The 223,406-nt window shown below is 64.2% G+C and carries 223 protein-coding genes, 4 tRNA genes and 2 pseudogenes (2 of these 229 only partly in view); 92 read left to right on the forward strand and 137 right to left on the reverse strand.

What is annotated here, in order from left to right; genetic code table 11:
• The 6 genes from AB3X98_RS21145 to AB3X98_RS21170 form a co-directional block, all read left to right on the forward strand.
• Nucleotides 1-428, forward strand: partial view of a MerR family transcriptional regulator gene (locus AB3X98_RS21145; protein ID WP_368606708.1) — the 3' portion only. Its footprint begins 118 nt before the window's first position; the window shows 428 of its 546 coding nt (coding positions 119-546); its start codon lies off the left edge, out of view; its stop codon occupies nt 426-428.
• Nucleotides 425-1,981, forward strand: coding sequence for an MFS transporter (locus AB3X98_RS21150; protein WP_368606709.1), 1,557 nt, complete (start codon nt 425-427; stop codon nt 1,979-1,981). Before AB3X98_RS21145 ends, AB3X98_RS21150 begins: the two co-directional genes overlap by 4 nt.
• A 35-nt stretch (nt 1,982-2,016) precedes the next feature.
• Nucleotides 2,017-2,853 carry a M90 family metallopeptidase gene (locus AB3X98_RS21155; protein ID WP_069267506.1) on the forward strand — a complete coding sequence of 279 codons (837 nt, stop codon included), beginning with the start codon at nt 2,017-2,019 and terminating at the stop codon, nt 2,851-2,853.
• A 157-nt stretch (nt 2,854-3,010) separates the two neighbouring features.
• Complete coding sequence (locus AB3X98_RS21160) at nt 3,011-3,274, forward strand: type B 50S ribosomal protein L31 (protein ID WP_069267507.1); 264 nt, start codon at nt 3,011-3,013, stop codon at nt 3,272-3,274.
• Between the two features lie 320 nt (nt 3,275-3,594).
• Entirely contained in the window at nt 3,595-5,349 is a 1,755-nt protein-coding gene (locus AB3X98_RS21165) for an ArnT family glycosyltransferase (protein WP_368606710.1), read from the forward strand.
• 4 nt (nt 5,350-5,353) lie between these two features.
• Nucleotides 5,354-6,724, forward strand: a complete 1,371-nt coding sequence (locus tag AB3X98_RS21170) for an MATE family efflux transporter (RefSeq protein WP_368606711.1) — start codon at nt 5,354-5,356, stop codon at nt 6,722-6,724.
• A gap of 48 nt (nt 6,725-6,772) precedes the next feature.
• On the opposite strand, the gene lipA is transcribed toward AB3X98_RS21170, so the two are convergent.
• The 6 genes from lipA to AB3X98_RS21200 all read right to left on the reverse strand — a co-directional run bounded on the left by lipA (nt 6,773) and on the right by AB3X98_RS21200 (nt 12,890).
• Complete coding sequence (lipA, locus tag AB3X98_RS21175; protein ID WP_368606712.1) at nt 6,773-7,771, reverse strand: lipoyl synthase; 999 nt, start codon at nt 7,769-7,771, stop codon at nt 6,773-6,775.
• 2 nt (nt 7,772-7,773) lie between these two features.
• Nucleotides 7,774-8,895: an acetoin dehydrogenase dihydrolipoyllysine-residue acetyltransferase subunit gene (locus AB3X98_RS21180; protein WP_368606713.1), complete on the reverse strand. Its 1,122-nt coding sequence runs from the start codon at nt 8,893-8,895 to the stop codon at nt 7,774-7,776.
• 4 nt (nt 8,896-8,899) lie between these two features.
• Entirely contained in the window at nt 8,900-9,904 is a 1,005-nt protein-coding gene (locus tag AB3X98_RS21185; RefSeq protein WP_368606714.1) for an alpha-ketoacid dehydrogenase subunit beta, read from the reverse strand.
• A 46-nt stretch (nt 9,905-9,950) separates the two neighbouring features.
• Entirely contained in the window at nt 9,951-10,928 is a 978-nt protein-coding gene (locus AB3X98_RS21190) for a thiamine pyrophosphate-dependent dehydrogenase E1 component subunit alpha (protein ID WP_368606715.1), read from the reverse strand.
• 69 nt (nt 10,929-10,997) lie between these two features.
• The gene (locus AB3X98_RS21195; protein ID WP_133184298.1) at nt 10,998-11,774 is read right to left on the reverse strand and encodes an SDR family NAD(P)-dependent oxidoreductase; all 777 of its coding nucleotides are present in this window, start codon (nt 11,772-11,774) and stop codon (nt 10,998-11,000) included.
• 48 nt (nt 11,775-11,822) lie between these two features.
• A complete protein-coding gene (locus AB3X98_RS21200) occupies nt 11,823-12,890 on the reverse strand; it encodes an ATP-NAD kinase family protein (protein WP_069267607.1) in 1,068 nt (355 codons plus the stop codon).
• A 477-nt stretch (nt 12,891-13,367) separates the two neighbouring features.
• Here AB3X98_RS21200 and AB3X98_RS21205 point away from each other — a divergent pair, with 477 nt between their 5' ends.
• The 3 genes from AB3X98_RS21205 (at nt 13,368) to AB3X98_RS21215 (ending at nt 16,743) form a co-directional block, all read left to right on the forward strand.
• Nucleotides 13,368-15,368 (forward strand): sigma-54-dependent Fis family transcriptional regulator, encoded by a 2,001-nt coding sequence (locus tag AB3X98_RS21205; protein WP_368606716.1) that lies wholly within the window; start codon nt 13,368-13,370, stop codon nt 15,366-15,368.
• 219 nt (nt 15,369-15,587) lie between these two features.
• Nucleotides 15,588-16,178 carry a ComEA family DNA-binding protein gene (locus AB3X98_RS21210; RefSeq protein ID WP_368606717.1) on the forward strand — a complete coding sequence of 197 codons (591 nt, stop codon included), beginning with the start codon at nt 15,588-15,590 and terminating at the stop codon, nt 16,176-16,178.
• Between the two features lie 124 nt (nt 16,179-16,302).
• Nucleotides 16,303-16,743: a YidB family protein gene (locus tag AB3X98_RS21215; RefSeq protein ID WP_069267517.1), complete on the forward strand. Its 441-nt coding sequence runs from the start codon at nt 16,303-16,305 to the stop codon at nt 16,741-16,743.
• 121 nt (nt 16,744-16,864) lie between these two features.
• Here AB3X98_RS21215 and clpB read toward each other — a convergent pair whose 3' ends face one another.
• Together clpB and AB3X98_RS21225 are read right to left on the reverse strand one after the other, a co-directional pair.
• Nucleotides 16,865-19,462 carry an ATP-dependent chaperone ClpB gene (gene clpB / locus AB3X98_RS21220; RefSeq protein ID WP_069267518.1) on the reverse strand — a complete coding sequence of 866 codons (2,598 nt, stop codon included), beginning with the start codon at nt 19,460-19,462 and terminating at the stop codon, nt 16,865-16,867.
• Nucleotides 19,463-19,714: 252 nt separating this feature from the next.
• Nucleotides 19,715-20,215 (reverse strand): Rrf2 family transcriptional regulator, encoded by a 501-nt coding sequence (locus AB3X98_RS21225; protein ID WP_069267519.1) that lies wholly within the window; start codon nt 20,213-20,215, stop codon nt 19,715-19,717.
• Between the two features lie 207 nt (nt 20,216-20,422).
• Between AB3X98_RS21225 and AB3X98_RS21230 the strand changes: the two genes are divergently transcribed.
• A complete protein-coding gene (locus tag AB3X98_RS21230; protein ID WP_069267520.1) occupies nt 20,423-20,983 on the forward strand; it encodes a group III truncated hemoglobin in 561 nt (186 codons plus the stop codon).
• Between the two features lie 100 nt (nt 20,984-21,083).
• Here the strand turns inward: AB3X98_RS21230 and AB3X98_RS21235 are convergent, their stop codons facing one another.
• From AB3X98_RS21235 to AB3X98_RS21260, 6 genes are all read right to left on the reverse strand, one after another.
• On the reverse strand, nt 21,084-21,566 hold the full coding sequence (locus AB3X98_RS21235; protein ID WP_368606718.1) for a molybdenum cofactor biosynthesis protein MoaE: 483 nt from the start codon (nt 21,564-21,566) through the stop codon (nt 21,084-21,086).
• A 19-nt stretch (nt 21,567-21,585) separates the two neighbouring features.
• Complete coding sequence (gene moaD / locus AB3X98_RS21240) at nt 21,586-21,843, reverse strand: molybdopterin converting factor subunit 1 (protein ID WP_069267522.1); 258 nt, start codon at nt 21,841-21,843, stop codon at nt 21,586-21,588.
• Between the two features lie 12 nt (nt 21,844-21,855).
• Nucleotides 21,856-23,139, reverse strand: coding sequence for a gephyrin-like molybdotransferase Glp (glp, locus tag AB3X98_RS21245; protein ID WP_342945679.1), 1,284 nt, complete (start codon nt 23,137-23,139; stop codon nt 21,856-21,858).
• A 241-nt stretch (nt 23,140-23,380) separates the two neighbouring features.
• Nucleotides 23,381-24,832: a threonine synthase gene (gene thrC / locus AB3X98_RS21250; protein ID WP_069267524.1), complete on the reverse strand. Its 1,452-nt coding sequence runs from the start codon at nt 24,830-24,832 to the stop codon at nt 23,381-23,383.
• A 10-nt stretch (nt 24,833-24,842) separates the two neighbouring features.
• Nucleotides 24,843-26,174, reverse strand: coding sequence for a homoserine dehydrogenase (locus AB3X98_RS21255; RefSeq protein ID WP_069267525.1), 1,332 nt, complete (start codon nt 26,172-26,174; stop codon nt 24,843-24,845).
• A gap of 49 nt (nt 26,175-26,223) precedes the next feature.
• On the reverse strand, nt 26,224-27,462 hold the full coding sequence (locus AB3X98_RS21260) for a pyridoxal phosphate-dependent aminotransferase (RefSeq protein ID WP_069267526.1): 1,239 nt from the start codon (nt 27,460-27,462) through the stop codon (nt 26,224-26,226).
• 538 nt (nt 27,463-28,000) lie between these two features.
• On the opposite strand from AB3X98_RS21260, the gene AB3X98_RS21265 reads away from it, so the two are divergent.
• From AB3X98_RS21265 to AB3X98_RS21320, 12 genes are all read left to right on the forward strand, one after another.
• Nucleotides 28,001-28,375, forward strand: coding sequence for an Mth938-like domain-containing protein (locus AB3X98_RS21265; protein ID WP_069267527.1), 375 nt, complete (start codon nt 28,001-28,003; stop codon nt 28,373-28,375).
• Between the two features lie 158 nt (nt 28,376-28,533).
• On the forward strand, nt 28,534-30,225 hold the full coding sequence (locus AB3X98_RS21270; RefSeq protein WP_368604212.1) for a glycosyltransferase family 39 protein: 1,692 nt from the start codon (nt 28,534-28,536) through the stop codon (nt 30,223-30,225).
• 148 nt (nt 30,226-30,373) lie between these two features.
• Nucleotides 30,374-30,745 (forward strand): SMR family transporter, encoded by a 372-nt coding sequence (locus AB3X98_RS21275; RefSeq protein ID WP_028204911.1) that lies wholly within the window; start codon nt 30,374-30,376, stop codon nt 30,743-30,745.
• Nucleotides 30,746-30,884: 139 nt separating this feature from the next.
• Nucleotides 30,885-32,048, forward strand: coding sequence for a DegT/DnrJ/EryC1/StrS family aminotransferase (locus AB3X98_RS21280; RefSeq protein ID WP_368604211.1), 1,164 nt, complete (start codon nt 30,885-30,887; stop codon nt 32,046-32,048).
• Between the two features lie 189 nt (nt 32,049-32,237).
• On the forward strand, nt 32,238-33,344 hold the full coding sequence (locus AB3X98_RS21285) for a glycosyltransferase (RefSeq protein ID WP_256094951.1): 1,107 nt from the start codon (nt 32,238-32,240) through the stop codon (nt 33,342-33,344).
• A complete protein-coding gene (locus AB3X98_RS21290; RefSeq protein ID WP_368604210.1) occupies nt 33,341-34,297 on the forward strand; it encodes a formyltransferase in 957 nt (318 codons plus the stop codon). Before AB3X98_RS21285 ends, AB3X98_RS21290 begins: the two co-directional genes overlap by 4 nt.
• A complete protein-coding gene (locus AB3X98_RS21295; RefSeq protein WP_069267530.1) occupies nt 34,294-35,343 on the forward strand; it encodes a bifunctional UDP-4-keto-pentose/UDP-xylose synthase in 1,050 nt (349 codons plus the stop codon). Before AB3X98_RS21290 ends, AB3X98_RS21295 begins: the two co-directional genes overlap by 4 nt.
• A gap of 24 nt (nt 35,344-35,367) precedes the next feature.
• Nucleotides 35,368-36,264 (forward strand): polysaccharide deacetylase family protein, encoded by an 897-nt coding sequence (locus AB3X98_RS21300; protein ID WP_342945672.1) that lies wholly within the window; start codon nt 35,368-35,370, stop codon nt 36,262-36,264.
• A 146-nt stretch (nt 36,265-36,410) separates the two neighbouring features.
• Complete coding sequence (locus AB3X98_RS21305) at nt 36,411-36,872, forward strand: peroxiredoxin (protein ID WP_368604209.1); 462 nt, start codon at nt 36,411-36,413, stop codon at nt 36,870-36,872.
• Nucleotides 36,873-37,271: 399 nt separating this feature from the next.
• Nucleotides 37,272-39,113, forward strand: coding sequence for a PhoH family protein (locus tag AB3X98_RS21310; RefSeq protein WP_069267532.1), 1,842 nt, complete (start codon nt 37,272-37,274; stop codon nt 39,111-39,113).
• A 235-nt stretch (nt 39,114-39,348) separates the two neighbouring features.
• Nucleotides 39,349-40,482, forward strand: a complete 1,134-nt coding sequence (locus tag AB3X98_RS21315) for a C40 family peptidase (protein ID WP_368610309.1) — start codon at nt 39,349-39,351, stop codon at nt 40,480-40,482.
• A 136-nt stretch (nt 40,483-40,618) separates the two neighbouring features.
• Nucleotides 40,619-41,425, forward strand: coding sequence for an SDR family oxidoreductase (locus tag AB3X98_RS21320; RefSeq protein WP_069267534.1), 807 nt, complete (start codon nt 40,619-40,621; stop codon nt 41,423-41,425).
• Nucleotides 41,426-41,488: 63 nt separating this feature from the next.
• Here AB3X98_RS21320 and AB3X98_RS21325 read toward each other — a convergent pair whose 3' ends face one another.
• From AB3X98_RS21325 to AB3X98_RS21370, 10 genes are all read right to left on the reverse strand, one after another.
• Entirely contained in the window at nt 41,489-42,499 is a 1,011-nt protein-coding gene (locus AB3X98_RS21325) for an anion permease (RefSeq protein ID WP_368604207.1), read from the reverse strand.
• A gap of 10 nt (nt 42,500-42,509) precedes the next feature.
• Entirely contained in the window at nt 42,510-43,136 is a 627-nt protein-coding gene (locus AB3X98_RS21330) for a DUF47 domain-containing protein (RefSeq protein WP_069267536.1), read from the reverse strand.
• Between the two features lie 205 nt (nt 43,137-43,341).
• Nucleotides 43,342-44,724: a replicative DNA helicase gene (locus tag AB3X98_RS21335; RefSeq protein WP_069267537.1), complete on the reverse strand. Its 1,383-nt coding sequence runs from the start codon at nt 44,722-44,724 to the stop codon at nt 43,342-43,344.
• 164 nt (nt 44,725-44,888) lie between these two features.
• Nucleotides 44,889-45,341 (reverse strand): 50S ribosomal protein L9, encoded by a 453-nt coding sequence (gene rplI / locus AB3X98_RS21340; protein ID WP_069267538.1) that lies wholly within the window; start codon nt 45,339-45,341, stop codon nt 44,889-44,891.
• Between the two features lie 27 nt (nt 45,342-45,368).
• Nucleotides 45,369-45,644 (reverse strand): 30S ribosomal protein S18, encoded by a 276-nt coding sequence (gene rpsR / locus AB3X98_RS21345; RefSeq protein ID WP_027797225.1) that lies wholly within the window; start codon nt 45,642-45,644, stop codon nt 45,369-45,371.
• 2 nt (nt 45,645-45,646) lie between these two features.
• Nucleotides 45,647-45,946 carry a primosomal replication protein N gene (priB, locus tag AB3X98_RS21350; protein ID WP_028204898.1) on the reverse strand — a complete coding sequence of 100 codons (300 nt, stop codon included), beginning with the start codon at nt 45,944-45,946 and terminating at the stop codon, nt 45,647-45,649.
• Nucleotides 45,947-45,991: 45 nt separating this feature from the next.
• A complete protein-coding gene (gene rpsF, locus AB3X98_RS21355) occupies nt 45,992-46,363 on the reverse strand; it encodes a 30S ribosomal protein S6 (protein WP_027818337.1) in 372 nt (123 codons plus the stop codon).
• A 197-nt stretch (nt 46,364-46,560) separates the two neighbouring features.
• Nucleotides 46,561-47,487: an anti-sigma factor gene (locus tag AB3X98_RS21360; RefSeq protein WP_368604206.1), complete on the reverse strand. Its 927-nt coding sequence runs from the start codon at nt 47,485-47,487 to the stop codon at nt 46,561-46,563.
• Nucleotides 47,477-48,271, reverse strand: a complete 795-nt coding sequence (locus AB3X98_RS21365) for an RNA polymerase sigma factor (RefSeq protein WP_368604205.1) — start codon at nt 48,269-48,271, stop codon at nt 47,477-47,479. Before AB3X98_RS21365 ends, AB3X98_RS21360 begins: the two co-directional genes overlap by 11 nt.
• Before the next feature lie 124 nt (nt 48,272-48,395).
• The gene (locus tag AB3X98_RS21370) at nt 48,396-49,304 is read right to left on the reverse strand and encodes a LysR substrate-binding domain-containing protein (protein WP_254314100.1); all 909 of its coding nucleotides are present in this window, start codon (nt 49,302-49,304) and stop codon (nt 48,396-48,398) included.
• A gap of 172 nt (nt 49,305-49,476) precedes the next feature.
• On the opposite strand from AB3X98_RS21370, the gene gcl reads away from it, so the two are divergent.
• The 4 genes from gcl to lysM all read left to right on the forward strand — a co-directional run bounded on the left by gcl (nt 49,477) and on the right by lysM (nt 54,111).
• Nucleotides 49,477-51,261: a glyoxylate carboligase gene (gcl, locus tag AB3X98_RS21375; protein WP_342945666.1), complete on the forward strand. Its 1,785-nt coding sequence runs from the start codon at nt 49,477-49,479 to the stop codon at nt 51,259-51,261.
• A 125-nt stretch (nt 51,262-51,386) separates the two neighbouring features.
• Complete coding sequence (hyi, locus tag AB3X98_RS21380; RefSeq protein ID WP_368604204.1) at nt 51,387-52,184, forward strand: hydroxypyruvate isomerase; 798 nt, start codon at nt 51,387-51,389, stop codon at nt 52,182-52,184.
• A gap of 57 nt (nt 52,185-52,241) precedes the next feature.
• Entirely contained in the window at nt 52,242-53,147 is a 906-nt protein-coding gene (locus AB3X98_RS21385) for a 2-hydroxy-3-oxopropionate reductase (protein ID WP_069267543.1), read from the forward strand.
• A gap of 454 nt (nt 53,148-53,601) precedes the next feature.
• A complete protein-coding gene (gene lysM / locus AB3X98_RS21390) occupies nt 53,602-54,111 on the forward strand; it encodes a peptidoglycan-binding protein LysM (RefSeq protein ID WP_069267544.1) in 510 nt (169 codons plus the stop codon).
• An 87-nt stretch (nt 54,112-54,198) separates the two neighbouring features.
• Here lysM and AB3X98_RS21395 read toward each other — a convergent pair whose 3' ends face one another.
• From AB3X98_RS21395 to AB3X98_RS21420, 6 genes are all read right to left on the reverse strand, one after another.
• The gene (locus tag AB3X98_RS21395) at nt 54,199-55,227 is read right to left on the reverse strand and encodes an asparaginase (protein ID WP_069267545.1); all 1,029 of its coding nucleotides are present in this window, start codon (nt 55,225-55,227) and stop codon (nt 54,199-54,201) included.
• A 50-nt stretch (nt 55,228-55,277) separates the two neighbouring features.
• Nucleotides 55,278-56,204 (reverse strand): CysB family HTH-type transcriptional regulator, encoded by a 927-nt coding sequence (locus AB3X98_RS21400; protein WP_069267546.1) that lies wholly within the window; start codon nt 56,202-56,204, stop codon nt 55,278-55,280.
• 85 nt (nt 56,205-56,289) lie between these two features.
• Nucleotides 56,290-57,348 carry a sulfate/molybdate ABC transporter ATP-binding protein gene (locus AB3X98_RS21405; RefSeq protein ID WP_368604203.1) on the reverse strand — a complete coding sequence of 353 codons (1,059 nt, stop codon included), beginning with the start codon at nt 57,346-57,348 and terminating at the stop codon, nt 56,290-56,292.
• 2 nt (nt 57,349-57,350) lie between these two features.
• Entirely contained in the window at nt 57,351-58,319 is a 969-nt protein-coding gene (gene cysW, locus AB3X98_RS21410) for a sulfate ABC transporter permease subunit CysW (RefSeq protein WP_368604202.1), read from the reverse strand.
• A complete protein-coding gene (cysT, locus tag AB3X98_RS21415) occupies nt 58,319-59,215 on the reverse strand; it encodes a sulfate ABC transporter permease subunit CysT (protein WP_368604201.1) in 897 nt (298 codons plus the stop codon). The genes cysW and cysT overlap by 1 nt, the downstream gene beginning before the upstream one ends.
• A 149-nt stretch (nt 59,216-59,364) precedes the next feature.
• On the reverse strand, nt 59,365-60,423 hold the full coding sequence (locus AB3X98_RS21420) for a sulfate ABC transporter substrate-binding protein (protein ID WP_368604200.1): 1,059 nt from the start codon (nt 60,421-60,423) through the stop codon (nt 59,365-59,367).
• Between the two features lie 293 nt (nt 60,424-60,716).
• On the opposite strand from AB3X98_RS21420, the gene lexA reads away from it, so the two are divergent.
• The 3 genes from lexA (at nt 60,717) to AB3X98_RS21435 (ending at nt 62,589) form a co-directional block, all read left to right on the forward strand.
• Nucleotides 60,717-61,367, forward strand: coding sequence for a transcriptional repressor LexA (lexA, locus tag AB3X98_RS21425; protein ID WP_042268621.1), 651 nt, complete (start codon nt 60,717-60,719; stop codon nt 61,365-61,367).
• Between the two features lie 64 nt (nt 61,368-61,431).
• Nucleotides 61,432-61,809, forward strand: a complete 378-nt coding sequence (locus AB3X98_RS21430) for a hypothetical protein (RefSeq protein WP_368604199.1) — start codon at nt 61,432-61,434, stop codon at nt 61,807-61,809.
• Nucleotides 61,810-61,905: 96 nt separating this feature from the next.
• The gene (locus tag AB3X98_RS21435; protein ID WP_342945661.1) at nt 61,906-62,589 is read left to right on the forward strand and encodes a DUF2939 domain-containing protein; all 684 of its coding nucleotides are present in this window, start codon (nt 61,906-61,908) and stop codon (nt 62,587-62,589) included.
• 61 nt (nt 62,590-62,650) lie between these two features.
• Here the strand turns inward: AB3X98_RS21435 and AB3X98_RS21440 are convergent, their stop codons facing one another.
• On the reverse strand, nt 62,651-63,121 hold the full coding sequence (locus tag AB3X98_RS21440) for a universal stress protein (protein WP_069267551.1): 471 nt from the start codon (nt 63,119-63,121) through the stop codon (nt 62,651-62,653).
• Nucleotides 63,122-63,442: 321 nt separating this feature from the next.
• Between AB3X98_RS21440 and nodI the strand changes: the two genes are divergently transcribed.
• Nucleotides 63,443-64,357 carry a nodulation factor ABC transporter ATP-binding protein NodI gene (gene nodI, locus AB3X98_RS21445; protein WP_069267611.1) on the forward strand — a complete coding sequence of 305 codons (915 nt, stop codon included), beginning with the start codon at nt 63,443-63,445 and terminating at the stop codon, nt 64,355-64,357.
• 43 nt (nt 64,358-64,400) lie between these two features.
• Nucleotides 64,401-65,237: an ABC transporter permease gene (locus AB3X98_RS21450; protein ID WP_133184261.1), complete on the forward strand. Its 837-nt coding sequence runs from the start codon at nt 64,401-64,403 to the stop codon at nt 65,235-65,237.
• 18 nt (nt 65,238-65,255) lie between these two features.
• On the opposite strand, the gene AB3X98_RS21455 is transcribed toward AB3X98_RS21450, so the two are convergent.
• The 3 genes from AB3X98_RS21455 to AB3X98_RS21465 form a co-directional block, all read right to left on the reverse strand.
• Nucleotides 65,256-65,678, reverse strand: coding sequence for a hypothetical protein (locus tag AB3X98_RS21455; RefSeq protein WP_042268617.1), 423 nt, complete (start codon nt 65,676-65,678; stop codon nt 65,256-65,258).
• Nucleotides 65,679-65,782: 104 nt separating this feature from the next.
• The gene (locus AB3X98_RS21460; protein WP_368604197.1) at nt 65,783-66,844 is read right to left on the reverse strand and encodes a permease; all 1,062 of its coding nucleotides are present in this window, start codon (nt 66,842-66,844) and stop codon (nt 65,783-65,785) included.
• 190 nt (nt 66,845-67,034) lie between these two features.
• Entirely contained in the window at nt 67,035-68,087 is a 1,053-nt protein-coding gene (locus tag AB3X98_RS21465) for an NADP(H)-dependent aldo-keto reductase (protein ID WP_368604196.1), read from the reverse strand.
• Between the two features lie 183 nt (nt 68,088-68,270).
• Here AB3X98_RS21465 and AB3X98_RS21470 point away from each other — a divergent pair, with 183 nt between their 5' ends.
• Nucleotides 68,271-68,513 carry a hypothetical protein gene (locus AB3X98_RS21470; protein WP_069267554.1) on the forward strand — a complete coding sequence of 81 codons (243 nt, stop codon included), beginning with the start codon at nt 68,271-68,273 and terminating at the stop codon, nt 68,511-68,513.
• Nucleotides 68,514-68,639: 126 nt separating this feature from the next.
• On the opposite strand, the gene AB3X98_RS21475 is transcribed toward AB3X98_RS21470, so the two are convergent.
• Nucleotides 68,640-68,912: a hypothetical protein gene (locus AB3X98_RS21475; protein WP_028204875.1), complete on the reverse strand. Its 273-nt coding sequence runs from the start codon at nt 68,910-68,912 to the stop codon at nt 68,640-68,642.
• Between the two features lie 502 nt (nt 68,913-69,414).
• Here AB3X98_RS21475 and AB3X98_RS21480 point away from each other — a divergent pair.
• A complete protein-coding gene (locus AB3X98_RS21480) occupies nt 69,415-69,672 on the forward strand; it encodes a hypothetical protein (RefSeq protein WP_368604195.1) in 258 nt (85 codons plus the stop codon).
• A 700-nt stretch (nt 69,673-70,372) separates the two neighbouring features.
• The gene (locus tag AB3X98_RS21485; RefSeq protein ID WP_368604194.1) at nt 70,373-73,162 is read left to right on the forward strand and encodes an ATP-binding protein; all 2,790 of its coding nucleotides are present in this window, start codon (nt 70,373-70,375) and stop codon (nt 73,160-73,162) included.
• A 709-nt stretch (nt 73,163-73,871) separates the two neighbouring features.
• On the opposite strand, the gene AB3X98_RS21490 is transcribed toward AB3X98_RS21485, so the two are convergent.
• From AB3X98_RS21490 to AB3X98_RS21500, 3 genes are all read right to left on the reverse strand, one after another.
• Entirely contained in the window at nt 73,872-74,009 is a 138-nt protein-coding gene (locus tag AB3X98_RS21490) for a hypothetical protein (RefSeq protein ID WP_368604193.1), read from the reverse strand.
• Nucleotides 74,010-74,152: 143 nt separating this feature from the next.
• The gene (locus tag AB3X98_RS21495) at nt 74,153-74,539 is read right to left on the reverse strand and encodes an acyl-CoA dehydrogenase family protein (RefSeq protein ID WP_368604192.1); all 387 of its coding nucleotides are present in this window, start codon (nt 74,537-74,539) and stop codon (nt 74,153-74,155) included.
• 126 nt (nt 74,540-74,665) lie between these two features.
• A complete protein-coding gene (locus AB3X98_RS21500; protein WP_368604191.1) occupies nt 74,666-75,547 on the reverse strand; it encodes a serine hydrolase in 882 nt (293 codons plus the stop codon).
• A gap of 153 nt (nt 75,548-75,700) precedes the next feature.
• On the opposite strand from AB3X98_RS21500, the gene AB3X98_RS21505 reads away from it, so the two are divergent.
• Entirely contained in the window at nt 75,701-77,113 is a 1,413-nt protein-coding gene (locus AB3X98_RS21505; RefSeq protein WP_368604190.1) for an aspartate aminotransferase family protein, read from the forward strand.
• Nucleotides 77,114-77,424: 311 nt separating this feature from the next.
• On the opposite strand, the gene AB3X98_RS21510 is transcribed toward AB3X98_RS21505, so the two are convergent.
• The 26 genes from AB3X98_RS21510 to AB3X98_RS21635 form a co-directional block, all read right to left on the reverse strand.
• Nucleotides 77,425-77,877, reverse strand: a complete 453-nt coding sequence (locus AB3X98_RS21510; RefSeq protein ID WP_368604189.1) for a D-Ala-D-Ala carboxypeptidase family metallohydrolase — start codon at nt 77,875-77,877, stop codon at nt 77,425-77,427.
• Nucleotides 77,874-78,401 carry a hypothetical protein gene (locus tag AB3X98_RS21515; protein WP_368604188.1) on the reverse strand — a complete coding sequence of 176 codons (528 nt, stop codon included), beginning with the start codon at nt 78,399-78,401 and terminating at the stop codon, nt 77,874-77,876. The genes AB3X98_RS21510 and AB3X98_RS21515 overlap by 4 nt, the downstream gene beginning before the upstream one ends.
• Nucleotides 78,398-78,763, reverse strand: coding sequence for a hypothetical protein (locus tag AB3X98_RS21520; RefSeq protein WP_368604187.1), 366 nt, complete (start codon nt 78,761-78,763; stop codon nt 78,398-78,400). The genes AB3X98_RS21515 and AB3X98_RS21520 overlap by 4 nt, the downstream gene beginning before the upstream one ends.
• A 2-nt stretch (nt 78,764-78,765) precedes the next feature.
• Nucleotides 78,766-79,218 (reverse strand): phage tail assembly chaperone, encoded by a 453-nt coding sequence (locus AB3X98_RS21525; RefSeq protein WP_368604186.1) that lies wholly within the window; start codon nt 79,216-79,218, stop codon nt 78,766-78,768.
• An 8-nt stretch (nt 79,219-79,226) separates the two neighbouring features.
• The gene (locus AB3X98_RS21530; protein ID WP_368604185.1) at nt 79,227-80,198 is read right to left on the reverse strand and encodes a hypothetical protein; all 972 of its coding nucleotides are present in this window, start codon (nt 80,196-80,198) and stop codon (nt 79,227-79,229) included.
• Between the two features lie 4 nt (nt 80,199-80,202).
• Entirely contained in the window at nt 80,203-83,523 is a 3,321-nt protein-coding gene (locus AB3X98_RS21535; RefSeq protein WP_368604184.1) for a host specificity protein J, read from the reverse strand.
• Nucleotides 83,523-84,086, reverse strand: a complete 564-nt coding sequence (locus AB3X98_RS21540) for a tail assembly protein (RefSeq protein ID WP_368604183.1) — start codon at nt 84,084-84,086, stop codon at nt 83,523-83,525. Before AB3X98_RS21540 ends, AB3X98_RS21535 begins: the two co-directional genes overlap by 1 nt.
• Nucleotides 84,083-84,841 carry a C40 family peptidase gene (locus AB3X98_RS21545; RefSeq protein ID WP_368604182.1) on the reverse strand — a complete coding sequence of 253 codons (759 nt, stop codon included), beginning with the start codon at nt 84,839-84,841 and terminating at the stop codon, nt 84,083-84,085. Before AB3X98_RS21545 ends, AB3X98_RS21540 begins: the two co-directional genes overlap by 4 nt.
• A 15-nt stretch (nt 84,842-84,856) precedes the next feature.
• Nucleotides 84,857-85,549: a phage minor tail protein L gene (locus AB3X98_RS21550; protein WP_368604181.1), complete on the reverse strand. Its 693-nt coding sequence runs from the start codon at nt 85,547-85,549 to the stop codon at nt 84,857-84,859.
• Entirely contained in the window at nt 85,546-85,962 is a 417-nt protein-coding gene (locus AB3X98_RS21555) for a phage tail protein (RefSeq protein ID WP_368604180.1), read from the reverse strand. The genes AB3X98_RS21550 and AB3X98_RS21555 overlap by 4 nt, the downstream gene beginning before the upstream one ends.
• Complete coding sequence (locus AB3X98_RS21560) at nt 85,959-88,109, reverse strand: hypothetical protein (protein WP_368604179.1); 2,151 nt, start codon at nt 88,107-88,109, stop codon at nt 85,959-85,961. Before AB3X98_RS21560 ends, AB3X98_RS21555 begins: the two co-directional genes overlap by 4 nt.
• A gap of 191 nt (nt 88,110-88,300) precedes the next feature.
• Nucleotides 88,301-88,648, reverse strand: a complete 348-nt coding sequence (locus AB3X98_RS21565) for a hypothetical protein (protein WP_368604178.1) — start codon at nt 88,646-88,648, stop codon at nt 88,301-88,303.
• Nucleotides 88,649-89,824, reverse strand: coding sequence for a phage tail tube protein (locus AB3X98_RS21570; protein ID WP_368610310.1), 1,176 nt, complete (start codon nt 89,822-89,824; stop codon nt 88,649-88,651).
• Between the two features lie 29 nt (nt 89,825-89,853).
• Entirely contained in the window at nt 89,854-90,213 is a 360-nt protein-coding gene (locus AB3X98_RS21575) for a hypothetical protein (protein ID WP_368604176.1), read from the reverse strand.
• A gap of 3 nt (nt 90,214-90,216) precedes the next feature.
• The gene (locus tag AB3X98_RS21580) at nt 90,217-90,735 is read right to left on the reverse strand and encodes an HK97-gp10 family putative phage morphogenesis protein (RefSeq protein ID WP_368604175.1); all 519 of its coding nucleotides are present in this window, start codon (nt 90,733-90,735) and stop codon (nt 90,217-90,219) included.
• Nucleotides 90,735-91,121 carry a phage head closure protein gene (locus AB3X98_RS21585; protein ID WP_368604174.1) on the reverse strand — a complete coding sequence of 129 codons (387 nt, stop codon included), beginning with the start codon at nt 91,119-91,121 and terminating at the stop codon, nt 90,735-90,737. The genes AB3X98_RS21580 and AB3X98_RS21585 overlap by 1 nt, the downstream gene beginning before the upstream one ends.
• A 5-nt stretch (nt 91,122-91,126) precedes the next feature.
• Nucleotides 91,127-91,645, reverse strand: a complete 519-nt coding sequence (locus AB3X98_RS21590; protein ID WP_368604173.1) for a head-tail connector protein — start codon at nt 91,643-91,645, stop codon at nt 91,127-91,129.
• Complete coding sequence (locus tag AB3X98_RS21595) at nt 91,638-92,675, reverse strand: hypothetical protein (protein ID WP_368604172.1); 1,038 nt, start codon at nt 92,673-92,675, stop codon at nt 91,638-91,640. Before AB3X98_RS21595 ends, AB3X98_RS21590 begins: the two co-directional genes overlap by 8 nt.
• Entirely contained in the window at nt 92,672-94,174 is a 1,503-nt protein-coding gene (locus AB3X98_RS21600; RefSeq protein WP_368604171.1) for a phage portal protein, read from the reverse strand. The genes AB3X98_RS21595 and AB3X98_RS21600 overlap by 4 nt, the downstream gene beginning before the upstream one ends.
• A 2-nt stretch (nt 94,175-94,176) precedes the next feature.
• Nucleotides 94,177-94,326 carry a hypothetical protein gene (locus AB3X98_RS21605; protein ID WP_368604170.1) on the reverse strand — a complete coding sequence of 50 codons (150 nt, stop codon included), beginning with the start codon at nt 94,324-94,326 and terminating at the stop codon, nt 94,177-94,179.
• Between the two features lie 74 nt (nt 94,327-94,400).
• Nucleotides 94,401-95,873 (reverse strand): phage major capsid protein, encoded by a 1,473-nt coding sequence (locus tag AB3X98_RS21610; protein WP_368604169.1) that lies wholly within the window; start codon nt 95,871-95,873, stop codon nt 94,401-94,403.
• Entirely contained in the window at nt 95,870-96,457 is a 588-nt protein-coding gene (locus AB3X98_RS21615) for an HK97 family phage prohead protease (protein WP_368604168.1), read from the reverse strand. The genes AB3X98_RS21610 and AB3X98_RS21615 overlap by 4 nt, the downstream gene beginning before the upstream one ends.
• A gap of 72 nt (nt 96,458-96,529) precedes the next feature.
• Nucleotides 96,530-98,284 (reverse strand): terminase large subunit, encoded by a 1,755-nt coding sequence (locus AB3X98_RS21620; protein ID WP_368604167.1) that lies wholly within the window; start codon nt 98,282-98,284, stop codon nt 96,530-96,532.
• A gap of 58 nt (nt 98,285-98,342) precedes the next feature.
• Complete coding sequence (locus AB3X98_RS21625) at nt 98,343-98,813, reverse strand: phage terminase small subunit P27 family (protein ID WP_368604166.1); 471 nt, start codon at nt 98,811-98,813, stop codon at nt 98,343-98,345.
• Nucleotides 98,773-100,080, reverse strand: a complete 1,308-nt coding sequence (locus AB3X98_RS21630) for a site-specific DNA-methyltransferase (protein WP_368604165.1) — start codon at nt 100,078-100,080, stop codon at nt 98,773-98,775. Before AB3X98_RS21630 ends, AB3X98_RS21625 begins: the two co-directional genes overlap by 41 nt.
• Before the next feature lie 323 nt (nt 100,081-100,403).
• Nucleotides 100,404-100,694 (reverse strand): HNH endonuclease, encoded by a 291-nt coding sequence (locus AB3X98_RS21635; protein WP_368604164.1) that lies wholly within the window; start codon nt 100,692-100,694, stop codon nt 100,404-100,406.
• A gap of 443 nt (nt 100,695-101,137) precedes the next feature.
• On the opposite strand from AB3X98_RS21635, the gene AB3X98_RS21640 reads away from it, so the two are divergent.
• Nucleotides 101,138-101,620: a RidA family protein gene (locus tag AB3X98_RS21640; protein WP_368604163.1), complete on the forward strand. Its 483-nt coding sequence runs from the start codon at nt 101,138-101,140 to the stop codon at nt 101,618-101,620.
• 317 nt (nt 101,621-101,937) lie between these two features.
• Nucleotides 101,938-102,663, forward strand: coding sequence for a glutathione S-transferase family protein (locus tag AB3X98_RS21645; protein ID WP_368604162.1), 726 nt, complete (start codon nt 101,938-101,940; stop codon nt 102,661-102,663).
• 361 nt (nt 102,664-103,024) lie between these two features.
• Here AB3X98_RS21645 and AB3X98_RS21650 read toward each other — a convergent pair whose 3' ends face one another.
• Both AB3X98_RS21650 and AB3X98_RS21655 read right to left on the reverse strand, forming a co-directional pair.
• Nucleotides 103,025-104,275 (reverse strand): heme-binding protein, encoded by a 1,251-nt coding sequence (locus AB3X98_RS21650; RefSeq protein WP_368604161.1) that lies wholly within the window; start codon nt 104,273-104,275, stop codon nt 103,025-103,027.
• 462 nt (nt 104,276-104,737) lie between these two features.
• Nucleotides 104,738-104,998: a hypothetical protein gene (locus AB3X98_RS21655; RefSeq protein WP_368604160.1), complete on the reverse strand. Its 261-nt coding sequence runs from the start codon at nt 104,996-104,998 to the stop codon at nt 104,738-104,740.
• Nucleotides 104,999-105,908: 910 nt separating this feature from the next.
• On the opposite strand from AB3X98_RS21655, the gene AB3X98_RS21660 reads away from it, so the two are divergent.
• Complete coding sequence (locus AB3X98_RS21660; protein WP_368604159.1) at nt 105,909-107,513, forward strand: neprosin family prolyl endopeptidase; 1,605 nt, start codon at nt 105,909-105,911, stop codon at nt 107,511-107,513.
• On the opposite strand, the gene AB3X98_RS21665 is transcribed toward AB3X98_RS21660, so the two are convergent.
• Nucleotides 107,499-107,648, reverse strand: coding sequence for a hypothetical protein (locus AB3X98_RS21665; RefSeq protein ID WP_368604158.1), 150 nt, complete (start codon nt 107,646-107,648; stop codon nt 107,499-107,501). The two genes, AB3X98_RS21660 and AB3X98_RS21665, sit on opposite strands and share 15 nt — an antisense overlap.
• 30 nt (nt 107,649-107,678) lie before the next feature.
• Nucleotides 107,679-108,836, reverse strand: coding sequence for a PHB depolymerase family esterase (locus AB3X98_RS21670; RefSeq protein ID WP_368604157.1), 1,158 nt, complete (start codon nt 108,834-108,836; stop codon nt 107,679-107,681).
• Nucleotides 108,837-110,473: 1,637 nt separating this feature from the next.
• On the opposite strand from AB3X98_RS21670, the gene AB3X98_RS21675 reads away from it, so the two are divergent.
• From AB3X98_RS21675 to AB3X98_RS21695, 5 genes are all read left to right on the forward strand, one after another.
• On the forward strand, nt 110,474-110,866 hold the full coding sequence (locus AB3X98_RS21675; protein WP_368604156.1) for a DUF2946 domain-containing protein: 393 nt from the start codon (nt 110,474-110,476) through the stop codon (nt 110,864-110,866).
• Between the two features lie 129 nt (nt 110,867-110,995).
• Nucleotides 110,996-111,895, forward strand: a complete 900-nt coding sequence (locus AB3X98_RS21680) for a hypothetical protein (protein WP_368604155.1) — start codon at nt 110,996-110,998, stop codon at nt 111,893-111,895.
• An 18-nt stretch (nt 111,896-111,913) separates the two neighbouring features.
• Entirely contained in the window at nt 111,914-112,279 is a 366-nt protein-coding gene (locus AB3X98_RS21685) for a copper resistance protein CopC (RefSeq protein ID WP_368604154.1), read from the forward strand.
• Between the two features lie 2 nt (nt 112,280-112,281).
• A complete protein-coding gene (locus AB3X98_RS21690; protein WP_368604153.1) occupies nt 112,282-113,187 on the forward strand; it encodes a CopD family protein in 906 nt (301 codons plus the stop codon).
• A gap of 64 nt (nt 113,188-113,251) precedes the next feature.
• Nucleotides 113,252-113,644 carry a hypothetical protein gene (locus AB3X98_RS21695; protein ID WP_368604152.1) on the forward strand — a complete coding sequence of 131 codons (393 nt, stop codon included), beginning with the start codon at nt 113,252-113,254 and terminating at the stop codon, nt 113,642-113,644.
• Nucleotides 113,645-114,015: 371 nt separating this feature from the next.
• On the opposite strand, the gene AB3X98_RS21700 is transcribed toward AB3X98_RS21695, so the two are convergent.
• Genes AB3X98_RS21700 through AB3X98_RS21740 form a run of 9 tightly spaced genes read right to left on the reverse strand, consistent with a single transcriptional unit; the run spans nt 114,016 to nt 117,981 of the window.
• Nucleotides 114,016-114,396, reverse strand: a complete 381-nt coding sequence (locus tag AB3X98_RS21700) for a hypothetical protein (protein ID WP_368610311.1) — start codon at nt 114,394-114,396, stop codon at nt 114,016-114,018.
• Between the two features lie 21 nt (nt 114,397-114,417).
• Nucleotides 114,418-114,561: a hypothetical protein gene (locus AB3X98_RS21705; RefSeq protein ID WP_368604150.1), complete on the reverse strand. Its 144-nt coding sequence runs from the start codon at nt 114,559-114,561 to the stop codon at nt 114,418-114,420.
• The gene (locus AB3X98_RS21710; RefSeq protein ID WP_368604149.1) at nt 114,558-114,773 is read right to left on the reverse strand and encodes a hypothetical protein; all 216 of its coding nucleotides are present in this window, start codon (nt 114,771-114,773) and stop codon (nt 114,558-114,560) included. The genes AB3X98_RS21705 and AB3X98_RS21710 overlap by 4 nt, the downstream gene beginning before the upstream one ends.
• The gene (locus AB3X98_RS21715; RefSeq protein WP_368604148.1) at nt 114,770-115,267 is read right to left on the reverse strand and encodes a hypothetical protein; all 498 of its coding nucleotides are present in this window, start codon (nt 115,265-115,267) and stop codon (nt 114,770-114,772) included. Before AB3X98_RS21715 ends, AB3X98_RS21710 begins: the two co-directional genes overlap by 4 nt.
• Nucleotides 115,257-115,418, reverse strand: coding sequence for a hypothetical protein (locus AB3X98_RS21720; protein ID WP_368610312.1), 162 nt, complete (start codon nt 115,416-115,418; stop codon nt 115,257-115,259). Before AB3X98_RS21720 ends, AB3X98_RS21715 begins: the two co-directional genes overlap by 11 nt.
• 15 nt (nt 115,419-115,433) lie before the next feature.
• Nucleotides 115,434-115,988, reverse strand: a complete 555-nt coding sequence (locus AB3X98_RS21725; RefSeq protein ID WP_368604146.1) for a hypothetical protein — start codon at nt 115,986-115,988, stop codon at nt 115,434-115,436.
• On the reverse strand, nt 115,957-116,976 hold the full coding sequence (locus tag AB3X98_RS21730; protein ID WP_368604145.1) for a hypothetical protein: 1,020 nt from the start codon (nt 116,974-116,976) through the stop codon (nt 115,957-115,959). Before AB3X98_RS21730 ends, AB3X98_RS21725 begins: the two co-directional genes overlap by 32 nt.
• Before the next feature lie 20 nt (nt 116,977-116,996).
• Nucleotides 116,997-117,200: a hypothetical protein gene (locus AB3X98_RS21735; RefSeq protein ID WP_368604144.1), complete on the reverse strand. Its 204-nt coding sequence runs from the start codon at nt 117,198-117,200 to the stop codon at nt 116,997-116,999.
• 7 nt (nt 117,201-117,207) lie between these two features.
• Nucleotides 117,208-117,981, reverse strand: coding sequence for a hypothetical protein (locus AB3X98_RS21740; protein ID WP_368604143.1), 774 nt, complete (start codon nt 117,979-117,981; stop codon nt 117,208-117,210).
• Nucleotides 117,982-118,895: 914 nt separating this feature from the next.
• Between AB3X98_RS21740 and AB3X98_RS21745 the strand changes: the two genes are divergently transcribed.
• The 13 genes from AB3X98_RS21745 (at nt 118,896) to AB3X98_RS21805 (ending at nt 124,444) form a co-directional block, all read left to right on the forward strand.
• Nucleotides 118,896-119,147 (forward strand): DNA-directed RNA polymerase subunit alpha C-terminal domain-containing protein, encoded by a 252-nt coding sequence (locus AB3X98_RS21745; protein WP_368610319.1) that lies wholly within the window; start codon nt 118,896-118,898, stop codon nt 119,145-119,147.
• Nucleotides 119,099-119,308, forward strand: a complete 210-nt coding sequence (locus tag AB3X98_RS21750; RefSeq protein WP_368604141.1) for a hypothetical protein — start codon at nt 119,099-119,101, stop codon at nt 119,306-119,308. Before AB3X98_RS21745 ends, AB3X98_RS21750 begins: the two co-directional genes overlap by 49 nt.
• 348 nt (nt 119,309-119,656) lie before the next feature.
• Complete coding sequence (locus AB3X98_RS21755; protein WP_368604140.1) at nt 119,657-119,863, forward strand: hypothetical protein; 207 nt, start codon at nt 119,657-119,659, stop codon at nt 119,861-119,863.
• A 190-nt stretch (nt 119,864-120,053) separates the two neighbouring features.
• The gene (locus AB3X98_RS21760) at nt 120,054-120,965 is read left to right on the forward strand and encodes a YqaJ viral recombinase family protein (RefSeq protein WP_368604139.1); all 912 of its coding nucleotides are present in this window, start codon (nt 120,054-120,056) and stop codon (nt 120,963-120,965) included.
• Nucleotides 120,962-122,059, forward strand: coding sequence for a hypothetical protein (locus AB3X98_RS21765; protein ID WP_368604138.1), 1,098 nt, complete (start codon nt 120,962-120,964; stop codon nt 122,057-122,059). Before AB3X98_RS21760 ends, AB3X98_RS21765 begins: the two co-directional genes overlap by 4 nt.
• Nucleotides 122,060-122,070: 11 nt before the next feature.
• The gene (locus AB3X98_RS21770) at nt 122,071-122,307 is read left to right on the forward strand and encodes a hypothetical protein (RefSeq protein WP_368604137.1); all 237 of its coding nucleotides are present in this window, start codon (nt 122,071-122,073) and stop codon (nt 122,305-122,307) included.
• On the forward strand, nt 122,304-122,834 hold the full coding sequence (locus AB3X98_RS21775) for a hypothetical protein (protein WP_368604136.1): 531 nt from the start codon (nt 122,304-122,306) through the stop codon (nt 122,832-122,834). Before AB3X98_RS21770 ends, AB3X98_RS21775 begins: the two co-directional genes overlap by 4 nt.
• Nucleotides 122,831-122,983 (forward strand): hypothetical protein, encoded by a 153-nt coding sequence (locus AB3X98_RS21780; protein WP_368604135.1) that lies wholly within the window; start codon nt 122,831-122,833, stop codon nt 122,981-122,983. The genes AB3X98_RS21775 and AB3X98_RS21780 overlap by 4 nt, the downstream gene beginning before the upstream one ends.
• A 19-nt stretch (nt 122,984-123,002) precedes the next feature.
• Entirely contained in the window at nt 123,003-123,581 is a 579-nt protein-coding gene (locus AB3X98_RS21785; protein ID WP_368604134.1) for a hypothetical protein, read from the forward strand.
• Nucleotides 123,565-123,795, forward strand: coding sequence for a hypothetical protein (locus tag AB3X98_RS21790; RefSeq protein ID WP_368610313.1), 231 nt, complete (start codon nt 123,565-123,567; stop codon nt 123,793-123,795). The genes AB3X98_RS21785 and AB3X98_RS21790 overlap by 17 nt, the downstream gene beginning before the upstream one ends.
• Nucleotides 123,796-123,803: 8 nt before the next feature.
• Complete coding sequence (locus AB3X98_RS21795) at nt 123,804-124,010, forward strand: hypothetical protein (protein WP_368604132.1); 207 nt, start codon at nt 123,804-123,806, stop codon at nt 124,008-124,010.
• Nucleotides 123,979-124,200 (forward strand): hypothetical protein, encoded by a 222-nt coding sequence (locus tag AB3X98_RS21800; protein ID WP_368604131.1) that lies wholly within the window; start codon nt 123,979-123,981, stop codon nt 124,198-124,200. The genes AB3X98_RS21795 and AB3X98_RS21800 overlap by 32 nt, the downstream gene beginning before the upstream one ends.
• A gap of 1 nt (nt 124,201) precedes the next feature.
• Nucleotides 124,202-124,444: a helix-turn-helix transcriptional regulator gene (locus AB3X98_RS21805; RefSeq protein WP_368604130.1), complete on the forward strand. Its 243-nt coding sequence runs from the start codon at nt 124,202-124,204 to the stop codon at nt 124,442-124,444.
• Between the two features lie 19 nt (nt 124,445-124,463).
• Here AB3X98_RS21805 and mcrC read toward each other — a convergent pair whose 3' ends face one another.
• The 4 genes from mcrC to AB3X98_RS21825 all read right to left on the reverse strand — a co-directional run bounded on the left by mcrC (nt 124,464) and on the right by AB3X98_RS21825 (nt 130,479).
• Nucleotides 124,464-125,498 (reverse strand): 5-methylcytosine-specific restriction endonuclease system specificity protein McrC, encoded by a 1,035-nt coding sequence (gene mcrC, locus AB3X98_RS21810; protein ID WP_368604129.1) that lies wholly within the window; start codon nt 125,496-125,498, stop codon nt 124,464-124,466.
• 2 nt (nt 125,499-125,500) lie between these two features.
• Nucleotides 125,501-127,903, reverse strand: a complete 2,403-nt coding sequence (locus AB3X98_RS21815; protein ID WP_368604128.1) for an AAA family ATPase — start codon at nt 127,901-127,903, stop codon at nt 125,501-125,503.
• A 121-nt stretch (nt 127,904-128,024) separates the two neighbouring features.
• Nucleotides 128,025-129,155 carry a DUF3800 domain-containing protein gene (locus AB3X98_RS21820; RefSeq protein ID WP_368604127.1) on the reverse strand — a complete coding sequence of 377 codons (1,131 nt, stop codon included), beginning with the start codon at nt 129,153-129,155 and terminating at the stop codon, nt 128,025-128,027.
• A 205-nt stretch (nt 129,156-129,360) separates the two neighbouring features.
• Nucleotides 129,361-130,479, reverse strand: coding sequence for a site-specific integrase (locus AB3X98_RS21825; RefSeq protein ID WP_368604126.1), 1,119 nt, complete (start codon nt 130,477-130,479; stop codon nt 129,361-129,363).
• A gap of 177 nt (nt 130,480-130,656) precedes the next feature.
• On the opposite strand from AB3X98_RS21825, the gene dusA reads away from it, so the two are divergent.
• Nucleotides 130,657-131,643, forward strand: a complete 987-nt coding sequence (dusA, locus tag AB3X98_RS21830) for a tRNA dihydrouridine(20/20a) synthase DusA (protein ID WP_368604125.1) — start codon at nt 130,657-130,659, stop codon at nt 131,641-131,643.
• 88 nt (nt 131,644-131,731) lie between these two features.
• Nucleotides 131,732-131,807 (forward strand) — tRNA-His (locus AB3X98_RS21835).
• 661 nt (nt 131,808-132,468) lie between these two features.
• Here AB3X98_RS21835 and AB3X98_RS21840 read toward each other — a convergent pair.
• Nucleotides 132,469-132,690, reverse strand: a complete 222-nt coding sequence (locus tag AB3X98_RS21840) for a hypothetical protein (protein ID WP_069267557.1) — start codon at nt 132,688-132,690, stop codon at nt 132,469-132,471.
• A gap of 279 nt (nt 132,691-132,969) precedes the next feature.
• A complete protein-coding gene (locus AB3X98_RS21845; protein ID WP_069267558.1) occupies nt 132,970-133,197 on the reverse strand; it encodes a hypothetical protein in 228 nt (75 codons plus the stop codon).
• Nucleotides 133,198-133,326: 129 nt separating this feature from the next.
• On the opposite strand from AB3X98_RS21845, the gene AB3X98_RS21850 reads away from it, so the two are divergent.
• Nucleotides 133,327-133,677 (forward strand): hypothetical protein, encoded by a 351-nt coding sequence (locus tag AB3X98_RS21850; RefSeq protein WP_368604124.1) that lies wholly within the window; start codon nt 133,327-133,329, stop codon nt 133,675-133,677.
• Nucleotides 133,674-134,600, forward strand: a complete 927-nt coding sequence (locus AB3X98_RS21855) for a DnaJ C-terminal domain-containing protein (RefSeq protein WP_368604123.1) — start codon at nt 133,674-133,676, stop codon at nt 134,598-134,600. Before AB3X98_RS21850 ends, AB3X98_RS21855 begins: the two co-directional genes overlap by 4 nt.
• Here the strand turns inward: AB3X98_RS21855 and AB3X98_RS21860 are convergent.
• The 5 genes from AB3X98_RS21860 to ssuD form a co-directional block, all read right to left on the reverse strand.
• A complete protein-coding gene (locus AB3X98_RS21860; protein WP_069267560.1) occupies nt 134,597-134,845 on the reverse strand; it encodes a DUF6566 family protein in 249 nt (82 codons plus the stop codon). The genes AB3X98_RS21855 and AB3X98_RS21860 overlap by 4 nt on opposite strands.
• Before the next feature lie 87 nt (nt 134,846-134,932).
• Nucleotides 134,933-135,148 carry a molybdopterin-binding protein gene (locus AB3X98_RS21865; RefSeq protein ID WP_028204871.1) on the reverse strand — a complete coding sequence of 72 codons (216 nt, stop codon included), beginning with the start codon at nt 135,146-135,148 and terminating at the stop codon, nt 134,933-134,935.
• Between the two features lie 52 nt (nt 135,149-135,200).
• Nucleotides 135,201-136,082, reverse strand: a complete 882-nt coding sequence (locus AB3X98_RS21870) for an ATP-binding cassette domain-containing protein (protein WP_342945654.1) — start codon at nt 136,080-136,082, stop codon at nt 135,201-135,203.
• Nucleotides 136,079-136,936, reverse strand: a complete 858-nt coding sequence (gene ssuC, locus AB3X98_RS21875; RefSeq protein ID WP_069267561.1) for an aliphatic sulfonate ABC transporter permease SsuC — start codon at nt 136,934-136,936, stop codon at nt 136,079-136,081. The genes AB3X98_RS21870 and ssuC overlap by 4 nt, the downstream gene beginning before the upstream one ends.
• Nucleotides 136,937-136,974: 38 nt before the next feature.
• On the reverse strand, nt 136,975-138,132 hold the full coding sequence (ssuD, locus tag AB3X98_RS21880) for an FMNH2-dependent alkanesulfonate monooxygenase (RefSeq protein ID WP_342945652.1): 1,158 nt from the start codon (nt 138,130-138,132) through the stop codon (nt 136,975-136,977).
• A gap of 410 nt (nt 138,133-138,542) precedes the next feature.
• Between ssuD and AB3X98_RS21885 the strand changes: the two genes are divergently transcribed.
• On the forward strand, nt 138,543-138,968 hold the full coding sequence (locus AB3X98_RS21885) for a hypothetical protein (protein ID WP_069267614.1): 426 nt from the start codon (nt 138,543-138,545) through the stop codon (nt 138,966-138,968).
• Between the two features lie 94 nt (nt 138,969-139,062).
• Here the strand turns inward: AB3X98_RS21885 and AB3X98_RS21890 are convergent, their stop codons facing one another.
• From AB3X98_RS21890 to AB3X98_RS21910, 5 genes are all read right to left on the reverse strand, one after another.
• Nucleotides 139,063-140,220: an enoyl-CoA hydratase/isomerase family protein gene (locus AB3X98_RS21890; RefSeq protein WP_368610314.1), complete on the reverse strand. Its 1,158-nt coding sequence runs from the start codon at nt 140,218-140,220 to the stop codon at nt 139,063-139,065.
• A gap of 72 nt (nt 140,221-140,292) precedes the next feature.
• A complete protein-coding gene (locus tag AB3X98_RS21895; protein WP_368604121.1) occupies nt 140,293-141,006 on the reverse strand; it encodes a TetR/AcrR family transcriptional regulator in 714 nt (237 codons plus the stop codon).
• A gap of 76 nt (nt 141,007-141,082) precedes the next feature.
• Nucleotides 141,083-141,367 (reverse strand): DUF1488 domain-containing protein, encoded by a 285-nt coding sequence (locus tag AB3X98_RS21900; protein WP_069267565.1) that lies wholly within the window; start codon nt 141,365-141,367, stop codon nt 141,083-141,085.
• Nucleotides 141,368-141,511: 144 nt separating this feature from the next.
• Nucleotides 141,512-141,859: a multidrug efflux SMR transporter gene (locus tag AB3X98_RS21905; RefSeq protein ID WP_042268604.1), complete on the reverse strand. Its 348-nt coding sequence runs from the start codon at nt 141,857-141,859 to the stop codon at nt 141,512-141,514.
• 4 nt (nt 141,860-141,863) lie between these two features.
• Entirely contained in the window at nt 141,864-142,361 is a 498-nt protein-coding gene (locus AB3X98_RS21910; protein WP_342945649.1) for a heme-degrading domain-containing protein, read from the reverse strand.
• Nucleotides 142,362-142,593: 232 nt separating this feature from the next.
• Between AB3X98_RS21910 and AB3X98_RS21915 the strand changes: the two genes are divergently transcribed.
• From AB3X98_RS21915 to AB3X98_RS21945, 7 genes are all read left to right on the forward strand, one after another.
• Nucleotides 142,594-142,670: transfer RNA gene (locus AB3X98_RS21915), tRNA-Met, on the forward strand.
• Nucleotides 142,671-142,816: 146 nt separating this feature from the next.
• Nucleotides 142,817-143,362 (forward strand): NUDIX hydrolase, encoded by a 546-nt coding sequence (locus AB3X98_RS21920; protein ID WP_069267568.1) that lies wholly within the window; start codon nt 142,817-142,819, stop codon nt 143,360-143,362.
• Between the two features lie 26 nt (nt 143,363-143,388).
• The gene (gene aat / locus AB3X98_RS21925) at nt 143,389-144,153 is read left to right on the forward strand and encodes a leucyl/phenylalanyl-tRNA--protein transferase (RefSeq protein WP_069267569.1); all 765 of its coding nucleotides are present in this window, start codon (nt 143,389-143,391) and stop codon (nt 144,151-144,153) included.
• A gap of 254 nt (nt 144,154-144,407) precedes the next feature.
• Nucleotides 144,408-145,190 carry an arginyltransferase gene (locus tag AB3X98_RS21930; protein ID WP_368604120.1) on the forward strand — a complete coding sequence of 261 codons (783 nt, stop codon included), beginning with the start codon at nt 144,408-144,410 and terminating at the stop codon, nt 145,188-145,190.
• Nucleotides 145,191-145,269: 79 nt separating this feature from the next.
• Nucleotides 145,270-146,304 (forward strand): quinone-dependent dihydroorotate dehydrogenase, encoded by a 1,035-nt coding sequence (locus AB3X98_RS21935; protein ID WP_368604119.1) that lies wholly within the window; start codon nt 145,270-145,272, stop codon nt 146,302-146,304.
• 83 nt (nt 146,305-146,387) lie between these two features.
• The gene (locus AB3X98_RS21940; protein ID WP_069267572.1) at nt 146,388-147,185 is read left to right on the forward strand and encodes a transporter substrate-binding domain-containing protein; all 798 of its coding nucleotides are present in this window, start codon (nt 146,388-146,390) and stop codon (nt 147,183-147,185) included.
• A 122-nt stretch (nt 147,186-147,307) separates the two neighbouring features.
• Complete coding sequence (locus AB3X98_RS21945) at nt 147,308-147,967, forward strand: amino acid ABC transporter permease (RefSeq protein ID WP_028204859.1); 660 nt, start codon at nt 147,308-147,310, stop codon at nt 147,965-147,967.
• A 69-nt stretch (nt 147,968-148,036) separates the two neighbouring features.
• Here the strand turns inward: AB3X98_RS21945 and AB3X98_RS21950 are convergent, their stop codons facing one another.
• The 3 genes from AB3X98_RS21950 to AB3X98_RS21960 form a co-directional block, all read right to left on the reverse strand.
• The gene (locus AB3X98_RS21950) at nt 148,037-149,014 is read right to left on the reverse strand and encodes a Gfo/Idh/MocA family protein (protein WP_368604118.1); all 978 of its coding nucleotides are present in this window, start codon (nt 149,012-149,014) and stop codon (nt 148,037-148,039) included.
• Nucleotides 149,015-149,192: 178 nt separating this feature from the next.
• A complete protein-coding gene (locus AB3X98_RS21955) occupies nt 149,193-149,909 on the reverse strand; it encodes a FadR/GntR family transcriptional regulator (RefSeq protein WP_069267574.1) in 717 nt (238 codons plus the stop codon).
• A gap of 372 nt (nt 149,910-150,281) precedes the next feature.
• Nucleotides 150,282-151,841, reverse strand: a complete 1,560-nt coding sequence (locus tag AB3X98_RS21960) for a mannose-1-phosphate guanylyltransferase/mannose-6-phosphate isomerase (protein ID WP_368604117.1) — start codon at nt 151,839-151,841, stop codon at nt 150,282-150,284.
• A 763-nt stretch (nt 151,842-152,604) separates the two neighbouring features.
• Here AB3X98_RS21960 and AB3X98_RS21965 point away from each other — a divergent pair.
• A complete protein-coding gene (locus AB3X98_RS21965; protein ID WP_368604116.1) occupies nt 152,605-153,339 on the forward strand; it encodes a Crp/Fnr family transcriptional regulator in 735 nt (244 codons plus the stop codon).
• Between the two features lie 157 nt (nt 153,340-153,496).
• Here AB3X98_RS21965 and AB3X98_RS21970 read toward each other — a convergent pair whose 3' ends face one another.
• The 5 genes from AB3X98_RS21970 to rnr form a co-directional block, all read right to left on the reverse strand.
• Nucleotides 153,497-154,108 (reverse strand): hypothetical protein, encoded by a 612-nt coding sequence (locus AB3X98_RS21970; RefSeq protein WP_368604115.1) that lies wholly within the window; start codon nt 154,106-154,108, stop codon nt 153,497-153,499.
• A 72-nt stretch (nt 154,109-154,180) separates the two neighbouring features.
• The gene (locus AB3X98_RS21975) at nt 154,181-154,774 is read right to left on the reverse strand and encodes a hypothetical protein (RefSeq protein ID WP_069267578.1); all 594 of its coding nucleotides are present in this window, start codon (nt 154,772-154,774) and stop codon (nt 154,181-154,183) included.
• A gap of 809 nt (nt 154,775-155,583) precedes the next feature.
• The gene (rpiA, locus tag AB3X98_RS21980) at nt 155,584-156,279 is read right to left on the reverse strand and encodes a ribose-5-phosphate isomerase RpiA (protein ID WP_069267579.1); all 696 of its coding nucleotides are present in this window, start codon (nt 156,277-156,279) and stop codon (nt 155,584-155,586) included.
• Nucleotides 156,280-156,391: 112 nt separating this feature from the next.
• Nucleotides 156,392-157,135 (reverse strand): 23S rRNA (guanosine(2251)-2'-O)-methyltransferase RlmB, encoded by a 744-nt coding sequence (gene rlmB / locus AB3X98_RS21985; protein ID WP_069267580.1) that lies wholly within the window; start codon nt 157,133-157,135, stop codon nt 156,392-156,394.
• A gap of 220 nt (nt 157,136-157,355) precedes the next feature.
• Nucleotides 157,356-159,818 carry a ribonuclease R gene (gene rnr / locus AB3X98_RS21990; RefSeq protein ID WP_069267581.1) on the reverse strand — a complete coding sequence of 821 codons (2,463 nt, stop codon included), beginning with the start codon at nt 159,816-159,818 and terminating at the stop codon, nt 157,356-157,358.
• A 394-nt stretch (nt 159,819-160,212) separates the two neighbouring features.
• Here rnr and AB3X98_RS21995 point away from each other — a divergent pair.
• The 3 genes from AB3X98_RS21995 to AB3X98_RS22005 all read left to right on the forward strand — a co-directional run bounded on the left by AB3X98_RS21995 (nt 160,213) and on the right by AB3X98_RS22005 (nt 161,049).
• Nucleotides 160,213-160,299: transfer RNA gene (locus tag AB3X98_RS21995), tRNA-Leu, on the forward strand.
• A 176-nt stretch (nt 160,300-160,475) separates the two neighbouring features.
• A tRNA-Leu gene (locus tag AB3X98_RS22000) sits at nt 160,476-160,562 on the forward strand.
• A gap of 181 nt (nt 160,563-160,743) precedes the next feature.
• Nucleotides 160,744-161,049, forward strand: a complete 306-nt coding sequence (locus tag AB3X98_RS22005; protein WP_069267846.1) for a hypothetical protein — start codon at nt 160,744-160,746, stop codon at nt 161,047-161,049.
• Nucleotides 161,050-161,075: 26 nt separating this feature from the next.
• Here the strand turns inward: AB3X98_RS22005 and oxlT are convergent, their stop codons facing one another.
• The 8 genes from oxlT to AB3X98_RS22045 all read right to left on the reverse strand — a co-directional run bounded on the left by oxlT (nt 161,076) and on the right by AB3X98_RS22045 (nt 170,711).
• Nucleotides 161,076-162,401, reverse strand: coding sequence for an oxalate/formate MFS antiporter (gene oxlT, locus AB3X98_RS22010; protein WP_368604114.1), 1,326 nt, complete (start codon nt 162,399-162,401; stop codon nt 161,076-161,078).
• 129 nt (nt 162,402-162,530) lie between these two features.
• A complete protein-coding gene (locus AB3X98_RS22015; RefSeq protein WP_368604113.1) occupies nt 162,531-163,925 on the reverse strand; it encodes an NAD(P)(+) transhydrogenase (Re/Si-specific) subunit beta in 1,395 nt (464 codons plus the stop codon).
• Nucleotides 163,926-163,934: 9 nt separating this feature from the next.
• Nucleotides 163,935-165,503, reverse strand: a complete 1,569-nt coding sequence (locus AB3X98_RS22020) for a Re/Si-specific NAD(P)(+) transhydrogenase subunit alpha (protein WP_368604112.1) — start codon at nt 165,501-165,503, stop codon at nt 163,935-163,937.
• A gap of 222 nt (nt 165,504-165,725) precedes the next feature.
• Entirely contained in the window at nt 165,726-165,983 is a 258-nt protein-coding gene (locus AB3X98_RS22025; protein ID WP_069267849.1) for a hypothetical protein, read from the reverse strand.
• A gap of 18 nt (nt 165,984-166,001) precedes the next feature.
• Complete coding sequence (locus AB3X98_RS22030; RefSeq protein WP_368604111.1) at nt 166,002-166,436, reverse strand: PAS domain-containing protein; 435 nt, start codon at nt 166,434-166,436, stop codon at nt 166,002-166,004.
• 160 nt (nt 166,437-166,596) lie between these two features.
• Complete coding sequence (gene frc / locus AB3X98_RS22035; protein ID WP_368604110.1) at nt 166,597-167,847, reverse strand: formyl-CoA transferase; 1,251 nt, start codon at nt 167,845-167,847, stop codon at nt 166,597-166,599.
• A gap of 53 nt (nt 167,848-167,900) precedes the next feature.
• Nucleotides 167,901-169,649 (reverse strand): oxalyl-CoA decarboxylase, encoded by a 1,749-nt coding sequence (gene oxc, locus AB3X98_RS22040; RefSeq protein ID WP_342945620.1) that lies wholly within the window; start codon nt 169,647-169,649, stop codon nt 167,901-167,903.
• Between the two features lie 342 nt (nt 169,650-169,991).
• On the reverse strand, nt 169,992-170,711 hold the full coding sequence (locus tag AB3X98_RS22045; protein ID WP_069267852.1) for a GntR family transcriptional regulator: 720 nt from the start codon (nt 170,709-170,711) through the stop codon (nt 169,992-169,994).
• 216 nt (nt 170,712-170,927) lie between these two features.
• On the opposite strand from AB3X98_RS22045, the gene AB3X98_RS22050 reads away from it, so the two are divergent.
• The gene (locus tag AB3X98_RS22050) at nt 170,928-171,323 is read left to right on the forward strand and encodes a hypothetical protein (RefSeq protein WP_342945619.1); all 396 of its coding nucleotides are present in this window, start codon (nt 170,928-170,930) and stop codon (nt 171,321-171,323) included.
• A gap of 114 nt (nt 171,324-171,437) precedes the next feature.
• Here the strand turns inward: AB3X98_RS22050 and AB3X98_RS22055 are convergent, their stop codons facing one another.
• Both AB3X98_RS22055 and AB3X98_RS22060 read right to left on the reverse strand, forming a co-directional pair.
• Entirely contained in the window at nt 171,438-173,153 is a 1,716-nt protein-coding gene (locus AB3X98_RS22055; protein WP_368604109.1) for a long-chain fatty acid--CoA ligase, read from the reverse strand.
• An 81-nt stretch (nt 173,154-173,234) separates the two neighbouring features.
• Nucleotides 173,235-174,008, reverse strand: coding sequence for an SDR family oxidoreductase (locus AB3X98_RS22060; RefSeq protein ID WP_368604108.1), 774 nt, complete (start codon nt 174,006-174,008; stop codon nt 173,235-173,237).
• Nucleotides 174,009-174,378: 370 nt separating this feature from the next.
• On the opposite strand from AB3X98_RS22060, the gene AB3X98_RS22065 reads away from it, so the two are divergent.
• From AB3X98_RS22065 to AB3X98_RS22075, 3 genes are all read left to right on the forward strand, one after another.
• The gene (locus tag AB3X98_RS22065; RefSeq protein ID WP_368604107.1) at nt 174,379-175,485 is read left to right on the forward strand and encodes a porin; all 1,107 of its coding nucleotides are present in this window, start codon (nt 174,379-174,381) and stop codon (nt 175,483-175,485) included.
• 449 nt (nt 175,486-175,934) lie between these two features.
• Nucleotides 175,935-177,152 carry an MFS transporter gene (locus tag AB3X98_RS22070; protein WP_069267857.1) on the forward strand — a complete coding sequence of 406 codons (1,218 nt, stop codon included), beginning with the start codon at nt 175,935-175,937 and terminating at the stop codon, nt 177,150-177,152.
• Between the two features lie 198 nt (nt 177,153-177,350).
• The gene (locus tag AB3X98_RS22075; RefSeq protein ID WP_368604106.1) at nt 177,351-179,156 is read left to right on the forward strand and encodes an AMP-binding protein; all 1,806 of its coding nucleotides are present in this window, start codon (nt 177,351-177,353) and stop codon (nt 179,154-179,156) included.
• A gap of 28 nt (nt 179,157-179,184) precedes the next feature.
• Here the strand turns inward: AB3X98_RS22075 and AB3X98_RS22080 are convergent, their stop codons facing one another.
• The 5 genes from AB3X98_RS22080 to AB3X98_RS22100 form a co-directional block, all read right to left on the reverse strand.
• Complete coding sequence (locus tag AB3X98_RS22080; protein WP_069267858.1) at nt 179,185-179,571, reverse strand: hypothetical protein; 387 nt, start codon at nt 179,569-179,571, stop codon at nt 179,185-179,187.
• 66 nt (nt 179,572-179,637) lie between these two features.
• Nucleotides 179,638-181,239, reverse strand: coding sequence for an FAD-binding protein (locus AB3X98_RS22085; RefSeq protein WP_368604105.1), 1,602 nt, complete (start codon nt 181,237-181,239; stop codon nt 179,638-179,640).
• Nucleotides 181,240-181,264: 25 nt separating this feature from the next.
• A complete protein-coding gene (locus tag AB3X98_RS22090; protein ID WP_368604215.1) occupies nt 181,265-182,089 on the reverse strand; it encodes an anti-sigma factor in 825 nt (274 codons plus the stop codon).
• A 71-nt stretch (nt 182,090-182,160) separates the two neighbouring features.
• The gene (locus AB3X98_RS22095) at nt 182,161-182,667 is read right to left on the reverse strand and encodes a sigma-70 family RNA polymerase sigma factor (protein ID WP_069267926.1); all 507 of its coding nucleotides are present in this window, start codon (nt 182,665-182,667) and stop codon (nt 182,161-182,163) included.
• Nucleotides 182,668-182,736: 69 nt separating this feature from the next.
• Complete coding sequence (locus AB3X98_RS22100) at nt 182,737-182,883, reverse strand: hypothetical protein (protein WP_176732975.1); 147 nt, start codon at nt 182,881-182,883, stop codon at nt 182,737-182,739.
• Here AB3X98_RS22100 and AB3X98_RS22105 point away from each other — a divergent pair.
• The 3 genes from AB3X98_RS22105 (at nt 182,882) to AB3X98_RS22115 (ending at nt 184,349) form a co-directional block, all read left to right on the forward strand.
• Nucleotides 182,882-183,118 carry a hypothetical protein gene (locus AB3X98_RS22105; protein WP_368604104.1) on the forward strand — a complete coding sequence of 79 codons (237 nt, stop codon included), beginning with the start codon at nt 182,882-182,884 and terminating at the stop codon, nt 183,116-183,118. The two genes, AB3X98_RS22100 and AB3X98_RS22105, sit on opposite strands and share 2 nt — an antisense overlap.
• A 306-nt stretch (nt 183,119-183,424) precedes the next feature.
• On the forward strand, nt 183,425-183,925 hold the full coding sequence (gene hfq / locus AB3X98_RS22110) for an RNA chaperone Hfq (RefSeq protein WP_342945611.1): 501 nt from the start codon (nt 183,425-183,427) through the stop codon (nt 183,923-183,925).
• 235 nt (nt 183,926-184,160) lie between these two features.
• Nucleotides 184,161-184,349: a hypothetical protein gene (locus tag AB3X98_RS22115; RefSeq protein WP_342945610.1), complete on the forward strand. Its 189-nt coding sequence runs from the start codon at nt 184,161-184,163 to the stop codon at nt 184,347-184,349.
• A gap of 143 nt (nt 184,350-184,492) precedes the next feature.
• On the opposite strand, the gene AB3X98_RS22120 is transcribed toward AB3X98_RS22115, so the two are convergent.
• Together AB3X98_RS22120 and AB3X98_RS22125 are read right to left on the reverse strand one after the other, a co-directional pair.
• On the reverse strand, nt 184,493-185,242 hold the full coding sequence (locus AB3X98_RS22120) for a DUF2968 domain-containing protein (protein ID WP_368604103.1): 750 nt from the start codon (nt 185,240-185,242) through the stop codon (nt 184,493-184,495).
• A 48-nt stretch (nt 185,243-185,290) separates the two neighbouring features.
• Nucleotides 185,291-185,428 (reverse strand): annotated as a pseudogene (locus AB3X98_RS22125) (Fis family transcriptional regulator); the annotation flags it as partial.
• Between the two features lie 140 nt (nt 185,429-185,568).
• Here AB3X98_RS22125 and AB3X98_RS22130 point away from each other — a divergent pair.
• The gene (locus AB3X98_RS22130; protein ID WP_069267864.1) at nt 185,569-186,033 is read left to right on the forward strand and encodes a DUF2147 domain-containing protein; all 465 of its coding nucleotides are present in this window, start codon (nt 185,569-185,571) and stop codon (nt 186,031-186,033) included.
• Nucleotides 186,034-186,153: 120 nt separating this feature from the next.
• On the opposite strand, the gene AB3X98_RS22135 is transcribed toward AB3X98_RS22130, so the two are convergent.
• From AB3X98_RS22135 to typA, 6 genes are all read right to left on the reverse strand, one after another.
• Nucleotides 186,154-186,609: a transposase gene (locus tag AB3X98_RS22135; protein ID WP_368604102.1), complete on the reverse strand. Its 456-nt coding sequence runs from the start codon at nt 186,607-186,609 to the stop codon at nt 186,154-186,156.
• 160 nt (nt 186,610-186,769) lie between these two features.
• On the reverse strand, nt 186,770-187,867 hold the full coding sequence (gene zapE / locus AB3X98_RS22140) for a cell division protein ZapE (RefSeq protein ID WP_069267865.1): 1,098 nt from the start codon (nt 187,865-187,867) through the stop codon (nt 186,770-186,772).
• A 116-nt stretch (nt 187,868-187,983) separates the two neighbouring features.
• On the reverse strand, nt 187,984-189,414 hold the full coding sequence (lpdA, locus tag AB3X98_RS22145) for a dihydrolipoyl dehydrogenase (RefSeq protein ID WP_342945608.1): 1,431 nt from the start codon (nt 189,412-189,414) through the stop codon (nt 187,984-187,986).
• A 101-nt stretch (nt 189,415-189,515) separates the two neighbouring features.
• The gene (odhB, locus tag AB3X98_RS22150) at nt 189,516-190,784 is read right to left on the reverse strand and encodes a 2-oxoglutarate dehydrogenase complex dihydrolipoyllysine-residue succinyltransferase (protein WP_368604101.1); all 1,269 of its coding nucleotides are present in this window, start codon (nt 190,782-190,784) and stop codon (nt 189,516-189,518) included.
• 105 nt (nt 190,785-190,889) lie between these two features.
• On the reverse strand, nt 190,890-193,754 hold the full coding sequence (locus tag AB3X98_RS22155; protein WP_069267868.1) for a 2-oxoglutarate dehydrogenase E1 component: 2,865 nt from the start codon (nt 193,752-193,754) through the stop codon (nt 190,890-190,892).
• A 339-nt stretch (nt 193,755-194,093) separates the two neighbouring features.
• Entirely contained in the window at nt 194,094-195,920 is a 1,827-nt protein-coding gene (typA, locus tag AB3X98_RS22160) for a translational GTPase TypA (protein WP_069267869.1), read from the reverse strand.
• 411 nt (nt 195,921-196,331) lie between these two features.
• Between typA and AB3X98_RS22165 the strand changes: the two genes are divergently transcribed.
• The 4 genes from AB3X98_RS22165 (at nt 196,332) to AB3X98_RS22180 (ending at nt 201,542) form a co-directional block, all read left to right on the forward strand.
• On the forward strand, nt 196,332-196,835 hold the full coding sequence (locus tag AB3X98_RS22165; protein WP_133184202.1) for a MarR family winged helix-turn-helix transcriptional regulator: 504 nt from the start codon (nt 196,332-196,334) through the stop codon (nt 196,833-196,835).
• A gap of 89 nt (nt 196,836-196,924) precedes the next feature.
• Entirely contained in the window at nt 196,925-198,526 is a 1,602-nt protein-coding gene (locus tag AB3X98_RS22170; protein WP_342945606.1) for an efflux transporter outer membrane subunit, read from the forward strand.
• Between the two features lie 65 nt (nt 198,527-198,591).
• The gene (locus tag AB3X98_RS22175; RefSeq protein WP_368604100.1) at nt 198,592-199,872 is read left to right on the forward strand and encodes an EmrA/EmrK family multidrug efflux transporter periplasmic adaptor subunit; all 1,281 of its coding nucleotides are present in this window, start codon (nt 198,592-198,594) and stop codon (nt 199,870-199,872) included.
• A 104-nt stretch (nt 199,873-199,976) separates the two neighbouring features.
• Nucleotides 199,977-201,542, forward strand: coding sequence for a DHA2 family efflux MFS transporter permease subunit (locus AB3X98_RS22180; protein ID WP_342945604.1), 1,566 nt, complete (start codon nt 199,977-199,979; stop codon nt 201,540-201,542).
• 105 nt (nt 201,543-201,647) lie between these two features.
• Here the strand turns inward: AB3X98_RS22180 and truB are convergent, their stop codons facing one another.
• The 9 genes from truB to AB3X98_RS22225 all read right to left on the reverse strand — a co-directional run bounded on the left by truB (nt 201,648) and on the right by AB3X98_RS22225 (nt 214,068).
• Nucleotides 201,648-202,631, reverse strand: a complete 984-nt coding sequence (gene truB / locus AB3X98_RS22185; RefSeq protein WP_069267873.1) for a tRNA pseudouridine(55) synthase TruB — start codon at nt 202,629-202,631, stop codon at nt 201,648-201,650.
• Nucleotides 202,632-202,639: 8 nt separating this feature from the next.
• Complete coding sequence (gene rbfA, locus AB3X98_RS22190; protein WP_042272510.1) at nt 202,640-203,005, reverse strand: 30S ribosome-binding factor RbfA; 366 nt, start codon at nt 203,003-203,005, stop codon at nt 202,640-202,642.
• A 184-nt stretch (nt 203,006-203,189) separates the two neighbouring features.
• Nucleotides 203,190-206,147, reverse strand: coding sequence for a translation initiation factor IF-2 (gene infB, locus AB3X98_RS22195; RefSeq protein ID WP_069267874.1), 2,958 nt, complete (start codon nt 206,145-206,147; stop codon nt 203,190-203,192).
• A gap of 155 nt (nt 206,148-206,302) precedes the next feature.
• Nucleotides 206,303-207,778: a transcription termination factor NusA gene (nusA, locus tag AB3X98_RS22200; RefSeq protein ID WP_069267875.1), complete on the reverse strand. Its 1,476-nt coding sequence runs from the start codon at nt 207,776-207,778 to the stop codon at nt 206,303-206,305.
• Nucleotides 207,775-208,233, reverse strand: coding sequence for a ribosome maturation factor RimP (gene rimP, locus AB3X98_RS22205; RefSeq protein ID WP_028204813.1), 459 nt, complete (start codon nt 208,231-208,233; stop codon nt 207,775-207,777). The genes nusA and rimP overlap by 4 nt, the downstream gene beginning before the upstream one ends.
• Nucleotides 208,234-208,733: 500 nt before the next feature.
• Nucleotides 208,734-210,491, reverse strand: a complete 1,758-nt coding sequence (gene rluB / locus AB3X98_RS22210) for a 23S rRNA pseudouridine(2605) synthase RluB (RefSeq protein WP_069267876.1) — start codon at nt 210,489-210,491, stop codon at nt 208,734-208,736.
• Nucleotides 210,492-210,553: 62 nt separating this feature from the next.
• On the reverse strand, nt 210,554-211,519 hold the full coding sequence (gene scpB, locus AB3X98_RS22215) for an SMC-Scp complex subunit ScpB (RefSeq protein ID WP_368604098.1): 966 nt from the start codon (nt 211,517-211,519) through the stop codon (nt 210,554-210,556).
• 350 nt (nt 211,520-211,869) lie between these two features.
• Nucleotides 211,870-213,069: a pyridoxal phosphate-dependent aminotransferase gene (locus tag AB3X98_RS22220; protein ID WP_368604097.1), complete on the reverse strand. Its 1,200-nt coding sequence runs from the start codon at nt 213,067-213,069 to the stop codon at nt 211,870-211,872.
• 96 nt (nt 213,070-213,165) lie between these two features.
• The gene (locus tag AB3X98_RS22225) at nt 213,166-214,068 is read right to left on the reverse strand and encodes a LysR substrate-binding domain-containing protein (protein WP_368604096.1); all 903 of its coding nucleotides are present in this window, start codon (nt 214,066-214,068) and stop codon (nt 213,166-213,168) included.
• A gap of 425 nt (nt 214,069-214,493) precedes the next feature.
• On the opposite strand from AB3X98_RS22225, the pseudogene AB3X98_RS22230 reads away from it, so the two are divergent.
• Nucleotides 214,494-214,880: pseudogene (locus AB3X98_RS22230) on the forward strand (transposase); the annotation flags it as partial.
• A gap of 295 nt (nt 214,881-215,175) precedes the next feature.
• Nucleotides 215,176-215,463 carry a hypothetical protein gene (locus AB3X98_RS22235; protein ID WP_368604095.1) on the forward strand — a complete coding sequence of 96 codons (288 nt, stop codon included), beginning with the start codon at nt 215,176-215,178 and terminating at the stop codon, nt 215,461-215,463.
• 252 nt (nt 215,464-215,715) lie between these two features.
• Here AB3X98_RS22235 and AB3X98_RS22240 read toward each other — a convergent pair whose 3' ends face one another.
• Nucleotides 215,716-216,030: a hypothetical protein gene (locus AB3X98_RS22240; RefSeq protein ID WP_069267881.1), complete on the reverse strand. Its 315-nt coding sequence runs from the start codon at nt 216,028-216,030 to the stop codon at nt 215,716-215,718.
• Nucleotides 216,031-216,316: 286 nt separating this feature from the next.
• On the opposite strand from AB3X98_RS22240, the gene AB3X98_RS22245 reads away from it, so the two are divergent.
• The 3 genes from AB3X98_RS22245 (at nt 216,317) to AB3X98_RS22255 (ending at nt 217,985) form a co-directional block, all read left to right on the forward strand.
• Complete coding sequence (locus tag AB3X98_RS22245) at nt 216,317-217,039, forward strand: YdcF family protein (RefSeq protein ID WP_368604094.1); 723 nt, start codon at nt 216,317-216,319, stop codon at nt 217,037-217,039.
• A 159-nt stretch (nt 217,040-217,198) separates the two neighbouring features.
• Nucleotides 217,199-217,426, forward strand: a complete 228-nt coding sequence (locus AB3X98_RS22250) for a hypothetical protein (RefSeq protein ID WP_028204804.1) — start codon at nt 217,199-217,201, stop codon at nt 217,424-217,426.
• A gap of 298 nt (nt 217,427-217,724) precedes the next feature.
• Nucleotides 217,725-217,985 carry a DNA-binding protein gene (locus tag AB3X98_RS22255; RefSeq protein WP_133184189.1) on the forward strand — a complete coding sequence of 87 codons (261 nt, stop codon included), beginning with the start codon at nt 217,725-217,727 and terminating at the stop codon, nt 217,983-217,985.
• 278 nt (nt 217,986-218,263) lie between these two features.
• Here the strand turns inward: AB3X98_RS22255 and arfB are convergent, their stop codons facing one another.
• A complete protein-coding gene (arfB, locus tag AB3X98_RS22260; RefSeq protein WP_069267882.1) occupies nt 218,264-218,668 on the reverse strand; it encodes an alternative ribosome rescue aminoacyl-tRNA hydrolase ArfB in 405 nt (134 codons plus the stop codon).
• Between the two features lie 217 nt (nt 218,669-218,885).
• Here arfB and AB3X98_RS22265 point away from each other — a divergent pair, with 217 nt between their 5' ends.
• Both AB3X98_RS22265 and AB3X98_RS22270 read left to right on the forward strand, forming a co-directional pair.
• Entirely contained in the window at nt 218,886-219,557 is a 672-nt protein-coding gene (locus AB3X98_RS22265) for a VC0807 family protein (RefSeq protein ID WP_069267883.1), read from the forward strand.
• A 123-nt stretch (nt 219,558-219,680) separates the two neighbouring features.
• Entirely contained in the window at nt 219,681-222,209 is a 2,529-nt protein-coding gene (locus AB3X98_RS22270; RefSeq protein ID WP_368604093.1) for an FUSC family membrane protein, read from the forward strand.
• A 20-nt stretch (nt 222,210-222,229) separates the two neighbouring features.
• On the opposite strand, the gene AB3X98_RS22275 is transcribed toward AB3X98_RS22270, so the two are convergent.
• Complete coding sequence (locus tag AB3X98_RS22275) at nt 222,230-222,424, reverse strand: hypothetical protein (RefSeq protein WP_069267885.1); 195 nt, start codon at nt 222,422-222,424, stop codon at nt 222,230-222,232.
• A 103-nt stretch (nt 222,425-222,527) separates the two neighbouring features.
• Nucleotides 222,528-222,989 (reverse strand): Lrp/AsnC family transcriptional regulator, encoded by a 462-nt coding sequence (locus tag AB3X98_RS22280; RefSeq protein WP_368604092.1) that lies wholly within the window; start codon nt 222,987-222,989, stop codon nt 222,528-222,530.
• A 125-nt stretch (nt 222,990-223,114) separates the two neighbouring features.
• On the opposite strand from AB3X98_RS22280, the gene AB3X98_RS22285 reads away from it, so the two are divergent.
• Nucleotides 223,115-223,406: the beginning of a cysteine dioxygenase gene (locus tag AB3X98_RS22285; protein ID WP_368604091.1), read on the forward strand. 317 nt of this gene lie beyond the right edge of the window; only the first 292 of its 609 coding nucleotides appear in the window; the start codon lies at nt 223,115-223,117; its stop codon lies off the right edge, out of view.

Genomic DNA, 223,406 nt, shown 5'->3' on the forward strand with positions numbered 1-223,406 from the left:
AAGGCCGCTACCGGCTCTACGACGAGCACGACCTCGAGCAATTTGCGCGCATCCTGCGGCTGCGCGCGCTCGGCTTTTCGCTGCACGGCATCACCGAAATGCTCAAGCGGCCGCTCGAACAGGTTGGCGAAGGCCGCCGGCGCTATTCGCACGAGTCGCTCCAGCAGATCGCCGACGCGCTCGCGCAGCAGATCGAGACGCTGGACACGCGCATCGCGGCCGTGCGCCGCGAGTTGAAGGAGGCGCAGACGGTGCGCATGGAGCTGGCCGGCGACCTCGACTACCTGCAGCGGCGCCTCGCGGGAGAGCCGTCCGATCAGCTGATCGAGCAGCGCCTCGCCGCCACGCGGCGACGCAAGGCGGCCGCGACGGGCGGCAGACCGGCAGAGCCTTCGGGCAACGCACGCGAGAACGACGAATCGGCATGAGCACGGCCCAGCCTCGCGAGCCGATCTTCAGCGCGGCGCGCCTGCGCGGCGACTTTTTCCCGTGGGTGCTCGCCCTCGCGACCGGTCTCGACTACTACGACAACGCGATCTTCTCGTTCTTCACGAGCCATATCGCGGGCGGCATCAACGCGTCGCCCGACGAGCTCGTCTGGTCGTCGAGCGCCTACGCCGTGTGCGCCGTTCTGGGCATCCTGCAGCAGCAATGGTGGGTGGAGCGCATGGGCTACCGCCGCTACGTGGGGAGCTGCCTGCTGCTCTATGCCGTCGGCGCGATCGCGGCGGCACTTTGCGAATCGTCGATCGAGCTTGCCTTCGCGCGCGGCTTCCAGGGCTACTTCATCGGCCCGATGATGGGCACCTGCCGCATCCTCATCCAGATCAGCTTCACGCCGCAGCAGCGTCCAGTGGCAACGCGCGCGTTCCTCATTCTCATCGTGCTCTCCAGCGCGCTAGCACCGCTCGTGGGCGGGCAGCTCGTCGCGCATTTCGACTGGCGCGCCTTGTTCGCGTTTTCCGCGCCCGCAGGCGTGCTCTATGCCGTGCTGGCCCTGCTCGCGCTGCCCGATACGGGCCACTTGCTGCCTGAGGAGCGCGGCGAAGCGCACTTCTGGCCGTACCTCATCTTCGCGTTTGCACAGGGCGCGCTGCAGATCGCCATGCAGCAGGTGCGCTTCGAACTCTTCAGCGCGTCGCCGGAAATCATTCTGCTCACGCTCGTCGGGATCACGGCGCTCGCCTGGTTCGGCTGGCACCAGTGGCATCATCCGAAGCCGCTCATGCGCCTGCACGCACTGCGCGAGAAGCCGTTCCGGGTGGGCCTGCTGCTCTACATGGTCTACTACTACCTGAGCACGGCGCTCAGCTACCTGGTCTCGCGGCTGCTCGAAGGCGGTTTCAACTACCCCGTCGAAAACGCCGGACGCCTCACCGGCATCACGTCGCTCATCTCGGCCGGCGCCCTCTTTTTCTATTTCCGCTACGCGAAGCTCATTACACACAAAAAGTGGATCATCGTGCCCGGCTTCGTGCTCTCAGCGTTCATTTCGTTCTGGATGACGCGGCTCACGCCGCAGGCTAGCGAAGCCTGGCTCATCCCGCCGCTGCTGCTGCGTGGCCTGCTGCTGCTCTTCATCGTGCTGCCCGTCGCCAATCTCACGTTCCGCATCTTCGCGATCGAAGAATTCACGCACGGTTACCGCTTGAAAAACATCGTCCGGCAGTTGACGATATCGTTCGCCACAGCCACCGTTATCATCGTCGAGCAGCACCGGCTCGCGCTGCACCAGACGCGGCTCGCCGAGTTCGTGAATCCGTTCAACCCGGCGTTCCAGAGCACCTACGCCGCGCTGACGCATTCCTTCGAACTGATGGGCCGCTCCGCGAGCGAAGCGCGCGGACTCGCGCTCGCGCAGGTGAGCCGCATCGTCGCGCAGCAGGCGAGCTTCCTGAGTTCGCTCGACGGGTTTTACTTCCTGATCGGCGTGGCGGTGTGCGGCGGGATCTTCGCCGCGTGGCAAAAGCAGATCGATTGAACGACATCCAGACGCACGGGAAAACACACCCAGCGATGCTTTCGAAACTCTCTCACTGGTTCGACGCGCGCCGCCGCGAAAAGGCGCTGCGCACCTACGCGATCGACGACGCGCTTTGGCAGGCGACGCTCGCGGGCTTGCCCTTTCTCAAGCACCTCGACGCCGCCGACCTCGTGCGCCTGCGCGAGATGACGAGCCTTTTCCTCGCGCAAAAGGAGTTCTCCACGGCGCACGATCTCGAGCTGACCGACCCGATGAGCGTAGCGATCGCCGCGCAGGCGTCGCTGCCCGTGCTCAATCTTTCACTCGATCTCTACAAGGGCTGGGTGGGCGTGGTCGTCTATCCGGGCGAATTCGTGATCCGCAAGACCGTGGAGGACGAGGACGGCGTGGTCCACGAGGTGGAACACGACGCGAGCGGCGAGGCGTGGGAAGGCGGCCCCGTGATCCTCTCGTGGGAAGACGCGCAGATGACCGATGGCAGCGACGCGTACAACGTCGTGATCCACGAGTTCGCGCACAAGATCGACATGCTTAACGGCGAGGCCGACGGCCATCCGCCCCTCTTTCGGCGCTGGCACGCCCCGCTCGACGCGCAGGCATGGGCCGACGTGTTCGACAACGCCTACGACCAGTTCTGCGACAAGGTGGACGCCGTGCCGGAGCGCCGCTGGGCGCGCTTCGAGCGCGATTCGCTGATCGATCCCTATGCCGCCGACCACCCGTCGGAGTTCTTCGCGGTGTGCAGCGAGGCGCTTTTCGTCAAACCGAAGGCATTCGAGGCGGAATATCCCGAGCTTTACCGGCTGCTCGCGCGCTATTACCGCCAGGACCCGGCGCGCGTGGGCGCACTGGCCGGCCAGCCGGCCTGAAACCTGACGCGCGGGAGCCTCAAAAATTCGCCAACCGGCTGATTATCTGGCATAATCGCCGTTTTTCGACCCTTGGGTAAGTGGCTCGCGCGGGCAAAGTCGGCAACATGGTGTTGCAGGCACGCGGGTTGGCTACCGCCAGATTTAAGGAATAACCATGAAAGAAGGCATTCACCCGGATTACCGCGAAGTCCTGTTCATCGACGTTTCGAACGACTTCAAGTTCGTGACCCGCTCGACCATCCAGACGCGCGAAACCGCCGAATTCAACGGCAAGACCTACCCGCTCGCCAAGATCGAAGTGTCGTCGGAATCGCATCCGTTCTACACGGGCACGCAAAAGATCATGGACACGGCAGGCCGTGTCGAGAAGTTCAACAAGAAGTTCGGCGCACGCGCCTCGGGCAAGGCCGGCAAGTAAGCACCTCGCCGCACCGGCTGCTGGCCGGTCCCGCATTGAACGTGCACAAAAAGGGCAGCATACGCTGCCCTTTTTTGTTGCCCGCGCCACCGTTGCGCCGTCCAGCAGCTATAAGGGTGCGACTTACCGCCCCTTTTTAGATGTTTCTGTGGATTATCCCGCGGCTAACGCCGTGACGCGCGATCGCCGGCCCGGCTAGAATGCCGGATTGCTCCACGGCACACGGCCGGGTGTACCGTCTGCCGCGCATGCCTGCTTGACCCCCGCGTGCGAGCCGCCCGCTCGAACACGCCCGGTTTATCCGTCTCCCTTCGTACTGCATGAAGCCAGCCATTCGACTGACCGCCTCCGCCACCAGCGCCCTGCCGCGCTGGCTGCTGCTGACCATCTGTATCGTCTTCGCCGCGTTCGGCCTCTTTGGCCGCGACCCGTGGAAGAACGAGGATGCGGCGGGCTTCGGCGTGATGTGGACGATGGCGGGGGGCACCTCGCACGACTGGCTGCTACCCAATCTCGTCGGCAAGTACGTGACCGAGAACGGTCCGCTCGGCTACTGGCTCGGCGCCGCGTGCATCCGTCTCTTCGCACCGTGGGTCGACGCCAGCAACGCATCGCGCATCGCCACGGGCGTGCTGTTCTGCCTCGCGTGCGCGTTCGTCTGGTACAGCGCGTATCTGCTGGGCCGCCGCCCCGAAGTGCAGCCGTTCAAGTACGCGTTCGGCGGCGAGCCCGAGCCGCGCGACTACGGCCGCACGCTCGGCGACGGCGCCCTGCTCGTTCTGCTGGGCTGCTTCGGCCTCGCCGAGCGCGGTCACGAAACCACGCCGCAGCTCATGCAGTTCGTGGGCATCGCCATGCTGCTGTACGGCGTCGTGCGCGCCATCGACAAGCCGGTCCAGGGCGCCCTCTGGTGGGGCCTCGCGCTCGGCATCGTGATGCTCTCGAGCGGCCCGGTGCTCGTGGGCGCGCTCCTCATCGGCACGCTCGCCATGCTCGCCATTGCCCCCGAAACGCGCTCGCGCTGGCTGCTCGTGGCGGGCCTGCCCGTGGCGCTCGTGGTCTCGGCCTCGTGGCCCCTGTTGGCGCTGCATCTGTATCCCGACGACGCCGTCTGGTTCCTCAACCAGTGGGCGCACACCAACGTCAACGCCTTCGCAGGCCCCCCTGGCTACGTGCTGCGCTACGCCGCCAAGAACCTGCCGCTCTTCACGTGGCCCGCGTGGCCCCTCGCGATCTGGGCCTTCGTGAGCTGGGCCGGGCTGCGCCGCAAACCGCACATCGCGATTCCGCTGTCGGTGATCGTGCCGCTGCTCATCCTCGTGGTCGTGCAGAGCCACGAATCGAACCGGCTCTTCATGCTCGTGCTGCCCGCGCTGGCGGTGCTCGCGACCTTCGCGCTGCCCACGCTCAAGCGCGGCGCGATCAACGCGATCGACTGGTTCGCGGTGCTGAGCTTCACGATTCTCAGCACCTTCGTGTGGCTCGTGTGGCTCGCGGGCATGACCGGTTTCCCGGCACCGCTCGCGCGCAACCTCGCGCGCCTCGCACCCGGCTTCGTGCCGGAGTTCAAGATTCTCTCGTTCGTGTGCGCGGTGGCCGTTACCGTGTGCTGGATGGTGCTCGTGCGCTGGCGCGTGGCGCGCCATCCGAAGGTGCTGTGGCGCAGCGTCGTGCTCTCGAGCGGCGGCACCACGCTCATGTGGGTGCTGCTCATGACGCTGTGGCTGCCGGTCGTCAACTACAGCCGGACCTACAAGGACGTGGCCGAGCAGATCGCCGCGCACCTGCCCGCCGACTATCAGTGCATCTCGCCCGTCCGCCTCGGCGATGCGCAGATCGCCACCTTCGCGTACTTCGGCAGGATGCATTTCGCGTTCAACGAGGATTGCGACGTGATCCTGCGCCAGGACACGCAGGAATACGGCGAGCCGAGCTCGATGCCGGACTACGTGTGGAAGCTCGTCTGGGAAGGCCGCCGCGTCGCCGATCGCGACGAGCGCTTCCGCCTGTACGTGCGCATCGACCGTCCGACGCCGCCGCTCAAGAAACATGTCTGGCGCAAGCGTCCGGACTGAGGCCGTGCTGACGACGACTTTCGCCGGCGACGTCCGGCGCATCGCCGCGCTCGCGTGGCCGGTGCTGGTCGGGCAACTCGCGATCATCGCGTTCGGCGTGATCGACACCGCGATGGTCGGTCGCTACTCGGCGCTCGATCTCGCCGCGCTCGGCCTGGGTTCGTCGATCTACATCTCGGTCTATATCGCTCTCACGGGCATTCTCAGCGCGCTGCAGCCCGTAGCGGCGCAGCTCTATGGCGCGCGCAAGGACACGGAAATCGGTCTCGAAGTGCGCCAGGCGTTCTGGCTCGCGCTCGTGCTGATGGCGATCGGATTTACGATCCTCTACTTTCCCGGCCCGCTGCTCGACCTCGCGCACGCGCCCGAAGCACTGCGCGAGCGCACCGTCGGCTATCTGCGGCTGCTTTCGTTCGGGCTGCCCGCGGCGCTGGCCTTTCGCATCTACAGCTCGCTCGCCAATGCCGTGGGGCGCCCGCGCCTCGTGATGTTCCTGCAAGTCGGCGCGCTCGTACTCAAGGTGCCGCTCAACACGTGGCTCATCTTCGGCGGCCTCGGCGTGCCGGCGCTCGGGGGGCCAGGCTGCGCGCTCGCAAGCACCTCGATCAACTGGGCGCTCGCCTTGTGCGCGGCCTTCGCGCTCACGCGGGTGGACGTGTTCGCACCGTTCGAAATCTTCAGGCACTTCTGCTGGCCCGAGTGGAAACGCCAGGCCGAACTGCTCAAGCTCGGCATTCCGATGGGGCTTTCGTACCTCATCGAAGTGACGTCGTACACGTTCATGGCGATCTTCATCGCACGTATGGGCACGACCACGCTCGCCGGCCATCAGATCGCCGGCAACATCGGCGCCGTGCTCTACATGACGCCGCTTTCGATCGGCGTGGCGACCTCGACGCTCGTCGCCCAGGCGCTGGGCGGCGACCGCCCGGCCGAAGCGCGCACGCTCGCGCGGCACGGCGTGGCGACGGCCGTAGCGATTGCCTGCTGCTATGGCGCGATCGTGTTCGTACTGCGGCCGCTCATCATCGGCGGCTACACGCCGGACCCTGCCGTGGCAGTCGCAGCCATGCCGCTCGTCGCCATCGTCACCTGCTACCACGTGTTCGACGCCCTGCAGATCACCACCGCCTTCGCGTTGCGCGCCTACCGGGTCGCGGTCGTGCCGACCATCATCTATGCGCTTGCGCTCTGGGGCGTGGGCCTCGGCGGCGGCTACGCGCTGGGCTTCGACGTGACCGGCACGGTGCCCGCCTGGGCGACGGGCGCGCGCGGGTTCTGGCTCGCCAACATGGCGAGCCTCCTGATTGCCGGTGCCGGACTCCTGCTTTATCTCTCGCGGGTGAGTACGCGGTTTGTGAGAGAACGCGCCTAGCTCGTCGGCGTCGGAGGCGTTAGGCGGTTAGTTGCAAATGCATGCAGATCACCCCGCCTCGGCCTGCCGCGCCGCCTCCACGGTCTGTGCTGCGTGATACGACGAGCGAACCAGCGGCCCGGCCACCACCTCGCTAAATCCCATTGCCAGCCCCGCCGCACGCAACGCGGCGAATCCGTCGGGATGCATGTAGCGCTTCACCGGCAAATGAAACCGCGACGGCGCAAGGTACTGCCCGATCGTCAGCACTTCTACGCGATGCTCGAGCAGGTCGCGCATCGTCGCGAGCAACTCCGCATCGGTTTCGCCCAGCCCCACCATCAGCCCCGACTTCGTGACGAGCGCACCGTTCGCCGCTTTCGCGCGCGCAAGCAAATCGAGCGAGCCGTGATAGTCCGCGCCCGGCCGCGCCGCGCGATACAGCGAGGGCACGGTCTCGATGTTGTGGTTGAACACGTCGGGCCACGCGTACGAAAGCGCCTCGAGCGCGCGCGGGACACGGCCGCGGAAATCGGGTGTGAGCACCTCGACGCCGATTCCCGCTACGCGCTCGCGCACCCGCGCAATGCAACGCGCGAAGTGCGACGCGCCACCGTCGCGCAAGTCGTCGCGATCGACCGATGTAATGACGACGTGACGCAAGCCCAGCGCCGCGACCGCTGCCGCAAGGTGCGCGGGCTCGTCCTCGTCGAGCGGCGCGGGACGTCCGTGAGCGACATCGCAGAACGGACAGCGCCGCGTGCACAGCCCGCCCATGATCATGAAAGTCGCGGTGCGCTGTGCAAAGCATTCGCCGATGTTCGGGCACATCGCTTCTTCGCATACCGAATGAAGCCGATGCTCGCGCAATACGGCCGCCACGCCCGCTACGGTTTCGCTCATGAGCGGACGCGCGCGCAGCCAGGGCGGCTTCGGCAAGACCGCGTCGGCGCTGGCAGGCGGCACGATCTTCACCGGAATGCGCGCGAGCTTCTCGCGGCTGCGCAGGCCCTCCTGACCCAGCGCCGTACTCGACGAGCGGGACACTCCAGACGTGGCGGCCTCCATGCTCAGGCCCCTTCGTCGAAGAAGGCTTTGAGCAGGCGATTGACCTCCTGCGCCGCCTCCATCTGCACCATGTGCCCCTTGCCCGCAATCACCTCCACGCGCACCTGCGACGGCAAGCCCTGCGCGTGGCGCGCCGGAATGACCTTGTCGACCTCGCCCCAGATCACGAGCGCGCGAGGCGCGAGCGACGCAAGCCGCTCGCGGAACACGCGCCGCTGCGCGCCGCCTTCGAACGCCTGCGCGGCAATCTTGCCGAGCGCGGCCTGCACGCCTTCGAGCCGCTTGTACTTCACGAGGTCCTCGACGAGCTGACGCGTGACCAGCGCGGGATCGGCGAACAGCTTCGTCACGTGCGGCTTGAGCGCATTGCGATTGCCCGCCGCGACGAAGCCCTCGATATACGCACCATCGATCTCGCTGCCAAGGCCTGCACTCGAAATCAGCGCAAGAGAAGTCACGCGCCCGGGCGCCTGCTCGGCCACCGCCATGGCCACTGCACCGCCCAGCGAGTGCCCGACGAGATGCGCGCGGTCGATCTTCTGCGCGTCGAGGAACGCGATCACGCTTTGCCCGAGCTCGTCGAGGCTCCCGCTCTCGAGCGCCTTGCCCGACTCGCCGTGACCCGGCAGATCGAGCGCCCAGACGGTGCGCTCCGCCGCGAGATCGGTGTGATTGAAGAGCCAGTTGTTGAGATCGCCGCCGAAGCCATGGATCAGCACGACAGGCACGCCCTCGCCTTCGCCCTGCTTCAGGTAGCGCACGGTCCTGCCGCCGATTTGCGACTTTTCCGGCTGCGGTCCCGCGTCGGCGTCGCCCGCCTGCGCCGGCACGAAGTCGCGCTGGAACTCGGCCACCGCGGCGTCGATATCCGCGTCGGCCGCTTCGGCATCGGCGACCACACCAAGCAGCGCGCCGACGGGCAGCGTGTCGCCCTCCTGCGCGATCTGCCGCCGCAACACGCCTTCGAACGCGCACTCGACGCCCGACGCGATCTTGTCGGACTCCACGTCGAGCAATTCATCGCCCTTGCTGACCTTGTCGCCGGGCGACTTGAGCCAGCCGTTCACCTGGCCCTGCTCCATCGACAGGCCCCATTTGGGCATCGTGATCATGTGAATCGGCATGACTTCAGCTCCTTGCTGCGCGCGCGGCGTCGGCGATCTTCTCCGCCGAGGGGATGTAGAGGTCTTCGAGCGATGCCGCGAACGGCACAGGCGTATGCGGGGCAGTGACCATGCCGACCGGTACCTTCAGTTCCTTGAACGCCTTCTGGCCAACGAGTGCCGCAATGTCGGTCGCGATCGAGCAGCGCGGATTGGCTTCGTCCACGACCACGACCCGGCCCGTGCGGCGCGCGCTTTCGAGGATCGTTTCCTCGTCGAGTGGCGAGGTCGTACGCAGGTCGATCACGTCCGCCTCGATGCCGTCTTTCGCGAGCTTCTGCGCAGCATCGAGCGCGTAGTGCACCATGCGTCCATACGTGACGATCGTGACGTCGTCACCGTCGCGCACGATGTTGGCCTCGCCGAACGGAATCGAATAGGATTCCTCCGGAACGTCGCCTTCCATCGTGTAGAGCAGCTTGTGCTCGCAGAAGATCACGGGGTCGTTGTCGCGTATCGCCTCGATCATGAGGCCCTTGGCGTCATAGGGCGTGGCCGGGCACACGACCTTCAGCCCGGGAATATGCGTGAAGAGCGAGGTGAGCATCTGCGAGTGCTGCGCCGCCGCGCGCAAGCCCGCGCCATACATGGTGCGAATCACGACCGGCGTGACGGCCTTGCCGCCGAACATGTAGCGGAACTTCGCCGCCTGATTGAAGATCTGGTCGAAGCACACGCCCATGAAATCGATGAACATCAGCTCCGCGACCGGCCGCATGCCGCACGCCGCCGCACCCACTGCCGTGCCGATAAAACCGCCTTCCGAGAGCGGCGTATCGAGCACGCGCCCGGGGAACTTGCCGTAAAGGCCCTTTGTCACGCCGAGCACGCCGCCCCACGCGTCCTGCTCGCCTGGCGCGCCCGCGCCGCCCGCGTTGTCCTCGCCCATCACGATCACGCTTTCGTCGCGCCCCATCTCCTGGGCAAGCGCTTCGTTGATGGCCTGCGAATAGGTGATTTTCCGTGCCATTTCTGTCTCCTTGATCTGGAATCCTGATGACCTGAGTGCGCAGCGCTTAAGGGTACGACACGTACACGTCAGTGAGCAGCGCTTCGGCTGGCGGCAGCGGCGCGGCCTTGGCCTGCGTCACGGCATCGTCGATCAGCTGCTTCACTTCGGCGTTCACCTCGCGCAGATCGTCGCTGCTCGCGAGTTCGGCGCGCACCACGCGCTCTTCGAAGCGCTTCAGGCAGTCTTTTTCCTCGCGCAGCTTCTGCACTTCGCCAGGGGCTCGGTAGGTTTGCGCGTCGCCTTCGAAGTGGCCGAAATAGCGCGAGAGTTTCATCTCCACGAGCGTTGGGCCGCCGCCGCTGCGGGCGCGTGCAATGGCTTCGCCCAGCGCCTCGTGTACGGCGAAGAAGTCGAAGCCGTCGACGATCACGCCCGGCATGCCGAAGCCGTTCGCACGGTCGGCGATATTGTCGGCCGCGACCGACCACGTGGAAGACGTCGCCTCGGCGTAGCCGTTGTTTTCCGCGACGAAGATCACCGGCAAGCGCCACACGGAGGCGAGATTCATCGACTCGAAGATCACGCCCTGGTTCGACGCGCCGTCACCGAAGAAGCACACGCCCACGCCGCCCGTCTTCTTCTGCTTGGCGGCGAGCGCGGCGCCGCACGTGAGCGGACCGCCTGCGCCGACGATGCCGTTTGCGCCCAGCATGCCCTTCGACAGATCGGCGATATGCATCGAGCCGCCCTTGCCCCGGCACGACCCCGTGGCCCGGCCATAGATCTCGGCCATCATCTCGCGCACGTCCACCCCCTTGGCGATGCAGTGGCCGTGGCCGCGGTGCGTGGTGGCGACATAGTCGTTATCGTTCAGATGACTCATCGTGCCGACCGCGGAGGCCTCCTCGCCCGCGTACAGGTGCACGAAGCCTGGAATTTCGCCGGTCGCGAACTCGACGTGCAAGCGTTCCTCGAACTCGCGAATCGTGCGCATCGAGCGATACGCGGTGAGCAACTGCTCCTTGTTCAACTGAACTGACATGGTTGTCTCCTGGGTGTACGACGCTTGTACCGCTCTGGATTGGCTTGCTGCGGGGAAATGCGACTGCTCCTAGTGAAAAGTGAAACCGCCGTCGACGTTCACCGACTGGCCTGTGACGTTGTCCATCGTCGCGAAGAACAGGGCGAGCCGGCCCATGTCCTCCGGCGTTTGCGCGCGGCCCTGCGGAATCAGCGTGAGCTGATGGCGCTGCCAGGACTCTTCGACGCTCTCGCCTTCTGTCTTCCATTCGTCGGAGAGCCGGTCCCACATGTACGTACGCACGATGCCGGGGCAAATCGCGTTCACGGTGATGCCCTCGCGCGCGACTTCCTTGGCGAGCGCGTTGGTGAAGCCAACCACCGCAAATTTCGACGCGCTGTAGTGCGCAAGATTCGGGAACCCTTCCTTGCCCGCGATCGAAGCGACGTTGATGATCCGCCCGCGCTTTTGCGTACGGAAATGCGGCAGTGCAGCCTTGCAGCCGAGGAACACGCCTTTCGCGTTGACGCCCATGACGAAGTCCCAGTCCCGCTCTGTTAATTCGGATACCGGACTGATTGAAATCACGCCGGCGCAGTTCACGAGAATATCGAAGCCACCGAACTCCGAAAGCGCCTGCGAGACCATCCCTTCGAGCTGGACAGCCTGGGTGACGTCGACCTTGGCGAAGGCGGCGCGTCTGCCCAGCGCCCGTATGTCGTCGGCAGTCGCGGCAAGCGGTTCTTCGAGCAGATCCGCGAGCAGCACGTCCGCGCCGGCTTGCGCGAGCGTGAGCGCAATGCCGCGGCCGATGCCGCGCGCGCCGCCGGTCACGATCGCGACCTGGCCTTTCAAGGGTGTGTCCATGCGATGTCTCCTTCTTTCGGTGATGCGTGGAGGAAGCAAGCCCAATCGCTATGCGCGCGCGGCGGCCTCGCGCAACAGCTGATGCGACGCCGCGTAACGCAGCGTGCGCGCGACATCGACGGTCAGCGGACCGTGCCAGTCGAGCGTCACTTCATAGCGGTCGCCGCGCGCCGGTTCGATTTCACGCTCGCCGTCGAACGCGAGCGTGCCGTGGCCCGCTTCGAGCGGCAGCGCCACGCCGACTTCGAGGCGCTGGCAGGTAAGCATCGTCAGGCGCTCGACGCGGCCCGGCGCAATCGGCGCGAGCAACGGCACGCCTGCGCCGCTGCCCTCGGGCGCGCCAGGCTGGGCGAACGTCATATGCAGGCCGTGCGCCGCATCGCGCCCGACCGGCGCCCAAGCCCCGCCGATCGACGAGAGACCGATGCCGTCAGGCGGCGCGAAGGTCAGAAAAAGTGATTCGATATCCGAACTTTCAGAAATCGCACGCGCACCGATGAACGGCTGACGCGCCACGCAAATGTCGACGAGCGCGATTTCTTCGCGCCCGCGCGACGGCCCTTCCACGCAGCGCGCGACGAGCCGCTTGTTGCGCGAAAGCGCCGACTCGGCGGGCACCGCGCCGGTCGCGACGAGCGCGCCCGCGAGGCCCGCGACGGTGGCCTCGCGCAGTTCGGGAAAGGCGTTGTTGGTGCCGGTGGAGAGCGCGAGCAGCGGCGTCGCGCCGCAATGGGCCGCGACCGCGCGATGGGTGCCGTCGCCGCCCAACACCGCGATCAGCGCAACCTCCTCTCGCACCATGTGATCGACACCGGCGTGCGTATCGGCAACGCTTTCGTCCACGAGCAGATCGACGAACACGACCTCGGGCCAGGGTTCGTGCGCGGCAATGGCCGTGTGCGTCTCGATTGCGCGCAGGAGCAGCGCGGCCACGCCGGTGTTGTCGCGCAACGTGAGCACGCGCGTCACGCCGAGCGCGCCCAGGCCTGCGAGCAGGCGCACGACCATGTTCGCCTTCTCGGCCGTGGGAAAGACGGAAGCATGCGAAGTGAGACGGCGAATGTCGCGGCCCGATGCGGGGTTGGCGATCACGCCTACAGTCACGGGCGTCGTCACGGATTTTGTCTCCTGATGGCGTCGCACCGTGCATTGCCGTGCGCCGCCTTTGCCGCCAGACTCTGCAAGCGTCATGCCAATGACGTCGAGAAAGCGCGGCGATAGCGCAGAAGGCCGCGTGACGGGGTTCTGCGGCACATGCACGGCGTGGCGCCGGCACGATCAGCGTCGCGCGCGGCGTCTCAGTCACCGTCTCGCGCGAGCGACGCGCCGCTCGCACGACCAACCGCCCGCGTGAAGGACTACGCGCATAGCCCCGCGTGGCGTGCCAGAGCGGCGACTGAGCGCCCAGGTCCGCCGCGCCGAAAGGCGCGACACGAGACGCTGAGACGATCGTCTCAGCCGTCTCGCATGCTGCGCTGCGGTGTGATCGCGCGCAAAGGATGTGCTACAAAAGACTCCCGCCGAACGCTTTCCGGTCCGACGTAACCCGACGTTACTCCGACGCTCACCGCGAGCCGTCGCCTGGAACCGCTCATGCCCTACGCCCTTGCGTCTACCCGGCACGCCGAGCGCGTGCGCGGCGCTGTAGAAGGCCGGCTGCCCGCGCCGTCCGACTCGCCGCGCCTCGTCTCGTCGTGGCAGCGCTCGTTCGAGCGCTATCAGCTGGACCCCGGCTCCGTGATCGGCCCGCGCGTGCTGAGCGCCGCCGAACTGCGCGAGATCCGCGATCGCGAGGAGTCCTTTCTGCGCGCCTCCGGCCAGTGCCTCACGCGATTGCACGACATGGTGCGCGAGGCCGATTACTGCGTGATGCTGACCGACGCGCACGGCGTGACGATCGACTATCGCCTGGACCGGGAGCGCCGCAACGACTTCAAGCACGCGGGTCTCTATATCGGCTCGTGCTGGTCCGAGAGCGAGGAAGGCACCTGCGGCATCGCGAACGTGCTCACCGATCTCGCGCCCATCACGGTGCACAAGACGGACCATTTCCGCGCCGCGTTCACCACGCTCACGTGTAGCGCCGCGCCGATCTTCGCGCCGGGCGGCGAGCTGATCGGCGTACTCGATGCGTCGGCCGTGCAATCGCCCGACAATCGCGAGAGCCAGCGCATCGTCAACCAGCTCGTGCGCCAGAGTGCCACGCTCATCGAAGACGGCTATTTCCTGCATCGCCTCGCGTCGTGCTGGATACTCTTCGGTCACCAGAATCGCAATTACGTGGAAGCGCAGCCCGAGCTGCTGATCGCCTTCGACGAAAACGGCAACGTGGTCGCCGCAAACCGGCGCGCGCGCGAATGCATGCCGTGCCTGGACGGCCCGCGTCATATCGACGAGATCTTCGATTCGTCGCACGTGCAGTTGCGCGACATCGGCCGCATCGAAACCATCGCGGCGCTGCGCCTGCGCGCGAACGGCTCGATGCTGTATGCGCGCATCCGCGCGCCGCTTGGGACGAGCGGTTACGGCGGACACAGCGCACGCAGCGGCACCGGCGCGGCGCATGGCGCAATGCCACTGCGGCGCGACGCCGCCGACGCGCACGAATACGACCGCAGCGCGCTCGGCCCCTTCCTGCGCAGCGCCGACCCGCGCGTGGCCGAAAACGCGCGCATCGCGCAGCGCGTGGCGGGCAAGCGCCTGCCGATCCTGCTGCTCGGCGAAACCGGCGCCGGCAAGGAGGTGTTCGCGCGCGCCATCCACGACGCCAGCGCGCGACGCAATCGGCCGTTCATCGCGGTCAATTGCGGGGCGCTGCCCGAGTCGCTGATCGAGAGCGAGCTGTTCGGCTATGCGCCGGGCGCGTTCACGGGTGCGCGCCGGCACGGCGCACGCGGCAAGATCGCGATGGCCGATGGCGGCACGCTCTTTCTCGACGAAATCGGCGACATGCCGCTCGCGCTGCAGACCCGCCTTTTGCGCGTGCTGGCCGAGGGCGAAGTCCTGCCGCTCGGGAGCGAAACGCCGGTGCGCGTCGATATCGACGTAGTCTGCGCAACGCACAGGAACCTCGCGCAGATGGCTGGCGCGGGCGCATTCCGCGACGATCTCTACTATCGCCTGAGCGGCGCGGTGCTCACGCTGCCGCCGCTGCGCGAGCGGCGCGACATCGCGATCCTCATCGACACGGTCTTCGCGGAAGAAGCGCAGGCCGCCGGCCGGCCGCTCGCACTCGACGCCACGCTCGCGGCGCGGCTCGCGAAGTTCGCGTGGCCCGGCAACCTGCGGCAACTGCGCAATGCGATGCGTTACGCATGCGCCGTCTGCGACACCGTGCTGGTCGAAGCGCGGCACCTGAGCGGCGACCTCGCGGCGCGCCTGCCGCCACTCGCAGCGCCGGCCGCATCCGGCTGCCCAGCCGGCATTCCGCCAGCGTCGCCGCTCTCCGACGAGGACGAGCGCGCACGCATCGTCGCGGCGCTCACGGCGCACCGCTGGCGTCCGAACGCCGCCGCACTGGCACTGGGCATTTCGCGCGCGACGCTCTACCGGCGCATGGCGAAGCTCGCCATCGTCGGGCCCCATCGCGTTTGAGCCGGATTGCGCTGACTTCCGCGCGTTTCGCGTCGCCAGAGTGCACAGAAGTATTAAATATTGTGCGGCGCGATTTACTTGCCACACTTCGGCCGGTATAAATCGAGCGCTCGCGATCCACAGATACGCCATCTGGCCTATTCTTGTACCGCAGCCCCCTCCGCTGGATGCGTCGTCCGTTCCCGGCTCACTGAAAATGCCCTCAATGGAGTGATTGCCATGCTCAAGAAGCTGCTGATGCTCTTCCTCGCAATCGGCCTGTCGCTGTCCGCCGTGCTCGCCGCAGCCGTGGAAGTGAACACCGCCGACGAAACCGCGCTCGAATCGGTCAAGGGCATCGGCCCCGTCCATGCCAAGGCGATCATCGACGAACGCACGAAGAACGGCCCGTTCAAGGACGCCGACGACCTGGTGAACCGCGTCAAGGGCATTGGCCCGAAGTCGGTGCAGAACCTCGAGGCGGCGGGGCTCACGATCAACGGTTCCTCGGCGCCGCCCGCGGGCAAGGCGGCTAGCGCGAAGAGCGGCAAGAGCGCCGCTGCCACGAGCGCCGCGCCCGCTGCGACCACGGCCAATCCGATGACGGCGCAGACGCCGGCGGCCGCGACCACGGCGCAAGCCGCCTCGGACACGGCCGCGGGCAAGTCGAAGCACAAGAGCAAGAAAGACAAGACAGCCGCCGCCGCCAGCGCGCCCGAAGCGGGCTCCGCTGCGGCAGCTCCGGCCACGGCATCCGATACGAAGGCGAAAAAGCCCAGGAAGTCGAAGAAAGACAAGGCCGCGTCCGCTGCGGCCGCTTCCGGCGCCTGATTGCCGCCATCGTCCGGCGCGCGCAAGCCGTGCACTGGATCTCGAAAACGCGGCGCCACCCTCGCGTGCGCCGTCCGACTTACCGGCCGCGTCCCCGTCGCGGCCATCACCCAGAGAGATCGTCATGAGTCTGCTAGATACCCTCGGTTCCCTGCTCGGTTCGCAGTCGCAACAGCAAGGCGGCGGCCAGGCCCAGCTCCTCGCCGCGGCGATGGAGTTCGTCAACAACCAGCCCGGCGGGCTGAACGGCCTCATCGAGAAGTTCCAGCAAGGCGGCCTCGGCGACATCGTGCAGTCGTGGGTCGGCAACGGCGAGAATCAGCCTGTTTCGGCGGATCAGCTGCACAACGTGCTCGGCTCGGACGTCGTCTCGGGTCTCGCGCAGAAGGTCGGCATGCAGCCCGACCAGGTGAGCGGGCTGCTCGCCCAGGTGCTGCCGCACGTGGTCAACGCGGGCACGCCGACCGGCGAAGTGCCGCAAGGCGGCCAGATCAACACCGAAAGCGTGCTCGGCACGCTCGGTGGGCTGGCGTCGCTGCTCGGCGGCGGCAACAAGCAGGCATGAGCGCCCATTAGCGCTTCCTTGCAGGCATGAAAAAAGGGCAGCGGATCACTCCGCTGCCCTTTTCGTTTCGGCTCAGTGCGCGCCTGCCGGCGCGCGCCTCAGCCGAGGTTTGCTACTCGCGTTAGTGCACCACGCGCTCGAACACGAACTTGCCGTCGTGCACGCCGACAGGGATCACATCCTTCGGCCCGAACTTGCCCGCGAGGATCAGCTTGGCGACCGGGTTCTCGATCTCCTGCTGGATCGCGCGCTTGAGCGGCCGTGCGCCGAACAGCGGGTCGTAGCCGACCTTGGCGATCTGGCTCAGCGCCTCGTCCGACACCACGAGCTCCATGTCGAGCTTCTCCAGACGCTCGCGCAGACGCTGCAGCTGGATCTTCGCAATCGACTCGATATTCGAGCGATCGAGCGCATGGAACACCACGACCTCGTCGATCCGGTTCAGGAACTCGGGGCGGAACTGCTGCTTCACTTCGTTCCACACGGCGTCCTTCACCGCTTCCTGCGGCTCGCCCGCCATCGCCTGAATGAGGTGCGAACCGAGGTTCGACGTCATCACGATTACGGTGTTCTTGAAGTCGACGGTGCGGCCCTGGCCATCGGTCATGCGACCGTCGTCGAGCACTTGCAGCAGCACGTTGAACACGTCCGGGTGCGCCTTTTCGACTTCGTCGAGCAGGATCACGCTATACGGCTTGCGACGCACGGCCTCGGTCAGATAGCCGCCCTCTTCGTAGCCCACGTATCCCGGCGGCGCGCCGATCAAACGCGCCACACTGTGCTTCTCCATGAACTCGCTCATGTCGATGCGGATGAGGTGATCTTCCGAATCGAACAGGAAGCCCGCCAGCGCCTTGCACAGCTCGGTCTTGCCCACACCCGTCGGCCCGAGGAACAGGAACGAGCCGTACGGCCGGTTCGGGTCCGAGAGACCGGCGCGCGAGCGGCGAATCGCGTCGGCGACGGCGGTAATAGCCTCGTCCTGACCCACCACGCGCTCGTGCAGCTTCTCTTCGATCTGCAGCAGCTTTTCGCGCTCGCCCTGCATCATGCGCGAAACGGGAATGCCGGTCGAACGCGACACGACCTCCGCGATTTCCTCGGCGCCCACGAGCGTGCGCAGCAGGCGCAAGCGCGTGGGGTTGTTCTGCTCGTTCGCCTCCGCGAGCGTCACCTGCTTGAGCTGCGCTTCGAGCTCCGGCAGCTTGCCGTACTGCAGTTCCGCGACCTTCTCGAGCTTGCCTTCGCGCTGGAACCGATTGATCTCCGCGCGCACGCGGTCGATCTCTTCCTTGATCTGCGCGCCGCCCTGCACCGCGGCCTTCTCGGTGGTCCAGATCTCTTCGAGATCCTTATATTCGAGGCTCAGCCGGTCGATCTCTTCCTCGATCAGCTGCAGACGCTTTTGCGACGCTTCGTCCTTTTCCTTCTTGACGGCCTCGCGCTCGATCTTCAACTGGATCAGGCGGCGATCGAGCTTGTCCATTGCTTCGGGCTTCGAATCGATTTCCATCTTGATCTTCGAAGCTGCTTCGTCGATCAGGTCGATGGCCTTGTCCGGCAGGAAACGGTCGGTGATGTAGCGATGCGAGAGTTCCGCCGCCGCGACGATAGCCGGGTCGGTGATCTCCACGCCGTGGTGCAGCTCGTACTTCTCCTTCAGGCCGCGCAGGATCGCGATGGTCGCCTCGACCGACGGTTCATCGACGAGCACCTTCTGGAAGCGGCGTTCGAGCGCGGCGTCCTTTTCGATGTACTTGCGATACTCGTCGAGCGTAGTCGCGCCGATGCAGTGCAGTTCGCCGCGCGACAGCGCCGGCTTGAGCATGTTGCCCGCGTCCATCGCGCCTTCGGCCTTGCCGGCGCCAACCATCGTGTGAATTTCGTCGATGAAGACGATGGTCTGCCCTTCGTCCTTGGCAATGTCGTTGAGCACGGCCTTCAGGCGCTCTTCGAACTCGCCGCGATATTTCGCGCCCGCGAGCAGTGCGGCCATGTCGAGCGAGAGCACGCGCTTGCCCTTGAGCGTTTCGGGCACTTCGCCGTTGACGATACGCTGCGCGAGGCCTTCGACGATGGCCGTCTTGCCCACCCCCGGTTCGCCGATCAGCACCGGATTGTTCTTGGTGCGGCGTTGCAGGATCTGGATCGAGCGGCGGATTTCGTCGTCGCGGCCGATCACGGGGTCGAGCTTGCCCGAACGCGCGCGCTCGGTCAGATCGACGGTGTACTTCTTGAGCGCTTCACGCTGGCTCTCGGCGTCCTGGCTGTGCACCTGCGCGCCGCCGCGCACCGCGACGATCGCGGCTTCGAGCGCCTTGCGCGTCAAGCCGTGCTGGCGCGCAAGACGACCCGCCTCGCCCTTGTCCTCGGACACGGCGAGCAGGAACATCTCGCTCGCGATATACGTGTCGTTGAGCTTCTGCGCTTCCTTGTCGGCCTGATTGAGCAGCCCCGTGAGTTCGCGGCCGATCTGCACGTTGCCGTCGGTGCCCTGCACCTGCGGCAAGCGGTTGATGGCGTCGTTCAGCGCGTTCTGCAGCGCCTGGACCTGCACGCCCGCACGCGACATGAGCGAGCGCGCGGAGCCGTCCTGCTGCGCGACGAGCGCAGCCAGCAGGTGAACGGGTTCGATGTACTGGTTATCGTGGCCCACCGCGAGGCTTTGCGCGTCGGCGATGGCTTCCTGGAACTTGGTGGTGAGTTTGTCGATTCTCATTTGATGCGAGACCTCCAGATTTCTAGACTGTCACCAAATTTGAGGGGGGACGCGCCGGTTTCAAGCGCTCTGGCGTCATTTTTTCCGATTTTTGCGATTCAGGCGCGGGCAGCGTCGGTCTCCCGTTGCTGCCGACGCGTGAGAAAACGGGGAAGAATGCGAGGCGGCCGCTGCCGCGCGAGGCAGCGCGTCACGGCGGAACGCCGCAACTCGTAGGGGAAGAAAAACGAAGAGGTGGCGCTGACGCGCGCTTCAATGCTCGCGCGAAGACGCGGAGCGAGCCGCCTGGGCGCGCGGCATGAACTGGATCGGCGCGAGGCCGAGCAACCCGGTCAGTTCGCCCGCAGGCTGGGCCAGTTCGCCGATGGTATGGCAGTCGAGTTCCGCGAGAAACGCATCGCGCGCCGCGGCCAGCGCGTGCTTGAGTCGGCATTGCGGCTCGATGACGCAGCTGCGCCGGTCGCCATGTTCGTCCGGAAAGCAGCCGACGAGCGAGAAGTCGCTCTCTGTCTCACGGACAACGGCGCCAACGCTCAGATCGAGCGACGCCGGTGCGAGCCGCAAGCCGCCATTGCGTCCGCGAACGGTGTCGACCCAGCCGAGTTCGCCCAGGCGCTGCACCACTTTCATCAGATGATTCTTCGAAACGCCGTAGGCGTCCGAGATCTCCTGGATCGTGGCCAGGCTGTCGCGACGCAGCGCGAGATACAGCATCACGCGCAAGGAATAGTCGGTGTAGTCGGTCAGTCTCATGGCGATCGCAATGACAGAGAGGGTGCAGGTGACAGAACCCATACAATAACATGCAGTTAGCATGCAGGTTTTGCCTGGACTGAGTATCATTGTCACTCCGATGGACGCTTCGCAGGGCCTGGCAGCTTGCATGCGGCCCGTTGTCGCATCGTGCTGGCGCCCCGCCGCCGACTACACTCCAGGCACCCCAGGTATCACCCGCCCCAAATGACTCGCCCCGACACCCCTCCCGCTGCCGCGCTGCACGCCCGGCCAACTGAAGAAAACATCCGCGAACTCGTCTACGCGTTCTACGACCGCGTGCGCGACGACGCCATGCTCGGCCCGGTGTTCGACGGCGTGCTCGCTGGACGTTGGGACGAACATCTGCCCAAGATGTGCCGCTTCTGGTCGAGCCTCGTGCTCGGCACCAAAAGCTACCGCGGCAACGTGCAGCAGGCGCACGATCCGGTGCCTGGCGTCGAGCCGCAGCATTTCAGCCGCTGGCTCTATCTTTTCCTCGATACGGTTCAGGCTCGCTACGAGCCCGCGGCAGCGGTGCAGTTCATGGAACCCGCGCTGCGTATCGCGCAAAGCCTGCAACTGAGTCGCTTTGGCTGGGACTACACGATTCCACCCGAGCAACAGGCGATTCTCGATCGCGTGGCGCCTCGCAGGCGCCACGCCGGGCACGGTCATGACTTGCCAACGCGCCCGACCGGCGAGCCGTTTCCGGCCCGTTTCGTTGGCCGCCAGATGGATGTCGGCGAGAACACGCCCGCGGAGTGAGCGCATCTGCTTCAAGCGGTATATCCGAATCGGCGGTTAGTTGCGTTAAATAGGGGCGCGGGTGAGCTGAATCCGTCCCTTCGCCCCTGCGGACGAGCGCCTAGCTGGATTCCCGCGACGCATTCCCCGAGGCCACCCCCCAGCGCGCCAGCGCCTTATCGTCACTCTCGCGGGCATCGACCCAGCGCGCGCCCCGCTCCGTCTCTTCCTTCTTCCAGAACGGCGCCTCGGTCTTGAGGTAGTCCATGACGAACTCGCAGGACGCGAACGCGTCGCCGCGATGCTTCGAGGTCGTCGCGACCAGCACGATCTGGTCGAGCGGCGCGAGCTTGCCCACCCTGTGCACGATCAGCACCTCGATGCCGGCCCAGCGTCGTTGTGCATCGTCGACGATCGCCTCCAGCGCCTTCTCGGTCATGCCCGGATAGTGCTCGAGTTCGAGCGAGGCGATCGTGCTGCCGTCGTTCAGATCGCGCACCGTGCCGACGAAGCACGCCACCGCACCGATCGCCGGATTGCGCGCGCGCAGTTGCGCAACTTCGGTGGTGAGATCGAAATCTTCCGTTTGTACGCGCACGGGCATCGTGAGTCTCCTGTGGCGCTCAGCCGCCCGTCACCGGCGGGAAAAACGCGACTTCGCAGCCCTCGGTGATACGCGTGCGCGGATCCGTCATCACGTGATTGCAAGCCATGCGCAGCGCGCGGCCTTCCGCCAGCGTCTCGGCCCACACACCGCCGCGCGCACGCAGCCAGCCGCGCACATCGCCGACCGTCACGATGGCATCTGGCAGCGTGACCGTTTCGTCCGCGACGCCTAGCGCCTCGCGCACACTCGCAAAAAATTTCAACTGGATCTTCATCGCTCGAGGCTTTCAGTACAGCAATTCGGTGAACGGAATAAAGCGCACGGTCTCGCCGGCGCTGATCGCATGATTGGGCGGATTGTCGATGAGACCGTCGCCCCAGACCGTGGAGGTGAGGACCGCGGAACTCTGGTTCGGGAACAGGTCCAGACCGCCAGCCGGGTTCACGCGCGCTCGCAGGAATTCGTTGCGGCGGTCGCTCTTCGCCTGGGTGAAGTCGGCGCGCAGCGAGAGCGCGCGCGGGCTCACCTGCGTCGCGCCCGCAAGGCGCAGCAGGAACGGACGAACGAACAACAGAAAGGTGACGAAACTCGACACCGGGTTGCCCGGCAAGCCGATGAAAAACGCCTCGCCGGTTTCCGCGTCCGCCGCCCCCTGCGTCCGACGCACCGCGCCGAACGCGAGCGGCTTGCCCGGCTTCATCGCGATCTGCCAAAGGTTGATGCGCCCTTCGGCCTCGACGGCGGGCCGCACGTGATCCTCCTCCCCGACCGAGACACCGCCCGAAGTGAGGATGAGGTCGTGGCCAGCGGCCGCCTCGCGCAGCGTCGCGCGCGTGAGCTCGAGCTGGTCCGGCACGATGCCGTAGTCGGTGACTTCGCAGCCGAGATTGCGCAAGAGGCTCGTGAGCGTGAAGCGGTTCGAGTTGTAGATCGCGCCGGGTTTGAGCGGCTCGCCGGGCATCGTCAGTTCGTCGCCGGTGAAGAACACCGCGACCTTCACGCGGCGCACGACGGTGAGCGTGGCGCACCCCACCGACGCCGCGAGCCCGAGCGCCGCCGGCGTGAGGCGCGTGCCCGCCGGCAGGATCACCGTGTTCTTGCGGATATCGGCGCCCTGCGCCGTGATCCATTCGCCCGCCTTGGGCGCGTGCAGAAAGGTGACGGCGCCTTGCGCGGCCTCGGTCTGCTCCTGCATCACCACGGCGTCTGCGCCCGGCGGCACCGTCGCGCCCGTGAAGATGCGCGCGGCCGTGCCTGCCGCGAGCGGTTGTGGCGCGTGGCCCGCGGCAATGCGCTGCGAAACCGGCAGACGGCGGCTGCCTTGCGCGAGATCGGCCACGCGCACCGCGTAGCCGTCCATTGCGCTCGTATGCATCGGCGGCACGTCGAGCGGCGAGACGACGTCTGCGGCGAGCACGCGGTTCAGCGCGTCGAACGTCGAAATCGTTTCGGCACCGGCGAGCGGCTTCGCCGCGGCAAGCAGCGTGGCGAGGGCGTCGGCAGTGGAGAGCATCGGCGCGCGCGGTGCGGGCGCCGGCGCAGCGGAAGACGGGGACGTAGGCGTGGACATCGAGGTCGTCTCGGACGTGGGCGGCGGGGCCGCCAGCAGCGGTTGGTCTGTCGTTATTGTAGCGGCGCGACCGGCGCGCCGTGCCTTATGCCGTGGATATCCCTGGCGCGCAATGCCTGCGAGTGCGCAGGCCCGGCTGAAGTGATGCAGCGCGCGGGTACGATCGACCCGCCGACGCGTAAAAGCTGATGCGATGTCCACGCGCCGGGACCGCGAACCGATCCGGCCCCGGCTGCGTCCATCAGTGCGCCGTGTGCGCGGCGATATAGTCCTTCACGCGCTGCGCGTCGGCAGGCACGACTTCGAAGCGCTGCGGCAGCGCCTCGAGGCCTTCGAACGCCGCCGGACGCTCCGGCTCGCGGTCCAGCGCTTCGCGGATCGTCTCGCCGAATTTCACCGGCTGCGCGGTTTCGAGCACGATCATCGGCACACCGGGCTGCAGGTGTTCGCGGGCGACCTTCACGCCGTCGGCCGTATGGGTGTCGATCATCGTCTTGTAGCGCGAGTAGATGTCGCGAATCGTGGCGATGCGGTCGTCGTGGCTGCTGCGGCCCGAAACGAAGCCGAACTGCTTGACGCGCACGAAGTCGCCGCTCGCCACGAGATCGAAACCGCCCTTTTCCTCGACGTCGCGGAACAACTGCGTCACGCGCGCCGGGTCGCGGCCCAGCAAGTCGTAGACGAAGCGCTCGAAGTTCGACGCCTTCGAGATGTCCATGCTCGGGCTCGTCGTGTGATACGTCTCGGCCGAGCCGCGCACGCGGTAAATGCCGGTGCGGAAGAACTCGTCGAGCACGTCGTTCTCGTTGGTCGCGACCACGAGCTTTTCGATCGGCAGACCCATCATGCGCGCGATATGGCCCGCGCACACGTTGCCGAAGTTGCCCGAGGGCACCGTGAACGAGACGCGCTCGTCGTTCGACTTCGTCGCCGCGAAGTAGCCGGCGAAGTAGTACACGACCTGGGCCACGACGCGCGCCCAATTGATCGAGTTGACCGTGCCGATCTTCTGCTGCGACTTGAACGCGTGGTCGTTCGAAACGGCCTTGACGATGTCCTGGCAGTCGTCGAACACGCCTTCCACGGCCAGATTGAAGATGTTCGGGTCCTGCAGGCTGAACATCTGCGCCGTCTGGAACGCGCTCATCTTCTTGTGCGGCGACAGCATGAACACGCGCACGCCCTTCTTGCCACGCATCGCGTATTCCGCCGCGCTGCCGGTGTCGCCCGACGTCGCGCCGAGAATGTTCAGCTCCTGGCCGGCCTTCGCGAGCGCGTACTCGAACAGGTTGCCGAGCAGCTGCATCGCCATGTCCTTGAACGCGAGCGTCGGACCGTTCGAGAGTTCGAGCAGCGAGAGCGGCGCGCCGTTTTCCTCGCCGAGCGTGGTGAGCGGCGTGATCTTGCTTGCGTCTTCGCCATGGCGCACGTTGCGGTACGTCTCGCCCGTGTAGGTGCGGCGCGTGATGTCGCGCAGATCGTCGGCCGGAATGTCACCCGCGAACTTCGAGAGGATCTCGAACGCGAGGTCCGCGTACGAAAGGCCGCGCCAGCGCGCCAGTTCTTCCTTGCTGATCTGCGGATACCCGGCCGGCAGATACAGGCCGCCGTCGCGCGCGAGGCCGCCCAGCAGGATGTCGGAAAACGAATGATGCTCGCCGGCGCCCGCGCCGCGCGTAGATACGTAATTCATAGCCCTTGCCTTAGTTCAGTCCTTCCATACGCAGCTTCGTGACCTGCGACTTCACCGTCGCGAGCTTTTCGATCTGCGCGATCGCCGCGTTGACGTTCTTCTCGATCGTCTCGTGCGTGATCAGGATGATGTCGGTTTCCGCCTTGCCCTGCGCGTCGACCTGCTCCGCTTCCTTTTGCAGCAGCGCGTCGATCGAGATGCCGCTGTCCGCGAGGATGCGCGTGATGGCCGCCATCACGCCGGTCTGGTCCGCCACGCGCAGGCGCAGGTAGTAGCCGCTCGTGACTTCGTCGATCGGCAGGATCGGCGTGTTCGAGAGGCTGTCCGGCTGGAACGCCAGATGCGGCACACGGTGCTCGGGGTCGGCCGTGTGCAGACGCGTCACATCGACGAGATCGGCCACCACGGCGGATGCCGTCGGCTCCGCGCCCGCGCCCTTGCCGTAGTAGAGCGTCGTGCCGACCGCGTCGCCGTGCACGACCACGGCGTTCATTGCGCCTTCCACGTTCGCGAGCAGGCGCTTGGCCGGAATCAGCGTGGGATGCGTGCGCAGCTCGATGCCGCGATCGGTGCGGCGCGCGATGCCGAGCAGCTTGATGCGATAGCCCAGTTCTTCCGCGTACTTGATGTCGATGGCGTCGAGCTTGCTGATGCCTTCCACATAGGCTTTGTCGAACTGCACGGGCACGCCGAACGCGATCGCGCTCATGATCGTCGCCTTGTGCGCGGCGTCCACGCCTTCGATGTCGAAGGTCGGATCGGCTTCGGCGTAGCCCAGTTCCTGCGCGGCTTTCAATGCGGTCGCGAAGTCGAGCCCGCGCTCGCGCATTTCCGAGAGGATGTAGTTCGTCGTGCCGTTGATGATGCCGGCGATGTACTGGATGCGGTTGGCCGTGAGGCCTTCGCGCAGCGCCTTGATGATGGGGATGCCGCCCGCCACCGCCGCCTCGAACGCGACCATCACGCCCTTGGCGCGCGCCGCTTCGAAGATCTCGGTGCCGTGCACCGCCAGCAGCGCCTTGTTCGCGGTGACGACATGCTTGCCGCTGGCAATGGCGCGCAGCACGAGATCCCTCGCGAGCGTCGTGCCGCCGATCATTTCGGCGACGATCGAAATCGCGGGATCGTCGACCACGGCGTTGAAGTCGGTCGTCAGCTCGACGCTGCCGGCTTCACTGCCGAGCGCCGTCGTGGCCTTGGCCGGGTTGCGCACGGCGATGCGCGCCACCTCGATGCCGCGGCCCGCGCGGCGTTTGATTTCTTCCTGGTTGCGGCGCAGTACCGTGAAGGTGCCGCTGCCCACCGTGCCGAAGCCCAAGAGACCTACTTTGATCGGATCCATGCAGCGTGTGTTCGTCCAAGTGTTTGAAAAGGGGATGCGTGTGACTGGCTCAGGTGCCGTGCCGCTGACGATAACCGTCGAGGAAGCGCGCGATGCGGTTGATCGAATCGGTCAGGTCGTCGACGTTCGGCAGGAACACCACGCGGAAGTGGTCCGGCTGCTTCCAGTTGAAGCCCGTGCCCTGCACGAGCAGCACGCGCTCCTGCAAGAGCAGATCGAGGATGAACTGCTGATCGTTCTCGATCGGATAGAGCTTCGGGTCGAGGCGCGGGAACATGTAGAGCGCCGCTTCCGGCTTCACGCAGGTCACGCCCGGGATGGCCGTGAGCATGTTGTACGCCAGTTCGCGCTGGCGATAGAGGCGCCCGCCCGGCTGGATCAGCTCGTTGATGCTCTGGTAGCCGCCCAGCGCCGTCTGGATCGCGTACTGGCCCGGCACGTTCGCGCACAGGCGCATCGAGGCGAGAATGCCGAGACCTTCCGTGTAGTCCTTCGAGCGGCGGCGGTTTTCCCCCGTCATGCCCGAGAGGAACATCCAGCCCGCGCGGTAGCCGCACGCGCGATAGCTCTTCGACAGGCTGTTGAGCGTGACGGTGATCACGTCTTCCGAGAGCGAGCCGAGCGCCGTGTGCGTCTTGCCGTCGTAGATGATCTTGTCGTAGACCTCGTCGGCGAACAGGATCAGGCCGTGCTCGCGCGCGATCGCAACGAGCCCGCGCAGCAGGTCGTCCGAATAGAGCGCGCCGGTCGGGTTGTTCGGGTTGATGACGACGATCGCGCGCGTATTCGGCGTGATCTTCGAGCGGATGTCGTCGAGGTCGGGCATCCACGCGTTCGACTCGTCGCAGATGTAGTGCACGGGCGTGCCGCCCGAAAGGCTCACCGCCGCCGTCCACAGCGGATAGTCGGGCGCGGGCAGCAGCACTTCGTCGCCGTCGTTCAGGAGCGCCTGCATGGCCATCACGATCAGTTCGGACGCGCCGTTACCGATGTAGATGTCGTCGAGCTCGACGCCCTTGATGCCCTTTTGCTGCGCGTAATGCATGATCGCCTTGCGCGCGGCGAACACGCCCTTCGAATCCGAATACCCCGAGGAGCCCGGCAGGTTCAGGATCATGTCCTGAATGACTTCGTCGGGCGCGTCGAAACCGAACGGCGCGAGATTGCCGATGTTCAGCTTGATGATGCGGTGGCCTTCTTCTTCGAGGCGCTTCGCGTGCTCGAGCACCGGCCCGCGGATGTCGTAGCAAACGTTCTGCAGCTTGTTGGATTTGAGAATCGGTTTCACGGCGGGCTATCGGTTATCGGTCAGTAAAGCGGTCAGAGAATCAGTCAGGGCGTCAGAGGCGAGTAAGACGCGGTAAAAGGGCTGGAACAGGCTGAAATGCCGTCGACCGGCCGGCGGATGGCGCCTTGGTGGACAGGACATGCAAGGGAGCCGGAGGGGCGCCCCCGGCGGGACAAAAAGCCGTGCACGATTGCGTGGGGAGCACCGGGCGCACGCGCGACGCTTCGCAAAGCGTGCGCTGGCCGACCCGACTACCCCAAAACCGCCCCAGCAGCTTGTGGCTGCCCTCGCCCGATGCGCGGATGGCGCGGGTAGCGGCCTGCCGGCGCGGTCTACCCGCGGGCGCCGCCGCAGCGGCGGCTAAAAAGCTATAATTTAGCGGATTTTGACCAACTTCCGCAATGCGCAATCGGCCACGAGGCGGGTCGCGAAGCGGGTGACACGGCGGGCTGCAAGGCGGTTCGCCGAGGCCGGCGGCGGCACAGGATATGCGCCCCTCGCTTGCGCACCCGACCTGCCCTTACCCCGGAACCCCGTTTTGAAATTACACCAGGACTCCAGCGCCGCGCTGAACACCGTGACCGGTTACGGCGCCGACTACGTCGAAGTGAACCTCGAACGCCATACGGGCAGCATCATCGTGATGCCCGAATCGCCGGTCACCCCCTGGCCGGTGCAGTCGTTCGACGCCCTCACGCCCGAACTCTTCGAGCTGCTTGTGCCGCTGAACCCCGAAGTGGTCGTCTTCGGCAGCGGGGAGCGGTTGCGCTTTCCGCATCCGCGCCTGACCGCGGCGCTCGCCAGGAAGCGCATCGGTGTGGAGGCGATGGACTTCAAGGCCGCCTGCCGCACCTACAACATCCTCATGGCCGAAGGCCGCCGTGTGGCGGCCGCGCTTCTGATCGAAAGCTGACGCGCCTTAAGCTTGCCATCAGGTCGCCGCGCGGCGGCGTAGTACACTTGCGCGCCGTGTGCGTAGCGCGCGCCCCGGACCCGGCCGCACACCGCGCGCGGCCAGCGCGCGCTTCGCACCCCGACCGCAACGACTGCAACAAGAACAGGCTGAAACCCATGAACGATACGCCATCGAGGCTACCGCTCAACCGCAGCGCGATCCTGCTCCTGATCCTCGCCCTCGCCGTGATCTGGTTCCTGCCGCTCGGCTGGCGCCACCTGCTGCCGAGCGACGAAGGCCGCTACGCCGAAATGGCGCGCGAAATGCTCGCGAGCGGCGACTGGATCACGCCGCGCTACAACGACTACAAGTACTTCGAAAAGCCGCCGCTGCAAACCTGGATGAACGCGCTCACCTTCGCGTGGTTCGGCATCGGCGAGTGGCAGGCGCGCCTCTACACGGCGCTCACCGGCTTCGCGGGCGTGCTGCTGATCGGCTTCACCGGCGCGCGCGTGTTCAACGCCGCCACGGGTTTCTTCGCCGCGGTCGTGCTCGCCTGCGCGCCGTACTGGAACCTGATGGGCCACTTCAACACGCTCGACATGGGCCTGGCGTTCTGGATGCAACTCACGCTGTGTGCGCTGCTGCTCGCCCAGCGCCCGACCCTGCCCAAGGCGAACGCGCGCCTGTGGATGTGGGTGTGCTGGGCCGCCATGGCGATGGCGGTGCTGTCCAAGGGCCTCGTCGGCCTGATCCTGCCAGGCGCCGTGCTGGTGCTCTATACGGCGATTTCGCGCGACTGGGCGCTCTGGAAGCGCCTCTATCTCGTGAGCGGTCTGATCGTCTTCTTCGCGATCGTGTCGCCGTGGTTCATCCTCGTGCAGCAGCGCAATCCCGAGTTCTTCAACTTCTTCTTCTTCGTCCAGCAGTTCCAGCGCTACCTCACGCCCGCGCAGAACCGCCCCGGCCCGTTCTACTACTTCGTGCCGGTCATGCTGGTGGGCTTCCTGCCGTGGCTTTCGGTGAGCGTGCAGAGCGTGCGCCATGCGCTGCGCGCGCCGCGCCAGCCCAACGGGTTCTCGCCCGTCATGCTGATGCTCGTGTGGACGGTGTTCATTTTCCTGTTCTTCAGCGCCTCGCACTCGAAGCTCGTCTCCTACGTCCTGCCGATCGCGCCGCCCGTGGCGCTCATCATCGGCATGTATCTGCCGGTCATGACGCGCGCCCAGTGGAACAAGCACCTCGCGGGCTACGCGGTGTTCGCCGTCGCGCTGATGGCGGGCTCGTTCGTGCTCACGCGGCTCGGCGACGCGCGCAATCCCAACGCGCTCTACCGGGAGTTCCAGGTCTGGGTGTTCGGCGCGGCCGCAGTGGCCTTCGTCGTCACCATGGTCGGCCTGCGCCTGAACCGGGCGAAGCGCACGCCCGAAACCGGTGCGCGCGCGCCAGCGGTTGCGCTCGGCACCGCGTGGCTGCTGCTCGCGACCATTGCGGGCACGGGCCACGACGTGTTCGGCACGCTGAGTTCCGGCGCGCCGCTCGCGCCCGCTGTGCGCGCCGCCATTGCGAAGCTGCCGCCCGACACGCCGTTCTACTCGGTGGGCGTACTCGACCATACGATGCCTTTCTACGTGCGCCATACGATGACGATGGTCGAGGTCACCGACGAGCTGGCCTTCGGCATCTCCGAGGAGCCGCAAAAATGGGTGCCGACCATTGCCGACTGGGAGGCGCGCTGGAAGTCCGACCGCTATGCGCTCGCGCTGCTTCCCGTGAAGCGCTATGAAGAGCTGGCCGCGCAGGGCCTGCCGATGCAGGTGATCGCGCGCGACGCGCGCCGCGTGATCGTGGAAAAGCCGCAATCCTGAGCGCTTCCTGGCCCCGATTGACGCATGGGCGATAATCGGGCCGGGCCGCGCAGGTGCGCGGCGGCCCGGGCTGGCCTGAACGGCACGGCCGGCCTGCGCAGCCCGGGCTCCCGCCCCAACCCGACAACCCGTTGAACCACCCTTTCCGATGAATCCGATTTCCCTCATCTGCATCCTCGCCGGCGTCGGCCTCAACGCCTGCGCGCAACTGTTGCTGAAAGCGGGTGTCAATGCCGTTGGACACTTCGAATTCAGCCGTGCGAACATCTTGCCCATTGGCCTGAAGCTCGCGACGCAAGTGCCGATTCTCGGCGGCCTCACCTGCTACGTGTTCAGCGTGGTCGTGTGGATCGTCGGGCTCTCGCGCGTGGACGTCTCGATCGCCTACCCGATGCTCTCGCTCGGCTACGTGGTCAACGCGTTCGCGGCGTGGTATCTGTTCGGCGAGGTGCTGAGCGTGCAGCGGCTCGTGGGCATCGGCATCATCCTGATCGGCGTGTTCGTGCTGGCGCGCAGCTGACGCGCCGCGGCGCGCTGTGGCGCGCGTGGCGAGGCCGCTTGCAGCGCGGCATATTGCGCCCATATAGGTATTTCGTAAGATGCGCCGCGGCGGCCTTGCCGCCCGGCCCCACTTTCTGACGAGCAAAGAGCAAGCACTCATGACCCAGTCATCCCCGCAGTCGACCCTTCCGTTCCTGCCGTTCGTGCGTCCCGAAATCGACGAGGAAACCATCCAGGGCGTCGCCGACGTGCTGCGCTCGGGCTGGATCACGACCGGCCCGCAGAACCAGGCGTTCGAAGCGGCGCTCTCGGAGTATTGCGGCGGCCGTCCGGTGCGCACTTTCAACTCGGGCACGGCGACGCTCGAAATCGGTTTGCGCCTTGCCGGCGTGGGTCCCGGCGACGAAGTCATCACGACGCCCGCGTCGTGGGTTTCCACGAGCAACGTGATCTACGAGGTGGGCGCGACGCCGGTGTTCGCCGACATCGATCCCGTCACGCGCAACATCGACCTCGACAAGCTCGAAGCCGCCATCACGCCGAAGACCAAAGCCATCATCCCGGTCTTTCTCTCGGGCCTGCCCGTCGACATGGACCGGCTCTACGCGATCGCCCGCCAGCACGAGCTGCGCGTAATCGAGGACGCCGCGCAGGCGTTCGGCTCGAGCTGGAACGGCAAGCGTATCGGCGCGATCGGCGACATCGTCTCGTTCAGCTTCCACGCCAACAAGAACCTCACGTCGATCGAAGGCGGCGCGCTCGTCCTCAACGACGAAGCCGAGGCCGTGCTCGCGCAGAAATACCGTCTCCAGGGCATTACGCGCACGGGCTTCGACGGCATGGACTGCGACGTGCTCGGCGGCAAGTACAATCTCACGGATGTGGCGGCGCGCGTCGGGCTCGGCCAGCTCAAGCACATCGAGCGTTTCATCCGGCAGCGCCGCGAGCTTGCGCGGGCTTACTTCGCGGGCTTCGAAGGCGGCGCGGCGGTTAAGCTCGGCGTCGGCCTGCCGCTCGCCGATTTCGCCAACAGCAACTGGCACATGTTCCAGATCACGCTGCCGCTCGACACGCTCGCGATCGACCGCGCCGGTTTCATGGGCGAACTCAAGGAGCGCGGCATCGGCTCGGGCGTGCATTACCCGGCCATCCACCTCTTCACGCTCTACCGCGAGCGTGGTTTCAAGGCGGGCATGTTCCCGCACGCCGAGCGCTTCGGTGCGAGCACGGTCACGCTGCCGCTCTTCACGCAGATGACCGAATCCGACGTGGCGCGCGTGTGCAGCGCGGTGGACGAGATTTGCGCGAAGTTTGCGAAGTAGTTGGCAAAACAGGCAGTAACGGAAGTCGGGGACGGGATAACGCCGCTCCGACGGGCATGGGACCCGTGGCAGCGCTAAAGCGCCAACTCGGGTCGACACAGGGGAAACGCAGGCGGACGGCGCGGCGCATGCGCCGCCGATTTGCGCATGCAGCAAACCGCAGCATCCAATAACGGAATCGACGCACACATGAGTCAAACGGAACAAGGCACCTTGACCCCGGACACGCCGGAAGTCTCGGTCATCATTCCGGTCTACAACGAGGAAGCTGGCCTTCCCGAGCTGTTCGCGCGCCTGTATCCGGCGCTCGACAAGCTCGGCACCTCGTACGAAGTGATCTTCATCAACGACGGCAGCCGCGACCGCTCGGCCGCGATGCTCGCGGAGCAGTTCCGCGCGCGGCCCGATACCACGCGCGCGATCCTGCTCAACGGCAACTACGGCCAGCACATGGCGATTCTCGCGGGCTTCGAGCAGGCCCGCGGCGAGATCGTCATCACGCTCGACGCCGATCTGCAGAATCCGCCCGAGGAAATCGGCAAGCTCGTCGAGAAGATGCGCGAGGGCTACGACTACGTCGGCACCATCCGCAAGCAGCGCCAGGACAGCCTCTGGCGGCGCAAGGCCTCGCAGGCGATGAACCGTCTGCGCGAGCGCATCACGCGCATCAAGATGACCGATCAGGGCTGCATGCTGCGCGCGTACAACCGCCGCATCATCGACACGATCAACCGCTGCGGCGAAATCAACACCTTCATCCCGGCGCTCGCGTACACGTTCTCGCAGAACCCGGTCGAGGTGGAGGTCGCGCACGAGGAGCGCTTCGCGGGCGAATCGAAGTACTCGCTCTACAGCCTCATTCGCCTGAATTTCGACCTCGTGACGGGCTTCTCCGTCGTGCCGCTGCAGTGGCTCTCGTTCATCGGCGTGATCCTCTCGCTCGGCTCGGCGGGCCTCTTCCTGCTGCTGCTGATTCGCCGCTTCGTCCTCGGCGCGGAAGTGCAAGGCGTCTTCACGCTCTTCGCCATCACGTTCTTCCTGCTCGGCGTGATCATCTTCGCGCTCGGGCTGCTCGGCGAGTACATCGGCCGCATCTACCAGCAGGTGCGCGCGCGTCCGCGTTACCTGATCCAGACGATCCTCGAGGAGCGCAATGGCCGCGCCGTCGTCGATACGCCGCGCCAGGATTTCATGCAGGCCGCCGCCTTCGCGCAGCCGGCTGAACCCGCGCGAGCGGCAGGTGCGGCTGCGAGGCCGGCCACCACGAACGCGGCCAATGAAGGAGCCGGCCAATGAAACCGCGCGCCGTTGTGTTCGCGTATCACAACGTGGGCGTGCGCTGTCTGCAGGTGTTGCTCGCGGGCGGCGTCGACGTTGCGCTCGTCGTCACGCATGAAGACAGCCCGACCGAAAACATCTGGTTCGGCAGCGTGAAGTCGGTGGCCGAGGAGCATGGCATCGAAGTCGTCACGCCCGCCGACCCGAAGAGCGCCGAGTTGCGCGCGGCCGTTTCGGCAGCGCGCCCGGACTTCATCTTCTCGTTCTACTACCGGCACATGCTGCCCGTGGACCTGCTCGCCCTCGCCGGGCGCGGCGCGTACAACGTGCACGGCTCGCTCCTGCCGAAATACCGCGGCCGCGTGCCCACGAACTGGGCCGTGCTCAACGGCGAAACCGAAACGGGCGCCACGCTGCACGAAATGGGCGCGAAGCCCGACGCGGGCGCGATCGTCGCGCAGACCCCGGTGCCGATCCTGCCCGACGACACCGCCGCGCAGGTCTTCGACAAGGTGACGGTCGCCGCCGAGCAGACGCTCTGGCGCGTGCTGCCCGCGCTGATCGCGGGCGAAGCGCCGCATCTGCCGAACGATCTCACGAAGGGCAGCTATTACGGCGGGCGCAAGCCGGAAGACGGCCGCATCGACTTCGGCGAGAGCGCGCAGCACGTGTACAACCTGATCCGCGCCGTGGCGCCGCCCTATCCGGGCGCGTTCACCGACATCGGCAACGAGCGTTTCGTGATTGCCCGCGCGCGTCTCGTGCGCCCCGGCTCGCAAGACGCCGAAAGGGTCCGCCCCCTCGCCGGATTGCCCGTGGGCATCCACGTAAGCGATAATGCGCTTTTCGCCGTTTGCGGCGACGCACGCGCCATCGCGATCCACGAACTGCGGCATCAGCATAACGGTCAGGAGACCGTCATCAGCCCCGCCGCGTTCTCCGAACTCATTTCATCTGTCCCCCGTCCATGACCAAAAAAGTTCTGATCCTGGGTGTGAACGGCTTTATCGGCCACCACCTCTCCAAGCGCATCCTCGAAAGCACGAACTGGGAAGTGTTCGGCATGGACATGCAGACGGATCGCCTCGGCGACCTCGTCAAGCATGAGCGGATGCACTTCTTCGAAGGCGACATCACGATCAACAAGGAGTGGGTCGAGTACCACGTCAAGAAGTGCGACGTGATCCTGCCGCTGGTCGCCATCGCGACGCCCGCCACCTACGTGCAGCAGCCGCTGCGCGTGTTCGAGCTCGACTTCGAAGCGAACCTGCCGATCGTGCGTTCGGCCGTGAAGTACCGCAAGCACCTCGTCTTCCCGTCGACATCGGAAGTCTATGGCATGTGCTCGGACGAGCAGTTCGACCCGGATGCGTCCGCCCTGACCTACGGCCCGATCAACAAGCCGCGCTGGATCTACGCGTGCTCGAAGCAGCTGATGGACCGCGTGATCTGGGGCTACGGTATGGAAGGCCTGAATTTCACGCTGTTCCGTCCGTTCAACTGGATCGGCCCGGGCCTCGACTCGATCTACACGCCGAAGGAAGGTTCGTCGCGCGTCGTGACGCAGTTCCTCGGCCACATCGTGCGCGGCGAGAACATCAGCCTCGTGGATGGCGGCGCGCAAAAGCGCGCGTTCACCGACATCGACGACGGCATCGCGGCGCTGATGAAGATCATCGAGAACAAGGACGGCGTCGCCACGGGCAAGATCTACAACATCGGCAACCCGACCAACAACTTCTCGGTGCGCGAACTCGCGCACAAGATGCTCGCGCTCGCCGCCGAATTCCCGGAATACGCGGAAACGGCCAAGAAGGTGCAGTTGGTCGAAACGTCGTCGGGCGCGTACTACGGCGCGGGCTACCAGGACGTGCAGAACCGCGTGCCGAAGATCGACAACACGAAGCAGGAACTCGGCTGGGCGCCGAAGTCGACCTTCGACGAAGCGCTGCGCAAGATCTTCGAAGCATACCGCGGCCATGTCGCCGAAGCGCGTGCGCTCGTCGAGCAACATTAAGCGTTAGAGAAAGGTCATCGCCTCTTGGCCCGCATCGTCCTGAAAATCGACGTCGACACGCTGCGCGGTACCCGCGAAGGCGTGCCGAATCTCGCGCGCATCTTCGACCGCTACAAGGCGCGCGCCACGTTCCTGTTCAGCCTCGGCCCCGATCACACGGGCTGGGCGCTGCGTCGCGTGTTGCGACCTGGCTTTCTCAAGAAGGTCTCGCGCACGTCGGTGGTCGAGCACTACGGCGTGAAGCAGCTGATGTACGGCGTGCTGCTGCCGGGGCCCGACATCGGCGTGGAAGCCGCGGCGGAAATGCGCGCGATTCACGAAGCCGGCTTCGAGTGCGGCATCCATACGTGGGATCACGTGTACTGGCAGGACAACGTGCGCAAGCGCGACGCGCGGTGGACCGCGCGCCAGATGCAGAAGAGCCACGACCGCTTCACGCGGATCTTCGGCACGCCGCCCGTCACGCACGGCGCGGCGGGCTGGCAGATGAACGAAGCCGCCTTCGAGCAGATCGACACGTGGGGCATGCGCTACGCCTCCGACGGGCGCGGTCATTCGCCCTACCGTCCGGTGGTGGCGGGCCGCACGCTGAATCACGTGCAGATGCCCACCACGCTGCCCACGCTCGACGAGGTGCTCGGTGTCGATGGCGTCGATACCGATACGGTCGCGGCGTGGATGCTCAAGCGCACCGAAAACAACCCGCACGATCAGGTCTTCACGCTGCACGCCGAACTCGAAGGCCAGAAGCTCGCACCGGTGTTCGAACAGCTGCTCGCCGGCTGGCGCGCACAAGGCCATACGTTTGCCACGATGGGCGACTACCATGCGACGCTGGACCCGGATTCGCTGCCATCGTACCCTGTCACCTGGGGCGAGATCGCCGGCCGCTCCGGCCAGCTGATCGTGCAGCCCGACTGAATCCGCCGCCTGCGCGCCGCGGGGTGTCTGCCAGGACCCGCGCCCGCGCAACACCGCCCGCCGCGGGCGGCACGCCGTCCCGGCGAAACGGCGCCGTGCGCTGCGGCAACGCCAGCCAATAACAAAGGGAGAGCCACGTGCCTGACGTGACCATCGCAGTCGACCACCCCGTCCCGGACTTCACCGCCCCTGCTACCGGCGGCGACTTCACGCTGTCGAGCCTGAAGGGCAGCAAGGTGGTGCTGTACTTCTATCCGAAAGACAACACGCCCGGCTGCACGACCGAAGGCCTGCAGTTCCGCGACCTCTATCCGAAGTTCAAAAAGGCTGGCGCGCAGATCGTGGGCGTGTCGCGCGACAGCGTGCGTTCGCACGATAACTTCAAGGCCAAGCTCGAACTGCCGTTTACCTTGGTATCGGATGCCGACGAAGCGCTGTGCACGCTCTTCGACGTCATCAAATTGAAGAAAATGTATGGCAAACAGGTACGAGGGATCGAACGCTCGACCTTTCTCATCGACGCGACTGGCGTGGTGCGCCAGGAGTGGCGCGGCATCAAGGTCCCGGGCCATGTCGATGAAGTTCTGGAGGCTGTACAAGCGCTTTGAGGAGCGTTATATTGGGCTGCAATGAGTGCCTGTCCAACCCTTTTTACGTCGCGTTGCGGCGGTTTCGCAGCCGGTCATGGAATGACCGGAAGGGCGTATCCGAGGCAACGGGACAACACCGAAGTGAAGCCGCTTGCCTCGTCATCCGGGGCGGCGGCTTTTTTGTTTGTTCGATGCTGTTCTCTCCCGCTTTTCTCCCCGTTCGTGCCGGCTTTGCGACCCGGCGCACGCAAACATCAAGGAGCTGATCGAAAACCAGGCGAACCGGCATTTTCTGACATGAGCGCGCACCTTGCGCAGTAACGGCGGAGGCCTACCCGGCACCCGCACGCACCGCCCGAAAGCGCGCCTTACTGGGTAACCCCGCGACCACTCGACCCGATTTTTTCGAGGGACACCATGCCTTTGCCTACTCCCCCCAGCAAGCTCGGCAACCTGCTGCCGCCCGAAGAATACAAGGCGCGTGCCCGCACGACGCGCAGCACACGCAAGGCCGCGAGCGAGAACGACGCGGCCGACGTTGCAGAATACGGCCCCGGCAGTGTTGCCGAGCCGATGACGCAGGCCGCCAACGCCGCGACCACCTTGCGCACGGTGCCACTTTCCAGCGCCAGCGCCGAACTGGCCGCGCTCGAACCGGTCGCACCGGCGCCCGCGCGCAACAAGCGCAACCACAACAAGCAAGTCACGGCAGCGCTGCTGCAGCCTCTCGAGGCCCGCACCGATGCCGACGAGACACCCGTTGCGCGCGGCGGCAAACCCGCCTCGGCAAAAGCGTCCGGCGGCGCCGCTGCGCCCGCCACGCGCGCCGGCACGAAAAAACGCGTGCATCCCGAAGAGAGCACCGAAGTCCAGAAGCTCTTCGTGCTCGACACCAACGTGCTGATGCACGACCCGACCTGCCTGTTCCGTTTCGAGGAACACGACGTCTATCTGCCGATGATGACGTTGGAAGAACTCGACAACCACAAGAAGGGCATGTCGGAAGTCGCGCGCAACGCGCGCCAGGTGAGCCGCACGCTCGACCAGCTGGTCGCCAATGCGGGCCCGATCTCGGAAGGCATTTCGCTTGGCCGCCTCGGCAGCCGCGAGGCGCTTGGGCGTCTGTACTTCCAGACCACGCTCACGCATATCGATCCGGTCGACGGCCTGCCCCAGGGCAAAGCCGATAACCAGATCCTCGGCGTGGTGCGCGCGCTGCAGCGCGACCGGCCGGACCGCCTCGTCGTGCTGGTGTCGAAAGACATCAACATGCGCATCAAGGCTCATGCGCTCGGCCTGCCTGCGGAAGACTACTTCAACGACCAGGTTCTCGAAGACAAGGACCTGCTCTACTCGGGCGTGCGTGCGCTCCAGCAGGACTTCTGGTCGAAGCACGCCAAGGGCATGGAGTCCTGGCAGGACACCAAGACCGGCACCACGTATTACCGCGTGACGGGTCCCGAGTGCCTCTCGATGCTCGTGAACGAGTTCGTCTATCTCGAGCCGCAGAACGGCGAACCGGCGTTCCACGCGATCGTGCGCGAGCTCAACGGCAAGACGGCGCTCCTGCAAACGCTGCGCGACTACGGCCACCACAAGAACAATGTGTGGGGCATCACGGCGCGCAACCGCGAGCAGAACTTTGCGCTGAACCTGCTGATGAATCCGGAGATCGACTTCGTCACGCTGCTCGGCCAGGCCGGCACGGGCAAGACACTCGTCGCGCTCGCGGCGGGCCTGGCGCAAGTGCTCGACGAGAAGCGCTACAACGAGATCATCGTCACGCGCGCGACCGTGCCGGTTGGCGAGGACATCGGTTTCCTGCCGGGCACCGAAGAAGAAAAGATGCAGCCCTGGATGGGCGCCTTCGACGACAACCTCGAAGTGCTTCAGAAGACCGATGACGCCGCCGGCGAATGGGGGCGCGCCGCGACCCAGGAACTGATCCGCTCGCGCCTGAAGGTCAAGAGCATGAACTTCATGCGCGGCCGCACGTTCGTGGACAAGTATCTGATCATCGACGAGGCGCAGAACCTCACGCCGAAGCAGATGAAGACGCTCGTCACGCGCGCGGGTCCGGGCACGAAGATCGTGTGTCTCGGCAACATCGCGCAGATCGACACGCCGTATCTGACCGAAGGCAGCTCCGGCCTCACCTACGTGGTGGACCGCTTCAAGGGCTGGGCGCACAGCGGCCACGTGACGCTCGCACGCGGCGAACGCTCGCGGCTTGCCGATTACGCGTCCGATATCCTGTAATCCATTCGCTTGGGCGCCGCCTTTCTGGGGCGCCCGTGCAGATGGCGAGGACCGTATCCGGGGAACCGGATACGGTCCTTTTTTATTGCCCAGGCGTCCCCGAGGCACAACAGTTGGCGCACGAACTTCAAGTAAGTTGTGAAGAATTCTTGCGAAAGCGCTGACGGGCGGGCTACCATCCGCCCATGATCCGTTTTCCCGATGGCGCGAGCGTCGCGCGCGCCACCTCCGCTTCATGCGTCGACTCTGGCTTCCGCTTCTGATCGCAGTCCTGCTTGCCGCGTGCTCCAGTGCGCCGCAAAGGGTATCGCGCAGCGGTTCGTCCGCCGGCGAAAACGCGTGGCGCACCAAGCCTGCGGGCTTCCCCAATTTCGTCGATCACAGCGTGGGCCGCGAGGAAATCTCGATCCAGGCGATGGGGCTCGTCGGCATTCCGTATCGCTGGGGCGGCAATACGCCCGACAGCGGCTTCGATTGCAGCGGTCTCGTCAAATACGTGCTCGCGCGCTCGGCCTCGGTGGACTTGCCCCGCACCACGGCCGACATGAGCATGCGCGGCGAAACGATCGAGCCCGACGAGATTGCGGCCGGCGACCTCGTCTTCTTCAATACGACGGGGCGGCCGCATTCGCACGTCGGGATATATGTCGGCAACCTGCGCTTCGTCAACGCGCCTTCGACCGGCGGCACAGTGCGACTCGACTATCTGACCAACCCGTACTGGGCGAAGCGCTTCGACGGGATCCGCCGCATGGCGCCGCCCAAACGCACGCCTTTCGAGACGCCGACCTGGGACGCGTCTGCGCCGGCTGAACGCGTGCCTGGCGCGAACACCGCGCCACCGGCTGCCGCAATGGCGAGCGTCGCGCCGGCTGCGGCGGCGCAGCCCGTGCCGCGAGTCGCGGCCGCGAGCCATTACCGCGTCGTCGGCGCACCGCAGGCGGCCTATGCGGCAACACCACCGACAACGCCAGCCACCACGCCGACGGCTTCCACCGCCGCTCCGGCCGACGCGTTCGAGCCCCCGCCCGCCTCGCTCGGCGCGGCGCAGACGCAGGCACGCGACGCGGGCGCGCTCGCACCGGCGGCCGCGCCCGCCAACAACGCGCCTGCATACGCTACCAACCCCGCCGCCAGCGCCCCGCGCGACGCCATCGACGCCGCCGCCGACGCCTTCGAGCCCCCTCCGCCCACGGCAAGCGCAGCGGCGCGCCAGGCCGGCCAGGTGGGCTCGACGCCGATCCAGGCGACGTCGCCAGCCGCGGGAGGCGCGCAGATCATGCGCGCCTCGACGGCCGGCCCGGCCTCGCCCGCCCCGACCCAGTCCAGCGACGACCCGATCGCGCGCTTTGCCAACGGCGGCGACTGAAGCGACCCGGCCACGGCGCTGCGCGGCACGTTGCCCCTGGCCGCACGGCCGAGCATGCTTGCAGCGGTTTGCGGCGCCCCGCGCCTCTGCTATCGTTTTGGGACCGTTTTTCATACTTTCGCGCAGCGAGGCGACGATGGATCTTGGACTCAGCAAGAAGGTGGTACTCGTGACGGGCGGCAGCAAGGGCATTGGCCTTGCCTGCGCGCGCGCCTTTGCGCAGGAAGGCGCCCGCGTGGCGATCGTCTCGCGCGACCCCGCCAATCTCGCGCGTGCTCGTGAGCAACTAGCGAGCGAAGGCCTGCACGTGCACCTCACGCGCGCGGACCTGCACGAAGCGCATAGCGCCGCCGACGTGGTCGAAGAAGTCTCCACCGCGGTCGGCCCCATCGATATCCTCATCAACAGCGCGGGCGCGGCACGCCGCTACGACCCGGAAACCCTCGATGCGGACGCGTTCAGGGCCACGATGGAGGCGAAATATTTCCCCTACATCTACCCGCAGCAGGAGGTGCTGCGCCGCATGGTGCAGCGGATCAAGTCGGGCGAGAGCATGGAACCCGGGGCGATCGTCAACATCATCGGCATGGGCGGCAAGTTCGCGAGCGACATCCACATCGCGGGCGGCGCGGCCAACGCGGCGCTGATGCTCGCGACCGTGGGCCTCGCGCATTACCACGCGCGCTATGGCATCCGCATCAACGCGATCAACCCCGGCGCCACGCTCACGGAGCGGCTGCAGGAGGCCGTTCAGCTGGAGGCGCAACGCACGGGCGTCGGTGCGCAAGAGGCCTTGGCGAACGGCGAATCGAAGGTGCCGCTCGGGCGCTACGCGAAGCCGGAGGAAATTGCCGATGTCGCGCTCTTCCTCGCGAGCCGCCGCGCGAGCTACGTCACCGGCGCGCTCATTCCGATGGATGGGGCGAGCACGCCGCTGATCTGAAGCGCCCGCCAGCGCGTGGGCGAGGCCTCAAAAGCACTGCGGCGCCCGAAGGCGCCGCAGCTTTTACATGAAGCGGTGACCGAGCCACCATGCGGCCGCGGCCAGCGTGGCCGACGCCGGTATGGTCAGCACCCAGGCCCAGACGATGTTGCCCGCCACGCCCCAGCGCACCGCGCTGAGTTTTTGCGTCGCGCCAACGCCGACAATCGCGCCGGTGATCGTGTGCGTGGTCGAAACGGGAATGCCCAGCGACGAAGCCGTGAAAAGCGTGAGCGCCCCGCCCGCCTCCGCGCAGAAACCGCCCACCGGCTTGAGCCTGGTGATCTTCTGCCCCATCGTGCGCACGATGCGCCAGCCGCCGAACAGCGTGCCGAGACCCATCGACAGATAGCAGCCGCCGATCACCCAGATGGGCGGCGCGTCCGAACCGATCGCCGAGTAGCCCGTTGCGATCAGCAGCATCCAGATGATGCCGATGGTCTTCTGCGCGTCGTTGCCGCCGTGGCCGAGGCTATAGAGGCTCGCGGAGAGCAGCTGCAGGCGCCTGAAGCGCCGGTCGACCTTGCTTGGCGGCGTGCGGAAGTACAGCCACGACACCGTGAGCATGAAGAATGAACCGAGGATGAAACCGAGCAGCGGCGAGATGAAGATGAACGCCACGGTCTTCATGAGTCCGTCGAAGTTGAGCGAGGCCCAGCCCGACTTCGCGAGCGCCGCCCCCACGAGGCCGCCGATCAGCGCGTGCGACGAACTCGATGGAATGCCGTAGTACCAGGTGAGCACGTTCCAGCCGATCGCGCCCATCAGCGCGCCGAACACCACGTAGTGGTCGACGATATCGGGGTCGATGGTGCCCTTGCCTACCGTTTGCGCCACCTTCAGGTGGAAGACGAAATAGGCGATCACGTTGAACATGGCAGCAAAAGCCACCGCCTGCTGCGGCTTCAGAACGCCCGTAGACACGACCGTGGCGATGGAATTCGCCGCGTCGTGAAAGCCGTTCATGAAGTCGAAGACGAGAGCGATGGCGACCAGCGTCGCGACCGCCCAGAGAGCGAGTTGTATCGATTGCATCGCAGGGTGCTCAGGCGTTCTCTAGCACGATGCCTTCGATGATGTTCGCGACATCCTCGCACTTGTCCGTGATCGCTTCGAGCAGTTCGTAGATCGCCTTCAGCTTGATCAGGTTCTTGACGTCGTCTTCCTCGCGGAAGAGCTTCGAAATGGCCCCGCGCAGCAAGCGGTCGGCGTCGGACTCCAGACGGTCGATGTCTTCGCAGGCCTGCAGGATCTCGCGCGCCTGCTTCATGTCGGAGAGCAGGCCCACCGCCAGCTGCACGCGCTCGGCCGTGGCCGTCACCACGTGCGCCAGCTGGCTCGCCTCGGCGGTCACGGCTTGCACGTCGTAGAGCGAGATGGCCGTGGCGACGTCTTCCATCAGGTCGAGGCAGTCGTCCATCGTCGTGATCAGCTTGTGGATCTCGTCGCGGTCGAGCGGTGTGATGAAGGTCTTGTGCAGAAGGTCGATCGCCTCGTGCGTGAGCTTGTCGGCGGCCTTTTCGGAGGCCTGCACATTCTGCTTGTGAACCTCGGCGTCAGCGAGGTTATCGATCAGGAGTTCGAGTTCGCGGCTCGCGGAAACGATGCATTTCGCATGCGCATTGAAAATCTCGAAGAACTTGCCCTCGGTGGGCATGAATCGACCGAACATTGGTATCCCGGAAATTGGTCTCGGATTGCCGTCACGAAGCGGTGACTTCGCGGTCACTTCGCGGCAATCGGGCAGCAAAATAAGTGACAGAGATGGCTGTCATAAAACGGCAATATTGTATCGCCAGGCGGGAGCTGCCGCATGGATCGGCAGCCGCCAACGCGGAATTTGCGCCACTTTGGCGCAAGCCGCGCAACGCTTTGCGTTATTCGCCGTAGAAGGTCTGCGCCCCGGCAAAATTATCGAACTTCGTGTATTGACCGTGGAACGTGAGGCGAACGGGTCCGATCGGACCGTTACGCTGCTTGCCGATGATGATTTCGGCCGTGCCCTTGTCGGGGCTGTCGGGGTTGTAGACTTCGTCGCGATAGATGAACAGGATGACGTCCGCGTCCTGTTCGATTGCGCCCGATTCGCGCAGGTCCGACATCACCGGCCGCTTGTTCGGACGCTGCTCCAGACCGCGGTTCAACTGCGAGAGCGCGATCACAGGGACATCCAGTTCCTTCGCCAGGCTCTTGAGCGAGCGCGAAATTTCCGAAATTTCGGTCGCACGGTTCTCGCCCGTGCCCGAGCCGCTCATCAGCTGCAGGTAGTCGATGATGATGAGCCCGAGCTTGCCGCACTGGCGCGACAGACGCCGCGCACGCGAGCGCAATTCCATCGGATTCAGGCCGCCGGTTTCGTCGATGAAGATCTGCGCCTCGCTCATTTTCTGCACGGCGTGCGTGAGCTTCGGCCAATCCTCATCGGTCAGACGGCCCGTACGCATGCGGTGCTGATCCAGACGGCCCACCGACCCGAGCATACGCATGATGAGCTGCGTGCCCGGCATTTCCATGGAGAACACGGCCACCGGCAGGCCATACTCGACGGCCACGTACTCGCCGATGTTCATCGAGAACGCGGTCTTACCCATCGAGGGGCGCCCTGCCACGATGATCAGCTCGCCGCCGTGCATGCCCGACGTCATGCGGTCGAGGTCCATGAAGCCCGTAGGCGTGCCCGTCACGTCGCTCGGGTTGGCCGTGTGATAGAGCGTGTCGATGCGCTCCACGACCTGCGTGAGCAGCGGCCCGATCTCGAGGAAGCCCTGGGTGCCGCGCGCGCCGTCTTCGGCGATCGAGAACACCTTCGACTCGGCCTCGTCGAGCAGCTGGCGCACTTCCTTGCCCTGCGGGTTGAAGGCGTCGGCGGAAATTTCGTCGGCGACGGACACGAGCCGGCGCAGCACCGCACGGTCACGCACGATTTCCGCGTAGCGGCGAATATTCGCGGCGCTCGGCGTGTTCTGCGCGAGCGCGTTCAGGTATGCGAGCCCGCCCACGTCATCCGCTTTGCCCGAGGTGCCGAGCGCCTCGTACACCGTCACCACGTCGGCCGGGCGCGTGGCGGCGATCAGCCGGCCAATATGCTCGAAAATGATGCGGTGATCGTAGCGATAGAAGTCGCTTTGCGAGAGGAAGTCGGCAATCCGGTCCCATGCGCCGTTATCCAGCAGCAGGCCGCCGAGCACCGATTGCTCGGCTTCGATCGAATGCGGCGGGACTTTCAGCGAGTCGAGTTGGGGATCTTTCGGAGCGTTCATGGAGGGCAATTATCGGACAAGGGGGTGCCTCGAACAAGCTTGAAAACTTGCAACGCGCGTAGCGTCCAGGCCGCGCACAACAAAAAAGGCAGAAGCCCTGCGGCTCCTGCCCTTCCTGAGTCTTGCGTCAAACCGTGCGGCCCGTGAGGGCCGCACGTGGGTACTTAGGCGTGCTCGCCGAGCACCGACACCGTGACGTCGACGAGGACGTCGGTGTGCAGTGCAACCTGCACCGGGTGGTCGCCCACCATCTTCAGCGGGCCTTCCGGCAGGCGCACTTGCGCCTTTTCCACTGCGAAGCCTTGCTTCGTGAGCGCAACGGCGATGTCCGCGTTCGTGACCGAACCGAACAGGCGGCCGTCCACGCCGGCCTTCTGGCCGATCTGGACGGTCAGGCCGTTCAGCTTTTCGCCTTCGGCTTGCGCTGCTGCCAGCTTTTCAGCGGCGACCTTTTCGAGTTCTGCGCGGCGGACTTCGAATTCAGCGATTGCGTCCTTCGTAGCACGGCGTGCCTTCTTGTTCGGGATCAGGAAGTTACGTGCGTAACCGTCCTTCACCTTGACGATGTCGCCGAGGTTACCCAGGTTGACGACTTTTTCCAGAAGAATGATCTGCATTCTATTGCTCCTTATCGCGTCGTCTTATTAGGCCTTGTGCTGGTCGGTGTACGGCATCAGCGCGAGGAAACGCGCGCGCTTGATAGCCGTGTCCAGCTGACGCTGATAGTGGGCCTTCGTACCCGTCAGACGAGCCGGCGTGATCTTGCCGTTTTCGCCGATGAAGTCCTTCAGCGTGTCGAGGTCCTTGTAGTCGATTTGTTCGACGTTTGCAGCCGTGAAGCGGCAGAACTTCTTGCGCTTGAAGAGCGGGTTTTGTTGCTGACGACGCTTGTCGAATTTCTTACCAGTCGGGCGGGGCATGATTAGTCCTTTCCTGTGCCTTGCATTTCGGTGATGTGAAACACCAGGGTTCGCGCATTGCGGTGCTTTTTCGCCAGAAAACCGGTGAAGAGCGCTTCCACGCCCATCTCACAGCTTTCTACGAGACCGCAGGCCTTGCCGGCCGCGACCGCGGGCATCGTGAGTTCGACGAAGCGGGGAATGCCGGCTTCGACGACCTCCGTGCGATGCTGCAACGTGACGCTTGCGATCGGAACGCCGGCGGGGGTATACCGCACCGGTTCGCGTTCGACGACGCTAGCGGTAAGTTGAAGCCTGTTCACGCGGGGTTGGCTATGACTTTGCTTGAATCCTGATGGCTTACGTACTTAAGCCTGCGCTTCGGTCGGCTGGGCAGCCGCCTTCTTGGCTTCTTCGCGCTGCACTTCCTTCATCATCGGCGACGGGCCGGTTTCGGCCTTCTTCATCTTGACGATGAGGTGACGCAGAACAGCGTCGTTGAACTTGAACGCGTGTTCCAGTTCGTCGAGCGTGGTCTGGTCGCATTCGATGTTCATGCAGACGTAGTGAGCCTTCGCGAGTTTCTCGATCATGTAGGCCAGTTGACGACGGCCCCAGTCTTCGATGCGGTGGATCTGGCCACCGTGCGAGGTGATCGTGCTCTTGTAGCGCTCGATCATGGCGGGCACCTGCTCGCTCTGATCGGGATGCACGATGAAGACGATTTCGTAATGACGCATGTATCACTCCTTGTGGATTTAAGCCACCCGGGCGTCGGAACCGGTGCGGCAAGTGAGAAGCCGAAGATTGTAGCGCGGATGGGCTACGCACGCAAGACAGATCGTGCGTTCGGGCGATGATTCGGGCGTGTTTTCAATGACTTGCGCGGCGAGGAGCGCCATGAAGGCGCCCCTGTGCGGCCGTGTGAGGCGACAGCCTAGCTGCCGGCCGCCTCGCTCGCGCCGCCCGCGAGACGGGCGTCGAGCGCCGCGCGCAGGCCGTCGAGCGCGTCCGCACCGGCGTCCGACACCGCCCACAAGGTCATGCCCGCCGCCTGCCAGCGCAGAAGTGCGTAGCCTTCGCTCGAACTCTGCGGCACGGCGCCCGAGACGGCCGGCCCGTTCGCGCCTGGCGGGAACACATAGACATCGATCACGTGCTTGCCATGGTGATAGACGAGCACGGCGACGCGTTCGCGCCCCACATAATCGAGACGTCCGCCCGCGAGCGCGAAGCCCTGCTGCGCCAGATCGAAGACAGGCGGCGCGTAGTCGATCCGGCCATTGAACCACGGCTTCACGGTATGGCGGTCGGTCGAGATCACGTCGATATCGCGGCCCGAAATCTGGGCCCGCACGTGGCTGGACACGAGATCGTCGACGAAGGCCATCTCAGCGGCCGGGCGGCGCAGTTGCAGCGTGGCAATCACTGCCAGCGCGCAAAGAATCAACACCGCGCAGCCGAACCACGCGAGCGTGGCCGCGCGCGGCCCCGCGTTGACGGACGCAGCGCCCCAGCCACGACCGCCCGCCTCGCCTCGCGCCCCGCCGCCGCTGCCCGGCCACCAGTTGCGCAGCCAGGCGCGCCAGCCGCCCGAAGCGCGCGCGGGGGTTGGCGATGGCACTGCTTTCGCCGGCGGTACGTCCGTCGCCGGCAATGCCGCGACGATACGCGCAGCCAGCCCAGCCGGCGCACGGTGGTATGGCGCGGATCGGGTCATTCGAGAGATGGCCTGCGCGTCGTCGGCGACACGCCGGCATGGCTCGCAGCCTGCGAGATGCTCGCGCACACGCCATTCGTCGGCGGCGGAGAGTTCGCGGTCGACGCTCGCGTCGACCAGCGGGCGCGCTTCGTTACAGTTCATCGGGCGCCTCCGTCGTTCGGCCTTCGGTTTGAGAGCGAGTGCGCAACGGCGCTCCGCCGTCGGCGGCCGGCTCCTCGCGGAACCGACCGCCGTTCCCCCGGCCGGATGGTCTCCTGGCTTGACTGCTTCCCCCGACTCCTGCCCTGTCGTCCGCGCAGCCGGGGCCGCGGACAACCGAATCGTTTGCAGTCTCACCGACTGCACTACCTGCCGCTGACCTGTTTCGCTCGCCGCCGTGGTACGCCGCCAGCAGCGTCGCCAACCGTCTGCGGCCACGCGCGAGCCGCGACATCACGGTGCCGAGCGGCAGATCGGCGATCGCCGCGATCTCGCGATAACCCAGCTCCTCCAGCTCGCGCAGCACCAGTACTTCCCGATACTCCACCGGCAGGCGCCTGAGCGCATCCTGCACATAACGGGTGTCTTCGGCGCGGATCGCGAGCGTCTCGGGATCGACGCCGCCCGTTTCCCAGCCTTCGAGCGGCGCGTCGTCGCGCAACTCGTCGAACGGCGCCACCTCTTCCGCGCCCGCGCGCCGCCGCCATTCGTCGTACCAGACGCGCCGCACGATCGCGAGCAGCCAGGGGCGGGCCTCGTCGCCGCGAAACGCGTCGAAGAAGCGGAACGCCCGTAGAAACGCCTCCTGGACGATATCTTCCGCGTCGCCCGGGTTACGCGAGAGCCAGCGCGCGAGGTTGTAGGCCGCATCGAGATGCGGCAGCGCCAGCGCCTGAAAGCGGCGGCTGCGTGCGGCCTCATCCTGCTCGTACGCGGTTTCTCCCACGTCGTCCCCTCGCGTCTTCGTTTGGCTTACGCGACCGTGGCCGCATACAGGCACTACCGAAGCTCGGGCCAGTTTATTCCCGCTCCGTGTGCACGAAAACGAAAAATAAATGCGAAACGCGCGACTACGCGCCGGCCCAGTACCCCGGACGCGCGTAGACCTCCTTGAGGTAGTCGATGAAGTAGCGCACGCGCGCCGGCACGTAGCGCTGCTGCGGATACACCGCGAGGATGTCGTAATCGGGCAGCGCGTATTCGTCGAGCACCGTTTCGAGTTCGCCGCGCGCGAGCTGGGCGTCGATCTCCCAGGTCGAACGCCAGCCAAGGCCGAGGCTCTCGGTCACCCAGCGGTGCAGCAGCTCGCCGTCGTTGCAGTCGAGCGTGCCGCCCACGCGCACGGTGACGAGCTTGCCGCCGCGGCTGAAGTACCAGCCGCGGTTCTGGCCGCCCTGCAGGTTGAACGCGAGGCAATTGTGGTTTGGCAGGTCTTCGAGCGTTTTCGGCCGCCCGTGCTTGCGGAAATATTCGGGCGTGCCGCACACGACGCGCCGGTTGGTGGCGAGCTTCACGGCGACGAAGTTCGGGTCCACCGCGCCGCCGATGCGGATCGACAGGTCGTAGCCCTCGCGCACCAGATCGACCACGCGGTCGGTGAGATTGAACGACACCTGCAGTTCGGGCTTGTCGGCGAGGAACTCGGGCGCGAGCGGCGCGACGTGCTTGCGCCCGAACGCCGCCGGCGCCGAGACGATCAGATGGCCGCTCACCACCTGGCGCCCGGCGGATAGTTCGTTTTCGGCCTGATCCCAGTCGGCGAGCAGGCCGCGGCAGCGTTCGAGAAAGGCCGCGCCCTCCTCGCTCACTACGAGCCGCCGCGTGGAACGGTAGATGAGCTTCACGCCGAGACGCTTCTCCAGCGCGTCGATACGCCGCCCGAGGATCACCGGCGAAACACCTTCCTCGAGCGCCGCCGCCGCGAGGCTGCCCGCGTCTGCGACGCGCACGAAGGTTTCGATCTGCTTGAATCGGTCCATTGCGTGTCTCCCCCGTCGGGTTGCGAGCCGGAAAGCCCCCTCCCGCCGGCATTCCATACTTTTTGTTTCGGAATAAACGACCTGGACTGATCTTATCAAACCTTTCCTGCGCCCCTAAAGTGGGCCTCAACGCATCGCCATTCCTCGCATACGAGACATTCAGGAGACAATCATGGCCAAAATGAGAGCCGTCGACGCCGCCGTTCTGGTGCTCGAAAAAGAAGGCATCGACACCGCTTTCGGCGTGCCGGGCGCCGCCATCAATCCGTTCTATTCGGCGATGAAAAGGGCCGGCGGCATCACGCACGTGCTGGCGCGCCACGTCGAAGGCGCCTCGCACATGGCCGAAGGCTACACGCGCGCCACGCCGGGCAACATCGGCGTGTGTATCGGCACCTCTGGTCCCGCGGGCACCGACATGATCACGGGCCTCTACTCGGCCCAGGCCGATTCGATTCCGATCCTCGCGATCACGGGCCAGGCGCCGCGCGCGCGCCTCTACAAGGAAGACTTCCAGGCCGTCGACATCGAGTCGATCGCCAAGCCCGTCACCAAGTGGGCCGTCACCGTGCGCGAGCCGGCGCTCGTGCCGCGCGTGTTCCAGCAGGCGTTCCATCTGATGCGCTCGGGCCGTCCGGGTCCGGTGCTGGTCGATCTGCCGATCGACGTGCAGCTCGCCGAAATCGAATTCGACATCGACACGTACGAGCCGCTGCCGGTCTACAAGCCGCGCGCGACGCGCAAGCAGATCGAAGCCGCGCTCGAACTGCTCAACGCGAGCGACAAACCGCTGATCGTCTCGGGCGGCGGCGTGCTCAACGCGGCAGCCGAAGACCTGCTCGTGCAGTTCGCCGAAACCGTGGGCGTGCCCGTGATCCCGACGCTCATGTCGTGGGGCGCGATTGCCGACGACCATCCGCTCATGGCCGGCATGGTCGGCCTGCAGACCTCGCATCGCTACGGCAACGCCACGATGCTCGCCTCCGACTTCGTGCTCGGCATCGGCAACCGCTGGGCGAACCGCCATACGGGCAGCGTCGAGGTGTACACGAAGGGTCGCAAGTTCGTGCACGTCGATATCGAACCGACGCAGATCGGCCGCGTGTTCGGCCCGGATCTCGGCATTGTCTCGGACGCGAAGGCCGCACTCGAACTGTTCGTCGAAATCGCCAGGGAATGGAAGGCCGCGGGCAAGCTGAAGGATCGCAGCGCGTGGGTGGCCGACTGCCAGGAGCGCAAGCGCACGATGCTTCGCAAGACGCACTTCGAGAACACGCCGATCAAGCCGCAACGCGTGTACGAAGAGATGAACAAGGCGTTTGGCCGCGACACCTGCTACGTGAGCACCATCGGCCTTTCGCAGATCGCCGGCGCGCAGTTCCTGCACGTGTATAAGGCGCGCAACTGGATCAACTGCGGCCAGGCGGGCCCGCTCGGCTGGACGATTCCCGCGGCGCTCGGTGTGCGCGCAGCCGATCCGACGCGTCCCATCGTGGCGCTCTCGGGCGACTACGACTTCCAGTTCATGGTCGAAGAGCTGGCCGTGGGCGCGCAGTTCAAGCTGCCGTACGTGCACGTCGTCGTGAATAACTCGTATCTCGGCCTGATCCGCCAGGCGCAGCGCGCGTTCGACATGGACTTCTGCGTGCAGCTCGCGTTCGAGAACATCAACGCGCCTGAAGTGAACGGCTATGGCGTCGATCACGTGACGGTCGCCGAAGGCCTCGGCTGCAAGGCGCTGCGCGTGTTCAAGCCCGAAGAGATCGCCCCGGCGCTCAAAGAGGCCCAGGCGCTCGCCGCCGAGCACAGCGTGCCGGTCGTCGTCGAAGTGATACTCGAGCGTGTGACCAACATCTCGATGGGCACCGAGATCGACGCCATCAACGAGTTCGAGGAACTGGCCGAAAAACCCGAGCACGCGCCGACTGCCATCAGCGCGATCAATGCCCTCGACTGAGCGCACTCGAGCCCGCATCAACGCAGCACGAGCGGCGCGCTTGGCATCGGCGCGCTGCCTGAATGATTGACTGCGTGACCTTCCGCCTGACTTCTTTCATTGACCGACCAGCGAGACCCAGCACCATGCCAAAATTCGCCGCGAACCTCACCATGCTGTTCAACGAAGTGCCCTTCCTCGACCGCTTCGCAGCGGCCGCACAAGCGGGCTTCGACGCCGTGGAGTTCCTGTTCCCGTATCCGTACAAGGCCGCCGACCTGGCCGAGCGTCTCGAGGTCAACGGGCTGAAGCTCGTCCTCCACAACCTGCCCGCCGGCAACTGGGAAGCGGGCGAGCGCGGCATTGCCTGCCTGCGCGAGCGCCGCGGCGAGTTCCAGGAAGGCGTGGGCCGCGCGATCGACTATGCGAAGGCGCTGAAGGTGCCGCAACTGAACTGCCTCGTCGGCATTCCGACGGCAGGCGTCGATCGCGACACGGCGCTCGCCACGATCGTCGAGAACCTGCGCTACGCCGCGGGTGAATTGAAACGCGAAGGCATCCGCCTGCTGGTCGAGCCGTGCAATTCGTACGACATTCCCGGCTTCGCGCTGAACCGCTCGGGCGAAGCGCTCGACGTGATCGAAAAGACCGGCTCGGACAACCTCTTCCTGCAGTACGACATCTATCACATGCAGCGTATGGAAGGCGAACTCGCCGCGACGATCAAGAAGCACTTCGCGAAAATCGCCCACGTCCAGCTCGCCGACAATCCTGGCCGCAACGAACCCGGCACGGGCGAAATCAACTACCCGTTCCTGTTCGATCTGCTCGACTCGCTCGGCTACGAAGGCCACATCGGCTGCGAGTACAAGCCGCGCACGACGACCGTCGAAGGCCTCGGCTGGCTGCGCAGCGCGAAGCAGCGCACCGCCGAACTCGCCTGAGCCCGCAATCGGACGCAACGACGCACATTCACGCATTCGCTTTAACGGAGACACAAGATGGCAAAGATTGGCTTTATCGGACTCGGCATCATGGGCGCGCACATGGCGCGCAATCTCATCAAGGGCGGCCACACGCTCGCCGTGAACGGCAAGTATCCGGTGCCCGACGACCTGCGCACGCAAACCGAAGTCGTCGCCGATTCGACGGCTGTCGCGAAGGTGTCGGACATCGTCATCGTGATGGTGCCGGACACGCCTGATGTCGCCAACGTCCTGTTCGCCGACGACGGCGTCGCCAAGGGTCTCTCGGCCGGCAAGCTCGTGATCGACATGAGCTCGATCTCTCCGCTCGAAACGCAACAGTTCGCCAAGCAGATCAACGCGCTCGGCTGCGACTATCTCGACGCGCCGGTCTCGGGCGGTGAAGTCGGCGCACGCGAAGCCACGCTCACGATCATGGTGGGCGGCCCGCAGAAGTCGTTCGATCTTGCCAAGCCGCTGTTCGAATTGATGGGCAAGAATATTTCGCTCATCGGCGACAACGGCGCGGGCCAGACCTGCAAGGTGGCGAACCAGATCATCGTCGCGCTGAACATCGAGGCCGTGGCCGAAGCGCTGCTGTTCGCAGCACGTTCGGGCGCGGACCCCGAGCGCGTGCGCAAGGCCCTCATGGGCGGCTTCGCTTCGTCGCGCATTCTCGAAGTGCACGGCGAGCGCATGACCAGGCGCACGTTCAATCCGGGCTTCCGCATCGAACTGCACCAGAAGGACCTGAACCTCGCGATCGACGGCGCGCGCAAGCTGGGCATCGCCCTGCCGCATACCGCGAGCGCGCAGCAGCTCTTCAGCGTGTGCGCCGCGAACGGCGGCAAGGCATGGGACCACTCGGCCATGATCCGCGCGCTCGAGATCATGGCGAACTTCGAGATCGCCGAGCCGCAAGCGCAGGTGAAGGTGGCTTGAGTTTCAGCGGTAGCAGGTAGCAGCACGGCGGTTCGCGCGACGCAACGAGCGGACCGCCTGTAGAACCGGATCACGCATACCGGCTGGTGCGCAGGCATTCGAGCGTGTGCATCAGCCTCCCGTGGGGCGCTTCGCAGCGGCGGCAACCGTCGCGAGGCAAATCGGTGCCGCTCTGGGCTGAGGGCGGCCAGTGGGGTCCGAAAGCGGCGCCCGGTGACGGCGGGGAAGCCTTGGTCGGTCAGACGTCGTCATCGGGTGTCCGCGTGTCGGATGCCCGTTTTTCTTTGCCTTCTCTCTTCTTTCCCCGGTTTCACACTCTTTGACGCTGCCCCGATGGACGCGTTCGCGACCGCGTTTCTAGAATCGTGCTTTCATCGGGCTGTCATGCCGACGGGTCAATGTGGACCCGACGCGTGACCACCCAGTCATTTCCAGCACGTGAGGAGTGTGATCGATGGGCATTATCAATTTCATCAAGGAAGCAGGCGAAAAACTCTTCGGCACGGCTGCCGCGCCGGCCGCCGCCGCGGAACCCGCTGCCGCACCGGCAGACCCCGCTGCGAATCTCGCCGAGCTGAACCAGAAGGCCGGCGACGCGATCGCGGCCTATATCCGCTCGCAGGGCCTCGACGCCGACAACCTCGGCGTAACCTACGACGGCGTCTCGCACACGGTGACGGTCACCGGCAACGCCGCCGACCAGCCCACCAAGGAGAAGATCCTCGTCGCGGCCGGCAACGTGCAGAACGTCGACAAGGTCGACGACCAGATGACCGTGACCAACCCCGCGCCCGAAGCGCAGCACCACACGGTCGTTGCCGGCGACAACCTCTGGAAGATCGCCGAAAAGTACTATGGCAGCGGCGCGAAGAACGACGCGATCTTCGAGGCGAACACGCCGATGCTCAAGAGCCCGGACAAGATCTATCCGGGTCAGGTGCTCGTGATTCCGCCGCTGCAGTAAGTGCGGCGACACACGAACAGGGCCAGAAACGAAACGGGCCTGGCGGAGCGATCCGCCAGGCCCGTTTTACTTTGTACGCGGCCAGGCTCAGTACGTGTCGAACACGCCCTGCAGCCCCGCCTTGTCGGTCGTGCCAGCCGCCAGCGCGAGCAGCAGCAGCACACGCGCCTTGTACGGGCTAAGCGTGCCCGAAGACACGAAGCCGAGCGTATCGTCCTTGGCCGCGCCGTTGTGCATCACGTGGCCCGAGCCGACGCGCGAGGCGCGCACGACGGCCACGCCCTTGGCGGCCGCTTCGGCCAGCGACTGCTGCAACGCGCCGTGAATCGAGCCGTTGCCCGTGCCGGCCACGACGAACCCATCCACACCGGCGGCAAAGAGTGCTTCGACCGCCGCGCGCGACACGCCCGCGTAGCTCGTCACGATCTCGACCTGCGGCCATTGGACCGGTGCCGTGAACGGCGCATCGACCGTATGCGGGCGCAGCGCGCGGCGCTGGAATTCCACGCGCCCATCCTGCACCCAGCCCAGCGCGCCGATTTCCGGCGACTGGAATGCATCCACCGCATAGGTGCTGATCTTCGCGACGTCGCGTGCGCAATGAATGCGGTTATTGAACGCCACCAGCACGCCCTGTCCCGCCGCCGCCTCGCTCGCCGCGAGCGTGACGGCATTGAGCAGATTGAGCGGGCCGTCGGCGGAAAGCGCCGTGGCGGGCCGCATGGCGGCCGTCAAGATACATGGCTTCGCGCTCTTCACCGTGAGATGCAGCAGGTACGCGGTTTCTTCGAGCGTATCCGTGCCGTGCGTGATCACCACGCCGTCGATCTCGTCGCTGGCCAGCAGTTCGTTCACGCGCTGCGCGAGCGTAGTCCACAGCGCAAGCGACATGTCCTTGCTGTCGATGCTCGCGACCTGCTCGGCATGGATCTGGGCGATGGCGTCGAGGCCCGGCACGGCTGCGAGCAGCTGCGCGACGCCGATCACGCCGGCCTGGTAGCCCGCGGTGTTCGCGGCGTCCGCGGCGGAGCCCGCAATCGTGCCGCCCGTGGCGAGCACGGCAATGCGCGGCAGCGCCCTGGGCGCCGCCGCTGAAGAGGAAGTGGAAGTATTCATGGCGGCGATTTTAAGCGATCCGCCGCCCGCCGAGAAAATCAGCGCGCTTTTCAGGTTGCCTCGCGCAGCTGGCTCGCGATCTGCTGCTCGGTGAGCTGCGGCGCGAACATTTCGATGAGCCGGTACGCGTACTGGCGCAGGAATGCGCCCTTGCGCAGGCCCACTCGCGTCGTGCTCGCATCGAAGAGATGCTCCGTGTCGAGCGCGACGAGTTCGCTGTCGCGCTTCGGGTCGTAGGCCATCGCCGCGACGATGCCCACGCCCATGCCGAGTTCGACGTAGGTCTTGATCACGTCCGCGTCGATGGCGGTCAGCACCACGTCGGGCACCACGCTCGCTTTCGCGAACGCCTGGTCGATGTGCGAGCGGCCCGTGAAGTCCTGGTCGTAGGTGATGACCGGATACTCGGCCACGTCTTCGAGCGTGAGATTTTCGCGGCCCACGAGCGGATGCGACTTCGGCACGACCACCACGTGATGCCACGAGTAGCACGGGAACGTGACGATGTCGGGGAAGCGGTCGAGCGCCTCGGTCGAGATGCCGATGTCGGCCTCGCCGTTGATGATCATCTGCGCGATCTGCTGCGGATTGCCCTGACGCAACGCGAGATGGACCTTCGGAAACACTTCGCGGAACCGGTGCACGACCTTAGGCAGCGCGTAACGCGCCTGCGTGTGCGTCGTCGCGACCACGAGGTGGCCGCTGTCCTGGTCCGCGAACTGGCGCGCCACGCGGCGCAGGTTCTCGGCGTCGAGCAGCATGCGCTCGATCAGCTGATGCACGGCCTTGCCAGGCTCCGTGAGGCCGGTCAGGCGCTTGCCGCGGCGAATGAAAATGTCCACGCCGAGCTCGTCTTCGAGATCCTTGATCTGCTTGGAAACGCCTGATTGCGACGTATACAGCACGTTCGCCACTTCGGTCAGGTTCATGTTCTGCCGTACGGCTTCGCGCACGAAACGCAACTGCTGAAAATTCATGGTCTTCTCTCCGGGACTGCTGACCGATTATTCGTTTTTGTCGATGTGAGCACTGTAACGCTTGCTGCGCCGCTTTTTACAGCGCTCATTGCGCCGGAAATACGCGAAGTCCGCGCGGCACGGCCGTCACGCCCTCGCCGACCGAAAGGCCCAGCGCACGCCACGACTCGCGGTCGAGCTCGGCTTCGAGCGCGCCGCCCGTGCGGCTTTCCAGCTCCACGCGCACCGAGCCGCCCAGCGTCACCACGCGGCGCACGTCGACGACGATGCCGTCGCGATGATCGCTCGCTTCGCGGTGCAGCACGAGGTCGTGCGGCCGCACGTAGGCGAGCGCGGGGCCTTCGAAGCTCGCGTGCACGGAGATCGGCTGCGCCGCGCCCTCGGCGACGAAACCGCGTGCATCGACGCTACCGCGCAGCCGGTTCGCGGCGCCCAGGAACTCGTAGACGAAGGCCGTCTGCGGATGATCATAGACGTCCTGCGGGCTACCGACCTGCTCCACGTGCCCATGATTCATCACGACGATGCGATCGGCCACCTCGAGCGCTTCCTCCTGGTCGTGCGTGACGAAGATCGTCGAGATATGCAGGTCGTCGTGCAGGCGACGCAGCCACGAGCGCAACTCCTTGCGAACCTTGGCGTCGAGCGCGCCGAACGGTTCGTCGAGCAGCAGCACCTTCGGCTCGACGGCGAGCGCGCGCGCAAGCGCGATGCGCTGACGCTGGCCGCCCGACAGCTCGGACGGATAGCGCTGCGCGAGCCAGTCGAGCTGCACGAGCTTGAGCAGTTCATGCACCTTCTCGCGAATCACGGCCTCCGAGGGCCGCTCGCTGCGCGGCTTCACGCGCAGGCCGAACGCCACGTTCTCGAACACCGTCATGTGGCGGAACAGTGCGTAATGCTGGAACACGAAGCCCACCTGGCGCTCGCGCGCGCCCACCTCGCCCACGTCCTGGCCTTGCAGCACGACCTGGCCCGCGTCGGCGTATTCGAGGCCCGCAATGACGCGCAGGAGCGTGGTCTTGCCACAACCGGAAGGTCCGAGCAGCGCAACCAGTTCGCCCGGCGGAAAGTCGAGCGAGACGTTGTCGAGGGCGGTGAAGTCGCCGAAGCGCTTGTGCAGATTGCTGACGGTGATGCCCATGTTTACTGCTCCCCTACTTGAATCGGTTGGCGCACGGCGCGAGGCGCTGCGTGTTGTGAAACATGTTGCACGGCCACGGGTTGCGGGCCGGCGTAGGCGGGAATCTCGTCCGCGCCGCGCAGTTCCGCCGAAAGGCGGCGCTCCGCGAGCAGCTTCAGGCCGAGCGTGACGAGCGCGAGCAACGCGAGCAGCGATGCCACGGCGAACGCCGCCGCGAAGTTGTACTCGTTGTAAAGAATCTCGACGTGCAGCGGCATCGTGTCGGTCTGGCCGCGAATATGACCCGACACCACCGACACCGCGCCGAACTCGCCCATGGCGCGCGCGTTGCAGAGAATCACGCCGTACAGCAGACCCCAGCGGATATTGGGCAGCGTCACGCGGCGGAACATCTGCCAGCCCGAGGCGCCCAGCACGTGGGCGGCCTCTTCTTCGTCGTTGCCCTGCGCCTGCATCAGCGGAATCAGCTCGCGCGCGACGAACGGGAACGTCACGAAGATGGTGGCGAGCACGATACCCGGCACCGCGAAGATGATCTGCACGTTGCGGTCTTCGAGCCACGGCCCGAGCCAGCCCTGCGCGCCGAACAGCAGCACGTAGATGAGACCTGAAATCACGGGCGAAACTGAAAACGGCAGGTCGATCAGCGTGGTGAGCAGCGCCTTGCCGCGAAACTCGAACTTCGCGATCGCCCACGACGCCGCGAGGCCGAAGCCCAGATTCAACGGCACCGCGATCGCCGCGGTGATGAGCGTGAGCTTGATCGCGGAGAGCGCGTCGGGATCGACGAGCGACGTGAAGTAGAAGCCGATACCCTTCGACAGCGCCTGCCAGAACACCGCGACGAGCGGCACCACGAGAAACAGCGCGAGAAACGCGAGCGCAATGCCGGTCAGCAGCCAGCGCACCCACGGTGATTCGGTGACCGGGTCCGGCCGGCGCGTACTTCGTTGTTGCGGCCGCGTGCTCATTACGCACCTCCCGCGACGGTTGCGGCCACCACGGCATTCGGCGCGCTGCCGGCCGTTACACCCCGGCTCGTGCGGCGCTGCAAATACCACTGCAGCGAATTGATGAGCAGCAGCATGACGAACGAGACGCAGAGCATCATCACGGCAAGCGCCGTTGCGCCCGCATAGTCGTACTGCTCGAGCTTGGTGATGATGAGCAGCGACGTAATCTCCGACTTCATCGGCACGTTGCCGGCGATGAAGATGACCGAGCCGTACTCGCCCAGCGCACGCGCGAACGCGAGCGCGAAACCCGTGAGGAGCGCCGGCAGCACCGCGGGCAGCACGACACGGCGGAACGTGAGCCAGCGCGAGGCGCCGAGGCACGCAGCGGCCTCTTCCTGTTCGCGCTCGAAGTCCTCGAGCACCGGCTGCACCGTGCGCACGACGAACGGCAAGCCGATGAAGGTCAGCGCCACGAGCACGCCGAGCGGCGTGAAGGCGATCTTCAGACCGAGCGGCTGCAGGAACTGGCCGATCCAGCCATTGCCGGCATACACGGCGGCGAGCGAAATGCCCGCCACGGAAGTCGGGAGCGCGAACGGCAGATCGACGAGCGCATCGATCACCCGTTTGAACGGAAACCTATAGCGCACGAGCACCCACGCGAGCAGGAAGCCGAATACCGCGTTGATCAGCGCCCCGCCGAGCGCGGCGGTGAACGTGAGCCGGTACGACGCGATCACGCGCGGCGACCACACGGCGCGCACGAACTGGCTCCAGTCGAGTGTCGCCGTCTTGAGAAAGGTGGCGGCAAGCGGAATGAGCACCACGAGGCTCAGATAGGCCACCGTGATGCCAAGCGTCAAACCGAAGCCAGGCAGCGCACTGGGCTTGCGCAATCGAAACGTTGTCATGCTCATCGTCCAGACATGGGTTGCGCGATTCGTGCGTTGCAGATTCGCGCCGAAAAGCGCGCCCGTAGGCGCGCTTCGTTGTTATGCGATCACGTCGTTATGCGGACCGCTTACTGCTTGACCGCCTGCTGCTTGACTGCTCGACAGCTTTACTGCGGCTGATAGATCGAATCGAACACGCCGCCATCCGCGAAATGCGTCTTCTGCGCGTTGGGCCAGCCGCCGAACGTGTCGTCGACCGTGTAGAGCTTGAGCTTCGGAAACTTCGCCGTGAGCGCCGCCGGGACCTTGTCCGAACGCGGACGGTAGAAGTTCTTCGCGGCGATCTCCTGGCCCTCTTCGCTATAGAGGAACTGCAGGTAGGCTTCGGCCTCCTTGCGCGTGCCCTTCTTGTCGACGACCTTGTCCACCACGGCAACCGGCGGCTCAGCCAGAATGCTCACCGAAGGCACCACGATCTCGAACTTGTCCGGGCCGAACTCCTTGAGCGAGAGAAATGCTTCGTTTTCCCATGCGATCAGCACATCGCCGATGCCGCGCTGCACGAAGCTCGTCGTGGCTCCCCGCGCGCCCGAGTCGAGCACGCCCGCGTTCTTGTAGAGCTTCGTGACAAAGTCCTTCGCCTTCTGCTCGTTGCCGCCCGGCTGGTGCAGCGCATACGCCCACGCCGCGAGATAGTTCCAGCGCGCGCCGCCCGAGGTCTTCGGATTCGGCGTGACGATCGAGACACCCGGCTTGGTCAGATCGTCCCAGTCCTTGATGTGCCTGGGGTTGCCCTTGCGCACGAGGAACACGATGGTCGACGTGTATGGCGAGGCGTTGTCGGGCAGGCGCTTTTGCCAGTCCTTCGCGACGATGCCCTTGTTGGCGAGCGCGTCGATGTCCCATGCCAGCGCGAGCGTCGCGACGTCGGCCTGCAGACCGTCGAGCACCGAGCGCGCCTGTGCGCCCGAGCCGCCATGCGACTGTTTGATGGTGAGCGTTTCGCCCGTCTTCGCCTTCCACTGCTTGATGAAGGCTTCGTTGATGTCCTGGTACAGCTCGCGCGTCGGATCGTAGGAGACGTTGAGCAGCGATGTATCCGCGTGAGCGGCCAGCGGCACCATAGCCGCCATCGCCGTGACGCCGACGAGCGGCGCAACGCCGATGACCAGTTTTGCCGCCAGTGTTTTCAGCCAGCCCGCGCGCCCCGTATGTGTCGTGCCCATCTATCTGTTCTCCGTTCTCGTGTGTGCTCGTTTGCGCTCATTGATGAAACCGCAGCTAACGATGGAGGCCAGTCTAGCGATCCCCTTACATTATTAAAAATGATGTTTTCTTATTTTTTAATACGCAAAAGTGGTAAGGACAGAGGAAGTCGCTGTTAGAGCGCGGTTTCATCCGCGCAAACACGGGAAAACGGCCTGATGGCAACGTTCAGTCGATGAACTTCAAGTAACACTTGAAAAGTGGCGAGTACTGTATAAAAATACAGTTACCTGTTCAAACATACAGTGGCGCCATGACCAAACTCACCGCACGACAGCAGCAGGTTTTCGATCTGGTTCGCCGGGCCATCGAGCGCACGGGCTTTCCGCCCACGCGCGCCGAGATCGCGGCGGAACTCGGCTTCAGCTCCGCCAACTCCGCGGAGGAGCATCTGCGTGCGCTGGCGCGCAAGGGCGTGATCGAACTGGCTGCGGGCGCCTCGCGCGGCATCCGCCTCGTGCCGGGGCCCGACGACCTGCCGCACCAGTTCACGCTCCCGCACCCGAGCATCATGCAGCTCTCGCTGCCGCTCGTCGGCCGCGTCGCTGCGGGTAGCCCGATCCTCGCGCAGGAGCACATCTCGCAGAACTACATGTGCGACCCGGCGCTCTTCTCGAGCCGCCCCGACTACCTGTTGAAGGTGCGCGGCCTTTCCATGCGCGACGCCGGCATCCTCGACGGCGACCTGCTCGCCGTGCAGAAAAAGGCCGAAGCGAAAGACGGCCAGATCATCGTGGCGCGCCTCGGCGACGACGTGACCGTCAAGCGCCTGAAGCGCCGTCCGAACGGGCTCGAGCTGATCGCCGAGAACCCCGATTACGACAATATTTTCGTCGAGGCCGGCAGCGCGGAATTCGCGCTCGAAGGCATCGCGGTCGGGCTGATCCGCCCCACCGAATTCTAAGGAATCCGTCTGAGCGCGGTTTGCACATTGTTTGCGCACCATCTGCGCATACCTGGAGAGAGTCATGGAACGTCTTGCCCGCCTGCTGCCCTTCCGCCAATTCGGCCGCCTTCGCCATCTCCGTGGAATCGCCTCGTGCGCGGTCCGCGAAGTCCGCGATTCGGCTGCCGCACTGAGCGGCTCGCTCTTCGAAGACTCGCCTGAGATGGTGGCGGCCAGCGCAGCCGACCTGCCCGTGCTGCCCTCGGCACAGCCGGCGTTTGCGCGCGTGTCGCTCAACAGCACGCTCAACACCGAACAGCCCATGCGCCGCGCGCCCGTGCGCGTCTATCAGGGTCCGTCGCGGCTCATCCTAGTCGGCACGGTCGACGCGGTTTGCCGCGCAATCGACCGCTGCATCGCCGAGCAGCACAGCGACCTGCCCGCGGCACTCGCGAAGTAAGCAGCAACGCTGCCCAAATGTGAGAAGAGGTTACGGGCGGGATCGTTTGGCCCGGTTTGCGGTCAACACCGTGTTTAAACGATTTGCCCTATGCCGATGACGGAATCTCTCTCTACCCCGCGCAAGACCCAAGGCTGGAAAAAGCCCGTTGCGATCACGGTCGCCGTCGCAATGGTCGTTGCCGCGATCGGCTACGCCTATGCGTCGCCCTATATCGCGGTGAAACACATGAAAGCCGCGGCCGACGCGCGTGACGCCGTCGCGCTCAACGAATACGTCGATTACCCTGCGCTGCGCCTGAGCCTGAAACAGCAGGTGGGCGAGATGCTGCACCGGCGCGTCGAGGGGCAGCACAGCAGCAATCCGTTGCTGATCCTCGGCGCCGTAATTGGCGCGGCACTGATTAGTCCGCTCGTGGATGCCTACGCCACACCGGAAGGCGTGGCCGCCCTGCTCGATGGCATGCCGCCGACGGGCAAGCCCGGCGACCGGCCACACGCGCCGCCGCCAGCGGAATCCGGCGCGCCATCCGCGCAATCGGCAGAGCCGCCGCAATCGGCACCCGCCTCCGCCGCGCCACCGGCCCCGGCCGTATCCGGCACCCCCGCGCCCGAGGCGCGGCCGGTGACCACGGCGGGCTATCGCGGCCTCAATGAGTTCGCGCTCACGTGGGACCGCGGCAGTACGGGCGAGCACTACGCCGCCATCCTGCAGCGTCACGGGCTCTTCTCGTGGAAGCTCTCGGCGGTCGAGCTAAGCGAAGGAAACGTCTCGAACTGAGACAGATCGGCAGTGGCAGCGCTAACAGGCCGGTTCCAGGCGAGCCGGCCCGCTCGATCCCCTACGCGGCGGCTTGCTGCTGCTTTTCCTCAGCCGCCGACGAACACGCCACGAGAATGCTGCACGAAACGCGGTCGAGCAGCGGCGTGTTGCCGGCGCCCATCCACCAACGCGAGAGCCCTGTGCGGCAGCGGTGGCCCACCACCACGAGGTCGGCATTCAGCTCGTTGGCCAGATTCGCGATTTCGTCGATCGGATGACCGAACGCGAAATGCCCCTGAGCGCGCACGCCGCGCTCAGTTAGCCAGTCCACGCCTTCCTGAAGAATCTCGCGCGCCGTTTCCTCGAAGCGGCCGCAGGCCACGTCGGTCAACAGGCCGGCGCTCTGGGCGATCGTCGAACGCATGTCGACGACCGAGAGCAAGTGCGTCTCGGCCTGCAGATCGAGTGCAAGATCGGCGCCGCACCGCAGCGCCTTGCGGCCTTCGCGCGAGCCGTCGTAACAGAGCAGAATTTTTTTATAGCTCGCCATGATCGCTTCTCCCCGCCCGCGTGATTTGCAGGCTGTGCGATTCTCATGATGGTGCGCCGCAATTCCACACGCAAGGGCTGGAAAACGCCAGGTGTGCATCGAAAAACGCCAGGCGCGTCCCAATCGGCGCATGCATCTTGCACAGTGCTGGATGCTTGCCGCGACATGCATTTACCTCGTGCATCGTCAAAACACTTGTGAGCGACGCCCGACCCGCCGCGCAGCAATGCACTAAAATGGGCCGCCTCGTTTCGTGCGATTTTTCGTTCGGTACTTCGAGCGACTCGCGCGATGCCCGATCGACTCACGTTCAACCGGTCCATGCCCGCACCCGCCATCGAATTCGAGCAGGTCATCAAACATTATGGAGACAGGACGGTCGTCAACGGCCTGTCGTTCGACGTCGTTCCCGGCGAGTGCTTCGGACTGCTCGGCCCGAACGGCGCGGGAAAAACCACGACACTGCGCATGCTGCTCGGCATCGTTTCGCCCGATGCGGGTCGCATCAGCCTGTGCGGCGAGCCGGTGCCGGCGCGCGCGCGCCACGCCCGCCAGCGCGTGGGGGTGGTGCCGCAGTTCGACAATCTCGACCCCGACTTCACCGTGCGCGAGAACCTGCTCGTGTTCGGCCGCTACTTCGGCTTGTCCGCGCGCGAAACGCGCGAGCTCGTCGCGCCGTTGCTCGAATTCGCGCGCCTCGAAAGCAAGGCCGACGCACGCGTGGGCGAACTCTCAGGCGGCATGCGTCGACGTCTCACACTCGCGCGCGCGCTCGTGAACGACCCGGACGTGCTTGTGATGGACGAGCCCACTACGGGCCTCGATCCACAGGCACGGCATCTGATCTGGGAGCGGCTGCGCTCGCTGCTCGCGCGCGGCAAAACGATTCTCCTCACCACGCATTTCATGGAGGAGGCCGAACGGCTTTGCAATCGGGTCTGCGTGATCGAGGAAGGCCGCAAGATCGCCGAGGGCGCACCCAAGGCGCTGATCGAATCGGAGATCGGCTGCGATGTGATCGAGGTGTACGGACCGGACCCGGTCGCGTTGCGCGATGAACTTGCGGCCGACGCGAAGCGCACCGAGATCAGCGGCGAGACGCTGTTCTGTTATGTCGACGACCCTGCGCCTGTCCATGCGAAGCTGCGCCATCGCTCTGATTTGCGCTATCTGCACCGGCCCGCGAATCTCGAAGACGTGTTCCTGCGGCTCACGGGCCGCGAGATGCAGGATTAACGGCGGCAGGATCAACGCCCGCGTACGAATCGCCAAGGACACCATGCAGACACGCACCAACAACCCGACGCCCTCGCGCCCCGAACATGCGAGCGTGCGCGAGCCGCGCGCTGCGCTGCCTTCGAACGCGACGCACTGGATGGCCGTATGGCGGCGCAACTATCTGGTCTGGCGCAAGCTCGCCCTCGCGTCGATGTTCGGCAATCTCGCCGATCCGATGATCTATCTCTTCGGTCTGGGCTTCGGGCTCGGGCTGATGGTCGGGCACGTCGACGGCGTCTCGTACATCGCGTTTCTCGCGGCAGGCACGGTGTCGTCTTCGGTGATGATGTCGGCGAGCTTCGAGTCGATGTACTCGGGCTTCTCGCGTATGCACGTGCAGCGCACTTGGGAAGCGATCATGCACACGCCGCTCACGCTCGGCGACGTGGTGCTCGGCGAGGTGATGTGGGCCGCGAGCAAGTCGATGCTATCGGGCGTGGCGATCATGGTGGTGGCGGGCCTGCTCGGCTACGCGAGCTTTCCTTCCATGCTGCTCGCGCTGCCCGTGATCGCGCTCGCGGGCCTCGCGTTCGCGAGCTGCGCGATGATCGTCACCGCGCTCGCACCGTCCTACGACTTCTTCATGTTCTATCAGACGCTCGTGCTCACGCCGATGCTGCTGCTCTCCGGCGTGTTCTTTCCGATCGCGCAACTGCCCGCCGCCGCGCAGCACATCACGTTGATGCTACCGCTCGCGCATGCCGTTGCGTTGATCCGCCCCGCCATGCTCGACCGGCCTGTCGAGCAGGCCGGCCTGCACCTGCTCGTACTCGCGATCTACGTAGTGGTGCCCTTCGCGATCGCATCCGTGCTGTTCCGCCGGCGCATGATGCGCTGACACCCCATAGCGCGGCGTTCAGTCCTCGTCGTCGCCCCAGGGAATATCGACGTCCGAAATAAACGCGACCGTCGCGAACGGGCCGCCTTCCTGGCGGCCGACCTTGCCGTCGGCGCGATGCCATTCCACGCGGAACATCGTCGATTGGGTCTGGGCGAGCAAGCGCACCGTGCGGATCTCTTCGGGATCCGACTCCTCCACCGGGCCATCGAGCGAGACCAGCAGCGACTGCGGCCAGAGACCGTCGGCCGGGTCGTAGATGCGATCGCCGTCGGGGATCGAAGTATCCGCCTCGACGCCGATGGTGGCCGAAGCCTCGACGATCATCTTGCCGAGTGCACGAAGCACCGCCGTGGCACGTGCCGAATTGGCCTGGCGAATGGCGAGATCGCCGCGCGTGAGCGCCTGCTCGAGTTTCGGATTGGTTTTTTGCTTTGCCATGCTGGTTTTCGGGCCGCGGCCCGCTCCGTGGCGGACGGCGAACCGCCCGCGTATTACAAGAATGCCAACGCTGAACGCATGGCGCCTGCCTCGTCCCGGCGTCCCTAGAAGCCTAGCGCCACCGCCGCGACCCCGGCGGCGATGCCGAAGAACACCACCGTCGTGCCCACGACCGCGAGCATGCGCGGCCGGAACGAGCCCGCCAGCATCGCGAACGACGGCACGCTCACGGGCGGCAGCGTCATCAGCAGCGCGCCCGCGGGACCCACACCCATGCCGAGCGCCAGCATCGCCTGGATGATCGGCACCTCGCCGGCCGTAGGAATCACGAACAGCATGCCGACCACGGCGAACGTGACGATCCAGCCAAGGCCGCTCGTGATTTCCGGGCCGATATGCGGGAACAGCCATGCGCGAGCGGCGCCAAGCAACAGCACCAGCACGATGTATTCCGGCACCAGCCGCACGGCCATGCGCGCAAAGATGCGCGCCCAGCGCACGAAGACGTTGCCGCCTTCGGCCTGCTGCTGGGCGAGTTGCGCGAGGCGATCGTCGGCGGCACGCGATTCCTCGGGCGTCACGAGCCGGTTGCAGACCCAGCCGAGGCCGAACACCATCAGCAGGCCCAGCGTGAGACGCAGCGCACTCCACTGCCAGCCGAGCACGAAGCCCATGAACACGAGCGTCGCGGGATTGAGCACGGAGTTGCCGAGCCAGAACGCAATCGCGCCACCAGCCGACGCATTGCGCGCGCGCAGGCCCACGACCACGGGCGCGGCGCAGCAGGTGCACATCATGCCGGGCACGGCGAGCAGGCTGCCCGCCGCGACGCTGCCGAAGCCGCGTCGGCCAAGCACGCGCGCGACCCATTGCACGGGCAGGAGCGCCTGCACGCCGGAACCGAGCAGCAGGCCGAGCACCATGGCCTGCCAGATCGCCTTGCCATAGGCGTAGGCGTAATCGAGCGCGGCGGAGAACGAGGGATCGGGGGCGGTGGCCGCGCCGCCCATCAGGATCGATTTGCCGATGGAGTGCGTCTCCTCGGCGGTAAATGCGCGGTGATAGTACGGGAACCACTTCACGTAGAAGAGGCCGGCCACCGCCAGCAAAATAAAAATGGGCCAGCCGTAAGACGGGGGCGATTGCGCTGGACGTGCGCTCGTCATTGTAAAAATTCTCCGGGATTGAGCGTATGAACGGCCGACGGGGCGCCGTCACGCGAGGCGTGATGGCGCCCCGGCGGCGCATGCTGGATCGTAGTGTATGCCTTGCGAATCGCCAACGCCTTTGCTGCGTTGGCGCCTCACGCGACGCCGCGCGGCCCGGTGAGGGACAGCGCGGTTTGCCGCTTTCCCTTTAAGGGGCCGGATTCGGCTGCCGCTCGTGCAGCGCGTCGATCTGCGCGAGCACTTCGGGGGTGAGCTTGACGTCGGCGCTGGCGATGTTTTCCTTCAACTGCTCGAGCGAGGTCGCGCCGATCAGATTGCTGGTGAGGAACGGCCGGCTGTTGACGAACGCGAGCGCGAACTGCGCAGGCGTGTAGCCATGGGCGCGGGCGAGTTCCACGTAACGCGTCGTTGCGGCCGCCGATTCCGGCTTGCTGTAGCGCTTGAAGCGCTCGAACCGCGTGATGCGCGCGCCTTCGGGACGCGCCCCACCCTCGTACTTGCCCGAAAGCCAGCCGAACGCGAGCGGCGAATACGCGAGCAGGCCCACGGCTTCGCGGTGCGCGAATTCGGACAGGCCGCTCTCGAACGTCCGGTTGAGCAGGCTGTACGGATTCTGGATGCTGACGATGCGCGGCAGCCCGAGCTTTTCGGCCGCACGCAGGAACTGCGCGACGCCCCACGGCGTTTCGTTCGACACGCCGATATGGCGGATCTTGCCCGCCTTCACGAAATCGGCGAGCACGCTGAGCGTTTCCTCGATCGGCACCGTGTATGCATCGTCGAGATACGGGTACATGCTGCGGCCGAACGTCATCGTGCTGCGATCGGGCCAGTGCAGCTGATACAGGTCGACGTAGTCCGTCTGCAGGCGCTTCAGGCTGCCGTCGAGCGCTTCTGTCAGGTTCTTGCGGTCGAACTGGTTCTGCGGCCCGCGAATGTGCTGCGGATTGTGCGGCTGGCGCGCCGGGCCTGCAATCTTGGTGGCGAGCACGATACGCTCGCGCGCCGCGCGATGCTGCGCGAGCCACGTTCCGATGAAGCGCTCGGTCTGTCCCTGTGTCTCCGGGCGCGGCGGCACGGGGTACATTTCAGCGGCATCGATCAGCGTGACGCCCTGGTCGAGCGCGTAGTCGATCTGCGCATGCGCCTCGCGCTCCGTGTTCTGCTCGCCCCACGTCATCGTGCCGAGCCCGATCAGGCTCACCTTGACGTCGGTCTCGCCGAGTGTGCGGTATTCCATGGAAACGTTGTCCATCAGTTCGGTTGGGGAGCGCCGAAACTACCACGACGCGGGAAATTTTTCAGGAGTTGCAGAATACGACCGCATGCTTCCGCAAGTGGCGCAATGCGCCGCGGCGGTCGCGGCGTCGCTCGGCGACAGACGTGCCAGAATCCGCACGTGCGCCTACCAGGAGAAATCGGCATGGAAAACCGACGCAGCTACGAATACATGGGTTTCGACATGACAGCCGGCGTGGACGGCGATCACGAAGCCGGTTTTTTCGTCTCGACGCAGATCATCCAGAGCCTCACGGACGCCGAAAACGCCAACGTGCCGGTCGACGGCATCGCCGCTGGCCGCTTTCCGACCCAGGACAACGCCTTCGACGCGGCCTTCGATCGCATTCGCGAAGCGATCGACAAGCGCCTGCGCGCCGCTTCCTGAGCGGCGCACGGGAAAGAAACAGAACGGCCGCAGAAAAGCAAAAAGCCGGACGTCGCAACGACATCCGGCTTTCAGGCCGCCCGACTCGCGGGCGGCTCAGCAACGAATCGGAGACTTCGGCGCGACTTACTGGCCGAAGAAAACCGATTGCGGGCCCGTGGCCTTTGCATGGCTGCCCGACTGCGAAGCCGAGCCGGCGACACCGCCGTAAGCCGTTTGGGCGCCTTGTTCCTGGACGCGTTCGGCGGCCACGGTCTGGACGCTCTGGCCACGCTGCGAAGCGGGCGCGCCGACGTCCGGGCGATAGAACGGTGCCGGGCCGTAGCCGCTGGCGAACGCCGGAGCGGCAACAGAAGCGGTAGCTGCGACCAGCAGCGCTGCGATGAGTTTGGTCTTCATGGTGGACTCCAATATCAGGTTCAGTTGCGGATCGGGAAGGCGCCGCGCCTGGGAGGTCAGTGCCCACGAGCTGCGTCAACGAAACTCAGTGTATACACCTACTATCGGAAAATAATCGCGATAATCCGAATTTACTATTCTCCGTTCCACAACAATCCTGTCAGGCAGATCTGACGGGGCTGAGCGCCGAACAGACCCTAAAAGTGCTCCCAAAAAAATTTGCGCGACGCAGCAAATTGCACGCGGATTACATAACGCGGATAGGGTTTTTCGGCCGAAAATGGTCATCGGGCGCACTTCCTGCTTAGGTATCCGGCAAATTGGCGCAGTGCGCAAAGGGTACGAAGAGCCAGGCCCGCATGCGTTAAAATGCAAGGTTGATCCACGTCAGCCGTTACTCCCCGGTTTCCCATCGCCATGTCCGCCACCCGTCAAGCCAGCCCCCGCCGCGTTTCTGTCGCGCCGATGATGGACTGGTGCGAGGGAAGTATCTGATGCTTACGTGGCGGGCCTCTGCGGGCTATTCGAATTTTTCCGTCGCAGTTTGTCGTCGCAGTGCATCCCGAGCCGCGCGCCTGAAACGCTGCGACGGCGTTGGGAAAGCAAGGCTCGTGCGACGATTGGCCACGCCGACATTGTCGTCGCCATGGTCGGTCCGAAGACGCATAAAGCTCAACTGATGGTCAAGGAGGTGGCGATGGCGCGCGCGGCGGTCGTCAAGATCGTGCAGGACAGCCGAAGGCGAGCACCGAACGGGTGAGGACGCGGCGCAAGAGACCCTTGACTGGACATGGCGGATGGCTACCTCACGGGCTTGCCACCTGCGGCCGCAACAGGCACGAGGCAAATACGCCGCGCGGCGAGCTGTCCAATCGCCCACAATGCCGGCGGCCGCGGCGGCGAGGCTTGGCCAGCCGCTCTCAAGCGCGTCGCTGGCCTCCGACCAGGCAGCGCCCGAGGCGGATGCGCAGCCGCTACGCGCGCAGCTAAAAGAGCGCGAAGCGCGGCCCACCGCACGCGACGCGTCGAGCGCTATCTCCACCACACGCTGTGGCACTACCTGATCGGGTCCCTCGAAACGTGGCCACAGACAACATCGCGTGAATTCCAGCACTACGTGCGCAACCGCTCGGTGATGCATCTGTGTCCGCGCTGCGCGTGAGCGACGCAGCCCACGCGAACGCGGCCGACTGCGAGCGTGGCCGGCATCACGCTCGCGCCCGAGATGAATCGCCTCATCATCGACTACGTGCTTGCTCGAAAGCGGCGGCTTCCGAGAGTCGCGAAGTTAACCGCTGCCCTAGGGGCTGGTGATGCGTGGCATACGGCTTGCTGCCTACCTAGATCGCGGACCGCTTGCGCGATCCGCAATGAGCGGCTTCTCCTCTTCCGCGGACGCGATGACAAGCCGCCGCGGCGGTCAAAACATCTGAATGAAGCGAGTCCCGGAGGCTACCACCATGAATCTGGTCGACGACGTCCGCCAGCGTTTTGGCGTGGTACCGAATTTTTTCCGTTTGACGCCAGAAAATCCGGACATCACCGCGAAACTGTGGGGCTTTGCCTGTTTTGGTTATCTAGACAATCCGCTGCCGTCACTGTTCAAGGAGAGGCTGTTCGTCTGGTTGTCCCGCTTTTGCGAAGTGCGTTATTGCATCGTCCGGCACGTCGGCTTTCTGGTCGGCTTGGGGCGTGTAGCCGGCGACGCCAGTTGCACTCCTCAGTCAGTGGACGAAATACTTCGACTTTTACGAAAGCCCGTGCCACTCGCAGGAGCACTACGGGCCTGCATCGAACATTGTGCCTCCTTCAAAGAACCCCTTTCGGAGATGCCGCAGCCCAATTCGGAGCTCGAATGGTCGATGTTTGCCTGCGCGACACATCTGTTCCTGCATACATCAGCCGAGTCGGCCTGCTCTGACGCGCTACGTCGAGCGCTCGGGCCGGTCCAAATGGAAAACTTCCTGCTGTTTCTTGTATTCATACGCACCGCGCACTCCTGGACGGAGCTTCATCCGGAACTCAAGTTCGAGGAAGACATTCAACATTTGCTGGCAACTCACCAGGAACTCGGACAGTGCATGCTTGACGATCCCGCATCTGGATTGGGCAATACCAGCCAGCGCCTTCTTGCCGAGCTTGATTCCCTGCGCACGGAAAAGCTGGAAATTGAGCGCGAAAATCAACGACGGCTCGAGAATGAGCTGGCGGAAAGTCGTCTCCTGCATGAGATCAGCAACGAACTGATCGGCGAGCAGCAGGTCGACGTGCTTTACGACAAGATCGTCGATACCGCTGCGCGTCTCATGCATTCGCCATGCGCCAGTATGCACATCGTGCGAGAACGTGGTGATGGTAGCAAGACACTCGAACTGCTCGGCTATCGTGGATTTGCAAAGGGTGTTGCAAAGTTATGGGACCAGATCGATGTCGGATCCGCAACGATGTGCGGATCAGCGTTGTCAAATGGGCGTCGCATTGTTGTAACTGACACCGAACAATGCGACGCCCTGGCAGGACGTGACGAACTCGACATGTTTCGCAAGCTGAACATCCGTGCGGCTCAGACGACGCCGCTGCACGCCCGGTCTGGTGCAATGGTCGGGACCATTTCAACGTACTGGTACGAGACTCGCGAGCCCTCAGAGCATGAGTTTCAGACGTTCGATGTGCTTGCGCGGCAGGCCGCCGACATGATTGAACGGGAGCAGGCAAGGGAGGCGCAGCGCGCGAGCGAAAAGCGTCTGTTGACGATCATCGAGCAGCTTCCGGCTGGTGTTGGCGTGATGGATACAACGGGTGCCTGGACGCTGAACAACGCCTTGATGGACCAATATATGCCCACCTCCATTCCGACGAGGCTGCCGAATCGCGACTCGCATTGGCGTGTGTGGGACGAGGATGGGAACCTCAGTGTGCCAGAGAGCTGGCCCTGTATGCGGGCCTTGGACGGCGAGACGGTCATGCCAGGGACCGAAATGCTATACACGGATGATGGAGGACGCGAACACTGGATGCGCGTCAGCGCTGCACCACTGCAAAACGATTCCGGCGACATCATCGGGGCTTGCTGTGTCGTGCAGGACACTACGCAACTCAAGCGGGCGGAAAACGCACTCAGAGAGGCCGATCGGCGTAAGGATCAGTTTCTTGCGACGCTCGCACACGAGTTGCGCAATCCGATGGCCCCGATCCGCAGTGGCCTGCAACTCCTCCGTCTTGCCGGCGCAGATAACAAGGCAACGGATCGAATCCATGGGATGCTTGAGCGACAGGTCAACCAGATGGTCCGTCTGGTCGACGATCTTCTGGAAATCTCGCGCATTGCCAGCGGCAAAATCGAACTGCGCAGGGGCCCGGTTGATCTTGCCACCGTACTCCACAGCGCGGTGGAGACCAGTCGCCCGCTTATCGATGCGGCCGACCACCGGCTGACCATCAGCCTACCTCACGAACCGTTGATACTCCACGGGGATCCTCTCCGTATCGCACAGGTCATCGCAAATCTGCTCAATAACGCTGCGAAATATACGGGGCATGGCGGTCAGATCTGGCTCACCGCCCGCCGCGAGGGTACAGAGGCTATCGTGTCGGTGCGGGACAATGGCATGGGCATTCCACCAGCCATGCTGGCCCAGATATTTGACCTGTTCACGCAGGTGGAGCGCACTCACAACCGAGCCCAGGGTGGGCTCGGTATTGGCTTGACGCTTGTTCGCACGCTCGTGGAAATGCACGGAGGAAGCGTCGAGGCACGGAGCGAAGGTCCGGGCAAAGGCAGCGAGTTTCAGGTCCGATTGCCCATTTCCAGGCAGAAACGTGAGGCGCGCGATCGCGACCGGCAGGCGCAACCATCGGATGCCATGTGCGGACATCGCATTCTCGTTGTCGATGACAATCGTGATGCAGCGGACAGCCTCGGTATGCTACTCGAGCTGTACGGCGCCGACGTCAGCATCGTACGCGATGGACCGGCGGCGCTTGCTGCACTTGATATATTTCGGCCGGATGTTGTGCTGCTAGACATCGGCATGCCGGGCATGGACGGCTACGAAGTCGCGCGCCGGGCGCGGGAGAAGCCCGGTTTTCAGCGCTTGACGCTTATCGCATTGAGCGGGTGGGGACAGGAGGAGGATCGACGCCGCTCGAGGGATGCCGGAATCGACCATCATCTGGTTAAGCCAGTTGACGTGAGTGCGCTAGAGCACCTACTGGCGAGTTCAGGCAAACATGGCGGCAGCACAGGCTGAGGTGTGCGTTTGTGATCTCAATGGGGTTACTGATCACAGACTCGAAGTGGTGACGCTGCAAGCGCAACCGTTGTCGATTAGATGACGGATTTGCCGTTTCCAAGCTCACCGTGGTTTGGGTGGGTCGAACCCGGCCATCCATGTTGCCTGTATTGACTATCGACGATGGCTGCGGACATGCCGCCAGGCAAGACGCGCGCAGCAGGTCGGAAAATCCGGGCGCTGTCGGGCCGGCGCTGTCCCTTGCCGGACAGGCGTCACGCGGCTTCATGATGGTGCGGTTCTGACCGCACGGCCGCGCGAACGGTAAACGGCCCTGTGAGCCTCCCGCCTCCCGTGCCTCGAGCTAAGCATGGCCCGACCTATTCCATGCGCCATCGTCGCCGGCGCGCGATTTGTCGTTTTTGCTCGGTCTTTCGCAGTTCGATAGAAATGTCTGCGGCAGTGCACAGGCAAAAAAAATCGGCCTGTGTGAAGGCCGATCAAAACACATAGCTTGGGAACCATAGGATGTCCACGGTTCATGGACCATTGGAGCGGAAAAGCTGTGAGAGCGCAAGCACGCCAGAATCTTTATGCGACGTGCATCGCGCGAGTGACATAACGGGCCGCCGGTCACGAACCGGGTCGGCACCACCACGACTGTCCATAGGCGACATCACCAATGAACTCGATGCCGGTCAGCATGAAGCCGAGTGCTCCCACCCAACTAAAGTTCGGCACCGTGCAGCGGCGGCAATGGCAGCTGATCGGATGCACCCGACTGCGAAAAGCTCGCGACCTTCGTTATCCGCCCGTACTGCTCGGACTGCTGCTGGTTGATCGTCAGGTCTTCGCTGACAGGCATTGCGGCTTCGATGTCGCGCTTCGGCCATGAGGCGTCGTTCGTTACTCGCTTGGAGGGGACGTTCGAACGTCAGCTCTTCTCCCTCGTACGGTCATCGGACACTGAGGCCGGTTCCGGCCCGAGAGTCTGGCCTGCGAGGAGTGTCAACGCTCACAACGTCCGACATTGAGTTGCATGTGTCCCACGCGTCCATCGGCGTGAAGGCGTGTGTGGTCCCGCCTTGCGCGCGAAGTTGCCAGCGCCATCCGTTCGAGTCCGAGGCACTTCATGATGTTCTTCCACGCCTGTCCCGCGCCGCCGAAGAGATTCGACGCTGGTACTCGAACGTTGTCGAAGAACGCCTCGTTTGCGTGTGTCGTGCGACGGCCCAGCATATTCAGCGGGCGGATCGTCACGCCGGGCGCCTTCGCATCGACGAGGATTGTGCTGATGCCCTGATGGCGAGGTGCTTCCCGATCGGTCTTCGCAATCACAACAATGTAGTCTGCCACGTGAGCGCAGGTGATCCAGACCTTGCTTCCGTTCAGCACATACTCATCGCCGTCGCGTACCGCCGTGGTCCGTATGCTGGCATCCCGATGTTTTCGACGAACTCCGCGGCATGGAAATGCGCGCCCGCCGGCTGTCGATCTGGATGGCGGCGACTTTTATCCGCATCATTGGGCTCCGGCGCCGCCTTGCAGGGCGGCAAGTGCCTGCGCCACGATGCGGGCCACGGCGGCCAGCAGTAGCGCACCCTCGCCGCCGTGCAGGGTCTGCGCGGTGCGTGCGTCGGTGAAACCATCGGCCAGCACCGCCAGCACCACGCTGTGCTCACAGACGGTCAGGATGCCGGCGTCGTGGCGAAGGCCGGGCAACTGTCCGGTCTTGTTGGCGAGCATGGCGCCGGCGGGCAGCGCGGCGCCGAAGTGGGCACGTTCGCGCTGGTCGGCCAACAGGTCCAGGGCGAAGGCGCGCAGTTGGGCGGGCAAAGCGTCGTCGCGCAGCAGCCAGCACAGCGATGCCGCGGCATCGCCGGCGCTTGTGAGATTGTCCAGTCCGGCCGCTCGCGCAGCCGCATCCATCATGCGCCGTTGCAGCCGCGTCCGGGCCAGCCCGGCACGCGCGCACCAGTCGTTGACGGCTTCCACACCGAGCATTTCAATGAGTGCATTGGTGGCCACGTTGTCGCTGAGCACGATCATCAGCCGTGCCAGTTCCGCCAGCGTCAGCCTGCCGACGCTTGGCAACTGGCAGAGGATGCCGGTACCGCCCACGCGCTCGATTCCAGCAAGCGAGGCGTTCTGTTCCAGGCGCAGACGACCCTGTGCCACCTGTTCCAGCATGGCGAACAGGATCGGCAGCTTGATGATGCTGGCCGACGGCTGCACGCGTTGAGGCTCGCGTTCCAGTACGAGCGTGCCATCGGCGAGCCGGAGGCTGAGCGCCACGCGCGCCGGCGTGCCATCAAGCAGTGGCGCGAGCCCGGCTTCAACGCGCGCGCGCAGCGCGGACACGTCCGGGGGCCGGGTACCGAGCGGGAATGCTGCGAGATCCAACGTTGTCTCCTTGCGTCGTCAGACTAGCACGAAGAACAGCCCCGAGAACAGGCACAGGTTGCCGACGTTCGACGAGATTGATCTCTCGGCGGCCTGCTATAACTTAACCGTTGAATCGCCTCCGGCCGGAAGCAACACAACGGGAGAACGATCATGGACCCCTCTGACGCGCTTGCGACTGCATACGCCATCGCAGTGGACTTTCACACTACGCGGCTGCAGCATTCTCCCAATGCGAGTGCGAGCGTCTCGCAGTTGCTGGAGGCATTCGATGGCCCCTTTCCCGAATCGCCGGCGGCAGCCGATCAGGTTGTCCATCAGCTAGTCCGCACGGCCGAGCCGGGGTTGATGGGGACTGCTGGAGGACGTTTTTTTGGATGGGTCGTGGGTGCGTCACATCCTGCGGGAGTCGCGGCGGACTGGCTCACGAGTGTGTGGGGTCAAAACGGCGCAAGTTTTGCCAGTTGTCCGGCGAATGCTGTAGCGGAGCATGTCGCCGGCCGCTGGCTTTGTGAACTTCTGCGACTTCCGCCGGAATGCTCGATCGGCTTTACGACTGGTGCCACGATGGCAAACTTCGTGTGTCTCGCCGCGGCTCGCAATGAGTTGTTGCGGAAGGCCGGCTGGGACGTCGAGGCAGAAGGGTTATTCGGTGCTCCGAGAGTTGGCGTGTACATCGGGGAGGACGCACACGTATCTGTACTCGCATCATTGCGGTACCTCGGATTTGGCGAAGGCCATGCAGTTCGTATTCCAACTGACCAAAGCGGCCGGATGCGCGAGGATGTGTTGCATGCAGCACTCGCGAACGCGACGGAGCCAGCGCTCGTAATCGCACAGGCTGGCCAGATCAACACAGGTGCATTTGATCCTGTCGATGCCATTGCGGAGATCACCCACGCGCGACAAGGATGGCTTCACGTCGACGGCGCCTTCGGTCTATGGGCACGGGCGTGTCCGGCAACGGCTCACCTGGCAAATGGAATCGAGAAGGCCGATTCGTGGGCCACCGACGGCCACAAATGGCTGCAGGCACCATACGACGCTGGATATGGGTTTGTTCGGAACGCGGAAGCACATCGGCACGCGATGAGTAGTGAAGCGAGCTATTTCATCTCGTCGGAACAAGACGTCCGTGACCCGAGGAGCTACGTCCCGGAACTATCTCGGCGGGCGCGTGGGTTTGCGACGTGGGCGATTATCTCGACGCTGGGCAGGCAAGGCATTGCCGAAATGATCGAATGCCATTGTGAACAAGCACGAGCCATGTCCGAAAGTCTTGCCAAAGAGCCCGGAGTTTACGTGCTGAACAAGGTCGAGCTTAACCAGTTTGTCGTGCGCTTCGGCTCCCCGGAACCTTCCGAATCATGCGATCAATTGACGAAGGCGGTTGTCCGCCGTGTTCAGTCCAGCGGCATATGCTTTGTAGCCGGTGCAGCCTGGAAAGGCACGTGGGTGATGCGCATTTCGATCATTTCCTGGCCGACTACAAGCGAAGACGTCGATCAGGCCGTAGATGCGATCACTGGCGCCTGGCGATGCGTAAGAGACGCTGCCGGAACATAGAGAGCGTCCAGGACAGACTTCAGCGTTGCAGGCTTTTGGAGTGAGCACAGGGGAAATCTCCTGCATTTGTTGCGTGACCGTCTCTTGTCAGCCGGGAAAGGAACTGTCGTAGACTTTGCCTGAACGGCTCAAACGGGTCGAACAGGGCCCTTCCCCGGATATCTGCGAAGCCCGCCCTGGGCGCGCTGGCAACGAGCGCCTATGTCGTCCGAGGGGTCTAGCAAGGACAAAGGCGATTCTATCAACCAATGATGCGCGCCGCGCGTGCCGGATTGGTTCGCACTGCGCTTCGTTCGCACTGCGCTGCAAATTCAGGGGAGGCCCTTCAAGTACGTGGTGCCCTTCGCACCGAAGTACGCAGTCAGCACCTGCTGGCGTGCCTGCCTGCCTTGCGCAGGCACTGAGAGATGCACCCACGTACCCTCGAAGATCAGCTGATCGAATTCGATCGCCCTGCTTTTTTCGATCGTCGCGCAGATCTGCAGCGGCGAGCCGAAGCCCGGACAGATGAAGTCGGCGGCAAGCCCGCGCGGATGATCGCTGTTGGCGGCACCACCCACGAGGCGGTTCACGCCCGGTGCACGGAAGCCTGACGTCACGATTACCGGCCGGTCACCGAGCAGCGTGCGCACGTCTTCGAGCGTGACTGCCAGGCGCAGCAGGTTGGCGAGTTCAGCGGGACCCGGATCGTTCGAGATGCCGTGGCGCGTGGCCGTTTCCGAGATCGAGAGTTCCTCGACGGTGAAATTGGGCGTGAGTTTCATCGCGGTCTACTCCTGCGCACGAGAACCGAGTCAGCGAACCAGAAGGTGATGACGCCTGCGAAGATCGCCGCGTCGTCTCCATCCCATACGATCGCCACGAGCGAGGTCACGGTGGCCGGGGACGGTCCTGCGGCCTGTATCACCGCGTCACGGATGACGATCAGCTTGAAGGCGATGTACAGCGCGAGCATCAGGTAGGTGGTCACCGGCCGCACCGAGAGGTTCAGGGCGTCGGCCCACTTCACGCCCGATAGCTGCGCCTGCCCCTGCTGCGCGATCACCGTCGCCTCGGCCTTCGCGCGGTCGAGCGCCGCCCGTCCCTCGGCCTCGATGTTCGCCGCGCCGAGCGATGCGATGTCCAGCCTGCTGGCGAGTTCAGCCTTGACTTCCTCGAGATGCAGTTCAGCGAGGCGCACCGCGTCCTGCTTCTGCTGGCGCGCGGCCCACGCGGTGATCATCTCGGGCAGCAACCGCAGCGCGCCACCGCCGAGCGCGCCGACGAGCGTCATGATGGCCGAGATCATGACGACGCCTTCGGCTCGGGCGGCTGCGGCACTGGCGGCGGTGGCGCGTATGGCAGCCCTTCATCGGGATACTGCGGCACAGGCGGTGGCGGTGGCGGTGCCTGCGGCTCAGGCGGCGGATTCGGATCGGACGGCGGTGGCGGTGGCGGCTGAATGACCGGCGCAACGGGCTCCGCCGTTTCTGCAGGCGTCTCGCTCGGCACTTCACTCACACCTTCGAGTTCCTGCAGCTGAAGCTTCCCGTCCTGCGAGGTATCAATGATCGCGCTATGCCCGCATGGAATGTTCGGGTGCGGTGTCGTGTCGTTGATGCCGAGCACCTGCAGGGGATTCGGCCCGTTGTTATAGATACGGACGTGCATGATCACTCTCCCGGATCGGCAGGCTTCACGGGCCAGTCGATATTCAATGGATAGCCCGGCTGCTTCGGCACATCGCGAAGCGCCTGTCGATACGCGCGTGCGGCATGCTCGGTTTGCGCAGCACTGTCGCGTGTGGCCCTGTCAGGTGCGATAGCTTCAAGATCGAGACAATGCTCGACGAGATCGTCGGCTTCATCGATCAGGTACGGCAGCCGGTTTTTCGCCACGCGCTCGGCATCAAGCTCAATGCACTTTGGCCCGTACTGCGCCCACCATTTTTCAATGTCGTCGAGGATCGGCTGCGGATGATCGTTCTGCCAGCCCGCAATGATGGCGGGACCGGTCTGCTCAAGCGTCTTTGAATCAACCGGATGGCACACCCAGAAGTCAATGCCCCGCTTCAGGTCGGGGTAAGCCTGCATGATCAGGAAGCCGAGAAGGTCACAGGTCAGCATGATGTGCCTCACGCATTGCGCAGCACCATCCCGTAGGTGCGAATGGCATTGGCCGTTGCGTTGCCGTTGCCGGTGAAGCCCGCCGCTACCCATGGGTTCGGATACATCGTGTTGTTCGAGATATCGCCGAAGTCGTTGTGGCCGCTGTTGTGCTGGCAGTTCCAGCCCCACGGTGCGCGGTTTGCCGCAGTATTATTTGCATCGTTGGCAACGTTGATCGCGTGATTGATATTCTCCCAAACCCAGCCACGGCCATCGCAGTGAATGTTGGAGTCAGGCGTGAAGTTGATATTCCACTGCCGCGACTCAAACGCGAGCCAGTCGTTGCCCCATGAGTAATGAATGCGCCAGCGAAAATCCTGATCGCGTGCACGCATGAGATCGATATATGCGCCATGTCCCCATTGCGCAAGCTTCATATAGCCATTGCCGATACGTGTGCTGTAGCCGTTGTAATCCCCGTCCCAAATTTCCGTTTCAGTTGCGATGCGTCCATGAATGAACATCCGCCCGTCATCAGCCATCCGCCACAGGACTGCGCTGTAGGCGTTATTGACAATATCAACGCCGCCCGTGCCTGGGTCGCCAGCGCGGAAGTAACACATCGACGTACCGGGCGAGTGCATTGCAATTTCACCGCGCGCGACCCCTTCGCCATACATGGTGAGGCGGCCCGTCATTGAATCTCCTGCTCGCGCGACTTTTGTATTCGCAACATTGATCGCATTCTGTGCGGCGTCGCGTGCGGTCTGCATGAAGTCATCAAGCGGCCCGATATCGATCCATCCATCGTTCGCATTGGTGCGGCGGCGCAGACGCATCGCGGTTGTGTCGCCCCACATCATGCCAGGGAAGGTCTGCGCGGGCTCGGTCGGCCCTGCGTTGTCACCGATGATCGCGAGAATGATCGCGTTCAACTGCGTGCGCATCTCAAGGCCGGAAGGATGCGACGGAACCTGATAGTTCGGAACCTGGGCCATGGTCTTACTCCTCAGCTGGTTTGTGGATCGCGGCGCGCTGCGCTGCGAGGTCCGGTGTGACGCCCATCATCTTCGAATACCCCACGCCCGCGAGCACCGTGTGCTCGTAGCCGTAGCCGCGCGCAATCCAGTCGCATGTTTTCTCGATCCACACTCCTGCCGAGTTCGTGAAATAAATCGAGAAGCCGCGCTCACTCTGGTTGGTGATGGCCCAGCGGTCACCCGACTGCAGATCCTGGGCGATGATGGCAATCGCGGGCGCTTCCATGAACGGCACTGTGTACTCGATGTGAACCCCCGTGGCAGGCACCGGCACGTTATTGCGGCTCTCGATGCGGTCAGGCACATCGACCTCGACCGAGAGGTCCGTGATGCCCATGCCCCACGTCCGGTCGGTCGTGCGCATGATGGCTGCGAACTCGATCGCGCGAAACGTGAGGTCAGCCACCACCAGCCGCCGCCATGGGCTCCAGTCCTCGGGCTCGGCGATGGCAGGGTGCACGTTGGTCATGCGCTGTACCACCTGCGCGCCACCCTCGTCGACCTTCATGCCGTCGACGTCGAGCCGCAGGTCCCAGTCGGGCCACAGGTCCACGCTGTCATTCAGGCCGAAGACTGCCCCCTCGATCACCGCCTGACATCGCACGGTATAGACCATGCCCATGTCAACCGCAGGCTCGGGCGCGAGGTAGTACGTGGCCTCGGTGGCTTCGAGCAGGCCATCGGGCGCGAGCGCCATGTACAGCACGCCGGTGAAGACTTCGGTATTGACATGCACGCCGGGAAATTCCGGCTGCTGGTCCAGACGCGCGACGACGTTGTAGTCACGCAGCGGGCCGGTGGTGCTGATGATGTACGCGGTCCCGATCGAGAACCGGCCCGACGAGTTGACGAATTTGGCAAGGTACGCGCCCTTCATGAGCGGCGAGAAGCCACTCGACTGCGCGCCGGTAAAGCGGATGATCTCCTGCGCCTCTTCCCACGTCACCTCAGTCGACATGCGCGACGAGTACCGCACGATCATCTGTCCACCCACGATCACGTCGAGCGCCTCAGCAGGCCGCCACCGAAGATTGGCCGCGTCGTTGTAGATATCGAGCTGGAATTCCTGCACGTCCTGCGGCGGCCGGTTCAGCGCCACGATCTCAACCTCGATCGACGCTATCGGCCCGCGCACGCCGATCGAATTCACGGCAGCTACATTGAAGAACCATGTGCCCTCGCGCGTGGGCTGGATATCAATGCTGCTCATGAACGACTCGGTGAAGGTGGGCGACTCGTCCTGTCGCTGGTAGCTGATCTCGAAGCGCACCGCACCGACCGGTGCAAGCCACGAGAACGTGGCACGCGCGCTCACCACGACCGGCGAGATCTGGTACACGCTCTCCAGCACGCGAAGCTCGGTGCATCGACCCACGTTGAACGGATCGATGATGCCGCGAGGCAACGGTTCGAGCCGGATGCCCTGCTCGATGGCGGCGAACTTCTCCTGCCGGTAAGCGACGCCCTGCACCTCGAGGGTCCCTTCCTCCTCCTCGACCACGCTGATGCAGCGCCACCATTCGTCGGCGGCGTTCGTCGCGCTGATTGTCCAGACGGCCATCCGCAAAGGGGCCGCCCGCAATGGCGTAATGAGCCGGATGGCGTCGGTGGTGCCGGTGGCACTCAGTACCGAGCCCTGCACGCTGCCATCGGGCAGGATGACATTGATCGAGTACTGCACGCCAGGCGTGAAGGCAATCGCCTGATCGAGCCGCAGGGCGTCGTTTGTGGCCTCAATGACGCGGCCGCCCGACCGGTAGCCGGTGCGCACCGGGTCTGAGGTCCAGAAGAGATCGCCGGGTTTGAGGAACGCGCCATTGATGCCGGTCTTGAACGACACGGTTTCCGAGAGCATCTGCTCGGTGAGCAGCATCCACCGGCCCACGCGGTGCGCCTGCCCGCGCGAGGTGCAGCCGAGCGCCGTTACCTGAAGCTCGCGCACGCCCCACGTGTTCACCGCGTCGCGATCCTCGACGTACTCGATATCCTGCTCGTAGCGGTTCGCGGGATTCGACCATGTCACCAGCGCCACCGTGTGCCGCTGGTTCAGGGGCGTGCCGCGATAGGTGATGCGCCCGTCGACCACATTGGCAGCGGTGAATGTCGTGACCGGGTCTCCCGGCATGTCCGCGATGACGGTCAGCATGCCGCCCGTCCAGAAGATCATGCCGTTAAAGATCGACGCCAGTTGCTGCAGCAACGAGATCGCTTCCTCGCGCGTCTGGATATAGATGTTGCACGTGTAGCGCGGCTCCCACCCGCCGAAGCCATCGGGTACCAGCGCATCGCAGTACTGCGCGATGGCGTACAGGTTCCACTTGTCGACCATGTCGGGGTTGACGTAGTGGCCCAGGCCAAAGCGCGGGGTCACGATCAGGTCGTACAGCACCCATGCCGGGTTATCGGTCCACGCCACCCGGAAGGTGCCGTCCCACACGCCGTAGTACGTGCGCGTCTCGGGATCGTAATTCGTCGGCACCTGCACCATGCGCATGCGGATGTCGAACGCGAGCTTCGGGATCTGCCGGAAAGTCGACGCGTCCACCTGCACGCCGACGAGCGCCGAGTTCGGGTACATCAGATTCGAATTGACGATCTCGGTCATCGTTTCCCACTGGAACGCATTCACGAGATACACCGTGGTCGAATCAGGCGTGATGCGCCGCACGCGCACGTCGTAGGAGCCGCCGGGCGGCCCGAAGCGGCCGAGGTTGATGTAGTAGCTGCGCTGGTAGCGGCTCGTGGTCTTGCCCGCGATCGTGTCGACGAGCATCTGCTGGAAGCCACCGCCGTCCTTCTGCACGTCGACGGCAAGCTGGATGGTCGCGCCGTCGACGTCGCCGGTGCCTACATCGGTCGACGACAGCGACGGCACTCCGACCGTGACACGCACCGCGTCGATGTTCGGATTGACCACCCCGCGTACCACCGGCCCATTGATCGTGACGGTCACGCCGACCGAGGTCTCCGACTCGCTGGCCGGGAAACCGGACATCGGCGGCTGGTCCGGCTCGCCACCGCGATACTCGAAGGCCGCGCCGACAAAATTCCATGAACCATCTGGGTTCTGCAGGGGCGTGTCCTCGATGTAGATGCCCCGCGCCCAATTGACGATGCCGCTGACTGTGCCTTCGCAGATGAGATTGATCACGCGCGCATACTGGATCGAGCGCAGCGAGTCAGGCGACTCCTGCGGCGAGCGCGAACCGCTGCCACCGCCACCGCCCTTGCCGCCACCACCACCACCGGCACCGGTGATGGGAATCACGTCGCGCGAGGTCATCAGTTCACCACGATCTCGTTATTGGTCGAGAAGCCCACGCTGATCACCTGTGAGCCTACGCGCATGCGTCCGTAGCCGAGCGGCACCGGGCCGCCCTGTCCCATCGTGTTGACCGCACCATCGAAGGCCAGCGACGGTTCGTTGTCGGCCCGCTCGGGCGTCGCCTGCGCCTGGGGTCTCGGTGAGAGCAGCTGCGCGATGCCCGAGAGCGCGAGCGCGGCACCGAGCGAGAACACCGCCGCGCTGGCCACCGGCAGAAAGAAGCTCACCGCGATCAAGGCAATGCCCGCGAGAATCTTGCCGAACGCACCGGCACCCTGCACCAGCGGCACGACACTGAGCGTGCCCTTCGACTGCGGATAGTGCATGTCCGACTCGTCGTAGTCCTGGTGATCACCGCGAACCAGAAAAAAACGTTCGGCGTTCCGCTGGAAATAGCCGCGCAGCCCAGGCAACTGGATCATCAATGCGTGCATCGCCTCGCGCGGGCTTTTCACGTCGAGCGACCACTGCTCGCCGAATTCGCGGCGCAGGCTCCCGTAAAATCTCACCGTCAGCATCATGCCTCCCCATCCATCAGCGTGCAGTGCCGAAGAATCGCGGTCGCGCGCCTCAGATAGAACTCGCTGAGGGTTTCGCGGCGCGACAGGTTGTCGATCAGGTGGTGCAGGATGACGTTCGCGCCCACGTAGACCGCCGCGTGGTTATCGCGCGTCGCCCGGATGCGAAAGAGGATCACGTCATGAGGGCGCAGTAGTCGCAGCGCCTCGGTGGTGAGTTGCCCTTCGTGGATCGACACGAAGCCCTCATGCGCAAAATTCTCACGGTACAGGTCCGGCCCATCGTCACGGTCCCACCAGCCCCACGCACGCGGGTAGTCATTCAGGGCAATGCCCACGACCGACGCGTAGTAGTCGCGCACGATGCCGTAGCAGTCGTGCACGCCATGGACGAAGGCGCGGCCCACGAGCGGTGCGAGAAACGGCTCGGGCTCATTGATGGTGAAGCTGCCGACCGGGTGGTTCACGATGATCCACGGCAGGCCGGTGCGCGCCATGCCATCGCGGTCGGCAGCGGTGGGCATCGGTGAGGTGAACACGTGCGAGTGCGCGTACGCCACCAGTTCGCCGGTATCCTCGGCGTGCGCAGCGTCCTGCGGATCGATCACGAAGCGGTCGCGCTCGTGCGCGAGGTTGTGACAGGGCATGTACGCGAGCGCGCCATCGGGCTTGCGCACCACCAGCCCGCAGCACTCGCGCGGGGCCTCCGCGTTCGCATGCACCTGCACCATCGGCACGACGCTTGAGAAATCGATCATGGCGCTCACCCCGCATCACCTGTAGGCAGCCGCACCGGGGAACGCACCGAAGGGCAGCCACCCGTAATTGCCGAATCGCATCTTGCATGATGTGAGGCGCTTGCCGCACACGTCCAGCGCCGGGTTGCCGGTCGGGTTGTCCTGGGCGTCGGCAACAGGCCCACCACCATACCCGCAGCCCTCACCGCGATAGATCCACGGACACGCGTTGCGCACCACCTGCCTGCGCGGCAACTGCACGCCCTCCACGTCGAACGCGACGGCCAGTTCGAACTCGATCACTTCCACGTCCTCGCGCACCTTCTGGTTCACGAAGTACAGGTCATCGGGAAAGAACTCGTTCGGATCGGCGGTCGGGTTGCCCTCGGGGAAGTTGACCGCATCGAGGTAGCGCGCGAGTGTGCGCTTGCGGATCACGCGCGCACCGACGAGGTCGTTGTACATGCGGCACAGGGCCGAGATGATCGACGTCACGTTCGACACCACGAACGTGGGTCTGGGCAACGTGCCCTGCGCCTTCATCTCGAAGCCCGATGCCTGCACCGGATAGCGCTGGAAGGTCTGCCCCTGCCAGACAACATCGCTGTCGAGCTTGTTCGTGCCCGCGTGAAAACGCACGACCGGTGCGTTGAAGCGCGACAGGTCCAGCACGAACAGTTCGATCACGGCACCCGGCGATAGCTCCTGCGCTGCGCCCTTGATGTTCATGCGTGCACCTCATGGAAAGTAGCGTTCACGCTCACGGCACGCGCGCCGTCGACGAGCAGGTCGCCGTAGGTCCACGACCACTCCGGGCAGTACACGTCGCGCGCGCGCGTCGTGCGCGGTGGCGTCCAGTTGAAGATATCGACGCCATTGCGCGCGACGAGGAAAGCGAGGATGGCGTCGGCCTCGGGCTTCCTGCGGTTGACAAACTCAAGGGACCACTGCTCGTCCTGCGTGTTGATGCCAGCCGGCCTGCGCTGCGCGTAGCCGTCACCGAAGCGCGTCTCGATCACGCGCGGGATCACCTCGGCGTTCGCCGTCGACGGGCACCAGTGGAAGATCGCACCCGAGGCGTGCGGCGCGGATTCAGCAAGGCGCTTCATCCACACTTCGAAGGGCATGTATGGCGTGCTCATGATGCAAGGAGTCCTCCCGCACGTTTCTCGGTCGAGATCACCTGCCGCGCGACGTTCGCCATGCGCTTGGCGAGTTCGATCGCCTGCTGCGTGTCACCCTCGGCCGTGGTTTCGCCCGTCTGCGTGTTGACCGTGATCGCGATGTTGATCGGCTGGTTCTCGTTGCTGCGCTGAACCGTACCGGGCGTGCTCGGCCGGAAGAACTCTGCCGAGAAGGGCGATTCGTTCACGCGGTACAGCTGACCCGGGTACACGGCACCACCGGCCGCGCGCTGGCCGCCATAGGACACCCCGAGTGGCGCGCTGCTGAAGAGGCCACCAAAAATGCCGCCGAGTCCACCACCACCGAAGCCACCCCACCCGCCACCGCTCAGGCCGCTAAACAGCGGCTCGAGAAAATTCTTGTGGACGAGCATCTTGGCAATGTCGCGAAGGATCGAGGCCGTCATCTCCCCGAATGACTTCTGCGCATTGTCGGCACCACTGATGAAGTCGATGAACGAGTCGGTGGCCTGCTTGCCCCAGCCGAGCGCGGCCTGCTTGATCTCTTCGAGCTTCTTCTTCAGCGGGTCGAGCGCTTCGGTTGACTTGCGGTATTGCTCGGCGAGATACGCTTCGGCCTGCGTCAACTGCGTTGCAGTGAGGAATCCAGCCATCCTGGCGGCGTTGATATCCTCAAGGGCGCGCCCGTATTCACGCGATGGATCAAGCGTATCGAGCATGGCACTGGCCACACCGCGCAGGCGCTCGACCTCGGCCACGTTCGCATCCTCGGCGGCCTTGCGCACGGCGTCCCATTCGTCCTGCGTCTGTTTGGCGATGCGGTTCGCCTCGGCCACGTCGAGGGTTTCCTGCTTTATGCGCGCAAGGTTTTCCTGCTGTGCCTGCGAGAACGTAAGCACCTTCGGATCGGTGAGCAGCACCTGCATCTCGTCGCCGTTGGCGATCGTGCGCCGCAGTTCCTCCTGCAGCGACTGCAGAATCCGCGCGTACTCGTCGACGCCTGCCTTCGCAGCGCGGGCCGCGCGCCCGCTCTTTTCGAGCGGATCGGCAAGCTGGATGACCTTGCCACCCGCACCGGCCGCTGCGGTACCGACGTCGCCGAGGCCCGCGATCAGATCGCGGTACCGCTGGCGGGAGCGATTCTTCATTTCCTCGATGTTCTGGTCGAGCGTGGCGAGGCCCTGTATCGGCTTCTGGATGATGTCGTCCCACGCGGCCCCGGCTTCCCTGAAATTCAGTTGCGCGATGGACTTCGCCACCCTGATCCAGTTCGCAAAGACTTCGATCTGAAGCTGCAGCCGCCCGGTCAGCGACTGGATGTCTGCCGCTGTGAGGATCGCCTGCTCCGCAATGAAGGCGAACACCTGGGACAGGCCGCTGCCCTTCTGCGCGCCTTCGAGGAACCACTTCACCATCTCTTCGAGCGCGGGCAGCACCGCAATCGCAAGCTGCGTCTTCATGCCCTGCGAGAGCGCATTGACACGCGTTAGCTGATTGTTGAATTCGGCCATCGCGGACTGCACGGGCTGCGAGAGCGTGATGCCGAAGTTGTCGGCCTCGATGCCCATCAGCCGTATCGCCTCGCCGCCCCGGTTCAGCAGCGGGATCAGTTCCTGCCCGCCGCGCCCGAACAGGTCGGTGGCCACGCGACCCTTCTCCATGCCGTCCTGATACTCGGCCATGGCAGAGGCGATCGTGCGCATGGCCTCGGCCGGGTCCATGGCTCGCAGGCTGTCGACCGAGAGGCCGATTGCGTTGATCGCCTGCGCCGCCTTCGATGCCGGATCGCGCGCGTCGATGAGCGCACGCCCGAGGAAGCGGAAGCCGGTCGTGAGCGATTCGGTCGATACGTTCGAGATCGAGGCCGCGTGTTGCAGCCGCTGCAGTTCTGCCGTGGTGGTGCCGATGCGCTCTGCGAGATTGCCGAGCGCCGATGCCTGGTCATACGTTGCCTTCACGGACTCGCCCAGGCTTCTCGCCATGCCAACAGCGAACGAGGCGCCAACTGCGATCCCCAACGCGCCAGCCATCTTCTTGATGCTGTTCAGCGACTGGCTGATGATGTCCTGCGCCTTCTTCATGTCCTGCCGAAGGTGCGCGACGTCACCGGCAAGCTGGAACACCAGTGAGCCAACGGAAGCCATGGTCTATTTCCCCCATGCGGCTATTTCATCTTCCACGTCAAGCATTACGGGCGCGTTCTCGTCGGTCTGCACAGGCGTCAGAAGATGCGCCCAGCAAAACAGTTCGAAGGCATCCATGCGCGTGCGAACTTCTCCTGCTGGCATGTGCAGGTGCGCGGCCACTGCATACACCAGGCGCGTGACAGGGTTCGCTAGATGTTTCCCACGCTCTCCTCGCTGACCCCGCAGATGCGCAACGCCGCGGTGCGCAGCTTGATCCAGTCCATGAGGCATTGACCCGGTAGCTCGGCAAGCAGCGCCGCCGTGAAGCGCTCGCCGTGCTCGCCGGTGGCACACGCGGCCACCAGTTCACGGTACGAGGCACCTTCGTCTGCGTCGGGCTTGCCGAGCGAACCCATGATGTTTTCAATCACCGCTGGCGAGGGCGACGTCATGGTGATGGTCCCGAAGTTGTGCGTCGGCAGCTGCTCGGTGAGCGGCTTCGGGATCTGGAAATAACGTGGGGTCGCCGCGTCATCGTGAGGTGTGCGCGCGTTCATTTATCGGGTCTCTTCAGGGCTGACGGAAACCATCGGGGCCGTGACGGCCGGATAGCGGATGCCGTCGACTACCGGCACGATGCTGGCAATGAAGGTGCCGTTCGCCGCGTAGGTGTGCGTGGCGGTGTTGGTGGTGAGGGTCTGCATGATGCTGCCATCGTCCCAGAGCACCTCGAAGCGATCAGCCGGGCCGTTCGTTTCCGCGAGCGTGAGCGTCACCTCAAGCGGCGCGGTGCCTTCGAGCGGCTCAACGCTCGGAATCACCGAATACGGCAGGCGCTGCACGGTCACGATGTTCTGTGAGCGGAATGGCGCGGTCTCTTCGCCCGCGATGGTGGCGACCACGCCCGGCTGGAACTGGCCTGCGTTGGCGTAGGTGTGCACGGCCTGATGCGAGGTGACCACCTGCGGGTTGCTGCCGTCCTTCCAGTCGATCTCGAACGAAGATGCATTGCCGCCGATCTCGTTGAGCGTGAGCGAGACTTCGAGCGGCACGTTGCCGATCGACGGAAACGCGATCGGGATCAGCACATAGTTCGGCAACTGCTCGGCGGCGGGCATCGTGAGCACATCGGCACCGGTGATCTTCAGCGTGGCCGAGCCCTGCACGGCCTGGTCGACGCCACCGGTCTCGTTGATCGACTGCACGATCACCGGCATCGTGCGCACCGCACCGTTGCGATAGTGGATCTCCAGCATGCGCTCACGCGCGTCGGCGCGCGCCGCACGCAGTGCCAGATAGTCGGGGTCCGTGGGATCGATAAAGAACTCGAAGGTCACGGTACCGGGGTCGCTGAAGCCGACGAGGTACTCCTTCTCCTCCGAACAGATGGTGGTCACGTCGATCTCGGCCGCGACGTTTTCATTGCGCGCGTAGGACACCACGCATAGATCGCTGTACGAGCGCAGCACCCACGCACCGGTCGTGGACACCTCACCGGTTTCGCGCGCGGTGTCGGTGTTCGCCAGCACCGCCGAACGCGTGTTCACGTCGATGTTTCGCACCACCCATGAGCGGCCATCGATGCTCGCGAAGCCTGTGCCGATCACATAGATCGCCGCGCCGTTGCGCAGGCCCGCTACATCATTGACGATGATCGCGGCCGGTTCCGACTTCGACACGCTCGTGATGAGTCCGGTCGCGGCGGCGGGCGCGTCGAGGTTTTCGAGATACATCCTCGTCTTCTGCGAACTGATGGCTTTTCTCACGGTTGCACCTTTGCGGTTTCGTACCACGTTAAAAGAACCACACTCACACGGTGAATCCGTGTGTCCTGCTCATAGATATCCGAGCGGCTTTCGATCCACGGATCGCCGTTGCACGCATCCACCAGTTCGAAAATCTTCTCCATCGTCTCAAGGGCATCACGACGCGTGCGTGCGTACGAATCGATGCGATAGCTCATGCTCCACGCGTGCGCGCTACCGCACAGCGTGTTCTGCGGGGTGCCCGAAATCAGCGACATGACCACGTACGGCTCGCGCATCTCCATGGGCGCAAGAATCATGAATAGCCGCCCCGGCGACGCGGGCTCAAGCAGCGAGAACAGTCCGGCTTCGTTCATGGCTCACACTCCCACCGGCGGGATGTATGGCACGCCCTTCTTCTTGCAGTACGCCTTGAAGCGACGCACGAGCGTCTGTTGGAACCGTTTGGTCGCCTCGGGCGTTTTCACGTGTGCAGCCGGAAAGAGGAAGGGTCTCGCTGCCATGCGCGACGTGCCGAACTCCAGGAAGCGCGCATAGAACGGATCGTCCCCATAGGGCTTGCGCACGCCCTTGACGATCTCATTGCCCCGGCCTGCCTTGCGACGCCTGCGCACCTTCACGTCCACGCGTGCGGCATACCCGGTCCTGCGGTTGCGGCTGCGGATGATGCTGCTGGCGAGCAGCCCCGTTGAATGGCCGCCCTCGGCCGGTGTCTTGAAGAGCAGCGTCGCATTCAGCTTCGCCTGGTTCTGGATCGGCGTCGCCGCATTGTTCAGCGCCGCGTACAGCATCTTGCGTGCGATCTCGTCCGTCACCTCGCGCAGGAACTGGTCGGCCTCCCGCAGCCCCTGGACATTCAGGCTCATTTGAAGTGGCATTACGGTTGCCCTCCTTCAGTGATGACCCCCGAGTTGCACATGAGCATCAGGTCGGGACGGTTGCCGACAAGGTTCGGCAGCACGGCCTCGATGTTGTAGACGACGCCCCTGTGGACCACGCGGTTCACGCTCGTGATGTCGTCGCGCCAGCGGATCGTGATGCGCGTGGTGACCTGTGGCCGCCACTCCTGGGAGGCGAGCCACTCGCGCCCGGTCATGGGCTCGATCGCGGCCCACACCACGTCGACGGTTTCCCACGCCTCGACGATTGGCTCGCCGTTGTGCAGCACCTCAAGCGCAGGCCGCTCGAGTTCGACGCGGTACTTCAACCGTCCCGCACGGATGCCGCTCGTGCGACTGCGCACGCCTGCCGTTGCCGTGGCCATGACCGTCACGCAAGCGTCGGCGTGCGACGCATGTAAAGCTGGTTCATGACCGCGTTCGGCAGGTAGCCCTGCGTCCACGAGGCCGACTCGACCGCATCCGGGTCGCGGATCATGATCCCGACGAAGGTCACGCACGCCATCTTCAGGTCGCCCGGGATCTCGTCGTCGCGGAAGCACCGGTGGCGCTTCACGTAATCCATGATCAGACGCGAGGCACCGGCAATCGCGATCACCAGCGCCGGGTCGAGGTCCTCCTCGTCGATGCGCAACCAGTCGCGCGCCTCATCGACCGTGCAGAGCAGTTGCGTGCGCCAGTCCTGCTTGCCACCACCGGTGCCGTCACCGTCGCCCACCTCGCGCAGCCACTGCGTGCCGTCCTCGTCGACGCGGAACCACACCTCGCGATCGAGCCGCACGCGCAGCCAGCGCCAGCCGTCAAGATCGAACCAGCCCTCGGGCGTGATGACCCACGCCATGCCCGGATCGAACCAGTCGGGCACCTCGTCCTTTTCGAACTCAGACATCGTGGCCTCCGTTCTTTCCATCGCGCCCGCGCTTGACCGCGAGGGTCCACGCCGCGTTACCCGCGTCGGGCCGCTCGCGCGTGCGCGCATTGCAATGCCACATCGAACCGCCCCAGGTGACCATGTCGCCCGGTTCGTACTCGTGGTCCTCCTGCCACACGCCCCGATAGATCAGGACAGCGATCGTTGCGTCGTGCTCGTGGACCGTGCCGTCTGCCATGCGCACGACGCGCCGGAAGATGCGCTCGCCGCGCTGCTCGAAGCTTTCGCCGGCCACGCCGTTGATCACACAGCGCCATCCGTCGAATTCGCTCGTCTGCACGTCGGCACGCCACACACCACCGTCATGCGCTGCCCAGGTGCCCGCCGCATAGCTGCGCTGCGGATCGATCGAAGGCAGCACCACGAGGTCGGCGGCGTCGCGGCCCTGTGCGCCGTCGCGCCCGTCCTTGCCGTCGCGTCCATCGCGCCCGTCACGGCCATCGCCACCGGGTGTGCCGTCAGTCCCGCGCTCGCCATCAACGCCATCACGGCCATCGCGACCCGGCTCACCGTCGACGCCATCCTTGCCGTCGACACCTGGCCTGCCATCGCGCCCCGGTTCCCCGTCCTTTCCGTCAACGCCATCGCGCCCGTCCTTGCCGTCGGTACCGTTCGTACCGTCCCGTCCGTCGAGCCCGTCTCGCCCGGCGTCACCAACCTTTCCATCGACGCCATCGCGCCCATCCTTGCCATCGGCACCGTTCGTACCGTCTCGTCCATTGAGGCCATCACGCCCAGGCTGCCCGCCCTCTCCGTCGACACCATCGCGCCCATCCTTGCCATCGGTACCGTTAGTGCCGTCGCGGCCGTCGATGCCGTCGCGGCCCGGTTCGCCATCCTTGCCGTCCCGCCCGTCGATGCCGTCCACCGGCCTGCGGGCCTCGAGTTCGTCGAGGCGTCTCGCGAGCGGTGCGAGACCGTTGCGCACGCCTTCGGCAATCAGGCGTGCCACGACTCCCATGAACTGCTTCGCTTCGTTCGGGCTCATGGCATCGCTCCATCGGGAGGCACGAGCGCGTCAGCGGCAAGGCCATGCTCGGCAAGCAAACACACGGCGTGCTGGTAGACGTCCTCGAACTGCTGCGGGGTGAGATCGGGCGCTTCGGGTGCCGGCGCGGCCGGTGCCGGTGCTGGCACGGCCGGTGTGCCGAGCGGGTTGTTTCGGTCGCGCTCGTCGAGCGCCGCGAGCGAATAGTTCTGCTGCTGAAGGTACGGAGTGCCGCCGCCCCTGACCGGGCGCAGGTTCAGACGCCTGCGGCCTTCGTTGGGCGCGAGGATGCCGCCACCCACGCCGTCGACCAGCGTCTTCATGAGCGCTGCGCTGTCCATGCGCAGCAGCCCGTCGAGGTCGAGTTCTGTGCGGTAGTGCGCGGGCAGGTCAAGCCCTTCGTCGAGGCACAGTTCGAACGCCTCGATGTGACTTTGCAGGCACTGCGAGTAATAGAACTGCGCAAGGGCCTCGATGTTGTGATAGGTCGGCTGCGCGCCGATGCCGATCATGAAGGGCGGCACATGGAACACGCTCGCGACGATCTCAGCATTGATCCTGGCCTGCTCGACGAGTTGCGCGTCGGTGGCACTCATCCCAAGCTGCTCGTACTTCAGGCCATCGCCCACCACCGCCACGCGGCCACGGTTCGGTCCTGAAAACTTTTCCTCCCATTGTCGCTTGAGCTTCGCGGCCGACTCGTCGCTGATCGGCCCGGGTGCGACGAGGATGCCGCCCGGGTACGCACCGTTCTCGAAGAACGACGCGCTGTTGCCTTCGATCGCGAGGCCGTGGCGCGCGGCGAGCGCGCACGCAAAGATAGGCGACGTGCCCACGAGCGGATGGAACAGGCAGTTCATCCGGTCGTGGATGATCTCGCTCGCAGGCACCGTGATCTGGTGATCCCACTGGCGGCCCTCGACCTCCACCCCCTCGATCCAGTCGACGTCCCAGTCGACGATGCCCGAGAGGTTGTCTGCGTTTAACTGGTAGTACACGTCGCCGCTTTCGGTCACGAGCGGCGTCACGTTCTCCGGGTCAAGGATGTAGATCCGGCGCACCACGCCACGATCGTCACGCTCCTTCAGCCCGTATGTGTTGCCGCGCGTGAGCTTCGACATGATCCAGTTCTCGACGAACTGGATGTGGTTCTGGTAATGGTTCGGCTTGCGAAACACCGGCGAGTAGGCCGGGTTCTGCTCGGGCGACCAGATGCCATCATCGTCACGACGCATGAGCCGGATATCGAGCTTGCCGATGTCCTGGCTGATCAGCGTGATGCACGCATAGATCGCGTGGTAGGCGAGCAGCGTCTCCGGTGCCAGCTCAACGTTCTTCTGCCAGGCACCCGCAAACGGCTCGCGGATGATCAGCGGCCACCAGCCGCCGCCACCGCGCCAGCCGCCACCGGCCGTCCAGTCCCACACCGGTTGCCCGTCTGCGGGAGCGGGAACGTTACGCGGTGCGGCGCGCGTGATTTGCAGCCCGAGCAGTTTCATGATCAGGACGCCTCGTCTTGCACGCGCATGTCGCGCCGCCTGTAGCGACCCTTCTGCGTGGTCGTTGCCGTGTTGCCTTCCTGCGCGCGCTGCGCGCGGTCCTTTGCCTTGCGCTTCCTGTCCTGCGCCTTGTCGGTGTTCTGCGGCTTCATGTTTTTATCCCCCTTCGCGAAGAACGGGAAAGGGGCGAGCGCGTGCCCGCCCCCGCGTTGCACTCACTCACGCATCACGTCTTGTCGGGGTCCTCCTTGCGGCTGCGACGTGGCTCGGGCGCAGCACCTGCTGGCGTCGCGGGCCGGGCACCCACGGCACCCGGGAACGCGTACCCGCCGCTTTCAGGGGGCACCGGAGAGATCGCGAGCCAGCCCTCGTAGTGCGCGTCGGTGATGTACGCCACGGCGTCGTCGCGGCGGGGTGCCCAGTTGATGAAGCGCTCGGTGCGCACACCGATCATGTTGTTTTGCCAGAGGCTCACGAGCGAGGTCGCGCCCTCGGTCGGCGTGTCGTTCATCTGCACCGATGCCTCGCGGCTGATGTCGATCGTGAGCGCGTCCTCCGCGAGCAGGATGTCGCGCGGCTGCACGAGGATGATCATGTCGTCGGCCGTGGTCGAGGTGACCACCGGCAGGCCGAAGAACATGCCGCCGCTCTGGTTGATGCCCGGGAACTCGGGCTGACCTAGCGGGTTCTGCATGAGGCCGATCGCCAGCGCGTTGACCGGACCCATGATCCAGTAGGCACCCGCAAGCGAGAGGTTCGCCGCGACGAAGTGCGAGAGCAGCGCAAAGATATCGGCACGCAGGGCGAGCGGATCGGTGCCGGTTGCCGCCATCGTGAACGCGCCGTGCGTGATCGATGCGGGATGCACGCCAGCCACCGCCGCGACGGCCGGATCGACGAACTGCTCGTCGAGGAAGCGCGCGATCGTTTCGATCATGTCACGGCGCACCACGGCCTCGGCCGAGGGATCACTGAACCGCACTAGCTCCTCGGTCAGCACGACGATGCCAGCCGCCTTCGCGAAGCCCAGCGTCACCAGTTCGAAGCCGAGTTTGCTGACCGGCTTCGGCTTGCCTTCACCGACCCAGTTCGCCGTGGAAGGCGTAACCTGCGCGGGCATCTTCACGTTGAACGGCACGCGCCGGAATCCGGCGATGCGGCCGATGATCGTTTCCGGGCGCAGCAGTTCGATGAACTCACTGGCCATCGTGCGATACGGCACGAGCGCGCCTGCCCACTCGGGATCGGTGGTGGTGCCTGCGGCCACCGCTGCGCGCAGCACCGTCTCGACCTCAGGCGTCGTGTCCTTCCAGCCCTGCGCGATCTCGGCGGCCTGCATGAGGTTGCCCTTCGCGCGGGCAAACGCCATCACGTAACGCGTGAAGGCGGTGCCTTTCTCGACGTTCTGCCGGACGGTGATGATTGGCGACGACGCGCCGGTGCGCATGGCAGCGGCGGCCTTCGGGGTGTTGCCGTTGACGGGCGTGGCGCGCTCAACCTGCGAGGCTTCAACGAGGCGCAGACGGCGCAGGTGCCCGTCGATAGCTTCGACCTCGTCCTGCAGCGCGTCGAACTCCTGCTGCTGTGCTTCGTCCAGCGTTGCGCCTTCCTTGCCCGAGTCTTCCATCAGCTCGGCCATGCGCGCCGCGTGCGCTGCACGCTTCGCCTCATACGCGGCGATCTGTTCGCGGATGTTCATTTGGAGTGCTCCTTATGGATCGTCTTGATCACGAAGGGTGTTGCGCCAGCGCGCGCAGGGTTGCGATCGAGCCGCACGACGACGCTCGCACCATCGCCAGTCGCGGCCGGTGCGGGCTTCTCGTAGAAGGAGCGGATCGTGTTGATGGTTGCTTCGGGGTTCGCGGGAATCGTCACGAGCGATAGCTCGACCCACTCCCACCGCAGATAGCGCAGGCCACCGTTCTCGATGCGCGAGTGTTCGAGTGGCCGGAAGCCGATCGATACCGCGCGCACGAGATTGGCCTTCAGGCTCTGCCACGCCTCGTCGAGCCGGTCCTTCAACCGGCCCGGTTCATCGAGCCGCGCCACCCGCGCACGGAACGGGATGCCCTTGTCGTTAGGCTGCGCGAACTCGACGTGGCCCACCGGCTCGTCGTGGTTGTGCTGCCAGAGCAGCGGCATGGGTAGCCGGTACAGCGCACCCATCGGCTCGACGATGTCGTCGTAGCGGTCGGGCTCGGGCGTCGAGGCAATGCCCTCGATCACGCGCGCCTCGTCCTCGGCCGCCCGCACTTCGAGCGTCCAGTAGTCCCGTTTCAGCATGGACGTCCCCTCAAAAAGAAAGGCAGAACCGAAGTTCCGCCCTTGTGGGTGATGGGGTAACGCGCCGCCGCGTTACAGGACAAACAGCTTGTATTCGGGCGGCGGCACGTCGGTCTTGTTCAGCGCGAGGCCCACGGCCATTGCGAGCGCAACGATTCCGTCAATGCGGCCCATCCCCTTGCGCTTTTTGAAGATGCGGTTTTCCTGCGCGTCGGCCTTGATAACCGCATTCGATACATTCCATCGCAGGCATGGGTTGTACACCACGCGCAGCCGCTCCTCGAAGATCAGCTGCTCGATGAGTTCGATCGAGCGCGGCATCCACATGCCCGACTCACCCGAGCGGCTGAAGCCCTGGCCGTGCGTGACGAACGGCAGCGTGATGCCCTCAGCCTCGCAGTCGCGCTCGAAGTCCTTCATGCGGTACGGGTCACACGCAAGCCCCGCGATCGTCATCTCGCCACCGATCACGCCGAGCCTGCGCGCCACCTCGCGATAGGAGATTGAACGGCCATCGGTGGCATGAATGAAGCCCGCCTTCTCCCACGCGGGATATGGTGCCTTGTCCCGGTTCCACCGCTCGACCATCGTGTCGCGTGGCGTCCAGAAGTCCACGAACGCATCGACCGTCTCGTCGTCGTTCACGCTCACGAACGCGGCGGCCGAAAGGTCCTGCGTACCCGAGAGGTCGAGGCCGCCATACACCGTGCGGCCCGCGAACGACTCACGCAGTTCGCGCCGCGCGGCCTCGGCCCGGTGCAGCGCCTTCACTGCCGCGCTGGCACCACGCTCGACGTCGCCCGACTCGGGCGGCCGGCCCACCTCGCACGCGTACCACAGCGCGCCGTTGATCCACGGATCGTCAGCGTCGACCCACTGGCAGAAGTTCAGCCGCCGCACGGTCGATTCGAGACTCGGCATGCCGCGCGCCTGGTCGACCTGCTGACGCAGGTATGAGCGGTCGATCGTCGTGCCCAGCGACGGATTTGCCTTCGTCCAGCAGTCCTCGCTTTCGAACGGATCGTCGTCCTCGTCAAGCGAGCACACGTAGGCGAAGAACGCGTCGGCCGCCTCGTCGGTGAGCGCACCGCTGGCCACGCGTATGGCGTACTCGTGCTGCTCGTAGCACACGCTCGTGCGATCGAACCCGCTGTTGGTGATCATGAAAATGAGCGGCTGGCGTCGGCCCTTCTTGCCCGCGCGCATGATGTTGATCACCGTGCCGTTTTTGTGCTCGTGCACCTCGTCGATCAGACCGCAGTGAGGTCGCGGCCCGCTCTGCCCCGTCTCATCGCTGGCGATCGGACGGAAGAACGAGGCCGTGCGCTGGAAGCCGATGTTCCACACGCGGTCCTCGCGGCCCTGCGTCGACAGATGCCTGCGTAGCTCGGGCGATAGCTGCACCATCGCCACCGCGTCACGAAACAGCACCATCGCCTGCTCGCGACGCGTCGCTGCCGCGTACACCTCGGCGCGCGCCTCGCCGTCAGCCACCAGCATGTAAAGCCCGATGCCCGCCGCAAGCGGTGACTTGCCACAGCCCTTGCCGCCCTCGACGAACGCCTCGCGAAAGCGCCGCGTGCCGTCCTGGCGCTTCCAGCCAAAGAGCGATCCGACGATGAATTGCTGCCACGGCAACAGTTGGAACGGCACACCCTCGAAGTCGCCACCGTTCAGGCACAGCACCTCGGGAAAAAATTCGATCGCCCACAGGGCAGCCGTCAGGTCCCACTCAAGGCCGCGCGCCGCGCCGGTTGCCAGATCGTCGAGGTGCCGCTTGCACGCGTTGCGCACGTCAGGCCCCGCGAGGATCACGCCACCAGTCACGTCGAGCGCGTACTGCGTGACCGGGTCCCCGGGGCAACTGGGGAATTTCCCCAGTTGGTCAGAAGTAGCGCTTTGCCCTGTCCGACGCTTTCTCGTCGTCACCCGGCACCCCGGCTTCAATGCCCGCGCGCGAGGATGGCGTCATGCCGAACTCGACCGCGTAACGCACCATGTCCTGCATCGCCTTGTTCGCGATGCCGACGAGCGGGTTCTGGATCGCGTTGCCATTCGTGGTCTTGATCATCAGGCCCTTCGTGAGCATGTCGCGCTCGGCCATGCGCGCCACTGCGAGTTCAGCTTCGACCCACCGGCCATATGCCTGGCAGTACGCGGCAAGCGCAGCACGGTCGATGCGCGTGAGCAGCCCGATCGCATGCAACTCGTCAACGAGACGGTTCCACTCGGTTCGTGCGGGACCGGTCAGATGCGCGGGCGCGGTGGGCTTTCCCTTTCGCGGTTTCGCTTCGTGCCAGTTCCTGCGCTCGGGCTTAAGCGTGCCCTTCACGAGCTTGAGTTCCGTGGGGATCATTCGCCTTCCCATGATTGACCTCGATACCCGCCTGCTGCGCGCACGCCGCGAACGTCATGCCATCGCGCTCGCGTATTGCCTGCAGCTGCGTCTGCTGCTGCCAGCGCAGCACCGCAACGTCGCAATAAGCGGGATTGAATTCGATCGCATGACAGGCGCGGCCGACTGACTCGGCGGCGATGATGGTGGTGCCCGAGCCACAGAACGGTTCATAGACCGCCTGCCCGGGGCTGGTGTGGTTCTCGATCGGGCGGCGCATCGCCTCGACCGGTTTCTGCGTCGAGTGCCCCGACTCGCTCTTGCGGTGCTCGATCTGCCACAGCGTCGACTGCGAGCGGTCACCGCACCAGCTTGCGGTCTTGCCTTCGCGCACCGCGTAGAAACACGGTTCGTGCTGCCAGTGGTAGTGCCCGCGCGACACCACGAAGCGCGCCTTGCCCCAGATGATCTGGCTGCGGATCGCAAACCCGCAGGCGTGCAGTGAGACCGCCACGGTGTCGGCATGGATGCCCGCGTGCCACACGTAGGCAACGTCGCCCGGGAATTGCGCCCAGGCCTCGCGCCAGTCCGCACGCGTGTCATTGAGCACCTTGCCGGTCGAGCGCGAGCCATGTGCGCCGCGCCGCTCGCCCTCGATCATCTGCACGCGGTTGCGCCAGTCCGCGTCGTACTCGACGCCATAGGGCGGGTCCGTGACCATGAGCGAGGGCCGCACGCCGACGAGCGCGCGCTTCGCGGACCCCGCATCGGTCGAGTCGCCGCAAACGAGCCGGTGCGGACCCATGACCCAGACGTCGCCGGTCTGCGTCACGGCCTGCTCGGGCACCTCCGGCACGTCGTCCTCGTCGTCGCGACCGCGGGCGCCGCGCATGAGCCGGTCCATGTCGCATTCGGAAAAGCCCGCGAGTGCAATGTCGAAGCCGTCGAAGGACAGGGCGTTCAGTTCGCTCACCAGCAGCGCCGTGTCCCACCCCGCGTTTTCCGCGAGCCGGTTGTCGGCCAGCACGTACGCGCGGATCTGCTCGGCGGTCCAGCCGCGCGCGACAATCACCGGCACCTCGGTGTAGCCGAGCGCCTTCGCGGCGAGCACCCGGCCGTGCCCCGCGATTATCATGTCGTCGGGACTCACCAGCACCGGGTTCGTGAAACCCCACTGGCGCATCGACGCCTGCAGTTGCGCAAGTTGCGCGTCGCTGTGGGTGCGCGCGTTCTTCGCGTACGGCACCAGCCGTTCGATTGAGCGCTGCTCGATGGCGTCAGCCCACACGGCGGCCTCCGTGTGCGCCACACGCGCCCGCTGTCGGCCGCCCGTCGCTCCCCCGGGGGTCACGGCCCGGTGCCACGCGGCGGGCCGCAGGTGCGCCGGGGGTGCGCCCGGGGTGGCGGCCGGGTCTCACCGGCGCCCCCCGGCCGAGAAACCGGGGTTTTGCGAACGAAGGTTGGCGGGGGGTTTCCGGGCGAGCCGATTTTTTCTCTTTCCCGTCCCCCCGGGGCCTCCCTCCGGTCACGCGCGCCGCGACTCGAGCCGCACGAAAATATTCTGCGCGTGCCGAAGCGCGGCCGAAAGCGGACAGCGATGCGCGCAAGGCGTCAGCGTGCCCATGGGTGCGCCGGGTCGAGCGGCATGCCGTTGGCGTCGCAGCCGCGAGGACGTGCACCGTTCTCGCGTGAGGTTTTCTCGGCGTGGCAGTCATGGCACAGGCTCTGCAGGTTTCCGGGTTCATCGGTTCCTCCGTCCTCCAGCCGCTTGATGTGATCGACTTCGGTTGCATCGGTGACCCGTCCCTTTCGCCAGCATTCAGCACAGAGCGGATGCTCGCGTAGCTGGCGCGCACGGATACGCAACCAGCGCCGTCCTCGCGTGCGAGGCGTCGGGGGCATGGTCGACTCCGGGGATGGGGGGCGTTACGGGAATCAGGCAGCGGAAACGCAAAAAGCCCGAGCGGGATCAACCGACTCGGGCCTTCACGTTTTCTCTGGGCGAGCGCTTGCCCACCTGGAGCGCAGCATAGATCATCGCGGCCGGGATCGCAAGCCGCTGTTGGATGCCGTAGAAAGTGAAAGCTGTGCGAGGCAAGTGAAAAACTACCGACGCAGATGGTGAAAGAATCCGACTCCTAGTACGCAAACGAGTATCCGGGCGATTTAAACTGCTCCCCACAACTCTTTGTGAGGAAGCGAACAGACCGCGTGCGCTCCAACGGCGCATGTTGGATGTGACCGCGACAATGTTCACGGGGCACTGTCCATTGCTCCAGCGAGTATCAGCAATCGCGGTCACGCTTGTCGAAACATCGTGTAGCTTGACGAAGCAGGAGTGCGTGATGCGAGCTCATGTCATTGCTTTGGGCCTGTTGATTTGCATCTTGATACCTGCAGGCGTGGCGAAAGCGCAGCAGCCGGCGGCGGCCAGTACGACTACAGCGATCGAGTACATCCGACCATCTGGTCAGTTCGTCAATCCGGCGCCGTACTCACCCGCGGTCAAAGCTGGGCATCTCTTGTTCGTTGCAGGTACGCCCGCCTTGGACACAAACGGGAAAATTGCTGCCAACGACTTCACTGCGCAAATGAATCAGGTAATGGAAAACATAAATGGTGTGTTGAAGGCTGCGGGTGTCGGCTGGGATCGCGTCGTCAAGGTAACTGTATTGCTCGTACGACGCGAGGATTTCAAAGAGATGAATCGCATTTACGCGTCGCGTTTTGCGCCGGGGAAATATCCGGCGCGCACCACCGCAATCGTGGCTTCGTTGCCGAATCCGGATTTTTTGCTAGAAATCGATTGTGAGGCAGTGATCGATTAAAGGGGATGTCGTCGAACTCGGGTTCATAGGCTAGACGTGACAAAGATGTCCTGGCCATGAGCACTGACCGGAGACGCGCCTGACCTCCTCGGCGCGCGAAGGACAGCTAGCAGATGCGGAGCCGACATTTCAATGCCGTCTGAAGACGGCGTATCAACGTCCGCTCCTAGCAGGCAATCGCAGCTCCCCGGCCGAACATACTGCAGCGATTCCCTGAACCATTCGTTAGATCAATTTGTACCTGGGTCAGTGCGTCGGAGTGCGCCTATACTGCAAACGCGCGTAGGCCGGGCAACTCGGCGCCCGCGTTGGGAACGATGCCCATTACCGAAGGCTGGAAACAGCAGAAGAAGGATTTGCTGATGTCGACAGTGACTCTTCATCAATGGGAACGGTCTCCATTCTGTGCGAAGGTACGTAAGGTTCTGCGGCACAAGCGGATCGCATTCGAAGTGGTCAACTACAATGGGCTGCTAGGGCGCCGACCACGGTTGCTTTCGTCTGTTGGCCAATTGCCCGTGCTGGACTATGACGGAGACCGCGTCCAAGACAGCACGGAGATAATCGAATTCCTCGAAAGACGCGTCCCCCAACCATCGGTGATCCCAGCGGATCCATATATCCGCGCGACCGCGATGCTACTTGAGGACTGGGCCGACGAATCACTCTCCTGGTACGGGATGGCCACATTTGAAATGGGTGATCCAATAGCACTCGGAGATCATATCGACAGCATTTGCTCGGGACGCCCGCGTTGGGAGCGTATTCCTGTCGGCATTGCAGTCAAAAGCATGTATCGGAAAAAGCTCCGCAATCAGGGGCTCGGCCGCCTGTCATTATCGCAGGTCCTGCAACGGCTCGACATACATCTTGCGTCACTTGAGGCACTCCTTTCTCAAGAAACATGGCTAGCCGGCAACATGAAGTCGATCGCTGATATCTCGGTATCGTGTCAGCTTGATCTGCTTATCAGAACTGAGGTCGCGGCACAACGTATTGTTAAGTATCCAAGTCTTGCTGCATGGCTTGAACGTTGCGCGTGAGCCATGTGGCGGCGAATCGAGAACCGGTCGTTGACGCCTGCCGACACTGGCAGTTCCCCCTACGACTGTCGACAAGCAAACGGTCTATCCGCGGTTGCCTCGAACCGCGGGCAGTCCGACACTCGCGACACGTTTCCCATGCAACTCAGCGTCTACCCTCGTAGGGCCTTTCCCGACCCACAGCCGCCTTTCGAGCCAATGCTAGGGCTATGGCCGGTTGTGAAGTACAACGGTCATTCGCTCCGTCGAGAAGGTCGGCAAATCATCGGCCAACATTCGCGAGACTCCGCGACTGCACTTTTAAGTGAGTGCGATCCAAGCGATCACTCGGCCGCGAAGTGTGCGCGTACGTCGGGACCGCTTACGTCAGGGGCAACAAATGTGACGGAATCGGTATCGGGCTGGACGGAACGAGTGAAGCAACTGACACGTGGGGCCAGCTGAGTCCCTTGAAGTCGAGTATGACCTTTTGGGAATACTGAATCTGCGTGGTCGCGACCTTGACTTTCCCGCCCGCAAATCCCTTGCCGGGAACGAACGGAATCTCGGCGACGAACTGCGGCACCAACGGCACTGTTCCCTTTTGCACGGGATCCAGAATGACAGGTGGACTGCCCGACGTAATGGCAGGAACCACCACTTCGTATTCAACAGTCTCGATCCAGAAAACCGCATCCATCTGTGGAACGTTCGCGTTGCTCGACGGACCGCCCGGCGCCGGCGCGGCCTGTCCCTGGAGAAACGCTATGTCGGCCGTGCCACCTCCGATATTCGGAGCCGATGGTTCAGCGCCCGCTGGCAGCGGCCCACGGGGAAGTGGCGATTCGGGCTTGGTCGATATGAGGATAACGACAGTCTGTGTGATTTCCTGCTTCTCGATCTGTTGGCGCAAGATCGTGTTGGGGTCGTCAAGGATCGCCTGGGTGATCTGCCCGGAGTTAATGAATGCCGCCAGGTTTTGGGGTATTCGGCGTGTGGCCTCGTTGACCGCTGTCTGATTCTGGAATTTGATCGTGTTGCCGGGCTGGCCACCAACGAAAGGGGTGATATCGACGGCACCAATAGTCGGCTTACCGGCGATCGCTGGCAACGAAACGCCCTGAGCGTTAAGGGTAGTCCCGTGCGGGATGGATGCCATGCGGGCGAGCGTCGTTGGTTCTTTCGGATCGGTGGTGAGCGGGACCGACAACCACAACCCAGGCTCAAAGTGAATGCCGACTGGTTGGCCAGTGGTGACGTCGTTAATTGTCTGGAGATATGGCACGCCATTCAGGAAAATGTCCCGTTGGTCGCCGGAACCACGATTGGGAATCGAGACGAGATTATTTGAAAACGACAGCGTCTCGGTCGTGAGATTTAGCTCGAGAACGTTGTCTGCAGGATCGGTCGTGGTGACCGGTCCCGGCATCGGCGTCGGGGTTATCGCGCTGTCAGGGCGGAAGATCGTATTGAATCCCTGCCCGGCAAAGGTTCCCTGAAACGCCGCGAGTGCTCCGAGGTTGGCCGGGAGCATCACGCCAGCGGCAGGCTCGCGCTTGGCCTCGAGGACTCCTTGAATGAAAAAATTGTGGGGCAGCGAGAAAGTGCTTGTCAGTGGCTCTGTATTGCTCATGGTCTAGCTCCTCAGATCTGTTCGGTTAACGATATGAATCGAGTGCGTACGTCGCGTCCATGCGACTGCTGTCGAGTAATGCCCTCGCGTCGCCTAAGCGACACTGCACACTATTATTTGTCGTGCTGTGACAGGACAGGAAACACTGTTCCCGAATCTGTGTTTTACCCCCAGTTTCTGCTGGCTCCATTACGCAGCCCAACCCCGGTTCGATTACGCCGCCCCGTGATAACAGTCCCACGTTTTAGCCCGTGGTCTTCAAGCAAGGCGGTTGTTGTCCCGCGTAGGACAAGGGAGTTGACCTGAAGGATGGGTACGGGACGCAGTCGCCCGGATTATCACAAAGAGTTCAGGGGTGGTCTTGGAGCTGTCATTTACAAGATCGGTGTGCACGCATCATACAGCCGCCGTACGTTGAGTTTCCCTTCTGCCCGCGAGGTCCCGCATGCGCACTACATCTGCTCATGCCTTAAGTTCGAATCCCGGGCCAGCATGCTGACTCATTGCGTCTAATGCCTCGTTGAATCCATCGGTTAATCTTTCGCGAACCGCCGGGTCATTGATTTTGCTCGATGCACCCCTGAGCGATGCGAGAATCACCGCATCGTTCAGGAAAGCCGGATAATCAATTGGCCCGCCGGGCTTGAAGTGGCTTATCGGAAGTTCCAAATCAGGAATCCACCAGCAGTGTTTCTGTCCGTCCACTGAGAAACAGATTTCCATGGTTGTGCTCCCAAAGATAGGAAACAATACGCATCACTAAGTGTGGTGCTTAGCTTTATGGTAGTAGATCACTTGATGAAGAGACCATGAAACCTAGTGCGGTTCCGACAACGTCGCAGCCGCTAACGGACAAACGCAAGCCACCGATGGAAGGTTCGTGTCCCGGTGCGACCTCGCGAATGGCTCGTGCCCTGTGATTTCAGTGTGGATCGGCTCATTACGTCGGGTCTCCTTTGCGATCCTTCGTCGTGTTTTTGGCACGTTAGCGCTGTTTGTCAACATAGCTAACACTTCGCGCGCACTCCTTTAGTCTGGCGGGCGGCATGCGCTCCGCTTTGAGCCAGAGTTCATCCGTCATTTTCCGTTTGCAGCGTCCGGTCTGGCCTCCGGCAGATTCTGAAGTGAAGCGGCCATTGGAACGATTGCGTTCTTTGTTGGACGAACGGCAACAATTGGCCGAACGCTGAAGCGGACGGGCCCATTCGCCATCTTGCCAAATCGCGTAGTCGAAGCTCGGTGACGTCAGCCGGGAAAGCGAGCCATGAAATGCCGATCGTCGATGGAATGAGTTACCACAAAGCCATGCCGTTCGTAGAACCGCCGAGCGGGATTCGCGCGTAGAACGCGCAGCTGAATAGGCTTTCTATAAACACCTGTCCTGCTGCGGAACGTTTTCAGTCAATTCATCGATTAAACACTTCTTTATTTCTCGCTCACCGCTCCCAGGACTCGTAGATATTCACGCGGCCCACCTTCTCCATCGAATGGTGGACGCAATAACGATTTGCATCGACTAGCATTATTTTTAGGCGCCAACAGCCGCCGGCTGAGGCACGCCTCCCCCGACAAATGGGCGCATTGCGCCACGCCGAGGCCGTTCAAGACAGCCCTGCTGAGGAACCCAATAATCATGTCGGCCGATCAAAGTAAGCTGAACCCTGAACTCGTCAAGTGGCTAAACGCAAGACAGAGTGCTCTCAAGATTGTCAAGACGACTGTGACTCCGAGCGGCCAGACTCTCGACTGGATTCCCATTGAAAATCAGGTCCCCGCGGGCAAGATCGCGACCCCTCCACCTCCTGGTTCCATTCCGACCCGTATCATAGACGCGCGGAGGCCGGTCCTGCCCGCCGCTCTTGAGCTTGACGCCCCGAACGTTGAACGCGGCCCGGCTGGAACGGTTCCTCTGGTGCGTCCGGACCTCTCGCGACTGACGAGAACCATCGCTATAAAGGATTACCTGGTCAAGAGAGGCGGCCTGCGGGTGAACACACAGCGGTCCAAAGAGGGCCCGCTTGAACCCAGCACGACTAACTACTTTCACGTGAAAGACAGCCAGAATACAACGCTGTACGGCGCCGATTTCTTTCTCAACGTCTGGGATCCGGTGATTGACGAGCCGGTGTCGGATGGTGAAGACCACTCAATCCTTCAGGTCTGGCTGCAGAACTACGACAAACGGCAGCTGCAGTCGCTCGAGGGAGGTTGGACGGTCGACAGGAGTCTCAACAATGACGCCATAGCCCACGTCTTCACCTATTACACGACCAACGGCTATTCTCAGGATGGAGACAACCTGGGAGGTTACAACCGGTTGCACAACGGTTGGGTGCAGTACAGCCCATCAGTCTTCCCTGGGATTCGCATCAACGGCATCAGCACGTGGGGTGGGCAGCAGCTCGAGATATCGATGAAGTTCCAGCTCTATCAAGAACCTAACTCGTCGACGTTCAATTGGTGGGTTGCCGTGCAGGGGATTTGGATGGGCTACTATCCGGCCACTCTGTTCAACGGCGGCCTCGGGAACAAGGCCGAATGGGTCGGAATAGGCGGCGAGGTTGCCACCGATCTGTCGAATCCTGCAACCACCAAGGACCAGATGGGGAGTGGCTGGCAGGCCCCGGCCGGCTGGACCCATGCCGCCTACATTAGAAACATTCGCAATCAGTCGGATCTGAACGGGACCATGGTCAACAACAACGGAACCGGGGGCACTGATGCACCGGCGGGCGTCGCTAACCCCTACACGATTCAGACGTTCATGAACAGCGGTTCGTCCTGGGCGAGCTATCTGTACGGGGGCGGACAGACGCCGCTCGCTGACGAGACAGCCAAATTCAACCAGATCACCTTTGACATCGGCACCGGAGGGGATGACCTCCGCGGCGACAGCTCCGCTACTGTGAGCGTCAGTTTGCCAGGCGGTGCACAAATCTTCACTCTCAAGGCACAGAGCGACCCGGAATGGGGAAACAATTCCGACGACGTGAAGACGTTCGCCATCGCGGGAGCGGCGCAGCCGCTGTCGGCGTTTGGCCCGATGACAGTCACTTTGACTTCGCACAACTCAATCTTTGAGACTGACGACAACTGGAACATCCAGTACGTCGTTGTTACGGTCAGCGGATCAAGTGGTTCTGCAGTCATCTTCAGTCAGGCTGGCAACCCGCTGTCGCGCCTCACGGGAAGCCGACCAAGCGTGACGCTGCAACCCGGGACCTCAGGTCAGGCGTGACGCAAGCTGTGACGGTGCCGTGTTTGCAGTTACCAAAGTAACGCCGAGGAACCCCGGTTCAGTGCTCGGCGCAGGAACCGTGATCTTCTCGCCGCCCTTTACGAAGCGGACGGATGCGATGAGTGCGACACTCATTACACTCTCCTGCAGGCAAGCACGACTACGTCAGCGGGACGTCTGAGTCTGTGACGACGACGTCGAGACTCCCGCGCGGAGATTGTTACGCAGGAACCAACCCATCACGTAGTCCGGGTAGTCGATCCCGCGTTGAGCAATCCAGAGTCCGCCTTTCTTCGTATCTGCTCGCCCGGTGCCGGCAGGCCAAGCATGCCCAATGTTATTTGAAACCAGAAGCGCAATCCGCTCTTTGCCATCCTTCAACGCGACCTGCTGAGTAGCCAAGCCGTTTTGCACGTCCTGCTTCGGCCCGAGGCTATCGGCATAGTAGATTTGCCTAAGGATCTCGACGTTATCGACGCTCCAATGAATGCTTATTACGGCCAGCTGCCCGGGGTGCTTTTTGTCGAAAGACTTGTTGAGGTCCGTGTAGTCAAACTTTTCTGCGGGGCCGTCCTTGTCCATATCTCCGTATGCGATGCAGGTGATCTGGGTTGCCAACGCACCATCATTGGGTTGAGCCAGCGATCTGCATCTGTCAACCGCAACTTCAACATTAATGGACGGAGGCTCCGACGTCGCAAGCAGCTGGGAACTACCTACGGACGGACCCGAAATTGCTCCAATGCCGGCAAAAATCTGAGGCGCTTTGCATCCAATTGCAAGGGCTATGGCGCCGCCTGAAGACAGCCCAACTAGGTAGACCTGGTTAGGGTCGATGTTCAGGGCCACGTTTCCTTCGATGTCCTTCGTTAGCTTGATAAGGTCGTCCATGTTCCCGCTAGCATCGATTGCTCCATCGTAATTCCAGCAGTTATACGGAGGACCACCATAGTTATTGGAGCCAACATAAGGTACTGCGATTACGACGCCTCTATTCTTCGCAACTGTATCCAGATTGCCGAATTCTTTAAGTACGGTATTCGTTTGCATGCAGCCGTGCAAAACGATCAGAAGACCGCGCTTGCCGTTCTCAAGCGTCGTGGATGGCGTGAAGATCCATGTTGGATGATGCTCGATAATTTGCTGTTCGGCATTCCAGCCATTGATGACGGGTGTCCCTGCCTGTGCGTGGGACTGGGCGTTGCCAGTCTGGCCCAGCCCCCCCACCAACATTGCTACGACCATCAGAATTAGCCGCCTCATGGTGGAGAGAAAATCGGCGTGCCGCCGATTTTCAGATAACCGCCAGTGATTGACTTTCATGACACCTCCAAACACGATTTTCGCGCCACTCATCAAGCGGGAGCCCAAAATTGACGGGGCGCCGCGGAGCGCGATACCTTGAAGACGAAATTACGTTTGAGGTTTTCTAACTCTGCACCGATGCAGCTACGGCCGGTGTCGGATAAATCGGCGGATGTACAACTACATGTTTGGCTTCGCACAAGATAGAGGACACAGCGCTGTTCGCGGTGTTCGACAGCGCTTAACCTTCTTGTGGAACCAGGCTTCGGCTGCAACGTGCATTGAGACGCGAAGGGTTATCACCCTGATCGCGGTGATCCGTGGATCGCCCTTGAGAAGTTACCTGTCAGGCAAGCGAAGGGGGGGCCGGATTCACTTTTTTCTGATGGAATGAACCAAAGTATAGAAAAGTGCGTGTTGATTCCAAGGGAATTTTCGGCCGCCAGTGTTCTTCATCGCACAGACAGAAATCCGGCGCCAGCGGCCATCTTTCTCACCGGTGCATAACACCGATCATCACCTGACAATTCGCTTTATTGGCGGAACTGGAACGGCAGAGGTCATTCCGTCAAGAATGAAGCAACCTGTTTGAACGTTGCCGTGACTGTTACCATTGCATTTACTTTCGCCGAACAATGCGCGGCTTCTGCAATATTCGAATATGGTCAACTCGAAGGGTACCAGGGAAAGTTGCGTTGCATTCGCGTTATTTCTGCATGGTGCATGCCTATCCAGTTCCGAAACCTCGCAGTCACGTAGGGCTTGACTGTTGGCACACTGCTCGATTCCGCAGCAGTCTTGCGCGTCGGCGGGGCGCCGCTCCCTCCAGTCGCCTTCAGTATCCCTCATGACCGCCGACCATGTTCACGCCGCTGCTCGCCTCGTTCCAATTGTAGCGTCGCGCGCTAAATGGCGGACGGCGTCGCGAGATATTCAAGTTGCGACCCCGGCGAGAGTCGCGTGTGTTTACGCCTATCCCTCTCAACGCGCCGAATAAACCAAGATGCGCGCACTCGCTGACGTCTTGACCCAGCCGACGCGAGAGGACCCTTCGATACTGGCCCGACAAGCGACCGTCAACGAACTCGACTCCACACGCGGCGCAATAGACGGCCGCAAGACTTGACCGAATGGCCGTTTGTCGATCGTAGCCGCCGTTTGACTGTCCAAGAAAACAAATGGCCGAGCGGCGGCTCATGGCCCGGTTCCTGCCTGCTGGGGAACGCTGGCTCGTGGCCGCCGGCGAAGGCACGAAACCGACCCAACTGCGACATTCGCCTTTCTCATTCGATGTCCGCTTTGCAACTCTTAAGGGACCTATATCGCGCGCAATGAATGCGGTACGGCGCTGGCAACCTGATAGCGGCAATGTATTCGTCCTGCTACCGTAGGAACACGCTTCCACGTCCGGGCAACAGTCTGGTGCACTTGTTAAGGTTCGGCGAGCGGCATCTCGCCACACCTCAATTAACCAATAGCGCTAAATTGCCGCTATACGATGGGGAACCTCCCGCCAGGCGAGAGATTTGGTACGCTCGGGCACCTAGTCATCGCGCTGCCTGCTGCAAACTGGCCGCGCGATGACTAGCCCCGGCTGACGAGCAGCGTCGGTTCAGCCGTTCCTCCGCAAATTTTTTACGTCTCGTCGATTCGCCATGCTCAACCACCACCGTCAGAAGATCGGTGCCTGGCTCGGGATGCTTGCCATCCTGCTAAGCGTGGTCGCGCCTCTGGTGTCCCAGGTGCTGCGCGGCGTGCATGGCGATGTCGCGCGTCACGAGCATCATTCCCATCACCATCATGCGGCGGTCGAGGTCGCGTTGGATGTCCATGCCGGGCACCACCATGGCTCCGATTCGTCGTCGCTGTGCGACGCGTGTCCGTATTGTGCACTGTTCGCTCACTCGCCAGCCTTGCCTGGCCTGGCCGTCAAATCGAGCGGCGCGCCGCAGCGCCCCTTCTTTCCTGTCCCCCTCGTCACCGCTGCGTTTCGCCCATACACAGTGATGACGCCGGCCCAGCCGCGCGCTCCGCCCGCCTCATCCTGATCCTCGCAGACGTTTTCCAGCCAATGTGGCGATGCCGGTGAACGGCATCGCTGCGCTGGCGCGCGCCTGCTCTGCGCCAGCCTGCCACGGCGCGAGGGCGCTTCACCACAATTCGATCAGGATCTGGACATGCGAACCATTCTCCAACGGGGTGCCGCAGCGCTGTGCGCGCTTGCGCCGTGCCTGGTTTCAGTCGATGCGTCGGCCCACGCGGTGGTCGGCGATCGTGTCTTTCCGGCCACGATGGCGGTCGACGATCCCGGCGTCGGCGATGAATTCAACCTGGAGTACGGCCACATCAAGACGCCCGACAGCAACGGCAACGACATGAACGTCAACACGGTGTCGTACGAGTGGGACAAGCTGATCACGAAGAATCTTGCGTTCAGCGTTGCGAGCAACTACGCGAGCCTGAACTCGCCGGATGGCAGCGCGAAGGGCTGGGACAATTTCACGCTCGGCGTCAAATATCTTGTATACGCGAATCCGCAGCACGAGTTCATGGCGTCGGTCGGGTTGCTTGCCACGCTCGGCGGCACCGGCGCCAAATCGGTCGCGAACTCGTTTTCGACCTTCACCCCGACCGTCTACTTCGGCAAGGGCTTCGGCGACCTGCCCGCGTCGCTCGGCTACCTGCGGCCGTTCGCCATCACCGGCACGATCGGCCCGAATCTGACGACCGCGTCATCGGACCAGGGACCGAACTCGCTCGGCTGGGGCCTGACGCTGCAGTACAGCATTCCGTACCTGCAGCAGCAGGTGAAGGATCTCGGGCTGCCCCAGCCGTTCAGCAACCTGATTCCCGTCGTCGAATTCCCGATGAGCACCTGCACGGCTGGCGCGTGCTCAGGACAGACAACGGGCACGATCAACCCCGGCGTGATCTGGATCAATCGATACGGGCAGTTCGGCGTCGAAGCGCAGATTCCCGTCAATCGCGCGACCGGCACGCACACGGGTATCCTGGTGCAAGCCCATATCTACTTCGACGACATTTTCCCGAATTCGATCGGCAAGCCGCTGTTCTGACCTATGAGGAATCCTTTCATGAAACTGCATACGACCGCACGCGGCGCCGTTGCCGCGCTCTTAATCGCTACCTGTCAGCTCGCGCAGGCGCACGCCTACCCGACCCATCAGGCGCCGGGGGCTGGTTCGACCGTGCCAGGCTCGCAGAAGGAAGTCGCAATCGACTTCGACGATGGCCTCGAGCCCGCATTCAGCTCGATCACCGTCACGGACGCACAGGGCAAGGCCATCACGAGCGGCAAGGCTGTTGTCGCCCCGTCGAACAGCAAGCACATGTCGGTCGCGCTGAACCCGCAGACGCCGGGTGTCTACGCGGTCGCGTGGGTCGCTGTCGCGGCGGACGGGCATCGCACGCAGGGGCACTACACGTTCACGGTGAAGTGATCATGGAGCTCCTCGTCGCCGGGCAGATCGCCCTTGCCGCAGTGCAGGACGTGCTGTTCGCGACGGCAGCCGGCTCGCTTGCGTGCGCCGTGCTGGGCACGCATAGCGGCATGGGCGCGCCGGCCACGCTGCGCGGGTGGCAGGCAGGCCTCGTGATCGCGCTGGCGCTCACGGCTCTCGCTTACCTCTGGCTGCAGGCCGCCGTCATGAGCGGCTCGCCGCTTGCCGGCGCCGGCGACGCGGTCGCCGCCGTGCTCACGCAGTCACACTATGGCGTCGCGTGGTCAGTCGGGTTCGTTGGCGCGCTGCTGGCCACGCTGAGTCGTATCGCCGGTCGTCGCGGCCTGCCGCTGTTCGCCGTGGGCCTCCTCCTTTGGGCGGCGGGCAAGGCCGCGGCCAGCCACGCGGCGGACGCGGGCGACTTCTCGGTGCGCGAAGCCATTCATCTCGTGCATCTGTGTGCGACAGCCCTATGGGCCGGCAGCGTGATCGTCGCGTCAGTGATGCTGCGCCGGGCGGCGCCTGTCGCTGACGCATCGGCTGGGCAAAGGGCGGCGTTTCGCCTCGGGCTGTCGCATCTGGCGACGGCCGCGCTCCTCGTCGTGCTGATCACCGGCCTCTACAACGTGATGCAGGACACCGCGCAGGCGGGCGTGCCGTTCTTCGGTACGGCATGGGGCCGGGTCCTCTCTGCGAAGCTCGCGTGCGTCGCCGCCGCGGTGGCATTGGGCGGCTGGAACCGGTGGCTGATCTTGCCTGATCTGTGTGCCAACGCCCAGCAGGACGGCCCTGTTTTCATGGCCGCGGTGGGCCGATTCGACGCCTGGCTGACTGTTGAAGCGCTTGTCATGCTGGCCGTTCTCGTGTTCGCGGCCGTGCTGGGACATACGTCTCCAACGGGCGGATGACAGGACAGGGAAGCGGGTCCCCGTCGCACTTCTTCAATAGCGCTCAGGCGAGTTCCACCGAACCGTGGTCATCGCAGTGGTCGCCGTGCGGGTGGTGGAGATGGCCGTTGACCAGATAATCGACGTGATCGCCATGCGGTACCGGTTCGTGTCCGCAGCCAGGGCCGTGGACGTGGCCCGGTTCATGGCCACCGCAGTCGGGTGTGCATTCGTCCGGATTCTTTGCGCTGACCTCGATCCTGTGTTCGTCGACGTGATCGCCGTGCGGATGATGCAAATGGCCGTCATGCAGATAGTCTACGTGGTCGCCATGCCTGACGGCGGTGTGTCCGCAGCCCGGGCCATGCTGATGCTCATGGTGAGCGTGATGAGGTTCGTTGCAAGTGCTCATGCCTGTCTCCTTTGTCCGTCTGGCTGCGCGGGAACCCTCGACGGCCGCCTGCCTGCTTTCCATTGAGGGAGGGCTTTGACGCGTGAAGCCTGCCGTGCAGGCATTTGCGCGTCCGGAAAACGAAACCGAAATGCGTTGGCCTCCCTGCAAGGATACTCCCGGCTGGAATTCCTGGCTGCTCCGAGGACGACGCGCACGACTTCCATGCAGGTGCGAGACCGCTCAATGATTGAAACGCGTAGTTCTTTACATTGTTCATACGCCGCTCTTCGGTCCGATGTCCGGCGTGAAGCCGACGCTCACCGGTCACACCGGAATGACTCAGTTTGGCCGATTTGGACCGACGCGTCCGAGTTCATCCAGATAAATCCCATAGCTCGGCCACCATAGAGCGCTAACGGCTGCGTCGCAGCCACTCGCGCAACTCCACGGCTTTTTCATCGCAGCGCGAGCAGGCCGCGCACACGCATGAGCGGTTCGAGCGCGGCCTTCGCCTGTGCGTAGTCGCGGTCCTGCGTCTCGGGCCACCGCGGGTTGACCCACACGATCGCGTCGGCCGCGAGGTTGCGCACGGCGGTCGTGACGGCCACGCGCAGGCGCAGATTCAGCGCGCATACGAGCGGATCAACGGCGCGGCCAATCGCAGCGCACAGGTGACGGTCAACGTCCTCGGATCGTTCATCGAGCGTCATCCATTGCCGCGAGCTTCGGAAGTCACGCGCGAAGCCTGCGCCAGTGCTGTAACCGCGCACCGGCTGCCAGTGATGCTGCCACGCGTACCAATCGAGCAGCAACTCGTCGATGGCGTCCTTCGGCATCGGATCGCGACGCATTGGGCGTTAGCTCTGGTCGGGACCGGACGATGTCGACGCGCCGTCGCGTTTGAGGCGCGCGATGATGGGGTCGTGCATCGCGAACGCGACGCCGCAGTTGCAGCACGTCAGCGTCAACAGCGTGATCTCGTGAAGGATGGCGTGGCTCATGATCGCTCCGGTGCGATCGCGGGGTTCGGTGGCTGCGAAGGCGCCAGTGCGGAACGCGCGATCTGCGCGATGGTCCGCAGGGACTTCGGATCCGGGCTGGTGGCGGCGATGTCCTCGATCGTGTGCAGCGCATCGCGCATGCGATCGTTCTCGTGCTGCAGGTGAACGCGCATGGCGAGGGCGTGACGGGTGAGATGGTCGTGGGCGTTCATGCGCGGATCAGTTCGAAAGGGCCAAAGGATTCATCGAGCACGAACTCGAGCTGCTGCATCTCAAGCGGTTCGATGATGATGTGGGCACGCGGGTTCACGCGGTCGATGCCGTGCAGGATCACCTTCTGCCTCACCTGCCGGTCGTTGCGATAGCAGCCACGAAGCACGAGCACCTTCTTTTCGCCGGTGCCGCGCCGCACCCACTCGTAGCGGTCCTGCAGGCAGTCGAGGATCACGCTCTCGTCGAGGTCGGGCCGCTCGCTCGCGTACCAGATGCGCATGGCCACACGCACCGGGCCGGTGAGGCGCTGCCGTGCCTTCGGCGGCACCTGCTTCAGCACGGCCTGCTCGTAGTCGCGCGCGGCTTCGCTCTTGATCGACATGGGGCGCGTCCTGAGTTCCCCGGTTGCCTTGTCGCGCACCTTGCGTGCAACGATCTCGCGCGAGTTGGCCTTCGAGGCAGGCTGGCCGAGGATCGTGAATTCAATCCGCATTACGGTCTCTCACGGCATGCCAGATTGCGAGCGCGACCACCGCTGCACCGGCGATAGTCGTGACCGGTGCGTGCGCCTGAAGCTGTGCGGCGACGATGACGGCGATACCGCACAGCGCTTCCGCGATACTGATCCAACGGTCGATGTTCATGTTCATGGCTTCACCTCATTCGTCGTCGGCACCGGGCTCGCGCTCGTGGCCGTTGTCATGCACGCCGTGCGCAAGCTTCCAGTTCGCAATCGCCTCCTTTGCGAACGTGATCTGGTGCGGTGCGATGTGCCCGCCGTTCGTTGCACGCGAAAGCAGCCTGTATGCCCATCGGATTCCGCGCCCATCGAGCGGCACCGGACCCGCGTCCCTGAGCACCTTTTCTGCGATCTCGCGGATGCGCGCAAGCTGCTCACACGCCTGCTCGGGCGACGTTCGCTTCGACTCGTCGGTGAGTGCGAGACTGTGCTGCCGGTACATCGGCGGCTGCGGTGCGCACAGCGTGATGAACTCGGGCAGGTTCGGTGTTCGCTTCGTGTGGAAGAGTGCCGAGACACCGCGACGCAATCCATCGTCAGTGAGGCTGGCCGCGCTGAGCCCCTGCTTCCACGTGGCCTTCATCTCGTCGGCGTCGACGCCACCCCACATTGCGCGGAACGCGGCACCGCCATAGATGGTCTCCATCTTTGCGAACAGCTTTTCAATCCACTGGTCCGGGATCTCGCGGCTCATGGGTTGTCTCCGTCAGGTCAAGATCGATCACATTCGGATCGACGTGCGAGACGGAGTTACGCTTGTCGCGGCCCGTGAGCTTGTCGATGGTTCTCTGGCTTTCCTGCTGTCGTGCTTCGTATGCACTCACATGCGGTTGCGGGGGATGCTCGTCGGCTTCGATGAAGCGGTCGATCTGGTCGGCATTGCGAAAGATCAGGCCGATGCCGTTGAACTTCTGCCCGCTCTCGTTCATGCCCATGTTATGCGGCGTGCGTGTGCAGCCACGTATGGCCTGGCAAAGCTGGCGCGCGCTGTAGCCCATCGCGAGCGCAGCTTCGATGGCCCTGCGCCGCTTGCCGTCCAGGATCGATCGCGGCGAACTCATCGCCTTCTGCCAGTAACGAAAAATTTCCTCGATCACTTCGTCGTCGATGTTCGGCTTTTTTTTTGCCGAACTCGACAAGCGCCGAAGGCGCAACCCGGCAGCGCCGGAAGTACCGGAAGGATCAGAAGACCCAGAGGTACTAGAAGGCTTAGAGGTACTAGAAGGCTTAGAAGTATTAGAAGTACGTGCCCGGTCGGTTTCCACTTGGGTGCGAACAGGGTCATGACCGGGTGTGAATTCGCCCGCTCCCATAAATTGCAGCCTTGTCTGGCGCGGGTTTGCGACCGGTGGAGCGGGCAGTCTGCTCTCGGCCTCCTTCGGATGAGGGTGCTGATGCGTGCGCCATTTGGTGATGAAGATCAGTGGTTGTCCATCGACAACGTACCGCGTGATGAGGTCACGGTGGTCGAGTATGTCAAGCAAACCATCGACGTGCTGAGGGGAAATTCCGGCGTCGTACGGGAACGCCTCGTCGCGGATTTTCCATGGCAGGTCCTCGAGCCGACCATCGCGGTCGGCCTGCGTCCAGAGCGAGATGAAAAGCAGTCGGCACTCGACCGGTGTGTGCTGGATATCGGGCGAGCGGAAGAACCCGCCCTTGACCGTGCGTGAACGTGGCATGACGGGTCTCCGGTCATGCATCACTCACTCTCGCACGGCAGCGCGCGCACCTTCATGAGGTTGCGCGCACTCATCTCCCGCTCGGCATCGGCGCAGGCGTCGACCGCCACGAACAGCGGCCAGCGCGCACGGCAACGCGAGGCATCGTTGAGGCGCTGCGCCCAGCGCCTGATCGTTGCGTTGACCAGCGTCGCGTCGACCTCGAGTCGGATCGTCGTGGTCATGCGTGGGTCATTGCTCATCATCTTCTCCGGTTGACGGACGCTCGCTCGCGTCGCGGGGTGCGGCGAAGTAGTGTCCGAGTTCGTGGGTGAAGGTCCGGCTGAAGACGCGTGCGGCACGCCCGCTCTTCGACCGGAATCCAGGCAGGGGGAGCTGCCGCTTCGCGAGCCGCTCCAGGGCTGCGTCGATCGCATCCTGCTGCTCGGCGCGCGGCAGTTCGATGATGCGCCGACGCGTCACGAGCGCAAGTTCTCGCATGCGGAACGCATGATCGAGCGACACCAGGCCGTCGAACACGGCCTCCAGCAGTTCCGGGTGATGCCGCACGCCCATCGCACGCAGGTAGTTGCGGTCGGAAATTCCCGCCGCCACCAGGAACGGCCTGCGGCCATTGCGGGTGAGTAGACGCGCTGCGAAACCACGGTCATGTGCCGCAAGCCACGCGGGCTTTTTCAGCACGGCCATAGCCACGCGAGCAGCAACCACCACGCGCTGCGGGTTGTCGAACCGCGCACGGTTGGCATGCACGACCGTCATCGCCGGATGACCAAACTGTTGCTGCGCCTCGTAGTCGAGACATGGACAGCGCAATCGAAGTCGCACGGCCTCGCGCCTGCGGGCACGGCCGTCGATGATCATGTTGTCGAGCAGCAAGATGGGCTGCAGGATCGATTGCGTACGTTCGGCAGACACACCCCCGCTCGACGGCATCGCCGCGCAGAGCGGATGGTCGAGCAACCATTCGAGCCTGTCGCCCTCGACCCAGAACATTTCGGCGCTCACTTCCAAAGTCCCCTTATTCGGCCCAACAATTTGAATCTGGAAAATTGCAGTGCGTGTTTCTTTTCACAGGGATTCGTGGTAATTTTGGCTGTCCTCTTTACTGGATTTGAAACGATCCAGCAAAGCCTGAAAGCACCGATGGCTCGAGAAACCTTCGGTGCTTTGTTTTTTTCAGTTTGGACAGACACAAGAAATCCGTACCCCTGCTCAATTCAGCACGGCACTCCCAAACCACAAGTCGGCAGTAATTCTTTTGTCAGCCGCGAGGCGGTACTCACTCGACCGGGTCTCCAGACTGCGCCTTTTTCGTGAGGCGCTTCACTACCGGTTGTCCCGACTATGATGAAGGTATGCCGTCACATTACGCCAGCCGCGCATGCGTCGTAGGCGAGGGTTGCAGACACTGTACAGACCCGACGACACATGGCGGGGTGATGGCAGCACGAATGATCTTAGACCCGCTGCGCGGGCTGGTGCAATGGTATGACGGCATCGTGACGTCCGGTTTTGGCGCTGGCGTGGCGCGAATAGGGGTTCCCGCCTTGCGCCACAAGGGTTTCATCATTTCAAAGAGAATCGTGTAACAGCGGAGTGGCGGTTTCCATACTTCTCACGTAGTCCAAAATTTTCATCAGGACTTACCCTGATCCTCAGATCCGGCACTTTGGCGCTGGCGTGGCGCTGGCGTGGCGCAGATTGGCATCCAAGCCACGTCCATCAAGGATCTGGGCATTTCAAACAAAAACGATTTTGTTTACATCGAGTGAATCACGAAAAGCCGGATGCCCTGCTTGCGCGATTTAATTCACTCGCTATTCTGAAGTCCATTCCCGCCTGTTCCAACGGAACTAGCAAATCAATGAATACGCCACTCAGAAAGTCGGCACGGTGCCAGTATTGCCGGCGCGCGCGATATCTATCCACTTGAGTCGCTCGAATTGCCCTACCGCATTACGAACCGGCTAGGCGCAGCGGGCATCAACCGCATCGGCCAGACGTGCAGCCATGCACGTCACGACCTGCCCGGGCTGCCGCACTTCGGTGCGCGCTCGCTGCAGGGCGTTGACGACGCGTTGCGGCGCGCGGGTCGCGCTCGTTCCGCGTGGAGGAGTAGGTCATGGACGTCGATGTGCGATACGAGACCCACACCGGTTCGCGCCGCGTGATCATCACCGGCCGCGAACAGCACGACGTCGAGGCGATGGCGCAGGAGATCGTCGACCTCGCAGAACCCGGGGCCGACCCGTCGTCCCTGCCGACCACGCGCGACCAGAGGACCGGTGAGTATCGCGCGGTCGTGTGGCTGCGCACCGGCAGCAGCACCTGATCACCTCGCGCCCGCGCGTCGGGCGGGTCGGTGCCAGGGGGTTTCAACCACGCAGGCGTTCAGGAGGAACGCAATGCGTCTGGCATAAGAGGTGAAAACAAAATGAAGGCATGGAGAAGGGCATTGAGCGCGGCACTGCGCGGCGAGCACGTTTCCGCATGCGCAGCCACTCGTCGCCGCGTGCTGGAATGCGCCGCGTGGCACTCGTCGCATTCGTAATTTTCGTGGCGTGGGCGTTCGGTGAAACCTCCCACATCGAAGCCGTGCATGAAGCTGCAAGGCCAGCGTCGCTGGCCTGCTCGCCTTCCTGATCGAACGCATCGGCGCCGTTGAGTAAGGAGGTCCGTCATGACGCTCACCGCCAAAGGTCGCGCGCGAATCAAGCCGGCGAACTTCGCCCTGCCCGGTCGGCGCTACCCGATCAATACGATCGCCCGCGCGCGTAATGCACTCGCGCGCGTCGCCCAGCACGGCACGCGCGCCGAGCAGGTCAAGGTGCATAGCGCCGTGCACCGCAAGTGGCCGTCGATCGACGTGACGAAGACGAAGCGCTGAATCTTGCCAAAACCGAATCGGTGGGCGCGAACAGGTAAAGAGGCCCGACATGCGTCAATTCGCCGCTCCTCGCGGACTTCCTCGACATCAACGAGGTGGCCGTGCGCAATACGTCGAAGCCGCGTCGAGACCGAGCGCGCCTGAAGTTGTTCACTATCTCAAAAAGCTGGATCGGTAACAGGAGGTCGCGATGAACGCCCGCGAAGGGTGGCTGGAAGAACGCCGCAAGGGTGTCGGTGGCAGTGATGCCGCAGCCGCGCTCGGGCAGTCGCGCCGCAAAACCATGTTCGAGCTGTATCACGAAAAGATCGGCAGCACGAATATCGTTGGCGCAGCGGGCCTCGACGTGATCGAGCGCATCGAGTTCGGCAAGGCGATGGAGGCCGTGATCGCGGAGATGTACGCGAAGCGCTACAACGTGAAGCTGCGCAGGCACAACCGCATCGCGCACCACACGCAGCACTCCTTCATGCTCGCGTCCTATGACCGCACGATCGACGGCAAGAAGGAAGGAATCGAATGCAAGAACGTCGATGCGCTTGCGTACCGCCTGAGCGGTGACTGGGGCGACGAGCACAGCGACGAGGTTCCGCTCGAATACCTGATGCAGTGCCACCACTACCTCGCCGTGTCGGGCTACGAGGTATGGCACCTCGCGGCCTGCGTCGGCGGCAACCAGATGAAGGTGTTTCACATTGAACGCGATCCCGAGATGATCGACATGATCGTCGACGGCGAGGCCGCGTTCTGGAAGTTCGTCGAGCGCCACGAGGCACCGCCGCTCGACTACCAGCACCCCACCGCCATCGGCCTGCTCAAGAAGATATATCCCGGCACGAACGGCGAGACCGTCAGGCTGCCGCCCGAGGCCGAGACGATGCACTACGCGAAGCTGCAGTTCGACGAAGAGGCCGCGCTCAACGAGGCCGGCTCGAAGGCTGCGAAGGCCCGCATCCTGCACCTGATGGGCGAGGCGTCGGTGGGGCTTCTGCCGAACGGCGGCGGTTACACGAGGAAGATCGTCGAGCGCAAGGCATACGAGGTCGAGGCCTCGAAGTACCTCGACTTCCGGTTTTCATCACGCAAAGGAGCGGGTCAATGAATGACATGGTGGAGTCGCCGTTTGGCAGCGCGCGCAGGGAGGTCAGCGAGACGGCCGGTGCGCGTCAGGACCAGAGCCGCGAACTCGCGGACATGCAGGTCAATTACCTCATGGCGCAGCAGTACCCGCGCGATCAGGTGAAGGCGATGGATCGCATCCTGAATGCCTTCACGCGTCCGTCGCTCGCCGAGAAAAGCCAGTACGAGTTCGCGCGCGGCGGCACGGAAATTCGTGGGCCGTCGATCAAGGCAATGGAGGCCATCGCGTGCGAGTGGAAAAACATCGACGCGTCATGGCGTGAGCGCTCGCGCGGAGTCGACGCCCGGGGCATTCCGTACTCGGAACTCGAAGCCTTCGCGGTGGATCTCGAAGGCCGCGTGCGCAAGCGTATCGGTTTCATCGTGCCGCACTGGCGCGATACCCGCCAGGGTGGCTACGCGCTGAAGGACGAGCGCGACATTTACGAGCTGTGCGCGAACCAGGCGCAGCGGCGCGTGCGCGCCTGCCTCGAAGCGATCATTCCGGGCGATGTGGTGGACGCTGCGATGGCGCAGGCCGATGCCACGCTCAAGGCGAAGGCCGATACCACGCCCGAGTCCATTGCCAAGATGCTCGACGCGTTTGCGCCGTTCAGGGTCACGAAGGAGCAGATCGAGAAGCGCATCCAGCGACGTCTCGACTCGATTACGCCTGCACAGATGGTCTCGCTCAAGCGCATCTATGCCAGCCTGCGCGACGAGATGAGCGAACCATCCGAGTGGTTCGAAGCGGTCGATGCCCCTGCTGCGGCTGCACCGGCTGCGGACGCCGCCGCCGCTGGCTCGCGCACGGAAAACGTGAAGTCAAGCATGCGCGCTGGCGCGAAGAAGAAGGACGCGCCTGCGGCCGACAAGGCGAAGAAGGAGCGTGTCGACACCGCACCGCAGGGTACGGGCGCTCCCACCGTGACCTGTGCCGAGGTTGCCGCAGCACTGAACGAAGCCGATAGCCGTGACAAGCTGGACGAGGCTGCAGATTTTATCCAGTACGTCAAGGAGCCTGCGCAACGTGACGAGTTGCACGATCTCTACCACGACCGGACAGCAGAGTTTTAAGGAGCCGTGCGATGGATACCATCGAAGGCCGCTGGCTGATTTTCCGCGAGCGCTGCCTGCACACCGACGCACCACCGCTGCAGGTCAGCGAGATGCGCATCGCGTTCTACGCGGGCGTGCAGCAGATGCTCAATTTCAACCTTGAAATAGCCGACATGCCCGAGCACGACGCGATGCGTGCGCTCGAACGGCTGCACAAAGAAGCGCGCCACTTTGGCGAGACGCTGACCCGCGAGGCACAGCAATGATCGAACTCAAGAAGCATCCGGTAAAGATCCTGCACATCAACGTCAGGACCGAACAGCACGGCGACGAGGAAAAGACCGCCGTCGACCTGAAGCTCGGTTTTGACGTGCCGAACATCCGGCTTGACGACCTCATGCCGGGACTGCAGGAAGCGCTCTACGAGCAGTCGAAGGACCTCGACCTCCTCGGGCCGGACAAAAGCAACCTGACCCACGTGCGCTTTCCGCGGTTCGGCAGCAGGAAAAGCGGCGTGGCGTGGACCGGCGAATGGGAATCGGTCGGCCTGCACCTGCACCTGGGGAACGGGCGCGGCAAGGGCGATCTCGATTTTGCCGACTCAACGTTCGGGCGAATGACGATCGCGCCGAAGGAAGGTGGCAGTGTCACCTGTGTGGCGCGTGCGCAGATCCTGCCGACGCCCGACGAAACTGCAAAGCTCGTGAGCCTGCTCAAGCACGAGATTCCGGCCACGGTCGACATGTCGAATGCGACCAGCGGCGCGGATGTCGATGAAGGCGACGAGAAATGAACGAAGTCCAACACGTCCCGCACGCATGGGTGTCACGCCTCGTGTTCGCATCGATGCTGCTGGTTTTCATGACGGGCGTCCTGCTCGTCAGCGTCGGAGCGGGCTCGCTGATCCTGCGCCTGTTCGCGTGGGCGATCCTGAAGTGCTGATACCGAGGGAGATTGAACCATGAAGCTCACTACACGGATGCTCGTCGACTTCGACGGGCAGGATGTATTCGATTCGGTCGCGTGGCCGCTGTTGCACCAGAACGCGCGCTCGACCGCGTTCGACAGCGTGCGTTGCATGTACCGTGCCCCGGACGGCAAGCGCTGCGCCGTCGGCTGGCTCATGCCCGACTCGATCTATTCGAAGGCGCTGGAATTCTTCAGCGTGAAAGACGTGGCCGCCCGCCTGATCGAACGGCACGACGCCGAAGCCACCGCGTATGCACATTTTCTGCACGCGCATCACAACCTCCTCGTCGCGCTGCAGGAGATGCACGACGCGCGGCGGCCGGATGAATGGCCTGCCGAGTTGCGCAAGATCGCAATGCGCTTCCACCTGAATGCGGGCGTGGTGACCCACTGCGAGCGGCTCTTTGGTCGCGTCGTGCATCTGGAGCCGGTCGAAGAGTTTCCGCAGGCCACGATCACTTTCAAACCGTCACACGTCTATCTTCTGGACAAGCCGAAACGAGACGATTGGGCATCGCGTGACATGCCCGCAAAGCGCACCACGCGCGAGACCGATGATGTCCTCGCGTAGCAGGAAGGCTCACCAGCGGATCGCGCCGCCCGAGGTGTACCCCACCAGCATCGTTGTCGACGCGTGGGTGCCCGACTACGGTCGGCAGTGTGAGGTCTGCGGGCAGACGCCCTGCGTGACCGGTCTCGTGGACGGGCAGGTGGTGTACGAGGGATCGATGTGTGGCGCGTGCATGTGGGACGATGACGCGTACGCCGATCCGGTCAACTGGTGAGGTCCGAAATGCCGCGTCAGGACATCTATCGCACCCACTGCATCGCGTGCGGTCCGGGTTTTACTGATGCGAACGTGTATAGCGACGCGGGCTGGATCGAGACGCAGACCAGCGGCCTGTGCGAGCACTGCTTCGATACCGTTGCCGAACTGCTGGCATTTCCAAAGGATGGTGTTGGTCACGATGAAAGCAGCGATGGCGGGACCGGTGGCTGAACTTGATCTGTCGGGGCCGCGCCCGCTCGTGCTTGTCGACGGCGAGCCCCTGCAGGGCGTCGCCACGGCGCGCGTGGAGGTGAACCCGGATAACGTGCCGGTGCTGGTGCTGCGCGTGATCCGGTTCGAGGTCAAGGGCGGCTCGCTGCCGCACGGGTGTACCCTATTCGACCGGAGGAAGGGAGGCTGAAATGCCAAGCTCGATGTTTTTTCTGGCCGCGCAGTTCGACGGGCGCGTGCTGCTCACGCTTGACGAAGCGTGCGAGGCCATAGGCATCGCCACCAAGACGGGTTATAACCAGATCAGCCTGGGAACTTTCCCACTACCCCACCAAAAGCAAGGCAAGCGAGTAATGATCGACGTTCGTGACGTTGCCGAGTACCTTGATCGCGAGCGGATTGCCGCCCGAGAAGCCTTCGAACGCGCGCACTGAACTCGATGGGCCGAGCCCACTAGCTGAAGATCGAAACGAGCTCGTTGTGGATTTGAGGCCATGGCTGATTCATGTCCACCGTTTGCAGAGACACTTCAAATCCCTGTATCCGATAACGTTCGGATACCCCACGATCAACCTTCGGATATACCAGCATGCCGCTTACCTCCTCGTCGGAACACGCCTTGTAGTTAGTGAGATAGCTCATCAGCTGGTAGAGATTTTCGATGTGGAATTTTTCGGATCGGTATCGATTCGCCATGGTCTTCTGGTAATACTTGGCATCCACGATTAGACACTTATTCCCGCGCCGAAGAGTTATGTCCGTTTCCATTCTCGGAAGAAGTGCCAACGTTGGGTCCGTCTCACTGTTCGCCATCCAGTCGATGTGAGGTCGATCAACCTGACAGTCGGAGATTTCTTGCCTGACGAAGTGATAGAGGAAATTCTGGAAAACGCCCGACATAACTTTTTCGTCGCGCACGAAGTCGTAGAAGCGAAATTTTCCACTCCCCGAATCTACGAACGAATTGCTCAAAATCAGCCTGCACACGCTCAACAGGAATGCGTAGTATCGGTTGTTCGCATGCAATTGAACTCTACGGAAAGACTGCGCCGTTACGTGAACCTCCGATATCCCGGGTAATCGCCTGCGAAGCCGATGGACTCGGTTCCTGAGTTCGCTGGCGAGGATAGGATGGCTTTCCAACGTACGAAGCGTGCTCTTGATGATACGGTTGGGAAGAGTATCGACGCTGAGCTCATCGAATACGCACGCGGCTTTGCCGTGTTTAGGCAAAAAGCGCCTCGCCGAACGCAGGACGTCGATGCGCCCGCGGACACCAGCAATTTCGTCTTCCCGGTGCTCATAACCCTGCTCCAACCCACGTCGTGCAAGATGCTCAATACCTTGTACTAACACAATCGCCAATAGGTCGAGCACGTGCTCCCCCGGCAACCGGTCCAGATCCACCAACTCGGCCTGCCGGACATAGTTCCATGCGTAACAGAGCATGTAGTAAACGTTGCGTATGGGGATTAGCGGCGCCTCCATGCTCATTGCTCCAGCAGTCGATGCAGCCAATATTCGTGTCGGTCAGGAACATCGAACCAGTACTCAGACAGCAGAGGCGATATTTCCGAATGAATCACCTCGCAATACCACATCTCGTCAGGCGTTACGCCGCTATCCTCGCCGGGGCAAAAGTAGCTGTGTCCAATGCGAAACCCCTTCCCTAGATTTGTTGCATCTTCCGAAATCGCACTATTGAGAGCGTGCAAATTACTGCGAATTCGCGTGATCAACGCATTGTCGGCGCCCTTGTCGAGCATATATGTCTGATACTGCTCGGTCTCGAATCCCGGCTCGACATCCATGAAGGCAAAGCGACGCCGAAGCGCGTAGTCCACCATAGCAAGCGACCGGTCCGCTGTATTCATCAAACCGATGATGTGAACGTTAGGTGGCACATAGAAAGTATCAGTTTCACTCTCTGCGTAGGTAAGTGGCACAGCCCATTTCTTGCCGCGCTTGTCGCTTTCGATCAGCATCATCAACTCACCGAACACCTTGCTCAAGTTTGCCCGATTGATTTCATCGATGATAAACACGTAAGCGCGATCAGGATCCGTGCGAGCCCGGTCGCAGAAGGTATGAAAGACACCATTCTTCTTCCTGAATCCGGTTCCATCCGGGCGATAGCCCTGCACGAAATCCTCGTAGGCGTAGGCTTGATGGAATTGCACCATCCCTACACGTGAAGGCTCCTCTTCTTTCATCAGGAGGTAGGCCAACCGCCTTGCCACGTAGGTTTTCCCCACACCAGGCGGACCTTGCAGGATCATATTTTTCTTCTGCCCAAGCCTGCGAACCATTTCTTCCAGGCGCTCCTTGGGGATAAAAACGTCTTCTAGTGCATCATCCAGTGTGTATGGTAGCGACTTCGGCGTTTCTTGAACTTCGGGCGACGATGGATCTAGTATCGTTCTATACCTGTCAATCATCCGATCGAGTGCCACGGTGAGTGTTCGTGCATCGAGTTCCGCAGAGACCGGCATCGCAACTGAGACCCAAGAACTTCCGTATTTATCAATCTTCGTCGCTTTCTCTCTCTGGAAATACTCGCGGATCGTCTGCGTCCCTTCAGGCAAACCCTCCCACTTCAGATCGGGTTCTTTGGTATCGCTCACACCATAAGCAAGGATCAGCGTGCCGTACTCCCGGTAGTAAAGCAGAACCGGGTAGATTCCCTTCGACGTTACTTGTCCCTTGCCAAGAAAAGAGGCCCAAGGCACTTCAGCAAAGTTCCCAAAGCCAAAGCTAAGCTTGAGTTCGAGGCCACGATAGGTGTCGGGGTAGTCCGCGGTTGATTGAGATGACCGCTCATCCGCCTGCCGAATAAATTTATGAACCAGATCAGCGACAAATTGCTTCAGTTCGATGTCAAATCCGAGACCGCGCAGAATCCTGAAAGTGCGGGACTCCTCACCGCCCTTGAATGTGCCTCTGAGCAAATCCGACCCAGACGCATTCTTCGCAGAAAGCTCAAGGACCAGTTTGGGCGGGTAATATCGTGCCTCATGAATCAGGTCATACTTCGTTGACTCGGCGCCGGACGGTATGCCGCTCCTGTCGATCTCTGCAAGTGCTTTAAGGACATGCCCCCGAGTCAGGTTCTGTGTTAGTTCGGTGAAGCGATCTACTCCCCATTGGTCGCCCAGCGGTGGCACGTAGAAGTCGATCTGTGTAGTTCCATACTTTTTCTCGTACTTCTCACGGATGCTCGACAAGATCCTGTCGACTTCAATGCTGCTCAGCCTAGAGACCGGCTTCCCATCTAGTTCGCCTAAAGTTTTGATGATCATTGCTCGGTCGGTGCCACCGAAGATTCGCTCGAAGGAGTCCGGGAACAAAAGAAACAGGAGCATGTGGCGGAACTGCCTCTTCTCCGATTCAGGCTGACTACCTAACCAATCAGCAAATTTAAAAGCATCGCCCGCTAGATCTAGCCTCTCCTGCAAAGCAAGCTTCTTGAACGCAACAAAAACCGTAATAGCGAAATGTAACTCTCGCCAACGATGGGTGTTGTAGCCAGTTCCGCCACTGCCAATACCCGCCAACACTTCCGCAGTTAGCCACCTGTCGGCGCTTGTTGGCACGGGTGAACCACCAAGATCCCAAATCTGGCGAATATCGCTTGACTTAGATTCGTAGCCGGTGTTATCTGGACAAAGCAACAGAAGCCAATTAACTTCGGCCGCTAAATGGCAGACAGCGCCGCTGCTTGAAGACAACTGTTGGCGAAGTTTGACCCAATAGCCGCCAGCGTCATCATCGTGGGCGCTGAGTATCGAAGATCCCAGTTCGCTTAGGTTTTCAATCGTCCAAAGGTTCTCATCAGAAAACACCGAGCCGTCCGTCAAAAGGCCGGCTTGCTTCCACTGCTCCGCAGCCTCCAAGATAGGACCTACATTCTTTTCTGCGCAATATCGACTCACAAGGACCCCAATTGTTAGTTACGTCGTGTGAAACTGGCGGGCGAATGATTGACTAGGCGCACTCTTCGGCGATGTATTGCGCTCAAAAGACGAACATCGCGGCAGCATCGAGACCCGGAACATTGTCGTCCGCCATTACGAGACCAAGCTCTTCCATCACTAAGTCCGCCATTTCGTCCTTATAGCCCCTTTCTTGCTGTGGGTTCAGCTTCCGATTGGCTGCGCCAGCAACGAGGTCGGCCAACTGGACCAACGCGCTTTTCTTCGAGGAAATGGTGACGATCTCGGAGATCGAAACTTGGTCGACGAAATCTCTCCGAAGGGTGGCTTCAAGATGGCCCTTCATCTCGTCCAGTGCGATTTTGTCAAGTGACTGCTCTTCGTCGAGCGTCATGCGGACATCCCGTGGCAGTGTGACACGGCGGCTCTCAGCCTCATGACGAATTCCCCGGAGGAGCATGTGTTCGTGGAGCTTCGCCACAACTTCCTCGATGCTGCGTCGCGTCTTCGCACGTTCGAAAGCGATCAGCTTAAAGCTCAGGTACTCACGGTGTGCCTTGACCACGGCGAGGTATTCCTTGAGCGGCTCCAGATCATTCCTGCCAAATTTGGCGAAATGGACTTCACGTTGAGCCCACACAGAGTTCTTCCGCCATTTATCGATAGCCTCCGTGATCGTCCATACGGCGCGCCCGTTCAGCACCCAGACTGCACCCACGATCACGAACGTCCCCGTTTTGCCAGTTTCGTCGGCGAAGACCTGAATCGTCGGCGTCGGAGCTACATCTTCGATGACGGCGGCGAACATCTCCTCTTCTTTGCCCCTGCGCTTCTGGCGGACGCCTTCATCAGCCTGAAAGAGGCCGTATTCGTTCTGAATTTTTGCGCGTGCTCGAACAATGATCGGGATGCGCTCGAGCTTGAATAGATCGGCGGGAAGGATGCCTTCCTCGCGATACACATCCGAATTGAACGTCTCCCAGTACTTCAGCGCGAGGACGACGTCGCTATTGCGCGCCTGTTTGTATAGGTTCAGGATCATCGCGACGCGCGTGCGCTGCTCTGAAAAATCCCCAGCGGCAAGTGACGTCAGCAGCTTGGCCTTTTCTTTCTCGAGTCTCGCCAGCTTTTTTTCTTCGGCATTGAGTTCCGCTGCCACTTCGGCATTTGCTTGTGCCGCCAGCGCAACATCTTGGATTTCCCCGGCCACCATGATCTCCAGTAGGTATTGTGCTAGCCAGTGTAAATCAGGAAACGTACGACGTTATCCGCGGCTCACGCGAGGCGACGAATAAGCAACGTGGGGCGATCGGGAATCGGCCTGAGGAGCAAAAAGCCCGCAACTTTATGCGAGCTCGAACCAACGACAACGGGATCACAATCGAGGTGTTCTGCCACTCCTTGCCGTTTGTGATACCCTACGCAGCCTCCTGCTGCTTGGCGAGCACTTCCTGCAGGTGCCTGAACTGTGCAAGAACGGCAGCGGGCTTGACCTGTGTGTAGCGAGCCAGTTGTTTCCAATCCTTGTGTCCGCTGATCAGCGCAACCTGCGCGGTCTGCATGCCCATGTCAAACAGGCGACTGATGCCCTCGTGGCGCAGGTCGTGAAAGCGCAGGTCGGCAATTTTCAGAGCCGTGCAGGCTCGCGGGAAGATCGACGAGAAACTCCTGGCGTTGAACGGAAAGATGTGCGGCTGGCCCTCCAACCGCGGCTGGCGCTTGATGACCGTCATCGCATCTGGCAGCAACGGCACCACCTGGTTGTTCCCGATTTTCTTTTTCGGGTCCTTGCGATCGCGTACCAGGATCGTGCAGTTTGTCTCGTCGAGGTCATCCCAACGGATGCTAGTAATTTCGGACGCGCGCATGGCGGTGGCCACCGCGAAGTCAATGATGTCGGACATCGGAATCCGTTGCCGGTCCTTGGCGGCAAACCAAGCCTTGATGCGCTGCAGCTCGACCGCGGTCGGGCGGCGATCGCGCTCACCGCTCTTGCCAACGAGTTCCGCGTCATTTAGCCGCGCCCGCGCATCCGGGACCGGGTTGGTGACCGGTATGTGGAGCACGTTGCGGGCCGTCTTGAAGACTGTCCCAAGGGTCGAAACATCAAGTGCGACCGTCACCGGCCCCGCGCCTTCGGCGGCGCGCTCCCGGGCGAAGCTAACCACTGCGTCACTGGTTAGCCGAGCCGCATTCCGGTCTCCGAGCAACCGCTTCAGGTTGGCCAGCGCGCCCATGGTGGAACGCCCAACGGCGGATTGCGGCCTGCCCTCGCTTTCGCCAACCTTTCGGTTTTTCAGCCTAGTGCGGTGGCGCGCCTCACGGTGCTCAACAAACCTGTCGATAAGGCCCTCGACTGTGACCTTATGGCCCTCTTTATCGAACGGCTCGAAGTGGCCCTCGTCCATCGCGATTTCGGTGTCCCGCGCCCACTTGCGGCATTCCCTTTCGGTGGGGAAACTACGTACCTGGGGCGGAAAATCCTTGCGGCGGATTTCGGCACGCCACTTGCCGTTGACTTGTCGTATGGAAGCCATTGTTGGTCCAGTCCTCTTTTTCGGTTTTGGGGCTGACCCATCGCAAATTCCCGTCGCACTGGCAGGGCAAAGTTGGGAAAATCCGGGAAAAATCGGGGGCCGTCGCACCGAATTTAAGTCGGTCAGTTTGTCCAGTATAATCGAACGAAACCCTTGCTGCATAAGGCTTTACACGGTATGAAAAGCGCACGAAGAGTAAGTATTGCCCCCATGATGGACTGGACCGATCGCCACTGCCGTTCGCTGCATCGCTTCATTTCCCGGCACACGTGGCTGTATACGGAGATGGTGACGACGGGCGCCCTCATCCACGGCGACGTGCCGCGCCATCTCGCGTTCACGCCGGCCGAGGCGCCGGTCGCGCTTCAGCTGGGCGGCAGCGAACCCGACGACCTCGCGCGCGCCGCGAAGCTCGGAGAACAGTGGGGCTACGACGAGATCAACCTGAACTGCGGCTGCCCGTCCGAGCGCGTGCAGCGCGGCGCGTTCGGCGCATGCCTGATGAACGAACCGCAACTGGTGGCGGACTGCGTGAAGGCGATGCGCGATGTCGTCTCGGTACCCGTGACGGTCAAGCACCGCATCGGCGTGGATACGGTCGAGGACTATGCGTTCGTGCGCGACTTCGTCGGCACGATTGCCGAAGCGGGCTGTGAGGTTTTCATCGTGCACGCGCGCAACGCGATCCTGAAGGGCTTGAGCCCGAAGGAAAACCGCGAGATCCCGCCGCTCAAGTACGACTACGCATACCAGCTCAAGCGCGACTTCCCGCAGCTCGAAATCATCATCAACGGCGGCATCAAGACGCTCGACGAAGTCGAGCAGCATCTACATCACGTCGATGGCGTGATGCTTGGCCGCGAGGCGTACCACAACCCCTACGTGCTCGCCGACGTCGATGCGCGCTTCTATGGCTCGACCGATGCTGCGCTTACGCGCGAGGAAGTGGAAGCGAAGCTCATCGAGTACTGCGCGAGCGAAATCGCACGCGGCACTTACCTGGGCGCGATCGTGCGCCATGCGCTGGGCCTCTACCGCGGCGTGGCCGGCGCGCGCGGCTGGCGCCGCATCCTCTCGGACAGCCGCAAGCTCGCGAAGGCAGATCTCGCGATCTTCGACGAGGCCCGCGAATATCTGCGCGTTCCGGACGAAATTCTTGAATAAAGGGCTAGGCAAGGCAACTTTAGTATGTATATAATCTTGCTTCTTGATTGACGCCGCTTTCGAAGCAGCGCTAGTTGAGAAAACAGCGGTGGCTGTAGCTCAGTTGGTAGAGTCCAGGATTGTGATTCCTGTCGTCGTGGGTTCGAGTCCCATCAGCCACCCCAAAGAATTCAAGCACTTAGCCCAGTTCGATGAACTGGGCTTTTTGCTTTCTGGAATTCGTTTAAGCGCCGGTGCAAGCAATTCAAGTCGAAGCGGCGCGAGCGGTTGGTCGCGAAAGCGATCCCGCATGCGACGCTGCAATCTTTTGAGTGTGCGCGTAGCTGGCCTGGGTCGTCAGCCTGAGCCCGGCATGAAACACTTTCGAACCGTCGCCTAAGTAATGCCGTTTGCCCGCTCTTTCGCAGCAACGAATTGGCGATGGGTAGCGACCTCGCGCGCGATCAGGGCGCGTATCAAATCGTCGTTTGGGTTTTCGAGGATCAGCGGCGGCAGATCACGCGCCAATCCTTCGCGTGCCGCAACCCAAGCCTCTTAGGCAGTTGTGAGCTCGTCAACTTTGTCCAAAGTCTGTCCCCGACGACTGGCAATGATTCTCCCGAACCATTGCACCGATTTCGCTTGCTGCGCGCTCGCATGGGCGCGAGCGGGAGCAAGTTAATCACACATTTGCGTCGGAAACGACCAGGATTTTCGAGCCAGCGTTCAGTACATTCGTGCGCTGCCGGATCCCTGCCACACAACAGCAGAGAGATGGCCAAGGACGACGACGAGATCAATCAAAACAATACGCAGCGCAGTGGTTGCGTAACCTGACACGCGGCATTAGTCGAGGTCAATCATTTGCAAAGCTTGCAGCTTCCCGATTGCTGTTGCCTCTTCGTAGGTACCGCGATGCATCAAACGACCACTAGACAACGGGACACTGCCAGCCCAGACAGTATCGTCCATTGCGATGGCCCACCGCGGACCGAATTCTCCGTTGCCAACATCGAACGGCGTGAAGTCGACGATGTATCCCTTGTAGCGAATGACGTGATTGTTCATTGGCTCTCCTCCCGGTTGCAATCTAACACCGGCGCCGAGGGTGAATTTTTAGAGATCGTTAAGTGAATGTGGACGCGCCACGGAAATCGTTAACGGCCGCTGTGGCAGCAACCTTTAGCGACTCGGGGCAATCCCCCCATCACATAGCGGAAGAGAGATGACTGCGTATTACACCGAGATCGACAAGCGAAGCGCGCGGCAGCGTCATAGCAGCAGCCGGCGAACGAGCCGCTCTCGCGCCTTCCGATGCGACGAGAGCGCCGAGTGAAACAGGTTTGCCTAGCCCATCAAGATTTCATCGACCATCGCGCGCCCCCAAGCGAACCCGGCGCTTTCGGCATCGTCCCGAGTCCTGTGGCTTGTCTTCAGGTCTTCACTCGAAGCGATCTCGCGTTCTGGGCCCCTGCTTACTTTCGCGCGCCATACCCACATTTCATTGGGGCACTCAAGGGTTTCCGAATGGAGGTCGTAACCACGGTAGTCGGTAAAACGCACGTTCCAGCCCATCGGCAGTCTCCTTTCAAATTGAAAGGAAATAGTAGCATGGCCGACGTCGCAGTTATGCATGTAACAGGTAATCGCCCCCCAATAGCTGGGAACCCACGCACTCAAGGCAAGTAGCGAATAGAGCCATCGATGAGCGACTACCTGACCACGAACGAACTCGCCGACTGGCTTGGACTCAGTGCGGATACCAGAGCAACGAAATTAGGAGGAGCGGCTAAAATAGCGACAGCATTTCGGAATGCCCCGCCGCAAACCCACACCAGTGTGGGGTCGATAAAGTGGGCCATATTCCGAAATCAAAATCACAGCGCTTTGATTTTTAACCTGAATTTGCTGTTCGCCGACTCGATTGCGATTCTTGTTGTCGTGGGTTCGAGTCCCATCAGCCACCCCAAAGAATTCAGCAGTGAACAAATGAGCCCGCACGGGTTGCGGGCTCATTTGCGTCTGTGCACGAGAGACACCCGGGAACGTCTTTGAGCTTCGAGCAATACTACAGGCGGCTGCACCTGCCGGAGACTGCGTCCCCGGCAGAAATCAAGCGCGCCTACCGTCAACTGCGCGCGAAGTACCACCCCGACCGCAACAAGGGTCGCGAGGCGGCAGTCGAGCCGGTCTTCAAGCTCATTCAGGAGGCCTTCGAGATTCTGAGCGGCAGGCGCATCGCGCCAACGGCGAGGACAACTGGCGCCGCGAGTCCGGCCGGCAAGACCCGCAACGGCGAAGCGCAACCGCGTCAGCGTCGCGCGGCGCCGCCCATGCGCGGCGCCAACTGCCTCGTCGAGCTATTCGTGCCGCTAGAAGTCGCGATCAATGGCGGCGGCGTTCAAGCCCACTACCCTGTCAAAGGTCCGTGTCCCGCGTGCGAACAGGAAGATCGCGGCGCGCTTTGCGAACAATGTCACGGCACCGGCGTAAAGACATGGCGCAAGTCGGAAGTGGTCGCAATTCCACACGGCGCATGGGACGGTCAGCGTCTGGTGGTGGCCGGCGGCGGCCACCCCGGCGTGAACGGCGGCCCACCGGGAGACGCGACTTTCTCCGTCTCCATCGTTTGCGGCCCGGGCTTTACGCGCAACGGGCTCGATCTCGCTTGCGAGCTTCCAGTCGACTTCATGACGGCCATGCTAGGCGGCGGCGTTCAGGCCAAGGTACTCGGCCGCACGTTCGACGTGAAAATTCCGGCGAACGCGAATGCGCGCACGCCGATCCGTCTGCCGGGTCTTGGACTCGCGGACCGCAACGGCGGGCGCGGCAACCTCACGCTGCACCTGGTCCTCACGATGCCGGCCGCCGCTGCACATTTGACCGGGGCCGAGCGCCAGCAACTACGCGACATGTTCGCCGATGCAGCGCGCCGGGCAAGCCAGTCGCCCAGCGCGAGTTCGCAAGGCAAACGCTAGCTCGCTTGCGTGCCGCGCGCATCGATCCACGCGCGCGCCGCTTCGAAGCCCGCCTCGGCCGCCGCGTGCTCGGTGGACCAGAGGCGCGTGATAGGCACGAGCTGCCAGTCCTCCACGATAGTATCGTCCTTCAGCACACGATAGTGCGCCTTCACGCCCGTGAGCACCTGCTCGACTGCGACTTCAATATCGTAGTCCTTGTAGCGCTCCTGGTAGTCGCCCATGTCGATGCCCTTCGGCTCCATGCTCGCCTCTTCCGTCTTCCGTTGACGGTTCATGCTAGCACTTGCGCGCGCCGCGACTCGCAGGCGGCGCCGGCGCGCGGGCACGCTTCACAGGCGCGCGATCGAGACCTCCGTCGACTTCACCAGCGCGACCACTTCCGAGCCCACCTTCAACTCGAGTTCGTCGATCGAGCGCGTGGTGATGACCGAGGTGACGATGCCGAATGCCGTATCGACATCGACTTCCGAAACGACGGGCCCGCGAATGATTTCCTTGATCTTGCCGCGAAACTGGTTGCGCACGTTGATAGCGGTAATGCTCATAGATTCGGCTCCGTGGGTTCGAGTAAAAACAACAGGATTCCTGATGAATAATTCAGACCACTGCGCCCGTTGGCCGCCCGGCGGCTGGCAGTGGGCCGTGGCCTAGCACGCGCTGCAGCACGCTCTCCTCGAGCGCAGCAAAGCGTGCGTCGACGCGCGCCCGCGGGCGCTCGAGCGGCACGCGCTGATCGAGCGCGATGCGCCCTGCCTCGACGAGCAGAATACGGTCGCCGAGTGCGACAGCTTCGTGCACGTCGTGCGTCACCAGCAGCGCGGTGAAGCGATGCTCGCGCCACAGGCGCTCGATCAGCGCATGCATCTCGAGGCGCGTCAGCGCGTCGAGTGCGCCGAGCGGCTCGTCGAGCAGCAACAGGCTCGGACGATGCACGAGCGCACGGGCGAGCGCAACGCGCTGGCGCTGGCCTCCCGAGAGGCGCGCGGGCCACTCGTCGGCGCGCGCGAGCAGGCCCACTTCGTCGAGCACCGCGCGGGCGTCGTCACGCGCGCCGCGCCCGAGTCCGAGCATCACGTTCTGCAAGACGGTCTTCCACGGCAAGAGGCGCGCGTCCTGAAACATGATGCGCGTATCGAGCGGCGCGCCATCTGCGCCGCGCCGCTCGACCACGCCCTCGTCGGGCGTTTCGAGGCCGGCGATCAGGCGCAGCAACGTGGACTTGCCGCAACCGCTGCGTCCGACAATCGACACAAAACTGCCGCGCTCGATCGCGAGGTCGAAGCCGGCGAGCACGGCGTGCTCGCCGTAGCGCTTGCCCACACCGCGAAGGGCAACGGCGGCGTCCACTTCGGGCGTAGGCGTACGCGGTGCCACGCCCTCGCGCGCCGCTTGCGCCCTGTCGTTGCGCTCGCGCGCCTGCACGCGCCCGGCGTCTTCCCACGCCCCGCCGTAGTTCGGCGCCAGTTGACTCGCGCTCATGCTTCGTTCTCCTGTTGATAAGCGGGGTGCCAGCGCAGCGCCACGCGCTCGAGCGACTTCGCAAGCCAGTCGGCGAGCTTGCCGAGCGCCGCATAGAGCAGGATGCCGACCACCACCACATCGGTTTGCAGGAATTCGCGCGCGTTCATCGTCATATAGCCGATGCCCGACTGCGCGGAGATCGTTTCGGCGACGATCAGCGTCACCCACATCAGCCCAAGCGCAAAGCGCACGCCGACGAGAATCGATGGCAACGCCCCCGGCAATATCACCTCGCGATAGAGCGCGAAACCCTTGAGCCCATAGCTGCGCGCCATCTCGACGAGATTGGCGTCCACCGAGCGGATGCCGTGAAACGTATTCACGTAGACGGGAAAGAACACGCCCAGCGCCACGAGAAAGACTTTCGCCTCCTCGCCAATGCCGAACCACAGAATCACGAGCGGAATCATGGCGAGCGCCGGGATATTGCGGACCATCTGCACGGTCGAATCGAGCGCGGTTTCCGCGGGCTTGAAAAGCCCGGTAGCCAATCCGAGCACGAGCCCGATGCCGCCGCCGATCGCGAACCCCGAAAGCGCCCGCCACGTGCTCACGCGCACGTCCGCCCACATTTCGCCCGACTCGATCAGCGACCAGGCCGCCCGCACCACGGCGAGCGGCTCGGGCAGCACGCGCGTCGAAAGCGCGCCGCTCCTGGCGGCGATCTCCCAGATCACGAGCACCGCCAGCGGCACTAGCCAGGGCGCGAGCCGCCGCCGGCTCGCCCGCACGAATCTCCGCGCGGCGCGCAGCGCACCGCCTGCGGTGGTGCGATCGCGCGCGGGTGCGGCCCTTACTACGGATTGCGTCATCGTTGCATCCTCCACGATTGCTGCCGTTCTCCAGCGCCTCAGCTCTGGCTCACTTTCGGCAGATAGTGATTCCCGACCACTTCGCCGAAAGGCCCCGAAAGGGGGCCGCCCGCGCCCTTCGCCGTGCGCCCAGGCAGCAGCGGGAACACGAGTTCCGCAAACCGGTAGGATTCCTCGAGATGGGGATAGCCGGACAAGATGAACGTCTCGATGCCAAGCTGCGCGTATTCCTTCATGAGCGCGGCCACCTGTTCAGGATTGCCGACGAGCGCCGTGCCCGCGCCGCCGCGCACGAGGCCCACGCCAGCCCACAGGTTCGGATACACCTCAAGGTCCTTGCGCGTGCCGCGCTTGCCGCCGTGCAGCGCGGCCATGCGGCGCTGGCCTTCCGAATCCATCTTCGCGAATGCGGCCTGGGCGCGCGCAACCGTCTCGTCGTCGAGGTGGCTGATGAGCTTGTCGGCGGCGGCCCACGCTTCGTCTTCGCTCTCGCGCACGATCACGTGCAGGCGAATGCCGAAGCGGATCGTGCGGCCGTGCTCGGCGGCGCGCGCGCGGATGTCGGCGATCTTGCGCGCGACGGCTTCGGGAGGCTCGCCCCACGTCAGATAGGTGTCGATGTGCGCGCCCGCCATGGCGTGCGCGGCCGGCGACGAGCCGCCGAACCACAACGGCGGATGCGGATGCTGCGCTGGCGGATACAGCACTTTGCCGCCCACCGAGCGCAGATGTCGCCCCTCGAAATCGATCGCCTCGTTCGCGTGCGATGCGGCGAGCAGCTTGCGCCAGATATGCAGGAACTCGTCGGTGATTTCGTAGCGCGTGTCGTGATCGACGAAGAGGCCATCGCCTTCCAGCTCGGCCGTGTCGCCGCCCGTCACGACGTTGATGAGCAGACGGCCATTGGAGAGCCGGTCGAACGTCGCGGCCATCCGTGCGGAGAGTGCCGGCGACGAGAGGCCGGGGCGGATCGCCACGAGGAACTTCAGGCGCCGTGTCGCGGCGATGAGGCTCGACGCCACGACCCACGCGTCCTCGCACGAGCGCCCGGTAGGCAGCAGGACGCCTTCATAGCCGAGCGTATCGGCGGCGACGGCGATCTGCTGGAAATACGCGAGATCGGCCGCGCGCGCGCCCTGGGTCGTGCCCAGATAGCGGCTGTCGCCGTGGGTCGGGATGAACCAGAACACATTCATGCATTGCTCCTGCCTGGAAATTCGAAACGAATCGGGTGACTGCCGGCCAGCGAGCACGCGCGGGCACGCCGCGCAAGCGAATGCGCCGCTCGTGGCTCGATTGAGAGGATTCGACAGCAGACGGAATGCGCCGGCGCGTTCCCCGTGCGCCTCGCGAGAGCGCCCGGCGACGGCGGCGCCGTCTTCATGGGGAACCAGTCTAGGGACCGCTCGCACCCTTTAGAACGATTTTTTTGAGCTTAGGTTTTCCACTTTCGTGCTTTACCCGACGCTTTAGCGTACGGTGCGCCTCGCGCGCACCGCGCGCCGATATAATGGCGCACGCACCCACAAAAACACCGGCACGCCGCGCGCATCACGCTCCATAAGGCGCGTTGCGCAGCGAGGCCAAGAAGCTCTCGCACGATTCCATGCAAAAACTGATTCTGCCGTTCGTATCCGGCTTTCTCGCGTCGCTCTTCTTTCGCGAGGCGACGCTCGCGCTCCTGCATGCCGCCCAGGTCATCGACGCGGCCGGATTTTCGACGAACCCATTCCAGCCGCTCGGGCTGCCCGAGTTCCTCGTGAATGCGATCTGGAGCGCCATCTGGGCCGTGCTGATGGCGTGGCTGCTGCGCGTGTCGCCTTCGCGGCCCGCGCCGTGGGTTCAGGCCTTCGTGTTCGGCGGCATCGTCCTCACTGCGGCAATGGTGTTCGTCGTCGATCCTCTGCGCGGCATCTGGCCGACCGGCAACATGCTGCCGCGGCTTGCCACGGGCTTCGCCTCGAATGCGATGTGGGGTTGGGGCGCGCTGGTTTTCATGCGCGCGTTCATGAGCGAAACAGCCGAAGACTGACTGCGCCTGCGGGCCGTGCGCAATGCGCGGCCCGCGTTTTCCCACCGCGCTTTCCCCCTCACACCTCCCCTACTGCTCCCTCGCGCCAGCCAGCTCAACCGATGAGTTCGCGCAGCGGGTGCTCCATCAAGCGCCAGGGGCTCTCGAACATCCGCTCGACGTCTTCGCGGCGCACGTCTTCGATATTCGCGAAGCGCCAATGCGGTTGATTGTCCTTGTCGATGATGCGCGCACGGATGCCCTCCAGCACGTCGCCAATCGCGAAGCTCGAGCGCGTGAGGTCGAGGTCGCGGCGCAGGCAGTCGGCCATCGTGCCCTCCGCGCGCGAGACTACCTCGAGCGACACCGCCATGGAAAGCGGCGAACGCTCGCGCAGAACGTCCACCATCTGCCCGGCCCATTTTGCCTCGTCGCCCGCGCGCGCATGGCGAGCGGCTTCGAGCGATGCCAGCATGGCCGGCACATCGGCGAGCGAGAAATGCTGGTCGATCCAGCCGCGCACCGCGGCCAGCGACGATCCTTCGGCGAGGCGCCGCAATTCGGGCGCGGGCAGCGCCGCCTGGCGCATGCGCGCGACCACTTCCGCGCCGCTCGCAAACGGCTCGCTCTCCAGCGCATCGAGCAGCGCCGGCCACGCAGACTCGCCGAGCGACGCATCGGCCAGGCCCGCATACACGGCGCTCGCCTGATCGAGCGTCTCGCCTGTCACCGCGAGATACCGGCCGATCGCGCCAGGCGTGCGCGCGAGGAACCAGCCCATGCCGACATCGGGAAAGAGGCCGATGCGCGTCTCCGGCATCGCCATGCGCGTGGTCGGACCCACGAGCCGCAGCCCGCCCGTGCGATGCGCGCCCTGCGAGATGCCCATGCCGCCGCCCATGACCACGCCGTTGAGCATCGCGATGTACGGCTTCGGAAACGTGAAGATGGCGTGGTTGAGGCGATATTCGTCGGCGAAGAACGTGTCGAGCGCCGCCTGGTCGCCCGCGCGGTACGACTCGTACAAAAAGCGAATGTCGCCGCCCGCGCAGAACGCGCGCAGGTGGCGCGTACGCACGATCACCGCGAGCACGCCCGGGTCGTCGCGCCAGCGATCGAGCGCGGCGTGCATCGTGCGGACCATGGCGGTGGTGAGCGCATTGAGCGCCTGCGGGCGCTCGAGTTCGATATAGCCGATACGGTTCGCTACGCGCGTAAGCACGTGCGAGTCGGCGTCGGGTGCGGTCGGGCTTGCGTTGGCTTCGTGTGACATGGCGATTGGCAAGGCAGAACGATGAGCGGCGCCTGAATCGGGCGAGGCGCGATCACAGGCACTCTGAGGCTATCACGACGCCACACCGGGCGCTTGCGCGGCCGGCGACGCAGCCGCAGCGGCGCGCGCGCCGAACCACGCATCGAGCGTGGCGTCGATCAACGGACCGGGCGCCGCGTGCTCAAAGCCGGCACGCGCGAGCGTGAGCATCACCGCGCCGTGCAGCGTGGCCCAAAGCGACTGCGCAAGCAGGGGCCCATCGACATGCGCCCCGCTTGGCAGCGTCAGCACGGACAGCGTCGCGGCAAAGAGTTGTGCGCCGCAGGCCGGCGCAGCGCCCGCCTCAGGCTCGCCCGCCGCCTCGGCCAGCGCGGCGCGATGACGGCGTGCGGCCGGTCCCACGTGCTCCGCGCGCGTCTTGTGCGCCATGAAGATGAGTTCGTAAGTCTGCGGATGGTCGCAGCCGTACGCCACGTATGCATGCGCGAGGGCATGAAGCCGCTCGCGCGCGTCGGCGATCAGCCCGAGCGGTTCGAGCTGCGCAAGCAGTTGCGCGTAACATTCGCGGCCGAGCGCCTCGGCAATCTCGTCGCGGCCGGCGAAATAAAGATAGAGGGATGCAGGCGAATAACCGATCGCGTCGGCGATCTTGCGCATGGAGAGCGCGGCGAGCCCGTCGCGCATGACGATGCGGCGCGCAGCGTCGAGGATGCGCTCGCGCTGATCGTGCGCGCGCGCTGCGTGCCTTGCGTGGAGTTCGCGGTCCTTGCGTTCGACGATGCTCATGACGACGCTAGCCAGTTGCGGCAACCGAAATTTCCCGTGACGCCCGTGCGGGGCGTGCCTGACTACGCGTATAAGCCTACGAGTCCAGGCGTCCGGGGGGAAAGTGACCGCTCTTGAGCAGCACCGGCGTGCCGTTGCTGAGTTCGAGATGGGCGCGCGCCACAGCTTCGATGCGCGATCGGCCGGCGTCGAACGCCTGCATCCACGCGTCGCGGTTCGCGGGCAGCGCGCCGAAATGGTCCTCGAGCGCCTCGACGGAAATCGCGCAGGGAACGCGTGTGCCGTCGACGAGCGCGGGAAAGACCACGGTCAGATTGGCGTCGCGATAGAGCGGCGCGTCGGCGGGAAAACGAATGATCATGTCCAGCCCCAATGGGGAAAATCAGCAGAAAGCACTGCCGCCGGAGGACGACGCGGTGCACGGCGGTAACCGGCCATGTTACGCGCGAGGCGCAATGTCTGGCGCGAATGTGGCCAGTGCGGTGGCCGGTTCGGCCGCCGTCTTTCAATGCGCCTGCATCTTCGAGAACAGATTCAGCACGACCACGCCAGCCACGATGAGCCCGAGCCCGAGCACGGCCGGCAGATCGGGCACCTGCCGATAGAGCGCCATCGCAACGAGCGTAATGAGCACGATGCCCACGCCCGACCACACCGCATAGACGATGCCCACCGGCAAACTGCGCAACGTGAGCGAGAGCCCGTAGAACGCGATGCCATACCCCACCACGACGATCGCCGAAGGCACGAGCCGCGTGAAGCCATCCGACGCGCGCAACGCAGAAGTGGCGATGACTTCCGCGACGATCGCGATGACGAGCCAGGTCCAGGCCGAGAACGGAGGAATGCGCATCGTCTCAGACCTTCGCGAGCGCGAGCTGCGCGTAGTCGGCGTTGAGTTGCGCGCAGAGCGCTTCGACTACCAGTTCGTGATCGGCGCGCTGCGGCAGGCCCGAGACCGTGATCGAGCCGATCACGCCCGTACCCTCCACCGTGAGCGGAAACGAACCGCCATGCGGCGCGAAATCGGCGATCGGCAGGCCGTGCTTGTCGGCAAGCGTCGAACCGGTTTGCTGCATGCGCAGGCCGATCGCATAGGAGCTGCGCCGAAAGTGCTCGACCACGCGCGACTTGCGGCGCACCCAGTCGGCATTGTCGGGCGTGGCGCCGTCCAGCGCGCAAAAGAAGAGCTGCTGGCCGAAGGTGCGCACATCGATGGCGACGGGCAGCGCGCGGGCGCGCGCGAGTTCATGCAGATGCGAGCCGAGCTGCCAGGCACGATCGGCGTCGAAACGCGGGAACACCAGCGCATGCTCTTGCGCGGCTATCGATTGCAGATCGAGGGGAATGTCCATGGAAGAGGCAAATGAAGCGCAGTGCGTTGTCGCAGTGCGTTGTACAAGGCAACGGCGCAGCGTGAACATCGCGAAGAGCGTGCACGGCGCCGAACGAGCCCCGATTCTATCCTGACGATTCAAGAAGCCATCCACGCGTGTCCTGCAAACTTTTTGCAAACGCGTGGAAAGGCGCTCGTCATTTGTTGTTGCAACGCGGCGCGAACTGTCATATAATCTTTTCTTCGACGGACGCGGGGTGGAGCAGTCTGGCAGCTCGTCGGGCTCATAACCCGAAGGTCGTAGGTTCAAATCCTACCCCCGCAACCAGCAGAATTCGAAAGGGTTACAGGTCATTGGCCTGTAACCCTTTTTCCGTTTACGCCTCTTCCAGGCGCGGTCTTCCCATCGTTGGGCACATGAGCGAAGCCGCTGAGCGGTGATAAACTCGCATCACCCATCCCCCTATCGTGCCCATGAAATTCTGCTCGACTTGCGGTCAGGCGGTCAGCCTGCTCATTCCGCCCGGCGACAATCGCGAACGCTACGTCTGCTCACACTGCGGCACCATCCACTATCAGAATCCGCGCAACGTGGTCGGCACGGTTCCGGTCTGGGAAGACAAGGTGCTGTTGTGCCGCCGCGCGATCGAGCCGCGCTACGGCTACTGGACGCTGCCCGCCGGCTTCATGGAGATGGGAGAGACGACCGCCGAAGCCGCGGCACGCGAAACGCTCGAGGAAGCCGGCGCGCGCGTCGAGGTGCAGAACCTCTTTTCACTCCTGAACGTGCCGCGTGTGCATCAGGTGCATCTGTTCTATCTCGCGCGCCTGCTCGACATCGATATCGCAGCCGGCGAGGAAAGTCTCGAAGTGCGGCTTTTCGACGAGCACGAAATTCCCTGGGACGACATTGCGTTCCCAACGGTCGGGCAGACCCTGCGCTGTTTCTTCGCCGATCGCCAGTCGGGCAGCTTCGGGCTGCACACCGGCGACGTCCTGCGCTCGCTGCGCGACGGCTGATCGCCCTTCTAACCAAGCCCGCGACGATGGTCCCCTGGCTTTCGCCCGACGAACCGTTTCCCGCCGTCGAGCGCGCACTCGGCGCGTCGAGCGGCGCGCCAGGCCTGCTCGCCGCCAGCGCGGACCTGCTGCCGTCACGCCTCATCGATGCCTACCGGCGCGGCATTTTCCCGTGGTACTCGGACGGCCAGCCGGTGCTCTGGTGGAGCCCCGACCCGCGCATGATCCTGCGCCCCGACGAATTCAAGGTCTCGCCCTCCTTCAGAAAAACGCTCAAGCGCGTGCTGCGTGAGGACGCGTGGGAAATTCGCGTCGACAACAATTTCGCCGCCGTGATGCGCGCGTGCGCGAACGCGCCGCGGCGCGGCCAGCGCGGCACGTGGATCACCGGCGACGTGATCGACGCCTACTCCACCCTGCACCGCGTGGGCGACGCGCACAGCGTCGAGGCCTGGTTCGGCGGCGAGCGTGTGGGAGGCCTCTACGGCGTGGCGCTCGGCACGATGTTCTTCGGCGAGTCGATGTTCGCTTCCATGACCGACGCGTCGAAGATCGCGCTCGCGGCACTCGTCGCGCATCTGCGCCGTCACGGCGTCGAGTTGATCGATTGCCAGCAGAACACCGCGCATCTCGCCTCGCTCGGCGGGCGCGAAATCTCGCGCAAGGCGTTCATCGCCCACGTGCGCACGCACGTGAATGCCGCGCCCATTCCCTGGAAGTTCGACAAAGCCGTGCTCGCCGATCTGCTCGGCGGCAGGGGCGCGCCAGACGAGTTCTTGCCCGCAGCGTGAATGGCAGGCGAGCGGCAAATGAGTGGCACATGAGCGGCGTAGGATCGCTCGCGTGCGAGCTTGCGACAGCCCACGCAATTCGATGGATACATGTTCGGCGTCAATGTTAGACTGAATAGCGAACCCATCGCAGCCCGGCCTTCCCTGGCACGCCCTGTGCGGCGCGCCGTATGGCCTGGCAAGGCTTGCGCGTGAGGCTGGGTGCGCGACGCGCGCGCCACGCGACGATCCGAACTGCTACGAGAGCTGCCAACGTGACGCATCCAAACGAGCTGCCGCTTTCACCGCTTTCCGCGCTGCAATTCTATGCAACGGCGCCCTACCCCTGTAGTTACCTGGAGGGGCGCATCGCGCGCTCGCAGGTGGCAACGCCCAGTCATCTCATCAACTCCGACGTCTATACCGATCTCGTGAAGGCCGGCTTCCGGCGCTCGGGCGTGTTCACCTATCGCCCCTACTGCGATGGCTGCCGCGCGTGCGTGCCGGTGCGTGTGCCGGTCGAGCGCTTCACGCCGAGCCGCACGCAGCGTCGCGCGTGGAAGCGGCACGGCGCGCTCGTCGCCACAGTCGCGCCGCTGCACTACGACGAGGCGCATTACGCGCTCTACATGCGCTATCAGTCCGCGCGCCACGCGGGCGGCGGCATGGATCGCGACAGCCGCGACCAGTACGAGCAGTTCCTGCTGCAAAGCCGGATCAACTCACGGCTGGTCGAATTCCGCGAGCCGGACCCTGCGCATCCGGACGAGCCCGGCGCGTTGCGCATGGTGAGCATGATCGACATCCTCGGCGACGGGCTCTCGTCGGTCTACACGTTCTTCGACCCGGATACGCTCCACACGAGCTACGGCACCTACAACATCCTCTGGCAGATCGAGCAGGCCCGCAGCCTTCAGCTGCCTTACGTGTATCTCGGCTACTGGATCCGCGAGAGTCCGAAAATGGCCTACAAGGCGCACTTTCAGCCGCTCGAAGGGCTCTTCGACGGCGCATGGGCGCCACTCACGCCGCTCACGCCGCTCACGCCCGAAGCCTGAGCCTGCGGCGCATCGCCCAGGGTCCGCGTTACCGCTAAAATAGCGGGTTCCCATTTTCTGGCGCCCGCGCCTTCTTCCCGTGTTCAGCACCCTTTATCCGTTCGTCCGCGACCAGCTCTTTCGCATGGACGCCGAAGACGCCCATCACCTCTCGCTGCGCATGATCGGCGCCGCCGGCCGCGCCGGCATGGCGGGCCTGCTCGCCCCGCGCGTGCCCGATTCGCCGCGCACCGTCATGGGCCTCACCTTCCGCAACCCGGTGGGACTCGCCGCGGGCCTCGACAAGGAAGGCGCCGCGATCGACGGTTTCGCCGCGCTCGGCTTCGGCTTCATCGAGGTGGGCACCGTGACGCCGCGCCCGCAGGCGGGCAACCCGCGCCCGCGCATTTTCCGGCTGCCGCAGGCGGGCGGCATCATCAACCGCATGGGGTTCAACAACCATGGCGTCGAGCAGTTCGTGAAGAACGTGCAGGCCGCGCGCTATCGCGGCATTCTCGGCCTGAATATCGGCAAGAACGCCGACACGCCGATCGAGCGCGCCGCCGACGACTATCTCTTCTGCCTCGAGCGCGTCTATCCGTTCGCGAGCTACGTGACGATCAACATCTCGTCGCCGAACACGAAGAATCTGCGCCAGCTGCAAGGCGGCGGCGAACTCGACGCCCTGCTCGCCGCGCTCAAGGACAAGCAGCAGCGTCTCGCAGACATGCACGGCAAGCTCGTGCCGCTCGCGCTGAAGATCGCGCCCGATCTCGACGACGAGCAGGTCAAGGAAATCGCTGATACGCTCCTGCGCCACAAGATCGAAGGCGTGATCGCGACCAACACCACGCTCTCGCGCGCGGCGGTGGAAGGCATGCCAAATGCGAACGAAACGGGTGGCCTCTCGGGACGCCCGGTATTCGACGCCTCGAACAACGTGATCCGCAAGCTGCGCGCAGAATTGGGCGGCGACGTGCCGATCATCGGCGTGGGCGGCATTTTTTCGGGCGACGACGCGCGCGCGAAGATCGCGGCCGGCGCCTCGCTCGTGCAGGTCTACACGGGCTTCATCTACCGCGGCCCGGCACTCGTCGCCGAATGTGCGCGGGCGCTGGCCCCGGGCCGCGCGTAAAGCTATAGTGGCAGGCTAGTCATGGCGCATCGGAGGCGCTGTGCACTAGCACCAGAATCGCAGCAGCAGAACAAGAGGAAAACATGAAATCCGGTTTGCTGAAAAAACTCCTTGCACTTGCAATCGTTGGCGCATCGTTCGTCGCAGCCAGCGCCCACGCCGACGACCTGCTCGACCAGGTCAAGGCGCGCGGCACGCTGCGCATCGGTCTCGAAGGCACGTTCCCCCCGTTCAACTCGAAGGCGCCCAACGGCGAGCTGGTCGGCTATGACGTCGACATCGCCCGAGCCGTCGCCGCGAAAATGGGCCTCAAGCCCGAATTCGTCACGACCGAATGGAGCGGCATCATCGCGGGCCTGCAGGCAGGCAAGTTCGACGTGATCGTGAACCAGGTCGGCGTGACCGACCAGCGCAAGGCCGTGCTCGAATTCTCGCCGGCGTACACGTACTCGGCCGCGCAGCTCATCCAGCGCAAGGACGACACGCGAGAGTTCAAGACGCTCGAAGACCTCAAGGGCAAGAAGCTCGGCGTCGGCCTCGGCACCAACTACATGGACATGGCCAAGTCGGTGCCGGGCATCGACGTGAAGACCTACCCGGGCGCCCCCGAGTATCTGCGCGACCTCGCAGCGGGCCGCCTCGACGCGGCGCTCAACGACCGCCTGATGCTCGCCTACCTGCTGAAGAACTCGCAGTTGCCGCTGCGCACGGGCGCGATGGTCGGCGCCGGCAACCCGTCGGCCATCCCGTTCAAGAAGGGCAATCCGAAGTTCGCCAAGGCGATCGACGACGCGATGACGCAACTCGAAGCCGATGGCACCTTCACGAAGATCTCGGACAAGTGGTTCGGCATCGACGTGACCAAGCCGATCTCGCAATGATCCGGCAATGATCGCGAGCGCCGCACAGTCCGGCTGACGCGAAGGGCGGCATCGCACGATGCCGCCCTTCGCACATATGCCTCCATTGCAAACCGCGCCACTTCCATTCGTTACCTACGCCCATGCCCATCTATACGCTCATCATCCAGTCGCTGCCGGTGCTCGCACAGGGCGCGGTGCTGACGGTCAAGTTCGCCGTGCTTTCGATGATCTTCGGGCTCATCGGCGGTGCCGTGCTCGCGCTCATGGGCATCAGCTCGAACCGTACGCTCGTGTTCATCGCGCGCGTGTATGTGAGCCTGATGCGCGGCACGCCGCTGCTCGTGCAGATCTTCGTCATTTATTACGGATTGCCGAGCGTCGGCATCTCGCTCGACCCGACGCCCGCAGGCGTGATCGCGCTCTCTGCGAACGTGGCGGCCTATCTCTCGGAGAGCATGCGTGGCGCGATTCTCGGCATTCATAGCGGACAGTGGCTCGCGGCCTATAGCCTAGGCCTCTCGCGCACGCAGACGCTGCGCTACGTGATCGCGCCGCAGGCGTTGCGCATCGCCGTGCCGAGTCTCTCGAACAGCCTCATCAGCCTCATCAAGGACACCTCGCTCGTTTCGGTCATCACCGTGACAGAGCTGCTGCGCAGCGCGCAGGAAATCATCGCTTCGACGTATCAGCCGCTGCCGCTCTATCTCGCGGCGGCCGCCGTGTACTGGGTGCTTTGCCAGGTGCTCGAATGGGTGCAGCACTGGTACGAAAGGCGCCTCGCGCTGCCTGCACGACACTGATAGCACATGCGTTTACAGACACGGCCCGCACATGCGGGCCGTTTCGCTTACGGGCCGCTGTTTAGCGTGTCATTCGCACGGAAAACGCAGTCCGAGCGCCGCTCGCGCCGCGTCGGCCATGGCGAACATGCGGCGCGAGGTATCGTGCGTCATCACCGGGCTTTCGAGCGCACCCGCGCGCAGCAGCTCGCAGAAGTGCGCCGTTTCGTAGTTGAGGCCGCCACCCTCGAACGGCTCGTCGAGTTCGACGACGCGGCCATCCACATAGCGCACCGTTGCGCGAACCGGATTCCACCAGTTCGCGTGTATCGTCACGTTGCCGTGCGGCCCCGCCAGCAGTGCGTCGCCATAACCGTGCAGATCGAGCCCGCAGAATAATTGCGCAATACCGCGCTCATGCTGGCAATTGAGACTCGCGAAGGTATCCACGCCAGTCGAGCCGAGGCGCCCGACGGTCTGCACCTCGCGCGGCGCGCCGAGCCAGTCGACGGCAAGAAACATTTCGTACACGCCGATGTCGAGCAGCGCACCGCCCGCTTGCTCGAACGAAAGCGATGGATGGTCGGCAGGCACGCTGGCCACCGAACAGCCCGCGCGCACGAGCCCGACCGGCCCGATAGGATCATCGTCCAGTTGCGCGCGCAACTTTCGATAGAGGGGATAAAACGGCGGCTTCATCGCCTCCATGAAGAGGCGCTGCGCGCGGCGCGCCGCATCGAGCACGCGTTCGAGCTGCGCGCCGTTGACCGTGGCGGGCTTTTCGCACAGCACGGGCAGGCCGGCTTCGAGCGCGGCAATGGCATACTGGGCGTGACTGTCCTGCATCGTGGCGATATACACGGCGTCGATGCCGCTCGCGAAGAGCGCATCCACGCTCTCGCACGCCTGCGCGCCGCAGGTCGCGGCAAACGCCTGCGCAGTGGCCGCGCGCCGCGACCAGACCGCTTCGACGCGCGCATGCGGCACGTGCGCGACGCCCTGCGCGAAGCGATGCGCAATGCGGCCCGCGCCGACGATGCCCCAACGTATCGTTTGTGTTTCGCTCATGTGCTGCGTGCTCCGGCTGTGAAGTCGAGGGCGGCCGCACGACGTACGTCACGTACGTCACGCGCGGCGCACCCAAAGACACGCACGATACCGGCACACGCGGCGCGCCGCAATGCGCTCGCATCGATCCACGCACAGCGCCTGGATCGATGCGAGCGAAGCGACGCCGCGAACGGCCTTAGCGCTGCTCCAACTCCGGCGCGAGCGCGCGAGTGAGTTCGTCGGCGGTGTATTCGATCATCGCGAGCGCGGCCGCTTCGGCTTCTTTCGGCGCACGCCGCTCGATCGCTTCGACGATGCGCCCATGGGCCGCCACGACGTTGTTCCAGCCGCCGTCACGCGTGCTGAGAATCGGATTCACCAGCGAGAGCGCGCCACGAATGATCGCGGCCATCTGCTGATAAAACTGATTCCCGCTCGCCGCGAGGATGCGCGTGTGCAGAAGCGCGTCGGCGGTCTGGAAATTCGGATCGTCGGTGCTCGTCTGGCGCAGCGCCTCGAACGCCTCGCGAATGCCGGCAATGTCCGCCGCGCTCGCGCGCGTGGCGGCGAGCGCGCACGCCGCCGGTTCGATCAGGCCGCGAAATTCGATTACGTCGCGCAAAAACGTCTTGTCCGGTTTCGAGCGGAAACGCCAGTTCACGACGTCCTCGTCGATCATGCGCCAGTCGCGCATGGGCCGGATGCGCGTGCCTATTTTCGGCCGCACGTCGAGCATATGACGCGCGAGCAGCATGGAGAGCGCCTCGCGCATCACCGTGCGGCTCACGTCGAACTCCTTCGAGAGGATGTCCTGCGGTGGCAGCACGGCGCCATACCGCTCCTCGACGATGCCTGAAATCAGCCCGTCCATCACCTTGCTGACGAGCGAGCGTTCCTTGTTCCCCAGTTCCATGACCCTACCCCCCCCGATGTGGGCGTTATCGCCCCTGTTTGCCGGATACTGCGCGGGCCCTCGTGCGTCGTCGAACTTAGGTATTACGTTGCATGCGCTTCGCATAATTCGCCAGCCAGGATATCTCCTGACATGATGCTTGCGGCATGCATCTTGTTCGTATTTACGCGTGTTACGTCGGCCCTTGCGCTGCTGTTTTTGTAAGGCGATCGTATGGATCGCCCGCTTACTTCAATCGGCACGCTTTCAACTGGCTTCAAATCGATCGGCAGTCCCTGGCTGTGCATATGCAGGGATGCCGGCGTGCATGTTTCTTCTGCGCACGCTTTTTCGCGCGCGGCCCAACATCGTGCTTTTCAATGTTGTATTTGTTCACCGTTGTATCCGGCCGTACTCATCGTCGAAGCGCACGATGTCGTCTTCGCCCAGATAACCGCCTGACTGAACCTCGATGATCTCGAGCGGCGTCTTGCCCGGATTCTCCAGCCGGTGCCTCACTCCCAGCGGGATATAGGTCGATTCGTTTTCCGAAAGCAGGAAAACCTCCTCGCCGCGCGTGACGCGCGCCGTGCCACGCACCACGGTCCAGTGCTCCGCGCGGTGATGATGCATCTGCAGCGACAGCCGCCCGCCCGGCTTCACGACGATGCGCTTGACCTGGAAGCGTTCGCCCTGATCGAGCGAGTCGTAGCAGCCCCACGGCCGCTCCACGCGCCGGTGATGCTGCGCGACCGCGCTGCGCTCCTGCCTGAGCTTGCCCACGATCGCCTTGACGTCCTGCACGCGATCTCTCGCCGCGACGAGGACCGCGTCGGCCGTTTCGACCACCACCACGCCGTGGACACCCACGCAGGCCACGAGCCGTCCGTCCGAATGTGCGAACGTGTCGGTCACGTCTTCGAACATCACGCGCCCGCGGGCCACGTTGCCGCTCTCGTCCTTGTTCGACACCTGCCACACCGCATCCCACGCGCCCACGTCGGACCAGCCGGCCACGAGCGGCACGACCACGCCCGCGAGCCGTGCGTCGGCGCCGAGCGACTCCATCACCGCGTAGTCGATGGAATCGGACGGGCACGCGGCGAGCGCTGCTGCGTCGAGATGCACGGTGCCGTCGGCGTCGATGGCGGCCGCCTCGAACGCCGCCGCGCATTGCGCCGCGATAGCCGGCCGGCAGTGCGCGATCGCGGCAAGCCACACCGATGCGCGCACCACGAAAATGCCGCTATTCCAGAGGTAATCGCCGGAGGCCACGTAAGTCGCCGCGAGTTCGGCGCCCGGCTTTTCCACGAAGCGCTCGATCACGCGTGCGCCGCTCGCGCCGAGCGCCGCGCCCGCGCCGATGTACCCGTAGCCGGTCTCCGCGCGCTGCGGCGGCACGCCCAGCGTGACGATCGCGCCGCGCGCCGCATACCCCACTGCTTCCTCGAGCGCGGCGGCAAACGCGGCGCGATCCGCGATCAGGTGGTCCGCCGGCATGGCGATGAGCACCGGGTCGCTGTCGCATCCGGCAAGCGCGCCATCGCGACCGAGCGTTGCCTCGTGCCCGGCGCGCGCCGCCAGCGCCGCCACAGTGAGCGCCGGCGCCGTGTTGCGCGCGACCGGTTCGAGCACGACGCGAGCGGGCGTGCCGCTGCGGCCGAGCCGGTCGACGGTCATGAGCCGCAGTTCCTCGCTGCTCACGACGACAGGCGCGGCCTTGCGGATCGCCGCGCCCGCCTCGGCATACACCCCGTCGAGCCGCCGCACCGTGGCTTCGAGCAGCGACTCGCCGTCGAGCAGGTCGATCAGCTGTTTCGGGCAGTGCTCGCGCGAGAGCGGCCAAAGCCGCGTGCCCGAGCCCCCGGCCAGCACCACGGGCTGAACGATGAGCGCGACTTCGGGTTCATTGGCTGCCGCGATCACACCGGCAGGCGTCACAAGCTGATTCATGCAGTGAGCTCCCCGTTGAAATACGTCGGGTCACGTCGACGAACGCCGCGCCTGCCTGCCGGCGGGCTCGTGCGAAGCGTCACGCGCCTCCCGGACCTCTAAAGCCTCGCAACGCCTCGAGGCTTTTTACGGACCTCATTGGAGCAAACCTCGGCATGCCAATCTGTACGCATACCCACACTGATCGCATGCGTAACGGCGGGCGCGCCGTAAAGCCACTCGCACGCGACGTTTCAGCGCCGAACTTTTTTTCGGCGGCTTCGTTTGCGTTGCAACAGAACTGAATCAAAACCGCTTGTTTTCTGGTCGCTGCCCGAATCGCCCCGGAGCCATGTTTCAACGAGGAGCCATTTCTGAATCCCCCGCTCGACAGGGGAAATAATTCAATGAAATCAACGGCTTGCGACTTCCACTCAGGCGATGCGCAGGGCGGTGGTCCGCGAATTCGCCGTACAAAACTGAAACAAAAATGCGGTGTTTCGCCGCGCTGCCGCATGGCCGACTCGCGCTCAGCCGCTTCAATGCGTGCTTTCGCACCGACTGGCACACACCCTGCTAAAGAGAGATCGCCACACGAGCGCAGATGCGGACGAACGAAACCGCGCAGACAAACGCGAGAGTGGGACGAGGCACGAACAAGCGGGACTATGGGGCCGGCACGACGAACACAAGAGCCGCACGGGAAACGGCAGACAACAACGAGTTCGGCGCACGGAATCAAAAAACAGGAGGCGGCTCGCGCCGCTTCGCACGAGGACCAGTCATGTTAACCCTTCAATCCGATCTTCACGGCAACCATTTGCTGGGCGCCCTCCCGTCGCACGAATGGCAGGCTCTCGCCCCGCACCTCGAACTCGCTCATCTGCGCACCGAACAGTTGATCTGCGATTCCGGCCAGCGCATTCATCACGTGTACTTTCCGACTACCGCGATCGTCTCGCTGCTTTCGACGATGGAGGACGGCAGTTCGGTCGAAATCGCGGCAGTCGGCCGCGAAGGCATGACTGGCGTGCCCGTGCTCACGGGCGGCGAAACGATGCCGAACCGCGTGCAGGTGCAATGCGCGGGCTTCGCCTATCGCATGAGCGCGCAAGCCCTCAAGCAGCAATTCGCGCGCTCGGACTTCCTGCGCCGCCTCATGCTGCTCTATATGCACGCGCTGCTCACGCAGGTCGCACAGACCGCTGCGTGCAATCGTCACCACTCGCTCAGCAAGCAGCTGTGCCGCTGGCTGCTGATCGAAGTGGACCGCGTGGCGTCCAACGATCTCAGCGTCACGCAGCAGCTCATCGCCGACATGCTCGGCGTGCGCCGCGAAGGCGTTACCGAAGCGGCCGGCAAGCTGCACGACGAAGGCCTGATCCATCACAGCCGCGGCCATATCCGCGTGCTCGATCGCGAGGGCCTCGAAGCCCGCGCCTGCGAGTGCTACGGGCTCGTGCGCCGCGAATTCGACCGGCTGCTGCCGCGCCTGCACCAGGCGGAAACGGTCGAGTGAGCGCGTAATCGCGCGCGCGTTTTCGTTGCGCGCCGCGAGTTCGTTCGCGTCTCGTCAGGCACGGAACAGCATTGCACAGGATTCCGAATCGATCGTGTCTTGCGGTGCCAGCTGAAGAGAACAGGAGCGCGCCCTCTTCTCTTCAGCCTTGCGCGATTCAATTAGCCGAAGGCACGAGCGCCTGTGCAAGCGGCAAGGCGGGCAAATGCTCGCGTTCGCGCACGAACGGGTCGGTCGGCTCCTGAAGCTTCGAGTCCGGGCTCGTGTCGGCACTGCGCAACTGCACGGGTGCGCCGTCATTCTTCGCGACCTTGCGATTGTCGCCGCAAGGATGATCGGTCAGCGCGGCAGCCTCGCGGAAGTCGTCTTCCTGACACATGATGTTGAACGCAATGTCCTTGCGGTCCATGCGCCATGCCACAGCCGCATTCAAGCGCTTGTTGCAGTCCATGTCCTTGATGGTGCCCGCCGCCGTCGCGCCCACGCCCACCACCGACACCGCGGCGGAAATGCTGCCCCAGCAGGTCTCGGTCACCGAGGCCGTCAAGGCCGGCGCATAGACCGTCGGCGTCGTGCGCACATCGTAGCCGCCGTGATACGTGACGTCCGACGTACCGCCGCTCGGCAATACGACGGTATTGGAGACGGTGCTCATCTGGCTCGACGTGGACGTGGTCCCCGACGTCATTGTCGGCGTGGTTTGCGCCCACGCGGCGCCTGCAAACAGCAACACCCCGGCAACGGCCATTTTTTGTTTCAGCTTGCTCATTCTTCTCTCCGTGAACGGAAAGGGGGCGGCGCCCCCTCTCCGACGCGCTAGTGAACGGCTGACCCGTTCGGATTACCAGTGCATGCCGCCCGTGAGCGAACCCGAACCGCCCGCTGCGACGATGCCGACGCCGCCATCGGCATTGGCCGTGCCGGTGCCGTTCGCGCTCGCGTTCGACGTGAAACCCGAGCCGCCGTAGCTGCCGCTCGAACCGTTGAACGACGTGTTGATCACCGACGAATTGAAGTTCTGCGAACCCGACTGCGTGGCGCTCGTGAAGCCGAGCGTCGACGAATTCTGGTTCGTGGTCGTCGTGCCGGTCTGGCCGACGTTGCCGTTAGCCGTCTGGCCGTAAGTCTGCGAGTTGCCGTTTTGCGTCGTGTAGCTCGAACCGAACGTGAGGCTCGCGTTCGAGAACGACTGGTTGCCTTGCGACACCGTAGCGTCGATATGGCCCGGCACCGTCAGCGCCGACGTGAAACTGCCGTTGACCGACGAGGTCGAGTTCGACGTGAGTGCCGTAGCGCCAAAGCCGACACCCGCTGCGCCCACCGCCGACGTGGTGGAGGACGACGGCGCGCCCATACCGCCGGCACCGCCTGCGAATGCGGCAGCCGAAGCGAAAGAGAGCATGGCGGCGAGCGAAATGGCCTGAATCTTCTTCATGATTGTGGTCTTCCTGATAAAACAGGGGAACGTTGGATGAATGCGCGCACACTCCCCCTGATAGTGCGGGCGCATTTAACACGACTTCAATTGCAATGCCGATAAAATCACTGCATCTACTACGCGCGAATATCCCCGCGGACCAGCCCGATATAGGAAGACCGTTTAATGGAGTTACCAGATTAGATTCGCGCGCAGAACGCCACTAAGCTTTACGCATTCGCGCAAATCAGGCGATCATGCAGAATTGAAAATCCAGAGAGCAAAAAGGAATACCCCGTAAAACCCTGTGCCTTTTTTTCGGACCCGCATTGAATAGTAGTCCGACACAAATCGTTCAACACCCGCTGTTGTCATTATTTCCCCGTGCGCCACGCAGCGTACGCCAGCAACTTTCGCGCACCGCCTGACCGAAACCCATGGGCCGCCGCGCATTTTCGCGCGCCGCCCTTCCCCTGTCCGGTCGCTTCGACGTCTCTTTTAGCGAACTTTTTGCATAACGCCGCCGGACGGTGAATTTATATCTCAGACAGTCAGATTATTGCTACGTCATTCGCATTTTTGTGTGCGGTTCTCAACGTAGCGAATTGCGAACGCCTTGAATTCGGAGATTCCCTTTCAAAAATCATTGAAGGGCAAATTGAAGTCTCAGATAGATGCGCGGACAACCAGATCCGGAAAATCGCGTTCTTTTAATGATTAATCGCGACGTTCGGTTCGGCAGGCCACGCAGGCCTGCCGGATAAAGAGCGGGAGCGCACAGGCAATCAGGCGCAAGCCTGTTGCACGCGCCGCTCGCGCGAGGCCGCTCAGGCCTTGCGGTAATCGATGCGCTCGACGCCGGATTCGCCGCCGAGCAGGCAGAAGTCCGCGCCGCGTGCGGCGAACAGACCCACCGTCACCACGCCCGGCCATGCGTTGACATGCGCCTCGAGCGTGCGCGGGTCGCTGATGCGCAGGCCCTTCACGTCGAGAATCTCGTTGCCGTTGTCGGTGATAAAGGGCGAGCCGTCCTTTTGCACGCGCAGCACCGGCACGCCGCCGAGCGCCGTCACGCGGCGGCCAATGGCCGTGCGCGCCATCGGCACGACTTCGATGGGCAGCGGGAACTGGCCGAGCACGTCGACGCGCTTGCTCGCATCGGCGATGCAGACGAACACGTCCGACACCGAAGCCACGATCTTCTCGCGCGTGAGCGCGCCGCCGCCGCCCTTGATCATGGCGCCGGCGCCGTCGATTTCATCGGCGCCGTCCACGTATACGGGCAGCGATTCGATCTCGTTGAGGTCGAAAATCTTGAAGCCGTGTGCTTCGAGGCGCGCGGTGGTTGCGACCGAGCTCGACACGGCGCCGCGGTAGCGGCCCTTGCTCGCCGCCAGCGCGTCGATGAAGCAGTTCGCAGTGGAGCCCGTGCCGACGCCGATTACGACGCCTTCCGGCACGTTCGCGTTGACATAGTCGGCGGCGGCCTGGCCGACCAGTTGCTTGAGTTCGTCTTGAGTCATGGGAGTACAGCCCGAGGAGGAGAAAAACGCGGAATCCGCATAGTTTACCGGAGATGCGGGCACGGGCTGCCCGCATCTCGCAGGATCGCGAAACGGCTGATCCCGCCGGCGGTCAGCGCGCGGCCGAGCGTTGGCGCACCGCTTCGAACAGGCAGACGCCCGAAGCGACGGAAACATTCAGGCTCTCGACCGTGCCCGCCATCGGAATCTGCATGACTTCGTCGCAGGTTTCGCGCGTGAGGCGGCGCATGCCCTCGCCTTCGGCGCCCAGCACGAGCGCGACCGGACCGTCGAGCTTCGTCTGGTAGAGGCTCGCGCTCGCGTCGTCGGCGGTGCCGACCACCCACACGCCCGCGTCCTTGAGCTCGCGCAGCGCACGCGCGAGGTTCGTCACGGTGATATAGGGCACGGTGTCCGCCGCGCCGCTCGCCACCTTCGCGGCCGTGGCGTTCAGACCGACGGCGCGGTCGCGCGGGGCGATCACCGCGTGCGCGCCGGCCGCGTCGGCTACACGCAGGCACGCGCCGAGATTGTGCGGATCGGTCACGCCGTCGAGCACGAGCAAGAGCGGCGAGCCCTGGATGCCGTCGAGCAGCTCCGCGAGATTCTGCGCGAGCGCCAGATCGTGCACGCGGGCCACCACGCCCTGGTGGCGCTCCGTGTGCGCGAGACCCCAGAGGCGCGTTTCGTCGGCCGCGATCACGCGCGCGCCGGCTTCCTTCGCGGTGTGCAGGAAGTCCTGCATGCGGCGGTCGCGGCGCGTCGGATCGTAGTAGACATCCTCGACCGTGGACGCGTCGTGCCGCAAGCGTGCGGTCACCGCATGAAACCCGTAAAGAACCTTGAGACGTGACATGACTGATACAACCCCTGATGAACGTTTCGCGGCGCAGACACAGCGCCGCCAGCAACGATAGTCAGCCGGCCGCATCGTGCGGTCCGGCGTATGCAAGCCGCGCGCCCATGCGGCAAAACCCGGCGCGGCAAGCAAGTGAAAAAACCGGGCACGCGCACGGCGGCGCGGCCCGGATAGGTACTGGCTGCGGAGCGCGTTTGACGCTCCGCATGCATGGCGCTCAGCGCTTCTTGCGCGGCGCCTGCTTCTTGGGCGCCGGCTTCACGGCCGAGCGCTTCTTCGCGGTCTTGGCGGCGCCGCGTGCCGCGCGCGCCTCCTTCACCGCGACGCTCGGCGCCGGCGCAGCCTTCTTCTGGCGCGCCATGTCGCCGCCCGGCAGCGCGCGCACACGCGGTCCACCTTCCATGGTGCTCTTGTCGACCGGCATCGGCCGGTTGCCGCCCGGCTTCACGGGCGTATCGCGCACGAGGCGGAAGTCGATCTTGCGTGCGTCGAGATCCACGCGGCTCACCTGCACGCGCACGCGGTCCGACAGACGATAGCGAATGCCCGTGCGCTCGCCACGCAGTTCGTTCTTGATCTCGTCGTACTGGAAGTAGTCCGAGCCCAGTTCCGTCACATGCACCAGACCTTCGATGAAGAGCGCGTCGAGCTGCACGAAAATGCCGAACGACGTCACGCCGCTCACCATCCCGCCGTACTCTTCGCCGAGCTTGTCGCGCATGAAGTAGCACTTGAGCCAGGCTTCGACGTCGCGCGAGGCTTCGTCGGCGCGGCGCTCGTTCGCCGAGCAGTGCAGGCCCAGTTCTTCCCAGATCGCCGTGTTGGCGCCGCGGGCGCGCTTGCCGCGCTTCTCCTCGTCCTCGGCCTGCAGCGCGCGGGCGCGCGGCGAGAGCGCGGTATTGAGCTCGACGCCCTCGGGCGCCTGCGGCTGGTACTTCTTGCCCTGCAGGATCGCGTAGATCGCGCGGTGCGTGAGCAGGTCGGGATAGCGGCGAATCGGGCTCGTGAAGTGCGCGTAAGCCTCGTACGCAAGACCGAAGTGACCGATATTGTCCGGGCTGTACACGGCCTGCTGCATCGAGCGCAGCAGCATGGTCTGCAGCATCTGCGCGTCGGGGCGGTCGCGGATGTGCGCCATCAGCGCGGCGTAGTCGCTCGCGTGCGGCGTGTCGCCGCCGCCGAGCGAAAGGCCCATGCCACGCAGGAAGGTGCGCAGGTTTTCGAGCTTTTCGGCGGTCGGCCCCGCGTGCACGCGGTACAGGCCCGGGTGCTTGTGGCGCTTCATGAAGTCCGCCGCGCACACGTTGGCCGCGAGCATGCACTCTTCGATCAGCTTGTGCGCATCGTTGCGCTGGCGCGGCACGATCTGCTCGATCTTGCCTTGCGCATTGCAGACGATGTACGTCTCGGTCGTATCGAAATCGATCGCGCCGCGCTTCTGGCGCGCGGCGAAGAGCGACTTGTACACGCCATAGAGATTCTGCAGTTGCGGCAGCAGCGCCGCGCGGCGCGTGGCCTCGGGGCCCTTGGTGTTGGTCAGCACCGCCGCGACTTCGGTATACGTGAGCCGCGCCGCCGAGTGCATGACGCCCGGATAGAACTGGTAGGCCTTGATCTCGCCGCGCGCGGTGATCACCATGTCGCACACGAGCACGCAGCGGTCGACGTGCGGATTGAGCGAACAGAGCCCGTTCGAGAGCTTCTCGGGCAGCATCGGAATCACGCGGCGCGGGAAATACACCGACGTGCTGCGCTCGATCGCGTCCACATCGAGACCGCCGCCCGGCAGCACGTAATGCGAGACATCGGCGATGGCGACGATCAGGCGGAAGCCCTCGCCCTTGCCCACCTGCATCGGCTCGCAATACACGGCGTCGTCGAAGTCGCGCGCATCTTCGCCGTCGATGGTGACGAGCGGCACGTCGCGCAAGTCCACGCGATAACGAATGTCGGTGGGACGCACGGCGTCGGGCAGCTTCGCGGCTTCGTCGAGCGCGCTCTTGCTGAACTCGTGCGGCACGCCGTACTTGCGCACGGCGATCTCGATCTCCATGCCCGGATCGTCGATGTCGCCAAGCACTTCCATCACGCGGCCGAGCGGCTGCGAGTGGCGACTGGGGAAATCGGTGAGCTCGACGACCACGACCTGGCCGACCTTGGCCTTCTTGGGATTCTGCGTGACGAGGATATCGTGGCCGATGCGCTTGTCTTCCGGCGCGACGATCAGCGCGCCGTTCTCGTTGAGCAGGCGCCCGATGACACTGCGGTTCGCACGGTCGGTGACTTCGACGATATGTCCTTCCGGCCGCCCGCGCCGGTCATAGCCGACGATGCGCGCGAGCACGCGGTCGTTGTGCATGACCTTCTGCATTTCGCCTTGCGGCAGGAACAGATCGTCCTGCCCGTCGTCGCGCACGAGGAAGCCGTAGCCGTCGCGATGCCCCTGCACGCGACCGGCGACGAAATTCGAAGGATGGGCGAGCTGGTAGTGGCCGCGCGAGTCGAGCCGGATCTGCCCGTCGCGCTCCATGGCGGCGAGCCGCCTGAAGAACCCTTCACGCTCCTGGCGCTTGATGGAGAGCGCCTCGGCGATATCGTTCGCAGTGCACGGCGAGTCGCTGGTCCGCAGCACGCCGAGAATCTCTTCGCGGCTGGGAATCGGATACGGATATTTGCTCAAGGGCTTATCGATGGTTGTTCTCGTTGCGTGGACGTCGGATTTCGCGCGGCCCGAATGTGTGATACATGCGGGCGGCGCCCGGTCTTCGAGTGCTGCAATCTGCCGGCCCGTACGTGGATTGCCTGACCGCTCGCGCTGCGTGCGCCACGCTGCACGCAGCACCAGAATCACGGACTTTGGCCGGCGGAACTTCTGCGAGGCATTCTAACACCCGCATCGCACCCTACGAGCCGTGGGAGCGGCCTTGCGGCGCGACGAGACGGCCACTCCACGCGGTCTGCAACGCCTGGGCAGCCGCGCTTTATCGCCTTCCATAAAACGCTTGACAGCCGTTCCGATCCCGCTATAATTTTGATCTTTGCTGCACAACACGTTGAACAGCAAACGACACCTTGCCCAGGTGGCGGAATTGGTAGACGCACCAGGTTCAGGTCCTGGCGGTGGCAACACTGTGGAGGTTCGAGTCCTCTCTTGGGCACCAGATTCAAAAGGCCGGCTTCATGCCGGCCTTTTTCATTTCCGGCGGCAGCAGCGAGTACAACTGCCCTGCTATCGCGTAAAACGCAGCAGCCGCGTTCCCGGGATGAAGATTTTTTGAAAAGATTTATTGACAGGCACGCGAAATCGCGTCACAATCTTTTTCTAGCTTGAAGACGTGCCCAGGTGGCGGAATTGGTAGACGCACCAGGTTCAGGTCCTGGCGGTGGCAACACTGTGGAGGTTCGAGTCCTCTCTTGGGCACCACGTCTCATCAAGCAGAAGTTAGCAGCACACAGGATTCATCGAAAAAGCCCGCAAATCTGCGGGCTTTTTCGTTTTGCGGCCTGTATCCGCCTGCCTCGCTCCGTTATGTTTCATGGTATACATTGCCACACGGCACGGCGCGTGCGTGCAAACCCATGACAAGCCGATTGAGGAAGACCGTATGGAACTCGTTGTCGTCGCTGCGATCGTCGCCGTCAGCTTTGGCGCCGCCGCGACCTGGCTGCTCGCAACCCGGCTGCCCGAACACTGGCTCGACAAGAGCGCCAGTGAGGGCCGTTATGCCCATCTCGGGTTGGAAAACGAGCGCGCCGCCGAAGCGGACCCGCGTCGCGAGCAAGCCCGCATCGATACGCGGCGCGTACGGCGCTCACGCGTGCGCGCAAGAATACAGGGCGCCGCGCGGATGATGCGGGCGTTGCGCCCCGCAATCGCTCGCCGCGATCACGACCGCACCGCCCGCCCGTAACGCTTCTGGGCGCGCCTCAATCGCGCTCACTCATGCGAACCCAGCGGCGAAGGGACGAACGCCGAATCGGCAATCCTCGACTCCTCACCCGACTGAAAGATCCAGCGCCGGCGCATCGGCTGCAAGATCACCTTTGCGCTCACGCCCGCCATCATCGCCACGCAGGCGACCATGTCGAACACCATGTTCCACCCGCCGTGGATCGCGAGCAGCGTAGCGACCGGCACGAGCATCGCCGCGGTCCCCTTCGCGGTATAGAGCGTGCCCGCGTTGCCGGCCGCGTACTTCGCTCCGAACGTATCGGCGCAGGTCGCGGGAAAGTTCGAAAAGATATCGCCGTAGAACAGGAACACGAGCCCCGAGAACAACATGAAGAGATACGGGTCGTGGCCGAACGCGCGCAAGCCCAGCAGCGCGAGTCCCTCGCCGAGAAACGTGATGAACATCGTATTCTCGCGGCCGATGCGATCCGAAATCAGCCCGCACAGCGGCCGCGTAAAGCCGTTGCAGAGATTGTTGATCGAGAGCGTCATGGTGAGCAGCGGCAGCGTCGCCGCGACAAGCGTGACCGGCATCGAGGCGAAGCCGTAGCTCTTCGCGATGGGGCCGATCTGCGCCGTCGCGATGATGCCGCCCGCCGCCACGCAGACGAACATCGCATACATCACCCAGAAAACGGGCGAGCGAATCATTTGCCTCGTCGTGTAGTCGGTCTTCGTCGCGACGATGCGCTTCATGCCCGCCGCGTGAGCGGGAGGCTTCGGCCGCACCATCACCAGCGCGAGCAGCATGATGCAGGCACCCTGCAGGAGTCCAAAGAACACGAACGCGCGCTCATAGCCCGACTGCTGGATCATGTTCGAGATCGGAATGACCGTGAGCGCCGCGCCCGCGCCAAAACCTGCCGCCGTCATGCCGGCGGCGAGACCGCGCCGGTCGGGAAACCATTTGAGCGCAGTGCCGACGCACGTGCCGTACACGCACCCCGCGCCGATGCCCGAGATCACTGCCGCGACGTAGAGCACCGGCAGCGCGGGCGCCCACGCGTCGAGCACCCAGCCGAGCGCCACGCAACAGGCGCCGCCCATGACCACGGGGCGCGGGCCGAAGCGGTCTACGAGCCAACCCTCCACCGGCACGAGCCACGTTTCCGTCACGATGAAAATCGAAAAGGCGAGCTGAATCGCAGCCTGCCCCCAGTGATGCCGTGCATCCATCGGCACGACGAAGAGCGTCCACGCGTACTGCAGGTTCGCCACGAGCCCCATGCAGAGAATGCCAGCGACGAGCTGCACCCAGCGGTTGTGCCGCCGGGCCGTGTAGCCGCCATCGATACGATCGGTATATGCCACGTTGTCTGCCTCCATCTGTTGTGATTGCGCGCGGGCTGGTTGCGCATCGCCTCGACGCCGGTGCGTCCGCCACTTCCCCCGTTACAGCGAGCGCGGCAGACGTGAGCCCGCCGCGCCTTGCTTCAAACGTCAAGCGGCTTCGAGTTGCCGCAGCAGCGCGTCGACGCTGCCCTTCGCATCGCCAAACAGCATTCGTGTGTTGTCCTTATAGAAGAGCGGATTATCCACGCCCGCATAGCCGGTCGCCATGCTGCGCTTGGAGACGACCACGGTACGCGCCTTCCACACCTCCAGCACCGGCATGCCGGCGATGGGACTACCCGCATCTTCCTGCGCGCCCGGGTTGACGATATCGTTCGCGCCGATCACGAGCACGACGTCGGTGCTCGTGAAGTCTTCGTTGATTTCGTCCATTTCGAGCACGATGTCGTAGGGCACCTTCGCTTCCGCGAGCAGCACGTTCATGTGGCCAGGCAAGCGCCCCGCAACGGGGTGAATGCCGAAACGCACGCGAATGCCGAGCGCGCGCAGCCGCCGCGTGATCTCGCTGATGGTGCCTTGCGCCTGCGCGACGGCCATGCCATAGCCCGGCACGATCACGACCTCCTGCGCATCGCGCAACAGCGACCCCACTTCGTCCACGCTGGTCGGCACGACTTCGCCTTGCGGCGCCTCGCTTGCCGTGGAACTCACCGTACCGAAACCGCCGAGGATTACCGAAACGAAGCTGCGATTCATCGCGCGGCACATGATGTAGCTGAGAATCGCGCCGCTCGATCCAACCAGCGCGCCCGTCGTGACGAGCAGATCGTTGTCGAGCATGAAGCCCGTTGCCGCTGCGGCCCAGCCCGAATAGCTGTTGAGCATCGAGACCACCACGGGCATGTCCGCGCCGCCGATCGCCATCACGAGATGCACGCCGAGCGCCGCCGCCAGCACGCACATCACGATGAGCGCGTAGAGCGCGTCGCCGCCATCAGGAGCACTGACGAAGCGATAGCCGAGCGCGATGCACGCGCCCAGCACGACCGCGTTGAGCAGATGCCGCGCGCTCAGCACGAACGGCTTGCCGCTCACCGTGCCCTGCAGCTTCAGGAACGCGACGATCGAACCGCTGAACGTGACCGTGCCGATGAAAGCCCCGACATAGATCTCGGTGTCGTGAATCGCTCGCTCGACGCCGCTCATCGGGGCCTTGGGCGAGAGAAAGTTCGCAAAGGCGATGAGCGTGGCCGCAAGACCCACGAAGCTGTGCAACACCGCGACGAGCTGCGGCATCTGCGTCATCTCCACGCGGCGCGCGAGCATCGCGCCCATCCCGCCGCCCACCAGCGCGGCGATGAGCGCGATTTGCAGGCCCGCACCGCCCGTGACGAGCAGTGTGGCGAGCACGGCGATCACCATGCCGGTCACGCCATAAAGGTTGCCGCGCCGCGCACTGGCGGGATGACTCAGCCCGCGCAGACTGAGGATGAAGAGCGTCGCCGCACCGAGCCACGCCATGTTGCCGATTCCGTTGAGCATGACGTCTCCTCAGGTCCGTTGGAACATCTTCAGCATGCGCTGGGTGACCAGAAAGCCGCCCGCGATGTTGATGGTCGCGACGACGAGCGCAATGCCCGCCAGCACGGTCACGATCGTGCCGGCGTTGCCCGGATGCAGCAACGCGCCGATCACGATGATCCCGCTGATCGCATTCGTCACGCTCATGAGCGGCGTATGCAACGAGGGCGTGACGTTCCAGACCACCTGATAGCCGACGAACACGGCCAGCACGAACACGGTGAAGTGCGCAACGAACGCGGGCGGCGCGACCGCGCCGAGCGCGAGCAGCAGCAACGGGGCAACGACGAGCGCCGCGAGCGACCAGACGCCGTTGCGGCGCGCGGCCTGCGCGGCGGCTTCTTTCGCGTTGCCGGTCGCGACGGCGACGTGCTTCGCCTGTGCAACCGCTTGCGGCGTGGCCGAGACCTGCACCGGCGGCGGTGGCCAGCACAGCTGGCCGCGCTGAATGACAGTGGTGCCGCGCTGCACGACGTCGTCCATATCGACCTTCAACTCGCCGTCTTTGGCAGGCGTGAGATCGGTCAGCAGATGGCGGACGTTGGTCGCGTAAAGCTGGCTCGACTGGTTCGCCATGCGGCTTGGCAGATCCGTGTAACCGATGACGGTCACGCCGTTCGCATTCACGACTTCACCCGGGCGAGTGAGTTCGCAGTTGCCGCCCTGCTCGGCCGCCATGTCGACGATCACGCTGCCCGCGCGCATGCACGCCACCGTCCTCGCGTCGATGAGGCGCGGCGCCGGTTTGCCGGGAATGAGCGCCGTCGTGATGACGATGTCGACCTCGCGCGCCTGGGCCTCGAACAGCGCCATCTCCGCTTCGATGAACTTCGCGCTCATCTGTTTGGCGTACCCGCCCGAACCGCCGCCTTCCTCCTCGATGTCGATGCTCAGGAACTCCGCGCCCATGCTTTCGACTTGCTGGCCGACTTCGGGGCGCGTATCGAACGCACGCACGATGGCGCCAAGACCGCGCGCGGCGCCGATCGCCGCAAGCCCCGCCACGCCTGCGCCGATCACGAGCACCTTGGCGGGCGGCATCTTGCCCGCTGCCGTGATCTGCCCGGTGAAAACGCGCCCAAAATGCTGGGCCGCTTCGACGACCGCGCGATAGCCGGCCATGTTCGCCATCGAACTCAACGCGTCGAGCTTCTGCGCGCGCGAGATGCGCGGCACGCAGTCCATCGCGAGCACCGTTACCTCACGCGCCGCGAGTTGTTCGAGCAGCGCGGCGTTTTGCGCGGGCCAGACGAAACCGATCAGCGTCGCGCCGGGCTTGAGTCGCTGCACTTCTTCGCTCGAAGGCGGACGCACCTTGATGACGATATCCGCGCCGCTCAAGAGCGCTTGCGCATCGTCCACGACGCGCGCGCCTGCGGCACGGTAAGCGTCGTCCGGGTAGGAGGCACTGGCACCCGCCGTCGTTTGCACTTCGACGGCGTAGCCCAGTTTGATCAGTTGTGCCACACTTTCTGGCGTCGCCGCTACGCGTCGTTCGCCTTCGTGTATCTCACGGGGGACCGCAATCGTCATCGCCATGATGCGCCTCCCTGCTGCACAAGAGCGCGCGCTGCGGCGAGAACAAACGGAATCGGCGGCGCGCCAATGCATCTGGCGCGCCGAAAGCGTAGCCACGACTTCATGAAACGTCTCCTATGTCGGCCAGAGTTGGCGCTTCAGCGCCTTATTCTGGTCCAACGCAGTTTGGATTTTTGCCTGATGCTGGAATTCTGTATGCCGCCGCTCGATGGGGGCTTTGCCCTATGACGTGCCCAGGCTGGGCGAATTGCCGCTCTTGAGAAAAGCGAGCGCCGCCTGGCGCGCACCGGCAATCGCAGCCGCCTCGCTTTCGAATACGGTTTCGTCGACCACCCATTGACGGGGCAATACAGCCGCCGCCGGTTCGTCGGCAGCGGGCTCGACCGCGTGGATCGCGGCGAACGCGGCCCAGCCCCCGTTGTGAATCATTTGTCGGGCCGAGAGTTCGACCTCGAAATGTCCGAGTCTTTCGGTATGCATCGAAGAGCTCCCGAGGTTTCAGGATTGCTGGGCCTGTGCTTCGAGTTCGGTGATGCGTTTCTTGAGCGCGCGCTCCTCCTGGAAACGCGCCGTTTCGTCGCGGATCACGGCGACGATGCCATCGAGTTCGCCCTGCGGCGAGTGCAGCAACGCCACGGTGAAGGCAATGGAAAGCGCCTTGCCCGCCTTGTCCACGGCCGGCACGCGCAGCACGTCGTTGCCATAGCGCGTCTGGCCAGTCGCCATCGTCTTGTGATAGCCATCCCAATGGCGGCCGCGCAGCCGCTCGGGAATGATCAGATCGAGCGTCTTGCCGAGCGCTTCTTCCTGCGTATAGCCGAACATACGCGTGGCCGCCGGATTCCAGAATGTGATGTCGCCGGCTGCGTCCGAGATGACGATGGCGTCCCCGATGGCGTTTGCGAGCTGCTCGAAATCGATGGCGGATTGCATGCGATGACTCTGTGGGGGATGTCGTTTATCGGCGCCGCGCGGCACGCATTGCACATGCCGCGCGGCGTCCTGCCTGCCACTCTGGTATTGCGGTGCTGCGCGGGCGCAGCGTCGGCCGCGCCTGCTTCCTGCATTCAGCTTGCGGAACTCGACGCGGAGCTCAAACCGCGCGCACCTCGTGCAGCGCCGCGATCTGCTGCGCCGTGTAGCCGAGGTCGGCCAGCACCTGGTCGGTGTGCTCGCCGAGCAGCGGCGAACCCGTGATTTCCGGCTTCAGGTCCGAGAACTTGATCGGGCTGCCCACCGTGAGGTACGAGCCGCGCGCCTTGTGCGGCACTTCGACGATAGTACCGCTCGCGCGCAGCGACGGGTCATTAGCAATTTCCTTCATGCTGAGCACCGGCGCGCACGGAATGTCGAACTTGCGCAGGATGTCGACCGCTTCGAACTTGGTCTTGTCGGCGAGCCACGCTTCGATCGTCGCGAAGATGTCGAAGATATGCGGTTGGCGCGCCTGCGCCGTAGCGTAGTTCGGGTCGTCGATCCATTCGGGTTTGCCCAGAGCACGGCAGATCGGCTCCCACGCGTGGCCCTGCACCGTGAAGTAGATATACGCGTTCGGGTCCGTCTCCCAGCCCTTGCACTTCAGAACCCAGCCCGGTTGGCCGCCGCCGCCTGCGTTGCCACCGCGCGGCACGACGTCGCTGAAGGTGCCGTGCGGGTACTGCGGGTATTCCTCGAGGTAGCCCAGGCGGTCCAGGCGCTGCTGGTCGCGCAGCTTCACGCGGCACAGGTTGACCACGCTGTCCTGCATCGACACGGCCACCTTCTGGCCCTTACCCGTTTTGTTCCGGCCGATCAGCGCCGTGAGAATGCCGATGGCGAGGTGCATGCCCGTGTTGCTGTCGCCGAGCGCAGCGGCGCTCACCGTGGGCGGACCGTCCCAGAAGCCCGTGGTCGAGGCTGCGCCTCCCGCGCACTGCGCGACGTTCTCGTAGACCTTGAGGTCGTCGTAGTGGTGGCCTTCGCTGAAGCCCTTCACCGAAGCAACGATCATCTTCGGGTTGAGTTCCTTGATGCGCTCCCATGTGAAGCCCATGCGGTCCAGTGCGCCGGGGCCGAAGTTTTCGACCATCACGTCCGATTCGCGAATCAGCTTTTCCAGCACTTCCTTGCCTTCGGGCTTCTTCGTGTCGAGCGTGAGCGAGCGCTTGTTGCTGTTGAGCATGGTGAAGTACAGGGCATCGACTTCGGGAATGTCGCGCAGTTGCGAGCGCGTCACGTCGCCGGCGCCGGGGCGCTCCACCTTGATCACGTCCGCACCGAACCACGCGAGCATCTGCGTGCAGGCGGGACCGGCCTGTACGTGCGTGAAGTCGATGATCTTGATACCGTCGAGGGGTTTGCTCATTTCTCGTATCTCCTGGTCTACCTGATCGATCTGATCTAGCTGATTTATGGGGCTTATTTCTTCATGGCCGCGCTTTGCGGATTCAGATTCGTGAGACGACCGCTTTCGGTCCCGGCCGATTCGTCGATGACTGCGTTGATCAACGTGGGCTTGCCCGACGCGATCGCTTCGAGCAGCGCGCTCGTGAGTTCTTCGGGCGTCGTCGCCTGATGGCCGATGCCGCCGAAGGCCTCGATCATCTTGTCGTAGCGCGCGTTCTTCACGAACACCGTCGGCGCGACGTCGCAGCCGCCGCTCGGGTTGACGTCCGTGCCGCGATACACACCGTTGTTGTTGAACACGATGGTGCAGACCGGCAGGTTGTAGCGGCAGATCGTTTCCAGCTCCATGCCCGAGAAGCCGAACGCGCTGTCGCCCTCGATCGCCACGACCTGCGTGCCGCTCGTCACCGCCGCGCCGATCGCGAAGCCCATGCCGATGCCCATGATCCCCCACGTGCCCGAGTCGAAGCGCTTGCGCGGCTGGTACATGTCGATGATGCTGCGCGCGTAGTCGAGCGTGTTCGCGCCTTCGTTGACCACGTTGATGTCGGGGCGCGTCTTGAGCACGTCGCGGATCGCGCGCAGCGCGCTGTGGAAGTTCATCGGCGACGGGTTCTTCGCGAGCGTCGCGGCCATCTTTTCGAGGTTCTTGTTCTTGCGTTCGGCCACGGCATCGAGCCACTCTGCCGGCGGCTTCGGGAAGTCAGTGCCGAGACCGGCCACGAGCGCTTCCACGCACGAACCGATGTCGCCGATCACCGGCGCTTCGATGGCGACGTTGCTGTCGATTTCCGTCGGGGCGATGTCGACCTGCACGAACTGCTTCGGTCCGGCGGCCGCGCCCCAGGTCTTGCCCTTGCCATGCGAGAGCAGCCAGTTCAGGCGAGCGCCGATCAGCACCACGGCGTCCGACTCGGCCAGCACGAACGAGCGCGCGGCCGACGCCGACTGCTCGTGCGTGTCGGGCAAGAGCCCCTTGGCCATCGACATCGGCAGATACGGAATACCGCTCTTCTCGACCAGTTCGCGGATTTGCGCGTCGGCCTGGGCGTAGGCGGCGCCCTTGCCGAGCAGGATCAGCGGACGCTTTGCATTCCTGAGCACTTCGATTGCACGTTGCACCGCATCCGGTGCGGGAATCTGGCGCGGCGCCGCGTCGACGACCTTGATGAGCGACTGCTGGCCCTTCACCGCGTCGATGGTCTGCGCAAGCAGCTTGGCCGGCAGGTCGAGATACACGCCGCCGGGGCGGCCCGAGACGGCCGCGCGAATCGCCCGCGCAATGCCGACGCCGATGTCCTCGGCGTGCAGCACGCGATACGCCGCCTTGGCATAAGGCTTCGCCGCGTTGAGCTGGTCCATCTCTTCGTAGTCGCCCTGCTGCAAGTCGACGATCTCGCGCTCGCTCGAACCGCTGATGAGAATCATCGGGAAGCAGTTCGTGGTCGCGTTGGCCAGTGCCGTGAGGCCGTTCAGGAAACCCGGCGCGGAGACGGTCAGGCAGATGCCCGGCTTCTTCGTCATGTAGCCCGCCACGGCCGCGGCGTTGCCGGCGTTCTGCTCATGCCGGAAGCCGATGAAGCGCATGCCCTCGGCCTGCGCGAGACGGGCGAGATCGGTAATCGGAATACCGACAAGACCGAAGATCGTGTCGATATCGTTGAGTTTCAGCGCGTCGATGACGAGATGAAAACCATCGGTCGTTTGCTGCGCTTCCGGCACAGGGTTCTGCTGTGCCTCGTTGATGCCTGCTTCTGCCATGACGTCTCCTCTTTGGCGGGGCGTTGTGCGATCCGTGATATACAATATTCCACACACAGTATTAGTCAAGACGTTTTTTTATCCATGCCGGGTTTGCTGCACTGCATCGCGCCGCGCTGCACCGTTGCGGTCTCGTTCGGTCGCTCGCCAAGCGGCAAACGTTGATGCGCCACACCATGGGCAAACACCTACAATCGGCCCAAACGTCCCAACTAACTTGTTACGGACTCCATACTTTTATTTCAGCATCGCGACGCTCATTCAGACGACCTGCGTATCGATGCCCCTGACTCATGCGCCGAGCCGATATGAATCGGCGGATCGACGCGGCGCCCCTACGTGTCAGTCCAGAAAATCGCAGTTGGCTTCCACGAACAGCGCGAGTTCGATCGAGTGCTGCCGCACGAGCTGCTCGACGCGCTCGGTGTCGCGCGCCTCGAGCGCTTCGATAATGCGCATGTGCTCCACGATCGAGCGCGACGCGCGATCGCTCTGCGCGATCGTCATGCGCCGGATCGCGCGCACATGCATGAAGATGTTCTTGATGGTGTCGACGATGATGGGCGACTTCGATAGCTCCACCAGTGACTGGTGAAACATGATGTTCGCTTCCGAGTACTCCTCTATGTGGTCCGATGGCGTCGAATCGCCGAAGGTCGCGAACATGCGCCGCAGACCCGCGATGTCGTCGTCCGAGGCGCGTTGCGTGGCGAGGCGCGCGGCGATGCTTTCGAGCGCGGCCCACATATAGATCATCTCCACGATCTCCTTGCGCGTCTTGCGCAGGATGTAAACACCGCGGCGCGGCACCGTGCGCAGAAAGCCCTCCTGTTCCAGCAGCGTCATCGCCTCGCGAACCGGCGTTCGGCTCACGCCGAGCTTCTCAGTCAATTCCTTCTCGTCTAGCCGGATCTCGTCTCGCGAGCGGTAGATGTCGGTTTCGGCAATGGCCTGCTTGAGCTTCGCGTAAGCCTGATCGCGCAGCGAAGCGGTTGCGTTGATCGGCTCCAGCGTCAAGGTGACCGGGGGCATCCCGGTGACGAATTCTCTTTCGGCGGACATCGGTCGTTTGTCTCCAACGTTCTGTTTAGCCGGCGCTGCTGGGTAATTTCATATTTCCAATACAATATATCAGTACAGCGCTCATGGCTAAGCGGGGTTTACGCGGACCGGATGCAGGTCTCGCTAGATTGGCCAGCCAATCCTCAATCCATACAGCCTTACTTATATTTTTCTAAAAAAACTTTAACTATCGGTTATTCATTGGCGCTTCTACTCTTGCTTCACGCCACTCGACATGAGGAGACAGCGATGAGCCACCTGGACACCCGCCAAGATCGTCAACTGGAAGCGCAGCTGTGCGCGTTCAATACGGCATTCGCCGAACTCGGCCTGCGTTTTCGCTGGGATGCACGTACGCTCTACTCGCTCGCATCGATCGCCGGCGAATATGCGCGCGTCGCCGCCTATATCGAGACGAATCACCCGCATCTGCTGAAGGCGTACAGCATGGAGTTCCTGTGCGAGGCGATCCTTGCTCGCAAGAACGCACAGGCGCCCGGTGAATGGCCGCTGGCCGCGCCCGCTCAACGCGGTTCACAGGAATGGGGAATGGCAGCCGCGATGGAGCAGGATTGGCGCGAAGGCGGATTGCCTGCACTTGCCGGCGCCTGATGCGCAAGGGCGAAGTGCGAGCCCGATAAAGACGAAACCCGGCTGGATTCGCGCGCGTTAGCGCGCTATCCAGGCGGGCTCGATATTGAAGGACAACGAAGGAGAACTGCGCGTTCAGGCGTTGCGGCGCACCTCGGCCTCTTGTTCCTGCAGCTTGCGCCACAGAATCTTGCCGCTGCCCGACTTCGGCAGGGCGTCCACGAACTGCACGATGCGCGGCGCTTTGTACGCGGCCATGTTGTCGTGCGCCCAGGCGATGATGTCGTCTTCGTTCACGCTGCCGGCCTGTTTCGGATCGAGCACAACCACGGCCTTCACGGTCTCGCCGCGGCGCGCGTCCTGGGTACCGATGATGCACACCTCGTTGATCGCCGGATGCCGGTACATCAGCGCCTCGACCTCGGCCGGCCAGACCTTGTACCCCGACGCGTTGATCATGCGCTTGAGGCGGTCGGTCATGAAGTAATAGCCTTCTTCGTCGCGCCGCACGAGGTCGCCCGTGCGCAGGAAGCGCTTGCCGTCGCGTTCGATGAACGCTTCGCTCGTCGCCTTGGGGTTGCGCCAGTAGCCCTGCATCACTTGCGGCGCATGCATGATCAGCTCGCCCGATTCGCCTGGCGGGACCTCCTCCAGCGTGATCGGATCGATCACGCGCGAGTCGACATCGAATACCGGAATGCCGAGACATTGCGGCTTGGGACGCTGCGGCGGATTGATATGGGTGCCTGCCATCGTTTCCGACATGCCGTAGCCCTCGACGAAGTCGAGCCCGGTGAGATCCTTGAGCTTCTTCACGACTGCGTCGGGCATCGTCGCGCCGCCGCCGCGCATCCAGGCGAGGCTCGACAGGTCGTACTCGTGAATGCGCGGGTTCGAGATGAAGTCCACCACCATCGTCGAGATCGCCTGCCAGCCGTTGATGCGGTAATGCTCGATCGCACGCGCTGCAGCGTCGCGATCCCAGCGCGGCAGCAACACCACCGTCGAGCCGTTGTAGATCGGACTGTTCATGCCGCCCTGCATACCGGTTACGTGAAAGAGCGGCAGCACCGAAAGTTGTACGGCGTCCTGATTGCTTCCGAACCAGTTGCAGCCGCCCACGGCCGTCGCCATCACGCTGCGATGCGTGTGCATGCAGCCTTTGGGCTTGCCCGTCGTGCCCGAGGTGTACGGCATCACGCAGAGGTCGTCGGGACCGGCGGTCAGCGCGCCGGGTACGCAGCGCGCCTCGAGCACGTCGACCCAGTGCGCAACGCCCGGACCGCTCACAGTGCGCGGTGCGCTCACGAACTCGGGCGGCGGCGAAAACGGCTCGCACTTCAGATAGTCGCTATACGTCGCAACGAGCAGATGCTGCAGGCCCTCACCTTCCTGCACGAGCGGCGCAATACGCGGGTAGAGGTCCTGCGCGACGAAAGCCGTGGTCGCGCCGCTGTCTTCCACGTAGTGCGCAAGTTCCTCGGTGAGGTTCATCGGGTTGACCGGCACGACCACGGCGTTGGCGCGCAGGATGCCGTAGTAAGCGATGACCCACTGGGGGCTGTTCTGCATGTAGAGCAGCACGCGGTCGCCGGCCTTCACGCCGCATTCCTGCTGCAGATAGCCGGCTACGCGCTCGGCCTCGTCCTTGAACTGCGCGAACGTGACGGGCGTGTCGTAGAAGACGATGAACGGCTTGTCGGGATAGCGTGCCGCCGACACCTCTGCGTTATAGAAGAGGTTCGTTTGCGGAATGCTCAGATGCGGGGAAAGATGCGAGGGCCAATGCGGCGAGGCCGGCAGCGGCGATGACGGTGAATGTGCAGAAAGCGTCGGGGCGGACGTGGACATGGCGGGCTCCGTCGGGCAAGACTTGTGAAGAACGCGGCCGCCAACTGCTCGCTGAGCGCTGGCGCCGCGTACCGTGCGCAATCAGACGATGCTCGCGCCGCCATCCACGGCGAGATATTGACCCGTCATATGCCGCGACGCCTGGCTCGCGAGAAACACCACGGCGCCCTTGAGATCGTCGTCGTCGCCGAGACGGTGCAGCGGCGTATGGTCGATCACCACCTGTCCCAGCTTGTCGAGCAGGCCCGCCGACATCTTCGAGGGAAAGAAGCCCGGGCAGATCGCGTTCACGTTGATGTTGTACTTGCCCCATTCGGCAGCCAGCGCACGCGTAAAGTTGATGGCCGCCGCCTTCGAGGTGTTGTACGCGATGGTCTGCATGGGTCCGAGCGCCCCCTTCAGGCCGGCAATCGAAGCCACGTTGATGATCTTGCCACGCTGGCGCGGGATCATGCTGCGCTTGCCCACTTCGCGCGCGAGGAAGAACGGCGCGTTCACGTTCAGGTTCATGACCTTGTGCCACGCCTCGTCGGGATAATCCTCCGCAGGGGCGCCCCACGTGGCGCCCGCATTGTTCACGAGAATGTCGATCTGCCCGCCGGCCGCCAGCGTCTCGTCCACGAGCGGCTTGACGGCCTCGGCGCGCTGCAGGTCGCTCACGATCGTGGTCGCCTTGATGCCGAGCGCCTGCAGATGGGCCGCCGCCTCGGCCAGCTCGTCGGCCTTGCGCGCCGTGATCACCACGTGGCAGCCCATCTCGCCGAGCGCCTGCGCCATCTGCAGACCCAGCCCGCGCGAGCCGCCGGTAATGAGTGCGACCTGACCGCCCAGCTCGAACATTTCCCTGACCCGCATGCTTTCGTCTCCTTGATGTCTGTCGACCGGCCGACGTTCCGGATTGCGGAACGCGATGAGATGCCAAGGATTCTAGCGAGGCCCGCTAGTCAGGAAAATAGGGAAAAGCACGACCGTTCATTAAACGGCATTTGTGCTTTTGCCGCAGGCGATATGCGGGCTGAGTCGGCTGAAAAAGCAAACATGCGGCGAGTTAATTGCGCGCGCAACCGTTGCAATCGCGCGACAGCCAGCGTTTTCACCCCTTCACCAAGCGTCTATCATCGGCCCCCCGGCCGGCATCCACTGGCCCGGCATACGAAAAATTCGGGCCCCGGCACCCCGGCGGCCCGACGCACTGACAACACGCAGCAGAAGAAAGGATTCCACCGTGAGACATACCCAGATCGCATCCGCCGTCGGCGGCCTCGCCCTCGCATTGGCTTGCCAGCACAGCTTCGCGCAAAGCTCGGTCACGCTGTACGGCATCGTCGACACCAGCATCCGCTACCTCACGAACGCCAACGCGCACAACGACAACGAGCTGCAGATGACGCAAGGTCCGGTCACCGGCAGCCGCTGGGGCCTGAAGGGCTCCGAGGATCTGGGCGGCGGCCTCTCGGCCGTATTCCGCCTCGAGAACGGGTTCAATCTCTGGAACGGCCAACTGGCCAGCTCGAATACGCTGTTCAGCCGGATGGCGTACGTGGGGCTGTCGAGCAACAAGTACGGCACGGTCACGATGGGCCGTCAGAACACGCCCCTGTTCGATCAACTGGGTAACACCTTCGACCCGCTGACCGTAGGCAACTTCGACCAGGACGGCTGGCTGCCGGGCGCACTCGGCTACGGTCTGCGTGAGAACAACTCGGTCAAGTACGACGGCAAGTTCGGCGGCCTCGAAGTCGAAGGCATGTACAGCTTCGGCGGCGTGGCAGGCAGCGTCGGCGCGAGCAACATGTACGGCTTCACGGCCACCTACGCAGCCGGTCCGGTCTCGCTGCTCGCGGGCTACCAGCAGAATAGCGACGCACACAACAACAAGTACCGCGTGGCCAACCTCGGCGCGGTTTATGCGCTCGGTCCGGTGCACCTGTACGGCGGCTGGCTGTGGGGGCAGGACAATACGGGCGTGGTCGACCAGTACATGGCAGCCGCAAACTCGCCCGCGGCGATCAACTTCGTGACGCCCGTGACGAAAACCAACCGTATCGACAACGGTCTCTATGCGGGTGCCACGTGGCAGGTCAGCTCGCCGCTGTTGCTGACCGCAGCGTACTACTACGACCACGCAAAGAACGGCCTCAATGAAGACAGCGTGACGCTCAGCACCGGCGTGCGCTACTCGGCAGTCCTGCTGGCCGAGTACTCGCTGTCGAGGCGCACCGAAGTCTATGGCACGGTCGACTTCATGCGCGGCACCGGTTCGGCAACGGCCGACTTTCCGGGTCGCAACAACCAGACCGGCGTCGCCGTCGGCTTTCGCAACATCTTTTAGTAGCGGATTGCCTCGCCGGGTCTGATGACCGGCACGGCGGCGGCGGGGCATCTGGATAGCGCACACGAGTGTCAATGCGCGCCTTCTCAACGCAAACGAGCGGACAAATGCCCGCTCGTTTGCATTCATTCATGCGCATCGATTAACTCATTCGCACATTGAGTGACCTTCATTTAAATTACATTTAAATTACGAATAAAACAAAAAGCTTTCGCATTTGGCTGAATCCCCCAGGGATTACTACGGGTTCCAGTCAACATGCATGCAAATGTTTAACGCCGGGCGTACACTGCTGGCGCGTAGCCCATTGCGGGGGGCCGCTCCAAGCACACAATCAAGCCACACAAGGCAATGCCGACACATGCATGAGATCGCGCGAAGTGCGCAAGCGCCAATTGCGATCGACAGGAGACATGGCATTGCCCCAGTATCACAGGAGAATAATCAACATGAGCTGGACGCGTGAACAGAAGAACGTCACGATCGCGGCGTACCTGGGATGGACGCTCGATGCATTCGATTTCTTTCTGATGGTTTTCGTTCTGAAAGACATCGCCACCGAATTCAACACCAAAATCCCGGCAGTGGCTTTTGCCATTACGCTGACACTGGCCATGCGCCCGCTCGGCGCGCTGATATTCGGCCGCCTCGCCGACAAATACGGCCGTCGTCCCACGCTGATGGTCAACATCGCGTGCTACTCGATACTCGAACTGCTCACGGGCTTCTCGCCCAACCTCGCGACCTTCATCGTCCTGCGTGCGCTCTTCGGCGTCGCGATGGGCGGCGAGTGGGGCGTGGGCTCGGCGCTCACCATGGAAACCATTCCGCCCAAGTCGCGCGGCATCATTTCCGGGCTGCTGCAAGCGGGCTATCCGAGCGGCTATCTGCTCGCCTCGATCGTGTTCGGTGTGCTGTACCAGTACATCGGCTGGCGTGGCATGTTCTTCGTCGGCGTGCTGCCCGCGCTGCTCGTGGTCTATGTGCGTATGCACGTGCCCGAGTCGCCGGCCTTCAAGGAGATGGAAAAGCGCCCGCGTCCGAGCCTGCTCACCACACTCAAGCACAACTGGAAGCTCTCCCTGTACGCCATCGTGCTGATGACGGCGTTCAACTTCTTCTCGCACGGCACGCAGGATCTGTATCCGACCTTCCTGCGCGAACAGCATCACTTCGATCCGCACACGGTTTCGATCATCACCATCGTGCTCAATATCGGCGCGATCGTGGGTGGCCTCTTCTTCGGTCGGATTTCCGAAAGTATCGGCCGCCGCAAGGCAATCTTCATCGCCGCGCTGATCGCGCTGCCGGTGCTGCCGCTGTGGGCGTTCTCGCAAGGGCCGGTGCTGCTCGCGCTCGGCGCGTTCCTCATGCAGATTTCGGTGCAGGGCGCCTGGGGCGTGATCCCGGTTCACCTCAATGAAATCTCGCCTGACGAAGTGCGTGCGACCTTCCCGGGCCTCGTCTATCAGCTCGGCAACCTGTTCGCTTCGGTGAACGCCACGCTGCAGGCGTCGCTCGCCGAAACGCACAACCAGGACTACTCGATGGCCATGGCGATCGTCGCCGGCACGGTCGCCATCGTGATCGCTGTGCTGATCCCGTTCAGCCGCGAACGTCGAGGCATCGACATGACGCAGACCGCAAAAGAGGTGTCGGGCGTCTGACGTGCCCGCGGCCCCGTAACGCCGCACCGCAGCAACACCATGAAAGGCTGTGCCGGGTTCGCCCGCACGGCCTTTTTTGCTGGTTTTGACGATGGTCGAACACCCGCTTGCGCACACCGGGTAAGACCTCCTGGCCGCACGGCGCGCGGCGTTGCATGATGAAAGGCACTCGGTTGCCCTACCGTCCGGAGATCCACTATGAGCGACACGCCCCAGCCCGATCCGGCGAGCCCGGTGGCAGCTTGCGCACCTCAGGCGGCCCCACCTCAGGTGGCCCCTCCCAACACCGACGGCATCTGGTACGCCTCGTACCCTCCCGGCGTGCCGCGCGAAATCCCCGCAAGCCAGTACGCCTCGCTCACCCATTACTTCGACGACTGCACGGCGCGCTTCAGCGAGCGCGTCGCCTACGTGAGCGCCGGCTCGCCGATGACCTACGCCGCACTCGCCCGCAAGGCCACGGCGTTCGCATCCTGGCTGCAAGGTGCGGGCGTGCAGCCAGGCGAGCGAGTCGCGATCATGCTGCCCAACACCTTGCAGTATCCGGTTGCCCTCTTCGGCGCGCTCAAGGCCGGCGCCGTGATCGTCAACGTCAACCCGCTCTACACCGTGCGCGAGCTCGAGCATCAGTTGCAGGACAGCGGCGCGCAGACCATCGTCGTGTTCGAGAACTTCGCCGCCACGCTCGAAGCGGCGCTGCCCGGCACACAGGTGCAACGCATCGTCGTGACGGCGCTCGGCGACTTGCTGGGCGAAGGGTTAAACCTCAAGGGCCGCTTCGTCAACGTCATGCTGCGCCACGTGAAGAAGATGGTGCCGCCCTACCACCTGCCGCGTGCCGTGCGCCTGCTCGATGCACTCGCGCAAGGCGCGCGCGCCCCGCACGCGCCGGTGGCGACCCACGCCGACGATCTCGCGTTCCTCCAGTACACGGGCGGCACCACGGGTGTCGCGAAGGGCGCGATGCTCACGCACGGCAACGTGCTCGCGAACGTGCAGCAGGCAAAGGCGTGGATTGGCAACCAGTTCGACGCCAACGCCGAGACGGTGCTTACGCCCTTGCCGCTCTATCACATCTATTCGCTCACCATCAATGCGCTGATCTTCCTCGCACTCGGCGGACGCAACATCCTGATCGCCAATCCGCGCGACATGAAGCGCGTGATGAAGGTACTGGAGCACGAGACGTTCAGTTGCATCAGCGCGGTCAACACGCTCTATAGCGCGCTGCTCGACAACGCGGCGTTCCGCCAGCGCGACTTCTCGGGCCTCAAACTCGCGATGGCGGGCGGCATGGCCATGCAGAAGGTCGTTGCCGACCGGTTCCGGGCCGTCACGGGCAAGCCCGTCGTGGAAGGCTACGGTCTCACCGAGTGCTCGCCGATCGTTTCGATGAATCCCGTCGATATCGCGCATGCAGAGGGAGACGAGGCGCATCCGGAAGGCTCGATCGGGCTGCCCGCGCCGTCCACGCAGGTGCGCTTTCGCAGGGACGACGGCACGTGGGCCGGCATCGGCGAAGCCGGCGAGCTCTGTGTCAAGGGTCCGCAAGTGATGAAGGGCTACTGGAATCGCCCGGACGAAACGGCAGAGGTGTTTGCCGACGGGTGGCTCACGACCGGCGACATCGGCATGATGGATGCGCGCGGTTATATCCGTCTCGTCGACCGCAAGAAGGACATGATTCTCGTGTCGGGATTCAATGTGTATCCGAACGAGATCGAGGACGTGGTAGCGATGCACCCCGGCGTGCGCGAGGTGGCGGCGATCGGCGTGCCCGATCCGGTGCAGGGCGAGCGCGTGAAGGTGTTCATCGTGAAGCGCGATCCCGCGCTCACGGAAGCCGCGCTGATCCAGTTCTGCCGCCAGCAGCTCACGGGCTACAAGGTGCCGCGCATCGTGGAGTTCCGTGAGTCGCTGCCGCAATCGACCATCGGCAAGATCCTGCGCCGCCAGCTGCGCGACGAAGAAATCGCAAAAGCGGCGAAGAAGTCGCAGACATGAGCTGTCGATGCGCTATTGCTAAGGTTGCCTAAGCGAAGTCGCGCAGCGTCACCCCACGCGCGCTGGCTAGCCGCGCGAGTACGAATCGGTCCGAGGGACGCAACGCGCCAGTCAAGGCCGCGCCAGGCTCGAGGCGCCGGGCGATCCGCGCGTGCCACAGTGTGCCGATGTCGCTATCGGCCGTGTCGGCGCAGCCGTCGCCGATGGCCCACGCAACACATCCCGCGCGCGCCGCTGCGCGCGCGAGCACGCGGCCCTGCTCGAGTGCCGGGTCGAACACTGCGGCGCCTGGCGCATCCAACGCTGCACCCGCACGAGGCGCGCGTACGCCCAACGCAACGCTGAGCGCATGCGCCTGCCAAGCCGCGCCGAGCGCCACGGCCCCGGCATCGCAGAGAAAAGCCCGCCTGTCCATCGTGTCCTCCGTACGCCTTGCAACGAATCCTTCCCGCCAATCGCTACGCAGTCTTGATTAAATCGATCACGTATAGCCGCGCTCCGCACGCCACGCCTCGGGCCAGATGCCCTGCTTGCCCGGCGAGAGGACGCCCTGCGGATCGAGTGCGTCTTTCACGGTTTGCGCGAGACGCAACAGCGCGCCGTCGTTGAAGGCGTACTGTGCCGCTGCGTAGTCCATGTAGAGCAGATGCGAGCGGTAGACGCCGTAGCCGGCCGCGCCCGCGTCGCTCATCAGCGCGCGCAGCAGGTCCCCCGCGCGGGCTGCATCGTCGCGGCGCTCGCGCGCGAAGATCGCCGCGAATACGTGATGCAGATAGCGCCCCGCCGCGGTGAAACCGCCGTAGTAATCGAAACCGTACTCGGCCGCGCGCGCCTTGACGAGCGCGTACTGGCGCAGCGCGTCGCGGCCATCGGCGGGACACAGCGGCGAGAAGTCCACGTGCGCGCCGTCGCCACCGCGCCAGTCGAGCATGCGAAACGCGCTCATCGCGGGAATGCCGGCGAGATTGCGGTCAGCGCCGCCCCGCGGTTCGTCGCCTTCGGCATAGCGACGCGCCGAGAAACGCACACCCGGTACGCCGGCAAACGCACGCTCGACGATGCGCCGTTCCACGTCGATCACCTCGGGCTCGCCATAGAGCGCATAGTGCAGATTCCAGCGGCCCACGCCCAGATCGCGCTGCATCGCGGCGACGGCGGCCTCGGGCATCGCGCCCTCGCCTTCGTACCAGCGAGCGCGAGGCGCGAGGCTCGCGGCGCGGCGGATCACGCCTTCGATCGCTGCGTGCTGACGTATCGTGCCGCCGAGCTGCAGCGCGCGCAGCGTATCGACGAGCACGCCGAGATCGCCCTCACGCGCGAACTGGATCTCGCCGATCACGAAGGCCCGCGGGGCGGGCATGAGCCAGAGCCCCATCTTCGTGACGACGCCGTAGTTCGACTGCGTAAAGAGCGCATCGAACGAAGGCCCGTAGCCCGGCCGGTAGAGTTGCCACGCCGTGCCGTTTTCGATCGCACCCATGCCGGTGCGCACTACATCACCGTTGGCGAGCACGACCTCCATGCCGCACTGCGAGGCGGCGTGGTCGCCATAGGCGGTCGTCCCGAAGCCGCGCTCGAGCGTATTGCCGACCACGCTGCCCCAGCCCGCCGCGGGCGGATCGACCCACAGGCGCAGATGCTGTTCGCGCAGATGTGCGTGCAAATCGAAGTAGCTCACGCCCGGCTCGACGCGCGCCCATGCGAGGCGCTCGTCCACTTCGAGGATCCGGTTCAGGCGCTGCAGGTCGAGGACGACCGAACCCGCCAGACGCGGCGCGGCACCGCCATAGGCGAAGTTGCGCCCCGCGGAAACGGTCCACAGCGGCACGCGCGTGTCGTTCGCGACACGCAGGATCGCGCGGATCTCTTCGACACTTGCGGGGAGGATCGCAGCGGAAGGGGCGAAGGCGTGCGCATCGGCGAGCGGTACGAACGGATCGAAATACGGATCGAGCGCTGCGCCGCCACGGCAGACGTTCGGCGCGCCCACGATGCCTTCGAACGCCGCGAGCGCACGCGCGAAACGGGCCTCGTCGATGCCAGGAGGCAAGGTGGGCGCGGCACGGCGCGCGGGGTCGCTCATGGGCCTGCTCCGCCGGCGTCGCGCATCACCACTGCCCGGGCTTGCCGCCCAGCGCGCCGCATACGTCCAGCGCGATCTCGCGCAGCTTCGGTTCTGTCTGCGGCCCCGAGAGCGCATAGCCCGTGCGTTCGGTGCTCCAGTAGAACGTCCGGCGGTTGCCATCGCGCAAGAGGCGCACGGGATCCCGGTCCCTGGCCGAACTGGCCACGTAGAGCGTGAGGCGCTCGCCCGCATCGTTCTCGTACATGAATTGCGCGGCCGGCCCCGTGTTGCCGGGCAAGAGACGCCCGCCCACCAGCGTATAGCCGTATTCGGCCAGCGACGGCACCGAGAGCGGCTTGCCTAGCCGCCTGGAGAGCCACGCGACGAGATGCGCCTCGTCGGCCGCGCCCACTTCCACGGGATGCCGCTGCTCCGGCGAATACACCGCGTAGGCGATGTCGGCGCGGCGCGCAAACGCTTCGGGCGTTTCGCTGCGCGCGGCCGCCGGCGCGGAGACGGCTGCCAGTTCTGGAGCCAGGCCCGGCGCGAGCCGCGGCACGAGCGCCGTGGCCGCCACCGCGAGCCCCGCGCCCACCGCCACCCACGACGCCGCGATGCCGGCGCGCCGCCACCACGGCTCGCCCGCACGCAGGACGAACACGGCGGGCGCGCTGCCTGCCGGTTCGGCTGCGCCGGACGCCGCATCCTCGCCCGCGACGCGCGCGCCTTCGCACAACGCCTGCAGCGCGGCCTTCTGCGCGCGATAGGCCGCGACGCGCGCCGCTGCACGCGGATCGTCGGCGAGGCGCGCCTGCAGCGCCTCGCACTCGCCCGCGGGCAGTTCGCCGTCGACGAAAGCGCCCAGCATCGTAAGGTCCTCTTCTGGCGAAGCAGGCGGCACGCCTTCGCCGTCGCGTTCGTGGCCGAGATCGTTGTCGTTCATCGTAGCGTCCCCACCACCCTGAGCGGCGCCGCGCGTTGCGCCGGATCGCGCCCCGGATCCTGCACCGGCCCCGTATCGAGCAACGCTCGCAGATGCTCGCGCGCTCGCGACAGGCGCGACATCACCGTGCCGGCCGGCACCCCGAGCACCGCCGACGCCTCGCTGTAGCTCAACTCCTCCACGCACACGAGCAGCAGCACCTCGCGCTGCGCCGCCGGCAACGCATAGAGCGCGCGCTGCAGATCGCGCAGCACGAGGCCGTCGACCTCGCCGTGCGGCGCCTCGAGCGTGCGCCACGGCGCAGCTTCGTCGTCGACGGCAATCTCACGCCGGCCGCGCAACTGATCGATATACAGATGGCGCAGGATCGTGAGCAGCCACGCGCGCAGATTGCTCTGCGGGCGAAACGAAGTCCAGCGCGAAAGCGCACGCTCCGCGGCGTCCTGCACGAGGTCGTCAGCCCAAGCGGCGTCGCCCGTCAAGGCGCGCGCATAGCGGCGCATGGGTCCGAGCTGCGCCACGACCTGCGCTTCGAACTCCGGCGACGGATGACGCAACACGCCACACGCCGCTCAGTAGCCGCCGCCCGACGAGCCGCCCGAACTGCTCGACGACGCCCCGCCTGAATTCATGTCGCTGCAAGCCGTGAGGCCGGCTCCCGCGACGCCTGCCAGCGCCACACAAACGAGACACGCGAGACCTTTGCGAAACCGCTCCATGATCACCTCCACTGGGTTCATCACCGATATCGCGTTAAACGTTGCAGCGGGTGCGCTTATTCCGCGCAGGCGGCGATTTCGCTTTTCGTGTGCCGCCGCACGGAACGAAGCCCTCGGGCGCCGCGAGAATCATCGCAAGCGGATCGAAAACCATCGTGTAATCGCGTATAAGCGTGTGATCCGCCTCGAATCGGTCGAGCATGGCTGGCCGTCTTGGACTACGCTGTGTGAGTGAGTGCATGCGCGTCGAAAGGTCGCGCGGGTCTGTCAATCCGCGGGCCTATCGTCGGCAGGCCTCTTTCCGAAAACCGCTGTCGCTGCCCATCGCTACCTGTCATCCGGACACGCCCCTTCCCGGCAGCCGACGACAAGGGACGCAGCGATGCATTTTTCGTCAATCTGCGGTCGCGGCCGCGAGCCGGTATAGTTCTGCAGTAAGCTTACTTTCCCGCACGCGCGCTTCGCCGACACAAGGTAGAATCGCGGCGAGCAAACGTTTCCAACTGATTGCGGCATTGCGCCGCCTGGCCAAATCTAGTCCATGCCTTCCGCAGAATCGCACCCGCAAAACGACTTCATGAACGCCGCGCGTAAGGAAAGAAAGCGCGTCGAAATCTATCTGGTCAACGGCATTCGCCTGACCGGATGCATCGAGTCGTTCGATCAGTATCTGGTGATGCTGCGCACGCCCGTTGGCCTGCAAGGCATCTACAAGCGCGCCATTTCGACCATCCAGCTCGACACCGGCACCCGTCCGGGTCCGCGCCCGGGCGGCGCTCGCAGCTCGCACGGCGAGCATACGAGCCGCGGCCCGCACGGCAGCCACGGTGGCCATGGCCCGCGTGAACAACGAGAACCGCGTGAACCGCGCGAGCCACGTGAAAACTGGTCGGCGCCGTCCGGCGCGCCGTCGGGCGCATCGAGCGCCCCCGGCAATGACCGTGGCTCTCAGGACGGCCCGGTCGTCGTCACGCGCCGCCGCCGCCTCTACGGCGCGGTGAACAACGGCGGCAACGGCGGCGAAGGCTCGGGCAACAGCTAAGCCGCTGCTGGCTGGCGTACTCGCTGCACGGTACGCCGATCACGCCGACATTCAGTACAGTACGGGCGCGCCTTGGCGCGCCTGCTTGTTTGTGCGCGCGTTTCGTACAGCTACGGTGCGGTTGCGTTCAGTTTCGTTCCACCGTCTTCCGACGCGCTCTGACAGCCGTGACTCGCGGTCACGATTCCGGCTTTGCGTTATTCTGGGCGTGACGCATATCGCAACGGAGACCGCCATGAGCGCATCCAAGCCGAAAGCCCCGCAACCCTCGCAACAAGACCCGCTCGACGAAGCGCTCGAAGAAACCTTCCCCGCGAGCGATCCGATCGCCGTCGACCCCTCGCCTGCCGGCTCTCAACCGAAGCCCCATTCCGCAGACGAAACTCGCAAGGGCCGCGACACGCATCGCCACGGCAAGCACTGAGCGCGACCCGAACGATCGCACCATGAAGAAAGGCGGAGCGCCTATGACGCTCCGCCTTTTGCGTGCCGCATACGCGTGTTCCGCGCAACCCGTTGCACAGCCGGGCGCCGGGTGAGCACGCTGGCCACACCGGGCACCGGCGATTAGCGGATCGGCAGACCGCCTTCCACTTGTTGCTGCAGTTCGCGCACTTGACGCTGGACCGTGCGCAGTTGCGCCTGGGCGGCCGTCTTCTGTGCCTGCAACGCGTTCGCCTGATCGCGGCCCTGCTTCTGCCGGTCGGCGACAAGCGCCTGCTGCTCGCGCGCGATAGCCAGATCCGCCTGGAGCCGGTTCGCGTGGTCCTGCGTGAGCGCGATCATGCGGTCCGTGAACGCCTTCTGCGCTTCGAGGCGCGTGCGGCGAATTTCCACTTCGGCGAGCTGGCCCGACTTCACCGCGAAGTCGCGATAGATGGCTTCAGCACGCGTCTCGTCGCTCGTCTTGATCACGCGCCAGAACGTCTTGTTCTGGAACAGCGTCACGTAGTACGTCATTTCCTTGCCGTAAAACAGCAAGCTTGCGCCATACGAGCCGTTGTAGGTCGTGCGCAGTTCGGCGAGATCCGAGCCTCGCAGCATCTGCTGCAGCTCGGCGACGTTGCCCGCGGCGTTCTGCTTCGCTTCATCCGGCGTGAGTACGCCCGGCTGGCTCGCTGCCAAAGGCAACGCAGGGGTTGCGGCCTGATCGTCCTGCACTGCGGGTGCGGCGGTGGTCTGTGCTACGGGCGCCGCTGCTGCTGCATTCGCTGCTGCTGAATTGTCAGGCGGCGTCTGTGCGCAGCCCGTACCGATTCCCCCGATTAATACCAGCGCCGCCAGAGCGGTGCGACGAACTCTCCACTTGTAGTCCATGTAGTACCTGCTTTGAACAGTTCTAATTTTTACAAATCGGCACAATTATTACTCACTTTCACGTGTTTCGGGCCACTCGTAGAAAATTTGCCGATTACGTATCTTTTCCCACAACACATAGCAAGAATTTCCTGGGAATTGCGCGCTGTCCTTGCATCGCCAGCCGTTTTGGTCCAGCGCGGCCAGGGCCGACCAAACTAGAGTTCCTTCTCTCAAACGCGCGCGATGCTTTCCAGTATCCTGCCCTGACCTTGCGGCTTGCCAGGCGTGCCTGGCGCGACGCACGGTCAGCGTCGACACGACAAACAACATCAGTGGAGGAAGACATGAATCGAGTCATCGGACGCGCGGCGCGCCACGTTGCGCTTGCGAGTGCACTGCTATGCGGCGCCCTCGCCGCGCACGCTCAAACCGACACGCCCGTCGGCGTCTGGCAGACCATCGACGATCACACCGGCCAGCCGAAAGCGCTCGTGCAGATCAGTGCCGACGCCAACGGCGACCTGAGCGGCAAGGTCATCAAGGGCCTCGGCGCGACTGATCAGCCCGATCGGCGCTGCACGGCCTGCACCGACTCGCGCAAGGATCAGTTGATCCTCGGCATGACGATCATCGACAGCATGAAAAAGACCGCTGAGGGGTATGACGGCGGGCACATTCTCGACCCTGAGAACGGCAAGGTGTACCGCTGCAAGATGCATACGGAAGACGGCGGCCAGAAACTCGTCGTGCGCGGCTATATGGGTATTTCGCTGCTTGGCCGCTCGCAAACCTGGGTGCGTCAGCAGTGACTGCGTGCGTGAGCGGATCGACCTGAGGACCGGTGCACAAACCAGCCAGGGGACCTGGGAGACGAAACCGGCCGAAGCGCGCACATGAGCCGCTTCGGCCGGACTTCATCAGCGCCGGTATTACGCTGTGTGGCGATACACGGAGCGACAGGTGAAAGGCTGCGACTGCGCGGACGCGCTCGCCACCAGGACGAACGGCGAATTGCGCGGCACGTTGCGCGCCGCTTCCTGCCTGCGCGCCGCTTTTTCTGCACGGCTCGCGTGCTTGCGCATGCGCGTTTCGATGGTGTCGCACAACCTCACGCCGTCTTCGCCGAACAACTCGCCCATCACGCGCTTGAGCGCCCCGTTGTAGTGCCAGGTCTTGAAGCGGCGATGGCAGGTTTGATACGAGGGGTAGCGGCGCGGCATGGCCGACCAGTTCGCGCCGCTATACATGACCCACAGCACGCCGTTGAGCACCGAGCGCGTATTGGCGAGCGGCCGTCCACGCAACTCGGTGCGCGGACGCAGTTCGGGCAGGAGCAGCATCACGCGCTGCCACTCTTCGTCGGTAATATCGCGATGCGGGGTCATGGAAGGTCCTTTGTCAGACGGTGTGCTGACAAACGATATCCACTCACCCCCGCCATCCATATCAGACGAGTCCGAATCTTGAAAAGGGTGCCGCCGCGCTCTTTTGAGACTGGCTCGACGCCTGCGTGACACTCCCTGGACCGGCGCGGACGCCGTGCGCTCAGGTCAGGGCCGTATCGACGATGCGGCGCGGCGTTTCGAGATATTCCTTCGACTGCATTTCGACGATGCGCGACACCGTGCGCGTGAACTCGTTGGCCATCGGGCCTTCCACATAGAGTTCCTCGGGCGGCACCGCGGCCGACATCAGCAGCTTGACCTTGTGGTCGTAGAACACGTCGATGAGCCAGGTGAAGCGGCGTGCTTCGGACTGCATACGAGGCGTCATCTGCGGCACGTCGGAGAGGATCACCGCGTGAAAGCGGCTTGCCAGCTCCAGATAATCGTTCTGCGAACGCGGACCGCCGCACAGCGTCGCGAAATCGAACCACACCACGCCGTCGGCCTTGCGCAGCGCCTTCAGTTCGCGCTTTTCGATGCGCAGCAGCGGGCTTTCGTCGGGGACGGCGGCCAGCTCCGCGAACGAGTGGCGCAGCGCCTTGTCGGCGGCGGCGCCGAGCGGCGTGTGATAGACCTCGACCTGCGCGAGCGTGCGCTGGCGGTAGTCGACGCCCGCATCGACGTTGAGCACGTCGAGCTTGCTCTTGATCAACTCGATCGCAGGCAGCATGCGGTCGCGATGCAGCCCGTCGGGATAGAGCAGATCGGGATCGTAGTTGGACGTCATCACGAACTGCACGCCGTTCTCGAAGAGACGGTCGAGCAGACGGTAAAGGATCATCGCGTCGGCGATGTCCGAGACGTGGAATTCGTCGAAGCAGATCAGGCGATAACGCTTCGCAATGCGGCGCGCGAGTTCGTCGAGCGGATCGGCCTGGCCCTTGAGCTCTTCGAGCTCACGGTGCACTTCGCGCATGAATTCGTGAAAATGCAGACGCGTCTTGCGCTGCAGCGGCACGACAGCATAGAAGCTGTCCATCAGGAAGCTCTTGCCGCGCCCAACGCCGCCCCACATGTAAACGCCGCGCGGCAGGTCCGGGTGAATAAGAAACTTCTTGAAGGCGTTCGAACGCCGCGACTTGTATGCGACCCACTCGTCGTAGCACCGCTGCAGCCGGTCGATCGCGGCGCGTTGCGCCGTATCGGGCTTGTATCCCCGCTTCTGCAGTTCGTTTTCGTAGTATTCGGTGACGTTCATTTTCTAGGCCGCAAATGAGCAAAGGCGGGAGAGCAAAAGCCCACCCGCCTCCGTACGTGATGCTGGGTACTGCGGGGCAGCGTGGCCAAAAAAGTCGGCCGCCCTGCCCTTGGCGCTTACATGTTGAGCGCGCGCTTGTCAGTGGCGAGTGCAGCTTCGCGCATGACTTCGGACAGCGACGGGTGCGGATGGCAGATGCGGCCGATGTCTTCGGCGGCAGCCTTGAATTCCATCGCCACCACGGCTTCCGCGATCAGGTCCGATGCGTTGGCCGAGATGATGTGCACGCCGAGCAGTTCGTCGGTCTTCGCGTCGGCGATCATCTTCACAAAGCCGTCGGCCTTGTTGATGCCGAGCGCGCGGCCGTTCGCCATGAACGGGAACTGGCCCGTCTTGATGTCGCGGCCTTCCGCCTTGAGCTGCTGCTCCGTCTTGCCGACCCATGCGATTTCCGGCTCGGTGTAGATCACCCACGGAATGCAGTTGTAGTCGATGTGCGGCTTCTGGCCGTCGATGATCTCGGCCACCAGCACGCCTTCGTCTTCTGCCTTGTGCGCGAGCATCGGGCCACGCACCACGTCGCCGATCGCGTACACGTTCGGCACCGACGTTGCGCAGTGGTCGTCCACGTCGATGAAGCCGCGCTCATTGGCCTTCAGCCCGATCGCTTCGAGACCGAGGTTGTCGGTGTTCGGCACGCGGCCAACCGACACGATCAGGCGGTCGGCTTCGAGCTTCTGCGCGTTGCCGTCCTTGTCCGTGTAGTTGATCGTGACGCTCTTGTCGGTCGTCGTCACTTCGCCGACCTTCACGCCAACGTGAATGTCGAGACCCTGCTTCTTGAAGAGCTTCGCGGCTTCCTTCGCGAGCGCCTGGTCAGTCGCGCCGAGGAATTCCGGCAGCGCTTCGAGGATCGTGACGTCGGCACCGAGACGGCGCCACACCGAGCCGAGCTCCAGACCGATCACGCCTGCGCCGATCACAGCGAGCTTCTTCGGCACGCTGTCGAACGTGAGCGCGCCTTCGTTGTCGGAGATGATCTTGTTGTCGACCGGAATGCCCGGCAGATGGCGTGCTTTCGAGCCCGTCGCGATGATCACGTTCTTCGCCGTGACGACTTCGGTTTCGCCTTCGCCGCTCACTTCGATCTGCACGCCGGCTTCGTTCTTGCCGGTGAACTTGCCGTGGCCCTTGAGCCACGTGATCTTGTTCTTGCGGAACAGGAACTCGATACCCTTCGTCATCTTCTCGACGATGCCTTCCTTGCGGGCGATCATCTTCGCGACGTCGATCTTCACGTCGCCCACGCTGATGCCGTGGTCAACGAGATGATGCGCGGCATTTTCGAACTCTTCCGACGAGGCGAGCAGCGCCTTCGACGGAATGCAGCCGACGTTCAGGCAGGTGCCGCCGAGCTTCAGCGCGCCGGCCGGGTTCTTCCACTTTTCGATACACGCAACCGACTTGCCGAGCTGTGCGGCGCGGATCGCCGCGATATAGCCGCCGGGGCCGGCGCCGATCACGACGACGTCAAATTCTTTGGACATGGTCATCCTTTCGAGACGTGAGCGCGGCACGCGGAGCCCGGTTTCCGGAATCCGCGCGCACGGCGCTCAGTGTGAGACTTGATGCTTGATGAGGCCGATCTTTACAGGTCGAGCAGCAGACGAGCCGGATCTTCCAGCGCATCCTTCATCGCGACGAGCGACAGGACGGCTTCGCGGCCGTCGATGATGCGGTGGTCGTACGACATCGCGAGGTAGTTCATCGGGCGGATCACGATCTGGCCGTTTTCCACCACAGCGCGTTCCTTCGTCGCGTGCACGCCGAGGATCGCCGACTGCGGCGGGTTGATGATCGGGGTCGAGAGCATCGAGCCGAACACGCCGCCGTTCGAGATCGAGAACGTACCGCCCGTCATTTCTTCGATCGAAAGCTTGCCGTCCTTGGCCTTCTGGCCAAATTCGGCGATCTTCTTCTCGATGTCGGCGAGGCTCATCTGGTCTGCGTTACGCAGGATGGGCACCACCAGACCGCGCGGCGAGCCGACCGCGATACCGATGTCGAAGTAGCCGTGGTAGACGATGTCGTTGCCGTCGATCGACGCGTTGACGAGCGGGAACTTCTTGAGGGCGTGCACTGCGGCCTTCACGAAGAACGACATGAAGCCGAGCTTCACGCCGTGTTCCTTTTCGAACTTGTCCTTGTACTTGTTGCGCAGGTCCATGACCGGCGCCATGTTCACTTCGTTGAACGTCGTGAGGATGGCGTTGGTTTGCTGCGACTCGAGCAGACGCTCGGCGATACGCGCACGCAGACGCGACATCGGCACGCGCTGTTCCGGACGGTCGTTGAGCCAGTTCGCAGCCGATGCCGGTGCGTTGACTTGCGGCAGCGCCGGCTTGGCGGCAGCCGGCTTCGCAGCCGGGGCGGCTGCGGGAGCGGCCTTCGGCGCGCCTGCGCCGAGCACGTCCTGCTTCGTGATGCGGCCGTCACGGCCCGTGCCGGCGACGTCGCCGCCTGCGAGACCCTTCTCTGCCATCAGCTTCGTCGCTGCGGGCGAGGCGACCGTGCTGCTTGCCGTCGTTGCGGCGGCGGCAGCCGGTGCAGCTGCGGGAGCCGCGGCGGCAGCCGGCGCGGCTGCGGCTGCGGGCGCTGCAACGGCGCCAGCCTTGGCTTCCGTGTCGATCCTGGCGATCACCTGTTCGCTGGTGACGGTAGCGCCGTCGCCCACGATGATCTCGGCCAGCACGCCGGCAGCCGGCGCGGGCACTTCGAGCACGACCTTATCGGTTTCGATCTCGATGACAACTTCGTCCTGGGCGATAGCTTCGCCCGGCTTCTTCTTCCACTGCAGCATCGTGCCTTCCGATACCGACTCCGAAAACTGCGGAACTTTGACTTCTACGATAGCCATGTGATTTTCCTGAATACGTATCTGGGTACGAACCGGGTCGCGCACGTGAGCGCGGGAAAGCGCGCGTCGTTCAGCACGCCTTCCCGGTTCGATTTGCTCTAGTGCTTACTTCGCGACCTGCGCGCCCTTCAGGCGGCCGAATGCACCTTCGATCAGCGCCTTCTGCTGCTCGTAGTGCTTCGCGTAGTAGCCGACAGCCGGCGATGCGGAAGCAGGACGGCCGCTGTACGCGAGCTTCATGCCTTCCTTCATGCCTTCCTTCAGGTGGTGCTCGATGTAGAACCACGGGCCCTGATTCTGCGGCTCGTCCTGCACCCAGACCACTTCGGTCGCGTTGTCGTACTTCTTCAGCTCGGCTTCGAACTGCTTGTGAGCAAACGGATAGAGCTGTTCGATACGGATGATCGCGACGTCGTTCGCCTTCGCTTCGCGGCGGTGTGCCACGAGGTCGAAGTACACGCGGCCCGAGCAGGCGACCACGCGCTTGACCTTCTTCGCGTCGATGGCTTCGTCCACTTCGCCGATGACCGGCTGGAACGTGCCCTTCGCGAGTTCGGACAGGTCCGACACGGCTTCCTTGTGACGCAGCAGCGACTTCGGCGTGAAGATGATGAGCGGCTTGCGGAACAGGCGGATCATCTGGCGGCGCAGCACGTGGAAGATCTGGGCCGGCGTGGTCGGCTGAACGACCTGCATGTTGTGCTCGGCGCACAGCTGCAGGAAACGCTCGATACGCGCCGACGAGTGCTCCGGACCCTGGCCTTCATAGCCGTGCGGCAGCAGCATCGTGAGACCCGAAACGCGGCCCCACTTCACTTCGCCCGACGAGATGAACTGGTCGATCACGACCTGCGCACCGTTGACGAAGTCGCCGAACTGGCCTTCCCACGCGACGAGCGTGTTCGGCTCGGCAGTCGAGTAGCCGTATTCGAAGCCCAGCACTGCCTCTTCCGAGAGCACCGAGTCGATCACCGTGAACTGCGCCTGGTTCTCGCCGATGTTCTGCAGCGGCACGTACGTGCCGTCGTCCCAACGCTCGCGGTTCTGGTCATGCAGAACGGCGTGGCGGTGCGTGAACGTGCCGCGGCCCGAGTCCTGGCCCGTCAGGCGAACTGCGTAGCCCGAGGCGACCAGCGACGCGAACGCGAGGTGCTCGCCCATGCCCCAGTCGAGCTTCGCTTCGCCCTTGCCCATCGCGCGGCGGTCGTTGATGACGCGCTCGACCAGCGGGTGAACCTTGAAGTTCTGGGGGATCGTGGTGATGCGCTCAGCCAGACGCTTGAGTTCGGCGAGCGGCACTGCCGTATCGGCTGCGTCGGTCCACTTGCGGTTCAGGAACGGAACCCAGTCCACCGCGTACTTGCTCTTGTAGTTCGAGAGCACGGGGTCGACCGTGTGGTGGCCTTCGTCCATCGCGGCGCGATAGGCCTTGACGTAGTTGTCCGCGTCCTCAGCCGTGATCACGCCTTGCTGCACGAGCTTTTCGGCGTACAGCGCACGGGTGCCCGGGTGCTTCGCGATCGTCTTGTACATCAGCGGCTGCGTGACCGCGGGCGTGTCCTGCTCGTTGTGGCCCAGCTTGCGGAAGCAGATGATGTCGACGACGACATCCTTGTGGAACTGCATGCGGAATTCGACCGCGAGCTGGATCGCCAGCACGACCGCTTCCGGATCGTCGCCGTTCACGTGCAGCACCGGCGCTTCGATCATCTTGACCACGTCGGTACAGTAGAGCGTCGAACGCGCGTCGCGCGGGTCCGAGGTCGTGAAGCCGATCTGGTTGTTGATGACGATGTGCAGCGTGCCGTGCGTGCCGTAGCCGCGCGTTTGCGCGAGGTTCAGCGTTTCCATCACGACGCCCTGGCCTGCGAAGGCCGCGTCGCCGTGGATCTGCACCGGCAGCACCTGCAGGCCGTCTGCATCGCCGCGGCGATCCATACGGGCCTTGGCCGAGCCTTCGACCACCGGGTTGACGATTTCGAGGTGCGACGGGTTGAACGCGAGCGACAGGTGGACCGGACCGCCTTCGGTCGCGACGTCCGACGAGAAGCCCTTGTGGTACTTCACGTCGCCTGCCGGCAGGTCGTCGACGTGCTTGCCTTCGAATTCGGCGAAGAGGTCAGCCGGCATCTTGCCGAGCGTATTGACCAGCACGTTCAGACGGCCGCGGTGAGCCATGCCGATGACGATTTCCTGCACGCCCTTCGCGCCCGCGTGACGAACGACTTCGTCCATCGCGGCGATGAAGGACTCGCCGCCTTCGAGCGAGAAGCGCTTCTGGCCGACGTACTTGGTGTGCAGGAAGCGCTCGAGGCCTTCGGAGGCCGTCAGGCGCTGCAGGATGTGCTTCTTCTTGTCGTTCGAGAAGTTCGGCGTCGAGCGGATCGACTCGAGACGCTCCTTCCACCAGCGCTTCTGTTCAGGATCGCTGATGTACATGTACTCGGCGCCGATCGTACCGCAGTACGTATCGCGCAGCGCCTTGACGATCTCGCGCAGCGTCGCGCGCTCGAAACCGAAGTACAGGTTCGTCGCGCTGAACGTCTGGTCCATGTCGGCTTCGGTGAAGTCGTAGAACGCAGGCTCGAGTTCGGGGATGTTCGGACGTTCGCGACGCTTGAGCGGATCGAGATTGGCCCATTGCGAGCCGAGGAATCGATAAGCGCCAATCAGGGACTGAACGTAGACTTGCTTGCGTGCCGTGGCGAGATCTTCGCCGCCGCCGCGCGGAACAAATGCATTGGCCTTCGCGCGTTGAGCGAAGGATTCGACGATCGGCCCGTGGGCGATGTCGTTGTCTGCCGTGCCACTCGACGACGGCACGTTTTGCAGTGCGTCGAAGTACTCACGCCAGTTGTCCGGAACGGACGCAGGGTTATCAAGATATGCTTCGTATAGCTCTTCGACATACGGAGCATTGCCGCCGAACAAATAGGAGTTCAGCTGGAATTGCTTCATCGTTTCCGACATTTACGCTCACCTTTCTTCGAGTTTCTCGAGAAATAGCGGGTTACTCAACCTTCCGCGCCACGGCCTGACCGTTTAGCGGATTGCGAATCAAGTCTGCTTGGAAGGACCTAAATCATGCATCCGCGGAGTATAGCGCATATGCGCATCTCGCCACAGGATGCAATGCGACCGAACACCACGCGGGAACCCTTTTTCCACGGGCCCTTGCGGCATTCGCAACGCACTCTTCCCGCACCGCAATACAATCCCCGCCAGACGCAAAAAAGCCGCCCTTAAAGCGGCGGCTTTTCTGTGAGTCTTTGTGCATTGCAGTGCAGAAAAAAGCGCTAAAAATGCCAATTACTCGGCAGCGCCTTCGCGGCTCGCGCGGCGACGCTCGTGCTCTTTGAGGTGACGCTTGCGCAGACGGATCGACTGCGGCGTGACTTCCACGAGTTCGTCGTCGTCGATGAATTCCACGGCGTATTCGAGCGACATCTGGATCGGCGGCACGAGGCGCACGGCTTCGTCGGTGCCCGAGGCGCGCACGTTGGTGAGCTGCTTGCCCTTGATCGGGTTCACGACGAGGTCGTTGTCGCGGCTGTGAATGCCGATGATCATGCCTTCGTACAGCGCGTCGCCCGGCTTCACGAACATGCGGCCGCGGTCCTGCAGCTTCCACAGTGCGTAGGCGACAGCGGCGCCGTCGTCCTGCGAGATCAGCACGCCGTTGCGGCGCTCGCCGAGCGAGCCTTCCTTGATCGGACCGTAGGCGTCGAACACGTGGCTCATCAGGCCCGTGCCGCGCGTGAGCGTCATGAATTCGCCCTGGAAGCCGATCAGGCCACGCGCCGGAATACGATACTCGAGACGCGTGCGGCCGCGGCCGTCCGAAGCCATGTCGAGCATTTCGCCCTTGCGGCGGCCCAGTTCTTCCATCACGCCGCCCTGGTGGCCGTCTTCGACGTCCACGGTCAGCATTTCGTACGGCTCCTGCTTCACGCCGTCGACTTCGTGCAGCACCACGCGCGGACGCGACACGGCCAGCTCGTAGCCTTCGCGGCGCATGTTTTCGATCAGGATCGTGAGGTGCAGTTCGCCACGGCCCGACACTTCGAACGTGGTTTCGTCGCCGGTGTCCTTCACGCGCAGCGCGACGTTGTGGTTCAGTTCTTTCGTGAGACGGTCGCGGATCTGGCGGCTCGTCACGAACTTGCCTTCGCGGCCGGCGAGCGGCGACGAGTTCACGAGGAAGTTCATCGTCAGCGTGGGCTCGTCCACCGTGATCATCGGCAGCGCTTCGGGGGTGTCGACCGCGCAGATCGTCGCGCCGATGCCGATGTCTTCAATGCCGTTGATCAGCACGATGTCGCCGGCTTCGGCCGATTCGACCTGCACGCGCTCGAGGCCGCTGAACGACAGCACCTGGTTGATCTTGCGGTTCATCACTTCGCCTTCCGGGCCGAAGCGCAGCGCCACCGGCTGACCCGGCTTGATGCGGCCACGCTTGATACGGCCCACGCCGATACGGCCGACGTAGGTCGAGTAGTCGAGCGAGGTGATCTGCAGCTGCAGCGGGCCTTCCGGATCGGCGTCGCGAACCGGCACGTGCTCGAGCACGGCTTCGAACAGCGGGCGCATGTCGCCTTCGCGCGCATCCGGCGACAGCGAAGCGTAGCCGTTCAGGCCCGAAGCGTAGACCACCGGGAAGTCGAGCTGCTCTTCGGTCGCGCCGAGCTTGTCGAACAGGTCGAAAGTCTGGTTGATCACCCAGTCGATACGGGCGCCCGGACGGTCGATCTTGTTCACGACGACGATCGGCTTGAGGCCGAGCGCGAGCGCCTTCTTCGTGACGAAACGCGTTTGCGGCATCGGGCCTTCGACGGCGTCGACGAGCAGCAGCACCGAGTCGACCATCGACAGCACGCGTTCCACTTCACCGCCGAAGTCGGCGTGGCCCGGGGTGTCGACGATGTTGATGTGGGTGCCCTCGTACTCGACGGCGCAATTCTTCGACAGAATCGTGATCCCGCGCTCTTTTTCGATGTCGTTCGAGTCCATGACGCGTTCGGCGATCTGCTGGTTGTCGCGGAAGGTGCCGGACTGGCGCAGCAGTTGGTCGACGAGCGTGGTCTTGCCGTGGTCGACGTGGGCAATGATGGCGATGTTGCGAAGAGCGCGGGACATAGGAACCTGGGTACAGTTGAGTGCGTCGCGCATGCCCTGCTGGCAGGCCCGGCGAGGGCGCGCGGCCGCCGCTTCGACCCGCCCCGGACTTGCTGCCGGCGGGTCAATTCAGCATCGCTGCGATGACGCACTTTTGGGAACCTGAAATTATAGCACGCGCAGATGAATTGATCTCGCGCATATCAGGAAGCACCCTGGATCGGGGCGGCCGGCGTCGCAACCGCGCAACGCGGGTAAAAATTCGACGGGCGCCGCCGCGCGCCGTTCACGCCGGATTTTCCCATGCCCACGGGGCCGGATTAAGCCCCTACTCTGCAAAGGTTTCTCGGCAAAGGCAGAATAAACCTTGCCGCGTCAACTAACCGCCCCTATAATCCCTGCCTGGTCAACCATTGCACTCGCAGCTGAATCATGACGGATCCGACTCCCACGCCCCCGCCCGAAGTCCGCGACTACGACCTCGGCGAAAGCGTCGGCTACCTGATCTCGCGGGTGAAATCGACGATGTCGAACATGGTCACCCAGCGCGCCGTCGCCGAACTCGGCGTCACGAGCCAGCAGGCCAGCATCCTCTTCATGGTGGCGACCGGCAAATGCACGCTCGCAGCCGAACTCGCCCGCGAGTACGGCATCGACGCAAGCGCCGTCACACGTCTCGTCGACCGGCTGGAGAAGCGCGGGCTCCTCAAGCGCGTGCGCAGCTCCGAAGATCGCCGCGCGGTGCGCCTCGCGCTCACGCCCGAGGGCCTTGCCATCGCCGCGCGCATGCCGGCGATTTTCCGCAGTGTCACCGAGCATCTGTCGGCCGGATTCACGCCTGAGGAAGTGGGCTTCCTGAAGAGCATGTTGCGGCGGATTCTTTCGAATAGCTGCGAAGCTAGCCAGAGTTCGAACCCGAATCCGCCCGAGAATTGATGACGGGGCAAGCAAATTTGAAATCGCCGAACAAGAAAATAGCTGCAGCGTCCAGTATCACCACACACTCTCACGCATCGAGACGAGCAATGAAATCCCAAACCGAGTTTGCGCCAGTTCCGGCCGTGCGGGCACTGTCCTGCCGGGCGGCGGTCGCCGCCGCGGTCGCGGCGCTCGCCCTTGCGGGTTGCGCGAACTACATCGGCATCAAGAGCGACAAGACCATCGATCAGCCGCAGCAGTTCGAAAGCTCGCAGAGCATTCCGGCGCAAGGCGGCCAGTGGCCGACGCTCGACTGGGCAAACCAGTTCGGCGATCCGCAGTTGCCCAAGCTGATCGACGAGGCGCTCGAAGGCAGCCCGACCATCGCTCAGGCGCAGGCGCGCCTCGCCAAGGCCTCGTCGTATATCGAAACCTCGCGCTCGGCGCTCTTCCCGAAGGCCAACCTGAGCTACTCGTGGACGCGCGAGCTGTACTCGGCCAACGCCCTGTTCCCGCCCCCGTATGGCGGCACCTGGTATAGCGAGAACAACGTGCTCGCCAGCGCCTCGTGGGATCTGGACCTCTGGGGCAAGAACCGTCAGCGCCTCGCGCAAGCCGTGTCCTCGCAGCGTGCCGCCGAGGCCGACATGCAGCAGGCGCGCATCACGCTCGCCTCGTCGGTCGCCCGCACGTACAACCAGCTCGCCCAGCTCTACGAGCTGCGCGACATCGCTGTGCACGAGATCGACAACCGCAAGACCATCGGCACGATCACGAACGGCCGCGTGGTGGCGGGCCTCGATACCAACGTCGAGAAACAGACCGCGAACGGCAACATCGCGACGAGCCAGGCGAACCTCTCGCAGATCGACGGCCAGATCGAATCCGTGCGCTACCAGCTCGGCGCGCTGCTCGGCAAGGGCCCCGACCGCGGCCTGCAGATCGCGCAACCGGTCCTCAACCCGGTCGCCAACGTCGCCCTGCCCGACAATCTGCCCGCCGACCTGCTCGCGCGCCGCCCCGACATCGTCGCCGCGCGCTGGCAGGTGGAAGCCGCGATGCACGACGTGAAGGAAGCCAAGGCCGAGTTCTATCCCGACGTGAACCTTGCTGCCGGCTTCGGCTTCGACGCGTTCGGCTGGGGCAAATTCCTGAACTTCACGAGCCGCCAGGCGAACATCGGCCCCGCCGTGCATTTGCCGCTCTTCGACGCGGGCGCGCTGCGCGCGCAACTGAAGGGCCGCTACGCAGACTTCGAGCTCGATGTCGCGAACTACAACCAGACGCTGATCGGCGCGTTCCAGGACGTGGCGACCAACGTGTCGACGATCCGCTCGGCAGACCGGCAACTGGTGGACGCCGATCGCGCGCTCGACGCGTCGACCAAGGCCTGGCAGCTCGCGGTGATCCGCTACAAGGCGGGGCTCTCCGAGCAGCTTCAGGTGCTCACCGCCGACCAGAACCGCCTCGCCGCGGAGCAGACGGTGTCGAACCTGAAGGCGCAGCGCCGCGACCAGCAGATGGCGCTCATCAAGTCGCTTGGCGGCGGCTTCGAAGCGCAAGGCGCGGGGCTCACGCCGCCGGCCGAAGTCGGCAGCGAAGCGCGGGGCCAGAGCGACGTGAACGGCGCACCGTGGCGCGGTACGCGCTCGCCGCAGAACGCGGCAGCGGCGGCGAACGCTGCAAACGCCGCGCCCGTGTCGAACTGAGCGCCGAGCAGCACACGAACATCAAAAACTGAACGAACAGCACGCAAGCATCCGGAGATCCTTCCATGAGCACCCCCCAGCAGCCGGCGGCCAACCCGCAGCCGAACGCGAACAGCGGCAAGCGCAAGCGCATGATGACGCTGCTTGTCCTCGTGATCGTGATTGCAGCCGTTGCCTACGGCCTCTACTACTTCCTCGTCGCACGCTTCACCGAAAGCACGGACGACGCCTACGTGAATGGCAACGTCGTGCAGATTACGCCGCAGGTCACCGGCACGGTGATCGCACTGAAAGCAGACGACACGCAAACCGTGAACGTCGGCGACCCGCTCGTGCTGCTTGATCCGGCCGACGCACGCGTAACGCTCGAGCAAACCGAAGCGCAACTCGCGCAGACGGTGCGCCAGGTGCGCGGCCTCTTCGCCGACGACAGCCAGTACGAAGCGCAAGTCGCCCAGCGTCAGTCCGACCTCTCGCGTGCGCAGGACGACCTGCGCCGCCGCATGCAGGTCGCGCAGACGGGCGCCGTCTCGCAGGAAGAGATCTCGCACGCACGCGACGCCGTGCGCAGTGCCGAAGCCGCGCTCGAAGCCGCACAGCAGCAGCTCGCCGCAAACCGCGCGCTGACCGCGAACACGACCATCGCCAATCACCCGAACGTGGAAGCCGCCGCCGCCAAGGTGCGCGACGCCTATCTGGCGAATGCGCGCAACACGCTGCCCGCACCGGTTACCGGCTACGTGGCCAAGCGCTCGGTGCAGGTGGGCCAGCGCGTCTCGCCGGGTAATCCGCTCATGTCGGTGGTGCCGCTGAACTCGCTGTGGGTCGACGCCAACTTCAAGGAAGTGCAGCTCAAGCACATGCGCATCGGCCAGCCGGTCGAGATGACGGCCGACGTCTATGGCTCGTCGGTCGTCTACCACGGCAAGGTGGTGGGCTTCTCGGCGGGCACGGGTTCGGCCTTCTCGCTGCTGCCGGCGCAGAACGCGACGGGTAACTGGATCAAGGTGGTGCAGCGCCTGCCGGTGCGTATCTCGCTCGATCCGGAAGACCTGCAGAAGCACCCGCTGCGTATCGGCCTCTCGATGCAGGTGGACGTGAGCATCCGCAACGATTCGGGCACGCAGCTCGGCAATGCGCAGAACACCGTCTACGAGACCGATGTGTTCGCCAAGTACGGCGCGGAAGCCGACGCGGAAATCGCGCGCATCATCGCCGAAAACGCCGGTCCGAACGCGCACAAGGCGGCTAGCGTCAGCAACAACGCCAGCGGCGCGACCGGCAACGCATCCGCAAAGGCGCAGGTGTCGTCCGCTCACGCGGCGAAGCCGGGCGCAAAAGGCTGATTGAAGCCCTGATAAAAGCACTCGCAGACGCCGGCGCGGGCTGATCGTCAGCCCGCGCCGCTTTGTTTCGCGCGGCCTCCAACAGGTCAACAAGAAAGGACGCCATGGCAGCAGCACAACAACCCGTCGCGCATCCGCCGCTACAGGGCGCGCAACTCGTGATCGGCACCATCGCGGTGTCGCTCGCGGTGTTCATGAACGTGCTCGACACCTCGATCGCGAACGTGTCGATCCCGTCGATCTCGGGCGACCTCGGCGTGTCGTCGGACCAGGGCACGTGGGTCATCACCTCGTTCGCGGTGGCCAACGCGATCTCCGTGCCGCTCACCGGCTGGCTCACACAGCGTTTCGGCCAGGTGCGCCTGTTCATGGCGTCGATCATCCTGTTCGTGATCTCGTCATGGATGTGCGGCCTCGCGCCCACGCTGCCCTTCCTGCTCGCCTCGCGCGTGCTGCAAGGCGCCGTCGCCGGCCCGATGATCCCGCTTTCGCAAACGCTGCTGCTCGCGAGCTACCCGCGCGCGAAGGCGCCCATGGCGCTCTCGATGTGGTCGATGACCACGCTGATCGCGCCGGTGGCCGGCCCGATTCTAGGCGGCTGGATCTCCGACAACATTTCGTGGCCCTGGATCTTCTACGTGAACATTCCGGTGGGCATCGTCGCGGCGCTCGCCACGTGGGCGATCTTCCGCAATCGCGATTCGGAGGTGAGGAAGGCGCCGATCGACGGCGTGGGCCTCGCGCTCCTCATCATCTGGGTGGGCTCGCTGCAGGTGATGCTCGACAAGGGCAAGGACCTCGACTGGTTCTCGTCCACCACGGTCGTCGTGCTCGCGCTCACCGCCGTGATCGCATTCGCGTTCTTCGTGGTGTGGGAGCTGACCGCGGATCACCCTGTGGTCGACCTGTCGCTGTTTGCGCGACGCAATTTCACGGGCGGCACGATTGCGCTTTCGGTGGGCTACGGGCTGTATTTCGGCAATCTCGTGCTACTGCCGCTGTGGCTGCAAACCACCCTCGGCTACACCGCAACGGACGCGGGCCTCGTGATGGCGCCCGTGGGCTTCTTCGCCATCCTGCTCTCGCCGATCACGGGCAAGATCTTGCCGCGCACCGACCCGCGTTATATCGCGACGACAGCCTTCATCGTGTTTGCGCTGTGCTTCTGGATGCGCTCGCAATATACGACGGGCGTGGACACGTGGGCGCTTACGCTGCCTACGCTCATCCAGGGCATCGGCATGGCGGGTCTGTTCATTCCACTCGTGTCGATCACGCTGTCGGGTCTGCCGGGCCATCGCATTCCCGCGGCCTCGGGCCTGTCGAACTTCGTGCGGATCATGTGCGGCGGTATCGGCACCTCGATCTTCGAAACAGCGTGGGATCACCGGACGACGTTTCACCACGCGCGCCTGAACGAAGTGGCTACGCCGACCAACCCGGTCTTCAACCAGTCGATGCAGCAGTTCCAGGGCGCGGGTCTCGATCCTTCCCAGGCGCACGGGCTCTTCGACCGGATGCTCTCGCAGCAGGCCGCGCAACTCGGCGTGAACGACCTGTTCTGGATTTCCTCGATGATCTTCATCGTGCTGATCGCACTCATCTGGATCACGCGGCCCGAGCGTGCCGGTGGCGCGGACGCGGGTGCAGCGGCTTCGGCAGCGCACTGAGGTCGATGCGCTAGTGCTTGCAGGTGTCCATAGCAAAACGGCACGTCCGGTTCCTCACCGACGTGCCGTTTTTTTTCGTGCGCACCAGGCGTGACGCAAGCGTACTCAGGCTGCGCCGCTGACCACCAGCCGCTCCGGCGCAAGCACGCCGTTCGCGGCCTTCGCGACGCCAAGCAGGCGCCCATCCTCTGCATAGACGCGCACGCGTTCAGCCGCTTCGCAAACCGCGCGATCGAGCACCAGCTCGTTGAGCGGCAAGCGCTGGCCATGCGTGAAGCGGCGCGCCGCCTCTACATTGAGCGTCACGGCGGGGAACGTGGAGAGCAGCGCATCGACGGGACGCAGCCAGGTGTCGCGCTCGGGCTCGTCGGCGGCGGTGAGTGCGTCGAGCGTCACTGCATGCTCGAGCGTGAGCGCGCCCACACCGGTACGCCGCAGCATCACGAGATGCGCGCCGCAGCCAAGCGCCTCGCCGATATCTTCGGCAAGCGTGCGGACGTACGTGCCCTTGCTGCAGGTCACGCGAAACGTCACCTCGGGAACCTCGGGAAGCGCGCTGGCGATCATCTCCAACGCAAGGATCTTCACCTCGCGCCCTTCCCGCTCGACCGTCTGGCCCGCACGCGCATATTCGTAGAGCGGCTTGCCGTCGCGCTTGAGCGCCGAATACATCGGCGGCACCTGCACGATGTCGCCGAGGAAGCGCGTCATCGTCTCACGCACGGCGGCTTCGTCGCAGGTGACCTCGCGCGTTTCGATCGCCTCGCCTTCGGCGTCGCCGGTGGCCGTGCGAATGCCGAGGCGCATGGTCGCCTCATAGGTCTTGTCGGCTTCGAGCAGATCCTGCGAAAACTTGGTCGCCTCGCCGAAGCACAGCGGCAGCAGACCCGACGCGAGCGGGTCGAGCGTGCCGGTGTGGCCGGCCTTCTTCACGCGGTACAGGCGCTTCGCACGAATCAACGCGTCGTTGCTCGAAAGGCCAACGGGCTTGTCGAGCAGCAGCACGCCGTCGAGCAGGCGGCGCGGGACTCTCGGTCGCGCCGCATCAGATCGCTGCCCGCCATGATTCTGTTTCGATGATGCAGTCATTGCCCGCGTCAGTCGTCCTTCGCGCGCGTCGCGTTCGCCTCGTCGATCAGGCGCGACATCTCGACACCCTTCTCGACCGACTGGTCATAGTGGAAATGCAGCGTCGGCACCGTGTGAATATGCAGGCGCTTGAAGAGCTGGTTGTGCAGATGACCTGCGGCGTGATTGAGCGCTTCCTGCGTGGTCTTCGGGTCGCCCGTGAGGGTCGTGAAGTAGACCTTGGCGTGCGCATAGTCGGGCGTGAGTTCCACGCTCTGGATCGTCACGAGCCCGATTCGCGGGTCCTTGACTTCGCGCATCAGCTCAGACAGATCCCGCTGGATCTGATCCGCGATCTGCACGTTGCGATTCGGGGAAGTACGTTTTTTCGGCATGATGGTTCCACCTCTTTATCTGCGAGGCATTCGGGCGGCGTTGCGTCCATGAAGGCGCACACGGCCGCGCAAAAAACAAAACGGGCGGGGCTGGCCAGCGCCTGCCCCGCCCGTTATCGGCAAAACCGCGGCAAACCCGCGGTCAGGCGGGCGACCCGAAGGTCTGCCCGCAGGCGCCGCTGTATTACAGCGTACGCGCGACTTCGGTGATCTCGAACACTTCGAACTGGTCGCCTTCGACGATGTCGTTGAAGTTCTTGATCGACATACCGCACTCGAAGCCTTGCTTGACTTCCTTGACGTCGTCCTTGAAGCGCTTGAGCGAGTCGAGTTCGCCGGTATGGATGACGACGTTGTTGCGGATCACGCGCACCGACGACGAACGCTTGACGAAACCGTCCGTGACCATACAACCTGCGATCAGGCCGACCTTCGGCACGCGAATCACCTGACGCACCTCGGCCATGCCCGTGACCGTCTCGCGCTTCTCCGGCGCCAGCATGCCCGACATCGCCGCCTTCACCTCATCCACTGCGTCATAGATGATGTTGTAGTAACGGATGTCGATGCCATTCGCCTCGGCAACCTTACGCGCCTGCGCATCTGCACGCGTATTGAAGCCGATGATGACCGCCTTCGAAGCCGTTGCAAGGTTGACGTCCGACTCGCTGATCGCACCGACCGCGCTGTGCACGATCTGCACGCGCACTTCGCTGGTCGACAGTTTGAGCAGCGATTGCACCAGCGCTTCCTGCGAACCCTGCACGTCCGCCTTGACGATGAGCGGCAGGTTCTGCACTTCGCCTTCGCCCATCTGCTCGAGCATGTTTTCGAGCTTCGCGGCCTGCTGCTTCGCGAGCTTGACGTCGCGGAACTTGCCTTGACGGAACATGGCGATTTCGCGCGCCTTGCGATCGTCCGGCAGCACGATGACTTCTTCGCCCGCGCCCGGCACTTCCGACAGACCCTGGATCTCGACCGGAATCGACGGGCCCGCTTCCTTCGTGGGCTTGCCGGTTTCGTCGAGCATGGCGCGCACGCGCCCGTAGGCGCTGCCAGCGAGCACGACGTCGCCACGGTTCAGCGTGCCGGACTGGACGAGGATCGTTGCAACCGGCCCCTTACCCTTGTCGAGCTTCGCTTCGATCACGAGACCCTTGGCCGGCGCTGCGACCGGTGCCGTGAGTTCCAGCACTTCGGCTTGCAGCAGCACGTTTTCGAGCAGGTCGTCGATGCCTGCGCCGGTCTTCGCCGACACCGGCACGAACGGCGAGTCGCCGCCGTACTCTTCCGGCACGACGCCTTCTGCGACGAGCTCCTGCTTCACGCGCTCGAGATTCGCGTCCGGCTTGTCGATCTTGTTGATCGCCACGACGAGCGGCACACCCGCAGCCTTGGCGTGCGCGATCGCTTCCTTGGTTTGCGGCATCACGCCGTCGTCGGCTGCGACCACCAGAATGACGATGTCGGTTGCCTTCGCACCGCGAGCACGCATGGCCGTGAAGGCCTCGTGACCCGGCGTGTCGAGGAACGTGATGACGCCACGCGGCGTTTCGACGTGGTAAGCGCCGATGTGCTGCGTAATGCCGCCCGCTTCGCCCGCGGCAACCTTGGCGCGGCGGATGTAGTCGAGCAGCGAGGTCTTGCCGTGGTCGACGTGACCCATGACCGTGACGACCGGCGGACGCGGCAGTTGCTCGGCGTCCGTAGCCGTGCCCTGGCCTTCGACCAGCAGCGCTTCCGGATCGTCGAGCTTCGCGGCAACCGCACGGTGGCCGAGTTCCTCGACGATGATCATCGCCGTTTCCTGGTCGAGCATCTGGTTGATGGTGACCATCTGGCCCATCTTCATCATCGCCTTGATGACTTCCGATGCCTTCACGGACATCTTGTGCGCGAGGTCGGCCACCGTGATGGTTTCCGGCACGTGCACTTCACGCACGATCGGCTCGGTCGGCGCCTGGAACGTCGACGCGTCCTGGTGACGGCCACGGCCCTTCGGGCCGCCGCGCCAGCCGCGGTCCACGCCGCCCGACGAGTCGCCGCGCGTCTTGATGCCACGGCGCTTGGCCGCGTCGTCCTGCCAGCCGCCCTTGCCTGCGCCCGGCTTCTTGTTGCGGTCGCCCGCACCGGCACCCGGCGCGCTCGTCGAAGGCGCGGCCGTCGTGGCCGGCTTCTTCGCCGCGGCGCCTGCTCCGGCGGCCGGACGTGCCGGCGCACCTTCCGGACGGGCCGGCTTGTGCAGCGTGCCCTTGGCTTCGGCGGGCTTGGCCGGCTCGACGGGCTTGGGCGGCTCGGGCGCCTTCACCTGCGCCTTGCGCGGCGTGTTCATCATTTCGCGGATCGCGCGCGCTTCGGCTTCCGCAGCCGCGCGGCGGCGGGCGATCTCGTCCTGTTCCTTCTGCGCCTTATCGGCGGCTTCGCGCGCGGCGGCTTCGGCCTTCTGGGCCGCCTCGCGCTGCGCGGCGCGCTCGGCTGCGGCGCGCTGTTCTTCCTGCTGATCCTGCGCTTGCTTCACTTCTTTCGCTTCCGCTTCGGCATTGCGCTGCGCAGCCACGGCCTGAGCGGCCAGTTCGCGAGCGGCGGTATCGGCCGCTGCCCTCTTCTTTGCAGCTTCTTCTTCGGCGCGGCGGCGTTCGGCCTCGGCGGCCTCTTCGCGCGCACGGCGCTCCGACTCTTCACGGGCGAGCAGTTCCTGGCGCTCCTTGAGCTCCTGGGCCTGACGCTCGAGCAGTTCTGCCTCGCGGCGCGCTTCTTCCTCGCGGCGCTGCAGCTCCGCCTCTTCGGCGGCAGCAGCTGCGTCGGCTGCATGATTCGATGCCTCCGCCTCTCCGGCGGACTCGTCGCGGCGGACGAACGTGCGCTTCTTGCGCACCTCGACCTGAATGGTGCGTGCCTTACCCGTCGAATCGGACTGCTTGATCTCAGACGTATGCCGTTTCGTCAGCGTGATCTTGCGTTTGTCTGCATCAGTCGAGCCGTGAGACTTGCGCAAGTGATCGAGCAGACGCGCCTTGTCGGTCTCCGACAAGGCATCGCTCTCGCTCGCTTTCGTGACGCCCGCCGCCTGCAGCTGCTCGAGCAGCACGCCGGCAGGCATTTTCAGTTCCGCGGCAAATTGGGCTACGTTGTTACTCGCCATTCATTCCTCTTAATGCAAGGACCGATTCCTTGCGGTTGACATCGGGTCATGCGGCCTTCGGTGCCTCGCGTTCTGCAAGGCTCCGCCGCGTTCAGTTCAGTGGGTCATGGTCGCTTCCTGCTCGTCGCGCCCTGATGCAGTTTCCCGTTGGCGGGTTACTGGAACCAGTGCTCACGTGCCTTCATGATCAACGCCTTGGCGGCGTCCTCTTCCATTCCCGTCATTTCGACCAGTTCATCCACGGCCAGCTCGGCGAGCTCGTCGCGGGTGTGAACTTCATGCTGCGCCAGTTTCGCGAGCAGATCCGGGTCGATACCGTCCAGACTCTTGAGGTCCAGCGCGGCGCTTTCCACCTTCTCCTCGTTCGCGATCGCCTGCGTGAGCAGCGCGTCGCGAGCGCGGTTGCGCAGTTCGTGCACGGTGTCCTCGTCGAACGCCTCGATTTCCAGCATTTCGTTGAGCGGCACGTAGGCGATCTCTTCGAGGCTCGTGAAGCCTTCGTCGATCAGGATGTCGGCGACTTCCTCATCCACGTCGAGACGCGCCATGAACAGGTCGCGCAGCACCGTGCGCTCCTGATTCTGCTTTTGCGCGGATTCGTCCGGCGTCATGATATTGATTTGCCAGCCGGTCAGTTCGCTGGCGAGACGCACGTTCTGGCCGCTACGGCCGATCGCGACCGCGAGTTCACTCTCGTCGACCACGACGTCCATCGAGTGCTTTTCCTCGTCGACGACGATCGACTGCACGGCAGCCGGCGCGAGCGCGCCGATCACGAACTGGGCGGGATCCTCCGACCATAGCACGATGTCGACGTTTTCGCCACCGAGCTCGTTGCGCACGGCCTGCACGCGCGAACCGCGGATGCCGACGCAGGTGCCGATCGGGTCGATGCGCTTGTCGTAAGCCACCACGCCGATCTTGGCGCGCACGCCCGGATCGCGCGCCGCCGCCTTGATCTCGAGGAGGCCCTGTTCGATTTCGGGCACTTCCATTTCGAACAGCTTCATCAGGAACTCGGGCGCCGTGCGCGAGAGTTCGATCTGCGGGCCGCGAGCGGTGCGATCGACCTTGCCGATCCACGCGCGCACGCGGTCGCCCACGCGCAGGTTTTCCTTCGGAATCAACTGGTCGCGGCGCAGCAGCGCTTCGACACGGCCGGATTCGACAATGAAGTTGCCCTTGTCCATGCGCTTGACCGTACCGGTCATGATGCTTTCGCCGCGCTCGAGGAAGTCGTTCAGGATCTGCTCGCGCTCTGCGTCGCGCACCTTCTGCAGGATGACCTGCTTGGCGGCCTGCGCGCCGATACGGCCGAACTCGACCGAAGGTACCGGCTGCTCGACGAAACCGTCGATCTGCGCTTCTGGGTCTTGCTCGCGCGCTTCGAACAGCAGGATTTCCTGGTCCGGCTCCTGCAGGCCCGCCTCGTCCGGCACGACGCGCCAGCGGCGGAACGTTTCGTGTTCGCCGCTTTCGCGATCGATATGCACGCGGATATCCGCATCCTCGTCGAAGAGTTTCTTGGAGGCCGACGCAAGCGCCGCTTCAAGGGCGGCGAACACCACGTCCTTGTCGACATTCTTCTCGCGTGCCAGCGCATCCACCAGCATCAACACTTCGCGACTCATTGTTTGCGGCTCCTAAAGTCAACTTTGGGGACAAGGCGTGCTTTGTCGATGTCCGCGAGCGTGAAATCGAGCATCGCGGGACCCGCCTTCCCTTCGAATTCCAGACCGATGGATTCGCCTTCGGGAGCATGCACGATACCCCGGTACGATTTCCGTCCGTCCAATGGCTTTTTCAACGTGATTACCGCTTCGCAGCCTGCGAAGCGTTCGAAGTCCGCCAGTTTCTTCAGCGGACGGTCGAGACCGGGCGACGAAACCTCGAGTCGCTCGTAGTCGATGTTCTCGACCGTCAGAACGTGCTGCAGCTGACGCGTGACCTTCTCGCAGTCCTCGATCGCGATCCCCGCGGGCTGATCGATGAAGATGGTCAGCATGCCGCGCCCGGTGCGCTCGAGGTCGACCAGCTCGTAACCGAGCCCGGTGACCGTGGTTTCAATCAGTTCCGTCAGTTGCACAATGCCCACTCCAGATGTTCTGCGCAGCGGGCCAGCAACTTCCTTCGCTCTAATTCTTGCTTCGCTAGGGATTCGCGGGCCGCGCGCCAGGTGAGCGCGCGCGCTTCTCACCTACCTGCCCCACGATGACGAACGACCCGGATGATTGGAGGCCCCAAATTGACAATGCCGAACGTGAAACGTCGGCATCTGTTGGTATCCAATTTGGGGCGAACCAAAAAAAAATGGGCGAAACGCCCATCTTCTCACTTAGCCAGGTGGTCGCACCTGGGGCGCGTATTACAGCGCAGAAAACAGCCGCACGCCCAGCGACTTTGTGATTCTAGCCTTTTTTGCACATTAACGCAAATCACCGGTCAAGCCCAAGCCGCCTTTTGCCGTTATTTATGGGCTAGCAAGGGGATTTTCCGGTGTTTTATGCGCGAACCGCGCGCATTGCCGCCGTTGCATCGCCGCGACGCCCGCCGCATGTCGCAGCCGGGCGTCGCGCGCTTCACGCGTCAGTGCCCGCGCGTGCGATTGCGCGGCGTGCCACGCGGGCCGCCACGGCTGTTGCCGCCCGCGCGGTTGCCGTTGGGGTTGGCATTGCCGCCGTTGCCGCCGTTGCCGGGACCGCTGCGGCGGTTGCCGCCGGCATTGCCGCCCGCACGCTTGCCCTGCGCGCCCGGCGCACGGTTGCCGTCGACCTCGCGGCCGCCCGCACGGTTGCCGCCACGGCCGCCGAAACCGGAGCCCGCGCCGAAATTGCCGTGACCGGCACCCGCGCCGCCGCCGAAGCCGCCCGCTGCGCCGCGCCGTCCCTGGCCCTGACGCGGCTGACCCATCGCCCCGTGCGAACTCAGCACCGGCTCGCGGTTGATGAAGCCCATCGACGTCTGCATCGGATCGGGCTGGCGACGCTCCTGCTCCTTGCCGCCGCGACCGCCCTTCTCTTCGCTCGGCGCCTTCAGGCCGACCGCTGCCATCAGCGCGCGCACCTGGTTGTCTTCGAGCTCTTCCCAGCGGCCGCGCTTGAGACCCTTGGGCAGCGCGATCGGGCCGTGGCGCGTGCGGATCAGGCGGCTCACCATCAGTCCCGCCGCCTCGAACATCCGGCGCACTTCGCGGTTACGGCCTTCGGCCAGCGCGACGTGATACCAGTGATTCGTGCCTTCGCCACCGCCGTCGCGGATGCGCAGGAAACTCGCGGGGCCGTCCTCGAGCTCGACGCCCTTGAGCAGCTTCTGGCGATTCCCCTCGGTCAGCTCGCCCACCACGCGCACGGCGTATTCGCGCTCCACGCTGTAGCGCGGGTGCATGAAACGGTTGGCCAGATCGCCCGAGGTGGTCAGCATCAGCAGACCTTCGGTGTTGAAGTCCAGACGGCCGACGGCCAGCCACTTCGCCGTTTTCATCGGCGGCAGGCGATCGAATACCGACGGACGGCCTTCCGGATCGGCGTGGCTCACGATTTCGCCGGTCGGCTTGTGATAGATCAGCACGCGCGGCGGCTTGTTCTGCAGCTTGCGCTTGATGGGCTTGCCATTGATGCGGACCTGGTCGGTCGGCAGAATGCGCTGGCCGATGTGCGCGGGCTCGCCGTTCACCGAGACGCGCCCGGCGATGATCAGCTCTTCCATGTCGCGGCGCGAGCCCATGCCCGCATCCGCCAGCACTTTGTGCAGCTTCGGTGCGTCGTCGTCCGGGCTCAGCACGCGCTTGGGCTGCTGGGCACGGCCGCGGCGCAGCATCGGCGCGCGCACGCCCGAACCGGCGCCGTTGTCGGCGTCGAACGCCGGCGACGTCACGTACAGGAACAGGTCGTCCTGCGTGGACTCGCCCGCGGCGGCGGCCGGCTGGCCTTCGCCTCGCACCTGGCCCTTCTGTCGCTTGCCCGCGCCTTGCTGGCGCTCGCCCTGCTGGCGTTCGCCCTGACGCTCACCTTGAGCGGCAGCGCCCGCATTCTGGCGGCGGCCCGGCTTCTTCGCGCCTGCGTCCTTGTTGCGCGGTGCGCGCCCGGCAGGAGCACGCTCAGGCGCCGCTTGCGGCGCGTCAGCGGGCGCTGCGGGCGCGTCCGCGCCCTCCGCGCCTTCTGTGGCCTTGGCCTTCGCACCCGCGCGGCGGCGCGCGATCAGGCTGCGCGGCCCGCGGCGCAGGCCGCGGCGCGGACGCTCTTCGCCCTCGCCGCCCTGTGCTTCGCCTTCGACCTGCGAAGCCCGCGTGTCGTCGTCGCGCGCGGAGGACGCGTCGGTCGAATCGGTGTCGTGGATATCAGTCAAAACAACCTCAAAATGTCAGGTTGCGCGCCCGCTTGCGGGGCGCGTCAAAAATGCTTGTTGCTTCAGATGCCGCGTCGTGCGGCTTCGTCGTCCGTCGTCGAGACGGGGTCGTCCTGCGCCGCGTCGCGGCGGTCTTCGTGTTCTTCTTCGCCCGCCGCATCTGCTGCGTGCGCGGCATCCTGCGCGTGAGCGTCCGGGGCTGACCCGTGCAGCGCGAGGCTTGCTTCGTCATGTACCGCTTCGCCCGGGGCATCGGCTGCGTATGCAACGTTTGCGCCTGCCGCCTCGTGCGTTGATTCCGCTTCTTCCGTTGCGTGCGTCTCGTGCGCTTCGCTTTCGGGCTGTGCGGGCGTTTCATCGCCCGGTGTTTCGCCTTCCGCTACCGGCGTCAGCGCATCTTCCGCGCCCGCGACACTGGAGGCAGCCTCGGGCTGGCCTTGCGCAACGAACTGTGCCGCAGCGCTATCGGGAAACTCGATCGCATGCTGGGCAAGCAGTTGCTCGCCGAACTGGCTCGACGGATCGTCGAGCGGCGGCAATTCGTCGAGCGACTTCAGGCCGAGATCGTCGAGAAACTCCCGTGTCGTTGCATAGAGTGCCGGGCGGCCCGGCACGTCACGATGACCGATGACTTCGATCCAGTTACGGTCCTCGAGCTGTTTGACGACCTGCGTGTTGACCGTGACGCCGCGAATTTCCTCGATATCGCCGCGCGTGACCGGCTGCCGGTACGCGATGATCGCGAGCGTTTCGAGGACCGCGCGCGAATAGCGCGGCGGCTTTTCGGGGTGCAACCGGTCAAGGTACGTCCGCATGGCCGGCTTGCTCTGAAAGCGCCAGCCCGACGCGAGCCCCACCAGCTCGACGCCGCGCCCGGACCATTCATGCCGCAGGTCTTCGAGCAGGTTGCGGACCGTGTCGGCCGAAATGTCGTCGGCAAACAGTTTGCGCAGTTCGCCGATCTTCAACGGCTCCTGCGTGCAGATCAATGCAGTCTCGAGGACGATTTTCGCCTCTTGGGTATTCATGCAGCCAGGTCAGACCCTAAGTAAGGTAAATCAGGTTCAAGGAACCGGATCAGACAGACGAAAGACGATATGGAACTTGGAGACGCGCTCGCCCGATTCTGATCGGTCATATTGATGGGAGCACGCACCGGGGGGCCGAAATTCAGGCAAAGAGCCAGACCCAGCCGGAGGGAGCCGCGAAGTTCCCGCAGGGAATCGCTTGACTGAGCGCCATATTACGCAAAAACGCCGGGTGCGTAAAGACGCCATTCCGCATGAGGGGCCTCATTTTAATCCGGGCCCCGTCACCGCTTTATGCCCGCTGGCGCCACGCCGGTGCATGGCGCGGTGCAAGCCGCGCCGACGCACGCTCAATGCGCTCCCACCGTCTCGAGGTAGCGCGCGAGTCGCTCGACGCCGGCGTCGAGCCGCGCGGGGTCGCACGCATAGCACCAGCGCACGAAGCCTTCCCCTTGCGGTCCGAACGCGCTTCCCGGCGCGAGGCCGAGGCCCACGTCGCGCACCAGCGCCTTGCACAACTCGAGGCTGTGCTGCGCGCCCGCCAGCCGGAAAAAAAGGTACATCGCCCCGTGCGGCACTTTCACATCGACGCCGGGCAGCTTCGCCAGCGCCGCGGCGAGGTGGTCGCGCGAGGCGCGCAGATCGGCCACCAGCGCACGCGTGAACGGCTCGCCGTGCTCGACGGCCGCAATGCCGGCCTGCTGCACGAACGAGGGCGCACACGAGGTGTTGTACTCGACCAGCTTGCCCAGATCGTCGGTCAAGGTGCGCGGCACGACCATCCAGCCGAGCCGCCAGCCGGTCATGAGCCAGGCCTTCGAGAACGAATTGACGCAGATCAGGCGCTCTTCGCGCGACGCAAGATCGAGGAACGAGGGCGCGGTGCGCTCGCTCGTGGCGCCGTAGTAAAGGCGCTCGTAGACCTCGTCGGCGACGATCCAGATGCCGAGGCGCCGGCAATGCTCGAGCACCACGCGCTGCTGGTCGCGCGTCATCGCCCAACCGGTCGGATTGTTCGGCGAGTTGATCATGAGAAGACGCGTCTCGGGCGTGAGCGCCGCCAGCAGCCGGTCGAGATCGAGCGTCCAGCCGCGCTCACCGTAGTCGAGCGAGACCGTCTCGACCGTGGCGCCGAGAATCTTCGGGATTTCGACGAGGTTCGGCCACAGCGGGGTCACTGCCACCACCCGGTCGCCCGCGCCGACGACGAGCTGCGCCGCCAGCATCAACGCGTTGACGCCCGCGCTCGTGACCGCCACGTTATCCACCGACGTTGCGCCGTGCAGTTCGCTCACGTAGCGCGCGAGCGATTCGCGCAGCGGCGCGATGCCGAGGTTGTGCGTATAGAACGTGTCGCCGCGCCCCAGCGCGTCGGCCGCCGCCTCGCGGATGAACGGTGGCGTCACACGGTCGGACTCGCCGAACCAGAACGGCAGCACGTCGGGAACGCCGAACCCGGCGTTCGCCACTTCGCGGATCTGTGACGAGCGCAACGCACGCACCGCTTCACGGGGCAGGGAGACGGAGGACGACGGTTCGAAATCGCTCATCGGGGTTCCGGGTGGCACAGAATGTGGGAAAGCATGCAGTGTATCGCGCGGCCCCGCGCGACGAGCTCCGCGCCTCCAGGCGTGCGCGTAGCGGTTTCAGTGCCGCGCTTCGGGCTGGCCGGCAAGTTGACGGATCAGCGACCAGACCGCCTCGGCGGCCGGCGAAAGCGAGCGGTCGCGCCGCCGCACGAGTTCGACGGTGCGCTGCGCGCGCGGCACGAGCGGCCGCGCAAGCAAGGGAGCACCCGCCGGCACGGGCAGCGCGAGCCAGGGCAACACGCTGATGCCCACCCCCGCTTCGACGAGTCCGAAGACCGTGGCCGGATGGCCCAGCTCCTGCACCACGCGTGCACGCACGCCCTGCTCGCTCATCACGGCGTCGATGAGCGGGCGGCTGCCCGAAGCGTAATCCAGCATCACCAGACGCTCGCCGTCCAGCTCCTTCCACGCGACTTCCTGGCTCAGCGCGAGCGCGTGATCGCCGCGCACGACCACGCAGAACGAGTCCGTGGTCAGGCATTCGGTTTCGAGATCCTCAGCGGCAAAGGGCCCGATGATGACGCCGAAGTCCACCTCGCCCGAGCGGATCTTGCGCACGACGTCGCTCTGCACGTCGTCGCGCAAGCCAAGCGTGATGTAGGGAAACTGCCGCCCGCACGCGGCGACGACCTGGGGCATCAAGCGGCACGCGACCGTCGGGCTGGCCGCCACGACGACGCGGCCGCGCCGCTGCTCGCCGATCTCGCGAATTTCACGCAGGGCGTCATCGAGATCGCCCAGCAGGCGCGGAATGCTCGCGATCAGGTTCGCGCCGACATCGGTGAGCTGCACCTCGCGCGTGGTCCGGTCGACGAGCTTCACGCCAATCTCGGCTTCGAGCTCGCGTACACATCGGCTCACCGCCGACTGCGTGAGCCCGATTTCGTCCCCGGCCCGGCTAAAGCTCTGCAGCCGGGCAACCTCGATGAAAACCCGCAACTGCCGCAGCGTCACATTCATCCGCTTGCCTCATGAATTGTCCGTTTTCATGCAATTTTATGCCGGTCACCCCTCGTTACGTGTAGAGGAACCTCGCCACCCATTATTCGCCGCAATGCAGCAATACGGCGCAAACGCACGGCAGACGGGCTTGTCTGCACAAGATTGGTGATTCTCCCGATTTTCTCGATAAGTGTTTTCGAGTCTTATACGCCCCTGGCAATCTCCCGCGCGGGCTTGGCGCCACGCGGCTTCAAGACGAGAACGTACGTGCTGGCACGGTTTTCGCATTAAGGCACGCACAGGTTCGATGGACGTACCGGAAGCATGCAGTCCGGGACGATCCAGCCGGGCCCGCCTGGTACTCCGGCATCCGGCCGGGAGTCCATGAAGAGTGCGCAGCGCGGGGCAGCGCACCGGAGATAGCTTCGCTGAGGTGAAACATGATGCTGTTCGACGATTTGAGAGACAACGAATGGGCGCTGGTCGAGGCGTTGTTCTGTGCTGAACCGGCACGGAGCGAACGGCGCGGACGGCCTCGCGTCGAAGCGCGTGCTGTGGTCAACGCGGTGCTCTGGGTGCTTTCGACGGGTGAAGGCTGGTCCAAGCTGCCGGGCCGCTACCCCTCGCCGCCGACTTGCCGCCGTCGTTTCGACGAGTGGCAGGCAGACGGCACGCTTGCAGAGATCGTCAAGCGACTGAGCACGAACGGGCGTGAAATTTCGCTGCGCGGCCGTATCGGCGCCACGGCGACCAAGCCGCCCGCACCGCCCAGCCGTGATCGCCTGCGCGGCGCGTTCTGGACCAATCCGGAATCGTGGCGCGCGCCGGTCAAGATGGCCTGAGCCGCGCTTGAACTGCTTTCCCGCCGGGCGCATCGTGCGCCCGGCGTGTTTTTCTCCCCATCCTTGCGTATTTCATGGCCGCTGCAGACCGCTTTCCGGTCGTGCCAGCAGCGCCACCCCTCCCCACTGATGCGGGCCGCATCGACGTCGCTGCGTCCGCAACCAGGCGATCGGCATCGCGCGATACATCTCTTTACTAATATTTACAGCGCGCTTTCGTGCCCGACGTTAGCTTAGGAGCATGTCCACTAACGTCAAGAAACTGGATTGACGGGGAACCACCATGAAATCCATGAACCTGCACATCCGGGGCATCATGGTTTCGCTGTTCGCCCTCGCCCTTTTCGCGCCGACCGCTTCGTTCGTGTCGTTCAGCGCCGCGGCCCACCCGCCGCATGCCTCCGTACCGACATGGTCGATCGCGCGCACCGGCGCGCACGCCATGCCGCCCGTAGCGCCTGGCCCGAACGCGAGCAAACCGCCAGTGCCGCGCGGCGACTTGCGGGGCGATATTGCGGACAATGCCCGCCGCAGCGCGTCGCAGAGGCAGGAACCAGCGCAGCGCCGGTAAGCCGGCCAGCGAAACACCATCGAGAGGACGGCCGGAACCGACGAACGAGCAGCGATGACGCAGGACGGTAAGAGCGTCCGGCACGTCGCGGGCTCAGCAAATACCCTGCCCCGGGGAACCACCGCGCTTCATGTGCGGTCTATCCTTACGCCATCAAGCACAGCGTGGCAGCAGTAATTCCGGTAAGCCCGTATCTTTCGATGCGGGCTTTTTTTTGGCGGGACGAAGAGGACGGGGGTACAAACGGGGGTACTACTGGCTGGCTTCGAGGCCGGATTGGGGTACGCGCTCCGCGACATAGTCGGCCACGCGATGCGCGCTCCACTGCACCGTGCGCTCGTCGCGAGCGAGCCGGGCGAATTCGGCGCGGCCGCGATCGGTCAGCACCGCGATATCGACCGGCGCATGGAAACCCGGCGCCGGCGCAACCGTGCGCTGCCGGACGATGTCCATCATGCCGAGATCGCGCAAATACTGGAACACTTCAGGACGACGCGCCCACGGGACCTGCCGATACTGCACCCGCCTCAGCGCTTCGAGTACTGCTTCGTTGGAATACGTGGTCATCTCACTTCTTTCTTAAAATGCAGTCCTGCGATCATTGAGTCTCACGCGAGCCGGCTGCGGCGCAACGCGGACCTGAGAATGGCGCAGTCTGTGCCCTGGCGGGCCCACGCGCCCTATCCGTGCGATGAGCAGCGGCAGGGACTGCAGGTTATCCGGGCCCCCGTGAAAGCGGCTTCACCGCTTCCCGCACGGCCAACGCCGCGCCACGCTCGCGGCGCAAAGGTCGGTTGGACGCGCATTTTCCCGAAAACAATACGTTACCTCATCCAAATTGATTCTATTCGTTTTGTTTGTGCTATTTGTTGCGCTCGGCCTGCTGTGGCGCAGCGCGCGCTGGCGTGTCGCGGTCTGCGCGGCCGCGGTCTTCTGGCTGCTCGCGACCGGCTGGCTCACCGCGGTGCTGCTCGATATCGCCCAGCCGGAGTTGTATCGCACTCCCTACGATCAGGCGAAAATCGGCCCGGCGCACTTCGGTGCGCGCACCGCCATCATCATGCTGGGCGGCGGCACCGAATCGGACGGCGGCCGACTGTTCCCCGCGCGCGACGTCTACGCACGCATTGCGCTTGCCGCCGAGTTGTACGCACAGTGCGCGCGCGCGGGCGGCACGTGCCGCGTGATCGTGAGTGGCGGCAACCCGGAGCACCATGCGAGCGCCGAGGCCGACAACTACGCGCCCTACCTGCTGCGCGCCGGTGTGCCGAGCGCCGATCTCGTGCTCGAAAACCAGAGCCTCACGACGTATCAGAACGCGCGCAACGTCGCGCCCATCGTCCGCGCCGGGAATGACGAAACGCTCCTGCTCGTCACGTCCTCGTACCAGATGCGCCGTGCGATGCTCGATTTCCGGCGTTTCGACATGGACCCGCTGCCTGCGGTTTCCAGCGTGCGGCATGTCGAGCGCGGCCTGCTTCCGCGCCTCGCAAATCTCAAGTCCGCTGAAACGGCGCTCCACGAATCGATTGGGGTTGCCCAGTTCTATGTGTATCGGATGATCGGCTGGTTCTAATATGACCGTTAGGCGACGTTAGATGTAACGAGATGTAACTCCCGCACGAACGGCTTACGTGATGTCATCTGGAGCGAGTATTTGATCGTTAGAATGGGGTGTCCATCCTGCTTGGACAGGCACCGGCTGGGTCCATAAACCGCTCCTTCGGAGGTAGAGATGAAAAAAGTGTCCCTCGCAGTCCTGATTTCACTTTCCGCACTGGCGGGCGCTGCGCATGCGCAGTCGGATAACGGCATCACGATGAGCACCGACCCGGCCAAGGCCGACGACGTCCTGCAACGCGCGCAGGCGCTGCAGCAGCAACAGGAAGCCGCGCCTGCGCCGGCGCCCATGATGCATCACAAGTCGGGGCATCCGCATCACAAGAAGGCCCCTGCCCAGTAAGAACGGACGAGGCTGGCCGCGCGCAGCCCAGCGCACGCGGGCGACGCCTTCCCGGGAATGAAGCCGATGCCGGTTTAGCCGCCATCGGCTTTTTTCTTCGCCGCGCCACTTCGCTGCGTTTGTGGCCTCGCGCGCAGCGGCCCGCGCCGACGCGCCGGCGCGGTATGCTAAAGTCGCGCACCTCGAAAACGCCGCGGTTGGCCAGTTGCGGTCGGCCAGACGCGGTCGGCTAGACGCGGTCGGCTAGACGCGGTCGGCAGACCCAACCTTTTGTGCGCGCCACGCGCGGAGAAACGCAATGAGCAACATCCAGCTCGACATCGAATGGACCGAAGCGGCCTCACGCAAGATCGAAAAACTGATGCCGCGCGGCGGCAACCAGGATGCGTATCTCGCGCTGCCCCCCATCGAATGCCTGCCGATGGAAGGCGACGTGCTGTTTCTCGGCCCGGCCGGCAAGCAGCAGCCGTTCATCGTGGCGGAGCGCCAATACCACCACGAAGGCGACGCGGACTGGACCATCATCCTGATTCTCGACGTGCCCGACACGGCGCACTGAGCGGCAAACCCAAGCCGCCGGCAGTCGGCATACGAGGCGCTCGCACCGAAGGCGAGCGCCCGCTTTGGAAGGCAGTTGCGCGGCCCTGGTGGTAGAGGCGCCCGCGAACCGCCCGCGCCGCCGTCCGTCCCAAGCCATGCCGAACCCGACTTCGGTGCGGGCTTCTCCAATTTCGACCGCGTCTGGCGCACATGTTGTGCGCGGACTTTCCGCCCGAGCACGGGCCGCGCGAGCGCCCGTGGCGCGAGCCGGGTCAAGCCGCCGCGTGATCCGGGTCGCTAGTCGGTGACGCGCCGACGCCCCGCCTTCAGCTCACCGGTGCGCGCCTTGCTGTCGAGCCGGCGCAGCTTCGAGGCGCGCGTGGGACGCGTCGCCACGCGCGCCTTGCGCGTCACGCTCACGCTGTCGACCAGTTCCTCCAGGCGCGCAAGCGCGGCCACGCGGTTCTGTTCCTGGGTGCGGTATTCCTGCGACTTGATCACGACGACGCCCTCGCTCGTAATCCGGCGGTCGGCGAGCGCGAGCAGGCGCATCTTGAGCACCTCGGGCAACGACGAGGCGCGAATGTCGAAGCGCAGATGAATCGCGCTCGACACCTTGTTCACGTTCTGGCCGCCCGCGCCCTGCGCGCGAACGGCGACGAGTTCGATTTCCTGCAACGGGATGGGCGCGCGTGCGGTCATGGGCAACGAGAAAGAAAGCAGGCCGGATCGGGCCGGACACGCGGCAGTGTCGCACAGCGCGGCTGAATCGGCACAGGCATGACACAGGCGTGACACCTCCTCGCGCAAGGGGCAAGCCGATCCGCCGTCGGCCGCTGTGCAGCCAGTTTGCCGCCGCGCGGCGCATGAACCATACTTGCGACATTCCCTTGGGCGAACCCACAGGAGCACGCACCCCATGAAGCTGCGTCCCGCATTCGTTGCCGAACTGGCGGTCAATCTCCTGCTTCCCTGGGTCGCCTACCGTCTCGCCGAGCCGCACTGGGGCGAAGTCGGCGGCCTCATTGCCTCGGCCGCGCCGCCGCTTGCCTGGAGCATCGTCGAACTGGTGCGCTTTCGGCGGGTGGATGCGCTCTCCGCCGTCATTCTGCTCGGCATCGTGCTCTCTGTGCTCGCCGTGGCATTCGGCGGCAGCCCGCGCGTGCTGTTGATGCGCGAAAGCCTCGCCTCGGGCGCGATCGGCGCCGCGTTTCTGATCTCGCTTCTCGCCAGGCGCCCGCTCGTGTTCTATCTCACGCGAGCGACGGTCGCGCGTGAGACGCGCGAGGGCGTCGCGCGGCTCGAACAGCTCTGGAAGGAAAACACGAGCTTCGCGGCGGCCATGCGGCTGCTCACGTTCATCTGGGGCTTCGGGCTTTGTCTCGATTCCGCGCTCCGCACGTACCTGGCCGCCACCTGGCCGATCGAGCGCTTTCTCGTCGTCTCGCCGATCATCGGCTATGGCGTGTTCGGCGGCCTGATGGCCTGGACCTTCTGGTATCGCACGCGCATGCGGCGCATCAACGGCACGCACGGCCTGCTCGGCGACGCGGCCGCCGCAACGAACGCGAGCACACTCAGCGTGGACTGAGACGCCGGCGCCAGCTTCGGCCCGTTCCGGCATGCATCGACGGTCAGATCGCGCCCGAAATACGTTAGACTCAGCGCCACAGTCCGCGGCGTACCGTCCGCTCTCGAACTCCCTCGGCAGTCGATGCGCTACTCCGTAGAAATCAGGAAATTCCTCTATAGCCAGTACTTTTACGGCGGCCTGCGCATCGCGATCGGCATCTCGCTTCCGGCCGTCCTGTGCCTGTTCGTCCTTCACAAGAGCGAGCTGGGTTTCACCATCTCGACCGGCGCGCTCGGCGCCTGTGTGGTCGACATGCCGGGGCCGCTCAAGTACAAGCGCAACGAAATGCTCGCGTGCAGCGTAATCGGGTTTCTCTCCGCTTACGCCACCGGCCTCGCCACCTTCAGCCCCGTCGCGCTCTGGGCCACCGTGGTGCCGCTCACCTTCGTGCTCTCGCTGATCGTGGTCTACGGCAACCGCTGGCCGCAGATCAGCTTCGCCACCCTCTTCATGATGGTGATGACGCTCGAGGAGCATTTCACGCCGCACCTCGCGCTCGTCAATGCGCTGTGGATCCTGCTGGGCGGCCTCTGGTACACGGCGTGGTCGACCATGATCAGCCAGCTCATGCTCGATCGCATCGAGCAGCAGGCGCTCGCCGAAAGCGTGTTCGCCTGCGCCGACTATCTGCTCGCGCGCGCCCAGTTCTTCGACCTCGACAACGATCTCGACGAGTGCTATCGCAACCTCGTCGCGAAGCAGATCGCCGCCGTCGAGCGCCAGGACGCGGCGCGCGACATCGTGCTGCGCAACCTGCCCAAGCTTAGGGCCGGCAAGGTCGATGCGCGGCGCGCGATGCACTTCAACCTGTTCATCAACACGGTCGATCTGCACGAGCTGTTCGTGGGCGCACACACCGACTACCCGCTCGTGCGCAACACCTTCGGCGGCTCAGACCTGCTCGTGTTCTACCGCGACCTGATCCGCAAGGCCGCCGCCGATCTCGAAGACATCGGCCTTGCAGTGCTGCAAAACGAGGCGCCGCGCGCGAGCGTGAATGTCAAAGCCGAGTTGCGCGCCATCGAATACGAACTCGAGCTGCTGAAAAAGCGCGACCTGGCCGCGACCGACCCGGAGGCCTATGCGGCGATCTCTGCGTCGTTCCGGCGTATCTGGAGCGCGACACGCCTGATCGACCGCATGCGCCGCAGCCTCGCGAGCGAAGTGCCGACGACCGAAACCGAACTGCGCATCGACGAGGCGCTCACACGTTTCGTGACGAACCGCCGCGTGTCCTGGCTGCAGATCTTCTCGAATCTCACGATGGCCTCGCCTAGCTTTCGCCACGCGCTGCGCGTGACGATCGCCGTGGCGGTCGGCTTCTGGCTCGGGCGGCTTCTGCCACTCACCAACGCCTACTGGATCGTGATGACGAGCATCATCATCCTGAAGCCCGGCTACTCGCTCACGCGCCAGCGCAACGCGCAGCGTATCGTCGGCACGCTGATCGGCTGTATCGCGAGCATTGCGCTGATCCTGCTCGTGAAGCAGCCGCTCGTGCTGCTCGTCTCGATGTTCGCGGCGATGGTGATGAGCTACAGCCTCCTGCTCTTCAACTACACGGCGAGCGTGGTGTTCACGTCGGCCTATGTGCTCCTGATGTTCCATCTGCTCGCGCCGGGCAGCATGCGCATCATCGGCGAGCGCGCGATCGATACGGTAGTGGGCTGCATGATCGCCATCGCCGCGAGCCATCTGTTTCCGTACTGGGAATACCGCCTGATGGGCAAGCTCGTGCACGACATGATCGCCGCGACGCGCAGCTATCTCGAAGCGAGCTGGTGGTGGAGCGGGCGCACGAGCGCGCCGCAGCCGGCGTTCGCGGGGGCCCGGGTGAGCGAGGCCGGCGCGCGCGTGGCCGCCCATGCAGCGCCGGCGGCGACGCGCGCAGGCGACGCGGGCGGCGTGGCGAATCCGGTGACGAGCAGCGTGAGCGCCATGGCGAGCGCTTCGGCGAACGCGGCGAGCGTCATCGACGAACCCGCAGCCGCCGCCGCGACCCTCGACGACTCGCCCACCGCCGGCGCTCCCGGCTCGCCCGTGTCGGCCGTGGGCGCGAAAACCGCTGCACAGACCGCGCAAGCCACGGCGAGCGTAGCCGCAGCGGCACCGTCGCTCGCGCGCGACTTCCGCTACCGGCTCGCGCGCAAGAACGTGCACGTGGCATTCGCGAATCTCGGCCAGGCGTTCCAGCGCATGATGCTCGAACCGAAGGCCGCGCAGAAGTTCGTGCCCGAGCTCAACGACCTGCTCGTGCGCAGCCACGTGCTCGCCTCGCAGATCACCGCCACCGCCCCGCTCCTGCGCAGCACGGCGCGGGCCGACCAGCCGGAGGTCAAGCTCGACGCACTCGAGCGCGCGCTGTCGTGCGTGCGCGAGAACCTCGTCGCCGCCGAAGCGGGCACGCCTGCGCCCGCCGATCAGGCCGACATCACGAAGCAGCTCACGCGCGAACTCGATGCGATGGTGGTGGAAGCCGAGCGCGCGCTCGGCGCCTCGGCGGAACTGCCGCAGGAACTCAAGCTGCTCGCCCACCAGTGCAAGCAGATGATCACGGCGTCCTGGTTGATTCGCCGGGACGCGAGCATCATCCGGCTACCGGAGGAATAAGAAGAAAACGGCCCGGCGCGTCACTGCGTCGAGCCACCGGCTTGCGACGCGGCCGTGCTCGCGGATGCGTGCGCCGCGCCGGCGCCCACGGTCTCGTCGTACTCGCGCTTGCTTTTCAGTGCGTTGAACAGCACGGTGCCGATCACGAACAGCACCACCACGACGATGAGCACGGCAACGCCGACAGTGGGGTTCTTCCTGCGCGGTTCGTTCATCGGTCGTGCCCAGCCTCGAGTTGGATGACAGGAACGGGCATTCTACGCCGCCATGCCTTGCAGACGGCTTGCGGCGCGAGCCGCGGGGTCCCGCCAGATGCCGCTAGATGCCGCTGCGCACCGGCAGCGCCGTAGAATATTTGAGCTGCTCCATCGCGAAGCTCGAACTGACGTCGAACAGCGGCACGGCGCGGATGAGCTGCTTGTAGACGCGGTCGAAGTCGTCGATATCGGAGACCACGATACGCAGCAGATAGTCGGTCTCGCCGCTCATGCGATACGCCTCGACGATCTCGGGAATCTCCTGCACGGCGCGCGTGAAGGTCTGCGCCCATGCCTCGGTGTGCTGGTTCGTGCGCACGGCGACAAACACCGTCGTCCCCACGCCGAGCTTGCGCGGGTCGCACAGCGCGACCTGCGCGCGGATCACGCCCGTTTCCTTCAGGCGCTGCACGCGCTTCCAGCACGGCGTTTGCGAAAGATTGACGCGCTGCGCCAACTCCGCGACCGGCATGGTCGCGTCCTGCTGCAGCAACTCAACCAGCTTTCTGTCGATGAGATCCATTTCCGCACTCCCCGAAGCGTAGAAATTTATTCTACACGATGGGCAAACGGGAAAAGAATAGGAAAACGCTTTCCAGGCGCGAACGGCTATAAATCTTCTTGTAGAAACCGGAAGAAGAACACGCCATGAACGCCCCTGCCGAACTCGCCCTGCTGAGCGCCTTCCACACCGCGGAGCAGCACGCCGCCGCCGTCGCCCGCTTCACCGCCGCGCTCGACGCCGCTTTCGATGCCTGCGCGACGCCCGGCGACCCGTCGCGCTGCGCCCGCTTCGCGCGCGGCCTGCGCGCGGCGCTCACGCGCGCGCTCGCCGATCCGGCGCTCGTCACTCCCGCGCAGCGCGAAGGCAGCGCGCACACGTATCGGCGTCATGTCATCGCGGCCGACAGGCGCGGCCGCTACACGGTCGCGGCGCTCG

It is taken from the genome of Paraburkholderia sp. BR14312 (assembly GCF_040948675.1).
Lineage (GTDB): Bacteria > Pseudomonadota > Gammaproteobacteria > Burkholderiales > Burkholderiaceae > Paraburkholderia > Paraburkholderia nodosa_A.

Bases quoted from the DNA above. Each gene is read 5' to 3' on its own strand.
- AB3X98_RS22240 (WP_069267881.1), bottom strand. From the start codon at position 216,030: ATGACCACGTATTCCAACGAAGCAGTACTCGAAGCGCTGAGGCGGGTG.
- AB3X98_RS21945 (WP_028204859.1), top strand. From the start codon at position 147,308: ATGCCCATCTATACGCTCATCATCCAGTCGCTGCCGGTGCTCGCACAG.
- AB3X98_RS21560 (WP_368604179.1), bottom strand. From the start codon at position 88,109: ATGGCTTCCGTTGGCTCACTGGTGTTCCAGCTTGCCGGTGACGTCGCG.
- AB3X98_RS21820 (WP_368604127.1), bottom strand. From the start codon at position 129,155: ATGGTGGCCGGGGAAATCCAAGATGTTGCGCTGGCGGCACAAGCAAAT.
- ssuD (WP_342945652.1), bottom strand. From the start codon at position 138,132: ATGAATGTGTTCTGGTTCATCCCGACCCACGGCGACAGCCGCTATCTG.
- AB3X98_RS21255 (WP_069267525.1), bottom strand. From the start codon at position 26,174: ATGGATCCGATCAAAGTAGGTCTCTTGGGCTTCGGCACGGTGGGCAGC.
- AB3X98_RS21195 (WP_133184298.1), bottom strand. From the start codon at position 11,774: ATGGACACACCCTTGAAAGGCCAGGTCGCGATCGTGACCGGCGGCGCG.
- AB3X98_RS21395 (WP_069267545.1), bottom strand. From the start codon at position 55,227: ATGAATACTTCCACTTCCTCTTCAGCGGCGGCGCCCAGGGCGCTGCCG.
- AB3X98_RS21235 (WP_368606718.1), bottom strand. From the start codon at position 21,566: ATGCCCGTGCGCGTACAAACGGAAGATTTCGATCTCACCACCGAAGTT.
- frc (WP_368604110.1), bottom strand. From the start codon at position 167,847: ATGAGCAAACCCCTCGACGGTATCAAGATCATCGACTTCACGCACGTA.
- AB3X98_RS21885 (WP_069267614.1), top strand. From the start codon at position 138,543: ATGCAAAAACTGATTCTGCCGTTCGTATCCGGCTTTCTCGCGTCGCTC.
- AB3X98_RS21615 (WP_368604168.1), bottom strand. From the start codon at position 96,457: ATGCTGAAACGGGACTACTGGACGCTCGAAGTGCGGGCGGCCGAGGAC.
- AB3X98_RS21735 (WP_368604144.1), bottom strand. From the start codon at position 117,200: ATGACCACGACGATCCGACTCGAGGTCGACGCGACGCTGGTCAACGCA.
- AB3X98_RS21155 (WP_069267506.1), top strand. From the start codon at position 2,017: ATGCTTTCGAAACTCTCTCACTGGTTCGACGCGCGCCGCCGCGAAAAG.
- AB3X98_RS21565 (WP_368604178.1), bottom strand. From the start codon at position 88,648: ATGAACGCGCGCACACCTCACGATGACGCGGCGACCCCACGTTATTTC.
- AB3X98_RS22120 (WP_368604103.1), bottom strand. From the start codon at position 185,242: ATGGACTACAAGTGGAGAGTTCGTCGCACCGCTCTGGCGGCGCTGGTA.
- AB3X98_RS21285 (WP_256094951.1), top strand. From the start codon at position 32,238: ATGAGTCAAACGGAACAAGGCACCTTGACCCCGGACACGCCGGAAGTC.
- AB3X98_RS21150 (WP_368606709.1), top strand. From the start codon at position 425: ATGAGCACGGCCCAGCCTCGCGAGCCGATCTTCAGCGCGGCGCGCCTG.
- rlmB (WP_069267580.1), bottom strand. From the start codon at position 157,135: ATGTCACGTCTCAAGGTTCTTTACGGGTTTCATGCGGTGACCGCACGC.
- AB3X98_RS21755 (WP_368604140.1), top strand. From the start codon at position 119,657: ATGACGCTCACCGCCAAAGGTCGCGCGCGAATCAAGCCGGCGAACTTC.
- nodI (WP_069267611.1), top strand. From the start codon at position 63,443: ATGCCCGCACCCGCCATCGAATTCGAGCAGGTCATCAAACATTATGGA.
- AB3X98_RS21515 (WP_368604188.1), bottom strand. From the start codon at position 78,401: ATGATCTCGGCCATCATGACGCTCGTCGGCGCGCTCGGCGGTGGCGCG.
- AB3X98_RS21890 (WP_368610314.1), bottom strand. From the start codon at position 140,220: ATGTCACACGAAGCCAACGCAAGCCCGACCGCACCCGACGCCGACTCG.
- AB3X98_RS21795 (WP_368604132.1), top strand. From the start codon at position 123,804: ATGCCGCGTCAGGACATCTATCGCACCCACTGCATCGCGTGCGGTCCG.
- oxc (WP_342945620.1), bottom strand. From the start codon at position 169,649: ATGGCAGAAGCAGGCATCAACGAGGCACAGCAGAACCCTGTGCCGGAA.
- AB3X98_RS21970 (WP_368604115.1), bottom strand. From the start codon at position 154,108: ATGAGCAAGCTGAAACAAAAAATGGCCGTTGCCGGGGTGTTGCTGTTT.
- AB3X98_RS21215 (WP_069267517.1), top strand. From the start codon at position 16,303: ATGAGTCTGCTAGATACCCTCGGTTCCCTGCTCGGTTCGCAGTCGCAA.
- AB3X98_RS21650 (WP_368604161.1), bottom strand. From the start codon at position 104,275: ATGAGCAATACAGAGCCACTGACAAGCACTTTCTCGCTGCCCCACAAT.
- AB3X98_RS21165 (WP_368606710.1), top strand. From the start codon at position 3,595: ATGAAGCCAGCCATTCGACTGACCGCCTCCGCCACCAGCGCCCTGCCG.
- lexA (WP_042268621.1), top strand. From the start codon at position 60,717: ATGACCAAACTCACCGCACGACAGCAGCAGGTTTTCGATCTGGTTCGC.
- AB3X98_RS22170 (WP_342945606.1), top strand. From the start codon at position 196,925: ATGAAATCCCAAACCGAGTTTGCGCCAGTTCCGGCCGTGCGGGCACTG.
- AB3X98_RS22225 (WP_368604096.1), bottom strand. From the start codon at position 214,068: ATGAATGTGACGCTGCGGCAGTTGCGGGTTTTCATCGAGGTTGCCCGG.
- AB3X98_RS22280 (WP_368604092.1), bottom strand. From the start codon at position 222,989: ATGGATCTCATCGACAGAAAGCTGGTTGAGTTGCTGCAGCAGGACGCG.
- AB3X98_RS21540 (WP_368604183.1), bottom strand. From the start codon at position 84,086: ATGATGCTGACGGTGAGATTTTACGGGAGCCTGCGCCGCGAATTCGGC.
- thrC (WP_069267524.1), bottom strand. From the start codon at position 24,832: ATGAATTACGTATCTACGCGCGGCGCGGGCGCCGGCGAGCATCATTCG.
- AB3X98_RS22080 (WP_069267858.1), bottom strand. From the start codon at position 179,571: ATGGACAGGCGGGCTTTTCTCTGCGATGCCGGGGCCGTGGCGCTCGGC.
- AB3X98_RS21710 (WP_368604149.1), bottom strand. From the start codon at position 114,773: ATGAACGCCCACGACCATCTCACCCGTCACGCCCTCGCCATGCGCGTT.
- typA (WP_069267869.1), bottom strand. From the start codon at position 195,920: ATGTCCCGCGCTCTTCGCAACATCGCCATCATTGCCCACGTCGACCAC.
- odhB (WP_368604101.1), bottom strand. From the start codon at position 190,784: ATGGCTATCGTAGAAGTCAAAGTTCCGCAGTTTTCGGAGTCGGTATCG.
- rplI (WP_069267538.1), bottom strand. From the start codon at position 45,341: ATGCAGATCATTCTTCTGGAAAAAGTCGTCAACCTGGGTAACCTCGGC.
- AB3X98_RS21440 (WP_069267551.1), bottom strand. From the start codon at position 63,121: ATGGCGAGCTATAAAAAAATTCTGCTCTGTTACGACGGCTCGCGCGAA.
- AB3X98_RS21780 (WP_368604135.1), top strand. From the start codon at position 122,831: ATGAACGAAGTCCAACACGTCCCGCACGCATGGGTGTCACGCCTCGTG.
- AB3X98_RS21295 (WP_069267530.1), top strand. From the start codon at position 34,294: ATGACCAAAAAAGTTCTGATCCTGGGTGTGAACGGCTTTATCGGCCAC.
- AB3X98_RS21405 (WP_368604203.1), bottom strand. From the start codon at position 57,348: ATGGGCATCACCGTCAGCAATCTGCACAAGCGCTTCGGCGACTTCACC.
- AB3X98_RS21270 (WP_368604212.1), top strand. From the start codon at position 28,534: ATGAACGATACGCCATCGAGGCTACCGCTCAACCGCAGCGCGATCCTG.
- AB3X98_RS21310 (WP_069267532.1), top strand. From the start codon at position 37,272: ATGCCTTTGCCTACTCCCCCCAGCAAGCTCGGCAACCTGCTGCCGCCC.
- lysM (WP_069267544.1), top strand. From the start codon at position 53,602: ATGGGCATTATCAATTTCATCAAGGAAGCAGGCGAAAAACTCTTCGGC.
- AB3X98_RS21965 (WP_368604116.1), top strand. From the start codon at position 152,605: ATGTTAACCCTTCAATCCGATCTTCACGGCAACCATTTGCTGGGCGCC.
- AB3X98_RS22115 (WP_342945610.1), top strand. From the start codon at position 184,161: ATGAGCGCATCCAAGCCGAAAGCCCCGCAACCCTCGCAACAAGACCCG.
- rpsR (WP_027797225.1), bottom strand. From the start codon at position 45,644: ATGCCCCGCCCGACTGGTAAGAAATTCGACAAGCGTCGTCAGCAACAA.
- AB3X98_RS21680 (WP_368604155.1), top strand. From the start codon at position 110,996: ATGCGAACCATTCTCCAACGGGGTGCCGCAGCGCTGTGCGCGCTTGCG.
- AB3X98_RS22100 (WP_176732975.1), bottom strand. From the start codon at position 182,883: ATGGAGCGGTTTCGCAAAGGTCTCGCGTGTCTCGTTTGTGTGGCGCTG.
- AB3X98_RS21370 (WP_254314100.1), bottom strand. From the start codon at position 49,304: ATGGACCGATTCAAGCAGATCGAAACCTTCGTGCGCGTCGCAGACGCG.
- AB3X98_RS21625 (WP_368604166.1), bottom strand. From the start codon at position 98,813: ATGATCCCCACGGAACTCAAGCTCGTGAAGGGCACGCTTAAGCCCGAG.
- AB3X98_RS21605 (WP_368604170.1), bottom strand. From the start codon at position 94,326: ATGAAGCCGCAGAACACCGACAAGGCGCAGGACAGGAAGCGCAAGGCA.
- AB3X98_RS21490 (WP_368604193.1), bottom strand. From the start codon at position 74,009: ATGCCTGTCAGCGAAGACCTGACGATCAACCAGCAGCAGTCCGAGCAG.
- AB3X98_RS21790 (WP_368610313.1), top strand. From the start codon at position 123,565: ATGATGTCCTCGCGTAGCAGGAAGGCTCACCAGCGGATCGCGCCGCCC.
- AB3X98_RS21460 (WP_368604197.1), bottom strand. From the start codon at position 66,844: ATGACGAGCGCACGTCCAGCGCAATCGCCCCCGTCTTACGGCTGGCCC.
- AB3X98_RS21545 (WP_368604182.1), bottom strand. From the start codon at position 84,841: ATGATCGATTTCTCAAGCGTCGTGCCGATGGTGCAGGTGCATGCGAAC.
- AB3X98_RS21730 (WP_368604145.1), bottom strand. From the start codon at position 116,976: ATGCCACGTTCACGCACGGTCAAGGGCGGGTTCTTCCGCTCGCCCGAT.
- cysW (WP_368604202.1), bottom strand. From the start codon at position 58,319: ATGAGCACGCGGCCGCAACAACGAAGTACGCGCCGGCCGGACCCGGTC.
- AB3X98_RS21870 (WP_342945654.1), bottom strand. From the start codon at position 136,082: ATGAGCGCGAGTCAACTGGCGCCGAACTACGGCGGGGCGTGGGAAGAC.
- AB3X98_RS22270 (WP_368604093.1), top strand. From the start codon at position 219,681: ATGCGCTACTCCGTAGAAATCAGGAAATTCCTCTATAGCCAGTACTTT.
- AB3X98_RS22005 (WP_069267846.1), top strand. From the start codon at position 160,744: ATGGAACTCGTTGTCGTCGCTGCGATCGTCGCCGTCAGCTTTGGCGCC.
- AB3X98_RS21230 (WP_069267520.1), top strand. From the start codon at position 20,423: ATGACTCGCCCCGACACCCCTCCCGCTGCCGCGCTGCACGCCCGGCCA.
- arfB (WP_069267882.1), bottom strand. From the start codon at position 218,668: ATGACCGCACGCGCGCCCATCCCGTTGCAGGAAATCGAACTCGTCGCC.
- AB3X98_RS22135 (WP_368604102.1), bottom strand. From the start codon at position 186,609: ATGACCCCGCATCGCGATATTACCGACGAAGAGTGGCAGCGCGTGATG.
- AB3X98_RS21585 (WP_368604174.1), bottom strand. From the start codon at position 91,121: ATGGCCACGGCAACGGCAGGCGTGCGCAGTCGCACGAGCGGCATCCGT.
- AB3X98_RS21225 (WP_069267519.1), bottom strand. From the start codon at position 20,215: ATGAGACTGACCGACTACACCGACTATTCCTTGCGCGTGATGCTGTAT.
- infB (WP_069267874.1), bottom strand. From the start codon at position 206,147: ATGGCGAGTAACAACGTAGCCCAATTTGCCGCGGAACTGAAAATGCCT.
- hyi (WP_368604204.1), top strand. From the start codon at position 51,387: ATGCCAAAATTCGCCGCGAACCTCACCATGCTGTTCAACGAAGTGCCC.
- AB3X98_RS21670 (WP_368604157.1), bottom strand. From the start codon at position 108,836: ATGAAAGTCAATCACTGGCGGTTATCTGAAAATCGGCGGCACGCCGAT.
- AB3X98_RS22165 (WP_133184202.1), top strand. From the start codon at position 196,332: ATGACGGATCCGACTCCCACGCCCCCGCCCGAAGTCCGCGACTACGAC.
- AB3X98_RS22220 (WP_368604097.1), bottom strand. From the start codon at position 213,069: ATGAGCGATTTCGAACCGTCGTCCTCCGTCTCCCTGCCCCGTGAAGCG.
- AB3X98_RS21950 (WP_368604118.1), bottom strand. From the start codon at position 149,014: ATGAGCGAAACACAAACGATACGTTGGGGCATCGTCGGCGCGGGCCGC.
- AB3X98_RS22155 (WP_069267868.1), bottom strand. From the start codon at position 193,754: ATGTCGGAAACGATGAAGCAATTCCAGCTGAACTCCTATTTGTTCGGC.
- AB3X98_RS21160 (WP_069267507.1), top strand. From the start codon at position 3,011: ATGAAAGAAGGCATTCACCCGGATTACCGCGAAGTCCTGTTCATCGAC.
- AB3X98_RS22070 (WP_069267857.1), top strand. From the start codon at position 175,935: ATGAGCTGGACGCGTGAACAGAAGAACGTCACGATCGCGGCGTACCTG.
- hfq (WP_342945611.1), top strand. From the start codon at position 183,425: ATGCCTTCCGCAGAATCGCACCCGCAAAACGACTTCATGAACGCCGCG.
- truB (WP_069267873.1), bottom strand. From the start codon at position 202,631: ATGACTGCATCATCGAAACAGAATCATGGCGGGCAGCGATCTGATGCG.
- AB3X98_RS21675 (WP_368604156.1), top strand. From the start codon at position 110,474: ATGCTCAACCACCACCGTCAGAAGATCGGTGCCTGGCTCGGGATGCTT.
- AB3X98_RS21920 (WP_069267568.1), top strand. From the start codon at position 142,817: ATGAAATTCTGCTCGACTTGCGGTCAGGCGGTCAGCCTGCTCATTCCG.
- gcl (WP_342945666.1), top strand. From the start codon at position 49,477: ATGGCCAAAATGAGAGCCGTCGACGCCGCCGTTCTGGTGCTCGAAAAA.
- AB3X98_RS22275 (WP_069267885.1), bottom strand. From the start codon at position 222,424: ATGAACGAACCGCGCAGGAAGAACCCCACTGTCGGCGTTGCCGTGCTC.
- AB3X98_RS21860 (WP_069267560.1), bottom strand. From the start codon at position 134,845: ATGGAGCCGAAGGGCATCGACATGGGCGACTACCAGGAGCGCTACAAG.
- AB3X98_RS21525 (WP_368604186.1), bottom strand. From the start codon at position 79,218: ATGCTGACCTGTGACCTTCTCGGCTTCCTGATCATGCAGGCTTACCCC.
- AB3X98_RS21765 (WP_368604138.1), top strand. From the start codon at position 120,962: ATGAATGACATGGTGGAGTCGCCGTTTGGCAGCGCGCGCAGGGAGGTC.
- AB3X98_RS21610 (WP_368604169.1), bottom strand. From the start codon at position 95,873: ATGAACATCCGCGAACAGATCGCCGCGTATGAGGCGAAGCGTGCAGCG.
- AB3X98_RS21825 (WP_368604126.1), bottom strand. From the start codon at position 130,479: ATGGCTTCCATACGACAAGTCAACGGCAAGTGGCGTGCCGAAATCCGC.
- AB3X98_RS22255 (WP_133184189.1), top strand. From the start codon at position 217,725: ATGAGCAACATCCAGCTCGACATCGAATGGACCGAAGCGGCCTCACGC.
- AB3X98_RS21975 (WP_069267578.1), bottom strand. From the start codon at position 154,774: ATGAAGAAGATTCAGGCCATTTCGCTCGCCGCCATGCTCTCTTTCGCT.
- AB3X98_RS21715 (WP_368604148.1), bottom strand. From the start codon at position 115,267: ATGCGGATTGAATTCACGATCCTCGGCCAGCCTGCCTCGAAGGCCAAC.
- scpB (WP_368604098.1), bottom strand. From the start codon at position 211,519: ATGAATACCCAAGAGGCGAAAATCGTCCTCGAGACTGCATTGATCTGC.
- AB3X98_RS21700 (WP_368610311.1), bottom strand. From the start codon at position 114,396: ATGCCGAAGGACGCCATCGACGAGTTGCTGCTCGATTGGTACGCGTGG.
- AB3X98_RS21720 (WP_368610312.1), bottom strand. From the start codon at position 115,418: ATGAACATCGACCGTTGGATCAGTATCGCGGAAGCGCTGTGCGGTATC.
- AB3X98_RS21315 (WP_368610309.1), top strand. From the start codon at position 39,349: ATGCGTCGACTCTGGCTTCCGCTTCTGATCGCAGTCCTGCTTGCCGCG.
- AB3X98_RS22020 (WP_368604112.1), bottom strand. From the start codon at position 165,503: ATGGCGATGACGATTGCGGTCCCCCGTGAGATACACGAAGGCGAACGA.
- AB3X98_RS21280 (WP_368604211.1), top strand. From the start codon at position 30,885: ATGACCCAGTCATCCCCGCAGTCGACCCTTCCGTTCCTGCCGTTCGTG.
- AB3X98_RS21580 (WP_368604175.1), bottom strand. From the start codon at position 90,735: ATGCCACTTCAAATGAGCCTGAATGTCCAGGGGCTGCGGGAGGCCGAC.
- AB3X98_RS21575 (WP_368604176.1), bottom strand. From the start codon at position 90,213: ATGAACGAAGCCGGACTGTTCTCGCTGCTTGAGCCCGCGTCGCCGGGG.
- AB3X98_RS21910 (WP_342945649.1), bottom strand. From the start codon at position 142,361: ATGGACATTCCCCTCGATCTGCAATCGATAGCCGCGCAAGAGCATGCG.
- AB3X98_RS22075 (WP_368604106.1), top strand. From the start codon at position 177,351: ATGAGCGACACGCCCCAGCCCGATCCGGCGAGCCCGGTGGCAGCTTGC.
- AB3X98_RS21290 (WP_368604210.1), top strand. From the start codon at position 33,341: ATGAAACCGCGCGCCGTTGTGTTCGCGTATCACAACGTGGGCGTGCGC.
- AB3X98_RS21660 (WP_368604159.1), top strand. From the start codon at position 105,909: ATGTCGGCCGATCAAAGTAAGCTGAACCCTGAACTCGTCAAGTGGCTA.
- AB3X98_RS21840 (WP_069267557.1), bottom strand. From the start codon at position 132,690: ATGAACAATCACGTCATTCGCTACAAGGGATACATCGTCGACTTCACG.
- AB3X98_RS21455 (WP_042268617.1), bottom strand. From the start codon at position 65,678: ATGGCAAAGCAAAAAACCAATCCGAAACTCGAGCAGGCGCTCACGCGC.
- AB3X98_RS22015 (WP_368604113.1), bottom strand. From the start codon at position 163,925: ATGCTCAACGGAATCGGCAACATGGCGTGGCTCGGTGCGGCGACGCTC.
- AB3X98_RS21325 (WP_368604207.1), bottom strand. From the start codon at position 42,499: ATGCAATCGATACAACTCGCTCTCTGGGCGGTCGCGACGCTGGTCGCC.
- AB3X98_RS21725 (WP_368604146.1), bottom strand. From the start codon at position 115,988: ATGAGCCGCGAGATCCCGGACCAGTGGATTGAAAAGCTGTTCGCAAAG.
- AB3X98_RS21655 (WP_368604160.1), bottom strand. From the start codon at position 104,998: ATGGAAATCTGTTTCTCAGTGGACGGACAGAAACACTGCTGGTGGATT.
- AB3X98_RS21800 (WP_368604131.1), top strand. From the start codon at position 123,979: ATGAAAGCAGCGATGGCGGGACCGGTGGCTGAACTTGATCTGTCGGGG.
- AB3X98_RS21640 (WP_368604163.1), top strand. From the start codon at position 101,138: ATGCGAGCTCATGTCATTGCTTTGGGCCTGTTGATTTGCATCTTGATA.
- rbfA (WP_042272510.1), bottom strand. From the start codon at position 203,005: ATGCCGAAAAAACGTACTTCCCCGAATCGCAACGTGCAGATCGCGGAT.
- AB3X98_RS21320 (WP_069267534.1), top strand. From the start codon at position 40,619: ATGGATCTTGGACTCAGCAAGAAGGTGGTACTCGTGACGGGCGGCAGC.
- aat (WP_069267569.1), top strand. From the start codon at position 143,389: ATGGTCCCCTGGCTTTCGCCCGACGAACCGTTTCCCGCCGTCGAGCGC.
- AB3X98_RS21505 (WP_368604190.1), top strand. From the start codon at position 75,701: ATGGACCCCTCTGACGCGCTTGCGACTGCATACGCCATCGCAGTGGAC.
- AB3X98_RS21895 (WP_368604121.1), bottom strand. From the start codon at position 141,006: ATGAGCATCGTCGAACGCAAGGACCGCGAACTCCACGCAAGGCACGCA.
- AB3X98_RS22045 (WP_069267852.1), bottom strand. From the start codon at position 170,711: ATGTCCGCCGAAAGAGAATTCGTCACCGGGATGCCCCCGGTCACCTTG.
- AB3X98_RS21400 (WP_069267546.1), bottom strand. From the start codon at position 56,204: ATGAATTTTCAGCAGTTGCGTTTCGTGCGCGAAGCCGTACGGCAGAAC.
- AB3X98_RS21570 (WP_368610310.1), bottom strand. From the start codon at position 89,824: ATGTATCTCGAAAACCTCGACGCGCCCGCCGCCGCGACCGGACTCATC.
- zapE (WP_069267865.1), bottom strand. From the start codon at position 187,867: ATGAACGTCACCGAATACTACGAAAACGAACTGCAGAAGCGGGGATAC.
- AB3X98_RS21775 (WP_368604136.1), top strand. From the start codon at position 122,304: ATGATCGAACTCAAGAAGCATCCGGTAAAGATCCTGCACATCAACGTC.
- AB3X98_RS21535 (WP_368604184.1), bottom strand. From the start codon at position 83,523: ATGACCTCGCGCGACGTGATTCCCATCACCGGTGCCGGTGGTGGTGGT.
- AB3X98_RS21600 (WP_368604171.1), bottom strand. From the start codon at position 94,174: ATGAAACTGCTCGGGCTGCAAATCACGCGCGCCGCACCGCGTAACGTT.
- clpB (WP_069267518.1), bottom strand. From the start codon at position 19,462: ATGAGAATCGACAAACTCACCACCAAGTTCCAGGAAGCCATCGCCGAC.
- AB3X98_RS21385 (WP_069267543.1), top strand. From the start codon at position 52,242: ATGGCAAAGATTGGCTTTATCGGACTCGGCATCATGGGCGCGCACATG.
- AB3X98_RS22105 (WP_368604104.1), top strand. From the start codon at position 182,882: ATGATCACCTCCACTGGGTTCATCACCGATATCGCGTTAAACGTTGCA.
- rpiA (WP_069267579.1), bottom strand. From the start codon at position 156,279: ATGACTCAAGACGAACTCAAGCAACTGGTCGGCCAGGCCGCCGCCGAC.
- AB3X98_RS22090 (WP_368604215.1), bottom strand. From the start codon at position 182,089: ATGCTGGGCGCTTTCGTCGACGGCGAACTGCCCGCGGGCGAGTGCGAG.
- AB3X98_RS21590 (WP_368604173.1), bottom strand. From the start codon at position 91,645: ATGTCTGAGTTCGAAAAGGACGAGGTGCCCGACTGGTTCGATCCGGGC.
- AB3X98_RS21485 (WP_368604194.1), top strand. From the start codon at position 70,373: ATGAATCTGGTCGACGACGTCCGCCAGCGTTTTGGCGTGGTACCGAAT.
- cysT (WP_368604201.1), bottom strand. From the start codon at position 59,215: ATGACAACGTTTCGATTGCGCAAGCCCAGTGCGCTGCCTGGCTTCGGT.
- AB3X98_RS22175 (WP_368604100.1), top strand. From the start codon at position 198,592: ATGAGCACCCCCCAGCAGCCGGCGGCCAACCCGCAGCCGAACGCGAAC.
- AB3X98_RS21850 (WP_368604124.1), top strand. From the start codon at position 133,327: ATGAGCGACTACCTGACCACGAACGAACTCGCCGACTGGCTTGGACTC.
- AB3X98_RS21205 (WP_368606716.1), top strand. From the start codon at position 13,368: ATGCCCTACGCCCTTGCGTCTACCCGGCACGCCGAGCGCGTGCGCGGC.
- AB3X98_RS21900 (WP_069267565.1), bottom strand. From the start codon at position 141,367: ATGATCATTCGTTTTCCCGCCGACGCGCCGCTCTATCGCGACGCCAAT.
- AB3X98_RS21960 (WP_368604117.1), bottom strand. From the start codon at position 151,841: ATGAATCAGCTTGTGACGCCTGCCGGTGTGATCGCGGCAGCCAATGAA.
- dusA (WP_368604125.1), top strand. From the start codon at position 130,657: ATGAAAAGCGCACGAAGAGTAAGTATTGCCCCCATGATGGACTGGACC.
- AB3X98_RS22250 (WP_028204804.1), top strand. From the start codon at position 217,199: ATGAAAAAAGTGTCCCTCGCAGTCCTGATTTCACTTTCCGCACTGGCG.
- AB3X98_RS21465 (WP_368604196.1), bottom strand. From the start codon at position 68,087: ATGGAATACCGCACACTCGGCGAGACCGACGTCAAGGTGAGCCTGATC.
- AB3X98_RS21450 (WP_133184261.1), top strand. From the start codon at position 64,401: ATGCAGACACGCACCAACAACCCGACGCCCTCGCGCCCCGAACATGCG.
- AB3X98_RS21475 (WP_028204875.1), bottom strand. From the start codon at position 68,912: ATGAAGACCAAACTCATCGCAGCGCTGCTGGTCGCAGCTACCGCTTCT.
- AB3X98_RS21510 (WP_368604189.1), bottom strand. From the start codon at position 77,877: ATGAAACTCACGCCCAATTTCACCGTCGAGGAACTCTCGATCTCGGAA.
- AB3X98_RS21335 (WP_069267537.1), bottom strand. From the start codon at position 44,724: ATGAACGCTCCGAAAGATCCCCAACTCGACTCGCTGAAAGTCCCGCCG.
- AB3X98_RS21210 (WP_368606717.1), top strand. From the start codon at position 15,588: ATGCTCAAGAAGCTGCTGATGCTCTTCCTCGCAATCGGCCTGTCGCTG.
- AB3X98_RS21180 (WP_368606713.1), bottom strand. From the start codon at position 8,895: ATGCCGATTCACATGATCACGATGCCCAAATGGGGCCTGTCGATGGAG.
- AB3X98_RS21530 (WP_368604185.1), bottom strand. From the start codon at position 80,198: ATGGCCCAGGTTCCGAACTATCAGGTTCCGTCGCATCCTTCCGGCCTT.
- AB3X98_RS21955 (WP_069267574.1), bottom strand. From the start codon at position 149,909: ATGGAACTGGGGAACAAGGAACGCTCGCTCGTCAGCAAGGTGATGGAC.
- AB3X98_RS21905 (WP_042268604.1), bottom strand. From the start codon at position 141,859: ATGCGCATTCCTCCGTTCTCGGCCTGGACCTGGCTCGTCATCGCGATC.
- lipA (WP_368606712.1), bottom strand. From the start codon at position 7,771: ATGGAGGCCGCCACGTCTGGAGTGTCCCGCTCGTCGAGTACGGCGCTG.
- AB3X98_RS21645 (WP_368604162.1), top strand. From the start codon at position 101,938: ATGCCCATTACCGAAGGCTGGAAACAGCAGAAGAAGGATTTGCTGATG.
- AB3X98_RS21360 (WP_368604206.1), bottom strand. From the start codon at position 47,487: ATGAACTGTAACGAAGCGCGCCCGCTGGTCGACGCGAGCGTCGACCGC.
- nusA (WP_069267875.1), bottom strand. From the start codon at position 207,778: ATGAGTCGCGAAGTGTTGATGCTGGTGGATGCGCTGGCACGCGAGAAG.
- AB3X98_RS21940 (WP_069267572.1), top strand. From the start codon at position 146,388: ATGAAATCCGGTTTGCTGAAAAAACTCCTTGCACTTGCAATCGTTGGC.
- AB3X98_RS22130 (WP_069267864.1), top strand. From the start codon at position 185,569: ATGAATCGAGTCATCGGACGCGCGGCGCGCCACGTTGCGCTTGCGAGT.
- AB3X98_RS22030 (WP_368604111.1), bottom strand. From the start codon at position 166,436: ATGCAATCCGCCATCGATTTCGAGCAGCTCGCAAACGCCATCGGGGAC.
- AB3X98_RS21185 (WP_368606714.1), bottom strand. From the start codon at position 9,904: ATGGCACGGAAAATCACCTATTCGCAGGCCATCAACGAAGCGCTTGCC.
- AB3X98_RS21550 (WP_368604181.1), bottom strand. From the start codon at position 85,549: ATGAACATCAAGGGCGCAGCGCAGGAGCTATCGCCGGGTGCCGTGATC.
- AB3X98_RS21770 (WP_368604137.1), top strand. From the start codon at position 122,071: ATGGATACCATCGAAGGCCGCTGGCTGATTTTCCGCGAGCGCTGCCTG.
- AB3X98_RS22095 (WP_069267926.1), bottom strand. From the start codon at position 182,667: ATGCGCCGCTATGCGCGCGCCTTGACGGGCGACGCCGCTTGGGCTGAC.
- AB3X98_RS21805 (WP_368604130.1), top strand. From the start codon at position 124,202: ATGCCAAGCTCGATGTTTTTTCTGGCCGCGCAGTTCGACGGGCGCGTG.
- ssuC (WP_069267561.1), bottom strand. From the start codon at position 136,936: ATGACGCAATCCGTAGTAAGGGCCGCACCCGCGCGCGATCGCACCACC.
- AB3X98_RS21275 (WP_028204911.1), top strand. From the start codon at position 30,374: ATGAATCCGATTTCCCTCATCTGCATCCTCGCCGGCGTCGGCCTCAAC.
- moaD (WP_069267522.1), bottom strand. From the start codon at position 21,843: ATGAAGATCCAGTTGAAATTTTTTGCGAGTGTGCGCGAGGCGCTAGGC.
- AB3X98_RS22060 (WP_368604108.1), bottom strand. From the start codon at position 174,008: ATGCGGGTCAGGGAAATGTTCGAGCTGGGCGGTCAGGTCGCACTCATT.
- AB3X98_RS21690 (WP_368604153.1), top strand. From the start codon at position 112,282: ATGGAGCTCCTCGTCGCCGGGCAGATCGCCCTTGCCGCAGTGCAGGAC.
- AB3X98_RS21555 (WP_368604180.1), bottom strand. From the start codon at position 85,962: ATGAGCACGCCATACATGCCCTTCGAAGTGTGGATGAAGCGCCTTGCT.
- AB3X98_RS21420 (WP_368604200.1), bottom strand. From the start codon at position 60,423: ATGGGCACGACACATACGGGGCGCGCGGGCTGGCTGAAAACACTGGCG.
- AB3X98_RS21595 (WP_368604172.1), bottom strand. From the start codon at position 92,675: ATGAGCCCGAACGAAGCGAAGCAGTTCATGGGAGTCGTGGCACGCCTG.
- AB3X98_RS21430 (WP_368604199.1), top strand. From the start codon at position 61,432: ATGGAACGTCTTGCCCGCCTGCTGCCCTTCCGCCAATTCGGCCGCCTT.
- AB3X98_RS21635 (WP_368604164.1), bottom strand. From the start codon at position 100,694: ATGCCCCCGACGCCTCGCACGCGAGGACGGCGCTGGTTGCGTATCCGT.
- AB3X98_RS21190 (WP_368606715.1), bottom strand. From the start codon at position 10,928: ATGTCAGTTCAGTTGAACAAGGAGCAGTTGCTCACCGCGTATCGCTCG.
- AB3X98_RS21520 (WP_368604187.1), bottom strand. From the start codon at position 78,763: ATGCACGTCCGTATCTATAACAACGGGCCGAATCCCCTGCAGGTGCTC.
- AB3X98_RS21760 (WP_368604139.1), top strand. From the start codon at position 120,054: ATGAACGCCCGCGAAGGGTGGCTGGAAGAACGCCGCAAGGGTGTCGGT.
- AB3X98_RS21705 (WP_368604150.1), bottom strand. From the start codon at position 114,561: ATGAGCCACGCCATCCTTCACGAGATCACGCTGTTGACGCTGACGTGC.
- AB3X98_RS21665 (WP_368604158.1), bottom strand. From the start codon at position 107,648: ATGAGTGTCGCACTCATCGCATCCGTCCGCTTCGTAAAGGGCGGCGAG.
- rpsF (WP_027818337.1), bottom strand. From the start codon at position 46,363: ATGCGTCATTACGAAATCGTCTTCATCGTGCATCCCGATCAGAGCGAG.
- AB3X98_RS21685 (WP_368604154.1), top strand. From the start codon at position 111,914: ATGAAACTGCATACGACCGCACGCGGCGCCGTTGCCGCGCTCTTAATC.
- AB3X98_RS22180 (WP_342945604.1), top strand. From the start codon at position 199,977: ATGGCAGCAGCACAACAACCCGTCGCGCATCCGCCGCTACAGGGCGCG.
- glp (WP_342945679.1), bottom strand. From the start codon at position 23,139: ATGTCCACGCCTACGTCCCCGTCTTCCGCTGCGCCGGCGCCCGCACCG.
- lpdA (WP_342945608.1), bottom strand. From the start codon at position 189,414: ATGTCCAAAGAATTTGACGTCGTCGTGATCGGCGCCGGCCCCGGCGGC.
- AB3X98_RS22025 (WP_069267849.1), bottom strand. From the start codon at position 165,983: ATGCATACCGAAAGACTCGGACATTTCGAGGTCGAACTCTCGGCCCGA.
- AB3X98_RS21845 (WP_069267558.1), bottom strand. From the start codon at position 133,197: ATGGGCTGGAACGTGCGTTTTACCGACTACCGTGGTTACGACCTCCAT.
- AB3X98_RS21330 (WP_069267536.1), bottom strand. From the start codon at position 43,136: ATGTTCGGTCGATTCATGCCCACCGAGGGCAAGTTCTTCGAGATTTTC.
- AB3X98_RS22235 (WP_368604095.1), top strand. From the start codon at position 215,176: ATGAAATCCATGAACCTGCACATCCGGGGCATCATGGTTTCGCTGTTC.
- AB3X98_RS21435 (WP_342945661.1), top strand. From the start codon at position 61,906: ATGACGGAATCTCTCTCTACCCCGCGCAAGACCCAAGGCTGGAAAAAG.
- AB3X98_RS21865 (WP_028204871.1), bottom strand. From the start codon at position 135,148: ATGAGCATTACCGCTATCAACGTGCGCAACCAGTTTCGCGGCAAGATC.
- AB3X98_RS21750 (WP_368604141.1), top strand. From the start codon at position 119,099: ATGGACGTCGATGTGCGATACGAGACCCACACCGGTTCGCGCCGCGTG.
- AB3X98_RS21785 (WP_368604134.1), top strand. From the start codon at position 123,003: ATGAAGCTCACTACACGGATGCTCGTCGACTTCGACGGGCAGGATGTA.
- AB3X98_RS22265 (WP_069267883.1), top strand. From the start codon at position 218,886: ATGAAGCTGCGTCCCGCATTCGTTGCCGAACTGGCGGTCAATCTCCTG.
- AB3X98_RS22085 (WP_368604105.1), bottom strand. From the start codon at position 181,239: ATGAGCGACCCCGCGCGCCGTGCCGCGCCCACCTTGCCTCCTGGCATC.
- mcrC (WP_368604129.1), bottom strand. From the start codon at position 125,498: ATGGAGGCGCCGCTAATCCCCATACGCAACGTTTACTACATGCTCTGT.
- AB3X98_RS21470 (WP_069267554.1), top strand. From the start codon at position 68,271: ATGGAAAACCGACGCAGCTACGAATACATGGGTTTCGACATGACAGCC.
- AB3X98_RS22055 (WP_368604109.1), bottom strand. From the start codon at position 173,153: ATGTCCACGTCCGCCCCGACGCTTTCTGCACATTCACCGTCATCGCCG.